General features: G+C 67.5%; 217 protein-coding genes, 4 tRNA genes and 1 pseudogene (2 of these 222 cut by a window edge). 145 read left to right on the top strand and 77 right to left on the bottom strand.

What is annotated here, in order from left to right; all coding sequences use genetic code 11:
* From uraD to ACFVVI_RS13615, 5 genes are all read left to right on the top strand, one after another.
* A protein-coding gene (gene uraD, locus ACFVVI_RS13595) for a 2-oxo-4-hydroxy-4-carboxy-5-ureidoimidazoline decarboxylase (RefSeq protein ID WP_378991117.1) crosses the window boundary here: on the top strand, positions 1-585 show its 3' portion. The gene continues 33 nt to the left of window position 1, outside the view; only the last 585 of its 618 coding nucleotides appear in the window; its start codon lies off the left edge, out of view; its stop codon occupies positions 583-585.
* On the top strand, positions 582-899 hold the full coding sequence (uraH, locus tag ACFVVI_RS13600; RefSeq protein ID WP_387445618.1) for a hydroxyisourate hydrolase: 318 nt from the start codon (positions 582-584) through the stop codon (positions 897-899). Before uraD ends, uraH begins: the two co-directional genes overlap by 4 nt.
* A 1-nt stretch (position 900) precedes the next feature.
* Positions 901-1,806 carry a factor-independent urate hydroxylase gene (gene pucL / locus ACFVVI_RS13605; protein ID WP_387445620.1) on the top strand — a complete coding sequence of 302 codons (906 nt, stop codon included), beginning with the start codon at positions 901-903 and terminating at the stop codon, positions 1,804-1,806.
* Positions 1,794-3,164 carry an 8-oxoguanine deaminase gene (locus tag ACFVVI_RS13610; protein ID WP_387445622.1) on the top strand — a complete coding sequence of 457 codons (1,371 nt, stop codon included), beginning with the start codon at positions 1,794-1,796 and terminating at the stop codon, positions 3,162-3,164. The genes pucL and ACFVVI_RS13610 overlap by 13 nt, the downstream gene beginning before the upstream one ends.
* A 259-nt stretch (positions 3,165-3,423) precedes the next feature.
* The gene (locus ACFVVI_RS13615) at positions 3,424-4,269 is read left to right on the top strand and encodes an FAD binding domain-containing protein (protein WP_378991244.1); all 846 of its coding nucleotides are present in this window, start codon (positions 3,424-3,426) and stop codon (positions 4,267-4,269) included.
* Between the two features lie 2 nt (positions 4,270-4,271).
* Here ACFVVI_RS13615 and ACFVVI_RS13620 read toward each other — a convergent pair whose 3' ends face one another.
* A complete protein-coding gene (locus ACFVVI_RS13620; protein WP_378991112.1) occupies positions 4,272-4,670 on the bottom strand; it encodes a winged helix-turn-helix transcriptional regulator in 399 nt (132 codons plus the stop codon).
* Between the two features lie 101 nt (positions 4,671-4,771).
* Here ACFVVI_RS13620 and ACFVVI_RS13625 point away from each other — a divergent pair, with 101 nt between their 5' ends.
* Genes ACFVVI_RS13625 through puuE form a run of 5 tightly spaced genes read left to right on the top strand, consistent with a single transcriptional unit; the run spans position 4,772 to position 12,216 of the window.
* Positions 4,772-5,719: an NADP-dependent oxidoreductase gene (locus tag ACFVVI_RS13625; protein WP_387445624.1), complete on the top strand. Its 948-nt coding sequence runs from the start codon at positions 4,772-4,774 to the stop codon at positions 5,717-5,719.
* A complete protein-coding gene (locus tag ACFVVI_RS13630; protein WP_387445626.1) occupies positions 5,716-8,991 on the top strand; it encodes a molybdopterin-dependent oxidoreductase in 3,276 nt (1,091 codons plus the stop codon). The genes ACFVVI_RS13625 and ACFVVI_RS13630 overlap by 4 nt, the downstream gene beginning before the upstream one ends.
* On the top strand, positions 8,988-10,211 hold the full coding sequence (locus ACFVVI_RS13635; protein ID WP_387445628.1) for a DUF6986 family protein: 1,224 nt from the start codon (positions 8,988-8,990) through the stop codon (positions 10,209-10,211). The genes ACFVVI_RS13630 and ACFVVI_RS13635 overlap by 4 nt, the downstream gene beginning before the upstream one ends.
* Positions 10,212-10,270: 59 nt before the next feature.
* A complete protein-coding gene (gene alc / locus ACFVVI_RS13640) occupies positions 10,271-11,245 on the top strand; it encodes an allantoicase (protein WP_387445630.1) in 975 nt (324 codons plus the stop codon).
* A gap of 23 nt (positions 11,246-11,268) precedes the next feature.
* The gene (gene puuE, locus ACFVVI_RS13645) at positions 11,269-12,216 is read left to right on the top strand and encodes an allantoinase PuuE (protein WP_387445884.1); all 948 of its coding nucleotides are present in this window, start codon (positions 11,269-11,271) and stop codon (positions 12,214-12,216) included.
* A 44-nt stretch (positions 12,217-12,260) separates the two neighbouring features.
* Here the strand turns inward: puuE and ACFVVI_RS13650 are convergent, their stop codons facing one another.
* Entirely contained in the window at positions 12,261-12,551 is a 291-nt protein-coding gene (locus ACFVVI_RS13650; RefSeq protein ID WP_378633992.1) for a hypothetical protein, read from the bottom strand.
* 77 nt (positions 12,552-12,628) lie between these two features.
* Positions 12,629-13,771, bottom strand: a complete 1,143-nt coding sequence (locus tag ACFVVI_RS13655; RefSeq protein ID WP_387445632.1) for a lipase family protein — start codon at positions 13,769-13,771, stop codon at positions 12,629-12,631.
* A 497-nt stretch (positions 13,772-14,268) separates the two neighbouring features.
* Between ACFVVI_RS13655 and aceA the strand changes: the two genes are divergently transcribed.
* The 5 genes from aceA (at position 14,269) to ACFVVI_RS13680 (ending at position 20,373) form a co-directional block, all read left to right on the top strand.
* A complete protein-coding gene (gene aceA / locus ACFVVI_RS13660; protein WP_067450000.1) occupies positions 14,269-15,558 on the top strand; it encodes an isocitrate lyase in 1,290 nt (429 codons plus the stop codon).
* A gap of 163 nt (positions 15,559-15,721) precedes the next feature.
* The gene (locus tag ACFVVI_RS13665; protein WP_358186489.1) at positions 15,722-16,594 is read left to right on the top strand and encodes a 3-hydroxybutyryl-CoA dehydrogenase; all 873 of its coding nucleotides are present in this window, start codon (positions 15,722-15,724) and stop codon (positions 16,592-16,594) included.
* A 350-nt stretch (positions 16,595-16,944) separates the two neighbouring features.
* Positions 16,945-19,269: a 5-methyltetrahydropteroyltriglutamate--homocysteine S-methyltransferase gene (gene metE, locus ACFVVI_RS13670; RefSeq protein ID WP_387445634.1), complete on the top strand. Its 2,325-nt coding sequence runs from the start codon at positions 16,945-16,947 to the stop codon at positions 19,267-19,269.
* A gap of 109 nt (positions 19,270-19,378) precedes the next feature.
* Positions 19,379-19,798: a VOC family protein gene (locus ACFVVI_RS13675; RefSeq protein ID WP_379316328.1), complete on the top strand. Its 420-nt coding sequence runs from the start codon at positions 19,379-19,381 to the stop codon at positions 19,796-19,798.
* Positions 19,798-20,373: a TetR/AcrR family transcriptional regulator gene (locus tag ACFVVI_RS13680; protein ID WP_387445637.1), complete on the top strand. Its 576-nt coding sequence runs from the start codon at positions 19,798-19,800 to the stop codon at positions 20,371-20,373. Before ACFVVI_RS13675 ends, ACFVVI_RS13680 begins: the two co-directional genes overlap by 1 nt.
* Positions 20,374-20,439: 66 nt before the next feature.
* Here ACFVVI_RS13680 and ACFVVI_RS13685 read toward each other — a convergent pair whose 3' ends face one another.
* Positions 20,440-21,774: a DUF1254 domain-containing protein gene (locus ACFVVI_RS13685; protein ID WP_387445638.1), complete on the bottom strand. Its 1,335-nt coding sequence runs from the start codon at positions 21,772-21,774 to the stop codon at positions 20,440-20,442.
* Positions 21,775-21,909: 135 nt separating this feature from the next.
* On the bottom strand, positions 21,910-22,449 hold the full coding sequence (locus ACFVVI_RS13690) for a TetR/AcrR family transcriptional regulator (protein ID WP_387445640.1): 540 nt from the start codon (positions 22,447-22,449) through the stop codon (positions 21,910-21,912).
* Positions 22,450-22,546: 97 nt separating this feature from the next.
* On the opposite strand from ACFVVI_RS13690, the gene ACFVVI_RS13695 reads away from it, so the two are divergent.
* Positions 22,547-23,830, top strand: coding sequence for a hypothetical protein (locus ACFVVI_RS13695; protein WP_387445642.1), 1,284 nt, complete (start codon positions 22,547-22,549; stop codon positions 23,828-23,830).
* Positions 23,831-23,852: 22 nt separating this feature from the next.
* Here the strand turns inward: ACFVVI_RS13695 and ACFVVI_RS13700 are convergent, their stop codons facing one another.
* Entirely contained in the window at positions 23,853-24,923 is a 1,071-nt protein-coding gene (locus tag ACFVVI_RS13700) for a S1C family serine protease (RefSeq protein WP_378991089.1), read from the bottom strand.
* Between the two features lie 119 nt (positions 24,924-25,042).
* Between ACFVVI_RS13700 and ACFVVI_RS13705 the strand changes: the two genes are divergently transcribed.
* The 7 genes from ACFVVI_RS13705 (at position 25,043) to ACFVVI_RS13735 (ending at position 31,868) form a co-directional block, all read left to right on the top strand.
* Positions 25,043-26,095, top strand: a complete 1,053-nt coding sequence (locus ACFVVI_RS13705) for an NAD(P)-dependent alcohol dehydrogenase (RefSeq protein ID WP_378991088.1) — start codon at positions 25,043-25,045, stop codon at positions 26,093-26,095.
* A gap of 51 nt (positions 26,096-26,146) precedes the next feature.
* Positions 26,147-27,337, top strand: a complete 1,191-nt coding sequence (locus ACFVVI_RS13710; RefSeq protein ID WP_387445645.1) for an AI-2E family transporter — start codon at positions 26,147-26,149, stop codon at positions 27,335-27,337.
* A 7-nt stretch (positions 27,338-27,344) separates the two neighbouring features.
* Positions 27,345-28,076 carry a ZIP family metal transporter gene (locus ACFVVI_RS13715; RefSeq protein WP_387445646.1) on the top strand — a complete coding sequence of 244 codons (732 nt, stop codon included), beginning with the start codon at positions 27,345-27,347 and terminating at the stop codon, positions 28,074-28,076.
* Positions 28,077-28,132: 56 nt separating this feature from the next.
* Positions 28,133-29,590 carry an alanine/glycine:cation symporter family protein gene (locus ACFVVI_RS13720; RefSeq protein WP_387445648.1) on the top strand — a complete coding sequence of 486 codons (1,458 nt, stop codon included), beginning with the start codon at positions 28,133-28,135 and terminating at the stop codon, positions 29,588-29,590.
* Positions 29,591-29,605: 15 nt separating this feature from the next.
* Positions 29,606-30,451, top strand: coding sequence for a polyphosphate kinase 2 family protein (locus ACFVVI_RS13725; protein WP_387445650.1), 846 nt, complete (start codon positions 29,606-29,608; stop codon positions 30,449-30,451).
* Between the two features lie 92 nt (positions 30,452-30,543).
* Positions 30,544-31,305 (top strand): DsbA family protein, encoded by a 762-nt coding sequence (locus ACFVVI_RS13730; RefSeq protein ID WP_387445651.1) that lies wholly within the window; start codon positions 30,544-30,546, stop codon positions 31,303-31,305.
* Positions 31,305-31,868 carry a vitamin K epoxide reductase family protein gene (locus tag ACFVVI_RS13735; RefSeq protein WP_378991240.1) on the top strand — a complete coding sequence of 188 codons (564 nt, stop codon included), beginning with the start codon at positions 31,305-31,307 and terminating at the stop codon, positions 31,866-31,868. Before ACFVVI_RS13730 ends, ACFVVI_RS13735 begins: the two co-directional genes overlap by 1 nt.
* Here the strand turns inward: ACFVVI_RS13735 and ACFVVI_RS13740 are convergent.
* The 4 genes from ACFVVI_RS13740 to ACFVVI_RS13755 form a co-directional block, all read right to left on the bottom strand.
* Positions 31,854-32,498 (bottom strand): class I SAM-dependent methyltransferase, encoded by a 645-nt coding sequence (locus ACFVVI_RS13740; RefSeq protein WP_379312789.1) that lies wholly within the window; start codon positions 32,496-32,498, stop codon positions 31,854-31,856. The two genes, ACFVVI_RS13735 and ACFVVI_RS13740, sit on opposite strands and share 15 nt — an antisense overlap.
* Complete coding sequence (locus tag ACFVVI_RS13745; protein ID WP_379312788.1) at positions 32,495-33,739, bottom strand: saccharopine dehydrogenase family protein; 1,245 nt, start codon at positions 33,737-33,739, stop codon at positions 32,495-32,497. Before ACFVVI_RS13745 ends, ACFVVI_RS13740 begins: the two co-directional genes overlap by 4 nt.
* A gap of 22 nt (positions 33,740-33,761) precedes the next feature.
* Positions 33,762-35,195 carry an ABC1 kinase family protein gene (locus ACFVVI_RS13750; RefSeq protein WP_379312787.1) on the bottom strand — a complete coding sequence of 478 codons (1,434 nt, stop codon included), beginning with the start codon at positions 35,193-35,195 and terminating at the stop codon, positions 33,762-33,764.
* Between the two features lie 126 nt (positions 35,196-35,321).
* On the bottom strand, positions 35,322-36,008 hold the full coding sequence (locus ACFVVI_RS13755; protein ID WP_378991072.1) for a TetR/AcrR family transcriptional regulator: 687 nt from the start codon (positions 36,006-36,008) through the stop codon (positions 35,322-35,324).
* A gap of 339 nt (positions 36,009-36,347) precedes the next feature.
* On the opposite strand from ACFVVI_RS13755, the gene ACFVVI_RS13760 reads away from it, so the two are divergent.
* The 6 genes from ACFVVI_RS13760 (at position 36,348) to purU (ending at position 41,218) form a co-directional block, all read left to right on the top strand.
* Positions 36,348-37,601 (top strand): DUF445 domain-containing protein, encoded by a 1,254-nt coding sequence (locus ACFVVI_RS13760; RefSeq protein ID WP_387445885.1) that lies wholly within the window; start codon positions 36,348-36,350, stop codon positions 37,599-37,601.
* A gap of 113 nt (positions 37,602-37,714) precedes the next feature.
* The gene (locus tag ACFVVI_RS13765) at positions 37,715-38,161 is read left to right on the top strand and encodes a helix-turn-helix domain-containing protein (RefSeq protein WP_101465494.1); all 447 of its coding nucleotides are present in this window, start codon (positions 37,715-37,717) and stop codon (positions 38,159-38,161) included.
* On the top strand, positions 38,161-38,808 hold the full coding sequence (locus ACFVVI_RS13770) for a heparin-binding hemagglutinin (protein ID WP_378991069.1): 648 nt from the start codon (positions 38,161-38,163) through the stop codon (positions 38,806-38,808). The genes ACFVVI_RS13765 and ACFVVI_RS13770 overlap by 1 nt, the downstream gene beginning before the upstream one ends.
* Before the next feature lie 91 nt (positions 38,809-38,899).
* Entirely contained in the window at positions 38,900-39,178 is a 279-nt protein-coding gene (locus ACFVVI_RS13775) for a DUF2516 family protein (RefSeq protein ID WP_235569396.1), read from the top strand.
* 76 nt (positions 39,179-39,254) lie between these two features.
* Complete coding sequence (locus ACFVVI_RS13780; RefSeq protein WP_387445653.1) at positions 39,255-40,307, top strand: alpha/beta fold hydrolase; 1,053 nt, start codon at positions 39,255-39,257, stop codon at positions 40,305-40,307.
* 20 nt (positions 40,308-40,327) lie between these two features.
* Positions 40,328-41,218, top strand: a complete 891-nt coding sequence (gene purU, locus ACFVVI_RS13785) for a formyltetrahydrofolate deformylase (RefSeq protein ID WP_387445654.1) — start codon at positions 40,328-40,330, stop codon at positions 41,216-41,218.
* Between the two features lies 1 nt (position 41,219).
* Here the strand turns inward: purU and ACFVVI_RS13790 are convergent, their stop codons facing one another.
* A complete protein-coding gene (locus tag ACFVVI_RS13790) occupies positions 41,220-41,747 on the bottom strand; it encodes a GNAT family N-acetyltransferase (protein WP_387445656.1) in 528 nt (175 codons plus the stop codon).
* A gap of 92 nt (positions 41,748-41,839) precedes the next feature.
* On the opposite strand from ACFVVI_RS13790, the gene deoC reads away from it, so the two are divergent.
* Positions 41,840-42,505, top strand: a complete 666-nt coding sequence (gene deoC / locus ACFVVI_RS13795) for a deoxyribose-phosphate aldolase (RefSeq protein ID WP_378634061.1) — start codon at positions 41,840-41,842, stop codon at positions 42,503-42,505.
* A gap of 35 nt (positions 42,506-42,540) precedes the next feature.
* On the opposite strand, the gene ACFVVI_RS13800 is transcribed toward deoC, so the two are convergent.
* A complete protein-coding gene (locus tag ACFVVI_RS13800; RefSeq protein WP_378991062.1) occupies positions 42,541-43,275 on the bottom strand; it encodes a DUF2993 domain-containing protein in 735 nt (244 codons plus the stop codon).
* A gap of 106 nt (positions 43,276-43,381) precedes the next feature.
* On the opposite strand from ACFVVI_RS13800, the gene ACFVVI_RS13805 reads away from it, so the two are divergent.
* The gene (locus ACFVVI_RS13805) at positions 43,382-43,990 is read left to right on the top strand and encodes a hypothetical protein (RefSeq protein ID WP_358186434.1); all 609 of its coding nucleotides are present in this window, start codon (positions 43,382-43,384) and stop codon (positions 43,988-43,990) included.
* On the opposite strand, the gene ACFVVI_RS13810 is transcribed toward ACFVVI_RS13805, so the two are convergent.
* The 3 genes from ACFVVI_RS13810 to ACFVVI_RS13820 all read right to left on the bottom strand — a co-directional run bounded on the left by ACFVVI_RS13810 (position 43,976) and on the right by ACFVVI_RS13820 (position 46,525).
* Positions 43,976-44,773: a class I SAM-dependent methyltransferase gene (locus ACFVVI_RS13810; protein WP_387445658.1), complete on the bottom strand. Its 798-nt coding sequence runs from the start codon at positions 44,771-44,773 to the stop codon at positions 43,976-43,978. The two genes, ACFVVI_RS13805 and ACFVVI_RS13810, sit on opposite strands and share 15 nt — an antisense overlap.
* 23 nt (positions 44,774-44,796) lie before the next feature.
* Positions 44,797-45,324 (bottom strand): DUF2505 domain-containing protein, encoded by a 528-nt coding sequence (locus tag ACFVVI_RS13815; protein WP_378991059.1) that lies wholly within the window; start codon positions 45,322-45,324, stop codon positions 44,797-44,799.
* Positions 45,325-45,388: 64 nt separating this feature from the next.
* A complete protein-coding gene (locus ACFVVI_RS13820; RefSeq protein ID WP_387445660.1) occupies positions 45,389-46,525 on the bottom strand; it encodes a UDP-N-acetylmuramate dehydrogenase in 1,137 nt (378 codons plus the stop codon).
* Here ACFVVI_RS13820 and ACFVVI_RS13825 point away from each other — a divergent pair.
* Together ACFVVI_RS13825 and ACFVVI_RS13830 are read left to right on the top strand one after the other, a co-directional pair.
* A complete protein-coding gene (locus ACFVVI_RS13825) occupies positions 46,524-47,012 on the top strand; it encodes a DUF2505 domain-containing protein (RefSeq protein ID WP_387445661.1) in 489 nt (162 codons plus the stop codon). The two genes, ACFVVI_RS13820 and ACFVVI_RS13825, sit on opposite strands and share 2 nt — an antisense overlap.
* 174 nt (positions 47,013-47,186) lie before the next feature.
* Complete coding sequence (locus ACFVVI_RS13830) at positions 47,187-48,317, top strand: Ig-like domain-containing protein (protein ID WP_387445886.1); 1,131 nt, start codon at positions 47,187-47,189, stop codon at positions 48,315-48,317.
* Between the two features lie 61 nt (positions 48,318-48,378).
* On the opposite strand, the gene ACFVVI_RS13835 is transcribed toward ACFVVI_RS13830, so the two are convergent.
* Positions 48,379-49,821 (bottom strand): DHA2 family efflux MFS transporter permease subunit, encoded by a 1,443-nt coding sequence (locus ACFVVI_RS13835; RefSeq protein ID WP_387445662.1) that lies wholly within the window; start codon positions 49,819-49,821, stop codon positions 48,379-48,381.
* Positions 49,818-50,420 carry an NADPH-dependent FMN reductase gene (locus tag ACFVVI_RS13840; protein WP_378991056.1) on the bottom strand — a complete coding sequence of 201 codons (603 nt, stop codon included), beginning with the start codon at positions 50,418-50,420 and terminating at the stop codon, positions 49,818-49,820. The genes ACFVVI_RS13835 and ACFVVI_RS13840 overlap by 4 nt, the downstream gene beginning before the upstream one ends.
* 171 nt (positions 50,421-50,591) lie before the next feature.
* On the opposite strand from ACFVVI_RS13840, the gene ACFVVI_RS13845 reads away from it, so the two are divergent.
* Entirely contained in the window at positions 50,592-51,950 is a 1,359-nt protein-coding gene (locus ACFVVI_RS13845; RefSeq protein WP_379312899.1) for an MFS transporter, read from the top strand.
* Positions 51,951-52,038: 88 nt separating this feature from the next.
* Here the strand turns inward: ACFVVI_RS13845 and mscL are convergent, their stop codons facing one another.
* Both mscL and ACFVVI_RS13855 read right to left on the bottom strand, forming a co-directional pair.
* Positions 52,039-52,491 carry a large conductance mechanosensitive channel protein MscL gene (gene mscL, locus ACFVVI_RS13850; protein ID WP_378634088.1) on the bottom strand — a complete coding sequence of 151 codons (453 nt, stop codon included), beginning with the start codon at positions 52,489-52,491 and terminating at the stop codon, positions 52,039-52,041.
* Positions 52,492-52,785: 294 nt separating this feature from the next.
* Positions 52,786-53,520, bottom strand: a complete 735-nt coding sequence (locus ACFVVI_RS13855; RefSeq protein WP_387445665.1) for an SDR family NAD(P)-dependent oxidoreductase — start codon at positions 53,518-53,520, stop codon at positions 52,786-52,788.
* Between the two features lie 123 nt (positions 53,521-53,643).
* On the opposite strand from ACFVVI_RS13855, the gene ACFVVI_RS13860 reads away from it, so the two are divergent.
* The 5 genes from ACFVVI_RS13860 (at position 53,644) to ACFVVI_RS13880 (ending at position 59,020) form a co-directional block, all read left to right on the top strand.
* A complete protein-coding gene (locus ACFVVI_RS13860; protein WP_378634094.1) occupies positions 53,644-54,462 on the top strand; it encodes an alpha/beta fold hydrolase in 819 nt (272 codons plus the stop codon).
* Between the two features lie 119 nt (positions 54,463-54,581).
* Complete coding sequence (locus ACFVVI_RS13865) at positions 54,582-55,595, top strand: alpha/beta hydrolase (RefSeq protein WP_387445666.1); 1,014 nt, start codon at positions 54,582-54,584, stop codon at positions 55,593-55,595.
* Positions 55,596-56,025: 430 nt separating this feature from the next.
* The gene (locus ACFVVI_RS13870; RefSeq protein ID WP_379316123.1) at positions 56,026-57,018 is read left to right on the top strand and encodes an alpha/beta hydrolase; all 993 of its coding nucleotides are present in this window, start codon (positions 56,026-56,028) and stop codon (positions 57,016-57,018) included.
* A 152-nt stretch (positions 57,019-57,170) separates the two neighbouring features.
* A complete protein-coding gene (gene mshA, locus ACFVVI_RS13875; protein WP_378991234.1) occupies positions 57,171-58,529 on the top strand; it encodes a D-inositol-3-phosphate glycosyltransferase in 1,359 nt (452 codons plus the stop codon).
* Positions 58,526-59,020: a YbjN domain-containing protein gene (locus tag ACFVVI_RS13880; protein ID WP_378991050.1), complete on the top strand. Its 495-nt coding sequence runs from the start codon at positions 58,526-58,528 to the stop codon at positions 59,018-59,020. Before mshA ends, ACFVVI_RS13880 begins: the two co-directional genes overlap by 4 nt.
* A 51-nt stretch (positions 59,021-59,071) precedes the next feature.
* Here ACFVVI_RS13880 and ACFVVI_RS13885 read toward each other — a convergent pair whose 3' ends face one another.
* The gene (locus ACFVVI_RS13885) at positions 59,072-60,247 is read right to left on the bottom strand and encodes a lipase family protein (protein ID WP_378991049.1); all 1,176 of its coding nucleotides are present in this window, start codon (positions 60,245-60,247) and stop codon (positions 59,072-59,074) included.
* A 187-nt stretch (positions 60,248-60,434) separates the two neighbouring features.
* Between ACFVVI_RS13885 and ACFVVI_RS13890 the strand changes: the two genes are divergently transcribed.
* From ACFVVI_RS13890 to ACFVVI_RS13905, 4 genes are all read left to right on the top strand, one after another.
* Positions 60,435-61,328 (top strand): ROK family protein, encoded by an 894-nt coding sequence (locus ACFVVI_RS13890; protein ID WP_387445668.1) that lies wholly within the window; start codon positions 60,435-60,437, stop codon positions 61,326-61,328.
* Between the two features lie 86 nt (positions 61,329-61,414).
* Positions 61,415-61,591 (top strand): hypothetical protein, encoded by a 177-nt coding sequence (locus ACFVVI_RS13895; protein WP_170112119.1) that lies wholly within the window; start codon positions 61,415-61,417, stop codon positions 61,589-61,591.
* Positions 61,592-61,618: 27 nt separating this feature from the next.
* Positions 61,619-62,356: a phosphoglyceromutase gene (locus ACFVVI_RS13900; protein ID WP_378634111.1), complete on the top strand. Its 738-nt coding sequence runs from the start codon at positions 61,619-61,621 to the stop codon at positions 62,354-62,356.
* A gap of 135 nt (positions 62,357-62,491) precedes the next feature.
* Positions 62,492-62,839, top strand: a complete 348-nt coding sequence (locus ACFVVI_RS13905; RefSeq protein ID WP_387445670.1) for a DoxX family protein — start codon at positions 62,492-62,494, stop codon at positions 62,837-62,839.
* Positions 62,840-62,917: 78 nt separating this feature from the next.
* On the opposite strand, the gene ACFVVI_RS13910 is transcribed toward ACFVVI_RS13905, so the two are convergent.
* Positions 62,918-63,628, bottom strand: a complete 711-nt coding sequence (locus ACFVVI_RS13910; protein WP_387445671.1) for an NADPH-dependent F420 reductase — start codon at positions 63,626-63,628, stop codon at positions 62,918-62,920.
* A 106-nt stretch (positions 63,629-63,734) separates the two neighbouring features.
* Between ACFVVI_RS13910 and ACFVVI_RS13915 the strand changes: the two genes are divergently transcribed.
* From ACFVVI_RS13915 to ACFVVI_RS13925, 3 genes are all read left to right on the top strand, one after another.
* A complete protein-coding gene (locus ACFVVI_RS13915) occupies positions 63,735-64,115 on the top strand; it encodes a winged helix-turn-helix transcriptional regulator (protein WP_379298636.1) in 381 nt (126 codons plus the stop codon).
* 130 nt (positions 64,116-64,245) lie between these two features.
* Positions 64,246-65,484 carry a cell wall metabolism sensor histidine kinase WalK gene (locus tag ACFVVI_RS13920; protein WP_056816211.1) on the top strand — a complete coding sequence of 413 codons (1,239 nt, stop codon included), beginning with the start codon at positions 64,246-64,248 and terminating at the stop codon, positions 65,482-65,484.
* The gene (locus tag ACFVVI_RS13925) at positions 65,481-66,170 is read left to right on the top strand and encodes a response regulator transcription factor (RefSeq protein ID WP_056814516.1); all 690 of its coding nucleotides are present in this window, start codon (positions 65,481-65,483) and stop codon (positions 66,168-66,170) included. The genes ACFVVI_RS13920 and ACFVVI_RS13925 overlap by 4 nt, the downstream gene beginning before the upstream one ends.
* Positions 66,171-66,360: 190 nt before the next feature.
* Here ACFVVI_RS13925 and ACFVVI_RS13930 read toward each other — a convergent pair whose 3' ends face one another.
* Both ACFVVI_RS13930 and ACFVVI_RS13935 read right to left on the bottom strand, forming a co-directional pair.
* The gene (locus tag ACFVVI_RS13930) at positions 66,361-66,690 is read right to left on the bottom strand and encodes a hypothetical protein (RefSeq protein WP_378634123.1); all 330 of its coding nucleotides are present in this window, start codon (positions 66,688-66,690) and stop codon (positions 66,361-66,363) included.
* A gap of 70 nt (positions 66,691-66,760) precedes the next feature.
* A complete protein-coding gene (locus tag ACFVVI_RS13935) occupies positions 66,761-67,639 on the bottom strand; it encodes a hypothetical protein (protein ID WP_387445672.1) in 879 nt (292 codons plus the stop codon).
* Between the two features lie 65 nt (positions 67,640-67,704).
* Here ACFVVI_RS13935 and ACFVVI_RS13940 point away from each other — a divergent pair, with 65 nt between their 5' ends.
* From ACFVVI_RS13940 to ACFVVI_RS13980, 9 genes are all read left to right on the top strand, one after another.
* Positions 67,705-68,691, top strand: coding sequence for a hypothetical protein (locus tag ACFVVI_RS13940; RefSeq protein WP_378634128.1), 987 nt, complete (start codon positions 67,705-67,707; stop codon positions 68,689-68,691).
* Between the two features lie 26 nt (positions 68,692-68,717).
* Complete coding sequence (locus tag ACFVVI_RS13945) at positions 68,718-70,778, top strand: hypothetical protein (protein ID WP_387445674.1); 2,061 nt, start codon at positions 68,718-68,720, stop codon at positions 70,776-70,778.
* A 16-nt stretch (positions 70,779-70,794) separates the two neighbouring features.
* On the top strand, positions 70,795-71,679 hold the full coding sequence (locus tag ACFVVI_RS13950) for a sugar phosphate isomerase/epimerase family protein (protein ID WP_378991040.1): 885 nt from the start codon (positions 70,795-70,797) through the stop codon (positions 71,677-71,679).
* Positions 71,680-72,280: 601 nt separating this feature from the next.
* Positions 72,281-73,147 (top strand): thioesterase family protein, encoded by an 867-nt coding sequence (locus ACFVVI_RS13955; RefSeq protein ID WP_387445675.1) that lies wholly within the window; start codon positions 72,281-72,283, stop codon positions 73,145-73,147.
* A 28-nt stretch (positions 73,148-73,175) separates the two neighbouring features.
* Positions 73,176-73,994, top strand: a complete 819-nt coding sequence (proC, locus tag ACFVVI_RS13960; protein WP_378634139.1) for a pyrroline-5-carboxylate reductase — start codon at positions 73,176-73,178, stop codon at positions 73,992-73,994.
* A gap of 144 nt (positions 73,995-74,138) precedes the next feature.
* Entirely contained in the window at positions 74,139-74,420 is a 282-nt protein-coding gene (locus ACFVVI_RS13965) for a helix-turn-helix domain-containing protein (protein WP_228537168.1), read from the top strand.
* A 188-nt stretch (positions 74,421-74,608) separates the two neighbouring features.
* The gene (locus tag ACFVVI_RS13970) at positions 74,609-74,710 is read left to right on the top strand and encodes a 30S ribosomal protein bS22 (protein ID WP_003402602.1); all 102 of its coding nucleotides are present in this window, start codon (positions 74,609-74,611) and stop codon (positions 74,708-74,710) included.
* A gap of 234 nt (positions 74,711-74,944) precedes the next feature.
* Positions 74,945-75,979, top strand: a complete 1,035-nt coding sequence (locus ACFVVI_RS13975) for an NAD-dependent epimerase/dehydratase family protein (RefSeq protein ID WP_378991038.1) — start codon at positions 74,945-74,947, stop codon at positions 75,977-75,979.
* Positions 75,976-76,992: a lysophospholipid acyltransferase family protein gene (locus ACFVVI_RS13980; protein ID WP_378991037.1), complete on the top strand. Its 1,017-nt coding sequence runs from the start codon at positions 75,976-75,978 to the stop codon at positions 76,990-76,992. Before ACFVVI_RS13975 ends, ACFVVI_RS13980 begins: the two co-directional genes overlap by 4 nt.
* Positions 76,993-77,235: 243 nt before the next feature.
* Here ACFVVI_RS13980 and ACFVVI_RS13985 read toward each other — a convergent pair whose 3' ends face one another.
* A complete protein-coding gene (locus ACFVVI_RS13985) occupies positions 77,236-78,261 on the bottom strand; it encodes an HAD family hydrolase (protein WP_378991035.1) in 1,026 nt (341 codons plus the stop codon).
* An 88-nt stretch (positions 78,262-78,349) separates the two neighbouring features.
* On the opposite strand from ACFVVI_RS13985, the gene ACFVVI_RS13990 reads away from it, so the two are divergent.
* The 5 genes from ACFVVI_RS13990 (at position 78,350) to ACFVVI_RS14010 (ending at position 83,849) form a co-directional block, all read left to right on the top strand.
* On the top strand, positions 78,350-78,631 hold the full coding sequence (locus ACFVVI_RS13990; protein WP_378991033.1) for a glutaredoxin family protein: 282 nt from the start codon (positions 78,350-78,352) through the stop codon (positions 78,629-78,631).
* 206 nt (positions 78,632-78,837) lie between these two features.
* Positions 78,838-79,701 (top strand): redox-sensing transcriptional repressor Rex, encoded by an 864-nt coding sequence (locus tag ACFVVI_RS13995; protein ID WP_378634153.1) that lies wholly within the window; start codon positions 78,838-78,840, stop codon positions 79,699-79,701.
* A 76-nt stretch (positions 79,702-79,777) separates the two neighbouring features.
* Positions 79,778-81,250, top strand: a complete 1,473-nt coding sequence (locus tag ACFVVI_RS14000) for a glutamyl-tRNA reductase (RefSeq protein ID WP_379313521.1) — start codon at positions 79,778-79,780, stop codon at positions 81,248-81,250.
* Entirely contained in the window at positions 81,247-82,278 is a 1,032-nt protein-coding gene (hemC, locus tag ACFVVI_RS14005) for a hydroxymethylbilane synthase (protein WP_378991031.1), read from the top strand. The genes ACFVVI_RS14000 and hemC overlap by 4 nt, the downstream gene beginning before the upstream one ends.
* On the top strand, positions 82,275-83,849 hold the full coding sequence (locus tag ACFVVI_RS14010) for a uroporphyrinogen-III synthase (protein ID WP_378634163.1): 1,575 nt from the start codon (positions 82,275-82,277) through the stop codon (positions 83,847-83,849). Before hemC ends, ACFVVI_RS14010 begins: the two co-directional genes overlap by 4 nt.
* 56 nt (positions 83,850-83,905) lie before the next feature.
* On the opposite strand, the gene ACFVVI_RS14015 is transcribed toward ACFVVI_RS14010, so the two are convergent.
* Positions 83,906-84,184 (bottom strand): hypothetical protein, encoded by a 279-nt coding sequence (locus ACFVVI_RS14015; RefSeq protein ID WP_364403472.1) that lies wholly within the window; start codon positions 84,182-84,184, stop codon positions 83,906-83,908.
* 254 nt (positions 84,185-84,438) lie between these two features.
* Between ACFVVI_RS14015 and ACFVVI_RS14020 the strand changes: the two genes are divergently transcribed.
* The 5 genes from ACFVVI_RS14020 (at position 84,439) to ACFVVI_RS14040 (ending at position 87,923) form a co-directional block, all read left to right on the top strand.
* On the top strand, positions 84,439-85,617 hold the full coding sequence (locus ACFVVI_RS14020) for a serine hydrolase domain-containing protein (protein WP_387445676.1): 1,179 nt from the start codon (positions 84,439-84,441) through the stop codon (positions 85,615-85,617).
* A gap of 42 nt (positions 85,618-85,659) precedes the next feature.
* Complete coding sequence (gene hemB / locus ACFVVI_RS14025; RefSeq protein ID WP_387445677.1) at positions 85,660-86,637, top strand: porphobilinogen synthase; 978 nt, start codon at positions 85,660-85,662, stop codon at positions 86,635-86,637.
* Entirely contained in the window at positions 86,634-87,146 is a 513-nt protein-coding gene (locus ACFVVI_RS14030; protein ID WP_378991025.1) for a hypothetical protein, read from the top strand. The genes hemB and ACFVVI_RS14030 overlap by 4 nt, the downstream gene beginning before the upstream one ends.
* A 212-nt stretch (positions 87,147-87,358) precedes the next feature.
* The gene (locus ACFVVI_RS14035; protein ID WP_378991024.1) at positions 87,359-87,622 is read left to right on the top strand and encodes a hypothetical protein; all 264 of its coding nucleotides are present in this window, start codon (positions 87,359-87,361) and stop codon (positions 87,620-87,622) included.
* 76 nt (positions 87,623-87,698) lie between these two features.
* Positions 87,699-87,923, top strand: a complete 225-nt coding sequence (locus ACFVVI_RS14040; protein WP_387445678.1) for a hypothetical protein — start codon at positions 87,699-87,701, stop codon at positions 87,921-87,923.
* Here ACFVVI_RS14040 and ACFVVI_RS14045 read toward each other — a convergent pair whose 3' ends face one another.
* Positions 87,924-88,310, bottom strand: a complete 387-nt coding sequence (locus ACFVVI_RS14045; protein ID WP_378991023.1) for a hypothetical protein — start codon at positions 88,308-88,310, stop codon at positions 87,924-87,926.
* A 207-nt stretch (positions 88,311-88,517) separates the two neighbouring features.
* Here ACFVVI_RS14045 and hemL point away from each other — a divergent pair, with 207 nt between their 5' ends.
* The 8 genes from hemL to ACFVVI_RS14085 all read left to right on the top strand — a co-directional run bounded on the left by hemL (position 88,518) and on the right by ACFVVI_RS14085 (position 95,955).
* A complete protein-coding gene (gene hemL / locus ACFVVI_RS14050; protein ID WP_378991020.1) occupies positions 88,518-89,837 on the top strand; it encodes a glutamate-1-semialdehyde 2,1-aminomutase in 1,320 nt (439 codons plus the stop codon).
* A 119-nt stretch (positions 89,838-89,956) separates the two neighbouring features.
* The gene (locus ACFVVI_RS14055; RefSeq protein WP_378943160.1) at positions 89,957-90,574 is read left to right on the top strand and encodes a histidine phosphatase family protein; all 618 of its coding nucleotides are present in this window, start codon (positions 89,957-89,959) and stop codon (positions 90,572-90,574) included.
* Positions 90,571-91,212 (top strand): TlpA disulfide reductase family protein, encoded by a 642-nt coding sequence (locus ACFVVI_RS14060; protein WP_379318188.1) that lies wholly within the window; start codon positions 90,571-90,573, stop codon positions 91,210-91,212. The genes ACFVVI_RS14055 and ACFVVI_RS14060 overlap by 4 nt, the downstream gene beginning before the upstream one ends.
* Positions 91,209-91,445 (top strand): hypothetical protein, encoded by a 237-nt coding sequence (locus ACFVVI_RS14065; RefSeq protein WP_378991018.1) that lies wholly within the window; start codon positions 91,209-91,211, stop codon positions 91,443-91,445. Before ACFVVI_RS14060 ends, ACFVVI_RS14065 begins: the two co-directional genes overlap by 4 nt.
* Positions 91,442-92,257: a cytochrome c biogenesis CcdA family protein gene (locus tag ACFVVI_RS14070; protein WP_378991016.1), complete on the top strand. Its 816-nt coding sequence runs from the start codon at positions 91,442-91,444 to the stop codon at positions 92,255-92,257. Before ACFVVI_RS14065 ends, ACFVVI_RS14070 begins: the two co-directional genes overlap by 4 nt.
* Positions 92,257-93,885, top strand: coding sequence for a cytochrome c biogenesis protein ResB (locus ACFVVI_RS14075; RefSeq protein ID WP_378991014.1), 1,629 nt, complete (start codon positions 92,257-92,259; stop codon positions 93,883-93,885). The genes ACFVVI_RS14070 and ACFVVI_RS14075 overlap by 1 nt, the downstream gene beginning before the upstream one ends.
* 31 nt (positions 93,886-93,916) lie before the next feature.
* Positions 93,917-94,873, top strand: coding sequence for a c-type cytochrome biogenesis protein CcsB (gene ccsB, locus ACFVVI_RS14080; RefSeq protein ID WP_387445679.1), 957 nt, complete (start codon positions 93,917-93,919; stop codon positions 94,871-94,873).
* 140 nt (positions 94,874-95,013) lie between these two features.
* Complete coding sequence (locus tag ACFVVI_RS14085; protein ID WP_387445680.1) at positions 95,014-95,955, top strand: tetratricopeptide repeat protein; 942 nt, start codon at positions 95,014-95,016, stop codon at positions 95,953-95,955.
* A gap of 12 nt (positions 95,956-95,967) precedes the next feature.
* On the opposite strand, the gene ACFVVI_RS14090 is transcribed toward ACFVVI_RS14085, so the two are convergent.
* The 3 genes from ACFVVI_RS14090 to ACFVVI_RS14100 all read right to left on the bottom strand — a co-directional run bounded on the left by ACFVVI_RS14090 (position 95,968) and on the right by ACFVVI_RS14100 (position 97,214).
* Positions 95,968-96,618, bottom strand: coding sequence for a hypothetical protein (locus ACFVVI_RS14090; RefSeq protein WP_378634197.1), 651 nt, complete (start codon positions 96,616-96,618; stop codon positions 95,968-95,970).
* Between the two features lie 80 nt (positions 96,619-96,698).
* The gene (locus tag ACFVVI_RS14095) at positions 96,699-96,890 is read right to left on the bottom strand and encodes a hypothetical protein (RefSeq protein WP_378634199.1); all 192 of its coding nucleotides are present in this window, start codon (positions 96,888-96,890) and stop codon (positions 96,699-96,701) included.
* A 114-nt stretch (positions 96,891-97,004) separates the two neighbouring features.
* A complete protein-coding gene (locus ACFVVI_RS14100) occupies positions 97,005-97,214 on the bottom strand; it encodes a BldC family transcriptional regulator (RefSeq protein ID WP_056814442.1) in 210 nt (69 codons plus the stop codon).
* Positions 97,215-97,376: 162 nt separating this feature from the next.
* Here ACFVVI_RS14100 and ACFVVI_RS14105 point away from each other — a divergent pair, with 162 nt between their 5' ends.
* The 5 genes from ACFVVI_RS14105 to ACFVVI_RS14125 all read left to right on the top strand — a co-directional run bounded on the left by ACFVVI_RS14105 (position 97,377) and on the right by ACFVVI_RS14125 (position 100,131).
* Positions 97,377-97,703 (top strand): DUF4229 domain-containing protein, encoded by a 327-nt coding sequence (locus tag ACFVVI_RS14105; RefSeq protein WP_378991009.1) that lies wholly within the window; start codon positions 97,377-97,379, stop codon positions 97,701-97,703.
* A complete protein-coding gene (locus tag ACFVVI_RS14110) occupies positions 97,700-98,785 on the top strand; it encodes a PLP-dependent cysteine synthase family protein (RefSeq protein WP_387445683.1) in 1,086 nt (361 codons plus the stop codon). Before ACFVVI_RS14105 ends, ACFVVI_RS14110 begins: the two co-directional genes overlap by 4 nt.
* 90 nt (positions 98,786-98,875) lie before the next feature.
* On the top strand, positions 98,876-99,097 hold the full coding sequence (locus ACFVVI_RS14115) for a hypothetical protein (RefSeq protein WP_019049431.1): 222 nt from the start codon (positions 98,876-98,878) through the stop codon (positions 99,095-99,097).
* Positions 99,097-99,672 (top strand): Clp protease N-terminal domain-containing protein, encoded by a 576-nt coding sequence (locus ACFVVI_RS14120; protein WP_387445685.1) that lies wholly within the window; start codon positions 99,097-99,099, stop codon positions 99,670-99,672. Before ACFVVI_RS14115 ends, ACFVVI_RS14120 begins: the two co-directional genes overlap by 1 nt.
* Positions 99,673-99,735: 63 nt before the next feature.
* A complete protein-coding gene (locus tag ACFVVI_RS14125; protein ID WP_378991002.1) occupies positions 99,736-100,131 on the top strand; it encodes a phage holin family protein in 396 nt (131 codons plus the stop codon).
* Here ACFVVI_RS14125 and ACFVVI_RS14130 read toward each other — a convergent pair.
* Positions 100,128-101,000 (bottom strand): 1,4-dihydroxy-2-naphthoate polyprenyltransferase, encoded by an 873-nt coding sequence (locus ACFVVI_RS14130; protein ID WP_387445687.1) that lies wholly within the window; start codon positions 100,998-101,000, stop codon positions 100,128-100,130. The two genes, ACFVVI_RS14125 and ACFVVI_RS14130, sit on opposite strands and share 4 nt — an antisense overlap.
* A 78-nt stretch (positions 101,001-101,078) precedes the next feature.
* Entirely contained in the window at positions 101,079-101,543 is a 465-nt protein-coding gene (locus ACFVVI_RS14135) for an SRPBCC family protein (protein WP_378990998.1), read from the bottom strand.
* A gap of 114 nt (positions 101,544-101,657) precedes the next feature.
* Between ACFVVI_RS14135 and ACFVVI_RS14140 the strand changes: the two genes are divergently transcribed.
* On the top strand, positions 101,658-105,248 hold the full coding sequence (locus ACFVVI_RS14140) for a BTAD domain-containing putative transcriptional regulator (RefSeq protein ID WP_387445690.1): 3,591 nt from the start codon (positions 101,658-101,660) through the stop codon (positions 105,246-105,248).
* A gap of 54 nt (positions 105,249-105,302) precedes the next feature.
* Here ACFVVI_RS14140 and ACFVVI_RS14145 read toward each other — a convergent pair whose 3' ends face one another.
* From ACFVVI_RS14145 to ACFVVI_RS14165, 5 genes are all read right to left on the bottom strand, one after another.
* Entirely contained in the window at positions 105,303-106,127 is an 825-nt protein-coding gene (locus ACFVVI_RS14145) for an ABC transporter permease (protein WP_379313714.1), read from the bottom strand.
* Positions 106,124-107,110 (bottom strand): ATP-binding cassette domain-containing protein, encoded by a 987-nt coding sequence (locus tag ACFVVI_RS14150; protein WP_378990992.1) that lies wholly within the window; start codon positions 107,108-107,110, stop codon positions 106,124-106,126. The genes ACFVVI_RS14145 and ACFVVI_RS14150 overlap by 4 nt, the downstream gene beginning before the upstream one ends.
* Positions 107,111-107,169: 59 nt before the next feature.
* Entirely contained in the window at positions 107,170-108,294 is a 1,125-nt protein-coding gene (menE, locus tag ACFVVI_RS14155; RefSeq protein WP_387445887.1) for an o-succinylbenzoate--CoA ligase, read from the bottom strand.
* 358 nt (positions 108,295-108,652) lie between these two features.
* Positions 108,653-109,045: a VOC family protein gene (locus ACFVVI_RS14160; protein WP_387445692.1), complete on the bottom strand. Its 393-nt coding sequence runs from the start codon at positions 109,043-109,045 to the stop codon at positions 108,653-108,655.
* 13 nt (positions 109,046-109,058) lie between these two features.
* A complete protein-coding gene (locus ACFVVI_RS14165; RefSeq protein WP_056816187.1) occupies positions 109,059-109,952 on the bottom strand; it encodes a 1,4-dihydroxy-2-naphthoyl-CoA synthase in 894 nt (297 codons plus the stop codon).
* 141 nt (positions 109,953-110,093) lie between these two features.
* Here ACFVVI_RS14165 and ACFVVI_RS14170 point away from each other — a divergent pair, with 141 nt between their 5' ends.
* The 3 genes from ACFVVI_RS14170 (at position 110,094) to menD (ending at position 113,052) form a co-directional block, all read left to right on the top strand.
* Positions 110,094-110,540: a DUF6918 family protein gene (locus ACFVVI_RS14170; protein WP_056814402.1), complete on the top strand. Its 447-nt coding sequence runs from the start codon at positions 110,094-110,096 to the stop codon at positions 110,538-110,540.
* Between the two features lie 364 nt (positions 110,541-110,904).
* A complete protein-coding gene (locus ACFVVI_RS14175; RefSeq protein WP_387445695.1) occupies positions 110,905-111,162 on the top strand; it encodes a hypothetical protein in 258 nt (85 codons plus the stop codon).
* A 258-nt stretch (positions 111,163-111,420) separates the two neighbouring features.
* Complete coding sequence (menD, locus tag ACFVVI_RS14180; protein WP_379312387.1) at positions 111,421-113,052, top strand: 2-succinyl-5-enolpyruvyl-6-hydroxy-3-cyclohexene-1-carboxylic-acid synthase; 1,632 nt, start codon at positions 111,421-111,423, stop codon at positions 113,050-113,052.
* Between the two features lie 59 nt (positions 113,053-113,111).
* On the opposite strand, the gene ACFVVI_RS14185 is transcribed toward menD, so the two are convergent.
* Positions 113,112-113,366 carry a hypothetical protein gene (locus ACFVVI_RS14185; RefSeq protein ID WP_378990986.1) on the bottom strand — a complete coding sequence of 85 codons (255 nt, stop codon included), beginning with the start codon at positions 113,364-113,366 and terminating at the stop codon, positions 113,112-113,114.
* Between the two features lie 181 nt (positions 113,367-113,547).
* Between ACFVVI_RS14185 and ACFVVI_RS14190 the strand changes: the two genes are divergently transcribed.
* Positions 113,548-114,138 carry a TIGR03086 family metal-binding protein gene (locus ACFVVI_RS14190; RefSeq protein ID WP_378990984.1) on the top strand — a complete coding sequence of 197 codons (591 nt, stop codon included), beginning with the start codon at positions 113,548-113,550 and terminating at the stop codon, positions 114,136-114,138.
* Positions 114,139-114,163: 25 nt separating this feature from the next.
* Here ACFVVI_RS14190 and ACFVVI_RS14195 read toward each other — a convergent pair whose 3' ends face one another.
* Positions 114,164-114,796, bottom strand: a complete 633-nt coding sequence (locus ACFVVI_RS14195; RefSeq protein WP_387445698.1) for a TetR/AcrR family transcriptional regulator C-terminal ligand-binding domain-containing protein — start codon at positions 114,794-114,796, stop codon at positions 114,164-114,166.
* An 82-nt stretch (positions 114,797-114,878) separates the two neighbouring features.
* On the opposite strand from ACFVVI_RS14195, the gene ACFVVI_RS14200 reads away from it, so the two are divergent.
* A complete protein-coding gene (locus ACFVVI_RS14200) occupies positions 114,879-115,925 on the top strand; it encodes an aldo/keto reductase (protein WP_387445700.1) in 1,047 nt (348 codons plus the stop codon).
* Positions 115,926-115,930: 5 nt separating this feature from the next.
* On the opposite strand, the gene ACFVVI_RS14205 is transcribed toward ACFVVI_RS14200, so the two are convergent.
* From ACFVVI_RS14205 to ACFVVI_RS14220, 4 genes are all read right to left on the bottom strand, one after another.
* On the bottom strand, positions 115,931-120,184 hold the full coding sequence (locus tag ACFVVI_RS14205; RefSeq protein WP_387445702.1) for a molybdopterin-dependent oxidoreductase: 4,254 nt from the start codon (positions 120,182-120,184) through the stop codon (positions 115,931-115,933).
* Positions 120,185-120,382: 198 nt separating this feature from the next.
* Positions 120,383-121,096 (bottom strand): demethylmenaquinone methyltransferase, encoded by a 714-nt coding sequence (locus ACFVVI_RS14210; RefSeq protein WP_378990977.1) that lies wholly within the window; start codon positions 121,094-121,096, stop codon positions 120,383-120,385.
* Positions 121,097-121,147: 51 nt separating this feature from the next.
* Positions 121,148-122,290: a glycosyltransferase family 4 protein gene (locus ACFVVI_RS14215; RefSeq protein WP_387445704.1), complete on the bottom strand. Its 1,143-nt coding sequence runs from the start codon at positions 122,288-122,290 to the stop codon at positions 121,148-121,150.
* A gap of 72 nt (positions 122,291-122,362) precedes the next feature.
* Entirely contained in the window at positions 122,363-122,803 is a 441-nt protein-coding gene (locus tag ACFVVI_RS14220; RefSeq protein WP_379316246.1) for a DUF3592 domain-containing protein, read from the bottom strand.
* 85 nt (positions 122,804-122,888) lie between these two features.
* On the opposite strand from ACFVVI_RS14220, the gene ACFVVI_RS14225 reads away from it, so the two are divergent.
* Positions 122,889-123,386, top strand: coding sequence for a DUF2505 domain-containing protein (locus ACFVVI_RS14225; protein ID WP_378658681.1), 498 nt, complete (start codon positions 122,889-122,891; stop codon positions 123,384-123,386).
* A 50-nt stretch (positions 123,387-123,436) separates the two neighbouring features.
* Here the strand turns inward: ACFVVI_RS14225 and ACFVVI_RS14230 are convergent, their stop codons facing one another.
* The gene (locus tag ACFVVI_RS14230; protein WP_387445707.1) at positions 123,437-124,702 is read right to left on the bottom strand and encodes a geranylgeranyl reductase family protein; all 1,266 of its coding nucleotides are present in this window, start codon (positions 124,700-124,702) and stop codon (positions 123,437-123,439) included.
* 145 nt (positions 124,703-124,847) lie between these two features.
* Here ACFVVI_RS14230 and ACFVVI_RS14235 point away from each other — a divergent pair, with 145 nt between their 5' ends.
* Positions 124,848-125,870: a polyprenyl synthetase family protein gene (locus ACFVVI_RS14235; protein ID WP_387445709.1), complete on the top strand. Its 1,023-nt coding sequence runs from the start codon at positions 124,848-124,850 to the stop codon at positions 125,868-125,870.
* Between the two features lie 173 nt (positions 125,871-126,043).
* The gene (gene htpX / locus ACFVVI_RS14240; RefSeq protein WP_387445711.1) at positions 126,044-126,907 is read left to right on the top strand and encodes a zinc metalloprotease HtpX; all 864 of its coding nucleotides are present in this window, start codon (positions 126,044-126,046) and stop codon (positions 126,905-126,907) included.
* An 18-nt stretch (positions 126,908-126,925) separates the two neighbouring features.
* Here the strand turns inward: htpX and ACFVVI_RS14245 are convergent, their stop codons facing one another.
* A complete protein-coding gene (locus ACFVVI_RS14245; protein ID WP_378634254.1) occupies positions 126,926-127,417 on the bottom strand; it encodes a YajQ family cyclic di-GMP-binding protein in 492 nt (163 codons plus the stop codon).
* A 176-nt stretch (positions 127,418-127,593) separates the two neighbouring features.
* On the opposite strand from ACFVVI_RS14245, the gene ACFVVI_RS14250 reads away from it, so the two are divergent.
* The 11 genes from ACFVVI_RS14250 to ACFVVI_RS14300 all read left to right on the top strand — a co-directional run bounded on the left by ACFVVI_RS14250 (position 127,594) and on the right by ACFVVI_RS14300 (position 133,272).
* Positions 127,594-127,676 (top strand) — tRNA-Tyr (locus ACFVVI_RS14250).
* A 242-nt stretch (positions 127,677-127,918) separates the two neighbouring features.
* Positions 127,919-127,991 (top strand) — tRNA-Thr (locus ACFVVI_RS14255).
* A 59-nt stretch (positions 127,992-128,050) separates the two neighbouring features.
* Positions 128,051-128,126, top strand: a tRNA-Met gene (locus ACFVVI_RS14260).
* 36 nt (positions 128,127-128,162) lie between these two features.
* Positions 128,163-128,333 carry a 50S ribosomal protein L33 gene (gene rpmG, locus ACFVVI_RS14265; protein WP_056814348.1) on the top strand — a complete coding sequence of 57 codons (171 nt, stop codon included), beginning with the start codon at positions 128,163-128,165 and terminating at the stop codon, positions 128,331-128,333.
* A 163-nt stretch (positions 128,334-128,496) separates the two neighbouring features.
* A complete protein-coding gene (locus ACFVVI_RS14270; protein WP_387445888.1) occupies positions 128,497-129,564 on the top strand; it encodes a fused (3R)-hydroxyacyl-ACP dehydratase subunits HadA/HadB in 1,068 nt (355 codons plus the stop codon).
* A 194-nt stretch (positions 129,565-129,758) separates the two neighbouring features.
* Positions 129,759-129,831: transfer RNA gene (locus ACFVVI_RS14275), tRNA-Trp, on the top strand.
* A gap of 31 nt (positions 129,832-129,862) precedes the next feature.
* Positions 129,863-130,243 carry a preprotein translocase subunit SecE gene (gene secE / locus ACFVVI_RS14280; RefSeq protein WP_378990968.1) on the top strand — a complete coding sequence of 127 codons (381 nt, stop codon included), beginning with the start codon at positions 129,863-129,865 and terminating at the stop codon, positions 130,241-130,243.
* Positions 130,244-130,355: 112 nt separating this feature from the next.
* Positions 130,356-131,174: a transcription termination/antitermination protein NusG gene (gene nusG / locus ACFVVI_RS14285; protein ID WP_378990967.1), complete on the top strand. Its 819-nt coding sequence runs from the start codon at positions 130,356-130,358 to the stop codon at positions 131,172-131,174.
* Between the two features lie 216 nt (positions 131,175-131,390).
* Positions 131,391-131,825 (top strand): 50S ribosomal protein L11, encoded by a 435-nt coding sequence (rplK, locus tag ACFVVI_RS14290; protein WP_019049397.1) that lies wholly within the window; start codon positions 131,391-131,393, stop codon positions 131,823-131,825.
* Positions 131,826-131,904: 79 nt separating this feature from the next.
* Positions 131,905-132,618 carry a 50S ribosomal protein L1 gene (gene rplA, locus ACFVVI_RS14295; RefSeq protein WP_301903705.1) on the top strand — a complete coding sequence of 238 codons (714 nt, stop codon included), beginning with the start codon at positions 131,905-131,907 and terminating at the stop codon, positions 132,616-132,618.
* Positions 132,619-132,732: 114 nt separating this feature from the next.
* Complete coding sequence (locus tag ACFVVI_RS14300) at positions 132,733-133,272, top strand: NADPH-dependent FMN reductase (protein WP_387445712.1); 540 nt, start codon at positions 132,733-132,735, stop codon at positions 133,270-133,272.
* A gap of 40 nt (positions 133,273-133,312) precedes the next feature.
* On the opposite strand, the gene ACFVVI_RS14305 is transcribed toward ACFVVI_RS14300, so the two are convergent.
* A complete protein-coding gene (locus tag ACFVVI_RS14305) occupies positions 133,313-134,929 on the bottom strand; it encodes an MFS transporter (RefSeq protein WP_378990963.1) in 1,617 nt (538 codons plus the stop codon).
* A 417-nt stretch (positions 134,930-135,346) separates the two neighbouring features.
* On the opposite strand from ACFVVI_RS14305, the gene rplJ reads away from it, so the two are divergent.
* From rplJ to ACFVVI_RS14335, 6 genes are all read left to right on the top strand, one after another.
* On the top strand, positions 135,347-135,910 hold the full coding sequence (rplJ, locus tag ACFVVI_RS14310; protein ID WP_062988862.1) for a 50S ribosomal protein L10: 564 nt from the start codon (positions 135,347-135,349) through the stop codon (positions 135,908-135,910).
* A gap of 62 nt (positions 135,911-135,972) precedes the next feature.
* Positions 135,973-136,356 carry a 50S ribosomal protein L7/L12 gene (gene rplL, locus ACFVVI_RS14315; RefSeq protein ID WP_194826830.1) on the top strand — a complete coding sequence of 128 codons (384 nt, stop codon included), beginning with the start codon at positions 135,973-135,975 and terminating at the stop codon, positions 136,354-136,356.
* A gap of 231 nt (positions 136,357-136,587) precedes the next feature.
* Positions 136,588-137,667, top strand: a complete 1,080-nt coding sequence (locus tag ACFVVI_RS14320; protein ID WP_378634266.1) for an ABC transporter ATP-binding protein — start codon at positions 136,588-136,590, stop codon at positions 137,665-137,667.
* A 644-nt stretch (positions 137,668-138,311) separates the two neighbouring features.
* Positions 138,312-141,812, top strand: coding sequence for a DNA-directed RNA polymerase subunit beta (locus ACFVVI_RS14325; protein ID WP_378990961.1), 3,501 nt, complete (start codon positions 138,312-138,314; stop codon positions 141,810-141,812).
* 105 nt (positions 141,813-141,917) lie between these two features.
* Positions 141,918-145,871: a DNA-directed RNA polymerase subunit beta' gene (locus ACFVVI_RS14330; RefSeq protein ID WP_378990960.1), complete on the top strand. Its 3,954-nt coding sequence runs from the start codon at positions 141,918-141,920 to the stop codon at positions 145,869-145,871.
* A gap of 81 nt (positions 145,872-145,952) precedes the next feature.
* Positions 145,953-146,486, top strand: a complete 534-nt coding sequence (locus tag ACFVVI_RS14335; RefSeq protein ID WP_387445713.1) for a hypothetical protein — start codon at positions 145,953-145,955, stop codon at positions 146,484-146,486.
* Here ACFVVI_RS14335 and ACFVVI_RS14340 read toward each other — a convergent pair.
* Positions 146,483-147,310 carry a formate/nitrite transporter family protein gene (locus ACFVVI_RS14340; protein WP_378990956.1) on the bottom strand — a complete coding sequence of 276 codons (828 nt, stop codon included), beginning with the start codon at positions 147,308-147,310 and terminating at the stop codon, positions 146,483-146,485. The two genes, ACFVVI_RS14335 and ACFVVI_RS14340, sit on opposite strands and share 4 nt — an antisense overlap.
* A 159-nt stretch (positions 147,311-147,469) precedes the next feature.
* Here ACFVVI_RS14340 and cynS point away from each other — a divergent pair, with 159 nt between their 5' ends.
* Entirely contained in the window at positions 147,470-147,919 is a 450-nt protein-coding gene (cynS, locus tag ACFVVI_RS14345; RefSeq protein WP_378990954.1) for a cyanase, read from the top strand.
* Positions 147,920-147,937: 18 nt separating this feature from the next.
* Here the strand turns inward: cynS and ACFVVI_RS14350 are convergent, their stop codons facing one another.
* Positions 147,938-148,939 (bottom strand): DMT family transporter, encoded by a 1,002-nt coding sequence (locus tag ACFVVI_RS14350; protein ID WP_387445714.1) that lies wholly within the window; start codon positions 148,937-148,939, stop codon positions 147,938-147,940.
* A gap of 38 nt (positions 148,940-148,977) precedes the next feature.
* Between ACFVVI_RS14350 and ACFVVI_RS14355 the strand changes: the two genes are divergently transcribed.
* The gene (locus ACFVVI_RS14355) at positions 148,978-149,508 is read left to right on the top strand and encodes a CGNR zinc finger domain-containing protein (protein WP_387445715.1); all 531 of its coding nucleotides are present in this window, start codon (positions 148,978-148,980) and stop codon (positions 149,506-149,508) included.
* A 52-nt stretch (positions 149,509-149,560) separates the two neighbouring features.
* Here the strand turns inward: ACFVVI_RS14355 and ACFVVI_RS14360 are convergent, their stop codons facing one another.
* Positions 149,561-150,229 (bottom strand): TetR/AcrR family transcriptional regulator C-terminal domain-containing protein, encoded by a 669-nt coding sequence (locus ACFVVI_RS14360; RefSeq protein WP_379313630.1) that lies wholly within the window; start codon positions 150,227-150,229, stop codon positions 149,561-149,563.
* A 114-nt stretch (positions 150,230-150,343) separates the two neighbouring features.
* On the opposite strand from ACFVVI_RS14360, the gene ACFVVI_RS14365 reads away from it, so the two are divergent.
* Positions 150,344-150,862 carry a hypothetical protein gene (locus ACFVVI_RS14365; protein ID WP_378990945.1) on the top strand — a complete coding sequence of 173 codons (519 nt, stop codon included), beginning with the start codon at positions 150,344-150,346 and terminating at the stop codon, positions 150,860-150,862.
* A 23-nt stretch (positions 150,863-150,885) separates the two neighbouring features.
* On the top strand, positions 150,886-152,220 hold the full coding sequence (locus ACFVVI_RS14370; RefSeq protein ID WP_387445716.1) for a serine hydrolase domain-containing protein: 1,335 nt from the start codon (positions 150,886-150,888) through the stop codon (positions 152,218-152,220).
* 61 nt (positions 152,221-152,281) lie between these two features.
* Here the strand turns inward: ACFVVI_RS14370 and ACFVVI_RS14375 are convergent, their stop codons facing one another.
* A complete protein-coding gene (locus tag ACFVVI_RS14375; protein ID WP_379313628.1) occupies positions 152,282-152,962 on the bottom strand; it encodes a hypothetical protein in 681 nt (226 codons plus the stop codon).
* 79 nt (positions 152,963-153,041) lie between these two features.
* A complete protein-coding gene (locus ACFVVI_RS14380; protein WP_387445717.1) occupies positions 153,042-154,052 on the bottom strand; it encodes an aldo/keto reductase in 1,011 nt (336 codons plus the stop codon).
* Between the two features lie 100 nt (positions 154,053-154,152).
* On the opposite strand from ACFVVI_RS14380, the gene ACFVVI_RS14385 reads away from it, so the two are divergent.
* Positions 154,153-154,998, top strand: coding sequence for a helix-turn-helix transcriptional regulator (locus ACFVVI_RS14385; protein ID WP_379313626.1), 846 nt, complete (start codon positions 154,153-154,155; stop codon positions 154,996-154,998).
* Between the two features lies 1 nt (position 154,999).
* Here the strand turns inward: ACFVVI_RS14385 and ACFVVI_RS14390 are convergent, their stop codons facing one another.
* The gene (locus ACFVVI_RS14390) at positions 155,000-155,641 is read right to left on the bottom strand and encodes a hypothetical protein (protein WP_387445718.1); all 642 of its coding nucleotides are present in this window, start codon (positions 155,639-155,641) and stop codon (positions 155,000-155,002) included.
* Positions 155,642-155,752: 111 nt separating this feature from the next.
* On the bottom strand, positions 155,753-157,009 hold the full coding sequence (locus tag ACFVVI_RS14395; protein ID WP_387445719.1) for an FAD-dependent oxidoreductase: 1,257 nt from the start codon (positions 157,007-157,009) through the stop codon (positions 155,753-155,755).
* 124 nt (positions 157,010-157,133) lie between these two features.
* Between ACFVVI_RS14395 and ACFVVI_RS14400 the strand changes: the two genes are divergently transcribed.
* Together ACFVVI_RS14400 and ACFVVI_RS14405 are read left to right on the top strand one after the other, a co-directional pair.
* Positions 157,134-157,466 (top strand): ArsR/SmtB family transcription factor, encoded by a 333-nt coding sequence (locus ACFVVI_RS14400; protein WP_378634300.1) that lies wholly within the window; start codon positions 157,134-157,136, stop codon positions 157,464-157,466.
* Complete coding sequence (locus tag ACFVVI_RS14405; RefSeq protein ID WP_387445720.1) at positions 157,463-157,942, top strand: SRPBCC family protein; 480 nt, start codon at positions 157,463-157,465, stop codon at positions 157,940-157,942. Before ACFVVI_RS14400 ends, ACFVVI_RS14405 begins: the two co-directional genes overlap by 4 nt.
* A gap of 109 nt (positions 157,943-158,051) precedes the next feature.
* On the opposite strand, the gene ACFVVI_RS14410 is transcribed toward ACFVVI_RS14405, so the two are convergent.
* The 5 genes from ACFVVI_RS14410 to ACFVVI_RS14430 form a co-directional block, all read right to left on the bottom strand.
* The gene (locus tag ACFVVI_RS14410) at positions 158,052-159,041 is read right to left on the bottom strand and encodes a pirin family protein (RefSeq protein WP_387445721.1); all 990 of its coding nucleotides are present in this window, start codon (positions 159,039-159,041) and stop codon (positions 158,052-158,054) included.
* Positions 159,038-159,352: a GNAT family N-acetyltransferase gene (locus ACFVVI_RS14415; protein ID WP_378990930.1), complete on the bottom strand. Its 315-nt coding sequence runs from the start codon at positions 159,350-159,352 to the stop codon at positions 159,038-159,040. The genes ACFVVI_RS14410 and ACFVVI_RS14415 overlap by 4 nt, the downstream gene beginning before the upstream one ends.
* A gap of 130 nt (positions 159,353-159,482) precedes the next feature.
* On the bottom strand, positions 159,483-160,499 hold the full coding sequence (locus ACFVVI_RS14420) for an aldo/keto reductase (protein ID WP_378990928.1): 1,017 nt from the start codon (positions 160,497-160,499) through the stop codon (positions 159,483-159,485).
* Positions 160,496-160,960, bottom strand: coding sequence for a MerR family transcriptional regulator (locus tag ACFVVI_RS14425; protein WP_378990927.1), 465 nt, complete (start codon positions 160,958-160,960; stop codon positions 160,496-160,498). Before ACFVVI_RS14425 ends, ACFVVI_RS14420 begins: the two co-directional genes overlap by 4 nt.
* A gap of 87 nt (positions 160,961-161,047) precedes the next feature.
* On the bottom strand, positions 161,048-161,416 hold the full coding sequence (locus ACFVVI_RS14430) for a VOC family protein (RefSeq protein ID WP_378990926.1): 369 nt from the start codon (positions 161,414-161,416) through the stop codon (positions 161,048-161,050).
* A 48-nt stretch (positions 161,417-161,464) separates the two neighbouring features.
* On the opposite strand from ACFVVI_RS14430, the gene ACFVVI_RS14435 reads away from it, so the two are divergent.
* Complete coding sequence (locus tag ACFVVI_RS14435) at positions 161,465-161,668, top strand: hypothetical protein (protein WP_062988972.1); 204 nt, start codon at positions 161,465-161,467, stop codon at positions 161,666-161,668.
* 16 nt (positions 161,669-161,684) lie between these two features.
* Here ACFVVI_RS14435 and ACFVVI_RS14440 read toward each other — a convergent pair whose 3' ends face one another.
* Positions 161,685-162,176 (bottom strand): SixA phosphatase family protein, encoded by a 492-nt coding sequence (locus ACFVVI_RS14440; protein WP_387445722.1) that lies wholly within the window; start codon positions 162,174-162,176, stop codon positions 161,685-161,687.
* Positions 162,177-162,331: 155 nt separating this feature from the next.
* Between ACFVVI_RS14440 and ACFVVI_RS14445 the strand changes: the two genes are divergently transcribed.
* A complete protein-coding gene (locus tag ACFVVI_RS14445; protein ID WP_378990925.1) occupies positions 162,332-163,999 on the top strand; it encodes an FAD-dependent oxidoreductase in 1,668 nt (555 codons plus the stop codon).
* 99 nt (positions 164,000-164,098) lie between these two features.
* On the opposite strand, the gene ACFVVI_RS14450 is transcribed toward ACFVVI_RS14445, so the two are convergent.
* Complete coding sequence (locus ACFVVI_RS14450; protein ID WP_378634320.1) at positions 164,099-164,869, bottom strand: acyl-[acyl-carrier-protein] thioesterase; 771 nt, start codon at positions 164,867-164,869, stop codon at positions 164,099-164,101.
* 187 nt (positions 164,870-165,056) lie between these two features.
* Between ACFVVI_RS14450 and ACFVVI_RS14455 the strand changes: the two genes are divergently transcribed.
* The 9 genes from ACFVVI_RS14455 (at position 165,057) to ACFVVI_RS14495 (ending at position 175,294) form a co-directional block, all read left to right on the top strand.
* On the top strand, positions 165,057-167,057 hold the full coding sequence (locus tag ACFVVI_RS14455; RefSeq protein WP_387445723.1) for a protein kinase: 2,001 nt from the start codon (positions 165,057-165,059) through the stop codon (positions 167,055-167,057).
* Positions 167,058-167,110: 53 nt separating this feature from the next.
* Positions 167,111-168,085 (top strand): NADPH:quinone oxidoreductase family protein, encoded by a 975-nt coding sequence (locus tag ACFVVI_RS14460; RefSeq protein ID WP_378990922.1) that lies wholly within the window; start codon positions 167,111-167,113, stop codon positions 168,083-168,085.
* A 66-nt stretch (positions 168,086-168,151) separates the two neighbouring features.
* Entirely contained in the window at positions 168,152-169,264 is a 1,113-nt protein-coding gene (locus tag ACFVVI_RS14465; protein WP_387445724.1) for a winged helix DNA-binding domain-containing protein, read from the top strand.
* Positions 169,265-169,391: 127 nt separating this feature from the next.
* The gene (locus ACFVVI_RS14470; RefSeq protein WP_387445725.1) at positions 169,392-170,705 is read left to right on the top strand and encodes an amidohydrolase family protein; all 1,314 of its coding nucleotides are present in this window, start codon (positions 169,392-169,394) and stop codon (positions 170,703-170,705) included.
* 112 nt (positions 170,706-170,817) lie between these two features.
* Positions 170,818-171,603, top strand: coding sequence for an ABC transporter ATP-binding protein (locus ACFVVI_RS14475; RefSeq protein WP_387445726.1), 786 nt, complete (start codon positions 170,818-170,820; stop codon positions 171,601-171,603).
* On the top strand, positions 171,603-172,445 hold the full coding sequence (locus ACFVVI_RS14480) for an ABC transporter permease (protein WP_378990918.1): 843 nt from the start codon (positions 171,603-171,605) through the stop codon (positions 172,443-172,445). The genes ACFVVI_RS14475 and ACFVVI_RS14480 overlap by 1 nt, the downstream gene beginning before the upstream one ends.
* An 8-nt stretch (positions 172,446-172,453) precedes the next feature.
* On the top strand, positions 172,454-173,623 hold the full coding sequence (locus tag ACFVVI_RS14485) for an ABC transporter substrate-binding protein (protein ID WP_387445727.1): 1,170 nt from the start codon (positions 172,454-172,456) through the stop codon (positions 173,621-173,623).
* A gap of 10 nt (positions 173,624-173,633) precedes the next feature.
* Positions 173,634-174,626 carry an isopenicillin N synthase family dioxygenase gene (locus tag ACFVVI_RS14490; protein ID WP_387445728.1) on the top strand — a complete coding sequence of 331 codons (993 nt, stop codon included), beginning with the start codon at positions 173,634-173,636 and terminating at the stop codon, positions 174,624-174,626.
* Positions 174,627-174,655: 29 nt separating this feature from the next.
* A complete protein-coding gene (locus ACFVVI_RS14495; RefSeq protein WP_378990912.1) occupies positions 174,656-175,294 on the top strand; it encodes a GntR family transcriptional regulator in 639 nt (212 codons plus the stop codon).
* A gap of 29 nt (positions 175,295-175,323) precedes the next feature.
* On the opposite strand, the gene ACFVVI_RS14500 is transcribed toward ACFVVI_RS14495, so the two are convergent.
* Complete coding sequence (locus tag ACFVVI_RS14500) at positions 175,324-175,839, bottom strand: Lrp/AsnC ligand binding domain-containing protein (protein ID WP_364408533.1); 516 nt, start codon at positions 175,837-175,839, stop codon at positions 175,324-175,326.
* A gap of 132 nt (positions 175,840-175,971) precedes the next feature.
* Between ACFVVI_RS14500 and hppD the strand changes: the two genes are divergently transcribed.
* The 7 genes from hppD to tuf all read left to right on the top strand — a co-directional run bounded on the left by hppD (position 175,972) and on the right by tuf (position 182,797).
* Positions 175,972-177,114, top strand: coding sequence for a 4-hydroxyphenylpyruvate dioxygenase (gene hppD, locus ACFVVI_RS14505; protein ID WP_378990910.1), 1,143 nt, complete (start codon positions 175,972-175,974; stop codon positions 177,112-177,114).
* Between the two features lie 31 nt (positions 177,115-177,145).
* Positions 177,146-177,673 carry a DUF3558 domain-containing protein gene (locus ACFVVI_RS14510; RefSeq protein WP_378990909.1) on the top strand — a complete coding sequence of 176 codons (528 nt, stop codon included), beginning with the start codon at positions 177,146-177,148 and terminating at the stop codon, positions 177,671-177,673.
* Positions 177,670-178,215 carry a DUF3558 domain-containing protein gene (locus ACFVVI_RS14515; protein ID WP_378990908.1) on the top strand — a complete coding sequence of 182 codons (546 nt, stop codon included), beginning with the start codon at positions 177,670-177,672 and terminating at the stop codon, positions 178,213-178,215. The genes ACFVVI_RS14510 and ACFVVI_RS14515 overlap by 4 nt, the downstream gene beginning before the upstream one ends.
* A gap of 272 nt (positions 178,216-178,487) precedes the next feature.
* Positions 178,488-178,862: a 30S ribosomal protein S12 gene (gene rpsL / locus ACFVVI_RS14520; RefSeq protein WP_056814220.1), complete on the top strand. Its 375-nt coding sequence runs from the start codon at positions 178,488-178,490 to the stop codon at positions 178,860-178,862.
* A 1-nt stretch (position 178,863) separates the two neighbouring features.
* On the top strand, positions 178,864-179,334 hold the full coding sequence (gene rpsG, locus ACFVVI_RS14525) for a 30S ribosomal protein S7 (protein ID WP_056814216.1): 471 nt from the start codon (positions 178,864-178,866) through the stop codon (positions 179,332-179,334).
* 33 nt (positions 179,335-179,367) lie between these two features.
* Positions 179,368-181,470, top strand: a complete 2,103-nt coding sequence (gene fusA, locus ACFVVI_RS14530) for an elongation factor G (RefSeq protein WP_056814212.1) — start codon at positions 179,368-179,370, stop codon at positions 181,468-181,470.
* A 136-nt stretch (positions 181,471-181,606) separates the two neighbouring features.
* On the top strand, positions 181,607-182,797 hold the full coding sequence (gene tuf / locus ACFVVI_RS14535; RefSeq protein WP_378990905.1) for an elongation factor Tu: 1,191 nt from the start codon (positions 181,607-181,609) through the stop codon (positions 182,795-182,797).
* 94 nt (positions 182,798-182,891) lie between these two features.
* Here the strand turns inward: tuf and ACFVVI_RS14540 are convergent, their stop codons facing one another.
* A complete protein-coding gene (locus ACFVVI_RS14540; RefSeq protein WP_387445729.1) occupies positions 182,892-183,239 on the bottom strand; it encodes a nitroreductase/quinone reductase family protein in 348 nt (115 codons plus the stop codon).
* Positions 183,240-183,364: 125 nt separating this feature from the next.
* Between ACFVVI_RS14540 and ACFVVI_RS14545 the strand changes: the two genes are divergently transcribed.
* Positions 183,365-184,186: an alpha/beta fold hydrolase gene (locus ACFVVI_RS14545; RefSeq protein ID WP_387445730.1), complete on the top strand. Its 822-nt coding sequence runs from the start codon at positions 183,365-183,367 to the stop codon at positions 184,184-184,186.
* Position 184,187: 1 nt separating this feature from the next.
* Here the strand turns inward: ACFVVI_RS14545 and ACFVVI_RS14550 are convergent, their stop codons facing one another.
* Positions 184,188-184,619: a PPOX class F420-dependent oxidoreductase gene (locus ACFVVI_RS14550; RefSeq protein ID WP_378990900.1), complete on the bottom strand. Its 432-nt coding sequence runs from the start codon at positions 184,617-184,619 to the stop codon at positions 184,188-184,190.
* A gap of 272 nt (positions 184,620-184,891) precedes the next feature.
* Between ACFVVI_RS14550 and fusA (ACFVVI_RS14555) the strand changes: the two genes are divergently transcribed.
* On the top strand, positions 184,892-186,970 hold the full coding sequence (gene fusA / locus ACFVVI_RS14555) for an elongation factor G (protein WP_387445731.1): 2,079 nt from the start codon (positions 184,892-184,894) through the stop codon (positions 186,968-186,970).
* A 53-nt stretch (positions 186,971-187,023) separates the two neighbouring features.
* Here the strand turns inward: fusA (ACFVVI_RS14555) and ACFVVI_RS14560 are convergent, their stop codons facing one another.
* Positions 187,024-187,797 carry a helix-turn-helix transcriptional regulator gene (locus ACFVVI_RS14560; protein WP_387445889.1) on the bottom strand — a complete coding sequence of 258 codons (774 nt, stop codon included), beginning with the start codon at positions 187,795-187,797 and terminating at the stop codon, positions 187,024-187,026.
* 662 nt (positions 187,798-188,459) lie between these two features.
* Between ACFVVI_RS14560 and ACFVVI_RS14565 the strand changes: the two genes are divergently transcribed.
* Positions 188,460-189,584 carry an LPO_1073/Vpar_1526 family protein gene (locus ACFVVI_RS14565; protein ID WP_387445890.1) on the top strand — a complete coding sequence of 375 codons (1,125 nt, stop codon included), beginning with the start codon at positions 188,460-188,462 and terminating at the stop codon, positions 189,582-189,584.
* Between the two features lie 47 nt (positions 189,585-189,631).
* On the opposite strand, the gene ACFVVI_RS14570 is transcribed toward ACFVVI_RS14565, so the two are convergent.
* The 6 genes from ACFVVI_RS14570 to ACFVVI_RS14595 all read right to left on the bottom strand — a co-directional run bounded on the left by ACFVVI_RS14570 (position 189,632) and on the right by ACFVVI_RS14595 (position 194,330).
* On the bottom strand, positions 189,632-190,495 hold the full coding sequence (locus ACFVVI_RS14570) for a phosphotransferase enzyme family protein (RefSeq protein WP_387445732.1): 864 nt from the start codon (positions 190,493-190,495) through the stop codon (positions 189,632-189,634).
* Positions 190,496-190,514: 19 nt separating this feature from the next.
* Positions 190,515-191,894, bottom strand: a complete 1,380-nt coding sequence (gene murF / locus ACFVVI_RS14575) for a UDP-N-acetylmuramoyl-tripeptide--D-alanyl-D-alanine ligase (RefSeq protein WP_387445733.1) — start codon at positions 191,892-191,894, stop codon at positions 190,515-190,517.
* A gap of 123 nt (positions 191,895-192,017) precedes the next feature.
* Positions 192,018-192,863 carry an SAM-dependent methyltransferase gene (locus ACFVVI_RS14580; protein WP_387445734.1) on the bottom strand — a complete coding sequence of 282 codons (846 nt, stop codon included), beginning with the start codon at positions 192,861-192,863 and terminating at the stop codon, positions 192,018-192,020.
* A gap of 283 nt (positions 192,864-193,146) precedes the next feature.
* On the bottom strand, positions 193,147-193,455 hold the full coding sequence (locus ACFVVI_RS14585; RefSeq protein ID WP_387445735.1) for a hypothetical protein: 309 nt from the start codon (positions 193,453-193,455) through the stop codon (positions 193,147-193,149).
* A 180-nt stretch (positions 193,456-193,635) separates the two neighbouring features.
* Positions 193,636-193,761 (bottom strand): hypothetical protein, encoded by a 126-nt coding sequence (locus ACFVVI_RS14590; protein ID WP_387445736.1) that lies wholly within the window; start codon positions 193,759-193,761, stop codon positions 193,636-193,638.
* Positions 193,762-193,847: 86 nt separating this feature from the next.
* Positions 193,848-194,330 (bottom strand): DNA-directed RNA polymerase subunit beta, encoded by a 483-nt coding sequence (locus tag ACFVVI_RS14595; RefSeq protein ID WP_387445737.1) that lies wholly within the window; start codon positions 194,328-194,330, stop codon positions 193,848-193,850.
* A gap of 643 nt (positions 194,331-194,973) precedes the next feature.
* Here ACFVVI_RS14595 and ACFVVI_RS14600 point away from each other — a divergent pair.
* On the top strand, positions 194,974-196,248 hold the full coding sequence (locus ACFVVI_RS14600) for an XRE family transcriptional regulator (RefSeq protein WP_387445738.1): 1,275 nt from the start codon (positions 194,974-194,976) through the stop codon (positions 196,246-196,248).
* On the opposite strand, the gene ACFVVI_RS14605 is transcribed toward ACFVVI_RS14600, so the two are convergent.
* Together ACFVVI_RS14605 and mobF are read right to left on the bottom strand one after the other, a co-directional pair.
* Positions 196,245-196,892, bottom strand: a complete 648-nt coding sequence (locus ACFVVI_RS14605; RefSeq protein WP_387445739.1) for an HAD family hydrolase — start codon at positions 196,890-196,892, stop codon at positions 196,245-196,247. The two genes, ACFVVI_RS14600 and ACFVVI_RS14605, sit on opposite strands and share 4 nt — an antisense overlap.
* 138 nt (positions 196,893-197,030) lie before the next feature.
* On the bottom strand, positions 197,031-201,194 hold the full coding sequence (gene mobF, locus ACFVVI_RS14610; protein ID WP_387445740.1) for a MobF family relaxase: 4,164 nt from the start codon (positions 201,192-201,194) through the stop codon (positions 197,031-197,033).
* 323 nt (positions 201,195-201,517) lie between these two features.
* On the opposite strand from mobF, the gene ACFVVI_RS14615 reads away from it, so the two are divergent.
* Positions 201,518-201,907 (top strand): hypothetical protein, encoded by a 390-nt coding sequence (locus tag ACFVVI_RS14615; protein WP_387445741.1) that lies wholly within the window; start codon positions 201,518-201,520, stop codon positions 201,905-201,907.
* A 148-nt stretch (positions 201,908-202,055) separates the two neighbouring features.
* Complete coding sequence (locus ACFVVI_RS14620) at positions 202,056-202,376, top strand: hypothetical protein (RefSeq protein WP_387445742.1); 321 nt, start codon at positions 202,056-202,058, stop codon at positions 202,374-202,376.
* A gap of 89 nt (positions 202,377-202,465) precedes the next feature.
* Here ACFVVI_RS14620 and ACFVVI_RS14625 read toward each other — a convergent pair whose 3' ends face one another.
* Together ACFVVI_RS14625 and ACFVVI_RS14630 are read right to left on the bottom strand one after the other, a co-directional pair.
* Positions 202,466-203,935 (bottom strand): recombinase family protein, encoded by a 1,470-nt coding sequence (locus tag ACFVVI_RS14625; protein WP_387445743.1) that lies wholly within the window; start codon positions 203,933-203,935, stop codon positions 202,466-202,468.
* Between the two features lie 34 nt (positions 203,936-203,969).
* A pseudogene (locus ACFVVI_RS14630) lies at positions 203,970-204,116 on the bottom strand (transcriptional regulator); the annotation flags it as partial.
* Between the two features lie 102 nt (positions 204,117-204,218).
* Between ACFVVI_RS14630 and ACFVVI_RS14635 the strand changes: the two are divergent.
* Positions 204,219-205,736, top strand: coding sequence for an MFS transporter (locus ACFVVI_RS14635; RefSeq protein WP_387445744.1), 1,518 nt, complete (start codon positions 204,219-204,221; stop codon positions 205,734-205,736).
* 16 nt (positions 205,737-205,752) lie between these two features.
* On the opposite strand, the gene ACFVVI_RS14640 is transcribed toward ACFVVI_RS14635, so the two are convergent.
* A complete protein-coding gene (locus ACFVVI_RS14640; RefSeq protein ID WP_378990890.1) occupies positions 205,753-206,370 on the bottom strand; it encodes a TetR/AcrR family transcriptional regulator in 618 nt (205 codons plus the stop codon).
* The gene (locus ACFVVI_RS14645; RefSeq protein WP_387445745.1) at positions 206,370-206,726 is read right to left on the bottom strand and encodes an SPW repeat protein; all 357 of its coding nucleotides are present in this window, start codon (positions 206,724-206,726) and stop codon (positions 206,370-206,372) included. The genes ACFVVI_RS14640 and ACFVVI_RS14645 overlap by 1 nt, the downstream gene beginning before the upstream one ends.
* Before the next feature lie 217 nt (positions 206,727-206,943).
* On the opposite strand from ACFVVI_RS14645, the gene ACFVVI_RS14650 reads away from it, so the two are divergent.
* The 3 genes from ACFVVI_RS14650 to ACFVVI_RS14660 all read left to right on the top strand — a co-directional run bounded on the left by ACFVVI_RS14650 (position 206,944) and on the right by ACFVVI_RS14660 (position 209,793).
* Entirely contained in the window at positions 206,944-208,143 is a 1,200-nt protein-coding gene (locus ACFVVI_RS14650) for an NAD(P)/FAD-dependent oxidoreductase (RefSeq protein WP_387445746.1), read from the top strand.
* Positions 208,144-208,207: 64 nt separating this feature from the next.
* Positions 208,208-208,972 carry a glutamate racemase gene (locus ACFVVI_RS14655; protein WP_378990886.1) on the top strand — a complete coding sequence of 255 codons (765 nt, stop codon included), beginning with the start codon at positions 208,208-208,210 and terminating at the stop codon, positions 208,970-208,972.
* A gap of 47 nt (positions 208,973-209,019) precedes the next feature.
* Positions 209,020-209,793, top strand: a complete 774-nt coding sequence (locus tag ACFVVI_RS14660; protein ID WP_387445747.1) for a DNA alkylation repair protein — start codon at positions 209,020-209,022, stop codon at positions 209,791-209,793.
* On the opposite strand, the gene ACFVVI_RS14665 is transcribed toward ACFVVI_RS14660, so the two are convergent.
* Entirely contained in the window at positions 209,790-210,845 is a 1,056-nt protein-coding gene (locus ACFVVI_RS14665; RefSeq protein WP_387445748.1) for a 2Fe-2S iron-sulfur cluster-binding protein, read from the bottom strand. The genes ACFVVI_RS14660 and ACFVVI_RS14665 overlap by 4 nt on opposite strands.
* A gap of 37 nt (positions 210,846-210,882) precedes the next feature.
* Positions 210,883-211,515 carry a mycofactocin system transcriptional regulator MftR2 gene (gene mftR2 / locus ACFVVI_RS14670; RefSeq protein ID WP_378990881.1) on the bottom strand — a complete coding sequence of 211 codons (633 nt, stop codon included), beginning with the start codon at positions 211,513-211,515 and terminating at the stop codon, positions 210,883-210,885.
* Positions 211,516-211,699: 184 nt separating this feature from the next.
* Here mftR2 and mftA point away from each other — a divergent pair, with 184 nt between their 5' ends.
* From mftA to ACFVVI_RS14700, 6 genes are all read left to right on the top strand, one after another.
* Positions 211,700-211,804, top strand: a complete 105-nt coding sequence (gene mftA / locus ACFVVI_RS14675; RefSeq protein WP_101468422.1) for a mycofactocin precursor MftA — start codon at positions 211,700-211,702, stop codon at positions 211,802-211,804.
* Between the two features lie 2 nt (positions 211,805-211,806).
* Complete coding sequence (mftC, locus tag ACFVVI_RS14680) at positions 211,807-213,282, top strand: mycofactocin radical SAM maturase (RefSeq protein ID WP_378991230.1); 1,476 nt, start codon at positions 211,807-211,809, stop codon at positions 213,280-213,282.
* Positions 213,283-213,423: 141 nt separating this feature from the next.
* A complete protein-coding gene (gene mftF / locus ACFVVI_RS14685; RefSeq protein ID WP_358060798.1) occupies positions 213,424-214,821 on the top strand; it encodes a mycofactocin biosynthesis glycosyltransferase MftF in 1,398 nt (465 codons plus the stop codon).
* Between the two features lie 10 nt (positions 214,822-214,831).
* Positions 214,832-216,226, top strand: coding sequence for a mycofactocin system GMC family oxidoreductase MftG (gene mftG, locus ACFVVI_RS14690; RefSeq protein ID WP_387445749.1), 1,395 nt, complete (start codon positions 214,832-214,834; stop codon positions 216,224-216,226).
* Positions 216,227-216,331: 105 nt separating this feature from the next.
* Positions 216,332-217,696 (top strand): GAF domain-containing protein, encoded by a 1,365-nt coding sequence (locus ACFVVI_RS14695; protein WP_378990877.1) that lies wholly within the window; start codon positions 216,332-216,334, stop codon positions 217,694-217,696.
* A 424-nt stretch (positions 217,697-218,120) separates the two neighbouring features.
* Positions 218,121-227,998, top strand: the 5' portion of a protein-coding gene (locus ACFVVI_RS14700) for a non-ribosomal peptide synthase/polyketide synthase (protein WP_387445750.1). 8,104 nt of this gene lie beyond the right edge of the window; the window shows 9,878 of its 17,982 coding nt (coding positions 1-9,878); its start codon is at positions 218,121-218,123; the stop codon falls past the right edge of the window.

Consider the following 227,998-nt stretch of genomic DNA (forward strand, 5'->3'; position numbering starts at 1 on the left):
GATTACAGCAGGGGAGCGCACCGGCGACGACACGCCGACGTGATGGACTGCACATCGGTGGCGGCGGGCCGGGGATCGCGCGATGCTGGATCGATGACGAGCGAAGGGCTGAGCCTCGCGGGTTTCAACGATCTACCTGCGAAGACTGCCGAAGATGCGCTGCTTGCCTGTTGCTCGGCGCCACGCTGGGCGCGGGCGATCGCGGCCGCGCGTCCCTATGCCACCACCGACGCGCTGTTGGCGGCGGCCGAGGCGGGAACGGCCGCACTCGACGACGCCGAGATCGACGAGGCGCTGGCCGGTCACCCGCGGATCGGCGACCGCCCGACCTCGGCGGCCTCCGCGCGCGAGCAGTCCGGGGTGGCGGGCGAGGACGTGCGCGTGGCGCTGGCCGAGGGCAATCGCGCTTACGAGGCGAAGTTCGGCCATATCTACCTGGTCTGCGCGGCAGGTCGCAGCGGCGAGGAGTTGCTGGCGATCTTGTGCGCGCGGTTGGACAACGATCCGTCTACTGAAAGGCAGGTCATGCGAACAGAACTGACGAAGATCAACCGGCTGCGCCTGGCGGGGCTGGTGACGCCATGACGAGCGTGAGTACCCACGTGCTCGACGCCGTGCGCGGGGTCCCCGCCGCAGGTGTCGCGGTGTTGCTGATGCGCGGGGAGCAGCGGCTCACCGAGGCGCTCACCGACGCCGACGGCCGGGTGAAAGAGCTGGCGGCCGGACTCAATCCGGGCGACTACCGGCTGTTCTTCGATACCGGCAGCTACTTCGCGGCGCAGGGCGTCGAGACCTTCTATCCGGAAGTCTGCGTCGCGTTCACGGTGGGTGAGCAGCCGCATCTGCATGTGCCGCTGCTGCTGTCGCCGTTCGCCTATTCCACCTACCGAGGGAGCTGAGATGGCACTGACCGGTCCGATCGTGTTGACCGACAATCGATATGGCAAAGCCGAGAATCGGGTTGTGCGTTTCTACAAAGAGAACGCGCGCCACGAGATTCGCGACGTGAACGTCTCGACCACCCTGCGCGGTGATTTCGAGGCGGCATACACCGATGGTGACCAGCGTCACGTACTGCCCACCGACACCCAGAAGCACATGGCCTTCGTGTATTCGAAGAAGCCCGGTCTCGACACCATCGAGGACTACGCGATCGCGCTGGGCAAGCATTTCGTGGACTCGGTCGATCCGGTGTCGAGTGCGCGTATCGATGTGGACTCCTATGGCTGGCAGCGGGTTTCGGTCGACGGTGCCGAACACGATCACACCTGGGTGCGTCAGGGCCCCGAGGTGCGCACGGCCGCGGTGACCGTGGCGGGCAAGGGCGCGCAGCAGCAGCGGTGGGTGATCGGCGGGATCAAGGACCTGGTGTTGCTCAAGTCGACCGGATCGGAGTTCGCCGACTTCCTCACCGACGAGTACACGACGCTCGCGCCGACCCACGATCGCGTGCTGGCCAGTTCGCTGGTGGTCCAGTGGCGGTTCGCCGAGACCAGCGGATTCGACTGGGACGAGGTGTACGCCGGGATCCGCGCCACGCTGCTCGAGCTCTTCGCCACCACGTACTCCAAGGCGTTGCAGCAGACGCTGTACGCGATGGGAACGGCCGCGCTGGAACGCTTTCCGGTGCTGGCCGAGATCCGGTTGTCGGCGCCGAACAAACACCACTTCGACTACGACCTCGCGCGGTTCGAGATCGAGAACAAGGGTGAGGTCTTCTGGGCGGCTGACCGGCCCTACGGCTCGATCCACGCCACCCTGGCGCGAGCGGACGCGCCCGATGCGGGGATCGCGTGGCAGCCGTGAGCGCGCCCGATCTGCTGATTCACGGCTGTGCGGTGATCGCCGTCGACGCGACGGGCACCGAATACCGCGACGGCTGGGTCACGGTGCGCGGCAACAAGATCGACGCTGTGGGCGTGGGTGCACCGCCCGAGTTCGGGCCGGAGGTCGCGCGGATCGACGGGCGCGGCTGCGTGCTCACGCCCGGTCTGGTCAACACCCACCACCACCTGTACCAATGGATCACCCGTGGGCTGGCCGCCGACAACACGCTGTTCGAGTGGCTGACCACGCTGTATCCGGTGTGGGCGCGGATCGATGAGAAGTCGGTGCGGACGGCGGCCACCGGCGCGCTGGTCTCGCTGGCGCGCAGTGGGTGCACGACGTCGTCGGATCACCACTACGTGTTCCCGCGCGGCGGCGGTGACCTACTCGCCGCCGAGATCGGCGCGGCGGTCGAGGTGGGGCTGCGCTTCCACCCGGCGCGTGGGTCGATGGATCTCGGGCAGAGCAAGGGCGGGCTGCCGCCGGACTCCGTGGTGGAGTCGATCGACGACATCCTCGCCGCGAGTGCGGCGGCCATCGAAGACTGGCACGACCCGTCGTTCGACGCGATGGTGCGGATAGCGCTGGCACCCTGCTCGCCGTTCTCGGTGACCGCCGATCTCCTGCGCGAGTCCGCGGCGCTGGCTCGTTCCGCGGGCGTCCGGCTGCACACGCACCTCGCCGAAACCCTCGACGAGCAGGACTTCTGCCAGGAGAAGTTCGGGTGCACGCCCGCCGAGTACATGGAGCAGCTGGGCTGGCTCGGCGATGACGTCTGGTACGCGCACGCCGTGCACCTCGACGATCCGGCGATCGCGGCGATGGCGCGCACCGGGACCGGGATCGCGCACTGCCCGACCTCCAACGGCCGGTTGGGCGCGGGGATCGCACGGACCGCCGACCTGGTGGCGGCCGGTGTGCCCGTCGGCCTCGGAGTCGACGGTGCGGCCAGCAACGAGTCCAGTTCGATGATCGAGGAACCGCGCAACGCGCTGCTGTACGCGCGGGCGGTCGGCGGTCCGCGGGCGATGACGGTGCGCACGGCGCTGGAGCTGGCGACGATGGGTGGTGCGCGGGTACTCGGGCGGGCGGACGAGATCGGATCCATCGAGCCGGGCAAGCTGGCAGATCTGGCGCTGTGGCGGCTGGATACGCCCGCTCACGCCGGTATCGAGGACCCGGTCGTCGCGCTGATCCTCGGCTCGGCGCCGCCGCTGGCCGCACTGCTGGTGAACGGGCGTGAGGTCGTTCGCGACGATGTCGTGCTGACGGTGGACGAGGCGTCGGTGGGTGCCGAGGTGGCCCAGGCCCAGGCCACGCTGCTGGCCGGTGCGTGATCACGCTCGGACCCCGGCGTGTGATCACGCGCGGCGGGGGCGGGCCGTGACGTCATCCGCGCGCCGGTCGGCACGTGAGCTCGGATGTCGGGCCGACAGCCATGCTCGTCGTCGGCGTGCTGATCTGCGGTTTTGCCTGGATCGGCGCACACTGGATGGCGTACACCGGGTTAACCGCGGCGCAATCTGGCGCGGGTTTCGTGCAACATCGTGGCAACTCCCGGCCCCTACTGTGGCCGGTGAGGTTAGCGAGGTGAACGTGGATCTGGACACTGTTTCCGAGATTGTTCTCGCCCGCGAACGCGCCGATCTGGCGCAGGTCGGAGCGGGCAGCGCGGTGCTGGCGGGCGGTACTTTCCTGTTCTCCGAACCGCACGATCATCTCGATACGCTCGTCGACATCACCACCCTGGGCTGGGCGCCGCTGACCGAGTCCGCACCGGGGCTGGAGATCGCCGCGACGTGCACGCTGGCGGAGTTCGCCGGTGCCCGTCCCGGCCGGGAACTCGGCACCTCGACCATGCGACCGGAGTGGCCGGGTACGGCGCTGTTCGCGCAGTCCTGCCGGGCGCTGCTGGCCTCGCACAAGATCTGGCGTACGGCGACGGTCGGCGGGAACGTGTGTCTGTCACTGCCCGCAGGCGCGGTGCTCGGCGCGCTCGTCGCCTTGGACGCGACCGCGGTGATCTGGCCGCGCGGCGGTGGCGAGCGACGAATCTCCCTGCGCGACTTCGTCACCGGACCGGGGGAGAACCTGCTGGGCTCGGGCGCTGTCGTGCGCTCGTTCGTCGTTCCCACCTCGAGCCTGGTGGCGCGCACCAGCTTTCGCAAGGTGGCCTTGGCTCCGCTCGGGCGTTCCGGGTCGGTGGTGATGGGCAGGCGTGCGGCCGACGGCCGGTGCGCGATCACCGTCACGGCGGCGACCGTTCGCCCGATCGTTCTCGACTTCGATTCCGTCCCTTCGCCATCCGAGCTGAACTACGCGCTGGCCGAGATCGATCCCGACGTGTGGTTCGACGATCCACACGGTGCGCCGGACTGGCGCGAGCACGTGACCGGGCTGCTGGCCGCAGAGGTGGCCGCCGAACTGCGGGAGGCGTCGTGAGTTCAGCGCGTGGCGTCGTAGGCGGCGCGGGCGGTGAGCACCCGATCCATGTGCTGCTCGGCCCAGCCCTTGATGGTGCGCATCACCGGCAGCAAGTCCTCGCCGAGCGGAGTGAGCCGGTACTCGACGCGAACCGGCACCTCGGGCAGCACGGTGCGGGTGACCAGGCCGTCGCGTTCGAGATTGCGCAGGGTCTGGGTGAGCATCTTCTGGCTCACCCCCGCCAGCCGCTGGTTCAGTTCGCTGTAGCGCAGCGAACCGTCGGCCAGCGCGTTGATCGCCAGACTCACCCACTTGTCGCCGATCCGGTCCAGCAGCTGACGCGCCGGGCATTCGGCCACGTAGGCGTTGTAAGCCGCGCCCGCCTCGGCGCGGCGCTCGGCGGCGGTCCGCGTACTCATCGCTCTCCCTCGCGTGCGGTAGGCACTTCGCAGTGCGTACTTCCCGATAGAGAGTAGCTCTCCCTAGGTTCGGTCAGTACCTACGGAAGAGAGAGATCATCATGCGCGCAGTTGTCGTCCATACCTTCGGCGGACCGGAAGCACTCGAACTCGTCGAGGTGCCGGTGCCTGCGCCGGGGCCAGGTCAGGTGCGGATCCGGGTGTCGGCGGCCGCGGTGAACCCGGTCGACGCGGTGACCAGGGCGGGTGCGCTGGTCGAAGCCGGTCTGATGGCGCCGCGACCGGTGACCGGGATCGGCTGGGACGTGGCGGGCGAGATCGACGAGGTCGGCGCCGGCGTGCCCGGTTTCGCGGTGGGACAGCCCGTGATCGGGCTTCGTGATCTGCTCGACCGGTCGCTGGGCAGCTACGCGGACTACCTCGTGCTCGACGCGTCGGCGGTGGCAGCGGCTCCCGTCGGCCGCTCGGCGGCGGAGGCCGCGACGCTCCCGCTGAACGGGCTCACCGCTTTTCAGGCGCTCGATCTGCTCGATCTCGCCGAAGGCGACAGTGTGCTGGTGACCGGTGCGGCCGGTGCAGTGGGCGGTTTCGCGGTCGAGATCGCCGCGCGGTGGCGTGGACTCAGGGTGATCGCGCAGGTCCGCGCCGAGGACGCCGGCTTCGTGCGCGGGCTCGGTGCGGAGTGGGTAGTGCCGCGGGAGACGCCGGACCTGGCCGAGGCGGTCCGTGCGCTGGTGCCCGGTGGTGTCGATGCCGTCCTGGACACGGCGGGCCTGGGCGCCGGAGCGCTTGCCGCAGTGCGCAACCGGGGGTCGTTCGTCACCGTCGTCGGTGGCGCCGACCCGGTTCCGTTGCGCGGCATTCGCGTTCACCACGCCTGGATCAGCGCCGACGGCGCAGCCCTGGCCACGCTCGTCGGCTACGACCTCGCCCTGCGCGTGGCCGGCACCCTGCCGCTCGAGCAAGCCGCCGATGCGCACACCCGACTGGCCCGAGGTGGCCTGCGCGGCCGCCTCGTGCTGACCACGGAACACGGAGGTGGTTCATGAGGCTCGATATCGACGGCCGCGCGGTCGAAGTGACCGCGCGGCCCGGCCAGTGCCTGCGCACGGTGCTCCGCGAGCACGGCGAGCTCGCGGTCAAGAAGGGCTGTGACTCCGGCGACTGCGGAGCCTGCTCGGTGCTGCTCGACGGCGAACCCGTCCACTCCTGCCTGATCCCGGCCCACCGCGCCGCCGACCGCGCGGTGACGACCGCCGCGGGCCTCGGCGACGCGGATACCCCGAACCCGGTGCAGCGCGGCTTCGTCGAGAACGCCGCTTTCCAATGTGGTTTCTGCACTGCGGGAATGGTGGTGACAGCATCGGGTCTGGCCGCCGCCCGCCCCGACACAGCTGTGGACAACTTGCCTGCTCAGGCAGTCACCGACGCCGAACGCGCCGAGCTGCTGAAGGGAAACCTGTGCCGCTGCACGGGCTATCGCGCCATCGCCGATGCCTTGGCCGCACCCTGTGCATCACTGTGTACAACTGGCGAGGCCGACTCGTCGCCGCACCGCGCGGAGGAATCCGGCCCACTGTGCACGGGGAAGGGGCATCGTGCGGCGAACGCCTCGACGCGGACCCATGTCGCGGAAGAGACGTCCGGGCTCGGTGAGGCGACTGCTGACCGATTCGACGATAGTTCGTCAGGCACGCGCAGCGTTGCCGAAGAAGTCGGGAAGCAGGCGGGCGCGGAATCATCCCCCGCTGAAGCTTCGCCCGACGCGTACCCGGCCCCCGCGGTGCGTAGCGATGACGGTCGGTCCGCTCATTCGATCGGTGGAGGAGATGTTCGGCCGGGAAGCGATGAGGTGGCGCGATCCGGTGAGTCGTTCGATGCGGCGGGCCCTGCTGTCGAGTCGTATGTGACACACGGTCACCCGGGCAGGTTGGCTGGTGAGGTCACCACGGTGTCGGCGGCGGAGGGGCCGCAGGTCGGGGTGTCTGCCGTGGTGGGGGCGCAGGCGCGGGTCGGTGGGGTGATGCGGCGGAAGTATCGGGCGGGGCAGATCGGAGACGGTGTGGGGGCGCCCGCTGGGGCGCGGATCGTGCGGGGTGCGGAGGCGTTCACGATGGATGTGGTGCCGGGGGCGGGGGAGCGGATGCCGCCGGTGGCCCCGTGGCATCTGGCCGTGCTGACCAGTCCGCACGCGCATGCGCGGATCGTGTCCATCGACGTGGCCGCGGCGCGGGCTGTTGCGGGTGTGCGGGTGGTGTTGACACATGTGGATGGACCGCGAACCGCGTTCTCCACGGCTCGCCACGAACTGCGCGAGGACGATCCGGACGACACCTTCGTGCTCGACAGCACGGTCCGGTTCGTGGGGCAGCGGGTAGCCGCGGTGGTGGGGGAGACCGTGGACGCCGCACGTGCGGGGGTGCGAGCGCTGCACGTGGAGTACGAGGTGCTGCCCGCGGTCTTCGAGCCCGAGGCAGCGTTGGCCGATGGCGCGCCGGTGCTGCATGCCGACAAGCCGGACTCGGCACGGATCGCCGACGCGCAGCGCAATCTGATCGCCGAGATCCACGGTGGTGTCGGTGATTTCGAAGCCGGTATCGAGCAGGCCGCGAAAGTGGTGAGCGGCGTGTGGAATTCGCCGCGCGTGCAGCACGTGCACCTGGAGACCCATGGCGGGATCGGCTGGCTCGACGACACGGGCAGGCTCGTCGTTCGCTCGAGTACCCAGGTGCCGTTCCTGGTCCGCGACGAACTGTGCCACCTGTTCGGGCTGGGTCGAGACCGCGTGCGGGTGTTCGCGACTCGCGTCGGCGGCGGCTTCGGGGCCAAGCAGGAGATGCTGGCCGAGGACCTGATCGCCCTGGCCGTGCTCCGCACCGGGCATCCCGTGCAGTACGAGTTCACCCGCACCGACGAATTCACCTCGGCCACGTGCCGTCATCCGATGCGGGTCGCGGTCACCGTGGCCGCCGACGCGGCGGGCATCCTGACCGCGCTCTCGGTGGACGTACTCGCCGACGCGGGCGCGTACGGCAACCACAGCGCCGGCGTGATGTTCCATTCCGTCGGCGAATCGGTGGCCGTCTACCGCTGCCCGAACAAGCGGGTCGACGCACAAGCGGTGTACACCAACAACGTTCCCTCTGGCGCGTTCCGTGGCTACGGACTCGGCCAGGTGATCTTCGGTGTCGAGTCGGCGATCGACGAACTGGCCCGCGAACTCGGCATCGACCCCTTCGAATTCCGCCGTCGCAATGTGGTGATCCCGGGCGACCGGTTCACCGCCGCCGAAATCGACGAGTCCGACCTGACCTTCGGTAGTTACGGCCTCGACCAGTGCCTCGACACCGCCCAGCGGGCGCTCCTGCGCGGCAACGGTGTCGCCGCGCCCGGACCGGATTGGCAGGTGGGGGAGGGCATGGCGGTGGCGATGATCGCGACCGTGCCCCCGCGCGGACATCATGCCGATGCCACGGCGAGCCTGCTGCCCGACGGCCGCTACGAAATCGGGGTCGGCACCGCGGAATTCGGCAACGGCACCACCACCGTCCACGCCCAGCTCGCGGCAACGGCGCTGGCCACCGCCGCCGAGCGAATCGTGATCCGTCAGTCCGACACCGACGTGGTCGGCCACGATACCGGCGCGTTCGGCTCCACCGGCACCATGGTCGCGGGCAAAGCCTCCTACGCGGCGGCGCTCGAACTGCACGCGATGATGTTGGCGAGGGCGGCGAAGGTGAGCGGTCACCCCGAACGCGACTGTCTGCTCGAAGCGAGCGGCGTGCGCTGCGGCGACGAACTGATCACCGCGGCGCAACTGCTCGCCGACGGCGAGCTCGTCGCCCACGGCAGCCACGCGGGCACCCCGCGCTCGGTGAGCTTCAATGTCCACGCGTTCCGGGTGGCGGTCCAGCCCTCGACCGGTGCGGTACAGATATTGCAGTCGGTCCAGGTCGCCGACGCGGGCACGGTGCTGAACCCCGTGCAGCTGCGTGGGCAGGTGGAAGGCGGCGTCGCCCAGGCGATCGGGACCGCGCTCTACGAGGACATGCGATCCGAGTCCGGCGTGGTGACCACGCGGACGCTGCGCCACTATCACGTTCCGCAGTTCGCCGATCTGCCCCGCACCGAGGTGTATTTCGCCGAAACCAGTGACGAACTGGGCCCGCTGGGTGCCAAATCGATGAGTGAGTCCCCCTACAACCCGGTGGCCCCCGCCCTGGCGAACGCGATCCGCGACGCCGTCGGTGTCCGCCCTTACCGACTACCGATGACCGCCGATCGTGTGTGGCGGGCCGTCAAGGAAGGAACCGCCGGGTGAATACTCGCCTGCCCGAACATATTCGAGCCCGCATCGACTCGGTGCTCGACTCCGTCGACGCCGAACTGCGCGTGCGCTACCCAGGAGCCGGTGACCGGGTCCAACCCGTGCACACCGCCTACGTGCCGGCCGACCGCGCCACCGCGCAGACCCCCGCCGAGTGGGGCGCCACCGCCTTGGAGCTACTGCATCGCCACGCCGACTTCCTCGTCGGTCTCGATGTCACCGGTTCGCTCCCGGTCGTGCGCCGTCGACTCACGGACCGGCCGGTGCAGGACATGCGCATCGACTTCGAGGACGGTTACGGGTTCCGGGCCGATGACGAGGAGGACGCGGCGGCGAAGGCGGCGGGCGAGGCGCTGGCGGCATGGGCCGACAAGCCCGGCGCACCGGTCTCGTTCGGTGTTCGGACGAAAGGTCTGGCCGCGAACGAACGTCGGCGCGCGTTGCGCACTCTCGAACTCGTCCTCGACGGGGCGGGCGGCGCACTGCCCGGATTCGTGTTCACGGTGCCCAAGATCCGCGCCGCGGAACAGGTGTCGGCGATCGTCGATCTGTGCACCGGACTCGAGCGCGGCCACGGCCTGCCCGAACGGTCGCTACGTTTCGAGCTCCAGATCGAGAGCCCGCAGGCGATTGTCGCCCCCGACGGCACCGCGCCCATCGTCAAGATGATCCACCTGGCCGACGGCCGCTGTAGCGCACTGCATTTCGGTACCTACGACTACACCGCCGCCTGCGGCATCGCGGCCACCGATCAGGCCCTCGACCATCCCGCCGCCGACTACGCCAAGTCGGTGATGCAGGTCGCCGCCGCGCAGACGGGGGTGTGGATCTGTGACGGCTCCACCCAGATCGTCCCCGACGTCGATCCCGAAGGCGCCATGGCCAACCACCACCGCCTGGTCGAGCGGGCCTTGCGCCGCGGCTACTACCAGGGCTGGGACATGCACCCCGGCCACCTGATCACCCGCTGGCTCGCCACCTACGACTTCTTCCGCGGCGCGCGCGAGGTGGCGGTGCCGCGCCTGATCGCCTACCTGGACCGGCGTGGCGGGGGTGTGATGGACGAGCCCGCGACCGCCGAAGCCTTGGCGAGCACCGTGCTGCGCGGCCTGCGTGCCGGTGCGTTCACCGAGGCCGAACTGCTCGCCGATGCGCCGGGTCTGACCGGCGAGGTTCTGCTCGATCTCGCCGCTCGACGGGTGCGCGCGACGTGATGAGCCCGGCACAAATAGCGGTATACCAGTAATATGGCACCCGACCCCAGGAGGCACCCGTGAGCCGATTCACCGGCAGCGACGATTTCACCCTGCTCCCTGATCTGGCCGTCCGCACCCTCGGCGGTTCCGTGATCTGGGCGAACGACGAATTCTTCGCGGAGAAGGAGAACCTGGTCAGCCCGGGTCCGTCGGAGTACCAGCCGGCGACGTTCGGCCACAAGGGCCAGGTCTACGACGGCTGGGAGACCCGCAGGCACCGCGGCAAGCCCGGCGACGATTCGGCCGTCGTGCGCCTCGGCGTGCCCGGCGTGATCCGTGGCGTCGTGGTCGACACCGCCTGGTTCAAGGGCAACTTCCCGCCCGAGGTATCGCTGTCGGCGCTGGCTGTCGAGGGCTACCCGCCTGCCGAGCAGATCGCGGCCCGCACCGACTGGGTGACCCTGCTCGACCGCGTGAAGGTCGGTGGTGACAGCCGCAACCCCTTCGCCATCGACAGCGAGAACCGCTGGACCCATGTGAAACTCACCATGCATCCGGACGGCGGCGTCGCCCGCCTGCGCGTGCACGGCGAAGGCCGCCCCGATCCCGCGCTGCTCGGCCTCGGCCCACTCGATCTCGCCGCGCTGGAGAACGGCGCCGTCGTGCTCGACTGCTCCAACCGGTTCTACAGCTCGCCCAACCAGCTGCTCTACCCCGGCCTGGCCAGGGAAATGGGCGACGGCTGGGAGACGGCACGCCGCCGCGACGACGGAAACGACTGGGTACGAATCCAGCTCGCGGGCCCGGGGGCGATCCGGCTGGCCGAGATCGACACTTCCTGCTTCCTCGGCAACAGCCCCGGCGCGGCCTCACTCACCGGATTCACCAGTGACGGAACCGAAGTCGAGCTCTTGCCGCGCACCGACCTGCTGCCCGACACCCGCCACCGGTTCGTGCTACAGCCCGCAGCCGCCTCCGTCGTGGAGGTACGCCTCGACATCTATCCCGACGGCGGCCTCGCGCGGCTGCGGCTCTACGGGGAGCTCGGATGAGCGCAGTATCACGCAGCGATTCCATGGGCGGTGGTGGCCGGGCGACGGGTGGGCGCGATGTTCGCGATTTCGTCGGGTACGGGCCGAATCCGCCCGACCCGCAATGGCCCGACGATGCGCAGATCGCCGTGCAGTTCGTACTGAATTATGAAGAGGGCGGGGAGAACAACGTCCTCGACGGTTCGCCGCATTCGGAGACCTTCCTCTCCGAGATGACGCCCGCCGATGCCTTCCCGAACCGGCACATGAGCATGGAATCGCTCTACGAATACGGTTCGCGCGCCGGGTTGTGGCGGGTGCTGCGCGCCTTCGAACGGCGGGACCTGCCGCTCACCGTCTTCGCGGTGGCGCGAGCCATGCAGCGCAATCCCGAAGCGGTGGCGGCCTTTTCCGAACTGGGCCACGAAATCGCCTGCCACGGCTTGCAATGGAAGTCCTATCAGCTGATCGATCGCGATATCGAACGCGCCGACATGGCCGAGGCGATCCGCATCCTCACCGAGCTCACCGGCTCCGCCCCGCTCGGCTGGTACACCGGCCGCGACTCCCCGAACACCCGCGAATTGGTCGTCGAACAGGGCGGTTTCGTCTACGACTCCGACTCCTACGCCGACGACCTGCCCTACTGGACCGAGGTGCGCGGCCAGAGCCACCTCGTGGTTCCGTACACCCTCGACACCAACGACATGCGCTTCGCCTCCCCGGCGGGCTTCGCCAACGGCGAGGAGTTCTACGCCCACCTGCGCGACGCCTTCGACGTCCTCTACCGCGAAGGGGCCGAGGACACCCCGAAAATGCTCTCCGTGGGCCTGCACTGCCGTATCGCGGGCCGTCCCGCCCGCACCGCCGCCCTGGAACGCTTCCTCGACCACGTCCAATCCCACGACCGGGTGTGGATAACCCGCCGCATCGACATCGCCGAGCACTGGCGCAAGGTGTATCCGGCGGGCGTCCGGCTCCTGGGCAACTGACGCGAAACGTCGACCCCTCTAAGGGGCCGACGTCGACTCGGTGTCTAGGCCAAACCGCAGCGTTCGATATTGCTCAGCGTGATCTGGCGATCGGATTCCTTGGCCTGCGGAACGCGGTTGTAGGCGCCCATGGAGTCCATGTAGTCGACGAACGTGTCCGCGATCTCCTCCGGCGTCGCATCCGGTTTCGCGGCGCGGACGTTGTCGACCAGGGTGCGCGTGGTCTCGCACTGCTCTTCCGGGGTGAAGATCGGCGGCGGCGGGTCGGCGTGCGCGAAAGCCGGTGCGAGCAGCAGCACGAAAGCGGCCAGGGCGGCGGATCGAATAATTCTCACTCCGGCGACTCTACGTATCGAAACAGCAACGGCCCCAAGCTACTCGGCGTAGCGCGGGGCCGTTGTCGTGCTCGTCGTCAGTCGAACAACGCGCTGACGAAGGGGAGGGAATCGACCAGGGAGGCGTTGACGGTGCCGTCGTGGTCGGTGGGATAGGTGCGGAAGGTGACGGGCTGGCCGTTGGCCTGGAGGAGCGCGGCGTAGCGGAGGGTTTCAGGGGTGACCACATCGGTGTCCCGCAGACCCTGGCCCAGGAAGAGGGGGCGGTCGAAGCCGGATTCGGGCAGGCCCATGTAGCGCGCGAGCAGGCCGTGGACGTCGGGGATCGACGACAGCGGGCGGGCGAACATGCTGCCGACCGAGGGCTTCGCCGCGGCCAGCTCGTCGCCCAGTGGGCCGATGCAGCCGGTTTGGGCGCGGGCGAGCCAGGCGCGGCCGGTGTCGGTGAGCAGGCCGTCGATATCCAGGTCGGGGTAGGTGGTGCGCAGGCCGCTGAGGATGTAGAGGACGTACGCGGTGAGGTGCGAGCTCAGGGCGATCGGGGGCACGCCGGGGCCGATGAGCCCGATGACGTCCTCGATGTAGGCGGGCACGCCGGTGCCGACCGCGCCGCGGTAGTCCAGGCCGGTGCCGCCGAATTCGGTGGCGTAGCGAGCGGTGAACACCGCGGCGCCGGCGCCCTGGGACTGGCCGACCACGGCCCACTTGTTCGACAGGGACGCGTACTGCTCGGTCGCGGCCTTGACCCCGTCGACCACGTTGTGCGCTTCGGCGATGCCGTTCAGATAGGGATGTTCGCCGGGTCCGCCCAGGCCCGCGTAGTCGGCGGCCACGATCGCGTAGCCCTGCTTCAACCAGGTGCCGAGGTAGGCCCGGTCCCGCTCGACCGCGGCGGGCCCGGCCACGCTGTAGGCGCAGTCGTCGCCGAGTCCGACGGTGCCGTGTGCCCACGCGATCACCGGCCAGCCGCCCTGCGGGGCTTCGCCCGCGGGGAAGTACACGGCCGCGCTGGTGGTGGTCGGCTGGTCGCCCGCGGTGGTCGAGCGGTAGAGCAGGCGCTCGGCGCGGGCCGATCCGGGCAGGGTGGCCGCGGGGGACAGTGACTCGACGCCGACGACGGTGCCTGCCGCCTCGGCCGGTTGCGCGCTCGCCACCGGCGCCAGGCTCAGCGCCGCCGCCAACGCGGTCAGCGTTGCCGCCGCGATCCTCGGAATCCTCATGGGCTCACTCTTTCGCCTCGGCGGATGAGTGTCCACTTCTGGGGGGCGATGGGATCGATACCCGCGTCGTGACCGAATCGAGTGACGACACGCACATCATTCGTGTCCGGCGTGGTGTGTGAAACGACTCACAGACTGCCAGGCTCGGGAGTGTCGGCGCGTGCCCACCTGATGATCGCTAACAGTACGAGCGTTATGCTAAAACTCCAGGTCAGCGCTACTCGCTGGTAGGCGGAGTCCTTGCAATCGGCCCGCTAATTTCGCAAAGTTAGCAAACGCGTCGGCAAAACTAGCTGAGATTCACACAACCAACAGGTAGACGGCTATTTCTGGGTGTGCCATTGTTTGGAAGTACACCCCTTGGGCCCTAGTAAGTCCTAGCAAGCCTGCAAATTGCTCCAGCAGTACGAGATGTGCAACCGAAAGCGTTCAGCCACCGGTTGATTCGCACGCCGACTGCGTGGAGCACCGACCACACGAGGAAGTGGAGTCAAGAGATGTCTCTCCCCGGCACCCCGAAGACCGCAGCGGAAATCCAGCAGGATTGGGACACCAACCCGCGTTGGAAGGGCCTGACCCGCACCTACTCCGCCGAGCAGGTTTCCAAGCTGCAGGGCAACGTCGTCGAGGAGCACACCCTCGCCCGTCGCGGTTCGGAGATCCTGTGGGACCTCGTGAACAACGAGGACTACATCAACTCGCTGGGCGCCCTCACCGGCAACCAGGCCGTGCAGCAGGTTCGCGCCGGCCTGAAGGCCATCTACCTGTCCGGTTGGCAGGTCGCCGGTGACGCCAACCTGTCCGGCCACACCTACCCGGACCAGTCGCTGTACCCGGCGAACTCGGTTCCCGCGGTGGTGCGTCGCATCAACAACGCCCTGTCGCGCGCCGACGAGATCTCCAAGGTCGAGGGCGACGAGTCGGTCAAGAACTGGCTGGCCCCGATCGTGGCCGACGCCGAGGCCGGCTTCGGTGGCGCCCTGAACGCCTACGAGCTGCAGAAGGCCATGATCGTGGCCGGTGCCGCCGGTGTCCACTGGGAAGACCAGCTGGCTTCGGAGAAGAAGTGCGGCCACCTCGGTGGCAAGGTGCTGATCCCCACCCAGCAGCACATCCGCACCCTGACCTCCGCGCGTCTGGCCGCCGACGTCGCCGACGTGCCGTCGGTGATCATCGCCCGCACCGACGCCGAGGCCGCCACCCTCATCACCTCCGATGTGGACGAGCGCGACCGTGAGTTCCTGGACGGCACCCGTACCGCCGAGGGCTTCTTCGGTGTGAAGAACGGCATCGAGCCCTGCATCGCGCGTGCCAAGGCCTACGCCCCGTTCGCCGACCTCATCTGGATGGAGACCGGTATCCCGGATCTCGAGGTCGCGCGCAAGTTCGCCGAGTCGGTTCGCAGCGAGTTCCCGGACCAGCTGCTGGCCTACAACTGCTCGCCTTCGTTCAACTGGAAGGCGCACCTGGACGACGCGACCATCGCGAAGTTCCAGCGTGAGCTCGGCGCGATGGGCTTCAAGTTCCAGTTCATCACCCTGGCGGGCTTCCACTCGCTCAACTACGGCATGTTCGACCTGGCGCACGGCTACGCCCGCGAGGGCATGACCGCGTTCGTCGACCTGCAGGAGCGCGAGTTCAAGGCCGCTGCCGAGCGTGGCTTCACCGCCATCAAGCACCAGCGTGAGGTCGGTGCCGGCTACTTCGACACCATCGCCACCACCGTCGACCCCAACACGTCGACCGCCGCCCTGAAGGGCTCCACCGAAGAGGGTCAGTTCCACTGATCCCCCTCGGAGTTGCTTTGACCGGCAACGCCTTCCCTCTACTCCGGTAGGGGTGTACGCCCTCCCTCGCCGATCAGCCCTCGGTGAGGGAGGGCATCCCTATACTTTGGTCGCTATGACCTCCCCAGCCACCCCACAGCCAGACACACAGCAGGAGCGGGACGTGAGCAGCAGCGAGAAGATTCAGCGCGTTGGCATCATCGGCGCCGGACAGATGGGCGCGGGCATCGCGGAGGTGTGCGCACGCGCGCACGTCGACGTCCTCGTCTACGAGACCACCCGTGAACTCGCCGCCGCGGGCCGTGCCCGGATCCTGCGTTCGCTGGACCGTGGCGTGAGCAGCGGCAAGATCACCGAGCGCGAGCGCGAGCAGGCCGCATGGCGGCTGCGCTTCACCTCCGATCTCAGCGACTTCGCCGACCGTCAGCTGGTGGTCGAGGCCGTTGTCGAGAACGAAGAGGTCAAGACGGCCATCTTCAGCGAGCTGGACAAGGTCGTCACCGACCCCGACGCCGTGCTCGCCTCCAACACCTCCTCGATCCCGATCATGAAGATCGCCGTCGCCACCGCGAACCCCGAGCGCGTGGTCGGTCTGCACTTCTTCAACCCGGTGCCGGTGCTGCCGCTGGTCGAGCTGGTCACCACGCTCAAGACCAGCGAGCCGGTCGCCAAGCGCGCCGAGCAGTTCGCCGCCGAGATCCTCGGCAAGCAGATCGTGCGCTCGGCGGACCGCTCCGGTTTCGTCGTCAACGCGCTGCTGGTGCCGTACCTGCTCTCGGCCATCCGAATGGTCGAGTCGGGCTTCGCCACCAAGGACGACGTCGACAAGGCGATGGTGCTCGGCTGTGCCCACCCGATGGGGCCGCTGGCGCTGACCGACCTCGTCGGCCTCGACACCGTGAAGTCCATCGCGGACTCGATGTACTCGGAGTTCAAGGAGCCGCTGTACTCCGCCCCGCCGCTGCTGATGCGCATGGTGGAGGCCGGCCTGCTCGGTAAGAAGACCGGAGCCGGGTTCTACCAGTACGGCAAATAGGGGACTCGTCCGAACAGCCCGGATTCGGGCTGTTCGGTAGGGACGCATCAGGTTTACCCGCTCGGGGTCGTCTGGTGGCTGTGTTCATTGGAGCGCTGGCGCGCTCGAGCGGGGCCCTTCGGGCCCCTGATCTTCCCTCCCTACGGGTACTCCTTCGTCGCACCCTTCGGTCAGTCCAGATCAGGGCGGGCCCCTAGAGAGACTTACAAAAGGCGCTCAGGTGCTCGGGGTTTGCGGGGGGAGCGGCGCGGGGGCGTTCTTGCGGCTTAAGCTGCTGTTGCCGGACGTGCTTGCTTGCCCGGTGCTATGTCTCGAGCGCAGCGTGTGATCGAAAGGGAGTATCGGCGGTCATGGTCAACGTCACCGATGGATTCGGGTCGAGCGTTCTCGGATACCCGAGGATCGGTCCGCACCGAGAGCTCAAGCGTGCGCTCGAGTCGTATTGGCGCGGATCGCTCGAACGCGAGGAACTGCTCACGGTAGGACGCGATATCCAGGAGCGTCAGTTCAACGAACTGGCCGCGACCGGACTCACGCAGGTGCCGGGCAACACCTTCTCCTTCTACGATCACATCCTCGACAACGCGCTGCTGTTCGGCGCTGTGCCCTCGCGTTTCAAGGAGTTCGAGGCCGGGCTCGACCCGCTCGACTTCTACTTCCTGATGGCGCGCGGCAACCCGGACACCCCGCCGCTCGAGCTGGTGCGTTTCTTCGGCACCAACTACCACTACCGCCAGCCCGAACTCGACGCCGACACCACGTTCTCGCTGCATCCGCAGGCCCTGCTCGACGAGTGGGACCGGGCTGCCGCCCGCGGGATCGAGCTGCGTCCGGTGGTCCTCGGACCGGTGTCGTTGCTGCTGCTGTCGAAGGCCGGGCATGTGCCGGGCGAGGCCGAGTTCGACACGTTGAGCCTGCTCGATCAGCTGCTGCCGTTCTACGAAGAGCTGTTCGAGATCCTCGCCAAGCGCGGGTCGACCTGCGTGCAGCTCGACGAGCCCTGCTTCACCGGCGAGCGCACGCCCGCCGAGCTCGCCGCGTTCGAGAAGGCCTACAACCAGCTGGCGAAGGCGCCGCTGCGTCCGCGCATCCTGGTCACCGGGCAGTACGGCGACTTCGGCGAGGCGCTGCGGATTCTGGCCGCGAGCAATGTCGAGGCCATCGGACTCGATCTGGCCTCCTACCGGATGCAGCCGGAGGAACTGGCGGCGATCCCGGGGATCCGGCGCAAGCGGATCTACGCGGGTGTCATCAGTGGCCAGAACGTGTGGCGGGCCGACCGTTTCGTCACGTTGAGCTACCTCAACGCGATCGCCGAGGTGTGCCCGGATCTGGTGGTGTCGACCGGCACCACGCTGCTGCACGTGCCCTACGACGTGCTCGCCGAGTACGACATCGAAGGCAATGTCGCCGACCGGCTCGCCTTCGCGAAACAGAAGGTGGGCGAGGTCGTCTCACTCGCCAAGGCACTCACCGAGGGCCCGTCGGAGAACTGGCGCAAGCGGCCGACCGAGGTGCACTTCAAGCAGAAGCACGCGGTGCGCCAGCGGGTGTACGCCGTGACGCCCGAGATGCGTGAACGCGCGCCCTACGACGAGCGCGCGGCCGCGCAGCAGGAGCGGTTGAACCTGCCGTTGGTGCCCGCCACCACGCTCGGTTCGTTCCCGCAGAGCGGCAAGCTGCGCCAGGCCCGCCACGAGGTGGCCTCGGGCCGGCTGTCCGACGACGACTACCGCAAGCAGGTCGAGGCCGAGATCGAGGCCACGATCCGGCTCCAGGAAGACATCGGCCTCGACGTGTTCGTGCACGGTGAGCACGAACGCAACGACATGATCCAGTTCTTCGCCGAGCAGCTCGACGGTTTCGCCACCACCCGCTTCGGCTGGGTGCAGGTGTACGGCTCGCGCTGTGTGCGACCGCCGATCGTCTACGGCGACGTGGCACGGCCGGCACCGATGTCGGTGGAGTGGACCACCTACGCGCAGTCGCTGACCGACAAACCGGTGAAGGGCATGGTCACCGGGCCGGTCACGATGCTGGCGCGTTCGTTCGTCCGCCAGGATCAGCCGCTCTACGAGACGGCCGACCAGGTGGCACTCGCCATCCGCGACGAAGTGGTCGACCTGGAGAAGGCCGGGATCGCGATCATCCAGGTCGACGAACCCGCCATCCGTGAGCTGCTCCCCGCCCGCCCGCACGGCCGTGAGGAGTACCTGCGCTGGGCGGTCGGCGCGTTCAAGCTGGCCACCTCCGGCGTGCGTTCCGACACCCAGATCCACACCCACATCGGCTATTCCGGCCGCACCGAGGTGGTCGACGCGATCGATCAGCTCGACGCCGACGTCACCGCCATCGTGGCGACCCGCTCGATCGAATGGGTCATCGAGGCGCTCACCGAGGACCTGTCCTCGGGCCACGGCCTCACCCACGGCGTCGGCCCCGGCGTGTACGAGAGCCGCTCGGCCCGCATCCCCGATATCGACGAGTTCGACGAGCTGCTCACCCAGGCCGCGAATGCCGTGACCCCGCAACGGTTGTGGGCCAACCCCGACGGCGGCCTCAAGACCCGCCATTACTGGCAGCTGGAGCCGTCGTTGCGCAACATGGTGGCCGCGGCTCGCCGGGTCCGCCGCCGCGCGTTGGCCGCGCAGGAGGCTGCCGCGACCGAGAAGTAAGCGAACAAAGCAAAAAGGGCGCACCGGGTTTCGGTGCGCCTTTTTTGTTGCCGGATGGTCCCTACGCCCAGCACCGGGTTTATTACGGTACGTACTGTACCGTTGTGGTATGACTGTGATGACCTGGCCGGATTCCTTACGTGTAGCGCAGGTTCGGATCGCGCGCCCGACGGATCGGCTCGACGAGGTGGTGCGCTTCTATGTCGACGGGCTCGGGCTGCGCGAGCTGTACCGGTTCGAGAACCATGCCGGATACGACGGGGTAATGGTCGGTTTGCCCGGCGCCGATTACCACCTCGAGTTCACCAGTCATGTCGACGGCAGCCCGGGTGCGGCGCCCAGCGCGGAGAACCTGCTGGTGCTCTATTTCGACGGTGCGGCGCCGATGTTCGACGTGGTGGAGCGGCTCGGTGAGTTCGGGGTCGAGCCGGTGCCCGCGCAGAATCCGTACTGGGCGGCCAACGGCGGTATGGCATTTCCCGATCCGGATGGGTGGATCGTCATGCTCGTGCCACGGCCGGTCTTCTGATGCCCGGACGCGCGCGCGAGGACCGGATCGATGTCGCGGTGCTGGCCGCCACCCGGCAGCTGCTCGACGACAACGGCTACGCCGAACTGTCGATCGGTGCGGTGGCGACCAGGTCGGGCATCCATCGCCCGGCGATCTACCGGCGCTGGCCGTCCAAGCGGCATCTGGTCGTCGCGGTGGTCGCCGATCTGCTCGGTGTCCGGCCGACGGACGACACCGGCGATCTGCGCGCAGATCTCACCGCGGCCCTGCGCGGCCTCGTCGCCGCGCTGCGCGACACCCCACTAGATCGGGTGCTGCCCGCGCTGGTGGCAGACCTGACGAACGACCCTGAACTGCGCGCGCACTTCCTGTCCACGGTCTTCGAGCCACGCAGGGAAACCACCGCGAACGCCCTGCGCTCGGCGATGAGGCGCGGCGAGGTCGATCCGGACATAGATCTCGACTTCGTCCTCGACACGGTCGCGGCGACGATCTACTTCCGCGCACTCTTCGGTCATCTGCCGTTGGACGACGCACTCGTCGATGCCTCGGTGAACGCCGTCCTGCGCCTGGTGCGCCCGCTCGATAGCTGAGGGCGCCAGCACCTCGACTGATACTCGAACCGTTCGATGAGGTCGGGCCGCGGGCTGTGCCTGGGGTCAGGTTCTGGTGATCGGGGGGAGGACGTAGGTCTGGTCGAGGACCGGTGGCTGGGGCTCGTACATGCGCAGGCAGGGGCGGAAGTCGCCTTCCGGGGCGGGGAGCCAGTTGGCGCGGGCCTTGGGGTCGGTGGGCTCGGCGTGGCTGATGGTGATCGTGAGGGCGCCGTTGTCGTCGTAGACGAGGCCGGGGGTGCGGTCGCCGATCGAGTAGCGGTCGATCGGGTTGGCGCAGAGGTAGAAGTCCGGGGTCGAGTACATGGTGACCGACCAGAAGGCGCTCACCGGCGGGGTGGGGTCCAGGCGCAGGGTGTAGGTGTTCGCGCCGGTCAACTGCCCGCCGGTGCTGTCGGTGTAGATCATCGCGTAGGCGGCCTCGTAGGCGTGGTTGCCCCAGAGTCCGGCCTTGGCGGCTACGGCGCGCGCGATGATGCGCTGTTCGGGGTCGGTGATCTTGAAGTTCTCGTCGTCGAGCGTGCCGACCTCGAAGAAGTCGATGTTGTAGTCGAAGAGGTGCAGTGTCGACTGCCAGCCGTTCTCCCCGGCGCCTGCCCCGCCCTTCGTCGCGTTGCTCAGTTCTTCCTGGCCCTCACCCAATCCGGCGCGCAGCGCGGATGCTCGATCAGGGTCGAGGGACGGGTAGGGCGAGGTGCCCGCTGTCGTCAGGCCGATCGGCGCGAACGATTCCTGGAGCGCGAGATCGCGCTTCGCGGGAGGAAAGGCCTGCGACCAGACACGGACCTTCTCGAGGAACATCAGATCCGGGGCGACCGTCGGATCCGGTGACGGAAGTCCCGTCGGCTGTGCGCCGCGGTCGGCGGGTGTCAAGGTCAGTGCGTCCTGCAGGGCGTGCACGGCGGGGAGGTCGTCCGCGCCGGCGCAGGCCCATCGACCGGCGATCACGCCGACAACGGTGGGGAAATGGATGACCGTCGTGTCGTCAGGGGCAGTACCGGTCCATCCCGGTGGTACGAGGAGGTAGTCACCCGCGCGGTTTCCGGTGGCCCGGGTGCCGACGTAGGCGAAGTTGTCGGTCCAGGCGTCGATGAACTGCATGACGTAGTACCGATCGCCGGCATCAGGCACGTGGAAGGTTATCGGGCCGACTGAAAGGTCGATCAGGGCGATCGAATACACGGTGTCGTTGTTGACCGAGACGAAGGTCGCCGAGGCGTCGGCGAGGGTGCGGGCATGGGAGAAGTCGTTGAACGGCGTCGCGGGGATGCCGCCGATGCCCTCGCGGAGCAATCGCTCGATCGAATCGAGGTTGAAGACCAGGGGGAATCCGTACAGATAGGCCTGTGCGGTCAATGCGGGGACGTTCTGATCCGGCATGTGCGCTCCTCGTCCTGGCGTCCACGTCGCGCGACCGTCGTCGGACCGCGCGACACCAGCATCCGCTGATGCGCGACCGGCGCACATCGCCCGGACCGGGTGAGATCGTCGCGTGCCGGTCGGTGGTGGAGCGCGTCAGGCGCGGATCATGGCGCGGGCACCCGCCGTGAGCTCGGCCGCGGAGGGGGCGTTGTCCGGGTCGATCAGCCATTGCAGGAGCAGGCCGCCGATCATCGTCTGCAGGATCGCGCCGACATTGTTGTCGCCGTCGCCGAAGGCATCGGTCAGGCCGCGGCGGGCTCGTCCCTGCGCGTCGGCGAGTTCGGCGCGCAGTTCGGGGGAGTGCAGTGCCTGGTTCAGGCTTTCGGCGTTGGCGTGCCACAGTGGCGCGTTCTCGACGAACGAGGTGATCAGGCTGTGCCAGAACGCTTCGAGGCGGGCGGTGGGATCGGTCGGGTCGTCGGCGGGTAGCGCGTCGAGGATCTGCGTCACCGCGGTCGCGCTGGATTCCAGCATCGCCTGTTGGAGCAGCTTGTCGCGGGTGCCGAAGTGGTAGTTGATGGCCGCGAGGTTGGTGCCGGAGGCGGCGACGATGTCGCGCACGGTGGTGCGGGCATAGCCGCGTTCGGCCAGGCATTGCTTGGCGGCTTCCAGGAGATCTTCGCGCGTTCCCACTCGCGCACGATAGCAAGTCGCGCATACATCTGTTTGTGACATCAGTTTCAAACAAACGTCAGTGACAAGTGTATGAAACAGATGTATGTTCTCGACCATGACCTCTCGGCGACGTATCTCCCCGTTCGAATCCAGCTACTTCGGCACCGGCACGACCATCGGCAGCGTCCCGACCGGCGGGATGCCGCTGTTCCTCGGCACCACCGTGCACGGCGAGCTGGACCCCGCGATCCTGCGCACGGTGCTCGACGAGCTCGCCGCGGCGCATCCGCTGCTGCGCAGCCGGGTGGTGACCGAGGACGGTGTGGGCTATTTCGTCCGCGACGACGCGTTCCGGCCTCGGCTGGACCTGGTCGAAGGTGGGGAGGCCGAATATCTGGCGCTGGTCAACGGCCCGCGGGACTGGAGCGACGGGCTGTTCCGCGCATACCTGCTGCGTGCGGGCCTGCGTCAGCAGATCGTGTTGGTCATCCATCACGGAATCTCCGATGGCAGATCAGGATTCGCGCTGCTCGGACAGCTGTGGCGGCACTACACGGCGCACGTGACGGATAAGTCTGTGCCGGAAGTGGATTCGGATCAGTCGATGCCCGAGGCCATGGATACCCGCTTGGCCGACGTGGTTTCGTTCGCGGCGGCTGAAGCGTGGTTGGCCGAGGTCAGGGCGGGCGCGGCGACGATGAACCCCGAGGACGCGCCTCGAACACTGCCCCGCGACGGCACCGGCACCGACCGGCTCGGCCGATTCGCGATGCAGCGCATCGAACTGACCGCCGAGGAGACCGCCGAACTGGTGGCAGCGGCGCGCTCCCACGGTCTTTCGGTGAACAGCGTGCTCACCGGTGCGGTGCTGGCGGCCGTCAGAACCCGGTTCCCCGAATCGGGCAGCGTGCCGCTGTTCTGTGGCTACGCGGCCGACGTCCGCGCGGAATTCGACCCGCCGGTGCCCGTCGACACGATCGTCAACTACGCCTCGGGCGGCGGCACGCTGGTCCTGGCGACCGGCGAGACCACTCAGCTCGAACTCGCTCGTTCGGTCGACACCGGCCTGCGCGCCGGCCTGGACCGTCGCGAACCCGCGCTCTTCCCGCTCGCCACCCAGCTCGTGAACGACGACGTCACCGCCGCCCTCCTCACCGCGCCGCCGACCTTCGCGCTCTCCAACATCGGCCGCGTCCGACCCCATGCGATCCCCGGCCACATCGCGTTCGTCCGCGACGACATCTACGCCATGGGTCCCGCCATGCCCCCGAAACTCACCGCCTTCACCATCGCGGGCCGCCTCACCCTCCAACTCGAATACGACACCACCCTCTACAGCCGCCCCCAGATGGAAAAGCTCCGCCTCACCCTCATCGAACTGCTGCACACGCTCGAGTGACGTCGTTCTCAGCGGCCACGGGTCAGTTGGGTGTTCCGTAGGCCAGGACTACGTCGACGATTCGGGTGGTGCCGTGGGGGGAGGTCACCTCGAGCCGGATGGAGTCAGCGGGCTTGCGGGTGTTGATGGCCGCGCTCAGTGCCTTGGCGGTGGTGATCGAGGTGCCGTCGACCGCGGTGATCACGTCGCCGATGTTGATCCCGGCTTCGCGAGCGGGTTGGCCGTAGAACGCCCAGCTCACCTGGGCACCTGCCGGTCTGGCATCGATCACCTGCACGCCGAGGGTGGCGGTCGGGCCGATGTGGACGGTGTCGGTGGGCGTGCCCGAACGGATCTGCGCCACGATCCGCAGGGCGGTGTCGATGGGGACCGCGTAGCCGTTGGCCGGTTTGCCCTTGGCTCGGGAATCCTCGCCCGACGCCGCCGTGATCACCCCGACCACCGCACCGGACGCGTCGGCCAGCGCGCCGCCGGACTGCCCGCCCATCACCGGTGCGGCGACCTCCACCATCCCGTTCAATGCCTTGCGAGTGAGGTCGGCGGAGTTCATGGCGACGATCGTGGCGTCCAGATCGGTGATCGGACCGGCGACCGCCGTCGGCTCGCCGCCGTCGCCACCCGCATCACCGATCGCCAGCACGTCCTGGCTGATCCGCAGATCAGCCGAGGTGCCGAGGCGCGCGGTCGGCAGGTCCGTGGCCCCGCCCAGCGACAGCAGCGCGATATCGGCGCCGGAGTCGTAGCCCAGGACGGTGGCCTCGTAGACGAGACCGTTGGCGATATCGGTGACGGTCAGCGCCTCGGCGCCTTTGATCACGTGATGGCTGGTGAGGATCTGCCCGTCGGGGGTGAGCACGATCCCCGACCCGGCCGCTCCGATCCCCAAACCGGCCGCGTCGACATCGATATTGACCAGCGCCGATCCCACCTGCCCGGCGACCAGCGCGGGATCCAGCGGCACCAGCACGGGCGCCTGTGCCTGCGCCACGAACTCCGGCTCGACCACGGCGATCTCCCCGCGATACCCGAGGAACGCGCACACCCCGAGCAGCGCCGCCATCATCGTCACCAGCACTCGTCCGACACGCTTCACAGCACATGTCCTCTCTCGCGAGCCGACCAGTCCATTGTGACCCGTTTTCGGCGTCCGCTGGTCTCGATACGGACGCGGTGGGTTGGCAAAGACACGCATGCGGCTGTAGGCATGTAGCCATGAGCACCGCTGCCGCCTACGCCAAGCCCTCTCCCGACGGGGCCTTCGAGAAGGTCACGATCGAACGTCGCGAAGTCGGTCCCGACGATGTGCTGATCGATATCAAATACGCCGGTATCTGCCATTCCGATATCCACACCGCGCGTGACGAGTGGGGTGGCGCGCAGTATCCGTGCGTGCCCGGTCACGAGATCGCGGGCATCGTCGCCGCCGTCGGCTCGTCGGTGCACAAGTACCAGGTGGGCGATCGGGTCGGCGTCGGCTGCCTGGTGAACTCGTGCGGCAAGTGCGTGCCGTGCCTGGCGGGTGAGGAGCAGTACTGCACCAACGGCCCCACCTGGACCTACAACTCGAGGGTGCCCGAGTCCGCGCAGCCCGGCGGCTACACGATGGGCGGCTACTCCACTCAGATCGTGGTCGACGAGAGCTTCGTCGTCGCGATTCCCGAGGGCATCGGCCTCGATGTCGCCGCGCCGCTGCTGTGCGCGGGCATCACGCTGTTCTCACCGCTGAAGCACTGGAACGCGGGGCCGGGTAAGAAGGTCGCGATCATCGGGATGGGCGGGCTCGGGCACGTCGGCGTGAAGATCGCCGCGGCGCTGGGCGCGGAGGTGACGGTGCTCAGCCAGTCGTTGCGCAAGCGTGACGACGGCCTGCGTATGGGCGCTCACCACTACTACGCCACCAGCGACAAGGAAACCTTCCGTCAGCTGCGCGGCCAGTTCGACCTGATCATCAACACGGTGTCGGCCGACCTGCCCATCGACAGCTACCTGCGCCTGCTCGCCCTCGACGGCACGCTCGTCATCCTCGGCCTGCCGGAGCACCCGATGAGTGTCACCGGGCGCAACCTCGCCGGTTTCCGCCGGTCGCTGGCCGGTTCGATGATCGGTGGCGTCGCGCAGACCCAGGAGATGCTGAATTTCTGTGCCTCGCACGGCATCGGCGCGGAGATCGAACTGATCTCCGCCGACGAGATCGACTCCGCGTACGACCGCGTGGTCGCCAGCGATGTGCAGTACCGGTTCGTGATCGACACAGCCACCGTGTGAGGCGAGCGCGCCGACAGGCTGTCGGCGCACGTCCTGGGTACCGTGACATTCGTGGTTGCCCAGGACGAATCCGCTGAACCCGCCGCGCAGTCCGTCGACGTGAGCGCCCTGCCCGCCTTCTGGTCGGTGCGTACGCCGCCGCGCTGGCTGCCGCGGGCACTGCTGTACGCCGTGCTCGCGGTCGCCGGGTTGATCGCGGCGTTCTGGGTGCTCGGCAAGATGCAGGGCCTGCTCACGGTGCTGCTGGTGTCGATCTTTTTGGCGTTCGCGATCGAACCCGCGGTGAATTGGCTTGCCGCGCGCGGTGTTCGGCGCGGGGCGGGCACCGGCGCGGTGTTCCTGGTGGTGCTGGTGGTGATCGTCGCGTTCGTGTGGACGCTGGGCGCGCTGCTGGTCAACCAGGTGACCATGCTGGTGACCAACGCCCCGGACTACGTCCAGGATCTGGTCGACTGGGTCAATTCGACCTTCCACCAGGATATTTCGGGCGACGATCTGACCAAGTACGCCTCGGAGTGGAGTTCCACCATCGAGAAGTACCTGGTCGGTCTGGCCGGAAATGTCTGGGGCATCGGCACTGTCGCGATCGGCGCGCTGTTCCAGCTGCTCGGCGTGCTGCTGTTCACGTTCTACTTCGCCGCCGACGGACCGCGTTTCCGCACCTGGGTGTGTTCGCTGCTGCCGCCGAAACAGCAGAAGCATGTGCTGCGGGCCTGGGACATCGCGGTCGAGAAGACCGGGGGCTACATCTATTCGCGCGCACTGCTTGCCCTGTGCTCGGCGATCGCGCACTACGTCGCGTTGCGGGTGCTCGATGTGCCGTCGGCGTTCGCCCTGGCATTGTGGGTCGGCGTTGTCTCCCAGTTTATTCCGACCGTCGGCACCTATATGGCCGGCGCGCTACCGGTACTGGTGGCGTTGGTGCACGACCCGATCACGGCGCTGTGGATTCTGCTGTTCATCATCGCCTATCAGCAGTTCGAGAACTATGTTCTGCAGCCGCGCATCACCGCGACCACCCTGGACATGCATCCGGCGGTGGCCTTCGGGGCGGTGATCGCGGGCGCCGCGTTACTCGGTCCGACCGGCGCCCTGCTCGCCATCCCCGTCACCGCCACGCTGCAAGGTTTCGCGGGTGCCTACGTGCGGCGCTACGAAGTCACCGAAGAGGCCGACGCGCCACCGGCCAAGAAGAAGAAACGCAAGAAAGCCGAGACCGAAGCCGCATCCACCGACGAATAGGCAGCTCATGGCGATCCTGTTGTCCCTGGTGTCGATGTTGTCGACGCTGCTCGGCGGCTTCGTCGCCATGCGGATCGGCGACCGCAAGCACCTGGTTCTCGGGCTGGCCGCCGGGGTGATGTTCGGTGTGGTCGCGTTCGACCTGATCCCCGAGGCGCTCGAACAGTCCGACGGCATGTTCCGGGGCATTCCGTATGTGTTGATCGCCGCGGTCCTCGGCTTCCTCAGCCTGCACGTGATCGAGCGCGCGGTCGCCGTCCACCGTGGCCACGAGCAGGAATTCGGTACGCACAAGCACGGTTTCGAGTCGGTCGGCCTGCTCGCGGCGGGCGGCTTGATCTTCCACAGCACCCTGGACGGTTTCGGCATCGGCCTCGGCTACCAGGCAGGCGCGGCGGTCGGCCTGTCCGTGGCGATCGCCGTGATCTGCCACGACTTCGCCGACGGTTTCAACACTTTCACCATCCCCACCGTCTACGGCAACGCCCGCAAACGCGCCCTCACCCTGCTGGCCCTCGACGCCATCGCGCCCGTCGTGGGCGCCGTCCTGGGCACCCTGATCCACGTCCCCGAGAACTGGATCGGCCTCTACATGGGCTACTTCGCCGGTTTCCTCCTCTACCTCGCCACCGCCGACATCCTTCCCGAGGCCCACGCGGGCCACCCCTCCCGGCTGACCCTGCTGTGCACCCTGTTCGGCGTAGCCGCCATGTTCGCCGTCGCCGCCTTCAGCCACTGAGCAACATGAGCGCGGCCTGATCGGTCGTGGGGTGTGGCGGCGGTAGCGTTCGGCGGATGGACACGCTGAACTCGGTGATCGTCGACGTCAATGATGTGTTCTGGAACTGGCTGCTGATTCCGCTGGTCGTGGCGGCGGGGGTGTACTTCACCGTGCGCAGCGGGGTGGTACAGCTGCGGATGCTGCCGGAGATGTTCCGGGTGGTGGCCGAGAAGGGGCCGACGGCGGCGGATGGGAAGAAGGCGGTGTCGGCCTTCGGGGCGTTCAGTATTTCGGCGGCGGCTCGGGTGGGCACGGGCAACATCGCGGGGGTCGCGACCGCGATCAGTGTCGGTGGGCCGGGGGCGGTGTTCTGGATGTGGGCGATGGCTACGGTCGGGGCCGCGTCGGCGTTCGTGGAATCGACGCTCGCCCAGCTCTACAAGCGGCGGGAGAGCGAGCCGGGCACCTTCCGCGGCGGTCCGGCGTACTACATGGAGTACGGGCTGCGCCGTCGGTGGCAGGGGCTGACCTTCGCGGTGATCATCACCGTGACCTTCGGGTTCGTGTTCAACGCGGTGCAGTCCAACACCATCGTGGCCACCGGGCGGGCGTCGCTGTCGGCGCTGGACGGTGACTGGTTCGCGCCGCTGGTCGGGCTCTGCCTGATCACGTTGCTCGGGGTGGTGATCTTCGGAGGGGTGCGCCGGATCAGCCACATCACCGAGGTGCTGGTTCCGGTGATGGCGGTGGTGTACCTGCTGCTCGGCATCGCGGTGGTGGCGCTGAACATCACCGACCTGCCGCGGGTGCTCGCCGATATCGTCGGCGGGGCGTTCGGGCTGCGTGAGGTGGTCGGCGGCGGAATCGGGACCGCGCTCGCGCAGGGCATCCGGCGCGGCATGTTCTCCAACGAGGCCGGACTCGGGTCCTCGCCCAATGCCGCTGCGGCGGCCGATGTCTCGCATCCGGTGAAGCAGGGATTGGTCCAATCGCTCGGCGTCTACTTCGACACCCTGCTGATCTGCTCGATCACCGCGTTCATCATCCTGACCAGCGACCCTGATCTGTCCGAGCGGCGCAGCGCCGACCTGACCCAGAGCGCGCTGCAGGCGTCGCTGGGCACCTGGGCCGGGCACGTGCTCACCGCGGTGGTGTTCCTGCTCGCGTTCAGCTCGATGATCGGCAACTTCTACTACGGTCGCGCCAATATCGAATTCATCACCACCCGTCCCCAGGTGCTCACCGCGTTCCGAATCCTGGTGCTGGTGGCGGTCTTCGGCGGCGCGCTCGGTTCGGTGAGCCTGATCTGGAACCTGGCCGATGTGTTCATGGGCGTGATGGCGCTGGTCAACCTGGCCGCGATCATCCCGCTCGGCGTCGTCGCGTTCCGCCTGCTCGCCGACTATCGCGCTCAGCGCGGTGCGGGTGCGGACCCCGTGTATGTGCACAGTGCCGACATCGCCGACCCGGCGGGCGTGCAGTGCTGGCAGGCAACGATTGCGTCGAGCTTGCCCGGCAAACCCGCCCATTAGTGGTAGGCATGGGAAATGGCGAAACAGTGGACCGAAACGGCCGATATCGCGCTGCGCGCCGACGGTCAGCGCGTCGCTGATCTGGACACCTCGAGCACGCCGGGCTTCAGCGGCGGCAAGCGCCTCGGCAAGGAACTGCTCGCCGAACGGGCGACGGTGCTCTCGGTCTTGCAGGAGAAGCTGTTCGCGCACGGTCGCACCGGTGGACAGCGCAGCGTGCTGCTGATCTTGCAGGGCATGGACACCGCGGGTAAGGGCGGCATCGTGCGCCACGTCATCGGGTCGGTCGACCCGCAGGGCGTCGACCACGCGTCGTTCGGCGTGCCCACCGAGCTGGAGAAGCAGCACGATTTCCTGTGGCGCATCCGCAACAAGCTGCCCGCCCACGGCCAGATCGGCGTCTTCGACCGCTCCCACTACGAGGACGTGCTGGTGGTGCGGGTGCACGACCTCGTGCCGCAGGCGGAGTGGGAACAGCGCTACGACCAGATCAACGCGTTCGAGAAGGAGATCGCCGACGCGGGCACCACCATCGTGAAGGTCGCGATGTTCGTCTCCCTCGACGAGCAGAAGAGCCGGCTGCGTGAACGGCTGGAACGCCCGGACAAATACTGGAAGTTCAACCCCTCCGACATCACCGAACGCGCCTACTGGCCCGAATATCAGAAGGCGTACCAGGCCGTTCTCGACCGCACCAACACCGATTACGCGCCCTGGCACGTGCTGCCGTCGGACCACAAGTGGTACGCGCGCCTCGCGGTCACCGAATTGCTGATCGCCGCGTTGGCGCAGATGGAACTCGACTGGCCGCCCGCCGACTTCGATATCGCCGAGCAGTTGCGTCGACTCGACGAGTCCTGAATACGGGCAAGACGCGCATTGCGGAAACTCTCAGGTTCGGCCCGCATGATGTTCCCGGTGGGGAGCCAACGAGCGAAAGGCGTGTGACGACGGTGAGCACGGGCAAGAGTCCCTCGGGCAGGAATCCGCTGGCGGCGGCCGAGGCGGCCGACAAGAAGCGCAAGATCGCGATCCAGGCCGGCGTCGCCGCCGTCCTGGTCGCGCTGGTCGCGGCCATCGGCATCGGCATCGCGGTGAACAAGTCCGATTCCGACAAGGAATCGTCGACGACCTCGGCGGCGCAGCTGCCCGCGACGGGCGGGGCGGTCACCGAGACCGGCACGGTCGTGATCGGCAATCCCGATGCCAAGGTCAAGGTGCGCGTGGTCGCCGACCTCCAGTGCCCGGCCTGCAAGCAGTTCGAGGCAGCCAACGGTGCGACACTCGCCAAGGCCGCCGCCGACGGCACCGCCTCCGTCGAGTACCAGATCATCTCGTTCCTCGACAAGGCCTCGACCAACCAGTACTCCTCGCGTGCGGCCAACGCGTCGTTCTGCGTGGCGAAGTCGGACACCACGAAGTACCAGTCCTGGTTGCAGACCATGTTCGAGAAGCAGCCCGCCGAGGGCGGTGCGGGCCTGAGCAACGACGAGCTCATCAAGATCGCCACCGACGCGGGGTACACCGATCCGGCCGTGGCGACCTGCATCAACGACAAGCCGTACAACGACTACATCCAGCAGGTCACCCAGACCACGCTGCAGAGTGGCGTGAAGTCCACGCCGTCGGTGTACATCAACGGCCAGCTGAACCAGACCGACGCGATCTTCACCGAGAACGGCCTGGCCCCCGTGATCGCTGACGCGGCGAAGTGATCACCGCCCCCGCCCGCTCGGCCTGGCTGCTGCTGATCGCCGGGCTGGCGGGCTGGCTGGCGTCGTTCACGCTCACCGTCGAACGGTTCAAGCTGTTCGTCGACCCGGATTACGTGACCTCGTGCAGCATCAACTCGGTGCTGTCGTGCGGGTCGATCATGAAGACCGACCAGGCCGCGGTCTTCGGTTTCCCCAACCCGCTCATCGGCGTCGTCGGGTTCTCGGTGGTGGTGACCCTGGCCGTGCTGTCGGTGGTCGGCGTGGGCTTCCCGCGCTGGATCTGGGGCGGGCTGTGGCTCGGCACCGTGCTCGGCATCGCCGGGCTGTGCTGGCTGATCTTCCAGAGCCTGTACCGGATCAACGCGCTGTGCCCGTACTGCATGGTGGTGTGGGTGGCGGTGCCGGTGCTGTTCGCGGTGACCACGCAGGAACTGTGGGGCCGGTCGCGCGGTGCGATGGGAATCCTCGCCGAATGGCGCTGGACCCTGGTTGTGGTGTTCTACGCGGTGGTGCTGCTGCTGGTGTTCCTGAAGTTCCAGGACTACTGGCTAAGCCTGGTCTGACACCGGCTTGGTGGCGTCCACGTATTGCATGAAACGGTGGACGCGCTGGTCGATTTCGGTCAGGCCCGCGCGGGCGAACAGCTTCGGGAAGGTATCGCGGTCGAACAGGCGAAGGCCGCTCAGGCTCGCGGCCAGGCTGCTCGCCGAGCCGAAGAGGTTGTCCTCGGCATAGCTGGTGCTGATCGCGATACGGCCGCCCGGGGCGAGGACGCGGATCATCTCGCGGGTGGCGACCAGCGGATCGGGGATCAGGTAGAGGGCGCCGAAACAGCAGACGGCGTCGAAGGTCCCGTCGGCGAACGGCAGCATGCGCGCGTCGCCCCGAACATAACCGACGCGCGGGCTGGCGTTGTCGGTCGCGGCCTTGGCCAGCATCGGCGCCGAGTAGTCCAGGCCGGTGACGAAACCGCCCTTGGTCAGGTACTCGCTGAGGTAGCCGGTGAAATTGCCTGGGCCGCACGCCACATCGAGCACCTTCATGGGGCCGCTCAGCCGCAGGGCACCGACCGCTTCGTGGCGGTCGGTGCCGGTGGTCCGGCCGCTGGCGAGGTAGAACAGCGTGGGTCGCCACGCGTGCTCGTACACCGCGGCCAGCGCCGGGGCGTTCATGGTCCTGCGCGCGAGATTCACCGGCGCGCGACCTCGATGGTCATCCCGGCCTCGCGCAGCCGCGTGGTGAGCGCCTCGCCCATCGCCGACGCGGGGGTGAGCACGCCCGCGCGCTCGGGCAGGGTGTCGAAGGCCAGGCTCAGGCCGCTCTGGCCGAGCAGTACGGCGGTGGCCTGATAGCCGGGATCGCCCGTGCCGGAGAAGGTGGCCTGATATTTGGCGCCGGAGCTGGTGCGGGCGAAGGTCTTCATGGTGAACCACCCACTGCGGCGGGCCTTTTCGCTGGGGCCGGTGCCGGGCTTGGGCAGAATCCGGTCGAGCAGCTTACGGCCGAGCGAAACTCTCGACAGGACCGCGCCCGAGGCCATGCCCGCCACGATGCCGCCCGCGATACCCGCGGCGACCAGCGGCGCGGCGGCCGAGGTGCCCGCGTTCATCACCTCGCGGTAGCGGAACTGCTTGCCGTAGACCCAGCCGAGCAGGCCGTTGGTGCGGCGCACGACCTTGGTGTTGTGCGAGGCCATCACGAACGTGGTGACCCAGCCGTCCAGGCCGGGGTCGATGCTGTCGGCGCGGGCCAGCGCCAGATCGGACTGGCGGCCGACATCGGGTTCCATGCTGCGATCCGGGCTCAGCGAATACGGGTGGGCCAGGATCTTGCCGCGCGCGGAGTCGGCCGCCACGTCCTCCCACATGGCACGCCCGGAATCGATGGTGCCGCCGCTCGCGCCGCCCTTGAGATAGGCGACCAGGGTGGTGTCCTCGAGCTCGCCGGTGTCGTCGGCGATCGTGGCCCGGTAGATCTCGTACACGCTCAGGTCGGACGGAATCGAGTCGTAGCCACAGGAATTCACGATCTTGGCGCCCGAGTCGACCGCGGTCTGCTCGTACTTCTCGATGGCGTCGTGGATGAACAGCGGCTCACCGGTGAGGTCGGCGTAGTGGGTGCCTGCCGCGGCACACGCGCCCAGCAGGGGCATGCCGTAGCGCAGGTACGGTCCGACCGTGGTGACCACGACCTTGGTGCGCTCGGCCATCGAGGCCAGCGAGGCGGGGTCGCTGGAATCGGCGACGACGAGTTCCCATGTCGCGGCGGCGGGCCCGAGCTCGTCGCGAGTGGCGGCGAGCTTGCTCGCCGAACGGCCGGCCAGGGCGATCCTGGCGTCGGCCGGGGCCGCGGTGAGCAGGTATTCGGCGGTGAGTTTGCCGACGAAACCTGTTGCGCCGAACAGGATCAGGTCGAACTCACGGTGCTGCGGCATGACGCGCCTTTCGAAAGATGATTCAGGGCTTGGTGGCCGGTGCGCTCGCCTTGCGGGGGGCACGAGTCTTCTTCACCGGTTTCGGTGGATGAGTGGCGAGCCAATCACGATGGGCCAGCCCGAGTTCGGTGACCGGCTGATCGCCGTAGAGCCATTCCCTGGCGACCAGATGCCAGTTGTTGGTGCTGTCGAGCTGGCCGAGCATGCCGAAGGTGAGGAAGTCGGCGCGGCGCGAGAACAGGTGTTCGGGCGGCAGATTCTGCTGCTTCATGCCGGTGAACTCGCTGGCCCTCGGGTCGACGGCGAGCAGGAACGCGCCACTGGCCAGTTCCGGGGTGATGGTGAGTTCCTCGTCCACCAGACACCATTCCGAGGCGGCGAGCACGTATTCGAGGCATTCCTCGGCGCCGATCTCCTCGGGCGAATCGATCACGCCGCGATCGATCATCAGCTGCCGCAGGTCTTCCGCGCGATCCTCGGCGGCCGCGCGCAGGCACTGGATCTCGAATCCGACCAGCTTGGGGTCCATCCGGTTGAACAACCCGAAATCGAGGAAGGCGACCCGGCCGTCCCTGGCGAGCAGCACATTGCCCGGGTGCGGGTCGCCACAGAACTCGTTGAAGCTGAACAGCGAGCCGACGTAGAAGCGGTAGATGATCTCGCCGACCCGGTTACGTACCGCGGCGGGCATTTTCCGCACCTCGTCGAATCCGTCGCCGTCGATGAACTCGCTGACCAGCACGCGGGTGGTCGACAGCTCCGGCACCGAGGACGGCACCACGATGAACGGGTGGTCGCGGTACAGGTGCGCGATCTCGGCCTGCGTGGCGGCTTCGGCCTGGTAGTCGAGCTCGCTCTCCATGTTCAGTTTCAGCTCGTCGAGCACCGCGGGGGTGATCCACGGCATCGCCGAGGCGAGCACCCGGCGGAACATGGTGAGGTTCTTCAGATCCGCGCGCACGGCGGCGTCGACCCCGGGGTACTGGACCTTCACCGCGACAGCACGGCCGTCGTTCAGCGTGGCCCGGTACACCTGGCCGATCGAGGCGGCGGCGATCGGCTCCGGATCGAATTCGGCGAAGATCTCCGCCAGCGGGGCACCGAAATCCTGCTCGATCACCGTGCGCATGGACTCGAACGACACCGTGGGTGCGGCGTTGCGCAGCACGGCCAGGCGCTGCTGGAACCGCTCGCGATGGTTCTCCGGCACCAGATCCAGGTCGAGCACCGACATCATCTGGCCCAGCTTCATGGCGACGCCCTTCATGGTGCCCAGCACCATGACCACCTGTTCGGTGGTGCGGATCATCGACTCCTCGGCCATCCGCGCGCGCACGGCCTCCGAGCGGCCGCGCATCGATAATCTGGTCTTCTTCGAGCGGATGACCGACCCCGCCGCGACTGCCCCCAGCTTCGTCCCGCGGGCAAGCCGGGAAGTCGGCACGTTCTTCGCCATCGAGATACCTCCGTTGGTGCCGACGCGCACGGCGGTGACACAAGCCACAGCGTCCCGCCCGCGTTCAGCGTAGCCAACCGTGCGCCGTTGTCGAGCCCGGCTCCCTCGAACGCGGGAAATCCCAGCTCAGGGCGACTGTTGCGGCATTTCGGGCAGCGGATGCGGCTGCGCGGTGAAGATCTCGGGTGAGCCACCCGCGCGGGCCATGCCCTCGATCGCACTCCAGGCCATCATCGTGAGGTAGTCGATGACGTCCTGACGCGGCATGGCCTTGTCGGTGGTGGTCCACCAGTGGGTGGCCAGCTGGATGCCGCCGACCAGCACGTACGACCACAGCATCGCGCCCTCGGTGCGGATGCCCTTGGCGCCCGCCCGGTCGACCAGCACCGTAGTGACCACATCGGCGAAGAGGCGCTCGAACTCCGCGAGCGAGGACTTGTCGCCCGCGGCATTGCTCATGATGAACCGGTAGACCTCGGGGTCGTCGTCGACGGTGCCGACGTATTCGGTCATCGCGGCGCGCACGAGTTGGTATTCGTCGGCGTCGAGACTGATCGCGCCGTACACCCGGGGTAGCAGCGTGGTTTCGATGAACCGCTGCATGGTGGCGTGGACCAGGTCGTTCTTGTCCGCGAAGTAGCGGTACAGCACGGTCTTGGACACGCCGATCTCGGTGGCGATCTCGTCCATGCCCGCCTGGCTGCCCCGCGCGCGGATGGCGTTGAGCGTGCCGTCGACCAGTTCCTCGCGGCGGTCGATCTTGTGCTGTCGCCACCGACGTTTGCGGCCGTCAGCCTGGCCGCCGCCGCGCACTCCTGCTCGGCTCGACTGCTCGCCGATCTCGACAAGGTCTTCGGTGGACAGAACAGCCCCCTCGTATCGATGTTGGCGTCTTTAGTCAACAGCTTAGGCGCGCCGGTGTGGGGTGGCGCTCCTTTGGCCCACGTTGCGGCATTTACCACACTCGAGTGCTTACGCGCGCGTACGACAAACCGCGCGGTTCGCCGTGTCGTGGGCGACGCCACGCGGGGTTGGCGGCGGCGCACTCGCCGTGCGCACAGCAGAATGGGGGCTATGGAGAAATCTCCCGGCAACACGGCGGTTCTCACGCCGCGCACCGAGCCCGCCGCACAGCCCGCCGGCTTCGCGGTGATGACCGACGAGGCGGGCAAAAAACGTGACCTGTTCAAGATGAAGGCACTGGCGACCAGCTTCCTGCTGGTGGCCAGTGTGATCTACCTGCTGTGCCGCTGGCTCGAATCGCGTGGCGGCGGTGGCGAGTGGGTCGGCTATGTCCGCGCGGCCTCGGAGGCGGGCATGGTCGGCGCGCTGGCCGACTGGTTCGCGGTCACCGCGCTGTTCAAGCACCCGCTGGGTCTGCCGATCCCGCACACCGCGATCATCCGCAAGAAGAAGGACCAGCTCGGGGAGAGCCTCGGCGCCTTCGTGGGCACCAACTTCCTCGCCCCCGACGTGGTCTCGGCGCGCCTGGACTCGGCGCAGATCTCGCTGCGCGTGGGCCGGTGGATGGCCGATCCGGCGCACGCGGCGCGGGTGGCGCAGGAGAGCGCGACGATCCTGACCGCGGTGGTCAACACCCTGCGCGACGAGGACGTCGAGCAGATCATCGACAACACCATCGTCAAGCGGATCGCCGAACCGCTGTGGGGGCCGCCGCTGGGCCGGGTGCTCTCGGAGATGATCGCCGACAACCGGCAGCGGCCGCTGATCGACCTGCTGGCCGAGCGCGCGCATCAGTGGGCGCTGGGTTCCCAGGACACGATCGACCGGATCGTGGTGCGCGATGCGCCGCAATGGGCGCCGAAATTTGTCAATACATTGCTGTCGGAGCGAATTTATCGGGAACTCGTCGAGTTCACCTGGAAGGTGCGCTCCGATCCTGAACACGAATTGCGGCGGGCCGCCGATCGCTTTCTCCAGGATTTCGCCGAGGACCTGCAACACGACGACGCGATGATCGCCAAGGCGGAGAAGGTCAAGGCCGAGATCATGGGCCGCGAGCAGATCACCGGAATGGCCGAGGCCACCTGGCGGGCGGCGAAGCGGTTGATCTTGGAATCGGCCGAAGACCCGGATTCCACCCTTCGCCGCAAGGTGGCCGAGAATGTGCAGCAGCTCGGCGAGCGCCTCCGCGACGACCCGGAGATGCGTGGCAAAGTGGACGGGTGGATCGATCGCGGTGCTCGCTATCTGGTCGGTAACTACTCCGCGGAGATCACGACATTGGTGACCGATACGGTCGCGCGCTGGGACGCCGACGAGGCGAGCAGGAAGATCGAATTGCAGGTCGGTCGGGATCTGCAATTCATCCGGATCAACGGCACGGTCGTCGGCTCGCTCGCCGGCCTGGCCATCTACACGATCTCGCAGCTGCTGTTCCACTGAACGACCTGGTAACCGGGGCTGCGTACGTGTTAGCCGACCGGGTGCTAACTGTAGTGCTTGCAATAGCTAGCACCCTGTTCTACTATTGGCCTTACAACGCCAGAAGGTGAGCGATGACAGACCAACCCGAGAGTCGTGTAGCGCACGCGGCTCAAGACATCGGAGGTTTCATCAGGGCACAGCGCGAAGGTGCGCAGGTGTCCCTGCGTCAGCTCGCCGCTCTGGCGGGGGTAAGTAATCCGTACCTGAGCCAAATCGAACGCGGATTACGTAATCCCTCCGCCGAAGTACTCGCGCAGATCGCCAAGGCACTGCGGGTTTCCTCGGAGGTGTTGTATGTGCGGGCAGGATTTCTGGAACAGCGTCCGCACAGCCCGGTCCGTGACGCCCTGCTGGCCGACACTTCGGTGTCCGAGCGGCAGAAACAGGTGTTGCTGGAAATCTATGAGTCGTTTCGCCGGGAAAACGGGGAAGAAGCCGGCTCAGGGGGGAACGAACGAGACACTGACGTTTCGTTCACGACAACTGACACTCCGCCACACCAGGAGACTGAAGACTGATGACCGAGAAGACCGCCACTGTGACCAAGCCGCTGTTCGCCACCGTCGGCGCCGGTGACGCCATCTACGCCGCCGTGAACGACGTCGTCGCCGACGTGCGTGGCCGCGTTGCCACCGCCGACCCGAAGGCCCGCGTCGAAGAGGCCCGCGAGCGCATCGCGAACGTGCCCGCCGACGTGCAGGCCCAGTTCGACACCCTGCGTGACCGTATCTCCGGCCTGCCGTCGGAGCTGCCGGAGGACCTCGCCGAGCTGCGCGAGAAGTTCACCCCCGAAGAGCTGCGCAAGCTGGCCGAGCAGTACTACCGCCAGGCGCTCGACATCTACGCCGATCTCGCCGTTCGCGGCGAGGAGACCGTCGACCGGCTGCGTGCCAACCAGGCCGTCGACGAGCAGATCGGGCGCGTCGAGAACCTCTACAAGGATGCCTCCGCTCGCGCCGAGGATGCCCTGACCAAGGTCAACGACCTGCTGGGTCGCACCAAGGCCGAGGCCGAGGCCGTGGCCGACAAGGTCGACGCCGTGGTCGAGGCCGAGGTCGTCGCCGTCACCACCGAGCCGGCTCCGGCCAAGGCTCCCGTCGCCAAGAAGGCTCCGGCCAAGAAGGCCGCTCCGGCGAAGAAGGCCGCCGCGCCCAAGAAGGTCTAGCCTTCGCGCAGCACCGCTGACAGCGGCCCCGTACACCAGGTGTGTGCGGGGCCGCTGTTCGTATGATGGGGGTGTGAACCTGGTGAATGGGATGACCTCGCTGATTCTGCTGATCCTGTGGATCGGCGCCTTCGGCGCGACGGTGTTCGCGCTCATTCACGCTGTGCGCCAGCGTTCGGATGCCTTCACCGCCGTCGACAAGATGACCAAGCCGATCTGGCTGGCCATTCTCGGTGGTGCGCTGGTGTTTCTGCTGATCGGCATCGGGGGGCTGGGGATGCTGTCGTTCATCGCGATCATCGCGACCGGGGTGTACCTGGCCGATGTGCGCCCGAAGGTGGACGAGGTGCAGCGCGGCCCGCGCTGGTAAACAGCCCCTCGAAGGGCTCGCGGGTGAGTGGTACGCGGTGTTACTGTATCTATCAGTAACACAAAGGAGTGTGCCGATGCGCGCAAAGTTGCCGACGGCTCTGGTGAACCTGGTCGACCGGGTGTCCACCGTGGTCGAGACCACCCTCGCGGCCCACCGGGCGGACCTGCGGACACGGACGCACGGGATCGCGGCCTTCGATCCGCCGCGGATACCGCACGACGTGATCCCCGTGGTCACCGCCGACGGCGCCCGCCTGCGGGTGCACGCCTACGGCCCCGTCGACGCGCCCGTCATCGTGTTCGCCCACGGCTGGACGTGTTCGATCGAATACTGGAACGCCCAGATCAACGCCTTCGCCGGCGAGTACCGCGTGGTCGCCTACGACCAGCGCGGCCACGGCGAGAGCACCAACGGCTACGCCCGCCCCAGCACCGATCTGCTCGCCGACGACCTGTGCGACGTGCTCGACGCCGTACTGCTGCCGGGGCAGCGCGCGGTACTGGCCGGGCACAGCATGGGCGGGATGACGCTCATCGCCTGGGCGGGCCGGTACCCCGAGCGGGTCGCCGAACAGGCCGCCGCGGTGATCCTCACCAACACCGGCGCGCACTCACTGGTCGAGGTGTCGACCATGGTTCCCGGCCTGAACATCCCGCTGCGGATGCTCGGCGGCCGTTCGATGCCGACGCCGGACTGGCTCGGCAAGCTTATCCTCGGCACCCCGGTGGTGTTCCCGCCGATCAAGCCGGTGCGCTGGATCTTCGCCCGGCAGGTGATGACCCTCGATACCTCGCGCGAGAAGCTGAATTACGCGCTCTCGGTGGTGCGTGGCTGCCCGATGATGACGCGTTCGCGCTACGGCTTCCTGCTCACCGAGCTGCACCTCGGCGATGACGCGAAGAACTTCTCGGTCCCGACCACCGTGCTCGCGGGCGATCGTGACGACATGACCCCCGCGATCCACGCTGAGCGACTGGCCGCGCTGCTCCAGGAAGCAGGCACGCTCGCCGGGCTCAAGGTGCTGCCGACCGGACACCTCGGCAACGTCGAACGCTACGACCTGTTCAATGCCGAGGTGGCCCGAGTGCTGGCCGCCGTCAGCGAGCCCGTGCGCGCCCTGGCCTGACCGCCTGCGAGAATCGGCGGATGAGCTCTACCGCTGTGACCTCGGACGACCGTCGGTTCGTGCTGACCCTCGGGTGCCCGGACCGGCCGGGCGTCATCGCCCGGATCTCCTCGTTCATCGCCGAATTCGGCGGCTCGATCGTGGAGGCCGGGTATCACTCCGACGGTGACATCGGCTGGTTCTTCACCCGCCAGGCGGTGAAGGCCTCGACGGTGCCGTTCTCCATCGACGAGCTGCGGGTGCGCTTCGCCGAGGTGGCCGCCGAGTTCGGTCCCGAGACCGACTGGCAGCTGCACGATTCCGGTGCGCCGCGGCGCGCGGTGCTGCTGGTCAGCAAGGACGGGCACTGCCTGCACGACCTGCTCGGCCGCGCACAGGCCGGTGAGCTGCCCGCGACCATCGAGGCCGTGATCGGCAACCACCCCGACCTCGCGGGCATGACCGAGGCCCACGGGGTGAAGTTCCACTACGTGCCGTTCCCGAAGGACCCGGCCGAGCGCGGTCCGGCCTTCGAGCAGGTGCGCGACCTCGTCGACTCCCACGATCCGCATGCCGTGGTGCTCGCCCGTTTCATGCAGGTGCTGCCCGCCGAGCTGTGCGAGCACTGGGCCGGGCGCGCGCTCAATATCCACCACAGCTTCCTGCCCTCGTTCGTCGGCGCGCGGCCCTATCACCAGGCGTACGCGCGCGGGGTGAAGCTGATCGGGGCGACCTGCCACTACGTCACCGCCGAGCTGGACGCGGGGCCCATCATCGAGCAGGACGTGATCCGCGTCGATCACGCCGACGACGCGCGCGACATGGTCAGACAGGGACGCGACATCGAGCGGGTCGTGCTCGCGCGTGGACTGCGCTGGCACCTGGAGGGCCGGGTGCTCGTGCACGGTCGGCGCACGGTCGTCTTCGAGTGACCTACAGGTCGTAAAACGGTGCCGGATAACGGAATTCGCCGGTGACGGCGGAATCGTAGGCCGTGAGCGGGCGGACCTGGAAATACGGCGCCCATTCGGCTTCGTCGGGCACGACGCCCAGGCGCGTGCCGGGGACGAAGCCGAAGCGGGCGTAGTAGTCGGGATCGCCGACCAGGCCGACAACCGATTCGTCGAGAGCGTCGGCGGCGCCGAGGGCGGCGTGGACCAATGCCGAGCCGACGCCGGACTTCTGATGCTCCGGATCGACGCCGAGCGGACCCAGCGCGAGCACCGGGAACGGGCCGATTCCGGCTCTGGTGAGACAGATGTGCCCCACGACGGTGTCGTATTCGAGGGCGACCAGCGACAGCGTGGGCATCCACGACTCGTCGGTCCGTAGCGTCTCGACGAGGGCGGGTTCGGGTGGTTCGGTGACGGCCGGATCGCCCGCGTAGTGCGGGGCGAAAGCGGCGCGGTGGATCGCGGCGATCGCCGGGGCGTCCGCTGGGGTCTCGCGACGGATCAGCACAGGCTTAAGTCTCCAGGATTTGGGTACGGGAGCGCAATGATGTGCCGTGCCCGATGTTCCGGACTCGGCCGCGCGTGTGCGATGCTCGGGAAATGACTTCCGCGCCGCTGACCCGGGCCGCCGTGGCCGACATGATCGACCACACCCTGCTCGCGCCGGAAGCCACTCCGGCCGAGGTCGACTCGCTGGTCGTCGAGGCGCGCAAGCTGGGGGTGTACGCGATCTGCCTGTCGCCCTCGATGCTGCCGGTGCGTGCGCCGGGGCTGGTGGTGGCCACCGTGGCGGGTTTCCCGTCCGGCAAACACCATTCGCTGGTGAAGGGTGCCGAGGCGCGGCTGGCCGTGGATCAGGGCGCCGCCGAGGTGGACATGGTGATCGACGTGGGCGCCGCGCTGGCCGGTGATTTCAACGCCGTGCTCGCCGACATCATCACCGTGCGCGAGGCGACCAGGGATCGGGCCGTGCTCAAGGTGATCATCGAATCGGCGGCGCTCACCGATGCGGCGATCGTCGGCGCGTGCCGGGCGGCCGAACAGGCGGGCGCCGATTTCGTGAAGACCTCCACCGGTTTTCATCCCGCGGGCGGTGCGAGCGTGCACGCGGTGCGGTTGATGGCCGAGACCGTCGGCGGACGACTCGGGGTGAAGGCCAGCGGCGGCATCCGCACCGCCGCGGATGCCGCCGCGATGATCGAGGCCGGTGCTACGCGGCTCGGGTTGTCGAAATCGGCTGCGGTCCTCGACGGATTTCCCGACTAGCCGAGGTTTCCCCGAGTCGTCACCGCCGCGCGCGATCAGCAGGTGAACCCGGACTGCTGAGCGGCCGGGTCGCTCTCGAGTGCGGTCTTGCCACCCGAAAGGTGCACGCTCACACCGTCATCGGTGACCTTGACCTCCTGCGCGCGCAGGCCGAGCGGATAGCTCTGCAAGCTCTGGGTGAAGGTCTCGACGATGTCCTGCACGAGGTCGGTGGGCAGGCCGATGCCGAGTATCTGCGCCGACTTCGTCTCCACCGTGACGTTGCCGTCGCGGACCATCGGCTGCACCTCCAGCTGGGCGAGGCCGCCGAGCACATCGAGAGTGATCACTCCGGTGCTCGCCGAGGAGCTCACGCCGCTGACCATGGTGCCGAGGGTCTCGCGGATGCCGTCGTTGTTCCAGGTCACGTCGGCGGTCGAGCTGTCGATGGTGCCGCCGCCTCGGCCGCGGTCGACGAGTTCGATGTCGTTGAATTTCGCGTGCACCACCATCCCGACAGCGGGGCCGAACTTGTTGTCCTCGCTGTCGACGGTGATCGTGCCGACCTTGCCGTCCACATAGGACAGCAGGATCGGGCGCGGGCCGAAGCCCACGTCGATGCTCGAGCCCATCTGTTGCTCGAACGCGCCGCTGATGCAGCTCGAGATCTTGTGCCTGGCATAGGCTTCGGTTCCGCCGATGGCCGCGACGAGCAGGGCTGCGACCACGGCCAACGCGATCACCAGCGAGCGCCGACCGATCCTGGGGCGAGGGGGCTTTTGTGTGGTCATGGCATCGGATTCTTCCCGATCTTTCTGTGTCCGCTCTGAGGACGTAGTGAAAGCCTTCACAGCAAAATGTGACCTGGCGCACGCAACCGGGCGTAATCTGGGTTGCATGACTGGCGAGGGCGCGCGCCGGGTGGCGGGGACAGCGGATCATCGATGGCGGGTGCTGCGGCGCCTCGCCGGGCGGCACGCGGGCTTCTTCACCACGCGTCAGGTGTTGCGTACCGGCTGCGAATCGCAGGTCAGAGCCGCCCTGGGGGACGGGTCGGTGACCAGGGCCGGGGTCGGGATGATGCGGCTGGGCCAGTGGCGGGTGGGGCCGCTCGACGAGTACGCGATGTGGGCGGCGTGGTTCGACGGCGCGGCGGCGGTGTCGTATCAGAGTGCGGCGGAACTGCACGGGATCGGCAGGTTGCAGCCGCGGTTTCTGCACCTGTCGGTGTCGGCGGGTCGCCCGCCGGTGACCCCACGGTTGGTGCTGACCCGACGCAAGCTCTGCGCGGCGGATGTCGAGTCGGCTGGGCCGTTTCTGGTGACCACGCCGGTGCGGACGGTCCTGGATCTGGCCGAGACCGAGATCTCGCAGTCGGCGCTGGACGAGGTGGTGGCCGACGCGGTGGCGATCCACCGATGCGATACCGACGAGATCTGGTGGGGTGGGCAGCAATTGGCGCCGCGAGCGTCGGCGAGGGTGCGGCGGGCGTTAAGCCGGGTCTGACGGGGCGACCACGTCCCAGGGCACCGACAGCACGCAGTCGCGCATTCGCCGGTTGTAGGGGTGGACCGGGAAACCGTTGGCGCGCAGCATCTCCGCCGCTGCACGCCAGCGGATGCGGGGGCCGTACGGCGCCATGGCCGCGGTACGCTCCCAGGCCCGGTCGGCGGCGGTGAGCAGCGTGTGGACGCGTTCGCCGGGAATGTTGCGGTGGATCAACGCTTTCGGCAGGCGCTCGGCGATGTCGGAGGGCCGGTCCACGGTGAACGGATCCCAGGCCAGCGTCAGGGAGAGGGGGCGGTGCCGGTCGAGCAGCACCCAGGCGCAGCGGCGGCCGAGTTCATCGCAGGTCCCGTCGACGAGCAGGCCGTCGGGTGCCAGATTGGACTGGATGCGCGACCACGCGTCGGGCACGGCGTCCTCGGGATATTGGCGCAGGACGTTGAACGCCCGGACCAGGGTCGGTCGCAGGCCCGCCAGTTCGAAGCCGCCGCGGGCGAAACGGACGCCGTCGCGGGGTGCCACGACGCGGGCCGGGTCGATTTCCAGGCCCACCACCTCGAGGTCGGGGCGCACGGTGCGCAACCGGGCGGCCAGTTCGAAGGTGGTCCACGGTGCGGCGCCGTAGCCGAGGTCGACGACCAGGGGATTCGGCGATTCACGCAGTGTCGCGCTGACGAGTTCGTCGTTGACGAGCCAGCGGTCACTGCGGCGCAAACGGTTGACGCCGGTGGTGCCACGGGTGATGGTGCCGACCGGGGGGAGGGCCTTGCGGCTGGGGGCCACGGGCGTCGAAGTTCTCCGGTGCGTCAGACCGACTTGTCGGCGGTCTGATTGTCCAGGTAGCGCAGGGTTTCTTCCTGCTCGGCGCGGAACAGGTCGACCAGGTTCACCAGCATCAACTGCTCCAGGCGCGGGCCGACCATGGGGATGAAGACCTTGGCGGTGGGGGAGAAGCGCATGGTGGCGCCGGTCTCGGTGGGAAACAGGCGGATGGTGCCGGTCAGGCTGCCGGGGCCGGCCGGAATCGAGGCGGAGAACTTGCCCTCGGTCTCGTCGTGGTCGAACGGGCCCCAGCTCTCCTTGCGGGTGATCACCATGTCTTTGCGCATCACGGTCTGGGCGATCTCGGGGAGCATCTCGCGGGGCAGGGTGTGGTGCAGGACCACGTCGATGCCGTCGTCGGTGACGTCGAGGCTCACCACTTCGTTGTTGGGCGCGTACTTGCGCATTTCGGCGACGCGGGCTTCCCAGTAGTCCCTGCTCTGGAGGGCTGCGTACAGCTCTTCGGTGGTGTGCAGGGGGTAGCGAGCCGAGTAGTCCAGTCTGCGTGCCATGGCAGCACACGTTACGTGGTTGGGGTGCGGGCGGAGGGAAGAGGTGGGTTGTCTGTGCTCGGTCCTATAAATCGATGCCGACGGTTACCGGTTCCGGCTCCAGCGTCACGCCGAACCTTTCCTGGACGCCCGCGCGGACGGTGCGGGCCAGGGCGACGATGTCGGACGCGGTCGCGGTGCCACGGTTGGTCAGGGCCAGGGTGTGCTTGGTCGACAGGCGCGCGGCGGCGCTGTCGCCGGGGAAGCCCTTCGCGAAACCGGCGCGTTCGATGAGCCAGCCCGCCGAGAGTTTGGTGCCGTCGGGTGCGGGATAGGTGGGCACCTTGACGTCGTCGCCGACGTGCGCGGCGATCGCGGCCAGTACCCGTGGCAACTGCTCCTCGGTGACGACCGGGTTGGTGAAGAACGAACCGGCGCTCCAGGTGTCGTGGTCGGCCGGGTCGAGGACCATGCCCTTGCCCGCCCGCAGGCGAAGCACTTCGGCGCGCACCTGCTCGACCGGGCGGGTCTCGCCGTCGCCCGCCCCGAGCACCTTCGCCAGCTCGCCGTAGCGCAGCGGCGCGCTCATCCCGCTCGGATCGAGGGCGAACTCCACCGCGAGGACCACCGCGTCGTCGCTGTGCTTGAGCACGCTGGTCCGGTAACCGAAGCCGAGTTCGGCGGGTTCGGTCCAGCGCACGTCCCCGGTCCTGCGATCGAGCAGGCGTACCCGGCGCAGCAGCGACGCCACCTCCACGCCGTACGCGCCGACGTTCTGCACCGGTGTCGCACCGGCCGAACCCGGAATGCCGGACAGGCACTCCAGCCCACCCAACCCGGCCGCGACGGTCGCCGCGACGACCTCGTCCCAGTTCGCGCCCGCCTCGGCCACCACGCCGTCGGTGCCCAGCTCGACGCCGGTGGTGCCGACCAGCACGACCACGCCGTCGAAGCCCGCGTCGTCGATGAGCAGGTTCGACCCGCCCGCCACCAGCAGCACCGCGATACCGGCCGCGTCCAGGGTCTTCACCGTGGCCACCAGGGCCTCGGTGCTCGCGCATTCGGCGAGCAGCGCGGGCCCGCCGACCCGCAAGGTCGTCAATTCGGACAAACGCACCGAATCGCGGACCGTCGCGCCGGTATCGGCAAGCAGGTCACGCAGCTGATCGGAGGACACCACCCGTGTTGTACGCACGTCCGCAGACGGTACCGTGTCGAGCATGGCTACACCTCTGGCGTTCACTGCCGGCTACACGCATTCCGTCGATGCGGTGCGCGCCGCGTACTCCGACGAGCAGTACTGGAAGGCCCGGATCGCCGAGGTCGGCGGGCCCGGTGCCCGGCTCGACGCCTTCGCCGTCGACGGCGACCAGGTCCGCGTCCAGATGGTGCAGTCCATCCCCGCCGACCAGCTCCCACCCGCCATCACCGCGGTACGCCCCGGCGACCTGATCATTCCGCGCACCGAGACCTACACCGGCACCGGCGGTATCTTCGAGGCCCACGTCGACGGTGCCCCCGCGGTGGTCCGCGGCACGGTGACCATGGCACCCGACGGCGGCACCGGCTCCACCACCGCCATCAACGGCACCATCGAGGTGAAGATCCCGCTGTTCGGCGGCAAGATCGAGGCGGCCATCTCCGAGCGCCTGATCGAACTCCTCGGCAACGAGGCCACCTTCACCGAGGAATGGCTCAACCGGTCGTAGCGGTCTCGGTGAGACCGCGCTCACGGGGTATGGGTCGGTAGCTCGGCGTACATTCGATGCGTGAGCAAACATTCGGTAACCGAACTGTTGCGCGCGCGGGCCACCGCGCGGCGTAATTCGTCGGCGCACAGGCGTGAAGTGGGCGTTCGGGGCGGTCGATCCGTGGTTGCGGTGATGGTGCTGGCGGTGCTCGTCGTGCTCACCGGGTGCACCATCGACCGGCAGGGCGAGGCCGCCGAGGCGGCGCCGGTGGCGCAGGTCACCATCGCGCCCACGCCCGGAGCCACCGAGGTGGATCCGGTATCGCCCGTGTCGGTGACGGTCGCGCACGGCACGATCGACCAGATCGCCCTCACCAATGCCGGCGGCAAGCAGATCACCGGTCAGCTCAGCCCCGATCGCACCACCTACAAGGTCTCCGAACCGCTCGGCTACGGCGTCGAGTACACCTGGGCCGGTACGGCCATCGGCGCCGACGCGAAACCGATCCCGATCGACGCCACCTTCACCACGATCAGCCCCCAGTCGACCATCCCGGCCACGATCAACATCGGTGACGGCCAGGAGGTCGGGATCGCGGCGCCGATCATCCTGAAGTTCGCGGGGCCGGTCACGAACAAAGCGGCCGTGGAGAAGGCCCTCACCGTCACCACCGACCAGGGCACCGAAGGCTCGTGGGCCTGGCTGCCCGACGACGGCGGCTCGCGGGTGCACTGGCGTCCGAAGGACTATTGGACCCCTGGCACCACCGTGCACGTCGCCGCGAAGCTCTACGGCGTCGACCTCGGCGGCGGCGCCTACGGCGACTCCGATGTCACCTCCGATTTCACCATCGGCCGCAGTCAGATCGTCATCGCGAACGCGCCGAGTCACCGCATGCGGGTGGTGCGCGACGGCGCCACGATCTTCGACTTCGCGGTGTCCTACGGCGAAGGCAACGAGCCGCGCAACGTGACTCGCTCGGGCGTGCACATCGTCACCGAGAAGTACGAGGACTTCATGATGTCGAATCCGCCGTACTACACCAACGTCCGTGAACGCTGGGCCGTCCGTATCTCCAACAATGGCGAATTCATCCACGCCAACCCCGAATCCCTCTCGGCGCAGGGTTCCTCGAACGTCACCAACGGCTGCATCAACCTCTCGCCCGCCGACGCCCAGGCCTACTTCCCGACCGCCCTCTACGGCGATCCGGTGGAGGTGACCGGCACCTCGATCGAGTTGTCCCAGGCCGACGGCGACGTCTACGACTGGGCCCTCGATTGGCCGACGTGGAAGTCGATGTCCGCCTTGCCCGCCGAATAGCGCGCACCTGTGCCGTCGTGCCGCGGTGGTTCGACACCACGGCACGACGGCTCGGCCGCCCCTAACGTCGGGGCAGGAACAGCGCCGGGACGAGCGCCAGCGCGATCATGACGGGCGCGATCAGATAGGTGTGCTGGAACGCGTCGGCCAGGGCGGGAGCGAGTTCGGCCCGCTGGTCCGCCGTCATGGCGTGCAGCGCCTGGAGGCCACCCGTCACCGGGAGCAGTGCGCCCAATGTCACCGAGGCCACCGCGGTCCCGATCGCCATCGACGTGGTGCTGATCATGTTCAGCACCGTCGAACCGGCGGGCTGCTGCTCGCGGCTCAGCGGCCGGGTCGCCGTGGTCATCACCGGCATCAGGGTCCCGCCGCCACCCGCGCCCATCAGCACCATCGTCAGGCACAGTGCCCAGTACGGCGCGTCCGCGTCGAGCTGGATCACGAACAGCACGAAACCGGTGAGCGCCACCGTGATCGACGCGGGCAGGTACCGGCCGGGCGGAATCCGGTCGATCAGCCTGCCCGCCACCTGCATGGTCGCACCCGATGCCAGGGCGAACGGAATCCCCAAAGCGCCTGCCACCAGCGCTGACTCACCGCGCACCACCTGGAAGTACAACGGCAGCAGCAGCATCGAACCGAAGTAGCCGCCGGCGAACACCGCCAGCAGCACCGCGGAGGTGCCGGTGATCCGGTTGCCGAGCACGCGCAGATCCAGCAGTGGCACCGAGGTGGTCAGCGAACGGCGCACGAACGCGGCGATGAGGCCGACCCCCACCAGCAGTGGCACCAGTACCGCGGGCGTGGCGAATCCGGCACTCTCGCCCGCGGCGGTGACGCCATAGATGACCAGCGCCAACCCGGGCGACATCAGCAGCAGCCCACGGATATCGAGCGCCCGCGGCGGTTCCGGGGCATCGTCGGGCACCACCCGCACCGCCAGCAGCAGCACCAGCGCGCCCAGCGGCAGATTGATGAAGAACATCCACCGCCACGACACCTCGTCGATCAGGTATCCGCCGATCACCGGGCCCAGCAGCGGGCCGACCAGAATGGCCAATCCGAGCGTGCTCATCAACTGTCCCAGGCGCTCCGGCCCGGCCGCGCGCAGCAGGATCGTCATGCCGACCGGCATCAGCAGTCCGCCGCTGGCACCCTGAACCAATCGAAAAGCGATGAGTGACTCGATGTTCCACGACAGTCCGGCCAGTACCGAGCCGACCGCGAACGCCGTGATCGCCGTCAGATACAGCCGCTTGGCGCCGAATCGGCCGACCAGCCAGGCCGAGGTCGGCACCACGGCGCCGAGGGCCAGCGAGTAGCCGGTGGCGACCCACTGGATGGTGCTCAGGCCGGCGTGGAACTCCATCGACAGCTTGTTGATGGCGACGTTCACGATGGTCTGATCGAGCGTCGCCATGATCATGCCGACCACCAGGACCAGGGCGATCCGCATCGGAGTGCGACTGGTGGCCGGTTCGACGGTGGTGATCACGGCGGTCACTTCCCGTACGGCTGGGCCAGGCGGGCGGCGCGCAGCGCTTCGCCCCACCAGGTGAGCTGATCGAGCATGGTCGCCGCGGCGGCGTCGGCATCGTTGGGCGCGGACAGCTCGCCCGCGTCGTCGAATCGGCCCCACGGATTCGGGAAGCAGACCGAGTCGCGCACGGTGACGGCGTGGAGTTCGGCGAAGACCGGGCGCAGGTGTTCCACGGCGCGCAGTCCGCCGGAGATGCCGCCGTAGGAGACGAAACCGACCGGCTTGGCCTGCCATTCGGCGTGGTGGGTGTCGATCAGGTTCTTCAGCGTGCCCGGGTAGCTGTGGTTGTACTCGGGTGTCACCACGACGAACGCGTCGGCGCGCGAGAGCTTTTCGGTGGCTTCGGCGACGGAGGGGTGGTCGGTGGCGGCGCCGAACGCGTGCGGCAGTTCGATACTCGCGGTGTCGACGATGTCGACGGTGACGGTGTCGCGCAGGGCCGCTTGCCGGACGAACCAGCTCGCGATCGTCGGACCGAAGCGCCCCTCCCTGGTACTGCCGATGACGACCGCGAGCCGCAGCGGGCTGATGGCGGTTCGGACGTGGTCAACCGTGGCGCTCATGACGTTCCTCTTCGTCGGTGACGGCCCTCGGCCGCCGCTGCGCTCTACCGTCCTACCTCAACGGTCGTTGAGGTCAAGTCGGCAAAGATTTGGGTGGTCCGGGAATACTTCTCGGCTTATGCTGCTTATTGCGTTCATACGCAGATAAGCAGTTTTGAAAGGGCAGGCATCATGAGCACCTCACTGTTCGCGCACCGCGACTACCGACTGCTGTTCACCGCCCAGGTCGCGGCCCTGTTCGGGACCGGGCTCACCACCGTCGCCCTCGGTCTGCTCGCCTACGAACTGGCAGGCGGCAACGCGGCCATCGTGCTCAGCACCGCGCTGACGCTGAAGATGGTCGCCTACGTCACCGTCGCGCCGATCGCGGGCGCCTACGCGGGCCGGCTGCCGCGCAGGCAATTCCTGATGGCGCTCAACGGTGTGCGCGGCGCGATCGTGCTCGCCCTGCCCTTCGTCGACCAGATCTGGCAGATCTACGTGCTCATCACGCTGCTGCAGATCGCCTCGGCCGCCTACACCCCCACCTACCAGGCGGTTCTGCCCGACATCCTGCCCGACGAACGCGACTACACGAAGGCGCTGTCGGCCGCCCAGCTCGCGGCGACCATGGAAACGCTGCTCAGCCCGATGCTGGCGGCGCTGGCCCTGAGCCTGATCAGCTTCCACTGGCTGTTCGTCGGCACCGGCCTCGGTTTCGCGGTGTCGGTCGCCCTGGTGACGGCCGCCCGCATCCCGAACGCGGCGGTCGGTGACGGCGCGATCACCGAACGGCTCGCCGCCGGGCTGCGGCTGTTCGCGGCGACGCCGCGACTGCGTGGACTGCTCGGATTGAACCTGGTGGTCGCCGCGGCGGGCTCGGTGGTGATGGTCAACACCGTGAACTACGCGCGGGATGTGCTGGGCGGCAACCAGTCCGGCGTCGCGTTGCTGCTCGCGGCGAACGGTCTCGGCACGATGTTCATCGCGCTCACTCTGCCCAAGATCCTGGACCGCCGCGGCGAACGCCCGGTCATGCTCACCGGGGCGGCGGTGCTGCTCACCGGCCTGACCGCGGCGCTCGTTCTCTCCACCCTGCCGACGGGCGAGTGGCACTGGCCCGCCGCCCTCACCACCTGGGCCACCATCGGTGCCGGCACCGCCCTGATCCTCACCCCCACGGGCCGCGTCCTACGCCGCTCCGCCCGACCGGAAGACCGTCCCGCCCTCTTCGCCGGCCAGTTCTCCCTGTCCCACCTCGCCTGGCTGATCACCTACCCGATCACCGGCTGGCTGGCCACCACTGCCGGCTTCACGACTACCTGGGCGACCCTGGCCGTTATCGCCGGCATCGGCACCGTCGCGGCGATCCGGCTGTGGCCCCGCCACGACCCGGCCGAGATCACCCATATCCACGAACTCGGCGCGGTCGACCCGGCGATCCTGGCCGACGCGATCCAGGTCGGCCCCCGGCACTTCCAGCACACCCACCCCTACGTGATCGACTCCGACCACCCGCGCTGGCCTGCCAAGACCCTGGCTTACGCCTGAACCCGACCCGGAAAGCGAACGACCCCCCGACTCGACGGTCGGGGGGGTCGTTCGCGTCCGGTGGGCCGGACGGGGGAATCGGAAGCGACTACGCCTCGACGGACTCGCTGGCGCGTTCCTTGCTCAGCGCGACGGCCTGGTCGGTGCTCAGGCCCTGCTGCTTGGCGAGCAGATCGCGGATCTCGATGAGCAGTTCGGTCTCGGTGGGCTCGGCGTCCTTGGTGGTGCCGAACTTGTTCTTCAGCGACTTCATCGGGAGCATCAGCACGAAGTACAGGACCGCGGCGACCATGAAGAAGTCGATGAACGCGGTGATGATCGGGCCGAGCGCGATGAACGTCGCCGGCTTGTCGGCGATCAGCTGGACGCCGAGGCCCAGTTCGTTGGTCGAGCCGAACACCGCGAGCAGCGGATTGATGAGTCCCTTGCTGAACGAGGTGACCACCGCGGTGAACGCGGTACCCATCACGACCGCGACCGCGAGGTCGATGACGTTCCCGCGCATCAGGAAATCTTTGAACCCACTGAAAACAGACTTCATACCGAGCATCGAACTTCTACTCCTAGGGCTGGCTAACGGCAAACGGCGATGTTAATGCCAGTTCGAGTATCGCGGCGAATTCGCAGCAACGATCGAACCGCCCGCCCCCAGTATCAATTCCCACGCCCGCTCTCGCCACTCGAACGGCTGCCGCGCCGGATTCGCCTGTCCCGCGCGCGGATTGACCGCCCGGATCGTCGCGTCGTGCGATGGGCTGGGCGGCGGACCCGGCGAGGCCAGGTGTCGAGTCTCACGTTTGCGGGGAGTAAGTGGTGCGGGACTGGGGAAATGTACTCAGGTGCGGCGGGCGAAGGAGCCGGGGCCCGCCTGGTCTCGGGGTTTGACGACGATGGTGTCGAGGTTGACGTGGGGAGGGCGGGTGGCCACGAAGCCGACGATTTCGGCGATGTCCTGGGCGTGCAGGGGATCGATGCCCTCGTAGACCTTGGCGGCGCGGTCGGCATCGCCGTCGAAGCGGACCAGGGAGAACTCGGTTTCCACGGCGCCGGGGGCGATCTCGGTGAGGCGGACCGGCTTGCCGAGCAGCTCACCGCGCAGGGTGCGGTGGGCGACGGCCTGGGCGTGCTTGGCGGAGGTGTAACCGGAGCCGTTGTCGTAGGTGTGCAGGGCGGCGATGGAGGTGATGGTGACGATCAGGCCGTCGCCGGAGGCGATCAGCTTGGGGAGCAGCGCCTTGGTGACGCGCAGGGTGCCCACGACGTTGGTCTCCCACATCCAGCGCCAGTCGTCGAGGTCGGCGTCGATGACCGCGGCCATGCCTTTCGCGCCGCCCGCGTTGTTGACCAGCACGTCGACGTGGTCGATGGCGTCGGTGAACGCGCGTACCGATTCCTCGGAGGTGACGTCGAGTTCGATGGCGGTGCCGCCGATCTCCTCGGCGAGGCGCTGCACGCGGTCGAACCGGCGGGCACCGACGTAGACGTGATAACCCTGCTTCGCCAGTTCCCGGGCGGTGGCTTCACCGATTCCCGAGCTGGCCCCGGTGACGACAGCGGTGCGAATGCTCATGTTTGCCGATCTTATTCGCCCGCGATTCCCGGCCGCCATGGCTCCGATCACGGTGATGTCAGGCGTTCGCCGCGGCCGCGCAGCTGGGGAATCCTTCGCGACTGCGCCGATTAACCTGTCGGTATGGCTATTCGCGATGCTGTCAGTGCCGATGGAACGAGGATCGTCTACCGGGTGATCGGTACCGGTAGGCCACTGGTGCTGTTGCACGGGTGGGCCGGGAATCTGCGGTGCTGGGGGGCGGCCGCGGACGAGCTGGCCGAGCGCTATCGAGTGATCGCGGTCGACCTGCGCGGACACGGGTACTCCGACGACCCCGGCGCCGGTTACGACGACCCCAAAGCGTGGGCGGGCGATGTGGCCGCGGTGCTGGCCGCCGAGGGCGTCGACGCCGGTGCGGTGCTGCTGGGCTGGTCCTACGGTGGGATCGTCGCCACCGACTACCTCGCCACCTACGGCACCTCGGCTGTCGCCGGCGTCGTCTACTGCGGGGCGCCCGCCCATATCGGACGCGATGTGCCCGGTGCGGCACCGGGGCCGTCGATGGAGAAGGCGATTCCGGGCGTGTTCGACGAGGCCGCCGGGCGGGCGGTGCGGGCGTTCTCGGTGTTCGGCAATGCCAATACCGGGCCCGGCGCGGACAAGGGCGTCGACGCGCAGCGGCTGTTCGGCGGCAGTCTCGCGACCCCGCCCTCGGTGCGCAAGGCGTTGTTCTACCGCACGATCGACAACACCGAAACCCTGCGCGCCCTGGATGTTCCGGTTCTGGTGCTGCACGGCACCGATGACCCGGTGGTCCCGGCGGCCAATGGTCAGTACATCCTCGACAATGCCCCTGACGCTCGCGGTTCCTTCTGGGAAGGGGCTCTGCACGGGCTGTTCATCGAGGACCGGCCACGCTTCCTCGCCGAGGTCAGCGCGTTTGTCGACGCGCTGGAGTGAGCTCGGCGGGCCATACCTGCTCTGAATCGGCAATGTTTCAGAAACATGTCCGGGGCAGGTGAGGCCGACCTACTCTGAGCTCGACGGCCATTTCTGGCGGCCGGGCATGGAGGTGGCGCATGAGCGTCTTGACGCGATGTGTGCTGGCCCTCGTGGCAGGCCTGGTGTGCGCCGCCCCGGTCGCCGGAGCGAGTCCGGCCACCGACGCCGCGCGGCTGATTTCCGTCGAGCCCGGTCCCGGCCGCGTCGTCGAGCTCGTGGTGCACTCCGCCGCCATGGCGAAACCGGTGACCGTCGCGGTGCTGCCCGCGGCCGACCGTTCGGCGACTGCGCCCGTCCTGTATCTGCTCAACGGCGTCGACGGCGGCGTCGGCCCGGCCGGTGACTGGCGCGACGGCGGCAACTGGCTCACCCGCACCGACGCCGGCACCTTCTTCGCCGACAAACAGGTCACTGTCGTGATGCCGATCGGCGGCGCGGGCAGTTACTACGCCGACTGGCAGGCCGACGACCCCGTTCTCGGCCGTCAGCGCTGGACCACCTTCCTCACCCGTGAGTTACCCCGCGTCATCGACCGTGAGTTCCGCGGAACCGGGGCCAATGCCGTTGCGGGCGTGTCGATGGCGGGCACCGCCGCCTTCCAGCTGGCGCTCGCCGCGCCCGCGCTGTACAAGGCGGTCGGTTCCTACAGCGGCTGCGTCTCCACCAGCGGTCCGCAGGGTCATGCCATCGTCAACACCGTCGTCTCCGGCCAGAACGGTGACCCTGTGAACATGTGGGGACAACCCGGCGACCCGCTCTGGGCCGCCAACGATCCCTTCCTGCACGCCGAGCGCCTGCGCGGCCTGGCGATCTACGTCTCCTCCGGTACCGGTCTTCCCGGTGTACTCGACACCGTCGACGGGCCAGGGCTACACGGTGATTCGATCAAGCTCGTCGACCAGCTGATCATCGGCGGCGCGCTCGACGCGGTCACCGCGCTGTGCACCCAGCAGCTCGCCACCCGCTTCCACGACCTGGCCATCCCCGCCACGGTCGACCTGCGCCCCAATGGAACTCACTCCTGGGGCTACTGGCGCGAGGATCTCCGTCACTCCTGGCCGCTGTTCGCCGCGGCCCTGCGCGTCGGCTGAACGTTCCCGCAGGTCGCGCCGACGGCCGGTACCGACGTGACCTGCCTGCGGTTTTCGGTGCGGACTTCACCGCCGATTCCAGTGATGCGAATAAGTTCGCAGACATGTTGCGTCATGTTTCGCAATTCGCGGTATCCGATGAAAAGGTCCGGTCGGTCTATTCGCGGAGACGATATCTGTCGGCGGGTGCGCGGGCCGTGACGAGCAGACCAGGTGTCTGCGCAGGTAGGGTGATCGGTGTGATTGGTCTGCCGTGCTGATGTGATCGGCCTGTGATTGTTCTCGCTAACCAATCGGATCGAGCGTCCAGAGTTCAGGAAAATCTTCTGGGAATCGTCACAGACTTCCGCTGAATTCGTGTGTAGCGTTCTGGAATGTCGTTGGATCGTATGTGGAGAAGAGGATTCGGCGTCGAGAACGGAGTTCGATGATGTTTGGTCGGGCAGTGGGCGTACGGGTCGCAGTGGCCGTGCTGGGCTTGTTGGCCGGTGTCGTGGCCGGGGTGCCCGCAGCCGCTGAACCGGGGGCGGCGCACATCGAGGATCAGCGGGTCGAACCGGATCGCACCATCGATGTGGGCGTGTACTCGCCGGCGATGGACATCGTCACCCGGGTGCGGGTGTTGCGGGCCGCGGATCCGAAAGCGCCCGCGCCGACGCTGTATCTACTCAACGGGGTCGGTGGAGGTGCCGACGGCAACTGGCTCGATCGCACCGATGTCGTCGAGTTCTTCAAGGACAAACAGGTCAATGTGGTGATCCCGTTCGGCGGGGCCGGAAGCTATTTCGCGGACTGGCGAACCGACGACCCGGTGCTGGGCAAGCAGCGCTGGACCACCTTTCTCACCAGGGAACTACCGCCCGTGATCGACGCGGAGTTCGGCGGCACCGGCGCCAATGCCATCGCGGGACTGTCGATGGCGGGTACCTCGGTGTTCCAGCTCGCGCTCGCCGAGCCGGGCTTGTACCGGGCGATCGGGTCCTACAGCGGGTGCGTGCGCACGAGTGATCCACGCGGACAGGCGATCGTGCGGACGGTGGTGGGCAGCAGGCTCGGCAACGCGGCCAATATGTGGGGCCCACCCACCGATCCCGCGTGGTCGGCCAACGACCCCTACCTGCACGCGGAAGCGTTGCGCGGCACCGACGTCTACATCTCCTCGGGCACCGGCATTCCCGGACCGTACGACACCATCACCGCCGCCCAGGGCGACCCGGCGCAGCTGACCATGCAGTTGCTGTTCGGCGCCGGGCTCGAAGCCGTCACGAATGTGTGCACCCAGCAGCTGCGCGATCGACTGCAAACACTCGGCATCCCCGCGACCGTGGACATGCGCCCCAACGGCACTCACTCGTGGGGCTACTGGGAGCAGGACATGCACAAATCGTGGCCCGTGTTCGAGGCGGCGCTGCACCGCGCGTGACGGCCGAACGCGAGGGCCGAAATCCGCTCGCGCGCGGACCGCGGATCGGGCAGGCTCGACCACGACGAGGACGTGAACTCACTCACGAACACGCTGTGACAGCCGTCACCGAACCCGGTAGGGGCAACGGTGGCGGCGTCGCGGCGTGCACACTGGAGGGTGTGAGCCAGCGTCGTCCCGATCTTTTGCCCCATCGCATCGCGGTGCTATCGGTGCATACCTCGCCGCTGGCGCAGCCCGGTACGGGGGACGCGGGCGGGATGAATGTCTACGTGCTGCAAACCGCGCTCGAGCTGGCCAAACGGGGCACCGAGGTGGAGATCTTCACCCGGGCGACCTCCTCGGAGCTGCCGCCGGTGGCCGAGGCCGCACCCGGCGTGATCGTGCGCCACGTGGTCGCGGGCCCGTTCGAGGGACTCGACAAGCACGAGCTGCCCACCCAGCTGTGTCCGTTCACCGCCGAGGTGCTGCGCCAGGAAGCGCGGCATCTGCCCGGCCACTACGACCTCGTACATTCGCACTACTGGCTGTCGGGCCAGGTCGGGTGGCTGGCACGCGACCGCTGGCGGGTGCCGCTGGTGCACACCGCGCACACCCTGGCCGCGGTGAAGAACGCCGCGCTGGCCGAGGGCGATACTCCCGAACCCGAGACCAGGGTGATCGGCGAGAAGCAGGTGATCGCCGAGTCCGACCGGCTGGTGGCCAACACCGGTGACGAAGCCCGTCAGCTCGTCGAGCTCTACGGCGCCTCGCCCGACCGCATCGACGTGGTGCCGCCCGGCGCCGACCTGACCCGTTACCGGCCCGGTGACAAGCTCGCCGCGCGCACCGAGCTCGGGTTGCGCGCCGACGAGCAGATCGTCGCGTTCATCGGCCGGATCCAGCCGCTCAAGGCCCCCGATGTCCTCGTGCGCGCGGCCGCCGAGCTCCTCGGCCGTGATCCGAGCCGCAAGCTGCGCGTGCTGATCGTGGGCGGGCCGTCCGGCACCGGACTGGCCAGACCCGACGCGCTGATCGAACTGGCCGCCGACCTCGGCATCGCCGAACGGGTCACGTTCCTGCCGCCGCAGCCCGCCGACAAGCTCGTGCAGGTGTATCGCGCGGCCGATGTGGTGGCCGTGCCCAGCTACAACGAATCCTTCGGTCTGGTCGCCATCGAGGCGCAGGCCAGCGGTACCCCCGTTCTCGCCGCCGACGTCGGCGGTCTCGGCACCGCGGTCCGCAACCACGAATCCGGGTTGCTCGTGCCGGGGCATCGCACCCCCGACTGGGCCGACGCGCTCGCCGCCCTGCTCGACGATCCCGACCGGCTCACCCGCATGGGCGCCACCGCCGTGGAGCACGCCAGCCGGTTCTCCTGGGCGCACACCGCCGACGGCCTGCTCGACAGCTACGCTGCCGCGATGGCCGGATTCCGCACCGAACGCGGTCCCATCGCTCTGCACGCGGGCGAGACCAGGCAGGCCAGATCGCGGGCGCTGTTGCGGCGCCGGACGGGAGTGCGCAGGTGAGCGCCGTTTCGCAGGTAGTGGACGACACGCTGCGCGATCGCGAGATCGAGTACACCCGCCACGATGACGACACCTTCATCGTGGTGCTGCCCGGCGAGCGCAAGCTGAAGACCACGGTGATGCTGACCGTCGGCAAGCACGGTGTCCGCATCGAATCGTTCGTGTGCCGCAAGCCGGACGAGAACTTCGAAGGCGTCTACAAATACCTGCTGCGCCGCAACCGCCGCCTCTACGGCGTGGCCTACACCCTCGACAATGTCGGCGACATCTACCTGGTTGGCCGGATGTCCGCCGAGTCGGTCACCGCCGACGAACTCGACCGCATCTTCGGTCAGATCCTCGAAGCGGTCGACAACGACTTCAACATCCTGCTCGAGCTCGGGTTCGCCGAATCCATTCGCAAGGAATGGAAGTGGCGGGTCTCGCGCGGTGAGTCACTGAAGAACCTGCGCGCCTTCGAGCACCTCATCGACGACGCCGACAAGGTCTGAGAACACCACGATGCCGGACAGGAAAGTTCCTGTCCGGCATCGTTTTTCAGCTCAGCAGTTCGTCGGGACCGGTTCGTTGCGGAAGCGGGCCTCGACGTAGTTCCACGCGTCCGGGAAACCTGCCACGGCGGCGGTCATGTGCTCGGAGATCTCGACCGTGTTCAGCTGGACCGGGGCACCCTGACCACACCAGCGGGCGATGGTCTCGGCGACCGGAGCGTACGGGGTGAGGATGTCGTACTTGCCCTGCCAGATGTAGGTGGGTGCGGTCGGCGCGCCCTGGAAGTGCACGAGGCTGTTCTCGCGCAGCACCCCACGGGCCACCTGGCTGCCCATCAGCTCCTTGGACGCCGCCATCTGCTCGGCGTTGCGCAGGGCACCGTGGAACAGCAGGAAGCGACGGCACGCGTCCTTGGTGAATTCACGGAACCACAGGCCGTTCTCGTTGAGCTGGTCCGACACCGGCACCTGCTCGGGGTACTCGCGCTCGATGCCCATCGCGGCGGCGAAGGCGAGACCGAAGCCGGGGTGCGGCGCGAAACCCAGTGCGTCGGCCATCAATTCGAGGTCGGCGGGGATGCCGCCGGACACCACGGCCGCGAGCTTCAGTTCCGGTGCGTAGGTGGGCTGCAGCGCACCCGCCCACGCGGTGGCCATGCCGCCCCCGGAGTAGCCGGCGATCGCCACCGGCGAGTTGCCGACGCCGAGCTCGGCGACCTTCTGCACCGCGCGCACGCTGTCGAGGGTGACCATGCCGCTGAGCTTGGCCGCACCATAGGCCACCGTCGGGCCGAGGTAGTCGGGCACCGAGATCGCCCAGCCGCGCGCCAGCGGCAGCATGGCGCCCGGCGCGTCCTGCAGCTCGCCGTTGAACAGCGACTGCGACGGATTGCAGCGGGTGCCGATGGAGTTGATCAGCGCCTGGTACGACACCAGGGGCGGGTTCTTCACGCCGATCGGCATGAGCACGGTGGTGATGCCCATGATCGCGTTGCCCGCCGAATTGGTGGAGCGGAACGCGACCTGGTGGCCTTCGGTGCCCGGGTACATCCAGGTGTCGATGTGGCGGGTCCGCACAACGTCGCCGGGTGCCAGCGCGGCGATGTCGGCGGGTGCGGTGAAGAACGGATCCGGATCAGGCGTCGGATACAGCGGGTTCGCGCCCGCGGGCGCGGCGAACAAGCCCACAGATAGCAGACTCAACACCAGTACAGCGATTTTCGACACAGCTTTCCTTCATCAACAGTAGTGCTGCCCAACGAGACGACCCGACCCGTGTCGAAGTATCTAACGAAAACCTGTGATTTGTACCGACCAGTAGTCAAAGTGTCGCGTGCCACATGTTGTGATGACTCACATCAGGTGCGGGCGAGGTGTGCGGCGACGCGGCCCGGCACGGGAGGTAGGAGTGGTGATGGCGGTGCTTGCGCTCGATATCGGGGCAACGAAATTCGCTGCGGGACTTGTGGACCCGCACTACCGGCTGCACGGGGTGCGCCGGGTCCCCGCCGCCTCGGACGATCCGTGGGCGGCGTGTCGAGACCTTCTGGTCGCTGTGGCAGGTGACAACGAGGTGAGCGCGGTCGGGATCGGAGCGGCGGGGCCGGTCGATGTGCCCGCGGGAACGATCAGGCCGTTGAACCTGGCGGCGTGGCGCGGCGGGTTCGCGATCGTCGACCACGTGCGCGCGCTGTTCCCGAACGCGGTGGTGCGGTTGGCCATCGACGGCGCCTGTCTGGTGCTGGCCGAGCATCGGGTGGGCGGGTTGCGCGGGGTGGACAACGGCCTGGCCATGACGGTGTCCTCGGGAGTCGGTGGGGGGATCGTCGCCGACGGTCGGGTTGTGGTGGGGCGCACGGGAAACGCCGGTCACATCGGGCACATCGTGGTGCCCGGGGATGACACCGCCTGTCCCTGTGGGGGATTCGGGTGCGTCGAAGCGGTGGCGAGCGGGATGTCGTCGGTGCGCTGGGCGCGGGCACGTGGCTGGGCGGGGGCGAGCGGGATGGAGCTCGCCGAGGCCGCGCATTGTGGCGATCCGATCGCGCTCGCCGCCATGGCGCGTGCGGGAACCGGCCTCGGTGCGGGAATCTCGTCGGCCGCCGCGCTACTGGATGTGGATCGGGTGGTGATCAGCGGCGGGTTCGCGCATTCGGGGGAGCCGCTGTGGGGACCGTTGCGCGCTGCCGTCGCCCGGCATGCGCGGCTCGAGTTCGTCGAGGAACTGTCGGTGGAACTGTCGACGTTGAGCGAAGGCGCCACACTGGTCGGTGCGGGGGTGCTAGCGGTCGAGGCCGCCGCGGATTGAGGCGATGTGAGGACTCTTCGGTCCGGCCGACAGTGTGCTCGGCGCGTTCGTTCGGCCTGGTCACCGGCGGGCGTAGCCTCCATGAGGTGGCTGCCGACTACGTGCCGGGCGATGTCGTCCATATACCGGAGGGTCCGTTCCAAGGAGTGTGCGCCGTAGTGCGCGAAGTCGACTCGGTGGCGTCACGATTACAGGTCGACGCGCTGGTCAAGGGCGGGCCGTACGAGATCGTCATCGGCTTCGACGAGGTGGAGTGGGCCTGACATCACCGCAATGTCAGAATGACCCCTATGACCTACACCCTCGTGCTGCTGCGCCACGGCGAGAGCGAATGGAATGCCCTCAACCTCTTCACCGGTTGGGTGGACGTCCAACTCACCGACAAGGGCATCGCCGAGGGCAAGCGGGCCGGAGAGCTGCTCAAAGAAGCAGGCATCCTGCCCGATGTCGTCTACACCTCGCTGCTGCGCCGCGCGATCAGCACCGCGGACAACGCGCTCGGCACCGCCGACCGGCTGTGGATCCCGGTCGTGCGCGACTGGCGCCTCAACGAGCGCCACTACGGCGATCTGCAGGGCAAGAACAAGGAGCAGGTCCGCGAGCAGTACGGCCAGGAGCAGTTCATGCTGTGGCGCCGCAGCTACGACACCCCGCCGCCGCCGATCCAGCCCGACAACGAGTACAGCCAGGAAGGCGACCCGCGCTACGCGGGCATCGAGGTCCCCGAGACCGAGTGCTTGCTCGATGTCGTCAAGCGGATGGTCCCGTACTGGGAAGACACCATCTCCAAGGAGTTGCTGACCGGCAAGACCGTGCTGGTCGCCGCGCACGGCAACTCGCTGCGCGCGCTGGTCAAGCACCTCGACGGCATCTCCGATGAGGACATCTCCGGCTTGAACATCCCCACCGGCATTCCGCTGGTCTACGAACTGGACGAGAACATGCGCCCGGTGAAGGCCGCCGAATACCTGGACCCGGCCGCTGCCGCCGCCGGTGCCGCCGCTGTCGCCAACCAGGGCGGCAAGTAACTCCCAGCGCTTCGGCCCCACACCGTCCAACGGTGTGGGGCCGTCGTGGTTTTCCGGGCGATGTCACACTCGCGGGGGCTGTGTCGTCACCTCGGTAGATACCGCGAAACACGCGGCTGCCGAAGGAGTTCCGCCATGTACACCGCCTACGTCATCGTCACTGTCGTCGCCGCACTGTGGGTGGGGTTCTCGGCGTTCTCCCTGCTGCGCAAGGCGCCGTTCGTGGTGGATCCGCTGGTGGAATACGGTGTGCCGCAGACCTGGTGGACACCGCTGGGCATCGCCAAGGCCCTCGGGTCGATCGGGCTGCTGGTCGGCCTGTTCGTGCCGGTGATCGGGGTTCTCGCGGCTGTCGGGCTGATCCTGTACTTCGCGGGTGCGGTGGTGACGGTATTGCGGGCGCGGTCGTACAAGACGGTCGCGTTCCCGGTGCTGTACCTGGCGCCGGTCGCCGTGGCGCTGGGTTTGGGGATCGCCGCCTGAACGTTCCGGCACGGCCGAGGCCGGCGTGATCGTGTGGATGACGACGCATCCCCACGATTGCGCCGGCCCGACTGTGTGTCAGGCGTCGGCGACCGCGAAGGCCGCCGACAGTGGAGGCAATATCGCGCGGGCATCGAGGCCGGCGAACCAGAGGCCGACGGTGAAGACCGAGGTCGCCTCCAGATATCTGGCGCGGTGCAGACCGCCCGCGGTAAACGGTTGCAGGGCCAGTTCTTCGGCGAGCCGGGCCACCGTCTGTACCGCCGCCGCGTCGTCGCCGCAGATCGGGACGGCCAACCGCACACCGTCGAAGACTCGGTCGGCGCCCGCCCACACCTCGGCGGCGAGGAGGTTGAAGGCCTTGACCACGTGGGCTTTCGGTGCGGCCGCGGCGATGCGTTCGGCCACCGCGTCCTCGCTCAGGACGAACGCGGTGACGCCGTCGGGTGCCGATTCGTCGGGCAGGAACGCGTTGGTGCAGTCGATGACGATCTTTCCGGCCAGCTCGGCGCCGTGTGTGGTGAGCAGTTCGGTGAGCGCGCTCACGGGTACCGCGCACAGCACTACCTCGGCGAAGGCGATCGCCGCGCTGATCGTCGCCGGTCGCACGTCGACCGGAGATCTGCTCGCCCGGTCGGCATCCGGTCCGCTGATCGCGTTGATCTCGGACGCGAGTGCCCGCGCCGAATCGGCCGAGCGGGCCCCGATCCGCACCTCGTGGCCCGCCGTGGCCCAGCCGCCACCCAAAGCGGACGCCATCGCGCCCGCGCCGATGATTCCGATACGCATGAGAACTCCCGTGATTCGTGCCGAGCCCGGTGGCATCGGCCACACCGACGCTAGAAAGGCCGAAAGGCACCCGCGGGTGCCTTTCGGCGGTGGCACGCTGGTACCCATGACCGCCGCCGAACCGGTGCAATACCCGCCCTACGGTGACTACGAGGCCGACTGCCCCGCGCGAATGGCGGTGGACCTGTTCGCGAACTCGTGGCTGCCGGTGGTGGTGTACCTGTTGCGCGATGGTCCGCAACGTCACAGCGAACTTCTGACGGGGGCCGGTGGGATCAGTCAGAAGATGTTGACCCAGACGTTGCGGCGGATGGAGCGGATGACGCTCGTACGCAGGCGGCGGTATGCCGAAGCGCCGCCGCGAGTGGAGTACGAACTCACCGAAGCGGGCCGCGATCTGCTGGTTCCGATTTATGCGCTCGGCGCATGGGTCGACCGACACGGGCCCGCGGTGACCACCGCGATGTACGGCGAACCGCCCGGCTGACACGCCCGGCGAAGGTCCAGGTGCCCGCTGGGTGAACGGCAAAAGAACGCCATGCCAAGTGCCTGTGACCTGCGCGAAACTTCGTCGACCCGCCGACGTTATGTCGGTCCGCACTCGTACGATCAATCTTGTGAGTGTTCCGCAGGCCGTGCTGTTGGCAGTCCTCGCGGCTGTCGTCGGGCTGGCAGTCGGTGGCCTGCTGATCCCGTTCGTCAATGCCAGGCAGGCCGCCCGCACCCAGGAAGACACCGGGCTGACGATGTCGCAGGTGCTCGACCTGATCGTGCTCGCCTCCGAGTCCGGCATCGCGGTGGTCGACGAATACCGCGATGTGGTGCTGGTGAATCCGCGCGCCGAGGAACTCGGGCTGGTCCGTAACCGGTTGCTCGACGAACGCGCGTGGGCCGCCGTGGAGAAGGTTCTCGCGACCGGCGAATCCGCCGAATACGACCTCACCGCCAAGAACCCGCTACCCGGCCGCGGCCGGATCGCTGTGCGTGGTGTGGCCCGCAAACTCTCCCGCGAGGAAACCAGCTTCGTCGTGCTGTTCGCCGACGACGATTCCGAGCAGGCCCGCATGGAGGCGACGCGGCGCGATTTCGTCGCCAACGTCAGCCACGAACTCAAGACCCCCGTCGGCGCGATGAGCCTGCTGGCCGAGGCCATGCTGGAATCGGCCGACGACCCCGAGGCCGTGCGCCACTTCGGTTCGCGCGTGCTGGGCGAATCGCGGCGCCTGGGCAAGATGGTGACCGAGCTGATCGCCCTGTCGCGATTGCAGGGCGCCGAGAAACTGCCCGACCTGGCCGTGGTCGACGTCGACACGGTGGTGCAGCAGGCGGTCGACCGCTCGCGCACCGCCGCCGAGGCCGCGGGCATCACCGTCAGCACCGACCGGCCCAGCGGGCTGGAAGTGCTCGGCGACGAAACGTTGCTGGTGACCGCGCTGTCGAATCTGGTGGAGAATGCGATCGCGTATTCACCACAGGGTTCGCATGTGTCGGTGAGCCGGTCGCTGCGCGGCGATCATGTCGCGATGGCGGTCACCGATCGTGGTATCGGGATCGCCAAGGAAGACCAGGAACGGGTGTTCGAGCGGTTCTTCCGCTCCGACAAGGCCCGCTCCCGCTCGACCGGCGGCACCGGGCTCGGCTTGGCCATCGTGAAACACGTTGCGGCCAACCACAACGGCGAAATCACCCTGTGGAGCAAACTGGGCACCGGCTCGACGTTCACGCTGCGCATCCCCGCCCATCTGGAAACCGATGGGGACGAGGACGCGGAACAGACGCCGGAGTCCACCACGAGAGAAACCACCGTCCCGCGCACTCTCGCGGGACGAACGAACGGTGTGGAGGCACGCAGATGACGAGTGTGTTGATCGTCGAAGACGAGGATTCGCTGGCGGAGCCGCTGGCGTTCCTGCTTCGCAAGGAAGGCTTCGACGTCACCGTCGTCGGCGACGGCCCGTCCGCGCTGGCCGAATTCGACCGCTCCGGCGCCGATATCGTGCTACTGGACCTGATGCTGCCCGGCATGAGCGGCACCGACGTGTGCAAGCAGTTGCGCACGCGCAGCGGCGTGCCGGTGATCATGGTGACCGCCCGCGACAGCGAGATCGACAAGGTCGTCGGGCTGGAACTCGGTGCCGACGACTACGTCACCAAGCCGTACTCGGCGCGCGAGCTGATCGCGCGGATCCGGGCCGTGCTGCGTCGCGGCGCCGGTGACGAGCTGGATTCCGGTAGCGAGAACGGCGTCCTCGAGGCCGGACCGGTGCGGATGGATGTGGACCGCCACACCGTGCACGTCAACGGTGGCCAGGTCACCCTGCCGCTCAAGGAGTTCGACCTCCTCGAGTACCTGCTCCGCAACTCCGGCCGCGTGCTGACCCGCGGCCAGCTGATCGACCGCGTCTGGGGCGCCGACTACGTGGGCGACACCAAGACCCTCGACGTGCACGTCAAGCGCCTGCGCTCGAAGATCGAGGCAGACCCGGCCAAGCCGGAACACCTGGTGACTGTGCGAGGCCTCGGCTACAAGCTCGAGGCTTGACACCACCCCGAGAACGAAAGGATCCCGTCGGCACACCGACGGGATCCTTTTCGTTCATAGACGGAATGACTGATCTAGCGAGAACATGGGTAACTCACCGGGCACGAGCCAACGAACTGGATGCCTTGCCGTCGGCCGCGTACATAGGTCTCCCCGCACCTAGATCTGGCCAAGAGTCGCGGAGAGGCGGTCAGAGCACGCTCCAGGCGGTGCCGAGGGGGGTGTCGATCTTCTTCAGGGCGACCACTTCCACGCCGTCGAACTGCTTGCAGTCGTAGATCGGCACGTCGGCGCCGTTGCCGCGGCAGCCGATGGGCGAGGAGGTGCCCTTCGTGCTGATGATGATGTATTTGCCGTTCTTGGCGGCGTCGATCGCGGCCGGGTCGTTGTAGTTCACGAAGTCGGCCGTGAAGTCCGCGTACGCGGCCGGATCACCGTTCGGTTCGGCATTGGCCAGGCCGGTCATGGAGAGGGTCGCGCCGATCGCGAGGGTCGCTGCGTAGATCGCTTTCTTGGACATGAACAGCTATCCAACCCGAGTTCGGTGACGGATGCACGACCTACAGATGAACCGAATGGTTACGAGGCTTTCACTCCGCGTGATTCGATCTGTGAGGTTCGGGGTTCATCCGCTCGGCTTCGACCGTCGCCGGATGCACCGCGACCAGGCCGAGGCCCTCGCGCCGGCGGCAGTGCTTGGCGAGTTCGTCGTAGGCGGGCGCACCGAGCAGCTCACGCAGTTCCGGGCCGTAGGACTGCCAGACCGGCTTCGCGCCGACGTGGGCGTCGGGAGAGCCCGTGCAGTACCAATCCAGATCCAGGCCGCCGGGTCCCCAGCCGCGCCGGTCGTATTCGGTGACCACGGTGCGCAGGATCTGCTCGCCATCCGGGCGTTCCACCCAGCCCTGGGTGCGCCGGATCGGCAGCTGCCAGCACACGTCCGGCTTCACTTCCAGGGGTTCGATGCCCTTGCGCACGGCCATGATGTGCAGCGCGCAGCCGGGGCCCGCCGCGAATCCGGGACGGTTGAGGAAGATGCAGGCGCCGTCGAAGCGACGGGTGCGCAGGGCCGGTTCGTCCTCGAGTTCGTCGAGTTCGAGGTAACCCTTCTTGACGACCTTGCCGTTCTCGGTGGCCTCGCCCATCAGCTGCCAGTCATCGGGTGTGAGCATCTTCACAGCACCGTTGAGGCGCTTGCGGTCGTCCTTGTCGGCCAGGAAAGCGCCGTGTGAGCAGCAGCCGTCGTCGGGGCGTTCGGCGATGATGCCCTGGCAGGCGGGCGTGCCGAACACGCACGTCCAGCGCGACAGCAGCCACGTCAGATCGGCGACGATCTGGTGCTCGTCGTTTGCTGGATCGGTGAACTCGATCCACTCCCGTGGGAAATCGAGCTCGACTTCCGGGGTTGGGTCGATCTTTCGCCCAGGTCGGAGCCCGGTCTCCGCGGTGCCAGATGCGCCTTCGGTCACAACTCGTGACGCTAACAGTTCAGTCGCCTGGCCTGCTGTACCGGATCACCAAGTACCGTATTCGTGTGCGGCTTGGTGTTCTCGATGTCGGAAGCAATACCGTCCACCTGCTCGTGGTGGACGCGCATCGTGGTGGCCACCCGATGCCGATGAGCTCGACGAAGTCGGCGTTGCGCCTGTCCGAGAGCATGGATTCGGTGGGCCGGATCACCGAGGAGGGCGAGGCGCGGCTGATCGCGACCATCCTCGAATTCGCTGATCTGGCACGCAATTCCAAGTGCGTGGAGCTGATGCCGTTCGCCACCTCGGCCCTGCGCGAGGCAACCAATTCCGAGGAAGTACTCGCCCGCGTCCGTGCGATGACCGGAGTCGATCTGCAAGTGCTCTCCGGCGACGACGAGGCCAGGCTGACGTTTCTCGCGGTGCGCCGCTGGTTCGGCTGGAGCGCGGGCCGGATCATCAATCTCGACATCGGCGGCGGCTCGCTGGAGCTGTCCAACGGCGGCGACGAGGAACCCGACGTGGCGCTGTCGCTGCAACTCGGCGCGGGCAGGCTCACCAGGGAGTGGCTGCGCGACGACCCGCCGGGCAAGCGCAAGATCGCGGTCCTGCGCGACTGGCTCGACGCCGAACTGGTCGTCCCGTCCAAGACGATGATCGACGCGGGCAGGCCCGACCTGGCCGTGGGCACCTCGAAGACATTCCGTTCGCTGGCCCGGCTGACCGGCGCGGCACCCTCGGCGGCCGGTCCGCGGGTGCGACGTACACTGACCAGCTCCGGTCTGCGCCAGCTGATCGCGTTCATCTCCCGGATGACCGCGTCGGACCGCGCGGAACTGGAAGGCGTGAGTTCGGATCGGTCCCAGCAATTGGTGGCCGGCGCATTGGTCGCGGAGGCGAGTATGCGGGCGTTGTCGCTCGACAGCATCGAAATCTGCCCATGGGCGCTGCGCGAAGGCCTCATCTTGCGCAAACTGGACTCCGAGCCCAACGGAGGTGGACCGGCCGCGGTGCCGCCGGTCACGCCGGTCGCGGAAGTGGAGTCGGCATGAGTAGCGAGGATTCTAAACAGCTATCGGTGGCTGAGCTGCTGGCGCGCAACGCCGCGCAAGGGGCCGCGCCCGCGACCTCCGGTGGCGGTGGACGACGACGGCGCAGCGGGCGCGGACTCTCGGTCAACGATCTGACCGGTGAGAACGCGGCGGTCAAGCCGAACTCGCACGCCGCGCCCGCGCCGGAACCCCCGCCCGCGTATGTCCCGCCGCCGACCTACGCCCCCGAGCCCGCGCCTAGTTACGAACCGCCCGCGAGTTACCAGCCCGCGCCCTACCCGCCGCCCGGTCCGGCCGAACCGGCCTTCTCGCCGATGTCGGGCCCGATCACCCGATTCGACCCCGATGCGGGGTACTCCGCGCCCGATCCGCGCGACCCACTCGGACTTGCCGAACAGCGACCGTCGTCCGATCCGTTCGGGCCGTTCCGTGCCGAAGCGCGCGATGCCGGTTCTCGTGGGGGAGGACGCGGTCCGGGTCGCCTCGGTGTTCCCGGCGGTCCCACGCAGCCGGTCGATCCCGGTATCGCCGAGATGTTCGGTTCCGGTGCGCTGCCCGCGGTCGGCGGGGGCAGACGGCATCGACCGGATGAGCCCGAGGTCGCCCCGTACGCCGAGCCGCCGAAACCGCCGCCGGTCACCGGTGGCCGGGCCGCGCGCAGGCGAGCCGCCGAAGCCGCGGAAGAAGCCATCGAGGCGAGCCCGGCGCCGGGCCGCCCGTCGTTCGACGCGCCGCTCTACGAGGCGGGCATCGACGCGCCACAGGCCTTCATGGGCAGGCCGGGGCAGTCGCGTGGATTGGACGCGCTCCCCGATATCGGGCCCGGTTTCGACAATCAGGCCGGGCCGGGCTTCGACGAGCATCGGGGCACCGGGTCCTTCGACAGCCGGCCAGGGCAGGGCTTCAACGGCCGACCGGGCGAGTCTTTCGACGGCAGGCCCGCGTCGGGCTTCAACGGGCGGCCGGGCGAGTCTTTCGATGGTCAGCCTGGCAACGGGCGGCCGGGCGCCGAGCCCGCGCGAGGTTTCAACGGGGCGGGGCGTAACGGCGCCCCCGGCCTGAACGGGCAGCCTGCGCCGGGTCGTGTCGACGCGGCGCAAGCCTTCAACGGATATCCGCCGCCGGGCGCCGAAGCCACCCAGGCCTACAACCTCGCGCCGGGCACCGACGCCCCGCCGGCCCGCGGCGCGGATCAGCGCCCCTCGCTTGATCGCCGACGGGGCGAGCCGAAGTCCGGCGGGCTGCCGTCGTGGTCGGCGCGCAGGCATCGTCCGGACAAGAACGCACCCGCGCCGGAGAGCGGTGGTTTCCCGACGGCCGCGTGGTCGCCGGTCAGCCAGGAGCAGCCGCTGGTGTCCGGGCAGTCGGTGGCCGGGGACCTGCTGCGCCAGCGCGCCGAACGCGGCCCCGACGCCGACGCGCACACCGAGGTCGTCTACCGAGTCGGCGCCGACCAGGCCGACGACGAGGACACCGACGACTACGCCGAGTCCGATTACGCCGACCGCGATTACGTCGACAACGACTACTCCGACGCCGACTACGCCGAATCCGAGTACGACGACGCGGCATTCGACGATGACGACTACGACGACGACTACGAACCCAAGCCGACCAGGGCGAGCAGGCGTGCCGCGACCAAGGCTGCCGCCGTGACCCTGGCCGACCGGGCGAGGGCGAAGGTGGCGAGCCGGGCCAAGTCGAAGACCGGCAGCGTCGCCGAGTCGCGAGCCGCGAGCAGATTGTCGGGTAACCGAGCGGGCGGGTCGGTGGCCGGGCGTGCCGCGCGCGTATCGAGCATGGCGCGCGGCGACGACGACAACGCCAACCGCCGCCAGTGGATGATCCTGGGCGCGCAGAGCGCGGGCGCGGCGGTCGCCGGAATGTTGCTGTTCAAGGGTTTCGAGACGTTGTGGGAGTCGATGGCGTTGGTGGCACTGGCGCTGGCGACGGTCGTGATCCTCGGTCTGGTGGCGCTGGTTCGCATCCTGCGCCGCACCGACGACATCTACAGCACTGTGATCGCCGTCGTCGTGGGCGTCTTCGTGACGCTGGGACCGCTAGCCTTTCTCCTCAGTACCAGCTGAATACAGGGAGTGGGCTGTGGGGAACGCACGGGCGGACATCGCGATCGGGCTGTCGACGGCCTCGGTGTATCCGGAGAACACGCAGGCGGCGTTCCGCTATGCCGCCGAATTGGGTTACGACGGTGTGGAATTGATGGTCTGGGCCGAGCCGGCCAGCCAGGACATCGCGACGGTGCAGTCCTACGCGAAGCGCTACGGCATCCCGGTGCTGGCGGTGCACGCGCCGTGTCTGCTGATCTCCCAACGGGTCTGGGGCGCCGACCCGGTGGCCAAGCTGGAACGCAGCGTGCGGACCGCGGAGGCGCTCGGCGCCGACACCGTGGTGGTGCACCCGCCGTTTCGCTGGCAGCGCCGCTACGCGAGAGGTTTCGCCGATCAGGTCGGTGAGCTCGAGGCGCATCACCCGGTCAAGGTGGCCGTGGAGAACATGTTCCCGATGCGGGCCGACACCCTGTTCCGCGACGGCGCGGTGCGCAGACTGGAACGGCGCGCGGGCCCCGGCCGCGCGGTGAGCGCGTTCAGCCCGTCCTTCGATCCGACCGACACCGGCTTCGATCACTACACCCTCGACCTCTCGCACACCGCGACCGCGGGCGCCGACGCGCTCGAGCTGGCGCGCCGGATGGGCGAGGGCCTGGTCCACCTGCACCTGGCCGACGGTCGCGGCGCCGCGCACGACGAGCACCTGGTGCCCGGCGACGGCACCCAGCCCTGCGCGCAACTGTGTGAACACCTGATACACACCGGTTTTCGCGGCCACGCGGTCGCCGAGATCAACACCCAGAACGCGCGAACCACCGCCGAACGCTCCACCCAGCTGGCGCGCACCCTCGATTTCGCACGCCGCCACCTCACCGGCGCCACCCCCGACCCCCAACCGCGCCACGCCGACCTGCCCTAACGGAACGCGAGACGGAGTCAGCCGGATCCGTCACCACCAACGACCACCACCACCACCCTGGCCGGGTAGTCCCTGTATGTCTCTACCCAAAGGGGCCCGCCCCGATCTGGACTGACCGGAGGGTGCGACGAAGGAGTACCCGGAGGGAGGGAAGATCGGGGCCTCCAGGGCCCCGCTCGAGCGCGCCAGCGCTCCAAAAACACAGCCCCCAACTATCCCGGACTCGGTAACCCCGATGCGTCACTTGCTCGCATCGCGATGTGTCACCTGCCCGCATCCCGATGCGTCACTTGCTCGCATCGCGATGTGTCACCTGCCCGCATCCCGATGCGTCACTTGCTCGCATCGCGATGTGTCACCTGCTCGCATCGCGATGTGTCACCTGCTCGCATCCCGATACGTCACCTGCTCGCATCGCGATGTGTCACCTGCCCGCATCCCGATACGTCACCCGCCCGCATCCCGATACGTCACCACCTGCTCGAACCTCGATGCGTCACCACCTGCTCGAACCCCACCCCCTGCCCAGCGCGGAATACACAGGCCATCACCAAGCTTGTACGCTGTACGAACTGCTGTGGCCCCCCGACCAGGAGTGACGATGACGCGAGAACTCGCGACCGACGCGCCGTTCAGTCAGGTCCTCGACCTGACCGAGCTCACCACCACCGATGCCGAGACCGGCCGCTACGCCGGCATCATCGCGCCCACCTGGACCATCGGCCCCAAAGTCCACGGCGGCACCATGGTCGCGGCCACCGCCGCCGCGGCGACCCGCTGGCTCGCCGAGGCCGACGAATCGCTCGCCCAGATGGCGCCCATCGCGGCCAGCACCGACTTCCTCGGTGCCCCCGACCCCGGTGAGGTCGAATACGCGGTGCACATCCGCAAGAAGGGCCGCCAGATCTGCCTGGCCGACGTGGACCTGATCCAGAACGGCCGCACCCTCGTCCGGACGGCGTTCACCTTCGGCCACCTCGACTCCACCGAGACGCGCTGGAGCGGCCCCGACACCGACATGCCCGCCGAGCCGGTCGACGAGGCGTTCCGCTACTCCGCCGATTCGCCCATGGGCAAGATCGTGCACGTCAGCCAGGGCGCCCACATGGTGATCGACCCGACCTGGGGTGAATTCCTGCGCGGTGAGACCGGCCCGCCCCGGCTGCGGCTGTGGATCCGCCCGTTCGACGGCGACGAAGCCGATCCGCGGGCCCGCGCCGCCTTCGCGATGATGGCCGCCGACATCAGCCCGCCGGTGCCGATGAACCTCGGCCACTTCGGTTGGTCGCCGACCGTGCAGATGACCACTTATCTGCGCCGCGTCCCCGCGCCCGGCTGGCTGCGCGTCATCGCGACCGCCCGTGAGGTCGGTGAGCGGATGTTCGACGAGGACCACCTGGTCATCGACTCGACCGGTGCGGTCGTCGCCCAGAGTCGCCAGCTGGCCCTGATCCCGTTGGCACGCTGACGCCACCGGGCCAACTAACCTTGTCCTCATGACGAGAATTGCGGTGGTCGGTGGCGGTCGGATCGGTGAGGCGCTGGTGGCCGGATTGCTGGAATCCGGTCGGGCGACCAAAGATCTGGTCGTGGTCGAGCCGATCGCCGCGCGCGCCGCGCAGCTGGCCGAGCGCTTCAAGGTGCGGGTGAGCGGTTCGGTCGCCGACGCCGTCGAGGGCGCCGACATCGTGGTGATCGCGGTGAAGCCCGGCGTGGTCGACTCGGTGCTCACCGATCTGTCCAAGGCCGACCTCGACAACGGTCGCGATCAGGTGCTCGTCTCGCTGGCCGCCGGTGTCTCCACCGCCCGGCTGGAGTCGAAACTGCCCGCCGGTTTCCCGGTGGTGCGGGTGATGCCGAACACGCCGATGCTGGTCGGGCAGGGTATGAGTGTGCAATCGCCCGGTCGCTACGCCAAGCCGGAGCAGCTCGAGCAGGTCGGCGAGATGCTCGAAGCCGTCGGCAAGGTGGTGACGGTGCCCGAGGCGCAGATGGACGCGGTCACCGCGGTTTCCGGTTCGGGACCGGCGTATTTCTTCCTTGTCGTCGAGGCGATGATCGATGCGGGCGTCGGCCTGGGCCTCACCCGCGAGGTGGCCAGCGAACTGGTCGTGCAGACCATGATCGGTTCGGCGGCGCTGCTGGACGAGACCGGGCAGAGCGCGGCGGAGCTCCGTGCCGCGGTCACCTCGCCCGGTGGTACCACCGCCGCGGCACTGCGCGAACTCGAACGTGGTGCGCTGCGCTCGACGTTCACCGAGGCGCTACACGCGGCCAAGCAGCGGTCCGCCGAACAGGGCGCAACGAACGAGTGACAAACGGGTACCCGGTTTGAAAACCGATTTCTCACACCCGTCGCAGTAATCCCACTGGTCCCGCTAAGCTCGTAGAAGCACGTGCGTGTCTGTTCCGCTGGTGGGGAAGCCGGCGGCGCGGGCGTGCCGGAGGTCAATGGTGCCATGATGTCTGCGAACAGAATGTCAAGTAATCCATCGGCGTCGGGCGGTGGTTCGGGTTCGCCCGCTCCACGGGTCGGCGCCACCCCGCAAACGGTGATCGGCGGTGGCACTCAGTTTCTCACCGTCGCCGAAGTCGCCGATCTCATGCGGGTGTCGAAAATGACGGTGTACCGGCTCGTGCACTCGGGTGAACTGCCCGCGGTGCGTGTCGGACGCTCGTTCCGAGTGCACGCGAAGGCGGTGCACGACTACCTGGAGACGTCGTACTTCGACGCCGGATGACGTAGTTCGGCCAGGTACAAGGGCGGTTTCGTTGCTGCTCGGGTGCCCCGGTAGCATGGACAACTGGTTCGTGTCCGCCTGCCGGTGGCACCGTTCGTGGTGTCCGGTTGCCCCGGCGGCGCGGACGCCAAACGACGCACGTGAACACCGCGTGTGTATGCCGAGTAGAGAGAACGCGAGGAAACCCTATGGGTTCTGTGATCAAGAAGCGCCGCAAGCGTATGTCGAAGAAGAAGCACCGCAAGCTGCTTCGCCGCACGCGTGTTCAGCGGCGCAAACTCGGCAAGTAAGCCTGCGTACCGCGACGAGCCCGTCACCTTCCAGGTGGCGGGCTCGCGCTGTGAAATACGCGGGTTTGTGAAGCTCATCGGTCGAGGACGGGTCGCCGATGTTAAAAGCTTGTAGATCGTGACGGCGAGTGGCGCGAATGCGGCTACTCTGGTACGCGAAACACGATGAGCAGGGGGCTTTGAGTGGGGTCAGGTTCGAGTTCCGATACACGGGAACGACACGCACCGAGAGTTGTGCTGGTCACGGGTGCCAGCCGCTTCTTCGGTGGCAATGTCGCGGCACGTTTGGCTGCCGAACCCGGCGTCGAACGTGTCATCGCGGTGGATACCGTCACTCCCAGCCGTGAGCTCCGGCGAAAAATGGGTAGTGCCGAGTTCGTGCGTGCCGATATCCGGAATCCACTGATTCGCAAAGTCGTCGAGGGCAACGACGTCGATACCGTCGTGCACGCGGCTGTGCTCACCCGTCCGCCCGCCGGTGGCGGTCGCGCGGTGATGAAAGACCTCAATGTCCTGGGCGCGATGCAATTGCTCGCCGTGTGTCAGAAAGCGCCGACGGTGCGCCGCGTGGTGGTGCGATCGTCGTCGGCGGTGTACGGCTGCAGTGCCAAGGATCCGGCGAAATTCACCGAGGAAATGGGCGCGCGCACTCCGCCCGCGGGGTGGTTCGCACGCGACATGATCGATATCGAGGCGCTGGTGCGTGGAATGGCGCGGCGCAGGCCCGATATTTCCGCATCGATTCTGCGTTTCGCGCCGATCGTCGGTCCTCGCCTGGCCGATCGGGGCGTGCAATATCTGCGTTCGCCGATCACCCCGACCGTTCTCGGTCGCGAAGCCCGACTGCAATTGCTGCACGAGGAAGACGCGGTCGCGGTGCTGGTGCACGCGGCGCAGCGTGCACACGGTGGCACGGTCAATATCGCCGGTGACGGCGCGCTGGCCATGTCGCAGGCGATCCGCCGTGCCGGGCGCATCGTCGCGCCGGTTCCCTTTTTCGTCTTCCGCACGGTCGGTCGCTCGCTGATGGGCCCGATCATGCGCGGATTCAGTGGCGAACAACCCGACTATTTCTACTTCGGCTGCGGGCTCGACACCACCCGTATGCGAACCGAACTCGGCTTCACCCCACGCTGGACCACGGTCCAGGCATTCGATGACTTCATCGCGGGCGCAGCGTTGCGGCCCGTCTTCGATCCGGCTTGGATCGACGCCGCGGAACACAAACTGCTCGGCCTCATCGGGGCCGGTACAGGAGCGCGTACATGAACGAGGGAGCGAAAGTCATTCGTCTCGACGTGAATGTCGAGACCCGGCAGCGACCGCAGACCCGGCGATGGCCGGACCAGCCGACGCAGGCGATGCCGGTCACCTCCCTCAGCGAGCGTCGACCGGGAATGCCCGCCCGCCCGCCGAAGTCACTGACCGACATCGTGCGCGATGCCGTCGGCGAGCAGATCGAACGGACCGCCGAGTTCGCGCGCCGCAGGCTCACCGGGGACTACCAGGTCGACGAGTTCGGCTACGACCGGCACCTGCTCGAATCGGTGATCCTGCCCGCGCTCCGGCCGTTGTCGGACTACTGGTTCCGGGTCGAGGTCGCGGGGATCGAGAACATCCCCGCCGTGGGTGGCGCGCTGCTGGTCGCCAATCACGCGGGCACCGTGCCGATCGACGGGCTGATGCTGCAGCTGGCCGTGCACGACAAGCATCCGCATCAGCGGGCGCTGCGGCTGCTGGCCGCCGACCTCATCTTCGAGATGCCGTTGCTCGGCGCGCTGGCACGCAAGGCCGGGCACACGCTGGCCTGCCATCCCGATGCCGAGCGGCTGCTGCGCGCCGGGCACATCGCCGGCGTGTTCCCGGAAGGGTTCAAGGGCGTCGGAAAGAACTACGCCGACCGGTACAAGCTGCAACGGTTCGGGCGCGGCGGATTCGTGTCGGCGGCGGTGCGGGCCGGGGTGCCGATCATTCCGGTCTCGATCGTCGGTTCCGAGGAGATCTACCCCAAACTCGCCGATATCAAGCCGCTGGCACGCCTGCTCGGGCTGCCGTACTTCCCGGTGACGCCGCTGTTCCCGCATCTGGGGCCGCTGGGCGCGGTGCCGATGCCGTCGAAGTGGTACATCGAATTCGGTGAGCCGATCGCGACCACGGCGTTCGAGCCGGAAGAGGCCGACGACCCGATGACGATGTTCGAGGTCACCGACCAGGTCCGCGAGACCATCCAGCAGACGCTCTACAAGCTGCTGGCCAAGCGCCGGAACGTGGTTCTGGGGTAGATCGTTCGGGATCACTTGTTCGGTAGTCCCAGGCAGGGTTGAGGCTGTGTTAGTTGGAGCGCTGGCGCGCTCGAGTCGCGGCCCTGAGGGGCCGCCGGTTAGCCACCGGGGCTTGCTCCTTCGTCGCCTACGCCCCGGCGGCTAACCGGCGACCCGGCCGCGACCGGCCACTTCGTGGCCGCCGCTCCCTAGGGGTCGCGGGTGCGGGGTTGGGGTTTATGGGGTGTGGAAGGCGGCCGGGACTCAGTGTTCGCGGTGGCGGGCTACTACTGCTGCTACCGCGCCGCCCGCGGCGCCCAGCGCCAGGGCGGTGGGGACGCCGATCTTGGCTGCTTTGCGGCCGGTGCGGAAGTCGCGGATTTCCCAGCCGCGGTTCTTCGCGACCTCGCGCAGGTCGGAGTCGGGGTTGATGGCGACAGCGGTGCCGACCAGCGACAGCATGGGGACGTCGTTGTGGCTGTCGGAGTAGGCGGTGCAGCGCTTGAGGTTGAGCCCTTCGCGGATGGCGAGGGTACGCACCGCGTGCGCCTTGCCGAGGCCGTGCAGGATGTCGCCGACCAGGCGGCCGGTGAACTTGCCGTCGACACTCTCGGCGACCGTGCCGAGGGCGCCGGTCAGACCGAGGCGTTTGGCGATCACATTGGCCAGCTCGACCGGGGTGGCGGTCACCAGCCAGACCTGCTGGCCGGCGTCGAGGTGCATCTGGGCGAGTGCGCGGGTGCCGGGCCAGATCTTGTCGGCGATGATCTCGTCGTAGATCTCCTCGCCGAGTGCCGCGAGTTCGGCCGTGGGGCGGCCCGCGATGAAGCTGAGCGCCTTCTCCCGGCCCGAGACCATGTCGGAGGAGTTCTCCTTGCCGGTGACCCGGAACTTCACCTGCTTCCAGGCGACGTCGACCAGATCGGAGGTCTTGAAGTACTTGCGCGCGGCCAACCCGCGGGCGAAGTGGACGATCGAGGCACCCTGCACGAGGGTGTTGTCGACGTCGAAGAACGCCGCGGCGGTGAGGTCGCGCGGAACCTCGGGGCCCGCGTCGGCACCCTGCTCGGCGAGCTCGGCATCGTGCAGCTCGAGCGCGGCGTCGGCGCTGGCCTCACCGGCCAGGTTGGCGCGTAACTCTTCTTCGCTGGGTCCGAACGGGCTGCGTGGCAGCCGTGCGAACTGTTCCTGCAGTTCCTGACCGAGGCGGCTGGGCTGCCACCGTGCAGGGAACTCCCCGAATCGCCCTGCGACGAATCCGGCCCTAGTCACCTTCGAACGTTCCGGCACCAGTACCCTCCGCTAGTCGCGCGAACCATGTCCACAGTAACCGGCTGCACCGACAACCCGCTGCGGGCTCGGGGATTAAATAGGGCTCATGACTAATCCCACACCGACGGTGACCCTGTTGACCCGCGCTGGTTGCGGCATGTGCAGCGCGGCACTGGAGCAATTGCGGATGATCTGTGGTGATTTCGGTCTCCCGGTCGCCACTGTAGACGTCGACGAAGCCGCGGTCAGGGAGCCGGAACTGCGTGCCGAATACGGTGATCGCCTGCCGGTGGTCCTGTTGAACGGCCGTGAACACAGCTATTTCGACGTCGATGAGCCCCGTTTGCGGGCGGACCTGAGCCGGATCGCTGGTCGCGACGGAAAATGAGGCCGAATTCACCGACTTTGTGAACGCCTGCACAAGCGGTTACGGTGGTGACACGCAATCCGCACCGCCGCTCCACGCGGCGGCGGTGGCCGGGTTTGTACCGCCCCTATGGCACCGGTCGCGCTCTCGTAATTGCAGCGACCCACACCGGTGAACGAAACAGAGGAACCGGACCGCGATCAGGCCCGGAACGAGGAGCCGACGACGTGACAGAGCAGCACGAGACGCCGAGTGGCGTCTCCGGCAAGGCTCTTGTGCGGGACATTCCGCAGGCCACGGTGACTCGTCTTGCTACCTATCTCCGGGTTCTCGCCGGGTTGGCCGACGAGGGTGTAGTCATCGTATCGAGTGAGGAACTCGCTGTCGCGGCGGGTGTCAATTCGGCGAAGCTGCGCAAGGATCTTTCCTTCCTCGGACCCAACGGTGTGCGGGGTGTCGGCTATGACGTAGCCAAGTTGCGCACGAGGATCGAAGATGTGCTCGGACTGTCGCAGGGACATCGGGTCGTGCTGATCGGCGCGGGCAATCTGGGTCGCGCGCTGGTCGGTTACGGCGGATTCGGGGTACGAGGCTTCACCGTGGTCGGGATCTTCGACAACGACCCGTCGGTGATCGGCCAGTCGTACGCCGGTCTCGTCGTGCGCGATGTCGAGCAACTGACCGCGCAGATTCCGGCGCTGACGCCGACGATCGCGGTGGTGGCCGTGCCCGACGAAGCCGCCCAGGATGTGTGTGACCGGCTCGTCGACGCCGGACTGCCGTCGATTCTGAGTTTCGCGCCGCTGGAACTGCGCGCGCCCGCCCATGTCCAGGTCCGCCGCGTCGACCTGGCGATGGAACTGCAGATGCTGTCCTTCGATGCCGCGCGCAACGACGCGCCCGCGCTGCCCGAGATCGCCGAGGTCGGCTCCGGCCGCGTCGCGCGCCGGGTACCGCCGCCGAACCACCTCACCCATGCCGCACCGGTCGAACCGGCCCGCGGCAGGCCGACGCGGCGTACCGCGCCGCACTCGGCCACGCCCCACTCGGCAACGGAGCCAAGCACCAAGGGATCGGTGATCACGCCATGAGCGAGCGCCAGCGAGCTGAACAGCGACACGGCGTGCGGACACGCATGACAGGGCACAGCGCCGGCGAGGTGTGGTCATGAGTGTTCTGCTGGTAGGGATTTCGCACCGCAGCGCCCCGGTGTCGGTGCTGGAGAAGGTGGCCATCAGTGAGGCCGATCGGCCGAAGCTGGTGGATCGGCTGCTCGCCTCGAGTCACGTGTCGGAGGCGATGATCGTCTCCACCTGCAACCGGGTCGAGGTCTACGCGGTCGTCGACGCCTTCCACGGCGGACTCGGCGAGGTGAGCGAGCTGCTCACCAAGCATTCCGGACTGCCGCTGGGCGACCTCACCAAGCACGCCTACGTGCGCTACAGCGAGGCCGCGGCCGAGCATCTGTTCGCGGTCGCCAGCGGCTTGGACTCGATGGTCGTCGGCGAGCAGCAGGTGCTCAGCCAGATTCGCAGCGCCTACGCCAGCGCCGACGGTCAGCAGGCGGTCGGGCGCACCCTGCACGAGCTGGCCCAGCACGGGTTGCGGGTCGGCAAGCGGGTGCACTCGGAGACCGGGATCGACCGGGCCGGTGCCTCGGTGGTGTCGGTGGCGCTGGATCGGGCGCGCGGTGTCGTGGGCGATCTCGCCGGACGGACCGCCGTGGTGGTCGGTGCGGGCGCGATGGGCGGGCTGGCCGTCGCGCATCTGTCGCGGGCCGGGATCGGGCGCATCATCGTCGTCAACCGGACCCTCGAACGCGCACAGCGTCTCGCCGAGACCGGGCGCACCATGCACGGTGTCGACGCCGAGGCGGTCGAGATGTCGCGGCTCACCGAGGCCATGGCGGGCACCGATGTGGTGATCACCTGTACGGGCGCGGTCGGGTCCGTGGTGACTCTGGCCGATACCCATCGCGCACTCGCGGGCCGGGCGCGCACCGACGCCGCCGAGCGTCCACTGGTCTTCTGCGATCTGGGCCTGCCCCGCGATGTGGAGCACGCCGTGGCAGGCCTGCCCGGCGTCGCCGTCATCGACATCGAATCGCTGCAGCGCGATCCGGCCGCGGGAGCCGCGGCCGACGACACCGCCGCCGCGCGCGTCATCGTCGCCGACGAACTCGCCAAATACCTTGCCGGGCAACGCATGGCGGAGGTCACTCCTACGGTGGCCGCGCTGCGTCAGCGTGCCGCCGATGTGGTGGAGGCCGAACTGCTCCGCCTCGATTCGCGGCTGCCCGACCTGGCCGACCCGGCCCGCGACGAGGTGGCGCGCACGGTGCGCCGCGTCGTCGACAAGTTGCTGCACGCGCCGACCGTGCGGGTGAAGCAGCTGGCATCGACGCCGGGCGGCGACAGCTACGCCGAAGCGTTGCGTGAGCTGTTCGAACTGAAACCTGGTGCGGTACAAGCGGTTGCCGCCCCGATGGAGGTCGCCGCGGCGGAGTCCGCGCTGGCCGACGACTTCACCGCAGGCCACCTCGGCGATGGGCCGTCACGCTTGACCGAGTCAAGACCCGACACAGGCAGCATGCGAAACCACGCAGCGCCGCTCGGGCATGCGCAGGAGGAAACCGCATGACCACGACAGTGCAGGAAGAGGACACCGTGACCGCAGGCAGCAGCAGTGCGCCGTGGCGGATCGGCACGCGCGGCAGTCTGCTCGCGCTGACACAGGCGGGCACCATCCGTGATGCGCTGATCGCGGCGGGGCAGCCCGCCGAACTGGTGGTCATCAAGACACCGGGCGATCTGTCCTCGGATCCGGTGCAGAAGATCGGTGTCGGGGTGTTCACCTCCGCGCTGCGCGACGAGCTCGCCGCGGGCGGCATCGACATCGCGGTGCATTCCTATAAGGACCTCCCCACCGCGCAGGACCCGCGCTTCACCATCGCCGCGATCCCGCCCCGCGAGGACCCGCGCGACGCGCTGGTGGCTCGTGACGGCATGGTGCTCGGCGAACTGCCCGCCGGTGCTCGCGTCGGGACCTCGGCCCCGCGCCGTGCCGCGCAGCTGCGCGCACTCGGCCTCGGCCTCGACATCCTTCCGCTGCGCGGCAATATCGACTCCCGCCTGCGCAAGGTGAGCGAGGGCGAACTCGACGCGATCGTCATCGCCCGCGCCGGCCTGTGCCGGATCGGGCGCACCGACGAGATCACCGAATCGCTCGAACCGGTGCAGATGCTGCCCGCCCCCTCGCAGGGCGCGCTCGCGGTCGAATGCCGCAGTGACGACCCGCAATTGATCGAGATACTCGCCGGTCTGGACGATGCCGCGACCAGAGCCGCGGTGCTCGCCGAGCGTTCGCTGCTCGGTGAGCTCGAGGCAGGCTGCACCGCGCCGATCGGAGCGCTCGCCGAGATCGTCGAGTCGATCGACGAGGACGGCCGGATCTTCGACGAACTCTCGCTGCGCGCCTGTGCCGCCGCGATCGACGGCTCCGATGTCCTCCGCGCCTCGATCGTCGGCGCGCCGAAAGACGCGGCCGAACTCGGTCGCACGCTGGCGCGCGAACTGCTGGACCTGGGTGCTCGCGCATTGCTGAGCGTCACAGACGAACCGGCGCCCACCGACTTCACTAATTCCAGCCCGATGGAGAACAACCGATGAGCAGCAGCCGAGCTACCAAGAAGCAACCAGGGCGGATCCTCTTCGTCGGATCCGGCCCCGGCGACCCGGCCCTGCTGACCGTGCGTGCCCGTGAGGTGCTCGAGCGGGCGATGCTGGCCTTCACCGACCCCGATGTCGACAAGGGCGTGCTCGCCCTGATCGGTAGCGCGGTCGAGGTGGGCGAGGACGGCGAGAGCCCGGTCGACGTGCGGCCTGCCCTCGGCGAACCCGCCGAGGTGGCCAAGACGCTGATCGCCGAGGCGCGCAACGGTCACGACGTGGTCCGCATCGTCACCGGCGACCCGTTGACCACCGATTCGGTGATCAACGAGGTCAACGCCGTCACCCGCTCGCACATGGTGTTCGAGGTGCTGCCGGGCCTGCCCAACGGCTCGGCCGTGCCCAGCTACGCGGGCATCGCGCTGGGCTCCGGGCACACCGAGGCCGATGTGCGCGGCGAGGTCGACTGGTCGGCGCTGGCCGCCGCCCCCGGCCCGCTGGTGCTGCACGCCACCTCCGGTCACCTGGCCGAGACCGCCAGCGCGCTGGTGGAACACGGTATGGCGCCGCAGACGCCGGTCGCGGTCACCGTGCGTGGCACCACTCGTCAGCAGCGCACCATCGAGGCCACGCTGGCCTCGCTGAACAACGCCGCGTCCGAGCTCGTCGGCCCGCTGGTCGTGACGGTCGGCAAGGAAGTCGACAAGCGCGCCAAGATGTCGTGGTGGGAGTCGCGTGCCCTCTACGGCTGGACCGTGCTCGTCCCGCGCACCAAGGATCAGGCGGGGGAGATGAGCGAGCGGCTCGTCACCCACGGCGCGATCCCGATCGAGGTGCCGACCATCGCGGTGGAGCCGCCGCGCAGCCCCGCCCAGATGGAACGGGCCGTGAAGGGTCTGGTCGACGGGCGCTACCAGTGGGTGGTGTTCACCTCCACCAACGCGGTGCGCGCGGTGTGGGAGAAGTTCGCCGAGTTCGGACTGGACGCTCGCGCGTTCTCCGGTGTGAAGATCGCCTGTGTCGGTGAGGCCACCGCGGAGCGGGTGCGCTCCTTCGGTATCAACCCCGAACTGGTGCCTAGCGGCGAACAGTCCTCCGAGGGCCTGCTCGCCGACTTCCCGCCCTACGACGACGTGTTCGATCCGGTGAACCGGGTGCTGTTGCCCCGCGCCGACATCGCCACCGAGACCTTGGCCGAGGGTCTGCGTGAGCGCGGCTGGGAGATCGACGACGTCACCGCCTACCGCACGGTGCGCGCCTCGCCGCCGCCCGCGGAGACCCGCGAGATGATCAAGACCGGCGGTTTCGACGCGGTCCTGTTCACCTCGTCCTCCACGGTGCGCAACCTGGTCGGCATCGCGGGCAAGCCGCACGCTCGCACCATCGTGGCCTGCATCGGCCCGAAGACCGCGGAGACCGCGATCGAGTTCGGCCTGCGTGTGGACGTGCAGCCCGAGACGGCTCAGGTGGGCCCACTGGTGGAGGCACTGGCCGAGCACGCGTCGCGCCTGCGCGCCGAGGGCTTGCTGCCGCCGCCGCGTAAGAAGAGCCGCCGCAGCAGCAGCCGCTGATCTCAGCAGATACCCCGAAAGCCCGCCCGCAACGGCGGGCTTTCGGCGTATCGAGGTCATCGGCTGTAGCGCAGCAGTGTGCGCACGAGCCGGCAGGTGGCATCGGACGGCGGGCGGATGTCGATCTTCTCGGCGGTGCGCCGGATCGTGTCGTTGGTGGCCTGATTGGGTAGGTACACACCGGAATCCAGCAGCGCGATCGTCAACCGCATGGCCTTGAGCCGACGGTTGTGCGCCACGTACCAGCGGCGCGGACGGCCCGCGGGCAGTCGCTTCTTCTCGAGCGGCACGTACGGCGCGGTGATGAAAGTGGTCTGAGCGGCAATGGCATTCATTCGGCGTCCTCCCGTTGCGTTTGGGTCCCGCCCCCGATCGTCGGAACCCTCGAACACGCTTTCGATTATACCGAGGGGCACCGACAGGTTTCGTCGATCTCTCGCGGAAGCCATTGAGCTCCAGTGGGTTTCGATGTTATCCACAGGTTCGCCGCGACCGGTCGCCGACCTCGGCGAAGCGCCGCGCGTGGTGATTCGCGGGTAGCTGTCGGACCGCTGTGGTCTAGTAGCGCAAGGCAACCCGGGGAGAGGCGATGACCGTGAACGAGATCGACAAGCGGCTCGGCGCGCACGTCGCGGCGGACGAACTGCTCGGCCTGGCATGGCTCGTGGCAACCGGAGACGATGTCATCACCGGCGCCATCGGCCACCTCGACGCCACCCGCGCCACCCCGATGCGCACCGACACGATCTTCCGGATCTCCTCGATGACCAAACCGCTCACCGCGGCGGCGGCCTCGATTCTGATCGACGACGGCGTACTCGATCCGGCCGAACCGGTCGACCGGCTCCTCCCGGAACTCGCCGGCTTACGTGTACTCGCGCACCCCACCGCCGAAGTCGCCGACACGGTCGCGGCGAACCGCCCGATCACCGTCGGCGACCTGCTCACCTTCCGCCTCGGCTGGGGCATGGATTTCGCCGACTTCGCACCCAAGCCGTTCGACGCCGCCTGGAGTGCCCTCGACCTCGGCTGGGGCCCGCCGACGCCCGCGCGGATGTTGCCTCCGGACATCTGGCTGCGCCGGCTCGGCACCCTGCCCCTGCAGTATCAGCCCGGCGAACGCTGGCTCTACCACGTCGGCGCGTCGATCCTCGGATTCCTGGTCGCCAGGGCAGCGAGCAAACCGCTCTCGGAATTCCTGGCCGAGCGTGTCCTGCGCCCACTCGGCATGACCGACACCGGTTTCTCCGTCCCGCCTGACAAGCTGGCCCGATTCGGCCCGCATTACTCGGAAACAGACGGCACCCGCACTGTCTTCGACCCCGTCGACGGTCAATGGAGCACTCCACCCGCCTTCGAAGGGGGCGGTGACGGCCTGGTCTCCACTCTCGCCGACTACTACCGCTTCGCGCGGATGCTGCGCGACGGCGGCGAACTCGACGGCATCCGAGTGCTGTCCGAGCGAGCCGTCGCGGCCATGACCACCAACCACCTCACCGCCGAGCAACTGGCCCGCGGCGGACCCGGCCCCGGCAACAGTGCGGGGTGGGGTTACGGCGTCGGCGTCCAGCTACGCGACCAACTCGACGGCCCACGCGCAGGTGCCTACGGCTGGGCAGGCGGTCTCGGCTCGACCTGGTCCAATGACGGCGCGGTGACGGCGATCCTGCTCACCAACGAAACGTGGAGTTCGGCCGGCCCGTCCCCGGTCTTCGCAACTTTCGAGCAGATTCTGGGCGAAACCGCCCGCCGTCGCGACCCGCTGTAGGCGCTGCGGCGACCATCGGGGGACAGGCGTATTCTGCGGGCTATGACCGCTTTCGACCGCCCGCGGCGGTTGCGCAGGACACCCGCATTGCGTCGACTCGTCGCCGAGACCACGCTGCAGCCGCGTCAGTTGGTACTGCCGATGTTCGTGGCCGACGGACTCGACGAGCCGCGGGAGATCAGCTCGATGCCGGGGGTGTATCAGCACACGCTGGACTCGCTGCGCAAGGCCGCCGTGGAATCGGTGGCCGCCGGTGTGGGCGGACTGATGCTGTTCGGTGTGCCGCTGTCCGAGGACAAGGACGCCACCGGCAGCCAGGCCAGTGATCCGAACGGAATCCTGAACCGCGGTCTGCGCGCGCTGGCCGAAGAAGTCGGGGACGCGACGGTCATCATGGCCGACACCTGCCTCGACGAATTCACCGACCACGGCCACTGCGGGGTCATCGGCACCGATGGCGCGGTCGACAACGACGCCACCTTGCACCGCTACGTGGAGATGGCGCTGTCGCAGGCCGAAGCCGGTGCCGATCTGCTCGGAACCAGCGGCATGATGGACGGACAGGTCGGCGCGATCCGGCGTGGGCTCGATGCGGTCGGGCGCACCGACACCGCCATCCTCGCCTACGCGGCCAAGTACGCCTCGGCCTTCTACGGCCCCTTCCGTGAGGCCGTCGGCTCGTCGCTGGAAGGCGATCGCCGCACCTATCAGCAGGATCCGGCCAACCGCCGCGAGTCGCTGCGCGAGCTCGACCTCGACCTCGCCGAGGGCGCCGACATCGTGATGGTGAAGCCCGCGATGTCCTACCTCGACATCCTGCGCGACGTCGCCGACCGTTCCACCGTCCCCGTCGCGGCCTATCAGATCTCCGGCGAGTACGCGATGATCACCGCCGCCGCCGAGCGTGGCTGGATCGATCGCCGGGCTTCGATCCTGGAGTCGCTGATCGGCATCCGGCGGGCAGGCGCGGACATCGTGCTCACCTACTGGGCGACCGAGGCAGCACACTGGCTGTCGTGATCGTTCCGCCGAACAAACCCGAAACCCTTCCCGTGCCGGAGGACGTCGGCACCGCTCGTCAGCTGTGGTGGGGAATCGCCGGCCTCGGTGTCGTCTACACCTTCGCCAGTGTCATCACCATGACCGGGGAGCGCGACAAGCTCAGCAAGCAGTTCCTCGACGAGATGCACAAGTCGGATCCGAACTTCCCGGCGTCGACCGTCGACGTGATGGTGCTGGTGGCTTTCGCGCTGACCGCGCTGGTCGGGGTGCTGCTGGCCGGTGTCACCGTGGCGATCGCGCATCAGCTCGGCCGTGGCAAGAGCTGGGCGCGCACGGTGCTCACTGTTGTCGCGATCTGGCTCGGACTCGGCGCCGTCGCCACCATGTTCAGCTTCTCCGCTGTTGCCAATCCCGCGACGATCGTGGCGGGCGGCTCGGCGATCGTGCAGGGCGTGCTCGCCGCGGGGGCCGCGTTCCTCAGCTACCGGCCCGAGTCGACGAAGTACTTCCAGTCCCGCCGGAAGTGACACCACACAGTGTATGGTGAGGATTGTCACACCGGTTGAGCGCCGGGGGAGCGGAGGCAATGATGCGCGTGGTGATCGAGCAACCACACAGCCTGCGACGCGACCTGTTGGTGATCGGGCTGATGGTTGTACTCACCCTCGCCGTCATCGCGCTGATTCTGCTACCGAGCCTGGTCGGCTGATTCGATCTCGCCCCTGGCAGGATCGCAGGAATGAGACGCTGGATCGCGCTGTTCGAACTCGGCTTCGCCGTGCTCTTCCTTGCCTGCGCGATCGTCAGCTGGCGCGCCGCACGGCGCACGACCGAATTCGCCGGCACCGATGAGCACCCCGGGTTCGAGGCGGTGCGCTACGTGCCGCCGTTGCTGTTGCTCGCCTGTGCGCTGGTGATCGTGAGCGGGGTGCTGGTCATCGATGTCGTCACCAGGATCTACCGCGGATCTGTAGCACCGCGCGATCTCGAACCGATGATCTAGAGGAAGCCGAATTCCGATGTGTGCGTGGGGGTTCGGGACGCGAGCTCGCACCGCGGGCTCCCTCGAGGAGGAATCGATGACCAGACTGACCGCAGGAATCTGTACCGTCGCCGCCGCGGTGGCGACGATCGCCCTGGCCGCGGCGCCCGCCCAGGCCGCCCTCGGCCTGCCGCTCACCCCGATGATCGCCGAGCCGGCCGCCGACGGTTTCGCCCCGGAGACCGGCTCGAGCGGCATCTACAACGGCATCATGTGCCAGCTGCACACGATCTCGGCCGAAGTGCCCTGCATGTACACCTGATCAGCTGGTCCACTGCTGGTAGACGTCGACGATGCGGCCGCCGCGCGTGCCGGGCGCGTTCAGGAAGACGGAGACGGTGCCGTCGGGATGGGCCGCCGCTTCCGTCACCACCTGACGCAGGGTGGCGTGGATGCCGCCGTCGGCGTCGCGGTACAGATCGCTGTCGGGATGCAGACCCGCGCCGATCCGATTGGCGGGTACGAGCATCGCGGTGATCGCCGGAATCGGCCCCGCCCCGAGGGCCGCGGTCTCCTCGTGGCTGAGTTGGGCACCGATCCGATCGGGCTGGGCCTGTGGTGCGAACGCGGTGGCCGAACCCGCGCCGAGTAGCACTCCCGCCGCGACGAATCCTGTGCCAAGGGCAGTGCTGGTGACGCCGAAACGCATGAAATACCCTCTCGCTGATACCTGATTTCCCTATGGCTCAGGTGCTGAGCCGCCCGGAGCGTAGTCGCAGGCCAATGGGCCTAGATCGAATTCTTTCCCGGATCGGGGCGGCGTGTCGGGCGTGTCGTCGGTGGGTCGCTGCGGTCTGGGTCACTGTGCTCCACCCTGTCGTCCGGCGTGCCGAGGCGAACTGAGACACTGGAATCCGTGAGTCTTACGCAGGTACCGGTTTCGGCCCAGCTCTTCGAGCGGGCGGCCGCCGTGATCCCGGGTGGCGTCAATTCCCCGGTTCGTGCGTTCAACTCGGTCGGCGGTACGCCACGGTTCATCACCTCCGCGAGCGGCTACACGCTCACCGATGCCGACGGCAACGACTACGTCGATCTGGTGTGCTCATGGGGGCCGATGATCCTCGGTCACGCCCACCCCGCCGTCGTCGAGGCCGTGCAGAAGGCCGCGACGAGCGGACTGTCGTTCGGTGCGCCGACCGAGGCCGAGATCGAGCTGGCCGAGGCCATCGCCGCCCGCGTCGACCCCGTCGAGCGGGTCCGCCTGGTGAACTCCGGTACCGAGGCCACGATGAGCGCGGTCCGCTTGGCCCGCGGTTTCACCGGCCGATCCAAGATCATCAAATTCTCCGGCTGCTACCACGGTCACGTCGACGCGTTGCTGGCCGACGCGGGCTCCGGTGTCGCGACCCTCGGTCTGCCGACCTCGCCCGGCGTCACCGGCGCGCAGGCCGCCGACACCATCGTGTTGCCCTACAACGACCTCGCCGCCGTCGCCGCCGCCTTCGACGCGCACCCCGGCCTGATCGCCTGCGTCATCACCGAGGCCGCCGCGGGCAACATGGGCGCGGTCGCGCCGCTGCCCGGCTTCAACGAAGGCCTGCGCACCCTCGCCCACGACAACGGCGCGCTGCTGATCATGGACGAGGTGATGACCGGATTCCGGGTCAGCGCGTCGGGTTGGTACGGCCGCGAAGGCGTCGCCGGTGACCTCTACACCTTCGGCAAGGTGATGAGCGGTGGCCTGCCCGCCGCCGCGTTCGGCGGTCGCGCCGAGATCATGAACAACCTCGCCCCGCTCGGCCCGGTGTATCAGGCGGGCACGCTGTCCGGTAACCCCGTCGCCGTCGCCGCGGGCCTGGCGACCCTGCGTGCGGCCGACGACGAGGTGTACGCGGCGCTGGACCGCAATGCCGATCGTCTCGGCGCGTTGTTCGCGAAAGCCCTGACAGAGGCCGGTGTCGAGCATCAAGTCCAGTTCGCAGGCAATATGGTGAGCGTGTTCTTCGCCGAGCGTCCGGTGACCGATTACGCCGCCGCCAAAGCGAGCCAGACCTGGCGTTACCCTGCCTTCTTCCACGCCCTGCTCGACGCGGGCGTGTACGCGCCGCCGAGCGCGTTCGAGGCATGGTTCGTCTCCGCGGCACTCGACGAGGACGCGTTCGACCGTATCGCCGCCGCTCTGCCCGCCGCCGCCCTCGCGGCCGCGGCCGCAACCCCCGAAGGATCCCCAGCGTGAGCTCCGACCAGCCCGACGCAGAATTCGCCCCAGTCCCGGCGGATAGCGACGAGGCGCCCCATCCTGCCCCCGCCGCCGCACCCCCCGCCCTCGACGACGACCCGTCGAGCGTCGAAACCATCGTGCACGTGCTGCGCCACGGCGAAGTGCACAACCCGAACGGCATCCTCTACGGTCGCCTGCCCGGCTTCAGCCTCTCGGTGGCCGGTCGCTCGCAGGCCGGTGCGGTCGCGCGCTCGCTGGCCGATCACGACATCGCGATGGTGATCGCCTCCCCGTTGCAGCGGGCCCAGGAGACGGCGGCGCCGATCGCGGCCGCCCACGACCTGATCGTGCGCACCGACGAGAACCTGATCGAAGCGGGCAACACCTTCGAGGGCCTGCGCGTCTCCGTCGGTGACGGTGCGCTGCGCAAGCCGCGGCACTGGTGGAAGCTGCGCGACCCGTTCACCCCGTCCTGGGGCGAGCCGTATCTGCAGATCGCTCATCGCATGCTCGCCGCGGTGAACAAGGCCCGCGTCGAGGCCGCCGGTCACGAGGTGGTGCTGGTCTCGCATCAGCTGCCCGTGTGGACGCTGCGCCGTTTCCTGCAGGGTCAGCGGTTGTGGCACGACCCGCGCAACCGGCAGTGCTCGCTGGCATCGCTGACCTCGCTGGTCTACCACGGCGACACGCTCGTCGACATCGTCTATTCCGAGCCCGCCGGGGCGTCGGATCCGTCGGTCCACGGCGCATGACACGCTGCACCTCGTCGGGAACCGCCCGTGGCCGTCGGCCGCGGGCGCTGACCGCCGTTCTGTCCGCCCTGCTGGTGATCATCGCCGCGGCGGGCTGTTCGACGGGTACCGATGCGGTCGCCACCGGTGGTGGGACCTTCGAATTCGTCTCACCCGGTGGTAAAACGGATATCTACTACGATCCGCCCGCCACGCGCGGGACGATCGGCACGCTCTCGGGGCCCGATCTGATGAACGAGGGAAAGACCGTTTCGGTCGACGATTTCCCGAACCAGATCGTGGTCGTGAACCTGTGGGGACAGTGGTGTGGCCCGTGCCGCGCCGAGTCGCCCGCTCTCGAAAAAGTCTTCGCGGCGACCAGAGATCAAGGCGTCGCGTTCCTGGGGATCAATGTCCGTGACCATCAGCGCGACAAAGCCCAGGACTTCGTAGTGGACAACAAGATCGAATACCCGTCCATCTACGACCCGTCGATGCGGACCTTGCTCGCTCTCGGCGGAAACTTTCCCACCAGTGTTATTCCGACCACGTTGATCCTGGATCGTCAGCACCGGGTCGCCGCGGTCTTCCTTCGCTCGCTATTGGCCGAAGACCTTCAGCCCGTGGTCGAGCGCATCGCCGCCGAGGAGAAGCAGTGAGCAGCCGTCGTCGTCCAGGAAATCTGACCGCGTGTCGTCCCCGTCAGGGCGCCCGCCGAATGGGTGCGGGCTGGACGGTCGACGACCGTTGGGCCGGTATCGCGACCGTGCCGCGCAGTGTCGCCGGCGCCGGTCTGTTCGATTTCGGCCCCGCTGATCCGGCCGAGACCGAGCGAACCCTGTCGTTGCCGCGCGACGAGCAGCATGACATGGATACGGACACCGACGAGTGATTCCGCTCGCCGCAGTCGGGGATTCCTTCCAGCAGACGGCGGCATCGGGTCCGCTTCTGCTGGCGCTGGGAGCCTGCCTGCTCGCGGGCCTGGTGTCGTTCGCTTCACCGTGTGTCGTGCCGCTCGTCCCTGGCTATCTGTCCTACCTGGCCGGGCTGGTCGGTGCCGAGGCGCCGCCTGCCACCAACGCGCAGGCGAGCACGCTCACCGCGCAGCGCCGTAGCGCGAAGATGCGGGTGGCCGGTGCCGCCGGGCTGTTCGTCGCCGGGTTCACGGTGGTGTTCGTGCTGGCCACGGCCACTGTTTTCGGCGTGATCCAGACCCTCAATGTGAATCGGGAACTGCTGCAGCGCATCGGCGGTGTGGTGACGATCCTGATGGGTCTGGTGTTCATCGGCCTGGTCCCCGCCCTGCAGCGCGACACGCGGATGGAGCCGCGCAGGCTCACCAGCATCCTCGGCGCGCCGCTGCTCGGCGGGGTGTTCGCGCTCGGCTGGACGCCGTGTCTGGGGCCCACGCTGTCGGGTGTGATGGCGGTGTCCGCGGGTACCGAGGGCACCACCGCCGTGCGCGGGGTGACGTTGATCGTCGCCTACTGCCTCGGTCTCGGGCTGCCGTTCATCGTGCTGGCCTTCGGGTCGGCCGGTGCGTTGCGCGGGGTCGGCTGGCTGCGGCGCAATTCGCGCACCATTCAGGTAATCGGGGGTTTTCTGCTCGTCGCCGTCGGCGTCGCGCTGGTCACGGGGGCATGGGATCAGTTCGTCGGCTGGGTGCGTGACGGGTTCGTCTCCGAGGTGACTCTTCCGATCTGATGACTGACACGCTGACCACACCGACCACCCCCACCCCGCCCGTCCGGCAGTCGCTGCTGGGCCGGGCCTGGGCCCTGGTCCGTAATTCCTGGCGCGGCCTCACGAGCATGCGTACCGCACTGGTGCTGCTGTTCCTGCTCGCGCTGGCCGCCATCCCCGGCGCCCTGCTGCCGCAACGCAGCCTCAACGCGCAGAAGGTCGACCAGTACATCGCCGACCGTCCGACACTGGGTCCGTGGATGGACCGGTTCGAACTGTTCGACGTGTTCGGCAGCTTCTGGTTCACCGCCATCTACGTGCTGCTGTTCATCTCGCTGGTCGGCTGCATCCTGCCGCGCTGCTGGGACCACTACCGGGCACTGCGTACCCCGCCGGTGCCCGCGCCGCGCAACCTCAGCCGGTTGCCGCACCACTCCAGCGAAACCGACGACCGGACTCCCGACGAGGTGATCGAGGCCGCCAAGGCTTCCTTGCGTGGGTGGCGGACCGAGGTGCGCCCCGGTCAGCGCGACGGCGAAGTGACGCTGTCCGCGGAGAAGGGCTATCTGCGCGAGTTCGGCAACCTGGTGTTCCACCTGTCGCTGGTCGGGCTGCTCGTCGCGATCGCGCTGGGCAAGCTGCTCGGGTACGAGGGCAATGTCATCGTGATCGCCAACGATGGTCCCGGCTTCTGCACCACCTCGCCCGCGGTCTTCGACTCGTTCCGGGCGGGCAACACCAACGACGGCACCGGCATGACGCCGCTGTGCATCAAGGTGAAGGACTTCAAGGCCGACTACCTGCCCACCGGCCAGGCCGAGATGTTCCACTCGAACATCGAGTACCAGGCGGGCGCGGACCTGAGCACCGACACGTGGCGCAGCACCGAGCTCCAGGTGAACCATCCGTTGCGGGTCGCCGGTGACCGCGTCTACCTGCAGGGGCACGGCTTCGCGCCGACGTTCACCGTCACCTTCCCCAACGGGCAGACCCGCACCGAGACCATCCAGTGGCGGCCCGACGACGCGCAGACCTTCCTGTCCAGCGGTGTGCTGCGCATCGACCCGCCCGGCGGTATGTACGCCACCGACGAGGAACGCAGGCAGAACCAGATCGCCATCGAGGGCCTGTTCGCGCCGACCGCGATGTTCCACGGCAGCCTGCTCACCTCGTCGTTCCCCCGGATGGACGACCCGGCGGTCGCGGTCGATGTCTACCGCGGCAATACCGGTCTCGACACCGGGCGTTCCCAGTCGCTGTTCTCGCTGGACCCGGAGATGATCAAGCAGGGTCGGTTGACCAAGGAGGCGCGGGTCAACTTGCGTCCCGGCGAGTCGACCACGTTGCCGAGCGGGGCGAAGGTCACCTTCGACGGCGCCGAGGAATTCGTCAACTTGCAGGTCTCGCACGACCCCGCCCAGCAGTGGGTGCTGGTGAGCGCGCTGACGATGATGGCCGGTCTGCTGGTGTCGCTGTTGCTGAAACGGCGACGGATCTGGATCCGGGCGTACCCGGTCGAGGCCGCGGCGGGTACCGTGGGTCAACGACGCGCCGTAGTAGAAATGGGCGGCCTGGCCAGAAGCGATCAAGCGGGCTGGGGCGCCGAGTTCGATCGACTGCGGACACGGCTGCTGGGAGCGGAGAAGTGATCCGCGCACTCGACATGGAGACGGAATCCTGATGCAGATCGACGAAACGCTGGCACGGTACAGCGACTTCGCGTTCATGTCGGCCATGGCCATCTACGCCCTGGCCACGGTCCTGCTGATCGTGCAGTACGCCTCGGCGCGCGCCAAGCAGGTCGCCGCCCGCGAACTCGTCCCCGCCGGCGACCCCGGGTTGCCCGGCAGGATCGAGACCCCCGAGGCCAAACCGCTCGCCGAACGGCTGGGCAACATGGCCTTCTCGGTGCTGGTAGTCGGCGCGGTCCTGCACATCGGTTCGATCGTGCTGCGCGGCTTCGCCACCCACCGCTTCCCGCTGGGCAACATGTACGAGTTCACCACCATGGCCACCGCGGCCGCCGTGGTGATCGGCCTGATCTTCCTGCGCGACCAGCGCTACCGGGCCATGTGGGCGTTCCTGCTGGTCCCCGTGCTGATCCTGATGTTCCTGGCAGGCACGGTCCTCTACGCCGACGCCGCCCCCGTGGTCCCCGCCCTTCGCTCGTTCTGGCTGCCGATCCACGTCACCATCGTCAGCATCGGCAGCGGCGTCTTCCTGGTCTCGGGCGTGGCCAGCCTGCTCTACCTGTTCCGCATGCGTCAGCCCGCGGGCGAGGAATCCACCAACATCGTCGGCATCATCGCCCGCCGCCTCCCCGACGCCCGCACCCTCGACCAGCTCGCCTACAAAACCACCATCATCGGCTTCCCCCTCTTCGGCGCAGGCGTCATCCTCGGCGCCATCTGGGCCGAAGCCGCCTGGGGCCGCTTCTGGGGCTGGGACCCCAAGGAAACCTGCTCCTTCATCGCCTGGGTCCTCTACGCGGCCTACCTGCACGCCCGAGCCACCTCGGGCTGGCGAGACACCAAGGCAGCCTGGATCAACATCGCCGGCTTCGTAGCGATGCTGTTCAACCTCTTCATCATCAACATGGTGATCAGCGGTTTGCACAGCTACGCGGGGCTGAACTGAGCGGCCGCTACCTCCGATATAGCGTGTCTGCATAGCTCCGAGATGAGACCATAGGTCTTGTGGCACACGATCTTCGGCTGTCCGGTGTGACCTACGGGGCGGGGGATCGGTCCGGGGGATCGACTGAGCGTGCGGGGAAGTTGAGTTTCTCGCATTCGGAAATCCGGTGGCGCCGATCGGTGCGCTCGGCGTTCGTGGTCGGCTGGCGCGAGGTGACGGGCGTCGATGTGCGCACGCCCGACCTTGTCGAAGTGATCAGTGCCGGAGTCGGGTGGGCCGACGGCTCCGTGATTCGCCTGGATGTGGCGGGGGCTACCCACCGATTCCACGTTGCGGGCACGCAGCCCGAGCAACTGCGAGAAACGCTGATGGCATGGGTCGTTCGCGAGGCGCCGCCGTCGAAACCGTGGCCCGTGGCGCCCGCCCGACCGGTGGTGGCGCGGGCACCGGTCGATATCGCGTACGCGGCGGCGGCGATCTGGCGAGCCAGCGGCCTGGGACGCGCACCGTTTTCCGAGATCACTACGGCGTCGTATCGGGTGGCTGTCGCGGAGAATCACCGCGACAGCGGACGCTACTCGGAAGCGATCGCGGTGTTGGAGCCGCTCGCTCAACAGTGCGCGGAGAAATTCGGTGCCGACCAGCCCATCACGTTGCAGGTGCGGAATGCCCTCGGCCGGTCCTACTGCGATGCAGGGTACTTCTCCGAAGGACTGGAGGTGCTGAACGATATCGTGTCGATCGCCGAGCATGTTCTCGGCGTCGACGACGACATGACGCTCACCCTTCGCAACAATCTGGCATTGGGGTATTCCGCTGCCGGTGAGTACCGTCATGCCCTTGACCTACTCGACCTGAACGTCGACTACAGCGAACGGAAACTCGGCGACGACAGTCTCGAAACTCTCGGGCGTCGCAACAACTTGGCGGCGACACAGGCGCTGGCCGGGCTTCGGCAACGCGCTGCGGCCTCGTACTGGAGCATCCTCGATCGGCTGCATCCCGACAGTTACGCGCACAGTCTCGCGGTCACCGCACGCCAGAACCTGGCCATCTTGCACAACCCGCTGTGGGAGCCCTGAGGCGCCTCGGAGTCAGCAGTAGTAGCAGATCTTGTTGGCGGGGAGTTCCACGTGGCAGTTGAGGCAGACCGGCTTGCGCACCGGTTCGGGCTTGGGGATGGCGGCTACGGTGCGGCGGGCGGCGGAGGGTCGTTTGACGGCTGCCTCGGCTGCTTCGGCGGTGGCCAGGTCCGCGGAGGTGGACTGGCGGATGGCGGCGACCTTCGGGGGGAGGGTGGGCAGGCCGCCGTCGGCGGGGAGGTCGGTGGCGTAGTGCTGGTAGCACTGCCAGCGGGCCGCGGCCGCGTGCATTTCGAGGTCGTCGGGGATGGGCAGGCCCGCGAGTTCGAGGATGTAGCGGTAGCCGGTGCCGACGGTCTGGTTCTTGCGCACGCACAGGGCGCTCAGCGGCGGCTCGTTGTTCTTGTGACAGTGCTCGGCGACTTTGTCCAGCACGACCGGCAGCCAGTGCTGCCACTTCACCGCGGTGCGGATCCCGGATTCTTCCTGGACCAGCTCGGCCAACTCCGTGTTGACGATGAAGTTGTTGAACCGGGTAGCGGTGTCGGCCAGCACCTCGTGTGCGGCGCGAGTCCACTCCGACCGTGCCTCGGTGAACGTCACGGCGCTGCCGTCGGCCGCGCGCCAAGTGGTCGGGACAGAACCCTGCTGCACATCAATCACCGGAATACGTTATCTACCCAGCTCTTTCGACGCGCAACGGGGGTATGTGCGTCAGCTCACGGCGACGCACATCGTGAGGGTCACTCGGCCGGGCCGGAGTCGTCACGTGGTTGTTTGCCGAGGCGCCAGAGGAATTCCGGGTCGTCGTCGGGGCCGAGAACTGGTCTGCGCGAGGGTGGGCCGGGATTCGGGCGTTGCATTTCGGGGCCGAACGCCTTCCAGCACAACACCGCGATGGCCACGATCGCGATGAGTGCCAATAGGTACGTCACGTCGCTCACCTCCTGCTATCGAGGGTAGCCGTGTCCGCGCCGTGTGCACATCCGCAACGGGAGGGAAATTTTTGGCGAACGCGAGCCCGCGGTGGGCTCGCGTCGGCCGGTGAGTCAGCGGGGTGCTGCCTCGGTGGTCAGTGATCTGAGCAACTGCAGGACCTCGGACTCGCGGAAACGGCGATGTCCGCCCGGTGTACGCAGTGAGCCGAGTCTGCCCGCATGGGCCCACCGGGTGACGGTCTTGGGATCTACGTGGAACATGGCGGCCACTTGGCCTGGTGTCAGCAGAGTGTCCTGAAGGCCGACGGTGATCGCAGTCATAGCTAACCTCTCCGTTCTCGACAGTTCCCTCATCAGTGGCGTCATCGTCGCACTGCGACCCCCATGTAGTCGAACCACCTACTGTTGGTAAAGGGGAAGTAATAGACAAAAGCCGCGAACGGGGCCGCATCGGCGAGATTCGCGCCGGGCTACGCTGTAGTCGTGAGTGAAGCAACAGGTCAGCAGGGTCCTGGCGCAGGGAAGCGGCTGGTCCGCAATCTCGCGCTCTACACGCTGGCTCGTCTCGGGCTGGTCGTGGTGATCGCCGCGTTGATCGTAGGCGTGGCCAAGCTGATCGGTGTCGACGTGCCGGTCATCGTCGCGGCGCTGTTCGCGCTGATCGTCGCGATGCCGCTGTCGCTGACGTTGTTCAAGAAGCTGCGGGTGAAGGTGAACGAGGACATCGCCGTGGTCGACGCGCGCCGCCGCCAGGACAAGGCGCAGCTGCGGGCCCGCTTGCGGGGTGACGACGACGGCGCCTCGGCGTGAAGTACCTCGATCGCAGCGCCCCGCGTGACTGGGTCGACAATGCCGTCCGGCTGATCGACGCCGACACGCAGCGCTCCGCCGACACCCACCTGCTGCGGTATCCGCTGCCCGCCGACTGGCCGGTGCAGCTCTACCTCAAGGACGAGTCGACCCACATCACCGGCAGTCTCAAGCACCGGCTGGCACGGTCGCTGTTCCTGTACGCGATCTGCAACGGCTGGGTCACCGAGGGCACGACGGTGGTCGAGGCGTCGTCGGGTTCGACGGCGGTGAGCGAGGCCTACTTCGCGAAGCTGCTCGGTCTGGACTTCGTCGCGGTGATGCCCGCGAGCACGTCGCCGCAGAAGGTCGCGCTCATCGAGGCGCAGGGTGGCCGATGTCATTTCGTCGATCGACCACCGGACATGTACACCGAGGCCAAGCGTCTCGCCGCCGAATCCGGCGGGCATTTCATGGATCAGTTCACCCACGCCGAGCGGGCCACCGACTGGCGTGGCAACAACAACATCGCCGAGTCCATCTTCGAACAGCTCGCGCTGGAGAAGCACCCGGTGCCGGAGTGGATCGTGGTCGGTGCGGGTACCGGCGGCACCAGCGCGACGATCGGGCGCTACATCCGGTATCGCAGGCACGCGACGCGGCTGGCCGTGGTGGACCCGGAGCATTCGGCGTTCTACGGTGGCTACGAGTCGGGCGACGCGGGCTATGAGACCGGAATGCCGTCGCGCATCGAGGGGATCGGCCGTCCTCGGGTGGAGCCGTCGTTCGTGGGCCAGGTGGTCGATCGGATGATCGTGGTTCCCGATGTGGCCTCGATCGCCACCGCCCGTCATGCGAGCGCCGCACTGGGCCGTCGCGTCGGCGGTTCGACCGGCACGAACCTGTGGGGCGCCTTCCACCTCGTCGCCGAGCTGGTCGCGGCGGGTCGCAGCGGAAGCGTGGTCACGCTGCTGTGTGACGGCGGCGACCGGTACGCGGGCACCTATTTCGACGACGACTGGGTGGCCGCCCAGAACATGGATCTGACCGGCCCGACCGAGATTCTCACGGAATTCGCCACCACCGGCCGCTGGAACGGCTGACAACCTCCCACACCCTTTTCGGGTCTGTTCGCGCTCAGCGATGTCAATTTTTGTTGACAAACGCGGCTGTCGTCAAGCAAAATTGACGCCATGACCGATGCAACAACCCTCGCCTCAGCGGCAGGCAACCCCGACCCCGCCGTCGGGCTGCGCGCGGTGCTCGCCCTGCGCAGGCTGGCCGACCGGCTCGAAACCATCCAGGTTGCCAATGCCAGAGCCAACGGCTGGTCGTGGCAGGCCATCGCCGAGGCGCTCGAGGTGAGTAAGCAAGCGGTCCATCAGAAACACAACCGGAAAGGTGGAACCCGCTGATGTTCGAAAAATTCAGCCGCGAGGCCAGAGTCGCGGTGGTCGGTGCCCAGGACGACGCCAAGGAGCTGGGCGCGAAGCGGATCGGGCCGGAGCATGTGCTGCTCGGCACCTTGTCGAACGCCGAACCGGACCTGCGCGCGGTGCTCGACGCGCGCGGCATCACCGCCGGCGGTGTGCGCGCCGCCCTCGCCGCCCGCACGAGCGAGCCGCCGCTGGGCGCCGATGACGCGCAGGCCCTGCGCTCGATCGGCATCGACCTGGATGCTGTGCAGGCCAGCATCGCCGACAACTTCGGCTCGCAGGCCTGGGACCAGGCCGAACCGGAGGCCAAACGAGGCATGTTCGGCCGACTGCTCGGCTCCGGGCACATCCCGTTCACCAGCACGGCCAAGAAGTCGCTCGAACTCGCGCTGCGCGAGGCGATCCACCGCAAGGATCGGGAGATCTCCTCGACCTACCTGCTGCTCGGCATCCTGCGCGGGGCCGACCCGGCCACCACCGACCTGCTCGGCGGCCGCGACGCGGTGTCCGGCCTACGCGCCGATCTCTACGCGATGCTCGACCGCGCCGCGTGAATTCCACATCGGGTGTGTGTCAGACCCGCCGCAATGTCCGTTTCCCGGCCTAGCATTGCGTGCATGCAACTAGCAATCCGGTTGGTCATCAACGCCATAGCCATCTGGGCTGCGGCCGCGTGGATCGACAAGATCGATATCTACGTGCCGCCCGAGTGGTCAGCGGAGTGGGGTAACTGGGGCAAGGCCCTGGTCCTGCTCATCGTCGCGCTCGTGTTCACGGCGGTCAATGCGGTGATCAAGCCGATCGTGCAACTCCTGTCGTTGCCGTTCGTGATCCTCACGCTCGGCCTGTTCCTGCTGGTGGTGAACGCGGGGATGCTGTGGCTCACCGCCAAGATCACCGAGCTCACCGACTACGGCCTTCGCGTCGACGGTTTCTGGGCGGCGTTGTGGGGTGGCTTGATCATCACGCTGGTCAACTGGGTGCTCGGCATTCTGGTGCCCGACGGCGACTAGCCCGCGAGCCCGACGGCCAGCGCGCTCAGCGCCGACCAAGCCAGCAGGGCAAGCCCCGAATCGCGGAGGGCGGGAATCAGTTCCAGCCCGCCCTTACCGGTGCGCACAGGGGCGTTGGCCCGGATCGCCAGCGGCAACGCGAGCAGTCCGGCCAGCGCCCATGGCGTGCGCGCGATCAGCGCGAGGCTGATCACGAACGGCGCCGCGAGCAACACCAGGTGCAGGGTGCGGGTGCGCGCATCGCCGAGTTTCACCGCGAGCGTGACCTTGCCCGACTCGGTGTCGGTCGGGATGTCACGCAGGTTGTTGGCCACCAGCACCGCGCTGGAGAACGCGCCGACGCCGATCGCGAGCAGCAGGCCGACCCAGTCGACCCGCAGCGCCTGCACGTACTGGGTGCCGAGCACCGCGATCAGCCCGAAGAACACGAACACGGCGATCTCGCCGAAACCGCTGTAGCCATACGGCTTGCTGCCGCCGGTGTAGAACCACGCGCCCGCCAGGCACAGCGCGCCGATCAGTACCAGCCACCACGCCGTCGTCACGGCCAGCACGAGGCCGGCGACCGCGCCGATCGCGAGGCTGAGCACCGCGGCGGTGCGAACAGCTGTGGGGGAGGCCAGTTTCGAGCCGACCAGGCGCAGTGGGCCCACCCGCACGTCGTCGGTGCCGCGAATGCCGTCGGAGTAGTCGTTGGCGTAGTTCACCCCGACGATCAGCGCCAGCGAAACCAGCAGCGCCAGAATTGCTTTCCACCAGACGGCCCCGTCGATGGATGCGGCAGCGCCGGTGCCCGCGAGTACCGGCGCGATCGCGTTGGGCAGCGTCCGCGGTCGGGCGCCCTCGATCCATTCCGCTGCTGTAGCCATGGATCGAAGCCTAATCCGACACGGACGCTCCCCGCTCCTGGAGCCCCTCGCGCACGGCCGGAGGGCGCCTGATCGCGGTCAGGCCGGGGTGGACTCGGCGACCGTCTTGAGCCGGGCCAGTCCCTTGTCGAAGTCCTTGCCGATGAGGTTGTCGATCGGGAACACCTTGCCGAGCACGCCCATCAGCCCGGAGTGGGTGCCGGTCATCTGCCAGGTCACCTCGGTGCCACCGGCAACCGGAGCGAGCGTGAAGGTGACGAAATTGGTGGCTTTGAACGGTTTCTCGAAGGTGAGCTCCACGCCGATCTCGCGTTCGGCGTCGGCCTTGATCTCCATCACGCCCGCACCGGCTTTGCGGTTGCCCCGCCAGGCGTAGCGGGCGCCGACGCCGGATTCCGGGCCGGTGTAGGTACGGGCGAGCTGCGGGTCGGCGTCTTCCCACGGCGACCACAGCCGCCACTGGCGGAAGTTGTCGATCAGTGCGTGGATCCGTGCCGGTTCAGCGGCGATGACGGTGCGCCGCGACACCTCGAAGTTGCCCATGTGCGTGAGCCTAAAGCGAGGTGGGGACAAAATCGCGGGACACAACGTCGGCGGTGTCGCGCTGGGGCGCGAACCGGGAACCCGTCGCCGCCCTCGCCTACGATGACATCCGGCATGTCTGTACAGCATCGCGGCCCCGAGGGGTCGCCCTCCGAGGCACTCTCCCGCGTTGTCGTGGGGGTGCTCGGCGTGATCGCGATCCGCCGCGACGACGCCGTGATCGCGCTACCCGGCGCCCGCGCCCGGCTGCTGCTGGCCGCCCTCGCAGTGCATCCAGGGCGGGCTCGGAGCGCCCAAACGCTGATCGACGAGGTGTGGGGCGAACAACCACCCCGCGCACCGATGAACGCGCTGCACACGCAGGTCTCACGCCTGCGGGCGATGCTGCCCGACGGCGCACTGGAGATCGGCCCGGCCGGTTACCGGCTGAGATTGCCCGCCGACAGCGTCGACCTCACCGCGGTCGCCGCGCTCGCCCGCCGAGCCGATGAACACCTGGCTGAGGGAAACGTCGCCGACAGCCTCGCCGCGATCGCACTGGCCCGGACCCTGTGGCGCGGTGAACCGGGCGCCGATCTCCCCGATTCCGCCCCGGCCGCCGACCTGCGCACAGCCGCCGCCGACCTGGGCCGCCGCCTCGATCACACCGAACTCACCGCCCACCTCACGCACGGCGACGTGGCCGACGCCATTCCCCTCGCCCGCGCCGCGGTGGTAGCCAACCCGCTGGACGAATCCGCCCACGCGACCCTGATCCGTGTCCTCGCCGCCGCGGGCCGGCCGAGCGAAGCCCTCGAGGTCTTCGCCGCCTACCGCCTACGCTTGATCGAAGAACTGGGTGCCGACCCGGGCCCCACCCTCCTCGCCCTCAACACCGCCGTCCTCCGCGGAGAACCGATCGAGCTGCCCGGACGCGCACCACAACACCGCGTCCAGTCGGGTCCGAGTGCCGCGACGACCAGCAGCCGATCCGCCGGCGCATGGTCGTCGGTCGGCGTCAACGGCGACCGGCCCGGCCGGTCGGGCAGCGACGCCGGGAGCTCCGACGGTGGGGGAGCCGGTCCCGGGTTCACAGACGGGGTGGGGACCGGTCAGCGCGGCCGGCCGGTCGGCGCCACCGGAAACGACTCCGGTGGGACCGCCGATTCCCAGTCCGTGGCCGGCGCTGGAGATACCGCGGCTACCGACCGGCGCGGCCCGGGCAGCCCCACACCGCGCACCGCCGTCGGACTACGTGCGGCGCCCAACGAATTGCTCGGTCGCACAGTGGATCTCGACGCGATCACTGACCTGGCACGGCGCTCCCGAGTGACGACCGTCCTCGGACCAGGCGGCACCGGCAAGACCAGGGTCGCCAACGCGGTGGGTGAACGCATGGCCGGTTCGGTGCCGGTGGTACTCGTCGAATTGGCCTCGGTGCAGCCCGAATCGGAGGCCGGACCGCAATCGCGCAAAGACATCGAGGTCGCCATCGGGCAGGTGATCGGCCTGGGTGAGATGCGGGAGACGGGTGCCATCCGGGCGGGCGTGCACGTGGATGTGAGCACCCGTCTGCGTGAGGCGCTCGCGGCGCGGCCGATGGTGCTGATCCTGGACAATTGCGAGCACGTGATCGATGCCGCGGCTGAGGTGGTCGCCGATCTCGTCGGCAGTTGCGCCCAGTTGACCGTGCTCACCACCAGTCGTTCGCCGCTGTCGATCACCGCCGAATCCGTCTATCCCCTAGCTCCTTTGGCGATCGACGCGGCCGGTTCGCCTGCCACGGACCTGTTCTCGGCTCGCGCTAGGGCGGTACGCCCCGATGTCCGCCTCGACCCCGACACCGTGGCCCGGCTGTGCCGCACCCTCGACGGTCTCCCGCTGGCGATCGAGCTCGCCGCCGCACGGGTGCGCACGATGAGCGTCGCCGAGATCGAGACCAGGCTCGACCATCGTTTCGCCCTGTTGCGCAGCGGTGATCGGTCCGCGCCGCACCGGCATCGCACGCTGCACGCGGTGATCGCCTGGAGCTGGAACCTCCTCGACCCCGATCAGCAGGTGACCCTGCGCAGGCTGAGCCGTTTCCCGGCCGGGTTCACCGCGGCCGCGGCCGAGGTGGTCGCGGCGGGCCCGGATGTGGCCGTCGCGGTGGACGGGCTGGTCGCCCAGTCCCTGCTCACCGTCCTGGACGACCCCGACGGCGCGGGCATCCGCTATCGCATGCTCGAAACGGTCCGTGAGTTCGGCGCCGAACAGATCGCCACCGTCGACGCGGTGACCGATGGCGCCGAATCCGCGCTCGTTCTCGACAGGATGTTCTGCTGGGCCAGGGAATTCGCGCTGGGGTCGTTCCGCGACTACCGCGGCGGCGGTCAGGTGAGGTCCGTACTCGCGGTGTCGGCCGACCTGGACAACCTGGTCGCCGTGCTGCGCTCCGCTGTCGATCGCGCCGACGCGCCGACCGCGTACTCGGTCTTCCCGGTGGTCGCGATGGTCTGGGTGATGCGTGGCGCGCACCTGGAATTCACCGGGTGGGCAATGCGATTGGTCGCTCTCGCGCCGCCGCCACCGTCCTCGGCCGAGGACGCCGACCTGCAGATGATCGCGCATCTGCTGACCTGCCTGCACATGCTGTTCCTCAAGGATGGCGGCATCCGCGCGACGGCGATCGTGCGCACCCGTGCGCGGCGGCTGCTGACCAACCCTGTTCTCGATCCGGGCCTGTACTTCCTCGGTACGGTGATCACCTTGCGGCCCGAGCCGTTCCGGTTGGGCAGGTTGTTCGCCCGGGGCGCGCGTTCACACCATCAGCAGGTCCGGGTCGCCGCGCTGGTGGCGCGAGCCAACTTCTGGGAGACCGGCGGCAACGTCGCGGGCTCGACCCGCGACTCTTTCCGCACCCTCGACGACATGGATCCGGCGGAGGTGTGGGGGACGGCGACGGTGTGCCAGCACCTGGCCCAGCTGTCCGGCCAGTCCGCGAACTATGACGACGCAGTGAAGTATTACCGCCGCACGCTGGAGTTGATGGGCGAGCTCCGCGTGCACGAGGAGATCATGGAGAGTCGCTGCTACCTGGCCGCCGCTTTGGTCGGCGGCGGGCACCTCGAGCAGGCGCGTGCCGAACTCGACTTCATCGTGCGACCGAACGATTCCGGTGTCAGCCCCGTTGACGACCCCATGGTTCGCCGTAACCACCGGCTGGCGAACGCCGCTACCGCGCTCGCCGAACTCGAACTCGCCGAGGGCGATGTCGACGCCGGGCTCCGCCATTACCGCCGCGGGCTCGAGCTACTCGGATGGCCCGATTTCGAACCGACGCCGGGCCCCGGTTCGCTGATGGTAGCGGCGGCCACCCTGAGTGCCCACGTGCTCCACGGCCGGGCATCCGCTGCCGCGGGTCTGGCGACCGAGCTGATCGAGACCGCCGATCAGCGGTTGGCGCAGTACATCGACCTACCGCAGATCGGGGCGGTCGCGTGCGGGCTCGGGTCCTACTTGCTCACCACCGACTCCGGGCGCGCCGACGGTCTCGAACTGCTCACCCTCGCAAGGACATCGGTGGCCAGGCAGGACGGCCCCTCGATGGAGTTGGCCGCCCACATCGCCCTGCACCGGGGTGTCGTCGGCGATGCCGCGATGGACGCGGCCTTGCATCGCGCGGCGGGTACGCGTCGTCTCGAGGCCGCGAAGCGCATCGTCGAGATCATCGCCGGACTGCACTGACACGACAACGGCATCCGACCCACCGGATCGGATGCCGTTGCGGAGGAGCGGTGTTCAGGCGCGGCGCATGTAGGCCCGCACCGCCAGTGGCGCGAAGATCGCGATCACCACGAGTGATCCGACCAGCGACCAGACGAGGTCGGTGCCGTAACTGTTGGTGTTCATCAGCTCTCGGCAGGTGTTGACCATGTAGTACACGGGGTTGACGTGGTTGAGACCCTGCATCCAGCCCGGCATGGTGCTCACCGGGGCGAAGGCGCCCGACATGAACGTCAGCGGGAACATCACCATCATCGAGATGCCCTGCACCGACGCGGCGCTCTTGCCGGTGACACCGACCAGCGCCCAGATCCAGCTGACCGCGAACGAGCACACCACGACCACCAGGCAGGCCGCGACAACCCCGACCAGACCGCCGCCTGGCCGGTAGCCCAGGCAGAGCCCGACCAGCACGGTCAGCGTCGAGGCGATGGCGTAGCGCACCATGTCGGCCAGTAGCGCACCGGACAGTGCCGAGACCCGGGCGATGGGCAGGGATTTGAAGCGGTCGAACACGCCCTTGTCCATGTCCTCACGCAACTGCGTGCCGGTGACCACCGAGGTCAGCACCACGGTTTGCACGAGGATGCCCGGGATGAGCACCGGCAGGTAGCCGGACACGCTGCCCGAGATCGCGCCGCCGAAGATGTAGGTGAACAGCGCCGTGAACAGGATCGGCTGCACCGTCACGTCGAAGAGCTGTTCGGGATTGTGTTTGATCTTGAGCAGGCCGCGATAGGCCATCGTGAACGACGTGGAGATCGTGTCGCGCAGGCTGATTCGGTCGCTGGCCTGGGGAATGTCGTCGATGGTTGTGGGAGCGGTGAGAACTGCGGTCATGCCGCGCTCCGTTCGGTGTCGTCGGATTCGTCGGCCGGGTGGCCGGTGATGGTGAGGAAGACTTCGTCCAGCGTCGGCTTGCTGACGGTGATCTCCTCGACCCCGATCTCCCAGTCGCGCAACCGGATCAGCAGGTCGGCGGTGAGATTCGGGTCGGGCAGCGGCGCGGTGAGCCTGCCCGCCTCGGGGCTGATCTGCGCGCTCACGTCGAGGAAGTCGCCGACGATGCGGCGGGCCTCGTCGAGCTGCTCGGGATCGACCAGGGTCAGGTGGACCGACGCGCCGCCGATGGAGGCCTTGAGCTCGTCGGCGGTGCCGTCGGCGATCACCTTGCCGCGGTCGATCACCGCGATCCGGTCGGCCAGCTGGTCGGCCTCGTCGAGGTACTGGGTGGTGAGCAGCACCGTCGCGCCCTCGCGGACCAGCCTGCGGATGGTGTCCCACATCTGCGCGCGGGTGCGGGGATCGAGGCCGGTGGTCGGCTCGTCGAGGAACAGCAGCGGCGGGGTGGAGATGAGGCTGGCAGCGAGGTCGAGGCGCCTGCGCATACCGCCGGAGAAGTTCTTCAACGGCTTGGACGCGGCCTCGACGAGGTCGAATTCCTCGAGCAGCTCGACGGCTTTGCGCCGGGCATCGCCCCTGCTCAGGCCGAGCAGGCGGGCGAAGATGATCAGGTTCTCGGTGGCGGTGAGTTCCTCGTCGACCGAGGCGTACTGGCCGGTGACGCCGATCAGCGAGCGCACCGCGTTCGGTTCGGCCACGACGTCGCGGCCGAAGATCCGGGCGCTACCGCCGTCGGGGCGGAGCAGGGTCGCCAGCATCTTGATGGTCGTGGTCTTGCCCGCGCCGTTCGGTCCGAGCACGCCGTACACAGCGCCGCGCGGCACCGTCAGGCTGACCCCGTCGACCGCCCGCTGCTTCCCGAACACCTTGACCAGCCCGTCCGCCTCGACGGCGAGGGATGAAGTGGGTGTGTAAGTCATGAGCACTACCGTGCCCACCCCGACTTGCACGCCCCTTGCGCAGCGCTGTCGTCGTGCGGCTACTCGGCCAGCAGGAGCGTGCGCAGGGCCGCGCGGTCGGGCTTGCCGGGGCCGCGGAGCGGGATTTCGGACAGGACGGCCAGTTCACGCGGTGCGGCGATCGAGTCGAGTTCGGCCACTACGTGGGCACGTAGTTCGTCCAGTGTCGGCGCGGCACCGGGTGTCGGCACGATCGCGACCGCGACCCGCTGACCCAGCCGTTCATCGGGCAGGCCGAGCACGATGCATTCGCGGATACCGGGGTGGTTGGCCAGCACAGCCTCCACCACCTGCGGAATCACCAGTAGTCCGCCGGTCATGATCGCCTCGTCGAGGCGGCCCGAAATCGAGAGCACACCGTCGTCGAAGGAGCCCGCGTCTTCGGTCCGGAACCAGCCGGGCTCGGCGAAGGCTGGGTGATCGGGCAGATTGCGGTAACCGCGCGCGATCATCGCACCGCCCAGAATGACGCGACCGTCCTCGATCCGCACCTCGGTGCCGTCGAGCGGCACGCCCTCGTAGACGCACCCGCCGCAGGTCTCGCTCATCCCGTACGTGCGAACCACCGTGATACCGAGGTCGCGCGCCCGGTCCAGCACCGGCGCGGGCGTGGCCGCACCGCCGACCAGGACACCGTCGAGTTCGGCCAGCGCCTTGGCCGCTATCGGCGAATCCAGCGACTTGATCAGCTGGGTGGGTACCAGCGCGGTGTAGCGACGCGGTCCGCGCATCGCGCCGACAGCGCCGGCCAGCGCCTCGGGCAGGAATCCGCCCGACACGTCGAGCACGGTCGGCTCGGTACCGGCGAGAATGCTGCGCAGCAGTACCTGGATACCGGCGATGTGATGGGTGGGCAGCGCCAGCAGCCAACTGCCCGGCCCGCCGAGGCGGTCGTGGGTGGCGTTACCGCTGGCACGCAGTGCCTCGGCGCCGAGCAGCGCGCCCTTGGGGATACCGGTGGTCCCCGAGGTCGTCACGACCAGCGCGACATCGTCATCGATCGGATCGCCCGGTTTGAGCGCGTCGGAGAGTCTGCGCGCCTCCCGGCGATCGGTGGTCGGGATCGGTAGCCACGCCGGGCCGCTGCCGTCGAGGGCTTGGCGCAGGTGGGGCATCACTTCGCTCACCCCGGCGCCGGTCGGCATCTGCAGCGTCCGCAGGGTTCTGCTCACGCCGCGGCCTCGCTGGCGCTCGGCCGCACCGTGCGCATCGCGCGCTGGCACATGATTCGCTCGCTGTGCTCCCTCATGCCCACCACCTCCGGAAACAGCTTGCCGCGCGCCCTCACGGCTTCGATCGTGTCATGCGACCGACAAGACCCGGCCAACGGGTCGGTTTGTCGGGAAACGGGTCGGGAAAGCCAGACATAGCGACTGCGATTCAGTAGATGGACAACACCACTCGCACTGCGGTCCGGACGGCGTCGGTCGGGCGCTTGCTCGCAGCTATCGTGCGCGGCCGAGCCGTCATCGGCAACTCGGCTCGGCCGCGGGCACAGCCCTCTCACTCCGGTGACCAGCGCTGATCCCGCCGGATCGGATGTTCGGCGGGAACCTGCACCAGCACGATGGCGACCCCGTCCGGATCGCGCACCCACATCTCCCACAGACCCCAGTGTTCGAGCACCGGTGCGCGCTCGATCTCGATTCCCTTCAGCGCCAACTCCGCCGCCGCGTCCTCGACATCGCGGATCTGCAACCAGATCGCGCCGTCGAAGCTGCCTGCCTGCCCGCTGCCACCGTGTGCGGCGACCTCGAGCAGCGACTGCCCGGCGAAGAACACCGTGCCGCCCGGGTACTCCCGCGCGATCGCCAAGCCGAGGCTGTCGCGGTAGAACGCCAGCGTGCGACCGTAGTCGCTGGGACGCACGATGATCCGGCTGTTGAGAATCTCCATGGGGTGTCCGTTCTCAGAAGTACCAGGGGTAGGGCGTCCAATCGGGCTTGCGCTTCTCCAAGAACGAGTCTCGGCCCTCGACCGCTTCGTCGGTCATGTACGCCAGGCGAGTCGCCTCGCCCGCGAACAGCTGCTGACCGACCAGGCCATCATCGAGCAGGTTGAACGCGTACTTCAGCATGCGCTGCGCCTGCGGCGATTTGCCGTTGATGTCGGCGGTCCACTCGAGCGCGACGTTCTCCAGCTCGTCGTGATCGACGACCTTGTTCACCGCACCCATCTGGTGCATCTCCTCGGCCGTGTACGGCCTGCCGAGGAAGAAGATCTCGCGCGCGAACTTCTGGCCCACCATCTTCGCCAGATACGCGCTGCCGTAACCACCGTCGAACGAACCGACGTCGGCGTCGGTCTGCTTGAACCGCGCGTGCTCGCGCGAGGCGAGGGTCAGATCGCAGACCACGTGCAGGCTGTGCCCGCCACCCGCCGCCCAACCGTTGACCAGCGCGATCACCACCTTGGGCATGAAACGGATCAGCCGCTGCACCTCGAGGATGTGCAGTCGGCCCGCGCGCGCCGCGTCGACCGTGTCGGCGGTCTCGCCGTCGGCGTACTGGTAGCCGTTGCGGCCGCGGATGCGCTGGTCACCACCGGAACAGAACGCCCAGCCACCGTCCTTCTCGCTCGGACCGTTGCCGGTGAGCAGCACCGCGCCCACGTCGGGGCTCATCCGCGCGTGATCGAGCGCGCGGTACAGCTCGTCGACGGTGTGCGGACGGAATGCGTTACGGACCTCGGGCCGGTCGAACGCGACCCGCACCGTGCCCTGCTCGATATGGCGGTGATAGGTGATGTCGGTCAGGTCCTCGAACCCGGGGACGGGCTGCCACAGCTTCGGATCGAAAGTCACGACCACGATTATTGCCCTACCTTCCGACGTCGCGGTACGAGGTCGTAACACTGCAGCTCGAGCGGTCGCCGCATACTCTGAGCACCCGATGCGTATAGTTGCGCCTGCTCGTACATCGAACCGATCCGGAGGAACCTGAAAGTGGTTGCAGCACTGTCTGAATCCCTGCTCGACGACGCCAAGCGTCCGGCTTTCCTTGCTGACGCCGTCGAGGTGCTCGACGCCGAGGTCTCGGACAAAGGTGGTGCGTCCGGCCTGGCAGTGAAGGGTGGCTACGCGGCGGTCAAGAAGATCAGCCCGACCATCGTTCCCGACGGCCTCGCGTCGCTGGCGCCGAAACTGCTCGACCAGCTCCAGCCGTACTGGGCGGAGTTCACCACCTCCGGCACCGGCACCTTCGCCGATCTGCTGGCCGCGAAGTCCGATGAGGTTGCCGAGTCGCTGCTGGCCGTCACCGACGCCCGCGCCGAGTCGTCCACCCGGCCTGCGCTGAAGAAGGTGTACTCGTCGATGCGTGGTTCGGCCAAGAAGCACGTCATCGAGGCACTGCCGCGCGTCGGCGATCTGGTGCAGAAGCACGCAGGCTGAGCGGTAAGGCGAGGTAGCCCTCGCCGCGATCGTCCGATTGGGCCGGTGTGAGTTCGGGTAACCGAACCGCACCGGCCTTTTCGCGTTCGTGGGTGACCACCCTCACGCAACAGGGGTGTGCGGTGGTGGCGGACACATCGATTCCCGGTCGGCGGTAAATTCCGGGTCGGTCTGTGTGAGGAATATTACCGCTCCGGTGAACGCCAGGATAATTGCGGGTTGCCACGAATTCGTCATATGCGCGTGCGTCATCTTCGCGATTGACAACTACCCGGCCTTATCGGTTACGTTGCCAATCAAGCGATTCGAAAGGTGAATTGCTTCAAGTGACTGCATTGCACAGGTCGAAAGGAAGTTTGCTCACATGATCTCTCGCAAGACCCTAGCCGCCACCGGTGCTGCCGCTGCCGCCGCTGTCATGTTCTTCGGTCCCGCCGTCGCGAGCGCCGACACCGGCTCCGCCGAGGCCTCTAGCGGCTCGGCTGATGTGCTGACCGGCTCGTCCTCGGGTTCCGGCGTGCTCGAGTCGGGCAGCGCCGCTGCCGACAGCGCCACCTCCGCTGTTCTCAACATCATCGAGTCCATCACGGGCATCCAGGATCTCACCGCCCCCGCGGAGTGAGCTGACTCTTCGTTCGGCCGGCCTTTTACCGGGTTGGCGGAAATTCCGGCGGCGGGCGTCTTGCTCGTCGCCGGATTTCTTTCTTTTGTTGTTCTCTTTGCGATTTCATGAATATCGGTTGCCGCTGGATATGAATAGCTGTCCGGCTCTTCGGTAATTGGTTGAGGCGTTCGTAAATCGATACGCCGCCCGGCTCGGTGACGCACGCAACGCGGGCCGGGGGCAGACGGGTGCGCGCCGGTCTGACAGGCTGTGATTGTGAATCCGTCTACTGCGCAGGCTCGAGTGGTCGTCGACGAGCTCGTCCGCGGCGGCGTCCGCGAAGTGGTGCTGTGCCCCGGATCGCGTAACGCGCCACTGGCCTTCGCGCTGCAGGCGGCGGACGCGGCCGGCGAGCTGCGGCTGCACATGCGCGTCGACGAGCGCACCGCGGGATTTCTCGCGATCGGTCTCGCGGTGTCGTCGGGGCGGCCGGTTCCGGTTGTGATGACCTCCGGCACCGCGGTGGCGAACCTGGGCCCGGCGGTCCTGGAGGCCAACTACGCGCGGGTGCCGCTGATCGTCGTCAGTGCCAATCGGCCCTACGAGATGCTCGGTACCGGCGCCAATCAGACGGTGGAACAGCTCGGGCTGTTCGGCTCTCAGGTGCGTGCCACGATCAGCCTCGGGCTGGCCGAAGCCGAAGCGGGGGAGTCGGCCTACCCGCGACAGAACAGTGTGTGGCGTTCGTCGGTGTGCCGGGTGCTCGCCGCCGCGCGCGGAACCCGTTCCGGCAATGCGGGTCCGGTCCAGTTCGACATTCCGCTGCGGGAACCGCTGGTCCCGGAGCTGTCCGACGACCCGCTGCCCCTCGGCCGCGAGGGCGAACGGCCGTGGACGGCAACCCAGTACGCCACCCTCGACGTGCCGCTCGACATCGATCTGACGCCCGACACCGTCGTCATCTCCGGCCACGGCGCCCGGCTGCTGCCCGAACTCGCCGCGCTGCCGACGGTGGCCGAGCCGACCGCGCCGATGCACGGCCCCGCCCTGCATCCGCTCGCGCTGTCGCTGCTGAAGCCCACCCAGGCGATCATCACCGGTCGCCCCACCCTGCACCGGCAGGTCTCGCGCGTGCTGGCCGATCCGGACGTCACCGTGTTCGCGCTCACCACCGGTCCGCGCTGGCCCGATGTCTCCGGCAATGTCGTCGGCACCGGCACTCGCGCGGTGACCACCGGCGCGCCCGCGCCCGCGTGGCTGGCGCGCTGCTCCGAACTGAACCAGCAGGCCGAATCGGTGGTGCGGGCCGAGCTGGCCGCGCATCCCAAGGCGACCGGCCTGCATGTGGCGGCCGTGGTCATGGATGGACTACGCGAAGGCGATCAGCTGCTGCTCGGTGCGTCGAACCCGGTGCGCGACGCCGCCCTGGTCTCGCATCCACGGCCGGGTATCCGCGTGCTGTCCAATCGCGGCGTGGCCGGGATCGACGGCACGGTCTCCGGTGCCGTCGGTGCCGCGCTGGCGCATCCGGGCCGCACCGTGGCGCTGATGGGTGACCTCACCTTTCTGCACGATGCGTCCGGCCTGCTGATCGGTCGTGGCGAACCACGCCCGGACAACCTCACGATCGTCGTCGCCAACGACGACGGCGGCGGCATCTTCGAGCTGCTCGAACAGGGCGATCCGCAGTACGCGGGTGTGTTCGAGCGGGTTTTCGGCACACCGCACGGCATGGATCTGGCCGCACTGTGTGCCGCCTACCGCATCCCGCACCGTCAGCTCGATCCCGCCGAACTGGCCGTGGAACTGGCCGCCGACGCGCACGGTCTGCGGGTGCTCGAGGTGGCGACCGAGCGGTCCAGCCTGCGTGAATTGCACGCGGGTCTGCGGACGAAGATCGCCGGTTAGGCGAACCTCCGCCCTCGCCGCGGCCGTGCGCGAACGGCGGTCGAACGCTGTCGCGCCCGTCAGCCTTCCTCGGCGACGGTGAACTCCTCGCCGCCCTCGTCGAAGGGGACGGGGATGGTCTGTTCGATCACGTCCGCCGGATTCGCGGTCTCGGCCTCACGGGCGATGGTGGCCGCCATCTCGTCGGTGTAGTCGGCGGCGTCGGAGTAGGCGGGATCGTCGGGGTCGTCATCGCGGAAGGCGGACTGTTCCTGTTCGACGCGATCGGCCTCGGGGACCTCGTCCAGTGGGCGAGAGCTTTCGTAGTCGATCATCGGTGCTCCTCGTTCGTCGGCCTGCTCGATCGGTTGAGCCTCGGACGTGATGTGACGCTGATCGGGTCCTGCGCTGTCCAGGGTGCGCCGATCCGGTGCCCGCGGCAACCCGCACCGATGACTTTCCGGCGACGGTGTCGTCTGCATGAGTGCAGCCACCTGCCATCGCTGAGGAGCGCTCATGGAACCACAGTTCGATTTCGAACCAGCCGCCCGATCGCTGGCCGCGGTCGTCGACGGCATCACCGACGACCAGCTCGCCGACCCGACGCCGTGCGCCGAGTCCACGGTGCGCGATCTGCTCGCCCACGTGGTCGGGCTGACCGAGGCGTTCCGCCAGGCCGCGACCAAGGAGTCGATCGGCCGGTCCGTGCCACCGCCCGCCGGTTCCGACAGCCCGCTGCCCGATGACTGGCGCACTCGCATCGCCGCGCAGCTCGAGACGTTGACGTCGGTGTGGCGCGTGCCCGAGGCATGGGAGGGTGACACCGAGGCCGGTGGAGTGGAGCTGCCCGCCGCGGTCATGGCGATCGTCGCGCTCGACGAGATCACCATCCACGCGTGGGATCTCGCCGTCGCCACCGGACAGCATGTGACCGTCGCCCCCGCGGACCTCGCGATCCTGCACGAGTTCCTGCGCGAGACCGACCCCGCCGGCACTCCCGGCTTGTTCGGCCCGGTCGTCGAGATCCCGGCCGACGCTTCCGCCTTCGACCGACTGCTCGGTCTCACCGGTCGCGACCCGGCCTGGCGTTCCCCGGCGGTCGCCTAGCACCGCGCTCCGTCGTCCCCTGCGTTCAGTCGTCGAGGCTCTCCGCGGCGATGACGAATGTCCCCGCGGCGGCGGCGATGGCGGCGGCCCGGGCCGATCGGTCGGCGATGTCGTCGTCGATGGGATCGCCGCTGGCCAGTAATCGGTAGTAGAGCGGCGCGGAGACCGCGGAGAGCACGGCGCGCGGGTCGGTGCCGACGGGCGCCTCGCCACGGATGACGGCGGCCTCGACACACGGCGCCCATTCGTTGAGCCGGGTGTCGTAGAAGGTGTGCAGCGCGGCGGCGGTGGCATCGTCGCAGGTGGCGGCCGCGATGACCGCGCGAAACAGGTTGCTCTGGCGACCGTCGGCGAGAGTCTTCGCCACCAGGCGGGCGTTCGCGGTCAGATCGTCGAGCAGTGAGCCGGTGTCGGCGCGGGGCAGTGACTGCTCGGCCATGTCGACGAGCAGATCGGCGACCAACCCCGCGGGCGTGCGCCAGCGGCGGTAGACAGTTGTCTTGCCGACCCCGGCACCGGTGGCGACCTCGGTCAGGTCGAGGTGCGCGAATCCGCGGTCCGCCAGCAGATCACCGGCCACTTCCAGGACGGACTCGCGCACCCGGGCGGTGCGTCCACCAGGCCGAACGGAGCCCGGCCAAGCGATGTCGTGGTCCATAACGGAACTCCTGTTTCATTTAGCGCGGATCGGGTGTACTGTCGATCGTGTTAACGAAACTATAGACCCTTTAGGAGCTCTCATGGAGTACCGACGGCTCGGCGCATCTGGTCTTCTCGTTCCGGCACTCGGCTTCGGCGCGGGTACTTTCGGCGGTCGCGGTGCGCTGTTCAGCGCATGGGGTGATACCGATGCCGCGCAGGCCAGGCGCTTGATCGACATCAGCGTGGAGGCCGGCGTCACCCTGTTCGACACGGCCGACGTCTATTCCGACGGCGCGTCGGAGGAGGTACTCGGTGCGGCGATCAAGGGCAGGCGCGAACAGGTGCTGCTGTCGACCAAATCGGCGCTGCCCACCGGCCCCGGCCCCCACGAGGCGGGCTCGAGCCGCGCCAGGCTGATCCGCGCCGTCGACGCCTCGCTGCGCCGCCTCGGCACCGACTACCTCGACCTGTTCCAGCTGCACGCCTTCGACGCGGGCACGCCGCTGGCGGAAACACTCACGGCCCTGGACGATCTGGTGCGGGCAGGCAAGATCCGCTACCTCGGCGTCTCCAACTTCGCCGGCTGGGAACTGATGAAAACACTCGCTACCGCCGAGGCTCTCGGCCTGGAAAGGCCGGTAGCGCACCAGGTCTACTACTCGCTGGTCGGTCGCGACTACGAATGGGAACTGATGCCGCTCGGTGCCGACCAGGGCGTCGGCTCCATCGTCTGGAGTCCGCTCGGCTGGGGCAGGCTCACCGGCAAAATCCGTCGCGGACAACCGCTTCCGACGGGAAGCAGACTGCACGAGACGGCTCAGGCGGGTCCGCCCGTCGACGATGAACGGCTCTACGACGTTGTCGAGGTGCTCGATCGTATCGCCGCCGAAACCGGCCGCAGCGTTCCGCAGATCTCGCTGAACTGGCTGCTCACCCGGCCCACGGTCGCCACGGTGTTGATCGGCGCCCGCAACGAGGAGCAGTTACGCCAGAACCTCGGTGCGGTCGGTTGGCAGCTCGACCCCGAACACCTGGCCGCGCTCGATGCGGCGAGTGCGACGACACCCCCGTACCCCTACTACCCGTACCACCGGCTGCCCGACTTCGCCCGGCTCAACCCGCCGACGATCCACGCGGCGGCCTGATCGGATCAGTACACGTCGCGCACGTACCGCTTCTCGGCGACGAGCTGCTTCTTGAAGGCCAGCGCGCCGGCCTCGTCCAGCTTTCCGTGGATCTGGGCGATCCGCAGCAGGGTGTCGTCGACATCCTTGGCCATCCGGGCGGCATCACCGCAGACATAGAAGTGGCCGCCGTCGCGCAGCCACGACCACAGCTCGGCGCCGTGCTCGATCATTCGGTGCTGGACATAGACCCGCTCGCGCTGATCGCGGGAGAAGGCGAGGTCGAGCCGGGTGAGGAAACCGGAGCGGAACATGTCTTCGAGCTCGGCGCGGTAGTAGAAGTTCTGGGCGGCGTGCTGGTCGCCGAAGAACAGCCAGTTGCGACCGGTCGCGCCGATGGCCCGGCGCTCGTGCAGGAAACCGCGGAAGGGAGCGATACCGGTACCCGGCCCCACCATGATCATCGGGGCGTTCGGGTCCAACGGCGGACGGAAATGCGGTGCCCGCTGCAGAAAGATCGGCACCTCGGTCGTGCCCCGGTCGGCCAGGAACGTCGAGCACACCCCACCGCGCCGCGCCGAGGTGCCCACCGGGTCGCCGTAGCGGACGACACCGACCGTCAGCTGCACCTCGTCGGGCGTGGTCAACGGGCTCGAGGAGATCGAATACTGGCGTGGTTGCAGCTTTTTCAGTGCGCCCAGCCAGTCGACGAGATCGGTGCGTACCGGGAAGTCACGCAGCACGTCGACCGCCTGGCGGTCCCACAGGTAGGAGGCGAGCTCGTTGCGATTGTCGCGGCGCAGCAGCTTGGCCAGCTGTGGGTGTGGGTTGCGCTCGCCGATGAAGCCGAGCAGGTCCTGGCTCACCTTGGTGATGTCGTAGTGGGTGCGCAGAGCATCGGTGAGCGTGAGTTCGCGGTCGTCTACCTCGATCACGCGCCGGCCGTCGAGTCCGGTGCAGGTGAGCCATTCGTCGACCAGATCCGGACAGTTGGCGGGCAGCACGCCCAGCGAATCGCCCACTTCGTACCCGGCGTCGAGGTCGTGCAGGTCGAAACCGAAGCGCCGCACCTCTTTCGGTGAGCCGGGTGCGCTGAGGATCTCGTTGCGCATCAGGGTGGCGCGGACCGGCGACTGGCGGGTGAACGGAGCGGCGGCGGCGCGCTTCGCTCGGGCGGGCGCGAGTTGCCGGTCGAGCACGGTCGTTCCACCGCGACCGGCCGGTGACGGCATCGCACGGCCCGAATCGGCGTGCCGGGCAACGTTGCTGGTGCCGATCGAATCGCGGCCGTTCGATGCGCCGACGAGCGAGGCATCGCGGCCGCGCGGAGCGCCACCGGTCGGACCGCCGTCGTCGGGCGATCCGCTGGTGATCGCGATCAGGACATCGTCGAGCCACTGATCGGCGGTGTCGGCGAAATCGGGCTCGCTGTCCACCCGCGCCAGCAGTCGCTTCGCGCCCCGTTCGGCGAACAGGGTGTCGAGCTTGCGGCCATGGCCACAGAAGTCGTCGTAGGAGGAATCGCCGAGCGCGAACACCGCGTACCGAACACCGTTGAGGCGAATGATGCTGTCTTCGAGCCTGGTCCAGAAGTCGGCACCGTTGTCCGGCGGGCCACCGTCACCGAAGGTGCTGGTGACGAGGAGAACGTCACCGGTGATCGAGGTCAGCTCGCACGAATCCATGTCGAGCAACGACGGCGTGAGTCCCGCCTCCGAGAGGCGGGCCGCGACGGTGGCGGCCAGTTCTTCGGCGTTGCCGGTCTGGGAGGCCCACAGGACGGTGACCGGGTGGGAGTCGGGGCTGTCGGTGGCTTCGCTGGCGGCGCCTGCGTTGCGGGAGTACATGCCGGCCAGTAGTCCGTCGACCCACAGGCGTGACTGTGTCGACAACGGTGCGCTCACCGGAAGCACCGGCTGCCCGGTCACCGGTAGCGACTGCAGGGCGGCGAGGTAACCGCCGAGATAGATGCGCTCGGTCTCGCTGAGCGTGGGGGAGATGCCGGCGTCGAGGCCGAGGATGCCGGCCAGTGGATGCGCGGCCGGTTGTGCGGGCAGCTGCGCGGGGTGCGGGGGTGCTTGCTCAGGTGTGGCGGCCGGGCCGACCCGGCGCAGCGCCACCGCGCACGCCTTGAACTCCGGCTGCAACGAAGCCGGATCCACCGCGTCGTTGGTGACCGCGTTGATCGTCAGATATTCGCCCTGTTCGTCATTCCAGTGGAAAGGAGCAAAACAATCACCAGGTCGCACCCGGTCGCTGATCCGCACCGGCAGCACAGCACGGCCCCGGCGCGACGCGATCTCGAGCTGATCGCCCGGCTTCAGATCGAGCTTCTCGGCGTCGGTGGGATGAACTTCGACGAACGGCTCGCCGTTCAGCTTCGTCAGCTTGGCGACCTTGCCTGTCTTGGTCATCGTGTGCCACTGATGCTGCAGCCGACCGGTATTGAGCAGGAAAGGATAGTCGTCGTCGGGCAGTTCGGCGGCGGGCATATGCGGGCGGGGAAAGAACACCGCGCGCCTGCTCGCTGTAGCGAAAGCCAGCCGCGGGGTGGTGCCGTCGGCCGCCGTGTGCAGCGGCTGATGGGTGCCGTCGTTGAGATAGCGGATCGGGTTGCGCGGGGTATCCGCGTCATTGCACGGCCACTGCATCGACCCCTGTGCCAGGCGTTCGTAGCTCATGCCGCTGAGGTCGTAGCCGGTGGCCGGGTTGGTGAACTGCCGCAGCTCGGCGAACACCTCGGCGCTGGAGGCGAAATCGAAGCCCGGGAAACCCATCGCCGTGGCGACCTGGGCGATCAGCAGCCAGTCCGGTCGCGCGTCGCCGATCGGGTCGACCGACTGCTGCAACAGGGTGACGTTGCGCTCCGAATTCACCATCACCGCATCGGCTTCGGCCCACAGTGCGGCGGGCAGCAGCAGGTCGGCGTAGGCGTTGGTCGCGGTCTCGGCGTAGGCATCCTGCACCACGACCAACTCGGCCGCCTCGAGGCCCGCGATCACCGTTTTGCGATTGGCCACGGTGGCCACGGGATTGGTGCAGATGATCCACGCGGCCTTGATCTCACCGTCGGCCAACCCGCGGAACATGTCGATCGTGCCGGGGCCCGACTCGGTGCGCAGCGTGCCGTCGGGCAGATCCCATGCGGTTTCGACGAAGGTGCGGTCGGCGGGGGAGAGCAGGCTGCGTTGCCCGGGCAGGCCGGGGCCCATGTAACCCATCTCGCGGCCGCCCATGGCGTTGGGCTGGCCGGTGAGCGAGAAGGGCCCACTGCCCGGCCTGCAGATGGTGCCGGTGGCCAGGTGCAGGTTCACCAGCGCGTTGGTGTTCCAGGTGCCGTGCGTGGACTGATTGAGCCCCATCGTCCACAGCGACATCCACTCACCGGCTTCGGCGATCATCGTGGCCGCGGTGCGGATATCGGCTTCGGCGAGGCCGGTCAGTTCCGCGACGCGGTCCGGGGGATAGTCGGCGAGGAACTCGGGCATCGCGTCCCAGCCCTCGGTGTGCTCGGCGATGAAGTCGGTGTCGATCGCACCGGTGGTGACCAGCAGGTGCAGCAGCCCGTTGAGCAGGGCGAGGTCGGTACCCGGTGCGATCTGCAGGAACAGGTCGGCGCGCGCGGCGGTATCGGTGCGGCGTGGGTCGACCACGATCAGCTTGGCGCCCGCCTTGAGCCGGTCGGCCATACGCAGATACAGGATGGGGTGGCAGTCGGCCATGTTCGCGCCGCTGACCAGGAACAGGTCGGCGTGTTCGAAGTCGTCGTAGGAACCGGGCGGCCCGTCCGCGCCGAGCGACTGCTTGTAGCCGGTGCCCGCGCTGGCCATGCACAGGCGCGAGTTGGCCTCGATGTGTTTGGTCCGCAGGTAGCCCTTGGCCAGTTTGGTGGCCAAGTACTGGGCTTCCAGCGACATCTGCCCCGAGACGTAGAGGGCGATCGCGTCGGGGCCGTGCTCGTCGAGGATCGCGCGCAGGCGGGTGGCGGTTTCGTGAACGGCCTCGTCGACCGGCAGTGGGACGGGGACCTGCCCGCGTTCGGGGCGCCGGTAGGCGGTGTCCATCCGGCCGGGCGCGGCCATCATCTCCGCGTGGGTGGCGCCCTTGGTGCACAGCCTGCCCGCGTTCGCCGGATGCAGCTTGTCGCCGCTGACCTTCGCGATCAACCGCGCACCAGACTGATCAGTCTTTGTCTGGACGTTTATGCCGCAGCCGACGCCACAATACGAGCACTGTGTACGCACAGTGTCCGTGCCGCGGCCGTCCGCTTCCCCTGTCATGACTCGATCATCCGCATCGGTCGTTGCGCTCGATTTACCGAACGTTATGTCCAGGTGACAATCGACCTCACAAGACGAAATCCCGACGGTGAGGATTCGGCCCGAATATCACCCCTGATCAGGGCGCATTCCGGGCTGTCGGCGCACGACCACGGACGAGTCGGGGTGACCGGACTCACCCCCGCCGCCGCCGGTGTTTCAGCCCAGTTTGTAGCCGCGGTGCAGTGCCACCACGCCACCGGTGAGGTCACGCCACTGCACCGAGTCCCAGCCGGCGTCCGCGACCCGGCGGGCCAGCCTGCGCTGGTTCGGCCAGGCACGGATCGACTCGGCCAGGTACACGTACGCGTCCGGGTTGGAGCTCACGGCGCGTGCCACCCGGGGCAGCGCCTTCATCAGGTACTCCATGTACACGGTGCGGAACGGTCCGAACACCGGTGTGGAGAACTCGCAGACCACCACCCGGCCGCCCGGTTTGGTCACCCGCAGCATCTCGCGCAGTGCCAGATCGATGTCGGCGACATTGCGCAGCCCGAACGAGATGGTCACCGCGTCGAACGAATCATCAGCGAACGGCAGCGCCATCGCATCGCCGGCCACCATCGGCACCTGCCGGAACCGGCCCGCCGCGAGCATCCCCTGGGAGAAGTCGGCGGCCACACACCAGGCGCCGGACTTGCCGAGTTCCACGGTCGAGACACCGGTACCCGCGGCCAGGTCGAGGACACGCTCGCCGGGACGCAGCGCGAGAGCACGTCGCGTCGCCCACCGCCAGTACCGGTCCTGGCCACCGGAGATGACCGTATTGGTGAGGTCGTAGCGCTTCGCCACACCGTCGAACATCGACGCGACCTCGTGGGGTTGCTTGTCCAGCGAAGCCCGAATCGGTTCTCGCTGCTCTGTTGTCGCCACGCACCGAGCTTAGAGTTTTTTCGCCGCGATAGCGCGGGTGGGTTGCGCCACTCAGGCCGTGCGCGGCAATCGCTCGCGCATCCCGGTGACGTCGGCATAGTGACCCATCAGCTCGGTGCAGATCGCGGGCCAGGTGCGGTGCAGCACCGACTTGCGCGCCGCCGCCGCGAACCGGCCGCGCTGGCCCGCGTCACGCAGGGCCGACACCGCGCTCGGCAGCAATTCCGCGAACCGGTCGACCGGCAGCAGATAGCCGTTGCGGCAGTGCGAGATCAGATCCCGTGGCCCACCGGCATCGGGCCCGATCACCGGCACACCCGAGGACAGCGCTTCCTGCACGCCCTGACAGAACGTCTCGTGCTCGCCGGGATGCACCATCACGTCCAGGCTGGCGTAGTGCGTGGCCAGCTCGCTGCCACCCAGTTCGCCGGTGAACACCGCGTCCGGCATCACTCTGCGCAGTCGGGCCCGTTCCGGTCCGTCGCCCACTACGACGAGCTGGATCGACGGGTCACCGGCCAGTGCGGCCAGCCGTTCCACGTGCTTCTCCGGTGCGAGCCTGCCCACGAACCCGACGACGAGCCGGTCACTGGAACCGAGCCAGCTCGCCCGCAGCTCGGCACTGCGCGCGGCCGGGTTGAACCGGGCGATATCCACGCCACGGCCCCAGCGGTGCACCCGGGGAATCCCGTGCTCGGCGAGATCGTGCGCGGCCGCCGACGACGGTGCCAGCGTGCGGGTGGCGCCCTCGTGGATCCGGCGCGTCCACGCCCACGCGGCCCGTGCGGCCAGCCCGAGCCCGTAGCTTTTGGCGAACCCGGCCACATCGGTCTGATACACAGCGACGGTCGGCAGATCCAAGCGCGTCGCCGCGGCGAGCCCGCCCGCGCCGAGCAGGAACGGCGAGGCCAGGTGCACCACATCGGGATCGAATGCGGCGATGGCGGCGGTGATGCCCGGTTGTGGCAGGCCCACCGGCAGCGAACTCACCTTCGGCACCATCATCGCGGGCACGCGGTGCACCGGGAATCGGCCGTGGAAGCGAGGTGCGGGTGGGGCGCCGCGCAGGGAATCGGGCGCCACGATCATCGCGTCGTGACCGTGCTGGTCCAGGTGATCCAACACCCGCAGCACGGAGTTGACGACGCCGTTCATGTTCGGCAGGAAAGACTCCGAGACGATGGCTACGCGCACTCTTCCAGGGTGACCGCCACACCGCGCGACACCCCCACACCGACGTGAAGCCGGGGCGAACAGCAAACGAAGTTACGACTCGCGCTGCTTGCGGCGCACGATCCAGAGCACCGGCAGGGCGAGCGCCCACGCCACGAAGATCACCGAGGCTGCCGGGATGATCGCCACCCGTGCGTCGCGCCCGGCCACCCGGACCAGGTCGGGGTCACGCGTGCTGTACTCCACGTTGATCCGCTGACCAGCGGTCAGATTTGTCGGATACAGGATGCCGACCTTCGGATTGTGGGTCACGCTGTCGGGCGTCACATAGATCACCGCCGAACGTAACCGGCCCGCCGACAGCACCTCGCCGGAGGTCACGCCACGATGGCGCTCGATTTCGAAGTCGTTGCGCCAAGCCGCGAGTACCAGCAACACCATCAGCACGCTGACCACGGTCGCTGCCCCGACCACCCACACCCGAACCCGGCGCAGGCGCTTGTTCCGCCGCTCCGACAGGCTGGTTTCCGACACCCGCCACACAGTACCGGTCACCTAGGGGACCGGAAGTTCCCGCACGCGCCGACGCCCCACGAGTCCCTCCCCTAACATTCCCGCTATGTCCCGCAAATTCAGCTTCACCGTGCCCTACACCGTCCCGGTCGAAGAGCTTCACCGGGCACTTGTCGACGACGCCGTCTGGCAGGCGCGTTTCGCCGGCGCCGAGACCGCGACCATCGAACTCTCCCATCCCGACGGCCCCGATTCGATCACCATCCATATGACCGAAACCCCCGGTAAGGACAAGGTTCCCGCGCTGGTGCGCAAGGTGCTCAAGAGCGATCTCGTCCTGGTCCGCACCGACAACTGGCAGCCACTGGCAGGCGAGGTCGCCAAGGGCAGTTTCACCGGCAACACCAGCGGCATCACCACCGAGATGTCGGGCACCTATGAACTGCGGCCCACCGCCGAGGGCAGCGAGATCGAGGTCGTCGGGACGGTCAAGGTGAAGGTTCCGCTGGTCGGCGGCGCTATCGAGCCGCTGGCCGAACAGTTGCACCAGCGCGTCCTGAACAGCGAACGCAAATTCATCGAGAACTGGTTCGCCAAGCTCTGAGCCGACAGCGAGGGGTGCCGCTCCAGTGAGCGGCACCCTCGCGTCGGCCATCAGCTGAACGGCGGGAGTTCGTCGGCCCGCAGCGACGCCCGTCCGGCCGCTCGCCAGGCGCGGGCTGTGAGGTCGAGGTCCTCGTCGGTCACCAGATTGCCCATCACGCGAACCGCCGTGCGCTGCAGATACTTCGAGCGCATCACCGGCGGCCCCCCGAGTGGGACCATCTTCGGCTGGGTGGCCAGGCCGGCGAGCCTGCGCGCCACGGAGAAGGTGCGTCCGTAGTGGTCACGCAGCAACTGCGGCCACGCTTGGCTCAGATCGGGTTCGTCGAGCAGGTCCGCGAGCATGTGCCCGCCTTCCAGGCCGTAGTCGATGCCTTCGCCGTTGAGCGGGTTCACGCAGCCCGCGGCGTCACCGACCAGCACCCAGTTCGGGCCCGCCACGTTCGACACCGCGCCGCCCATCGGCAGCAGCGCCGAGGCCACCGCGCGCAGTTCGCCCTCGAGTTCCCATTCCTCGCGACGCAGCTGGGTGTAGTGCTCGAGCAGCGGCTTGAGGGCGACGTGCGAGGGCCGCGCCTCGGTGGCCAGCGAGCCGACGCCGATGTTCACCTCGCCGTTGCCGAGCGGGAAGATCCAGCCGTAGCCGGGGACCAGCTCGTCGGCGGCATTGCGCAGCTCCAGATGCGAGGAGATCCACTGATCGTCGCTGCGACCGGACTTGATGTAGGCGCGGGCCGCGGTCCCGTAGGCGTAGCGGCGATGCCAGGTGCGACCCAGCTGTTTTCCGACGGGGGAGCGCACGCCGTCGGCCACCACCAGTACCCGGCAGCGCACCGTGTGGGTGGCCGCGCCGATCCGCACCGTCACCCCGGTGACCCGCTCACCCTCGCGCAATACCTCGGTGACCTTCGCGCCGTCGACCATCCGCGCACCCGACTTGATCGCGGTCTCGCGCAGTTTGTCGTCGAGTTCGGTTCGTGGAACCGCACTTCCGTACGTCGGGAACGACCCACCCGGCCACGGCAGCAGCGCTTCCTTGCCGAAACCCGCCATCCGCAGGCCGTGGTTCACGGTGTGCGCGCGCAACCATTCGCCGAGACCCAGATGTTCCAGCTCGGCGGTGGCGCGGGGCGTCAGCCCGTCACCACACGTCTTGTCGCGCGGGAAAACCGCCGAATCGAGCAGGAGCACATCGCGTCCGGCGCGCGCGGCCCACGCCGCCGACGCGGAACCGGCGGGCCCTGCCCCGACGACCAGCACCTCGACGGTGGCAGGCAGCGGAGCGCGGTCGGCAGGGGTGAGATCCGGTGAACCCATGGCTCAATACTGGCACTGTCGGCCGCTGTGCGAGAGTGTCGGGTACACCGGGAATTGTCACTGTGTGACGGGGTTCATCGGCCATAGTGCCGGGACACGCTAGGTTGCTACCCGTCGGGGTCGGACGCATCGCTGGGAGAAGATAATGAGCACATCGGCTGTGAGCGACGAAAGCACCGTGGTTGCCGGGGTAGATCTCGTCGATCCCGAACTCGCCGTCACCGTGCGCGACGGACTGGCCGCGGTCGAGAAACTGCTCGTCGACGAACTCTCCGACGGTGAGGAATTCCTCCAGGAGGCGGCGCTGCACCTGGCCAGGGCGGGCGGCAAGCGGTTCCGGCCGCTGTTCACCGTGCTCACCGGCCAGCTCGGACCCAATCCGACCGACCCGGCGCTGATCACCGCGGGCACGGTCGTGGAACTCGTGCACCTCGCGACGCTCTACCACGACGACGTCATGGACGAGGCGACGCAGCGTCGTGGCGCGGAGAGCGTCAACTCGCGGTGGGGTAACAACATCGCGATCCTGGCGGGCGATTACCTGTTCGCCCACGCCTCGCGCCTGACCTCCACCCTCGGTCCCGACGCGGTCCGCATCATCGCCGAGACCTTCGCCGAGCTGGTCACGGGCCAGATGCGGGAAACCATGGGCGCCAAGCAGACCCAGGACCCCGTCGAGCACTACCTGCGCGTGGTGTGGGAGAAGACCGGCTCGCTCATCGCCGCCGCGGGCCGTTTCGGCGGCACCTTCTCCGGCGCGGGACTCGAGCACGTGGAACGCCTGGCGCGCCTCGGCGACGCGGTCGGCACGGCGTTCCAGATCTCCGACGACATCATCGACATCTCGTCCTCTGCCGAGCAGTCGGGCAAGACCCCGGGCACCGACCTGCGCGAAGGCGTGCACACCCTGCCGGTGCTCTACGCCCTGCGCGAGACCGGCGCCGACGGCGACCGACTGCGCACCCTGCTGGCGCGCCCGCTGGAAACCGACGCCGGGGTAGACGAGGCACTGGAACTGCTGCGCCGCTCGCCCGGCATGGCGCTGGCCAAGGAAAAGCTGGCCGAATACGCCGACCTCGCCGATACCGAGCTCGCCGCGCTTCCGCCCGGCCCCGCCAACGACGCCCTCACCCGCCTCGTCCGCTACACGATCGAACGCGTCGGCTGACCAGGAACCAACACCACCCGGCGCACGTTGTCCTGTCGCGACGAAACAACAGATTTCGACAGCACATGGGTAACTCGCCGGGTACGCCCAGAACCGTTCCCGTTGTCCACCGCAGGCCCGATGCCTGACGAACGCAGCGCCTGACGACCGGCACAAGGCGCGGGGAGGCGGAAATGCCCAATGGGATCAAGACGTTCGGTTTGATGGTGGGGATGTCGGCGTTGATCGTCGCCATCGGGGCGATGTTCCGCAGCCCGACGATCCTGATCATCTCGATCGTGCTGGCCATCGGCATGAACGCCTACGCCTACTTCAACAGCGACAAGCTGGCCTTGAAGGCGATGCACGCGCAACCGGTGAGCGAACTGGAGGCGCCGGTCATGTACCGGATCGTGCGCGAGCTCGCGACCACGGCGCGCCAGCCGATGCCGCGGCTCTACATCAGTCCCACCAGCGCCCCCAACGCGTTCGCCACCGGCCGCAATCCGCGCCACGCCGCGGTCTGCTGTACCAGCGGCATCCTGCAATTGCTCGACGAGCGCGAGCTGCGCGCGGTCCTCGGCCACGAGCTGTCCCACGTCTACAACCGCGACATCCTGATCTCGTCGGTGGCGGGCGCGATGGCCTCGGTCATCACCGGTCTGGCGAACATGGCGTTCTTCGCGAGTTCGTTCGGCAGCAGAGACGGCAACGGACCGAACATCATCGGTGTGCTGCTGGTCTCACTGCTCGGGCCGATCGCGGCGGGCCTGATCAAGATGGCGGTCTCGCGATCGCGGGAGTACCAGGCCGACCAGTCCGGCGCCGAGCTCACCGGCGACCCGCTGGCCCTTGCCTCGGCCCTGCGCAAGATCGAACGCGGCGTCCAGGCGGCCCCGCTGCCGCCGGACCCCAAGATCACCAGCGAATCGCATCTGATGATCGCCAACCCGTTCCGCGCGGGCGACCGCGTCGCCCGCTGGTACTCCACCCACCCCCCGATGGACGAGCGCATCAAGCGTCTGGAGGAGATGGCCGGCGGCACTCATCACGACTGAGTGCCGCCCACACCGGACCTATCGGTAGTTGACGAACTGCAGGGCGATTCCGAAGTCCTCGCCCTTGAGCAGCGAGATCACTTCCTGCAGGTCATCGCGCTTCTTGCTGCTGACCCGCAGCTCCTCACCCTGGATCTGCGCCTTGACGCCCTTGGGGCCCTCGTCGCGGATCTTCTTCGAGATCTTCTTCGCCTTCTCGGTGTCGATACCCTGCACCAAGGTGCCGGTGATCTTGAAGATCTTGCCCGACGGCTGCGCCTCGCCGGCGTCGAACGCCTTCAGCGAGATGTCGCGACGGATCAGCTTCTCCTTGAAGACGTCGAGCGCCGCCTGCACCCGCTCCTCGGCATTGGCGGTCAGCACGATGGCCTCCTCGCCCGACCATGCGATCGACGCATCGGTGCCCTTGAAGTCGTAGCGCGAGTTCAGCTCCTTCTCCGCCTGATGCAGAGCGTTGTCGACCTCCTGTCGATCGACCTTGCTCACGACGTCGAATGACGAATCAGCCACACTGCGCTCCTGTCCTGTGAAGGTCCGGCGAACTCCGGGGCCGGGATGTGCCGGCCACCGAGACAGTTGTACCCGCATCGGGGGACGACCGGTGCTCGCAGGGGGTCTGTGCAGGCGTTTTGATAGTCCGGGTGGGTACGTTGTAAGCTGCTCAGCGCACCGGAAACGGCGCACACGGCAGATTGCCCGAGCGGCCAATGGGAGCGGACTGTAAATCCGTCGGCTTATGCCTACGTAGGTTCGAATCCTACATCTGCCACATCGAACCCCCGTCGATCATGAAGATCGGCGGGGGTTCCTTGGTTCTGCGGGTTGTTCTCGCGCGGATCCGGGTAGCCTCGATGTGAGCGGGTCGGAATCAGCGATCTGAACCCCGTGAAAATGCCCTTTGAGCTGCCGATTTGGTGCTCTGGCCGGGGAGTGTGTAATCTCGTTCAGGACGCCGGAGCACGGGGTCACGCTGATCGGCTTGCCGATACAGACTCTGTGCCACGTAGTCATGCCCCCTTAGCTCAGTCGGTAGAGCGTTTCCATGGTAAGGAAAAGGTCAACGGTTCGATTCCGTTAGGGGGCTCGCCGGATTGCCGGTGGTGAGCGGCTTACCGCGGCATCATCGGGATATTAGTCCGCCGTGGCGGTGTAGCTCAGTTGGTAGAGCAAACGACTCATAATCGTTGTGTCGCCGGTTCAAGTCCGGCCATCGCTACCAATTTCAACTCAGCCCAGACCGGAAAGAAGGCAAATCGTGGCCGCGAAGTCCACCGATGTCCGGCCAAAGATCACCTTGGCCTGCGACGAGTGCAAGCACCGCAACTACATCACCAAGAAGAACCGGCGTAACGACCCGGATCGCCTCGAGCTGAAGAAGTTCTGCCCGAACTGCGGAACTCACCGGGCGCACCGCGAGTCGCGCTAGTTTTCAGAAACATCTGCCGAAGGCCGGACGAGAGTCCGGCCTTTGTGCTTTTCCCGGGAAGTTCATGGAAAGTTCGGGGCCGATACAGTACCCGGACGCATCACGTTTTACACCGGTCGACTTCGGTGCTGTCTTACGAGTGAGTAAGGTCCACGTTGTGACAGTGAACACCGGAACTCACGAAGCGGTCCCTGCCGCAGCCGCCGAAACCTTCGATCCCGCCGCCCATGCGGCATCGATGGTCGGCCACCACTACCGCGTCGACGACTACTACGAGGTCGGCCGCGAGAAGGTGCGCGAATACGCCCGTGCGGTGCAGGATTACCACCCGGTGCACTGGGAGGAAGACATCGCGCGCGAGTACGGCCACCAGGGTCTGCTCGCCCCGCTCACGTTCATCTCCCTGGTGGGCATCCTCGCCCAGCGCAAGCTGTTCGAACGGATCGTGACCGGCTACGACCTGAGCCAGATCATGCAGACCGATCAGATCCTGGAATTCCACCGCCCGATTCGGGTCGGCGACCAGTTGACCTGTGATGTGTATCTGCATTCTTTCCGGCAGGCCTTCGGTGGCGACATCATCGTCACCAAGAACATCGTCACCGCCCAGGACGACGAACTGGTGCTCACCACCTACACCACGCTGATCGGCCGCAGTGGTGGCGACATCGATCCTCGGATGTCGGACGCGGTCCGCAACGTGCTGATGCACGGACTCGGCGAGGAGGAGCCCGCCCACCACGCGCCGGCCGAGCTGTCCGTCGGGATCATCCCGGTCACCAAGCAGCCGGAGCCGACGGTCAGCGTGCACGCCCTGTCCTTCGACAGCGTGTCGGTCGGCGACGAGCTGCCCGCCCGCGTGGCGCGACTCACCCGCGGCGACCTCGTCAACTACGCGGGCGTGTCCGGCGACGCGAACCCGATCCACTGGAGCGACGAGGTCGTGAAGCTGGTCGGCCTGGACAACGTGGTCGCGCACGGCATGCTCACGATGGGGCTCGGCGGCGGTTTCGTCACGTCGTGGCTGGGCGATCCCGGCGCGGTGAAGGAATACAACGTCCGCTTCACCAGCCCGGTCTACGTCGGTTCCGATGTCCCGGCGGAGGTCGAATACACCGGCAAGGTGAAATCGGTCGATCCGCAGACCCGCACCGCTGTTGTCGCCATCACGGCGAAGTCGGCGGGCAAAAAGATCTTCGGCCGCGCCACGGCAACCGTTCAGCTGTCCTGACCTGGTCGGGTGTCCCGGATTGGCGATAACCGCGCGCGGTGACGTATAGTCGGGTCTCTGGGGTCACGAGATGCTGCGCGCTGATCTTCCCGAGGGGTTATCTCCTCATGGAAGCGGCGCGCGTGTTGTGTGACACTGGAGACAACCGAATATCGAATGTGGTTGGGCATTACGGCTCAGGCTGGTCCAACCGAAGGGGCGTAGCTCAATTGGCAGAGCAGCGGTCTCCAAAACCGCAGGTTGCAGGTTCAAGTCCTGTCGCCCCTGCCCTGAATGCCAGCGACGAGAGAGGATCGACGTGAGCGACGAGCGGGATACTCGCGGCGAAGACAGCGAGGACACCGCCGCTGCCACTCGACCGAGTGGCAAGCGGTCTGCTCGTCGTGTGCGCGCGTCGGATGCTCCGGCAGACAACGGATCGGTGGCCACGCTCGATCGGCCGTCGGCCTCGCGCAAGGCAGACAAGACCGCCGGTAAGGCAAAGACGGGCAACCCGTTCAAGCGGCTGCTCAAGTTCCTGCGAGAGGTCATCGCGGAACTGCGCAAGGTGATCTGGCCCAACCGGAAGCAGATGGTCACCTATACGGCCGTCGTTCTGGTGTTCGTGGTCTTCATGGTCGCGTTCATCGCCGGGATCGACGTGGCGTTCGTCAAGGGTGTCGACTGGCTGTTCGGCTGATCGCCGACACCCACGCCGGTAGCCGATCGCGGGTCGGAACGGCGGAGTGTGCCTCCGCGCACCCGACCCGGCCCAGAGGATGTACGTGACGACACAGGAAGCGAGTGCCTCAGTGAGCACCCCGGAGAACGACACCAACGACGAGTTCCCGGTTGACGACGCTGTCGTGGCGGAAACCGCCACCGACGAGGTCGAGGCCGCCGAGCTCGCCGATGCCGACGAAGCCGCTGCCGACGAGGTCGTCGATGAAGCCGTGATCGAAGAAGTCGCCACCGAGGACGACCCCGAGGCCGACCCGATCGAGTCGATGAAGACCAAGCTGCGCCGCGTGCCCGGCGACTGGTACGTCGTGCACTCGTACGCGGGCTACGAGAACAAGGTCAAGACCAACCTCGAGACCCGCGTGCAGAACCTCGGACTCGAGGACTACATCTTCCAGGTCGAGGTGCCGACCGAAGAGGTCACCGAGATCAAGAACGGCCAGAAGAAGAACGTCAACCGCAAGGTGCTGCCGGGCTACATCCTGGTCCGGATGGAACTGAACAACGAGTCGTGGGGCGCGGTGCGCAACACCCCCGGCGTCACCGGTTTCGTCGGTATGACCGGCGGTGGCCCCGGCGCCAAGCCGACCCCGCTGACCATCAACGAGGTCGTGAAGTTCCTGGTTCCGGCCGGTGCGCAGGCGCAGAAGAAGGCCGCCGCGGCCGCTGCCGGTGGTTCGGATACCGGTAGCGCGGCTTCGGGCAAGCCCACTATCGAGGTCGACTTCGAGGTCGGCGAGTCGGTCACCGTCATGGACGGCCCGTTCGCGACGCTGCCCGCCTCGATCTCCGAGGTCAACGCCGAGCAGCAGAAGCTCAAGGTGCTGGTGTCGATCTTCGGTCGCGAGACCCCGGTCGAGCTGAACTTCACCCAGGTTTCCAAGATCTAGGATTTTCCACACTCGCGTCAACGGCACCGCTCACCGGCGGTGCCGTTGGTGTTTGTGCTGGTCACCACCCGATTGCTGGGTCGTGTGGCAGGTCCGGTAGAGTGTGATGGTTCGTGTTCTGACTTCCCCGCAGTACTTGTCGGGGCCTAGTCGTGCGCGGATACGAGGCTTACGGCAACCGTAAGGAACCGAACCCCAGAAAGCCAAGGAAGAAAGATGCCCCCCAAGAAGAAGAAGCTCGCCGGGATCATCAAGCTGCAGATCCAGGCCGGCGCAGCCAACCCGGCACCGCCGGTCGGCCCCGCGCTCGGTCAGCACGGCGTCAACATCATGGAGTTCTGCAAGGCGTACAACGCCGCGACCGAGTCGCAGCGTGGCAACGTCATCCCGGTCGAGATCTCGGTGTACGAGGACCGGACGTTCGACTTCAAGCTGAAGACCCCGCCTGCCGCTCGTCTGCTGCTCAAGGCCGCCGGTGTGCAGAAGGGCTCCGCTGAGCCGCACAAGACCAAGGTCGCGAAGGTCACCATGGACCAGGTCCGGGAGATCGCCAAGACCAAGGCCGAGGATCTCAACGCCACTGATCTCGATCAGGCCGCGAAGATCATCGCCGGTACCGCGCGTTCGATGGGTATCACCGTCGAAGGCTGAGCGAATCTCGCTCTCATGTGGGAGGGCCGGCCAGGCCCGACAACCACATCTGAACTCGAAACTTTAAGGACAGAAAATCATGGCAAAACGAAGCAAGGCGTACCTCGCCGCTGCTGAGAAGGTCGATCGCGACAACCTGTACTCCCCGCTGGCCGCCGCGCGCCTGGCGAAGGAGACCGCGACCACCAAGACCGACGCAACCGTCGAGGTCGCCGTCCGTCTCGGCGTGGATCCCCGCAAGGCCGACCAGATGGTCCGTGGCACCGTCAACCTGCCGCACGGCACCGGTAAGACCGCTCGCGTCATCGTGTTCGCCGCGGGTGAGAAGGCTTCCGAGGCCGAGGCCGCAGGCGCCGACGCCGTGGGCGCCGAGGACTTGATCGAGCGGATCCAGGGCGGCTGGCTCGACTTCGACGCCGCGATCGCCACCCCGGATCAGATGGCCAAGGTCGGCCGCATCGCGCGTGTCCTCGGCCCGCGTGGTCTGATGCCGAACCCGAAGACGGGCACCGTCACCAACGATGTGACCAAGGCCGTCAACGAGATCAAGGGCGGCAAGATCAACTTCCGCGTCGACAAGCAGGCCAACCTGCACTTCGTCATCGGCAAGGCGTCCTTCGACGACGCCAAGCTGGTGGAGAACTACGGCGCCGCGCTGGACGAGATCCTGCGTGTGAAGCCGTCGACCGCCAAGGGTCGCTACGTCAAGAAGATCACGGTTTCGACGAACACCGGACCGGGCATCCCGGTGGACCCGAACCGTACCCGCAACCTCCTCGACGAGGATGCGTGAGCTTCGGCTGACAGCTAGCTCCTGAGAGCAACACGAGGGTGGGAACGCACAGCGTTCCCACCCTCGTGGTCTTTCGGGGGACTAATCGCCCCGGCATCCCGGTTGCGCACAGGTGTGACCAGGATTCTGCTGATCTCCGGTAGCACCAGAGCCGGATCTACCAATACCGCCGCCCTCCGCACCCTGGCCGGGCTCGCGCCCGACGGGATGCGCGCCGACCTCTATACCGGCCTGCGTGACCTGCCCGCTTTCGTTCCCGGCGACGATCCGGACGACTATCCCGCGGTGGTCGACCTCCGCGCCGAGCTCGCCACCGCGCACGCGGTGCTCATCTGCACCCCCGAATACGCGGGGACGCTGCCCGGCAGCTTGAAGAACCTGCTCGACTGGACCGTCGGTACGGCGGACCTGTACGAGAAGCCCACGGCCTGGTTGTCGGTGGCCCAACCGGGCCGCGGCGAGGGTGCGCTGGACACGCTGTCCACGGTGCTCGGTTACGTCGGCGCCGATGTCGTCGAGCGGGCGTGTCTGCGAGTGCCGGTGCTCGGCGCCGAGGTCGACGAGGACGGGCTGGTCGCGGATCGGGAGTTTGCGCTGAACGCATCGATCGCATTGATCGAGCTGGCTGCTCATCTGCGTCGAATCGGAGTGTGACGTGCGCGCACCGGGCCGCGACAGCCCGGTGCGCGTGCGGTCAGTTCTTCGCCTCGGTGTCCTCGGTCTCGCGCCAGCCGAGCAGGACGGACTCTCCGTCATGCGGCCGCCAGGGCAGGAAGATCGCCACGATCACCGCGCAGACGAGCACCGCGACGGTGGCGACCAGGGACGCGGCGTGGGCGCCCTGGAGCGTCGCGGCCTTCATGGCGACGATCAGGTTCTCGCGTTGGGTCTCGAAGAACGGCGCGAGCTCACGTTTGCGCAGTTCCAGCACGCTCAGCGGACTGGCCTTGACCAGGCTCTTCTCGTTGTCGTTCATGATGCCCATCGGGATGGCGTCGATGCGTGCGCCGATCCGGCTGGTGTAGTACGAGGCCACGATCGAGCCGAGCACCGCGACACCGAGCGTGCCGCCGATCTCGCGGGTCGTGTCGTTGACCGCCGAACCCGCCCCCGCCTCGTTCAGCGGCAGCGAGGACATGATCGATTCGGTGGCCGGTCCCTGCACGATGCCCAGACCCAGCGCCATCAACACCATCGAGGGCAGCACGCCGATCAGGTAGCTGCTGTCGACGGTGACCTGTCCGCCGAGGTAGAGGCCCGCGCCGATGAGTAGCAGGCCGATCACCAGTACCGCGGTGGTACCGACCCGTTGTGCCAGCAGCGTCGCGACCGGTGCGCCGATGGCGACCGAGAAGGCGAACGGCAATGAGGCGATACCGAATTCGAGCGGGGTGTATTCGCGCACGCCCTGGAAATACTGGGTGATCAGGAAAAGGAATCCGAACATCGAGAAGTAGCCGATGGCGATTGCCAGCGCGGGCAACGAGAATCGGCGGTTGCGGAACAACCGCATGTCGAGAATCGGTGCGGCAGTGCGCAATTCCCAGGTGACGAAGGCGGCGAGCAGGACGGTGCCGAGCGCCGCGGTGCACAGTGTGGTGAGCGAGAGCCAGCCATTGTGCGGCGCTTCGATGATCGACCACACCAGCAACGTGATCCCGGCGATCGAGAGCGCGATACCGACGAGATCGAGCTTGCCGATGTGGTCGGCGCGCGATTCGGGCACCCAGATCAGCGTCGCGACCAGTGCGACCAGCGCCACCGGCACGTTGATCCAGAACACCGAATGCCAGCTGAAATGTTCGAGCAGCCAGCCGCCGGAGATCGGGCCGATGGCGATCGCGAACCCGGCCATCGCGGTCCACGCGGCGATGGCCAGCGCGCGTTCGCGCCGGTCGGTGAAGATATTGATGATCAGGGCGAGGGTGGCGGGGAAGACCGCGGCGGCGAAAACGCCCATCGCGGCTCTGGCGACGATGACCTGCGTCATCGTTTCGGCGAGTGCGCCGCCGACCGACATCACCGCGATGCCGACGAGGCCGATGGTCATGATCCGGCGGCGGCCGTAGCGGTCGCCGAGGTTGCCCGCCGCCAGCAGCAGGCCGGCGAAGGTGAGGGTGTAGGCGTCGACGACCCACTGCAGGCCGGAGACTCCGGTCCGTAGCTGGACGCCGATCGAGGGAAGGGCGACGTTGACGATGGTGTTGTCGAGTACCACGAGCAATTCGGCCAGACAGATGACGGCGAGCGCGAGAAACCGCTGCGAACGCCGGTCCAGCAGCACTGATGGAGCGACTATGGAGGTTGCCATAGCATTGGAGTGAACCAGATTACTGTCACCCTGCGTAACACCTTCTCGGTAGGATCACTGCCACATTGTGTCGCCGAAGTGGTCTGTATCACAGCAGATCCGGCCGAATCGGACCGGGGGATACCCGTTTTGGCAGATGGGGGGAGGTGCAGGTACAGTGGTCAACGGTCATGCGGGATGTGCATACATCCGGCGAAGACCACACCCATTCGTTCTACCGAAGACCGTTGGTCGTTGATGCCGAATTTCACGGTGTCGATCGAAGGTCCGGCGACATTGCCGGCGACCCACGCAGGGAGAGCTGAGGCCGAAGATATTTTGCGCCCCGGTACGCCTTGCGTCCGGGGCGTTCGTTTTGTCGCCGGCCCCTGATTCGGTAGTGCACCAACGAAACCGACATCAGAGAGGAGGCGAAGTATGGCGAAACCTGAAAAGGTCACCGCTGTCGCGGAGATCGCGGAGCAGTTCAAGAACTCCACGGCCACTGTTGTCACGGAATACCGTGGCCTGTCGGTCGGCAAGCTCACCGAGCTGCGTCGTGCGCTCGGCGCCGACGCCACGTACTCCGTCGCCAAGAACACCCTGGTCAAGATCGCTGCCGGCGAAGCCGGTGTGGCGGGTCTCGACGAGCTGTTCGTCGGCCCGACCGCTATCACCTTCATCCAGGGTGAGCCGGTCGATGCCGCCAAGGCGCTCAAGCAGTTCGCCAAGGACAACAAGTCCCTGGTCATCAAGGGCGGATACATGGACGGCCGCGCGCTGTCCGTGTCCGAGGTCGAGCGTATCGCTGACCTCGATTCGCGCGAGGTGCTGCTGGCCAAGCTGGCCGGTGCGTTCAAGGCCAAGCCTTCGCAGGCTGCCGCCCTGTTCGCCGCTCCCGCTTCGCAGGTCGCCCGGCTCGCCCAGGCGCTGCTCGAGAAGCGCACGAGTGCCGAAGGCGCTCCTGCTGCCGAAGAAGCACCCGCGGCTGACGCCGAATAAGACATCTATTACCCGCCTCGGGGTGCGTATGCGCTGCGAGGTACACCACGAAAGGAACCACCATGGCAAAGCTGAGCACCGAAGAACTGATCGGCGCCTTCAAGGAGCTGACCCTGCTCGAGCTCGCTGAGTTCGTCAAGGTCTTCGAAGAGACCTTCGACGTCACCGCCGCTGCCCCCGTCGCCGTCGCGGCCGCCGGTGGCGCTGCTCCGGCCGAGGCTGCCGAAGAGCAGGACGAGTTCGACGTCATCCTCGAGGGTGCCGGCGACAAGAAGATCCAGGTCATCAAGGTGGTCCGTGAGATCGTCTCGGGCCTGGGCCTGAAGGAAGCCAAGGACCTGGTCGAGGGCGCCCCGAAGCCGATCCTGGAGAAGGTCGCCAAGGATGCCGCCGAGGCCGCCAAGGCGAAGCTCGAAGAGGCCGGCGCCAAGGTTTCCGTCAAGTAATTCGGAACCAGTGCTGTTGTGAACGGGCGGTCCTTTCCGGGCCGTCCGTTTGCTATTTGTCCGGACATGCGAAAGTGATCCGGGTCGTAGTAGCCGCGCCAGGTTACTCTTCAGTCATGTAGGGGTGTGCCCCGTCTCACTGATGGGTTACAGTGACCGGACCCACAGAGTCGTAGCGCACCGCCGTGATGTGAGCGCGCGGGAACGCGGGTGGGGTGCTCGCAGGGATCAATGGAGGTAGCAGTGGGCGTCGAGGTCAGGACCGAGGGTGTAACAAAATCCTTCGGTTCACAGCGAATTTGGCAGGACGTGTCGATCACGCTCCCTTCGGGTGAGGTCAGTGCATTGCTCGGCCCATCGGGTACGGGTAAGTCGGTGTTCCTGAAGTCGCTCATCGGTCTGCTGCGGCCCGAGCGCGGGTCGATCTTCATCGATGGCACCGACATCATGACCTGCTCCAACAAGGAGCTCTACGAGATCCGCAAACTGTTCGGCGTCCTTTTCCAGGACGGCGCGCTGTTCGGGTCGATGAATTTGTACGACAACATCGCGTTCCCGCTTCGTGAGCACACGAAGAAGTCGGAATCCGAGATCCGCCGCGTGGTCATGGAGAAGCTCGAGCTGACCGGTCTGCTCGGCGCCGAGGGCAAGCTGCCCGGCGAGATCTCCGGCGGTATGCGCAAGCGCGCCGGTCTGGCCCGCGCGCTGGTCCTCGACCCGCAGATCATCCTCGTCGATGAGCCCGACTCGGGCCTCGACCCGGTGCGTACCTCGTACCTGGCGCAGCTGCTGCTCAACATCAACGCGCAGATCGATGCCACGATCCTGATCGTGACGCACAACATCAACCTGGCCCGTACCGTGCCGGACAACATCGGCATGCTCTTCCGCCGCAACCTGGTGATGTTCGGCCCCCGTGAGGTGCTGCTCACCAGCGAGGAGCCGGTGGTCAAGCAGTTCCTCAACGGCCGCATGATCGGCCCGATCGGTATGTCGGAGGAGAAGGACGAGGCGCAGATGGCGCGCGAGCAGGCGCTCGTCGACGCCGGTCACCACCACGGTGGCGCCGAGGAGATCGACGGCATCATCCCGCAGATGAAGGCCGAGCCCGGCATGCCCGCCCGCCAGGCCGTGTTCCGCCGTCAGGCGCGCGTGCGCGAGATCATCCACACCCTGCCGCACGCGGCACAGGTGGCGATCCGCGAGTCGCTGGATTCCTCCGATGACACTCAGGTGATGGCTGCCTACGGCGGCAACGATCAGCCCACCGAAACGTTCAAGACCGTTCCGCACGGCCAGATCAACGGCTGAGCGACTTTTACGCCTCGGATGAGCCCCGGCCTACGGCCGGGGCTCTTCTGCGTGACAGGGCGGAAAACAACTGCTGACCGGCCGTCGCCGGGGTGGCGCGCACGGCGTGTCGCGAGTAAAATGACCGCGGCGCGGGGTGGGGGATCCCCAGCGCGCCAGGCGATCTCGCATCGCGAACAGACCTTCGCGCGCCACTTGACGAGGGGCTCGCAAACCGTCACCCTATTCACAGCAGCGTGAGCTGTTGAGGGGCATCAACGCCAGCGAGAATTCGGCCCAGCACCAGCTGACAGGGGTCGGCGCCAGTTGAATAGAGGGCTCAGCGCCAAGTGAGCGGTCGTCTCGGGGGAGTCGGCGGCAGGGCGCGCAGCGGTGAAGGAACCCGACGCGGCCAGCGTCCAGGGCTTCGGCGCGTTATCCCGTGCGTCCGGTCACACGGATGGTATGTTGACACTCCCTTGTCTAGGGGTGTAAGTTTGGACGTTGCGCTGGCTGCCTCCTGTCCACACCTTGATTCGCACTCGAAAGTTCCACCCTTCCGGTGTTACTTCCGCTGCTGCTTGTTCTGGTTTCGTTCGGGCTGTAACCAGCGGAATTCGTAGCAGACAAGCGACGGTCGCGGACCACCACGCGACGCGCGTGAGGTGCTGGAAGGACGCATCTTGGCAGTCTCCACCCAGACCAAGGCTGGTATCCCCGGAGCCCCTTTGAGGGTTTCGTTCGCGAAGATCCGAGAGCCCTTGGAGGTGCCCGGACTTCTCGACCTACAAACGGACTCGTTCGCCTGGTTGGTCGGTACTCCCGACTGGCGTGAGAAGGCGGCCGCTCGCGGCGACGTCGGTCTCGCAGGCGGCCTCGAAGAGGTGCTCGAAGAGCTCTCGCCGATCGAGGACTTCTCCGGATCCATGTCCCTGTCGTTCTCTGATCCGCGCTTCGAAGAGGTCAAGGCCTCCATCGACGAGTGCAAAGAGAAGGACATGACCTACGCGGCGCCGTTGTTCGTCACCGCGGAGTTCATCAACAACAACACCGGCGAGATCAAGAGCCAGACGGTGTTCATGGGCGATTTCCCCATGATGACCGACAAGGGCACCTTCATCATCAACGGCACCGAGCGTGTCGTCGTCTCCCAGCTGGTCCGTTCCCCGGGCGTCTACTTCGATCACAACATCGACAAGACCACCGAGAAGGACCTGCACAGCGTGCGCGTGATCCCGTCGCGCGGCGCGTGGCTGGAGTTCGACGTCGACAAGCGCGACACCGTCGGTGTCCGTATCGACCGCAAGCGTCGTCAGCCGGTCACCGTGCTGCTCAAGGCGCTGGGTTGGACGACCGAGGAGATCGTCGAGCGTTTCGGCTTCTCCGAGATCATGATGTCCACCCTGGAGAAGGACAGCACGCCCGGCCAGGACGAGGCGCTGCTCGATATCTACCGCAAGCTGCGTCCGGGCGAGCCGCCGACCAAGGAGTCCGCGCAGACTCTGCTGGAGAACCTGTTCTTCAAGGAGAAGCGCTACGACCTGGCCCGCGTCGGTCGCTACAAGATCAACAAGAAGCTCGGCATCCACGTGCACGAGCCGGTGACCTCCTCGGTTCTCACCAAGGAAGACATCGTCGACACCATCGAGTACCTGGTGCGTCTGCACGCCGGTGACCGCACGATGACCGCCCCCGGCGGTGAAGAGGTCCCCGTCGAGATCGACGACATCGACCACTTCGGTAACCGTCGTCTGCGCACTGTCGGTGAGCTCATCCAGAACCAGATCCGCGTGGGCCTGTCCCGCATGGAGCGTGTCGTTCGTGAGCGGATGACGACTCAGGACGTCGAGGCGATCACGCCGCAGACCCTGATCAACATCCGTCCGGTCGTCGCGGCGATCAAGGAGTTCTTCGGAACTTCGCAGCTGTCGCAGTTCATGGACCAGAACAACCCGCTGTCGGGTCTGACCCACAAGCGCCGCCTGTCGGCGCTGGGCCCGGGTGGTCTGTCCCGTGAGCGCGCCGGTCTGGAAGTTCGTGACGTCCACCCGTCGCACTACGGCCGCATGTGCCCGATCGAGACCCCGGAAGGCCCGAACATCGGCCTGATCGGTTCGCTGTCGGTGTACGCGCGGGTCAACCCGTTCGGCTTCATCGAGACGCCGTACCAGAAGGTTGTCGACGGCAAGGTCACCGACGAGGTCAAGTACCTGACCGCCGACGAGGAAGACCGCTACGTTCGCGCGCAGGCCAACTCCCCGGTCGACGCCGAGGGTCGCTTCCTCGAGGAGAAGGTCCTCGTCCGCCGTGCGGGCGAAGAGGTCGAGTTCGTGACGCCGGCTCAGGTCGACTTCATGGACATCTCGCCGCGCCAGATGGTGTCGGTCGCGACGGCCATGATCCCGTTCCTCGAGCACGACGATGCCAACCGTGCGCTGATGGGCGCGAACATGCAGCGTCAGGCCGTGCCGCTGATCCGTTCCGAGTCCCCGATCGTGGGTACCGGCATGGAGCTGCGCGCAGCCGTCGACGCGGGCGACGTTGTTGTCAACGAGAAGCCCGGCGTTGTCGAAGAGGTCTCGGCCGATTACGTCACCGTGATGGCCGACGACGGCAGCCGCAAGTCCTACCGGATGCGCAAGTTCAACCGGTCGAACCAGGGCACCTGCTCGAACCAGCGTCCGATCGTGGACGAGGGCGATCGGGTGGAGAAGGGGCAGGTCCTCGCGGACGGCCCCTGCACCGAGAACGGTGAGATGGCGCTGGGCAAGAACTTGCTCGTCGCGATCATGCCGTGGGAAGGCCACAACTACGAGGACGCGATCATCCTGTCGCAGCGCCTCGTGGAAGAGGACGTTCTCACCTCGATCCACATTGAAGAGCACGAGATCGATGCCCGCGACACCAAGCTCGGTGCCGAGGAGATCACCCGGGACATCCCGAACGTCTCCGACGAGGTCCTCGCCGACCTCGACGAGCGCGGCATCATCCGCATCGGTGCCGAGGTCCGCGACGGCGACATCCTGGTCGGCAAGGTCACGCCCAAGGGCGAGACCGAGCTCACCCCGGAAGAGCGTCTGCTGCGTGCCATCTTCGGTGAGAAGGCTCGCGAAGTGCGCGACACCTCGCTCAAGGTGCCCCACGGTGAGTCCGGCAAGGTCATCGGCATTCGCGTGTTCTCGCGTGAAGACGACGACGATCTGCCTCCCGGTGTGAACGAGCTGGTCCGCGTCTACGTGGCCCAGAAGCGCAAGATCCAGGACGGCGACAAGCTCGCCGGTCGCCACGGCAACAAGGGTGTCATCGGCAAGATCCTCCCCATCGAGGACATGCCGTTCATGCCCGACGGCACGCCGGTCGACATCATCCTGAACACCCACGGTGTGCCCCGTCGTATGAACATCGGCCAGATCCTGGAAACCCATCTCGGGTGGATCGGTAAGGCCGGCTGGAATATCGACGTGGCCGCGGACGGCACCCGTCCCGACTGGGCGGCGACGCTGCCCGAGGAGATGCTGGCCGCGCCGGCCGACTCGAACATCGCCACGCCCGTCTTCGACGGCGCCAAGGATGACGAGCTGACCGGTCTGCTCGGGTCGACCCTGCCCAACCGTGACGGTGAGCGGATGGTCAACGCCGACGGCAAGTCGACGCTGTTCGACGGTCGTTCGGGTGAGCCGTTCCCGTACCCGGTCGCGGTCGGTTACATGTACATCCTGAAGCTGCACCACCTGGTCGACGACAAGATCCACGCCCGTTCGACCGGTCCGTACTCGATGATCACGCAGCAGCCGCTGGGTGGTAAGGCGCAGTTCGGTGGTCAGCGATTCGGTGAGATGGAGTGCTGGGCCATGCAGGCCTACGGTGCGGCGTACACGCTGCAGGAACTCCTGACCATCAAGTCCGACGACGTGGTCGGCCGCGTGAAGGTCTACGAGGCCATCGTCAAGGGCGAGAACATTCCGGAGCCGGGCATCCCGGAGTCGTTCAAGGTGCTCCTCAAGGAACTCCAGTCACTGTGCCTCAACGTCGAGGTGCTGTCTTCGGATGGTGCCGCGATCGAGATGGGCGGCGGCGAAGACGAGGATCTGGAGCGCGCGGCCGCGAACCTGGGCATCAACCTGTCCAGGAACGAAGCCGCCACCATCGACGATCTGGCGAACTAGGTGGTAAGCGGTGCGGTCGCTGTGGAAGCGACCGCGCCGCGCACCGCGCTCGACAACTAGTGAACTTTTGCTCGAATTCGACCCGAACAGGGGAAAGGAAGTTACGTGCTAGACGTCAACTTCTTCGATGAACTCCGGATCGGCCTTGCCTCCGCCGATGACATCCGCCAGTGGTCTTTCGGCGAGGTGAAGAAGCCGGAGACCATCAACTACCGCACGCTCAAGCCGGAGAAGGACGGGCTCTTCTGCGAGAAGATCTTCGGTCCCACCCGGGACTGGGAGTGCTACTGCGGCAAGTACAAGCGTGTCCGCTTCAAGGGCATCATCTGTGAGCGCTGTGGCGTCGAGGTGACTCGCGCCAAGGTGCGTCGTGAGCGGATGGGCCACATCGAGCTGGCCGCTCCGGTTACTCACATCTGGTACTTCAAGGGCGTTCCGTCGCGCTTGGGCTACCTGCTCGACCTGGCGCCGAAGGATCTCGAGAAGATCATCTACTTCGCCGCCTACGTCATCGTCGGCGTCGACGAGGAGCTGCGTCACAACGAGCTCTCCACGCTCGAAGCCGAGATGGAGGTCGAGAAGAAGGCTGTCGCCGATCAGCGCGACGCCGACCTCGAGGCCCGCGCGCAGAAGCTCGAAGCCGATCTGGCCGAGCTGGAAGCCGAGGGCGCCAAGTCCGACGTGCGTCGCAAGGTCAAGGACGGCGGCGAGCGCGAAATGCGTCAGCTGCGCGACCGCTCGCAGCGTGAGCTGGACCGCCTCGACGAGATCTGGACGACCTTCACCAAGCTGTCGGTCAAGCAGCTCATCGTCGACGAGGTGCTCTACCGCGAGCTCGTCGACCGCTACGGCGAGTACTTCACCGGCGCCATGGGTGCGGAGTCCATCCAGAAGCTGATGGAGAACTTCGACATCAACGCCGAGGCCGAGAGCCTGCGCGAGACCATTCGCTCCGGCAAGGGTCAGAAGAAGCTGCGCGCGCTCAAGCGTCTGAAGGTCGTCGCGGCCTTCCAGACCAACGGCAACTCGCCCATGGGCATGGTGCTCGACGCTGTTCCGGTGATCCCGCCGGAGCTGCGCCCGATGGTCCAGCTCGACGGTGGCCGTTTCGCCACCTCCGACCTGAACGACCTGTACCGCCGCGTGATCAACCGCAACAACCGCCTCAAGCGACTGATCGATCTGGGTGCGCCCGAGATCATCGTCAACAACGAGAAGCGGATGCTGCAGGAGTCGGTCGACGCACTGTTCGACAACGGCCGTCGTGGCCGTCCGGTCACCGGACCGGGTAACCGCCCGCTGAAGTCCCTGAGCGACCTGCTCAAGGGCAAGCAGGGTCGTTTCCGTCAGAACCTGCTCGGCAAGCGCGTCGACTACTCGGGCCGTTCGGTCATCGTGGTCGGTCCGCAGCTCAAGCTGCACCAGTGTGGTCTGCCGAAGCTGATGGCGCTCGAGCTGTTCAAGCCGTTCGTCATGAAGCGTCTGGTCGATCTCAACCACGCGCAGAACATCAAGTCCGCCAAGCGGATGGTCGAGCGTCAGCGCGCACAGGTGTGGGATGTCCTCGAAGAGGTCATCGCCGAGCACCCTGTGCTGCTGAACCGCGCGCCCACCCTGCACCGCCTCGGCATCCAGGCCTTCGAGCCCCAGCTGGTCGAAGGCAAGGCCATTCAGCTGCACCCGCTCGTCTGTGAGGCGTTCAACGCCGACTTCGACGGTGACCAGATGGCCGTGCACCTTCCGCTGTCCGCGGAGGCGCAGGCCGAGGCACGCATCCTGATGCTGTCGTCGAACAACATCCTGTCCCCGGCGTCGGGTCGCCCGCTGGCGATGCCGCGTCTGGACATGGTGACGGGCTTGTTCTACCTGACCCGTCTCGACGAGAACGGTGTCGGCACCTACAAGGCCGCCGCCAAGGACGAGCCGGAGTACGGCGTGTTCTCCTCGCCCGCCGAGGCACAGATGGCCGTCGATCGTGGCGAGCTGACCGTGCGGTCCACCATCAAGGTGCGGCTGACCGAGCAGCGCCCGCCGCGGGATATCGAGAACGAGCTGTTCCCGGACGGCTGGAAGCGCGGCGAAGCGTGGCTGGCCGAGACCACGCTGGGTCGCGTGATCTTCAACGATCTGCTCCCGGCGGACTACGCGTTCATCAACGAGCCGATGCCGAAGAAGCGTCAGGCCACGATCATCAACGATCTGGCCGAGCGCTACCCGATGATCGTCGTCGCGCAGACCGTCGACAAGCTCAAGGACGCCGGCTTCTACTGGGCCACGCGTTCGGGTGTCACCGTCTCCATGTCGGACGTGCTCGTTCCGCCGGAGAAGCCCGAGATCATGGAACGCTACGAGTCGATGGCGGACCTGATCGAGAAGAAGTACCAGCGTGGCGCGCTCGATCACTCCGAGCGCAACAACGCCCTGGTCAAGATCTGGCAGGAAGCCACCGAGGAAGTGGGCGCCGCGCTGCGTACCCACTACCCGCCTGACAACCCGATCATCACGATCGTCGACTCCGGCGCCACGGGTAACTTCACCCAGACCCGTACCCTCGCGGGTATGAAGGGCCTGGTGACGAACCCGAAGGGTGAGTTCATCCCGCGCCCGATCAAGTCCTCGTTCCGTGAGGGCCTGACCGTGCTCGAGTACTTCATCAACACCCACGGTGCTCGTAAGGGTCTGGCCGACACGGCGCTTCGTACCGCCGACTCGGGTTACCTGACCCGTCGTCTGGTCGATGTGTCGCAGGACGTCATCGTCCGCGAAGAGGACTGTGGCACCGAACGCGGCATCCTGGTGCCGATCGCGGAGAAGCTGGCCGACGGCACGATCATCCGTGACGCGCACGTCGAGACCTCCACCTATGCCCGGACGCTCGCGTCCGACGCGGTGGATGCCAAGGGCAATGTCATCGTGTCGAAGGGCGCCGACCTCGGCGACCCCGCGCTCGACGCGCTGCTCGCGGCCGGTATCACCGAGGTGAAGGTCCGCTCCGTGCTGACCTGCACCACCGGCACCGGCGTCTGTGCCACCTGCTACGGCCGTTCGATGGCCACCGGCAAGCTGGTCGATATCGGCGAGGCCGTCGGCATCGTCGCGGCCCAGTCCATCGGTGAGCCCGGTACCCAGCTGACCATGCGTACCTTCCACCAGGGTGGTGTCGCAGGCGACGACATCACCGGTGGTCTGCCGCGTGTTCAGGAGCTCTTCGAGGCCCGTGTCCCCAAGGGCAAGGCGCCGATCGCGGAGGTCTCGGGCCGGGTGCGTCTCGAGGACGACGACCGCTTCTACAAGATCACGATCATCCCTGATGACGGGTCGGAGGAAGTCGTCTACGACAAGCTCTCGAAGCGTCAGCGTCTGCGGGTGTTCAAGCACGACGACGGCTCCGAGCGTCTGCTGGCCGACGGTGACCACGTGGAGGTGGGTCAGCAGCTGCTCGAGGGCGCTGCCGATCCGCACGAGGTGCTGCGCGTGATGGGTCCCCGTCAGGTGCAGGTCCACCTGGTCCACGAGGTCCAGGAGGTCTACCGCTCGCAGGGTGTGTCGATCCACGACAAGCACATCGAGGTCATCGTTCGCCAGATGCTGCGTCGTGTGACGATCATCGATTCGGGTGCGACCGAGTTCCTGCCCGGCTCGCTCACCGAGCGCGCCGAGTTCGAGAACTCGAACCGTCGCGTGGTGGCCGAAGGCCGCGAGCCGGCCTCGGGCCGTCCCGTGCTGATGGGTATCACCAAGGCGTCGCTGGCCACCGATTCGTGGCTGTCGGCGGCTTCCTTCCAGGAGACCACCCGAGTGCTGACGGACGCGGCGATCAACTGCCGCTCCGACAAGCTGATCGGCCTGAAGGAGAACGTGATCATCGGTAAGCTCATCCCGGCCGGTACCGGTATCAACCGTTACCGCAACATCCAGGTGCAGCCGACCGAAGAAGCCCGTGCCGCGGCGTACGCGGTGCCGTCCTACGACGACACCTACTACTCCCCGGACAGCTTCGGCTCCTCCACCGGCGCAGCGGTGCCGTTGGACGACTACGGCTTCAGCGACTACCGCTAAGCAGTAACCCGAACGCCCCGTTCCTTCTTGGAGCGGGGCGTTCGTCGTTTCTGTGTCGGTGTGGGGTGAGACCATCTCGGTATGCCCGAAACCGCAGAGGCCCTGTCGATCGAGGACATGGTCCGTGGCGCGATCAAGCAGGTGTGGGCGGACTGTCCGGATCTGGTCGTGGATGCCGTTCACGAGCGAACTGTGGTGGCGCACATCGCATCCGCGCTGAATCAGCGATTGTCGGTTCTGCCCGGGAAGTGGCGCGCGGATGTCGAATACGATCGTGTCACGAATTTAGAATTCTCGATGGTGCGGAAGCAGCTGCGATTGGCGCGCGCGGGGCTCGACGATGTCAGCTTCGTGGTACCGGACTTGATCGTGCACGAACCGTACAGTGGTTCGAAACGTGGCAATATCCTTGTGCTGGAAGCCAAGAAGGGGCGCGTTTCAGCGCGGGCACGCGAAGGCGATTACATCAAACTCTGTGCGTTCATCGAGCAACTCGGATACCGGCACGCGGTTTTCCTCGAGTTCGACGGTGCGGGTGGCCGCCCCAGGGTCGAGTGGATTCGCTCGGCGTACGAGTACCCGGACCCAACCCTGCGGGCGTCGGAGGAGCTCTAGTCCACTGCCGATTCGGCGGGCCGGCGTGACGGGGCGGTGCGGGCGTGGGTGGCGTAGAGGGTCAGGCCGACGAAGGTGAGCCCGCCTACGAGATTGCCGAGGACGGTGGGGATTTCGTTCCATACGAGGTAGTCGCCGAGGGAGAAGTCGCCGCCCAGGAGCAGGCCGGAGGGGAACAGGAACATGTTGACGATGGAGTGTTCGAAGCCCATGTAGAAGAACAGCATGATGGGCATCCACATCGCGATCACCTTGCCCGACACCGAGGTCGACATCATGGCGGCGACCACGCCGGTGGAGACCATCCAGTTGCACAGCACGGCGCGGATGAACAGGGTGAGCATGCCCGCGGCTCCGTGTTCGGCGTAGCCGAGGGTTCTGGATTCGCCGATCTCACCGAGCTTCTCGCCGACGGCGCTGGGGTCGACGGAGAAACCCATGGTGAGGATGATGGCCATCATCACCGCGACGGTGAACGCGCCCGCGAAGTTGCCGACGAACACCAGTCCCCAGTTGCGCAGCATCGTGCGCACCGTGACGCCGCGTCGTTTGTCGATCAGGGCCAGCGGAACCAGCGTGAAAACGCCGGTGAGCAAGTCGAATCCGAGCAGGTAGAGCATGCAGAACCCGACCGGGAAGAGCACGGCTCCGAGTAGTGGTTCGCCGGTGTTCACGGTGATGGTCACGGCGAACGCGGCGGCGAGGGCGAGGATCGCGCCCGCCATGTAGGCGCGGATCACGGTGTCGCGGGTGGACATGAAGGCTTTGGCCTCGCCCGCGTCGATCATCTTCTCGACGAAGTCCGCCGGTGTGAGATAGGACATGGAAAACCCTTCGTAGTGGCTCTAGCGCAGGAGTTTTCGCTGTCGAGGTTGCCTCGCGGTCACCGGACGTTGCTCCCACGTAAATAGTGGTATTCCACTATGGCGGCGAGTGCCTCCGAATGGCAGGCTGGCTGCGACCCCGACCCTAGGAGCCCCTGCATGCAACCGATCCTGAGCAAGTCCGCCGCCGCCGACCTCATCGTCGCCGCTCGTATCCGCAAGGGTATGACGTGGGCGGGCATCGCGGAATCGATCGGCGCACCCGTGGTCTGGACGACGGCAGCCCTGCTCGGCCAGCACCCGATGACCGAGGAACAGGCCGCCGCCGTCTGCACCCTGCTGGACCTCGACGACACCGTCGCCGAAAGCCTGCGTCTGCAACCCTCCCGCGGCGCCGACCCGGCGACACTGTCCGACCCCACCATCTACCGCCTCGTGGAAGCCGTCTCGGTCTACGGCCCCGCCCTCAAGGAACTCATCCACGAGGAATTCGGCGACGGCATCATGAGCGCCATCAACTTCAACATCGACATAGCCCGCCGCCCCCACCCCGACGGCGACCGCGTCGTCATCACCCTGGACGGCAAATTCCTCGACTACCGCTGGTGAATCGGGTTCTGTCGACGGTCAGGATCCTTGCTCGGTCCGAGTCCGCGGGAGCTCCGTCGGGGTGTCTGCCGGTGTCTCGGGGTCGCCGAGCGCGGGCGCGGTGGGCTCGCCGAGGCGGACGGAGACGACTCCGATGAGGATCAACGCGCCGCCGAGTAGCTGGATCGGGCGGGGGGCTTCGGCGAGGAGGATCCAGGCGAAGATCAGGGCGGCGAGGACCTCGGTGAGGGCTACGAAGGAGGCCAGGCGGGAGCCGAGGCGGCGGGTGGCGGCGATGCCGGTGACGTAGGCGATGGCGGCGGTGACGATGCCGATGACGAGGATGGGGATCCACCAGGGGGTGGTGAAGTCGGCGAAGGCGACCCGGTGGGTGGTGGCGTGCAGGGGGACGATGCCGAGGGCGCCCGCCAGGATCAGGGTGAGGCCGCCGATCAGGAGTCCGCCGCAGGCCAGAACGGTGCCGGGGAGGTCCCCGCCCTGGGCGGAGAGGACGAAATAGGCCGCGGCGCCGAGCATCGCCGCCAGCGCCCAGGCGATGCCGATCGGGTCGGTCGACAGGCCGGAGGTCACATCGAGCACGAGCAGCAGGCCGGTGATTCCGAGGACCGCGCCCGCGATGGTGGCCGCGCCGGGCTGTTGCCGGTGGCGCACCCACAACCAGCCCACCACGACGATCGGCGCGGTGTATTCGATCAGCAGCGCGGCGCCGACTTCCATGTGCGCGACGGCGTTGAAGTAGGCGAGCTGGGTGCCCGCCACGGCGACCAGGCCGTACGCGACGATGAGATTAGCGTTGGTGCGCAACAGTTTCCAGTTTCCCCGCAGGTGGGGGAGGGCGAGCGGCACGAGAACCACCCCGGCCAGCAGCACGCGCGCGGCGACAACGGCGGCGGCGCTCCAGCCCGCGTTCATCAGCCCACGCGCGAGTGGACCGGACAGCCCGAACGAGGTGGCCGACGCCAGCGCGAGCAGCAGTCCGGACCGCATCCGGATCGCGCTGTCATGAGTCAAAGTCACCATGACTAATGACGGTAAGGAGCCTGCGGTAATATGTCAATGTGGTTTTTGCTCATGACACCGAGGCGGCCCTGCTGGCGGCGGTCGAACTGGTCAATTCCGCCGAAGACCCCGACACCTTGACCGAGACAGCTCAGCTCGCCGAGTTCTTCGAACGACACGTCTACACGGGCGCGCACACCGGCGACGCGGCCGAACTGACCGCTGTCCGGGCCCTGCGCGCGCCGCTGCGCGCGATGCTCACCAGCGACCGTGATACCGCCGTCACGCTCGTGAACGAGACTCTCGCCGGGCACCGCGCCGTACCGCAGTTGGTCCGCCACGGCGACGTCGACTATCACGTGCACGCGGTCCCGCCGCAAGCCCCACTTCCGGTCCGCATCGCCGTCGAAACCGCGATGGCGATGATCGATCTGATCCGCGCCGACGACCTGAGCAGACTCTCGATCTGCGCCGACGCGGACTGTGCGGGACTGGTACTCGACTTGTCCCGCAACCGTTCCCGCCGCTATTGCAGCACCGCATGCGGCAACCGCAACGCCGTCGCCGCCTACCGTGCGCGCCAGAAGTAGCCCACTGCAACGTGGTTCGGAGTAGCCGATGCCGGACTGAGTCTGTCTCGGGCTAGCTCGGCCGTCTCTGCGTGAGCCCGTCGAGCAATGCGGCGAGCCCGAACTCGAAACTCCCCACGGCCGTGAGGGTTTCCGTGTCGGCGCGCTCGAGCCGGGCTCGCAGCCGCGGATACGGCAGGGCGATCTCGCCTGCCTCGTCGAGCGCGGCCTGGAGTTCTACCGCCGGATCGCGATCTCCGCGCCCGAGCCGTCGCCGCAGTGACACATCGGCCGCGGCGCCGGCGGCACTGCCGAGGATCAGCGTGAACACCGACCCCATCGCTTGGTCGGCCGCGTCGTCGACGAACCCGGCGTTCTCGTACACCGTCAGTGCGACCTCGTCGTGGCGAGCCTTGTTCGGCCCGTAGAGCAGGTAGCTCGACTGCGCCTGCGCCAGCCAGGGATGCCTGGTGATGGTTGTGTACAACCCGCGGGCCAGCTGTTCGGCGGCCGCGCGCCAGTCGAGCGAGTCGGGATCGGGCAGGGTGATTTCGCCCCAGATCTCGTCGGCGGCGAGGCGAATCAGGTTGTCCTTGTTCTTCACATGCCAGTACATCGCGGTCGGTGCGGAATCGAGCCGCTTGCCGAGGCTGCGCATGTTCAGCCCGTCGAGTCCCTCTTCGTCGAGCAGGTCGATCGCGGTGGCGACGATTTGTTCGCGGGTCAATGTCTCACGCGGCATGCCTAGACCATAGGGGTTCACCTGGCACTTTCACAAAGTTCAAGAAATCTCTTGCACTTAGTTCAAGTAGACCGCTACGCTACTTTTACAAAGTTCAAGAAGGGATCGACCAGCATGAATGTCTTCCTCGCCACCATCGACCTCGCCATCGCCGCCGCGTTCGTGAGCATGCCGTTCGTGCGCAATCGCTACGGCGCGGCCGCCATGGTCACCGCCGAGTCCGAGCTGGCCAGACAGGGGGTGCGCACCACCGCGCTCACCGAGAACGGCATGCGGTTCGACGCCAGTGGCCACGAGAGTGCCGCGCCACTGAGCGTCGCCGCGATCATGATCGCGCTCGCCGGCGTCAACCTCGCTGACCTGGCCGTCGCCCGGCCGCTGAACTGGGTGCTGTTGACGCTGGTTCTGCTCGGCAACAGCGTCATCGTCTACAGCAATCACACCGCCGTGCGCTCGGTGCGCGCCGCGTTCCACCGCAAGGGCGATCCCGAACTGATCCGTATCGACGTTCCCGCACTGCTCGCGGCCGCCGAATCCGGCTTCCCGGCCTGGACGTGGACGTTGCAGACGCTGCGCAACATCACCGTCTTCGGCAGCGCCGTCCTCGGCCTCGCGGCCCTCGTACTTTCCTGAAACAGCAAGCAAGGAGAAGAACCATGTCCGATCTCGCCCAGTTCATCGCCGCTACCGCCACCGAATTCGGCATCCCCGGCCTAGCCGTCGGTGTTTTCGCCGACGGTCACGAGATCTTCGCGACGCACGGCGTCACCGGCATCGACAACCCGCTTCCCATCACCCCCGACACTCTGTTCGCCGCCGGCTCCATCACCAAACCGGTGACCGCGACCGCGCTGATGCGGCTGGTCGCCGAAGGCCGAATCGACCTCAACGCGACTGTTCAGCAGTATGTTCCGGAATTCACGGCCTCGACCGACATCACCGTCGGGGCCCTGCTCAACCACACCTCGGGCCTGGACTGGAACCTCCTCGTCGATACCGGCGAGGGTGACGACGCGCTCGCCGAGTTCGCCCGCCGGTTGAGTGATCTCCCGCCGATCGGCAAGCCGGGCGAACGCTCCTCCTACAGTCAGGCCGGTTTCAACCTCCTCGGCCGGGTCATCGAAACTGTCACCGGCCAGAGTTTCGAGCGCGCGGTCCACGACCTCGTGCTCGCACCGGTCGGTATGGACAACAGCGTCTTCCAGCTCTCCGATGTCATGACCCGCCGCTTCGCGATCGGTCACGAACTCGGCGCCGACCACGAAATGAGCGTCGTCCGGCCGTGGAAGGGCAACCGCGCCAACAATCCCGGCGGTGGCCTGGCCACGACCGTCGCCGATCAGTTGCGGTGGATGCGCGTGCACCTGGGGAAGAGCGACGTGCTGCCGACCGACATGCTCGCCCGCATGCAGGAGCCGACCGTGCAGCTGCGGGCCAGTTCGCTCGGCGACGCGATCGGTCAGTGCTGGTTCGTCCGCGACATCGATGGCGTCCGCACCATCGGCCACGGCGGTTCGGGCTTCGGGCAATTCGCCGAACTGCTTCTCGTCCCCGAACGCGACTTCGCGGTGGTGGTGATGGCCAACGCCGGTCCCGATGGCATCGCGTGCAACCAGCGCATCGTCCGCTGGGTCCTCGCGCACTACCTCGGCATCGATGATGTCGACCCGGCACCGCTGCCCTTCGACGCCGCGGCGGCCGCGGAACTGGTCGGCCGCTACGAGATCGACGCGATGACTTTCGACATCACCGCGACCCCGTCGAGTCTGGTCCTCGAGGTCAGGATCAAGCCGGAGCTGCGTGCGGCGGCCGGCCAGGATCTCCCGCCCGACCACGCGCCGTTCGATGTCGGCCTGCTGCCCGGCGCCGGTGACGAATACATCGTCACCTCAGGGGCTTTCGTCGGTCAGCGCGGATACTTCAGCCGCGACGAGGACGGCGGGGTGATCGGAGTGGACCTGGCCGGCCGGTTGTTCACCCGCATCGGCTAGCGCGCGTCGGGTGGACCGCCGGGTTTCGCCACCCGGCGGTTCGGTCGTGCCCGCAGCGCGCCTACCTGACCTTCGGGCACTTCTTGCCCGCCAGATGGCACTTGTCCTCGAATCCCGCGGGCAGCCAGGTGCCGGTCTTCAGCAGTGGGTGGTGCGGAAAGTGCCGCAGGGCGGCGGTGACGAAAAGCAATACCGCCCACGGGCTTTGGATCTGGATCTGCTGCAACTTGCCGTCTCGGTCGGGGAATCGGCAGCCGACGCGATCCGGCGCGGTGAGGTCGATGGACTCGAGCGCGGACCAGTACAGCGAGAACGACCGATCGGGGTTGGCGAGATGCAACCGCCGGTCCGAGATCATCACCGACCCCGGCCGTTCCGCCACCCAGCGCGGTTGCGCGGCGGCCGCTGCCTGAGTGCGCCGGGTCCGGTTCACGACCGCATTACCCAACTGTGCGGCCGCGACGATCGGGGCCGGACCGGCGACGGGCCCCCGGCTCCTGGTCCGATTTCCGTCGCCGGTCGGCCGCCACGTGTACCAGTTGACGGCTCCCTCGGCGAGACCGACCTCGCCGGGCTCGATCCGCACCCGCGTCGCCGTGTGCGGGATCAGTCCCACCTCGCCGCGCGCCAGCAGATCGGCCACCCCGCAGGTGTACAGCAGGTAGTCGTCGAACCACGTCCACCCGGCCTGTTCGGCCAGGGCGCGTTCGATATCGGCCAGCGGGTCGAACACCACTCTCATCACCACCCACCCGTGCGGACTTACTGGTGTCAACGGTAGCGGAGACCGGCGGCAACGCGCGGTCGGCGGACAGCGAAAATCAGCGTTCGCTGTCGAGCATCGCCATCTGCTCGGCCGCGTACCGCTCGCCCGCGACGGCGTCGGCCGGGGCTGCCGCCTCGATCACGGCCAGCTCGTCGGGCGTGAGCGAGATCGCGAGCGCCCCGAGCGTCTCGTCGAGACGCGTCCGGCTGCGCGCGCCGATGACCGGCACGATGTCCTCGCCTCGGCTCAGTGCCCAGGCGATCGCCAGCTGGGCGACCGAAACCTGTTTCGTGGCAGCGATATCGGCCAGCGCCTCGACCAAGCGCAAGTTCCTGGTGAGGTTTTCGCCTTGGAAGCGGGGGCTGTGGGCACGGAAGTCGCCGGCCGTCGCGGGCCCGCCATTGCGGAAGGTATCGCTGAGCAGCCCCCGCGAGAGCACGCCGTAGGCGGTGATGCCCGTGCCGAGTTGCCGTGCGACCGGGAGGATTTCCTTTTCGATGCCGCGGGAGATGAGCGAGTACTCGATCTGGAGGTCGGCGATCGGGTGCACCGCGGCGGCCCGTCGCAGTGTGTCGGCACCGATCTCGGAGAGTCCGATGTACCGCACGTACCCCGCCTCGACGAGTTCGCCGATCGCGCCGACGGTGTCCTCGATCGGCACCTCGGGATCCAGGCGCGCGGGCCGGTAGACGTCGATGTGATCGACACCGAGTCGAGTCAGTGTGTAGGTGAGGAAGTTGCGGAGGGCGGCCGGTCGCCCGTCGAAGCCGCCCCATGTTCCGCCCGGCCCGCGCAGCGCACCGAATTTCACGCTGAGTACCACGTCCTCGCGGGCGCGTTCGGCGATGGCCTTGCCGACCAGCATCTCGTTGTGACCCGCGCCGTAGAAGTCACCGGTGTCGATGAGGTTGATGCCCGCGTCGATGGCGGCATGGAGGGTCGCGACCGATTCACGGTCGTCGGAGGCGCCGTATATCCCGGACATGCCCATCGCGCCGAGGCCGATGCGGCTGACGCGGGGACCGGTGTCGCCGAGGCCGACGGTGGGAATCTGTGAGTTCGTCATGCTTCGAGCCTGCGCCGCGAGCGCCGCTCGCGGCAGAGATCGTTCATCGGGGGATCGCCGGTCCCTGGCTGGGCGCCGCCGCGAAGCGCACCATGGAGACATGGACCGATCCGAGCTGGCCGACTTCCTGCGCCGTCACCGGGAACTGCTCACCCCCGCCGACGTGGGCCTGCCGCCCGGCGTGCGTCGGCGCACCCCCGGTCTGCGACGCGACGAGGTGGCTCTGCTCACCGGCATGTCGACCGACTACTACACCCGCCTCGAACAGGCGCGTGGTCCACGCCCGTCCACCCAGGTCCTCACCGCGCTGGCTCGCGCGCTGCGCCTGAGTGCCGACGAGCGCGACCACCTGTTCCATCTGTGCGGCCACTCGTCCCCGGACCGCGGGCTGCGCGACAAGCACGTCGGCCCCGGCCTGCTGCACATGCTGGACAAACTCGACGACGTCCCCGCCGCCGTGATCACCGATCTCGGCGAGGTTCTCGTCCAGAACCGCATGCACAGTCTGCTGGCCGGTGACCACGGCGCCCGCAGGGGTCTCGATCGCTTCTATTCCTGGCGCTGGTTCACCGATCCATCGGCCAGAACGCTCTTCCCCGAATCGGATTGGGCCCGTATGAGCCGCAGCCATGTGGCCGATCTGCGTGCCACCGCGGCACGTCGCGCCGACGATGCGGAGGTCACCGGCTTCATCAGCGAGTTACGCGGCAACAGTGCGGAATTCGAAGAGCTGTGGAACGAACACGAGGTCGCCGTGCGGATCTCCGACACCAAACAGTTCCTGCATCCGGAAATCGGCCTGATCGATACGATCTGCGAAACCCTGCTCACCCCGAACGCCGCCCAGCGACTGCTGGTCTATCTGCCGCGTCCCGGCACCGACGCGGCGGAGAAGATGGCGCTGCTGCGGGTGATCGGCACCCAACTTCTCAGTCCGACACAGTGATTCACGGTGTCCCGGTGACATAGGCGAGCGCGGTGTCGATCGCGGGCTGACCGCCTGCCAGCGCGTACCCGGCGAGCGCGCCGATCGCCGCCCCTGCCACGGTGGCGACCGGGACGGTGATGAAGTCCAGGATGAACAGGCCGAGCGGGAAGCCGAGTACGAAACCGATGGCAGCCCCGATGGCGGCGCCTTCGATGATCTTCGGTTGCAGGCGTTGGGTTTCGGCGAAGAAGCGTTCCTGTGCGCTGATGTCGCGCACCGGTGTGGTCGATTCGCTGATCGGGGTGAGGGTCAGGCTGGTGCCCTGCTCGTCGATCGACGGCGTGAGCGGCACCGCGTGCGCACCGACCCGCACGACCATCGGCAGCGCCGCGAGAACCGCCCCCGATTCGTCGGTGATCGCGACGACTGTCGCGTCGTGGACGAGCTGGAACCGCCCCGTGTCGATGGTGGTGACCACCGCACGCCGATCCTCGGTGGCGCTCACCTGGTAGTTCACGCCCTTGTCGAGGCCGCGCAGCGAAGGCGCCGCGACCGGCTGCTCGGCGATCACCGGCGCGGGCTCGGCGTGCGCGTTCCCGGCTGCCGCCACGATGACCCCCATCGCGAGCAGTGCCGCCCCGACCCCAGTGCCGATCCTCATCCCGCAAGCCTCCTGCTGCTACACCCGGGTCCGGTTCGTCCCGTTCGTCGCGGCAAACCTAGCCGTTACGGCCCCGTTCGGAAAGTCCACAGCCGGCGGGGCCGGGACGGATCAGCGCCGCGCGTTCGACGATCCGGCGCCGGTCTGTGGACGTCGGGCGAAATCCGGCGCGTGCTCGGGGCGCAGCCCGATACCGCCGAGATAAGCGGTGATTCCGGCGAGCGCGGGCACGGCGTCGACAACACGCAGCGGCAAGGGTGCGGTGTGCAGGGTTCCCCGCAGCGCGGGCGTGATGAGCATGTCGTGTTCGCCGCGCTGGGATCGCTGCGTGAAGCTCGCGGGCAGCATCCGCCTGCGCTGCACCTTTTCCAGGTCGGCGGTCCGCACGGTGCCGTCGAGCAGCGGCTGGGCCAGGATGCGCGCGGCCGCGACGGCGTCCTGCACCGCGAGATTGACGCCGACCCCGCCAACCGGTGACATCGTGTGCGCGGCATCGCCGATGCACAGCAGGCCGGGGACGTACCACCGGTCGAGCATGCCCACCGTCACCTCGAGCAGTTTGACGTCATCCCAGGTCCGGATCGCCGCTGTCGCCTCGGCGGACCAGCCGAACAGTTCGGTGACGCGATCGCGTAGCCACCGCACGTCGTGTGCGGCGCGAAGCTCTGCGTCACAGCCCTTTTCGATGATGTAGCCGGTCTGGTAGTAGTCGCCGCGGTCGATGGCCACCGCGGAGTTGCCGTTGGTGAAGCGGGCCTGCACGGCACCGCCGTCGATGTCGTCCTCCGATTTCGGGATGCGGAAGAACCACATGTCCATCGGCACGTCCTCCATGCGCGGGCGCAGACCCGCGGCCTCGCGCGTCACGGAATCGCGTCCGTCGCAGGCGATCACGAGATCTGCGCGCAGGGCGTGTTCGACGCCGTCGGCATCGAGATAGCGCACGCCTGCCACCCGGCCCGCCTCCTCGATCAGTCCGGTCGCGGTCGAGCGCATGCGCAGGGTGAAGGTCGGTTCCTCGGCCGCGGCGCTGGTGAGCAGGTCGAGGAAGTCCCATTGCGGCACCATGGCGATGTGCCGGTACTTGCCGGGAATTCGGGTGAAATCGGCGGCGACCACCATGCGGTCGCCCGCGTGCATGCACATCCGGGTGAGCTCGGAGCGCGGCAACCTGGCGAAGTTCGCGCCGAGCCCCAGTTCGTCGATCAGTCGCACCGTCGACGGGTGCACCGTATCGCCGCGGAAATCCCGGAGGAAGTCGGCATGCTTTTCCAGCACGGTCACTTCGACGCCTGCTCTGGCGAGTAGGAGACCGGCCATCGTGCCCGCGGGGCCGCCGCCGACGATGCAACAGGTGGTCTTGTCCATGAGTGTGCCCCCTCGATGATTCCCGCCAAGTTCTACGACAAAGCGTAGTAGTGAATCCATCGGCCCGTCCAGGGTTTTCCGAAAGGGGTTGACCGGATGACGTGGCCACGCAATACTGAACTAGATGGTTCAGTATGACTTCCTAGACGCCTCGTTCGGGGCGCTCGCGGACCCCACACGGCGGGGCATCCTCGAGCAACTCGGGCGTGGACCCGCGAGTATCAGCGAGTTGGCCGAGCGATTCGAGATGACCTTGACCGGCATCAAGAAGCACATCGGCCTGCTCGAGGACGCGGGCATGGTGGTCACCGAGAAGCGTGGGCGGGTGCGGTACTGCCGGATCTGTGAGCACGTCTTCGATCGTGAGGTGGCCTGGATGCAGGGTTATCGGCAGATGCTCGAAGCCCGGATGGACCGTCTCGGTGAATTCCTGCAACGAACGGAGCCAGAGCAATGAGCACCACCACCAACGACGCCGTCATTACCTCCACCTCGGACCGCGAAGTCCACATCGAACGCGATTTCGACGCCCCACTGGACCGGGTATGGGACGCCTACAGCCGCATCGAGCAGCTCTCCCGCTGGTGGGGTCGCGGCCATGTGGTCGACGTCGAGCGCTGGGAGTTCCGCAAGGGCGGCCACTGGCGTTTCGTCGAACACGACGGCGACGAGTCCTACGGTTTCGAGGGCCGCTTTCGCGAGATCACCCCGAAGGAACGCATCGTGCAGTCCTTCGAGTGGGACGGCATGCCCGCCCACATCTGCATCGACTCGACCACCTTCATCGATCTCGGCGACGGCCGCACCAGGGTCGCCACCGACAGCATCTTCCACACGGCCGAGGAATGCGCGGGCATGCTCGCCTCGGGCATGGAGGTCGGCCTCAACGACAGCTACCGGGCCCTCGACGCCCTGCTGGCCGAACGTCGCTGAGCGCGCGAACCCGATGCGGTGGCGGGGAGTCCCGCATCGGGAGGCGGCGTGGCCCGTTTCGCCGCAGGCTGATTCCGGACAGCGAGGGCGATGCGGCCTCGGCGCCGCGTCAGAGGTGAGTGCAGCCGGTCGCTCGTTTGCGTGGCTTCAAGCGCAACGGCGGTAGCGGCGGAGCGGGTATCCGCTCCTCGGGGGTGTGGCCGACGACCAACGGAAAACGGCTGGTATCGCGGGCTTCCCACGCCTGCCGCGCATCGATGATCTCCTCATGACTGCGGGCGACGAAGTTCCACCACATCACCAGCTCCTCGGCGAAGGGTTCGCCGCCGACCAGCGCGAAATGCGCTCCGTCGGTGCTGGACAGGCGCAATTCGGTGCGGTCGGTGCCCAGATACAGCAGCGGGCCCGGGGTGAGTTCGGTGCCGTCGATCGTCACCGCGCCCTCGATCACCAGCACGGCGTGCTCGAACGCGCGGTCCAGCGGGAGCGACACCTCGGCGCCGGGGTCGAGCACGATGTCGGCCCCGACGATCGGCGTGTAGGCCTTCGCGGGTGAGGCGACACCGCCCAGGGCGCCGATCAGCACGGTGGCGCGCAGTCCTGGCGCCGCGTAGCTCGGCAGTTCGCGATGCTGCTCGAAATGCGGGTCGATGCCGGTGGCGGTGCCGGGCAGCGCGATCCACAGCTGGAGGCCGTGGCCCGCTTCCGCGCCGGGCACGCCGAACTCCGAATGCGCGATGCCGCGACCGGAGGTCATCAGATTCAGCTGCCCCGGCGCGATCTCGACGTCGGAGCCCACCGAATCGCGATGCCGGATGCGGCCGTCGAGCGGCCAGGTCACCGTCTGCAAGCCGATGTGAGGGTGGGGCAGGATATCGGGGGAGGCGCCGGCCTCGGTCGCGGTGGCCGAACCGAACCGGTCGAGGAAACACCACGCGCCGACGGTCGGCAGATCCCGTTGCGGCAGTGTGCGTTCCACGTACACCCCGCGCACCCCGCCGAGTGGGACCTCCCTGGCCGGATACAACTCGGCGATCGGACCCGGACGCGGCGACGGCTCACACAGCGCCTCGTCCGGGTCGATCTCCAGGTTGCTCATCCGGCGATGCCCTTGCCCACCACGTGCGCGTCGTACTCGGGGTGCTTGTCCAGCCAGCCGCGAATGAACGGGCAGTGCGCGGTGATGGTGCGCCCGCGCGCGATCACGTCCTCGATTGCCTGGCGGGCGAGTACGCCGCCGAGTCCCTTGCCCGCGAACGCGTCATCGATCTCGGTGTGGATGAAATCGGTGTCGTTGTCGCGCTCGATGTATTCGGTGAAGCCGGCGAGCTCGTCGTCGAAGAACACGTCGTAGCGATTCTTCTCGACATTGCGCACGACGCGGCGCTGTGGCTCTGCTGTCTCGGTCATCGGCAAACGCTCCTTCCGCACCGACGGCGGTGCGCTGATGGTCGGCGCGTCGTTGCGTCGACCGTGACGGTAACCAGAACCATTCGTCGGCCGCAGCCTATTCCGCGCGATCGTCGGTCGTCGCGGGACTCTATTCGCGTCCTGCCGAGGTGAACGTCATATCGGCGTACCGGCTGCCTGCCACCTGTTCGGCGATCGGCTCCACTGCCGCCAGTTCGTCCGCAGACAGGCGTACCGATGCCGCGGCGACGTTATCGGCCAGTCGGGTCCGCTTGCGGGTGCCGGGAATCGGCACCACGGACAGGTTGTGCACATCCGCCCGCGCGTGTACCCACGCGAGTGCGACCTGGGCCTGGGTGATGCCGTGCGCGGCGGCGATCGCGGCCAGCGGTGCGAGCAATGCGGCGTTGTGCTGGGCGTTGTCGCCGGTGAAGCGGGGCTGGAACTTGCGGAAGTCCTGGTCGCTCAGCTCTGTCGCCGAGGTGAACGCGCCGGTGAGAAAACCGCGGCCCAGCGGCGAGTACGGAACGAACGCCACACCCAGTTCGGCCGCGGCGGGCACCGCGGTGCGTTCCACGTCGCGGGAGAACAGCGACCACTCCGACTGCAACGCCGCGATCGGGTGCACCGCGTGCGCGGCCCGCAGCTCGTCACCGGTCACCTCGGACAACCCGAGCGCCCGCACCTTGCCCGCCGCGACGAGTTCGGCCATGGCGGCGACGGTCTCCTCGATCGGGACTCGCGGGTCGCGCCGGTGCATGTAGTACAGGTCGATCGTGTCGACGCCGAGCCTGCGCAGGCTGGCCTCGACCGACGCGCGAATGTAGGCGGGGGAGTTGTCGAAGCCGCGGAAAGACGGATCGTCTGCCTTGCGAACGATGCCGAATTTCGTGGCGATGAGCAGGTTTTCGCGGTTGGCACGCACGAAATCGCCGAGGAATTCCTCGTTGTGGCCGGATCCGTACACGTCGGCGGTGTCGAACAGGGTGACGCCGAGTTCGAGCGCGTGGTCGAGGGTGGCCCGCGATTCGGCCGCGTCGGTATCACCGTAGAACTCGCTGATGCCCATACAGCCGAGCCCCTGAGTGCCGATCAGCGGTCCGTCGGCGCCCAGAGTCGTGGTCGGCAGTGTCGCGGTGGTGCTCATGTGTCGCTTCCTTCGCTCGTGTGCACGGTGATCGTGGCGGGCCGGACCACATCCGATCGGCCTTCGTAGACGGCGATCTTGTAGTCGAGAACGGCCACGGTCTGCTGCAGCTCCGCGATCTTGTCGAGCACGTCGGATCTGGTCTGCCGAAACATCTCCAGCCGATCCGGGTAGGTCTGCTCGCCTGCCCGCACCAGTTCGGCGTAGCGGATCATGTCGGCCACCGGCATGCCGGTGAGCCGCAGCCGGGCGATCAGCGCCAGCCACTCCAGGTCGCGGTCGCTGAACCGGCGGTTGCCGGTGTGATCGCGACCGACATAGCTCATCAGCCCGATCCGCTCGTACCAGCGCAGGGTGTCGCGGCTCAGGCCCGAGCGATCGGCCACCTGGCCGATCGAATACCTCGGGCGTTCGTGCTCGTCGTCGCCGCTCTCGGCGCGCAGCGCCGCGTCCTGATCCATCGTGCTCGTCCCTTCCCGTGGAACTTCTTAGACGGTATCCACCTGGAGTGCACTCCAAGCAAGGCCTGTTCCTCGGGGCGAGCGAAGTCAGCTGTAGTTCGGCAGCTCCTGGATCGCCCACTTGTTGCCGTCGGGGTCGGCGAAGAAGGTGAACCGTCCCCAGCCCATGTCCTCGACGGGGCTGGCCGCCACACCCGCGGCGATCAGCTGTTCATAGGCCTTGTCGGCGCTGGCCACGACCATCTGCATCCCCTCGACGCTGCCCGGCGCGGCGCTGGTGAGCCCGCGGCCGATGCAGATCGAACACCCCGAACCCGGCGGTGTGAGCTGGACGAATCGGATCTCCGGGGACGGTGTGTGGTCGTGATCGGCGTTGAAGCCGATGCTGGTGTAGAAATCCTTGGCCCGGTCGACATCGGTGACCGGGATGGCAACGAGTTCGATTTTCCAATCCATGTGGTCGAGCATGACACGGTGGTCCGACGGAAACGTAGTGTGGATCACATGGCTGGTAAGGACATCGACCGCGTCAGGGCCCGCTCGGCTTGGGAAACGGTCAAGGAGAGCCCGGTGATCACCGCTATCGCGGTGGCCCCGGTGGTACTCGTGCTCGGCGTGGTCTGGGCGCTGACGAACGGATTCGTCGCGTTCGTGCTCCTGGCGCTGCTGGGGGTGGGCATCGTCGTCGGCGGCAAGCTGCTCAAGTGAGCCGCACCGAATGAGGTCAGCGCGGGACGTGGAACGTCGTGAGTTCGCCCGTTCCGGGGCCGAGTTGTGCCCACGGCCGATCGAATTCGAGCACGGCCAGCGCCGAGGTGGGGAACTTGCGGCTGAGCTCGGTCGCCTGATCGGATTCGCGGTTGCCCGCCAGCTCCCACGCGGTCCAGGGAATCCCGGGCACATGGCCGACGATGAGCAGCGTCGAGATCGTGTCGTCGGTGAGCCCGATCAGTTCCATGAGGGTGTGCGGGTTCGCGTCGTAGATGTCGTCGGTGTACTCGACGGGCGCGGTGATGCCGGTGGCCGCGAGGGTCTGTCTGGTGCGCTCGGCGGTCGAGCAGCGCACCGCGTCGATCGGCGGCACGGCGGCGCTCAACCAGTCCCCGGCCAGCGCCGCTTCGCGCTCGCCACGCGGTGCCAGCGGGCGCGCGTGGTCGTCGACGTTGTCGGGATAGGCCGATTTTCCGTGCCGCATCAGGATCAGGGTCGCCACCATGAGACCACCGTAATCGTGGGCAGCGGTGAGGTAGCAGTCACACTCGAGGCACACTGAAAGCTGCGTCACCATCGATGGGTTCGTGGTTCACCCGCCACGGGCCCTGATAGGGGGCGTCTCGAGCCACCGACCACACATTTCGAGGATCTGCACCTATGGCCTACGTCATCACGCAGCGTTGTTGCAACGACGCCAGCTGCGTCACCGAATGCCCGGTCGACTGCATCCGCCCGACTCCGGATCAACCGGAGTTCGCCACGGCGGAGATGCTGTACATCGACCCCGACACCTGCATCGACTGCGGTGCCTGCGTTGACGCGTGCCCGGTGGACGCGATCTTCTCCGAAGATGACCTGCTGGCCTCGCTGTCCAGATACCGCGAGATCAACGCCGCCTACTTCCAGCGTCACCCGCTCGAGTCGAACTTCGACCCGCTGAGCACACCGGTGCGCCCGCCCAAGAGCCTGGGCACGCTGCGCGTCGCGATCGTCGGCGCGGGCCCCGCTGCCTGCTACGCCGCCGACGAATTGCTGCGGCGCAGTGATGTCGAGGTGGAGATGTTCGACCGGCTGCCGACCCCGTGGGGTCTGGTGCGCGCGGGCGTCGCCCCCGATCACGCGGGCACCAAGGGCGTCGCCGAGATGTTCGAGTCGGCGTTCCGCCGCGACACGCTGCAGTACTACCTCAATGTCGAGGTCGGTGAGCACATCGATCACCAGGAGCTCCTCGACCACCACCACGCGGTGATCTACGCCGTCGGCGCCTCGAGCGACCGCGCGCTCGGCATCCCCGGCGAGGACCTGCCCGGCAGCCACTCGGCCACCGAGTTCGTGGCCTGGTACAACGGCCACCCCGACTTCGCCGAGCACGAGTTCGACCTGTCCGGCGAACGTGCGGTGATCGTCGGCAACGGCAACGTGGCCCTCGATGTGGCGCGCGTGCTCACCGGCGACCCGGACGAGCTCGCCAAGACCGACATCGCCGACCACGCGCTGGACGCCCTGCGGCGCAGCAACATCCGCGAGGTGGTGATCCTCGGGCGACGCGGCCCGCTGCAAGCCGCCTACAGCTCGCCGGAGTTCCTGGCGCTCACCCATCGCACGGGCGTCGATGTGATCGTCGACCCCGCCGATATCGAACTCGACCCGCACAGCCGCGCGTTGCTCGACGATCCGAACATCGAACCCTCGTTGCGCCTGAAGTACGAGCTCGCGAAAGAGTATTCGACGGCTGCGCCCGACCTGTCGAACAAGCGGATCGTGTTCCGCTACCTCGCCGCGCCGACCGCCGTGCACGGTACCGACGCGGTCACCGCGATCGAGTTCGCGCACAACGAATTGACCGAGGAGAACGGGCAATTGGTGGCCACCGCCACCGATCGCACCGAGACCATCGAGACCGGCCTGGTGCTGCGCTCGATCGGCTACCGCGGCGAACCTGTCGCCGGGCTGCCCTTCGACGAGCGCCGTGGCACCGTGCCGAGCGAGCACGGCCGGGTCATCGACGCGACGGTGCCCGTCCCCGGCGTCTACGTCTCCGGCTGGATCAAGCGCGGCCCGCGCGGGGTGATCGGCTCCAACCGGATCGACGCCGAGGAGACCGTCGAAGCGGTGATCGCCGACTTCATCGCGGGCAAACTCACCGCGCCGACCGGCGACCGCGCCGCCCTGCGGGCACTGCTCGCGCAGCGCCAGCCCGATCTGGTCGACCGCAAGGGCTGGAAGACCATCGACCAGGCCGAGAAGACCGCGGGCAAGGCGGCAGGCAGGCCGCGGGTCAAGTTCACCACCCGCGCCGACCTGCTCAAAGCAGCCAAGGGCTAGGTGCAGAGCCGGCACGGGTACCCGCGGTGTCGGGTACCCGTGCCGGCCGCGCCGCAGGAACGGCCGCAAGCCGAGAACACGCGGCGCCAGCCGCCAAAATTACGGTAGCGGCATGATTCGGACGACGGTTGTGGTGACGCCGCCGACCACGAACCACAGGCGCAGCACCATCTGCCCGGTCCGGTCGCCCGGTTCGTGGCGGGCGCGCACGGTGATGTGCTCGCGGGCCAGCACCGGCGCCACGTACTCGATCACGGCGCGATGCGGTCCGGCGACCAGCTTCGGGAAGTCGACCAGGAACTGTTCGACGGCCTGCCAGTAGCAGGCGTTGTTGACATGGTTGTACTGGTCGATATCGGTCGCCCGTACCGGGAACGGCAGGTCGGCGTCGGATTCGCGCGGCGCCGGATCGGTGAGATAGGGCCGCCAGCGCAGGCGATGCTCGTCGGTGGATCGGGCCAGGTAGGCGAGGCCGTCGTCGCTGATCCGGGCGGGCAGATTGCTCGACTCGCTGAGGTTGATCCAGAATCCCTCGGTCTCGATCAACCCACCGCGTTCGCTGGTGATCCGCGTGCGCATATTCGTCCACCGGGTGGACATCGACGAACACCAGCGCTCGAGATGCACGTGATCGGGCCACACGACCGGGCGGATCACGTCGATAACAGTGCGGCGCACGATCCAGGTGGGGTCGGTGAGGTGCAGCGCGGTCTGATTGAGCTCGTCCCAGGCGATGTCGGACAGGTAGCGCGCTACGGCGTCCAGGCGGAGTCGTTGATAAGGATCCACGTCGCCTGCCCGGACGGGCCACGCCGTGGCGAAACCCGTGCCCTCCTCGGGAAGCGGGGCCAGTGGCTGATCGAGTGACACGTGTGCTCCTTGCGCGACACACCAGTGCGCCGCGACTTCTTGCGTAGTTCTGTAGACGACTTTACGGGTCGCAGATCACACCCTCACGCCGAGCCGGGACTAGCGGTACCAGGTGTGGGTCACCAAGGGCCTAGCAGCGGGGTTGTCCTACATGACAGACCTATCGGCGCCCAGGTAGCCTGCTGTAATGGCCGGCGGAGCGATGGCGGGCTCGATGTTCGGGCGCTATGAAATTCGCAGACTTCTCGGAGTCGGCGGTATGGGGGAGGTCTACGAGGCATACGACACGTCCAAGAATCGTGTTGTCGCCCTCAAGATGCTCAACCGTGAACTCGCTGGTGATCCCACCTTCGTGCAGCGTTTCCGTCGCGAATCGCAGGCTATGGCGAGTGTGCAGGAACCGCACGTCATCCCGGTGCACGACTGGGGCGAGGTCGACGGTGTTCTCTACATCGACATGCGCCTGGTCAAGGGCGTCGATCTCAAGGAGCGCTTGCAGCAGTACGGCAGGCTCACGCCGGTCGAGGCGGTGCAGGTGGTCGAGCAGATCGCGTTCGCGCTCGACGCCGCGCACGAGGTGGGCTTGGTCCATCGCGACGTGAAACCGGGCAACATCCTGCTCACCGGCAACCTGTTCGCCTACCTGGTGGACTTCGGCATCGCCCACACCGCCACCGACCCGCAGCTCACCAGCGCGGGCAGCGCGGTCGGCTCGATGGCGTACATGGCGCCGGAGCGGTTCGAGAGTGTGCCGATGTCGCCGTCGGTGGACACCTACGCGCTCACCTGTGTTCTCTACGAATGCCTGGTGGGCCGGGTGCCGTACCCGGTGAACAGCCTCGCGGGCGCGATCGGCTCGCATCAGATGGCCCCCGCCCCGCGCCCCAGCGCGGCCGACGCCACGCTGACCACCTTCGACCCGGTCGTCGAACGGGGCATGGCCAAGCGGCCCGACCAGCGCTACGCGACCCCCGTCGACCTGGCTCGGGCCGCCAGAGCGGCGCTGATCCAAGCCGAACGCTCCACTCCCGCCACGGTATCCGGGCCCCGGATCGAGATCACCGGCCCGCAGACACCGCCGAGCCGGGTCGGCGATCTCGCTTCCCCGCCGACAACCCGCGGCTCGGCGGTCGTGCCCGCCGACTCGCAGCCACCGCCGACTCGCGACTCCGCGGCTCTTTCGCCGGATTCGCATTCGCCCCCGACGCGGGACTCCGCGGCGCTGTCGCCGGACTCGCGGTCACCCGCTACCCGGGATTCCGCAGCGCTGTTTCGTGATTCGCAATCGCCCCCGGCGATCTACGGCTCGGCGGCCTATGCGCCCGACTCGCACTCACCGGTGACGGCAAGGGGGCCGGTGTCCCGGCCGGGAGGGCAGGCGACCGGCGCCGGGCCGACCACTCGGGTCACGGGGCCGCAATCCGCCGAACCGTATTCGACGCATCGCGTGAGCGGCCCGCATTCCGCCGGACCGCAGCCGACGCGCCGGGTGACCGGACCCCAACCCGCAGACGCGTATCGGGCAGCAGAGCACCAACCGACGGTCCTGCGCGCGGCACCCGGTGTGACCGGTCCCGGCCGGGGGAGTGGCTATACCCATCCGTCGGCACCGCTCCCGATTCCCCCGCAACGTAATTCGGCCACGCCGGTGCTGGCCGGTGCGCTGGGTTCGCTGATCGTGTTGGCGGCGGTCGGTATCGGGGTGTGGTTCATGATGACCGTCGACGACCGCCGCGATGTGGCCGTGCCGCCGTCGCCCGCGTCCGGCGTCGTCGATCCCTCGGTGATCGAGACCGTCAGCCAGACGGTCCCCACCACAGAACAATCGCCGATCACGACCACCGTCCCCCCGCTGCAATCGAGTGTCTCCGGCGCCGACGGCCAAGGTTTCCTGAACGCGGGCCCGCGGTGCAACGACAACGACGCCGCGATGTCCATCGCCCGCACCACCAGATCGCGTGTCGTCATCTGTCACACCGGCGACCAGCGGTATTACTACAAGGGTGTACGCGCCAGCGACGGTGCCGGGATCGAACTCGATGATCCGGTACCGAACGGCGGTGGCGCGTACACCGTCACCAACCCGACCGACGGCACCCAGTACCAGCTCGACTCTTCCGGTCTGACGATCATCAAGGCCGGTTCGGTGCTCGCCAGCGAGCCGGTCACCGAGTTCGCCCATCGCTGATCCCACCGGCGGGTTATGTTCGCGGGTGAATGTCATCAAGAGAGGTGTCGGAAATGCGCGCAGCCCAGGTCGGCAAGTTGGACGGACCGTCGGCGATCGAGATCGTCGATCTGCCCGAGCCGGTGGCCTATCCGGGCGGTGTGCTGATCGACGTGCACGCCGCGGGCATCGCCTTCCCCGACGTGCTGATGACGCGCGGTCTCTACCAGATGAAGCCGGGCCTGCCGTTCGTCGTCGGCGGCGAGGTGGCCGGTGTCGTGCGCGAGGCGCCGGAGGGTTCGTCGCTGCGCCCCGGTGACCGGGTGGCCGCGCTGACCATGCTCGGCAACGGCGTCGCCGAGGTGGCGGTCTCGCCGGAGCACGCGGTGTTCGCCCTGCCGGACAACGTCTCTCTCGAAGCCGGTGCGGGCGTGCTGTTCAACGACCTCACCGTCCACTTCTGCCTGACCAAGCGCGCCAGGATGGTCGAGGGCGAGACGGTGCTGGTGCACGGCGCGGCGGGCGGTATCGGCACCTCCACGCTGCGCATGGCCAGGGCGCTCGGCGCGGGCCGGGTGATCGCGGTGGTCAGCACGGATACGAAAGCACAGGTGGCCAAGGCCAATGGCGCCACCGATGTGGTGCTGACCGAAGACTGGCTCGCCGCGGTGAAGGACCTGACGGACGGTCGTGGCGTCGATATCGTCCTCGACCCGGTCGGCGGCGACCGCTTCACCGACAGCGTCCGTTCCCTGGCGGGCGGCGGCCGTCTGCTGGTCGTCGGTTTCACGGCGGGGGAGATCCCGACGGTGAAGGTGAACCGTCTGCTGCTCAAGAACGTCGAGGTCGTCGGCGCGGCCTGGGGCGAATGGGTGATGAGCCATCCCACCTACCTCGCCGAGCAGTGGGCCGAGATCGCCCCGCTGCTGGCGTCCGGCGCGATCCCCGCTCCCGATCCGGTGCTGTACCCGCTGGAGCGCACCGCCGAAGCCGTTGCGGCACTGGACAACCGGACCGCCACCGGCAAGGTGGTCGTGCGGCTGCGCTGACCGCGCCGGCTGTCACAGGTCGGCGGTACTCTCGGCGGGTCATCGCGGGTCGACGAAGGAAACCGAATGCAGCTGTCGAACAGAACACTCAACCGGACGTTGCTGGCCCGGCAGCATCTGCTGGAGCGTTCGACGCTGACCACCGACCAGATGTGCGAGCACCTGGTCGGCTTGCAGGCCCAGGACGTACCGCCGCCGTTCATCGGCTTGTGGAGTCGGATAGCCGATTTCGATCCGGCGACGGTATCGAAGGGCCTCGATGATCGGTCGCTCGTGCGGATCACCTTGATGCGCGGCACGATTCACCTCGTCACGCCGCCGGATGCGTTGCGGATCGCGCCGCACATTCAGCCCGAGCTCGAGAAAGCCCCGTTCCGTCAGGGTTTCAACTACGGTGCGATGGTCGGCCTCGACCCCGACGAAGTGCGCGCGCACGGGGAGGCGGCGCTCGGTGACGAGCCGAAGTCGGCGGCCGACCTGCGCGCCGAAGCCGCCCGCCGCTACCCCGACCGCGACGCCGGTGCGGTCCTGCAGACCTGGCTGTATCAACTCCCCGTCCTGCAAACACCCCCGCGCGGCCGCTGGGGCGACAACAGCCGCCCGGTCTGGTCGCGGGTTCAACCCTGGCTGGGCGCCCCACTCGATCCGGACTACCCGGTATCGGAGTTGATCCTGCGCTACCTGCGCGCCTTCGGCCCGGCGAGCACGATGGACATGCAGGCGTGGTCGCGCCTGCCCGCCATGAAGAAGGCCGTCGCCGAACTCGGCGACCGGGTGCGCACCTACACCGACGCCCGCGGCCGCACCCTCTACGACCCGGCCGACCTCGAACTCGCCGATCCCGACCTGCCCGCCCCGGTCCGGCTGCTCGGCTGGTACGACAACGCGCTGTTGTCCCACCAGGACCGCGCGCGGATCACCGGCGACGACAACCCGCCGACCCTGCGCGCCTTCGCCACCAATGTCTCGCCGATCCTGATCGACGGTTTCGCGGCCGGGGTGTACAAGATCTTCGTCAAGTCCGGAACCGCTCGCCTGCGGATCAGTCCGGCTCGCCCGTGGACGAAAACCGAAGCGGCGCAGGTGGAAGCGGAAGCGGGTGCCTTGCTCGCCTTCCTCGAGGCCGAATCCGAACCGGTCGTCGAGATCCTCGAGCCGGGCGCCGACCTTCGCCCGTGACGTCGCTTTAACGTCGAGGCAACAACGGCTTCCTAGGGTCGGTCCCACGACGTTCATGGCTGCAACGGACGACGTGCTCCGCTGAATCCGGCGAGCGAACCAGCCGCATCCCGAAAGAGGTGCGCGCATGGATTCTGTCGCGTCCGTAGTCATTACCGATGTCACCGTCTATACCGAGCGGGGCTGGGCGCCCGGCGAAGTCGTGATCGAAGACGGCGTGGTCATCGCCGTGGGGGCCGCCCCCGAACACACGGAGCTGCCCCGTTTCGACGGTGGTGGCGGTTATCTGCTGCCGGGCTTCGTCAATACCCACACCCACCTTCAGCAGGCGGTTCTGCGCGGGGTCGGCGAGGGCCTGCCGCTGCTGGAATGGCTGCGTTGCGTCGGCGAACGCACCGTGGCCGCCACCCCGGAACAGACCTATCTCTCGGCGCTGGCAGGTGGCCTCGAGCTGCTGCGTAGCGGCGTCACGACGGTCGTCGAACACATGTGGCCGAGCCCGTCCGACGAGATCCACCAGGCGATGATCCGCGCGCTGCGAGAGCTCGGAATCCGTGTGGTCCTCGGTCGCGGCATCGCCGACCGCGCCGACATCACCCGCAAATGGGGCCTCGATCCGCGGCTCCTGCAGCCGCTCGACGAGGCTCTCGCCCACGTCGACGAGCTCGACAAGCAACTCGTCGGTACCCGCATCACGACGGCGCTCGCCGTCCCCAATCCGCGTTGCCTGACCCCCGACGGCATGGCGGCCGCCCGCGAGTACGCCCGAGCCGCCGGCAAAACCGTGTCGATACATGTACTCGAGACCACCACCGACGACGACATGTGCCGATTGCATGCGGGTGTCTCAGCCGTCGACTACCTCGACGCGAGCGGTTTCCTCTGGGACCGCACCTTGGCCGTGCACTGCGTCAACCTCGACGAGCACGGCCGCGAGGTCTTCGCCGAACGCGGTGTCGCCGTCTCCTACAACCCGGTTTCCAACATGCGCCTCGGCAGCGGCGTCGCCCCGGTTCCGGAGATGCTCGCGGCAGGCATCGACGTCACCCTCGGTGTCGACGGCGCCGCGAGCAACGACACTCAGGACATGCTGCTGGCCCTGCGCATCGGCGCATACCTGCAGCGTGCGGCCCATAAGCAGGCCGACCTGCTCGGTTTCGACGAGATGCTGCGGATGGCGACCGGGGCCGCGGGCCGGGTGCTCGGCCGCCCTGCGCGCACCGGCATCGCCGTGGGTGACCGCGCCGATCTCACCCTGGTTCGCTTCGACCGCGACTTCGCCTGCCTGCCGGTTCTCGACCCCGGTGCCACCCTGCTCACCGCCGCGTCGCCGCGCGTGATCGACACCGTGTGGGTCGACGGCGAGGCCGTGATCCGCGACGGCCGCAGCACCCGCGTCGATCATCAGGATCTCGCGCGACGTCTGATCCGCATGCGATGACTGTTAATCCATCGGAAACGAACGACACATTGCATGTAATTCAGCTAGATCAAACTGAATCCATCCCAAGGTTGCACGCAAAACCGATATACCGCAGGAGAAGGTGATCACGGTGACGCTCTACGACACGGTGAACGACGCCGACGCGAGGACGCTGCTGTCCGGCATGGAGGTTTCCTTCGCCGGTGTGAGCAAGCGCTTCGGCGGCGAAGGCGGCACACTCGCCCTGACCGACGTCGTCCTCGACATCCGCGAAGGCGAATTCGTCGCGGTGGTCGGCCCGTCCGGCTGCGGTAAGTCGACGCTGCTGCGCCTGGCGGCCGGTCTCGAGCCGGTGAGCTCGGGAGCCGTTGCGGTGCGCACGAATTCGATCGGCTTCATCTTCCAGGAGGCCACGCTGCTGCCGTGGCGCAAGGTTCGCCGCAATGTCGAACTCTCGGCCGAACTGGCCGGGGTCGACCGCAAGACGCGCCGCGACCGGGTCGAGCGGGCGATCGAAGCCGTCGGCCTGGCCGACTTCGCGAACAAGCTGCCCAGCCAGCTCTCCGGCGGCATGCGCATGCGCGTCTCGCTGGCCAGGGCGCTGTCGCTGGAACCGCGCCTGATGCTCCTGGACGAACCGTTCGGCGCGCTCGACGAGATGACCAGGCTGAACATGCAGGAGGAGCTGCTTCGCCTCTACCGCGACAACGCCTTCACCGCCCTGTTCATCACCCACTCGGTCTCCGAGGCCGTATTCCTCGCCTCGCGGGTGGTGGTGATGTCGGCCCGGCCGGGCCGCATCCACGAGGTGATCGACGTCGACCTGCCCTACCCGCGGGAACGCGAACTGCGCTTCGAACCCGCGTTTACCCAACTCGTCTCGCGCATCTCGCGCTCGTTGAAAGAGGCTGCCTGATGGTGAGTGTCGCGGCCCGTGTTCCCGCCGCCACGAAGATGCAGCTGCCCACCGCGCACCTGCGCAAATTCGGCAGTTCGCTGGTAGCGCCGATTGTTTCGATCACCTTGGCGCTGGCCGCCTGGTACGCGGTGTCGATGCTGGTCCTCAGCGAGGGCCGCCGCTTCCTGCTGCCGCCGCCGCACGTGGTGTTCAGTGAATCGCTCGCCGACCCGAAGAAACTCGAGGTGATGCTGGAGGCGCTGGCCGTCACCGCCAGGGTCGCGATCACCGGCCTGCTGATCTCGGCGGTGCTGGGGGTGGCGATCGCGGTGCTGATGAGTCAGGCCAAACCGATCGAGAACGTGGTCTACCCGTACGCCGTTGTTCTCCAGGCGATCCCGGTGCTGGCCGTGGTCCCGCTGATCGGCTTGTGGCTGGGCTACGGCTTCGCCGCCCGCACCACCGTGTGTGTGCTGATCGCGATCCATCCGATCATCGCGATGACCCTGTTCGGTATCAAGTCGGTCGACGGCAATCTCCAAGAGCTGTTCACCCTCGGCCGAGCGGGCCGCCTGCGCCGCCTCTGGTCGCTGCAACTGCCCGCCGCGCTGCCCTCGACCCTGACCGGACTGCGCACCGCCGCGGGACTTTCGGTCACCGGCGCCATCATCGGCGACATGTTCTTCGCGCAGGGCAAACCCGGCATCGGCACCCTGCTCGACACCTACCGCGCCCGGCTGCAATCCGAGGATCTGATCGGCGCACTGCTGCTGGCCGCCCTGTTCGGCGTGCTCGTGTTCACCGTGTTCACGGTCATCCAGAAGGTCAGCGTCGGCCGCTGGCACAACTCCGCCAACTAAGGATCACCATGAAGACACTTCCCCTACGTCGCGTAGGTATCGCCGCGCTGGCGGTGCTGCTGGCCGGCACCGCGTCCGCCTGTTCCGGCGACGCCTCCGACACCCCTGCCGTCGCGCTCGAACCGGCCCCGGCCGAACAGCAACTCGCGGGCGCTTGCCCGGCCACCGTGGTCGTCCAGCTCCAGTGGGCGCCGGAAACCGACTCCGGCCCGATCTTCGGCCTGCTCGGCCCGGGCTACACAGTCGACGCCGACAACAACAAGATCACCGGCCCGCTCGTCGCCGACGGTAAGGACACCGGCGTGCAGCTGGAGATCCGCGCGGGCGGCCCGGCCATCGGCTTCCAGACCGTGCCGTCGCAGATGTACGTCGACCAGAGCATCACCCTCGGTCTCGCGCACTCCGAGCACGCCATCGCCGCCGCGGGTCAGCAGCCGATCGTCGCCGTCACCACGCTGCTGCGCAACAGCCCTCAGATGCTGATGTGGGACCCGAAGACCAACCCGGACTGGAAGGGCATCACCGATATCGGCAAGTCCGGCAAGCCGGTGGTGGTCTCCAAGGGCCAGCTGTACCCGGACTGGCTGGTCGCGCGCGGACTGGTGAAGAAGGAGCAGGTCGACGCCTCCTACGACAACTCGCCCTCGCGCTTCGTCACCGATCCGTCCTTCGCTCAGCAGGGCTTCGCCAATGCCGAACCCTTCACCTACGAGCACGAGGTGCGGGCCTGGAACAAGCCGGTCGGCTACCAGCTGCTCAAGGATGTCGGCTACGAGGGTTATGCCCGCACCGTCAACGTGCGCGCCGACAAGCTCGCCGAGCTGCATCCGTGCCTGCAGAAGCTGGTGCCGATGATCCAGCAGGCCACGGCCTCCTTCAAGGCCGATCCCAGCCACGTCAACGACGTCGTCGTCGATGTGGTCGAGCAGAACCCCAAGCTCAATCCCTACAGCGCCGAACTGGCCGAATTCGGGTCAAAGGCCCTCATCGACGGCGGCCTGATCGGCAACGACACCGACGGCGTGCTCGGCAGTTTCGACGAGGCCCGCGTCCAGCGCATCATCGACGAATTCGCCCCCATCCTGCGATCGGGCGGCGCGAACGTGCCGACCGGCCTGACCGCGAAGGACCTGGTCACCAAGGAATTCCTCGACCCCGCCATTTCCGTCACCGGCTAAGGAGACACCCATGACCACCAGCTACGACCTGTCCGAAGTCTCGCGCGAGAAGCAGATGGGTGGTCTCGGCAAGGAGACCACCGACCGCGAGATCCGCGTCGTCGACCTCACCGACTTCGACAACCGCCGCGCCGAGATCACCGACGAACTGTGGGCCGCCGCCACCGAGATCGGCTTCTTCCAGCTCTCCGGCCATGGCATCCCGCAGGACCTGATCGACGAGATGTTCGGCGCCACCGCCGATTTCTTCGCCCTCCCCGAGCAGATCAAGGGGCAGTACCCCCTGGTCAAGCAGAACAACGCGGGCTGGGAGAGCCTGAGTCAGGTGCGCCCGTCCATCGGGGTTCCCGATCAGAAGGAGTCGTATCAGATCACCCGGCCGCACATGGACCAGCTGTGGCCCAGCGAGACCGAGCTGGCCGGATTCCGCAGCCGCGTCCTCGATTTCGAGAGCCGGGCCTGGGCAGTGGCGATGCGGGTGCTGTCCTGCTTCGCCGACCGCCTCGGACTCGACCGCGAACACTTCACCGCCGCACACGATCCCGGCTCCGAGAGCTACCAGAGCGCCCTGCGGCTGCTGCACTACTTCGCTGTTCCCGAGGAACTGCGCGGCGTCCCCGGACGCTGGCGGGCCGGCGCGCACACCGACTTCGACTGCCTCACACTGCTTTTCCAGCGCGACGGGCAGGGCGGGCTCCAGGTGTGTCCCGGCAAGGAGATGCAAGAGCAGCAGTGGACCTCCATCACTGCGTCGTCGAGCCTGATCACCTGCAATATCGGTGACATGCTCACCCGCTGGAGCGACGACCTGCTGCCGTCGAACTTCCACCGCGTGCGCAGCCCCGGCGAGGGCGAGTACCAGGGCGAGCGTTACAGCATCGCCTACTTCGCCCAGGCCGACCGCGATGCCGTCATCCAGGGGCCCGCGGGCAAGTACCCGCCCGTCACCGCGGCCGACTTCCTGACTCAGCGGGTACAGGCGAACTACCGCCCCCAGGGATAATCACCGCAACCAACGGAAAGGGCACTGCGATGACCGAAGCCTCGCTGCTCGGCCAGTCTGTCCATCGACGGATCCGGCAGATGGTCCTCTCCGGCGAGCTGACCTCGGGCCAGTCGCTCAGCGTGCCCGCGCTGGCGACCGAGCTCGGGGTCAGTCGCAGCCCCGTCCGCGAAGCGGTGCAGCAGCTGATCTACGAGGGTCTCGCGGTCAGCGCACCGCATGCGGGGGCGAAGGTCGCCGCCGTCGACGACGATCGCATCCGCGATGTCCTGGCGGTCCGCGCCGCCCTCGACGGTCTCGCCGCCGCCGCGGCGGCCACCCGCCTCACCGAGGCCGACCTCGACACGCTCACCGGCATCATCACCGCCCAGCAAGCGCATCTGGACGACCCCGCCGATCCCGCTCGCGACGCCCAGCTCGACCTGGAGTTCCACACGTTCATCCGCGACGCCTGCGGCAACGCGTGCGTCGTCGACGAACTGGCCCGCCTGGAAGCCCAGGCCCACCTCTACCGCGGCGACCTGTGGTGCTCGGCCCGCAACCGCCGCGTCGCCCTGCGCGAACACCGCCGCATCGTCGAAGCCCTCGAATCCGGCCACCCCGAGTCCGCCCGCGCGGCCGCCGAGGCACACGTGCAGGGTCTGCTCACCCGCCTCGCCAGGCAATAGCAGCCCGAGTCGGCTCCCGGCAGTAACCGTCAGCGGTGATCGCGGTACGCGGGGGCCTTCGCGGTCCCCGCCGGGGTCAAGGTGTGCAGCAGCGGCATGGTCCGATGCGCGACCACCGTCGACAACACGATCACACTGTGCGACCGCACCACCGACCCGGTCCGATCGATGCTCAACAACACCGCCTGCAAACCGGCATGGGAATCGGCCCCGATCCGGCACAGCACGTCACCGGAACCGGTCGTCGCGTACGCCTCGAGCACTCCCGGAATCGCCGCCAGCTCCGCGCTCACGGTATCCAGCGCGCCCTGCGCGATCTCCAGGGTCACGAACGCCTGCACATCGAAACCCGCTGCGGTGACATCGATCTGCGGATCGTAGGACGCGATCACCCCGGATTCCTCCATCCGGTTGATCCGCGCCTGCACCGTCGCCCGCGCGACCTTCGTCCGCCGCGACAGTTCGAGAATTCCGGCCTTCTGGAACTCGTGCATCGCGGTGAGGATCGCCAGGTCGAGCTCATCCAATTTCGCGGGGGTGCGCATGCGAAGACCTCCATGTCCGGTTGCTATTCAAATTGTCCATCATTTGTGGGCATCCGGTGGCTTCTCGAGCCAGCCTGCTCAGACAAAGATGGTGTAGTTGCCCACCTGCGGCCCGGCGCGATTTCCTAGGTCATGACCATTGAGCAGCAGCTCGTCGGGCTGATCGAGCACGACGACAGTGTCGATCCGTTTCCGGTGATCGGATGGGACGCCCTCGTCTGGGTCGTCGGCAACGCGACCCAGAGCGCCCACTTCCTGCAATCCGCGTTCGGCATGCGGCTGGAGGCGTACTCGGGCCCCGAGACCGGTAATCGCGACCACAAGTCGTTCGTGCTGCGCAGTGGGGGAGCGCGATTCGTGATCACCGGCGCGGTCGACCCCGACAGCCCGCTCGTCGCCCACCACGACCGCCACGGCGACGGTGTCGTCGACATCGCGCTCGAGGTCCCCGACGTGGACCGCTGCATCGCCTGGGCTCGCGATCACGGCGCGACCGTCCTCACCGAACCGCACGACGAGACCGACGAATTCGGCACCGTGCGCTCGGCCGCACTGGCCACCTACGGCGACACCAGGCACACCCTGATCGACCGCTCCGGCTACGCGGGTCCCTATCTCCCCGGTTATATCGCGCGCACCTCCACCCGCGAGCCGGGTAAGCGCGTGTTCCAGGCCATCGATCACGTGGTCGGCAATGTCGAACTCGGCATGATGGACCGCTGGGTCGACTTCTACCGCGACGTCATGGGATTCACGAACATGGCCGAATTCGTCGGCGACGACATCGCCACCGAGTACTCCGCGTTGATGAGCAAGGTCGTCGCCAACGGCAATCACCGGGTGAAGTTCCCGCTCAACGAACCGGCGGTGGGCCGCAAGCGTTCTCAGATCGACGAGTATCTCGAGTTCTATCGCGGCCCCGGCGTCCAGCACATCGCACTGGCCACCGGCGACATCCTCGAAACCGTCGACGCCCTGCGCGCCGAGGGCGTCGAATTCCTCGCGACACCCGACACCTATTACGAGGATCCCGAACTGCGCGCTCGCATCGGCGCCGTGCGCGTACCGGTCGACGAACTCCAGCGCCGAGGCATCCTGGTCGACCGCGACGAGGACGGCTACCTCCTGCAGATCTTCACCCGTCCCCTCACCGATCGCCCCACCGTCTTCTTCGAACTCATCGAGCGACACGGCTCACTCGGCTTCGGAAAGGGCAACTTCAAGGCCCTTTTTCAGGCCATCGAGCGCGAACAGGAGGCTCGCGGCAACCTGTGACCGGGTCCGCGGACCTACTACAGTTGCGGCCATGCGGATCCCCTCGGCGATCATCACCGGCATGACCTTGGTCGTCATGCTGACGTCGTGCGGATCGGGGGGCGACTCCGATACGCCGACAGGGCCCAACCGTCCACCACCGAAGGTCGCCTCACTGGGTCCCTTCGTGGGCGAGTGCGGCCATGTCACCGACGACGAAGTGCGCACTCTCGCCGGTCTCGGCCAGATCGCGCGGGTCTACAAGAACGCGACCGGCTGCAATTGGCAATCGGCCGGATTATCGTCGCCCAGCGTCACTTTCGCCTCGTACCGCGGCAGTCCGATCGAACGTGAGAAGGCGTGGGTGTCCAACGTGGGCCGTGCACCGGAGACCATCGACGTGGGCGGGCATTCCGGCTTCATGGCGCTCGACCCGCAGGGCACTGTCTGCGACCTCGCCGTGCAACTCGACGACGACTTCTTCGAGTGGTCGATGTCCACCGGCATCTTCGCCACCGGCGGCAACCCGTGCGACCGGACCAGGAAACTGGCCGAGCTGACCGTGGGACGGCTGCAGTGAGCGCCGGCAAGGTCGCCGCCGCGGCGCTGATGCTCACCCTCGCGCTGGCAGGCTGCGGCCAGAAGATCGAGGGCACTGCCCAGCCGCTGGGGAAGGGCGGCGGCGGTGAGACGATCAATACCGACTTCGACAAGCTGCTGCGCGAGTGCGAGGTGGTGGCCGCGGCCAAGATCGGCGAGATCATCGGCAACGCCAAGAGCGTGAGCGCCTCGTTCAGCGGTGCCGTCTGCATGTGGGACATCGAGGACGCACCCGGCGGGGGCGCCATGGCCAGCCTCAACTGGTACGAGATGGGTACGCTGAACAACGAGAAGACCACCAACGACAAGTTGGGCTACACCTCCGGCGACATCACCGTGCAGGGCCGCAGGGCGTTGCAGGTGCGCAGACCGGGCGACAACGACTCCTGCGGCGTCACCGCCCCGGCCGCCGATGTCGGCGTCGTCGGGTGGTGGATCAACTACCGGCCCGGCTCGGCGCACCCCGATCCGTGCGTGGGCGCCCAGAAATTGGTCGAGCTGACCCTGGATCTCGCCCGGTAGAAGGCTTGACGCGGCCCCCCGCTTTGACCCCGAATCGGGCACGCGGGTATCGTGGATCCCTGTGCCCGGATTACTGCGGGCAAGTTCGTGTGTGAACGTAGGCCAGCGAAAGCGGCCGATACGTTCCAACGTGCCTTGAAAAGGGCACTGAGCGCCTCAGCGACACGCCCGACCACGGGTTAACGGAAACGTGGTCTGACGTGCGGGTGAAAGCTCGATGAACTGCAAGACACTGCACACCAAGCGCAATTACCAATAAGGAAAGCCGGTCTATGCCAACCATCAACCAGCTGGTCCGCAAGGGTCGCCGCGACAAGGTCACCAAGACCAAGACTGCGGCCCTGAAGGGGAGCCCGCAGCGTCGTGGCGTGTGCACTCGCGTGTACACCACCACCCCCAAGAAGCCGAACTCCGCGCTCCGTAAGGTCGCGCGTGTTCGCCTGACCAGCGCGATCGAGGTCACGGCGTACATCCCCGGTGAAGGCCACAACCTGCAGGAGCACTCCATGGTGCTCGTTCGCGGCGGTCGTGTGAAGGACCTCCCTGGTGTCCGTTACAAGATCATCCGTGGATCGCTCGACACCCAGGGCGTGAAGAACCGCAAGCAGGCGCGCAGCCGCTACGGCGCCAAGAAGGAGAAGAGCTGATATGCCACGCAAGGGCCCCGCACCCAAGCGTCCGCTGATCAACGACCCGGTCTACGGGTCCCCGCTGGTCACTCAGCTGGTCAACAAGATCCTGATGGACGGCAAGAAGTCCACCGCCGAGCGCATCGTCTACGGTGCCCTCGAGCAGGCGCGTGAGAAGACCGGCACCGATCCGGTCGTCACCCTCAAGCGCGCGCTGGACAACGTCAAGCCCGCCCTCGAGGTGAAGCCCCGCCGTGTCGGTGGCGCCACCTACCAGGTGCCGGTCGAGGTCCGTCCGGGCCGCGCCAACACCCTGGCGCTGCGCTGGCTGGTCAGCTACTCCCGCGCGCGTCGCGAGAAGACCATGGTCGAGCGTCTCGCCAACGAGCTCCTCGATGCCAGCAACGGCCTCGGTGCCGCCGTGAAGCGTCGCGAGGACACCCACAAGATGGCCGAGTCGAACCGGGCCTTCGCGCACTACCGCTGGTGATAGCCCGGCCCGTCACTTAAAAGGGAGAATTTCGTGGCACAGGACGTGCTCACCGACCTGAACAAGGTCCGCAACATCGGCATCATGGCCCACATCGATGCGGGCAAGACCACCACGACCGAACGCATCCTGTTCTACACCGGTATCACGTACAAGATCGGTGAAGTTCACGATGGCGCGGCCACGATGGACTGGATGGAGCAGGAGCAGGAGCGTGGTATCACCATCACCTCCGCGGCTACCACCTGCTTCTGGAAAGACAACCAGATCAACATCATCGACACCCCCGGGCACGTCGACTTCACCGTCGAGGTGGAGCGTTCGCTCCGCGTCCTCGATGGCGCGGTCGCGGTGTTCGACGGCAAAGAGGGTGTCGAGCCCCAGTCCGAGCAGGTGTGGCGTCAGGCCGACAAGTACGACGTGCCGCGTATCTGCTTCGTGAACAAGATGGACAAGCTCGGTGCGGATTTCTACTTCACCGTGCAGACCATCAAGGACCGTCTCGGCGCTCGTCCGCTCGTGATCCAGCTGCCGATCGGCGCTGAGAACGACTTCGAGGGCATCGTCGACCTGGTCGAGAACAACGCCAAGGTCTGGAAGGGCGAGACCAAGCTCGGCGAAGAGTACGAAGTCGTCGAGATCCCGGCCGACCTCAAGGAGAAGGCCGAGCAGTACCGTCAGGAACTGCTCGAGACCGTCGCCGAGTCCGACGAGGCACTGCTCGAGAAGTTCTTCGGTGGCGAGGATCTCACCATCGAGGAGATCAAGGGCGCCATCCGCAAGATGACCGTCAACTCCGAGCTGTACCCGGTGCTGTGCGGTTCCGCGTTCAAGAACAAGGGCGTTCAGCCCATGCTCGACGCGGTCATCGATTACCTCCCTTCCCCGCTGGACGTCGAGGCCACCACCGGCCACGTGCCCAACAAGGAAGAAGAGCTGATCACCCGCAAGCCGAACGTCGACGAGCCGTTCGCGGCCCTGGCGTTCAAGATCGCGGTGCACCCGTTCTTCGGTGAACTCACCTACGTGCGTGTGTACTCGGGTCAGGTCGCCTCCGGCGCCCAGGTCGTGAACTCGACCAAGGGCAAGAAGGAGCGTCTGGGCAAGCTGTTCCAGATGCACTCCAACAAGGAGATGCCGGTCGCCACGGCTTCGGCAGGCCACATCTACGCGGTCATCGGCCTGAAGGACACCACCACCGGTGACACCCTGTCCGACGCGCAGAACCAGGTCGTCCTCGAGTCGATGACCTTCCCGGATCCGGTCATCGAGGTCTCGATCGAGCCCAAGACCAAGTCCGACCAGGAAAAGCTCGGCACCGCGATCCAGAAGCTGGCGCGCGAAGACCCGACGTTCTCGGTCAAGCTCGACCAGGAGACCGGCCAGACCGTCATCGGCGGCATGGGCGAGCTCCACCTCGACATCCTCGTCGACCGTATGCGTCGCGAGTTCAAGGTCGAGGCCAACGTCGGCAAGCCGCAGGTGGCCTACCGCGAGACCATCACCAAGAAGGTCGAGAAGCACGAGTTCACCCACAAGAAGCAGACGGGTGGCTCCGGCCAGTTCGCGAAGGTCATCATCGCCCTCGAGCCGTTCGTCGGCGAAGACGGCGCGACCTACGAGTTCGAGAACAAGGTCTCCGGTGGTCGCGTGCCCCGTGAGTACATCCCGTCGGTCGACGCGGGCGCCCAGGATGCCATGCAGTACGGCGTGCTCGCCGGCTACCCGCTGGTGAACCTGAAGGTCAGCCTGCTCGACGGCGCGTACCACGACGTCGACTCCTCGGAAATGGCGTTCAAGATCGCGGGTTCGCAGGCCCTCAAGGAAGCGGCCCGTAAGGCCGGTCCGGTGATCCTCGAGCCGCTCATGGCGGTCGAGGTCATCACGCCCGAGGAATACATGGGCGACGTGATCGGCGACCTCAACTCCCGCCGTGGCCAGATTCAGGCCATGGAGGAACGCAGTGGTGCCCGTGTCGTCAAGGCGCTGGTTCCGCTCTCGGAGATGTTCGGTTACATCGGTGACCTGCGGTCCAAGACCCAGGGTCGCGCGAACTACTCCATGGTGTTCGCCCAGTACGCAGAGGTTCCGGCCAATGTGTCCAAGGAGATCATCGCCAAGGCGACCGGCGAATAAAACCCTCTTGCGGTCCAGTGGCACACTGGACCGCAAGTGCCGGGCGTCAAGTAATACCCCCGATCCCCGCCTCCAGCGGGGATGACACACGCACTGCTGCAAATGCACGCACCAACAAGTCCAGGAGGACCCAAAAGTGGCGAAGGCGAAGTTCGAGCGGACGAAGCCGCACGTCAACATCGGCACCATCGGTCACGTCGACCACGGCAAGACCACGCTGACTGCAGCGATCACCAAGGTGCTGGCTGACAAGTTCCCGGATCTGAACGACGCGTTCGCGTTCGATCAGATCGACAAGGCGCCGGAGGAGAAGGCTCGTGGTATCACGATCAACATCTCCCACGTCGAGTACCAGACCGAGAAGCGCCACTACGCGCACGTCGACGCCCCGGGCCACGCGGACTACATCAAGAACATGATCACCGGTGCGGCGCAGATGGACGGCGCCATCCTGGTGGTCGCGGCCACCGATGGCCCGATGCCGCAGACTCGCGAGCACGTGCTGCTCGCCCGTCAGGTCGGCGTGCCTTACATCCTGGTCGCGCTGAACAAGTCGGACATGGTCGACGACGAGGAAATCCTCGAGCTCGTCGAGATGGAGGTCCGCGAACTGCTGGCCTCGCAGGAATTCGACGAGGACGCGCCGGTCGTGCGTGTCTCCGGTCTGAAGGCCCTCGAAGGCGACGAGAAGTGGGCCGACGCGATCGTCGAGCTCATGGCCGCTGTCGACGAGTCGATCCCGGACCCGGTCCGCGAGACCGAGCTCCCGTTCCTGATGCCCGTTGAGGACGTCTTCACGATCACCGGTCGTGGCACCGTCGTCACCGGTCGTGTCGAGCGCGGCATCGTCAACGTGAACGAGGAGGTGGAAATCGTCGGCATCAAGGAGAAGTCGACCAAGACCACCGTCACCGGCATCGAGATGTTCCGCAAGCTGCTCGACCAGGGCCAGGCGGGCGACAACGTCGGCCTGCTGGTTCGTGGCATCAAGCGCGAAGATGTCGAGCGTGGCCAGGTTGTCGTCAAGCCGGGCACCACGACTCCCCACACGGAGTTCGAGGGCCAGGCGTACATCCTGTCGAAGGACGAGGGCGGCCGCCACACCCCGTTCTTCAACAACTACCGCCCGCAGTTCTACTTCCGTACCACGGACGTGACCGGCGTCGTTACCCTCCCCGAGGGCACCGAGATGGTCATGCCCGGCGACAACACCGAGATGCTGGTCAAGCTGATCCAGCCGGTCGCCATGGACGAAGGCCTGCGCTTCGCGATCCGCGAGGGTGGCCGCACCGTCGGTGCCGGTCGCGTCACGAAGATCATCAAGTGAGTCTCTGACTTGCTGACACCGCAACGGCGTCGCTCCTTCGGGAGCGGCGCCGTTCGGCGTTTTCAGGGGCGATCGTGCGACTCGGACGGATCCACTACGCCGGTCGGACGCGGACGGTTACTCGGCCGCGGTCGTCTCGGTGGGCTATGGCGTGGCCGCGGTGATCGATGCCGTCGATGCGCAGGGTGACGGAGGCTCCCTCGTCCAGGAAGTTGCGCCACCAGGACTTCTTGTCCGGCATCGCTACGCCGATGAGGTATTCGTCGCCGGAGCGGCGGTAGTTGACGGGGGTGCTGAACGTGCGGCCCGAGCGGCGGCCGGTGTAGGTGATCTGGGCGAAGGCTTTGCCGAGTAGCTTGCCGATGACGGGGGCATTGGTCAGGGCGACCACGCCGGTGTTGAACGCGCCGACACCGCGGCGCAACAGCGATTCTTGTCCCATCGGATTCTCCTGTAGTCGACGAACCGTCAGCCTACCGACGGTGTATGACTTCTGACGTCATCGTGGTTGTCGGTCGTGCTCGGTAGCGTTGGGGCACTATCGCATTCGAGAGGATCGGAGACCTCGTGGGCAAGGCCGCGCTCGAACGGGAATTGGATGTCAGCGAAGGGGTGCTCGAACACGGGATGCCCTATCTCGCGTTCGGGTCGGGGCGTCCACTGGTGTTCTTGCGGTGGTTCATGCCCGACCACGCCAATCCGCGTGGCTGGCTGCGGTCCAGCGAGATCAAGACGATGGCGCCGTTGGCCAGGAACTTCCGGGTGTACGCGGTCAATCGCGCGCCGGGGATGGCGGCCGGTACCTCGATGGGCGATATCGCGCGGGAGCACGCGGAAGCGTTGCACAACGAATTCGGCGGTCCCGTAGACGTTCTCGGCATTTCCTCGGGTGGCTCCGTAGCGCTGCAGCTCGCCGCCGACCATCCGTCAGCAGTACGCCGACTGGTGATCGCTTCCTCCTCCTACCGTCTCGACCAGTCCGCGCGCGTGTCGCAGATGAAATACGCGGAGGCCGCCGCTGCGGGCAAACGGTCCCTGCACCACATGGCGACCCAGGGCATCGAATCTTCGCTGAAGGCGCGCCTCGTCGGCGCCGCCGCCTGGCTGGCGGACCCGCTGTTTCGCCCGAAGAACCCCGCCGACACCCTCGCCTTCGTTCATGCCGAAGATGCCTTCGACCTCACCGGCCGCCTAGCCGACATCACGACCCCCACGCTGGTCGTCGCAGGCGACCGCGACGAGTTCTACGACCAATCCTCCTTCCGCTACACCGCCGACGGCATTCCTGATTCCCGCTTGATCATCTACCCCGCGACAGACCACCTCGGGGCGATCAAACACGCCCAGTTCGCTTCGGACGTCACCGAATTCCTTTCGGCAACGGGCTGACTCAGCGAATCTTGGCGCCGTAAACGTGCTCGACGGACAGGGCCATGAGTACGCGGCGGTCCGAGACCATGACCTCGCGGTACTCGTTCCAGTCGGGGTGCTCGCCCGCGGCGGCGCGGTAGTAGTCGACCAAGGCCTCGACTTCCGGGCCGTTCGGGTCCGTGCCGGGGCCGGTCAGGGTGGCGGTGCCCTCGGCGGTGGCCCAGGACCAGCCGTCGGCGCTGGTGACCTCGAGGGCGGCGCGCGGGTCGCGACGGAGGTTGATCGTCTTGGCACGGCCTTCGGTCATGGAGACGTAGATGATGCCCGCGGCGCGGTCGTAGTACGGGGTGACGGGGGAGAGTTGGGGGCGGCCGTCGGATTTGATGGTGGCCAGGATGCCGATGCGGGAGTCGGCGATGAGGGCGTGCAGGTCGAGCGCGGTTTCGGGCATCGATCGGCTCCTAGGGGGTGGCGGGGCTGTTCGTTGTGTCGAACCGTCGTGGTCGCGCGTTTATGCCCGGGCGGCGGAAATCCCGTCGACAGCGCGCGATCGGGCGCGTAGAACTTGTCGCATGGTTACAGCACGTCCGCAGTCGCGGTTCTAGCTCGCATCGGGTCCTTCGGCGCCGGTGCGGCGCCGCGTGATCCGACGCCCGTGCCGTTCCCGGAACGCCCCACTGGCGAGCGTCGATTCATCGACAAGAACCAGCCTGGGGGATTCCCATGACCAGAATCGATCTCGCCCGAATTCGCAATATCGGCATCGCCGCCCACATCGACGCGGGCAAGACCACAACCACCGAACGGGTGCTGTTCTACACCGGTGTCACCCGGACCCTCGGCGAGGTGCACGACGGCACCGCGGTGATGGACCGGATGATCCAGGAGCGCGAACACGGCATCACCATCGCGGCGGCGGCGACCACCTGCTGGTGGGACGAGCACCAGATCACCATCCTCGACACCCCCGGCCACGTCGACTTCACCGTCGAGGTGGAGCGTTCGCTGCGGGTGCTCGACGGTGCGATCGCCGTGTTCGACGCCAAGGAGGGCGTGGAGCCGCAGTCGGAGCAGGTGTGGCGGCAGGCCGACAAGTACGGCGTCCCGCGGCTCTGTTTCGTGAACAAGATGGACAAGCTCGGTGCCGATTTCGCGTTCACCGTGCGGACCATCGCGGAGCGACTCCGGGTGCGCCCGTTGGTGATTCAGCTGCCGATCGGTGCGGAACGCGAGTTCGACGGCATCATCGACCTGGTCGAGATGACCGCCAAGGTGTGGCGTGGCGACACCGACCGCGGTGCTCGTTTCGAGACGATCGAGATTCCGGAAGATCTGCGTACCAAAGCCTTCCAGCATCGTGATGCGCTGGAGGCGGCCGTCGCGGAGGCCGACGAGGAAGTACTGGAGCGCTACCTCACAGGCAAGCCGATCACCGTCGATGTTCTCGAGGCGGCTATCCGGCGGATGACGATCGACGCACGGGCCTACCCGGTGCTGTGTGGCTCGGCGCTGGCCAACATCGGCGTGCAGCCACTGCTGGACGCCGTCGTCGACTACCTGCCGTCGCCGCTGGATGTCGTCGCTGTGCACGGGTTCTCGCCGGAGGGCGAGCACATCCACCGCGCGCCCGATATCGCCGAGCCGTTCGCGGCGCTGGCGTTCAAGGTCGCGCTGCACCCGTTCTTCGGCAAGCTCGTCTACCTGCGGGTGTACTCCGGTACCGCCGAACCCGGTGCGACCGTACTGAATTCGACCAATGGACGAAAGGAGCGTCTCGGCAAACTGTTCCAGATGCATTCGAGCACCGAGATCGCCGTCGAGCGGGTGCAGGCCGGGCAGATCTGTGCCGTGATCGGCCTGAAGGCGACGGGAACCGGCGACACCCTGTGCGATCGGGCAGCCCCCGTCGTCCTGGAGTCGATGACCTTCCCCGACCCCGTACTCGCCGTCTCGATCGAACCGAGGACCCGCGCCGACCAGGACAAGCTGGGCACCGCCTTGGCGCGCCTGGCCGACGAGGACCCGACGTTCACCGTGCGCATCGACGCCGAAACCGGCCAGACGGTCATCGGCGGCATGGGCGAACTGCATCTGGAGATCCTGGTCGACCGGATGAAACGGGAGTTCCGGGTCGACGCCGACATCGGCGCCCCACGCGTGGCCTACCGCGAAACCATCACCGCGGCAGTCGATCTGTTCGAATACACCCACCGTAAGCAACAGGGTGGGCACGGGCAGTTCGCCAAGGTGGTGATCGCGCTGGAACCCCACGTGGCCGAGGACGACGCGATCTACGAATTCGAGAGCCGGGTCACCGGCGGGCGCGTACCGCGGGAGTACATCCCCGCGGTGGACGCGGGCGCGCAAGACGCGCTGCGCGTCGGCACCCTCGCCGGCTTTCCGCTGGTGAACGTGAAGGTGACGCTGCTCGACGGCGCTGCCCACGCGCAGGATTCGTCGGAACTGGCGTTTCGTCTCGCGGGAGCGGCGGCGGTGCGCGCGGCGCTCGCGCGAGCGAAGCCGGTGCTGCTCGAACCGGTGATGGCCGTGGAGGTCGTGACACCGGAGGAGTACGTCGGCGAGGTGATCGGTGACCTCAACGCGCGTCGTGGCCGGGTCACCGAGCTCACGGAACGGGGCGGCGCGCACATCATCCGCGCACTGACCCCGCTCCAGGAGATGTTCGGCTACATCGGGGACCTACGCTCGAAAACCCGTGGCCGAGCTAACTACTCGATGGTGTTCGACTCCTACGCCCCGGTCCCGCCGGGTGCTGCGGAGTCGATCATCGCGGGCAGTTGATCGACACCGGTGGCGCCGCGATACCCGCGGCGTCACCGGTTCGTCGACAAGCCCTAGGTGGGGGTCGCGTCCGGTGTCTCGGAGTCGACCATCGCCGGCACCCGACGCGTCCTGGTGGATCCGGCGGTCAGCAGGCGCAGCGCGTCTGCCGAGCTCGCATCGCGCGCGGTGTAGACCTCGAGCCGGTGGTCGGGACTGTCGGGCTGCAACCACACCTGATAGTCGACGTCGACACGGCCGACCGTCGGATGACGCAGATCCATCGGCCCGACGGTGCAATCGGCGACCTCCGCGCCGGCCCACAGTGTCGCGAAAGTCGTACTGCGCATGACGAGTTCGCCGATCAGTTCGGCCAGCCGCGCGTCGGTGGGGTAGCGCCCAGCGGTCAGCCGGAGGTAGCCCACGTGAATGCGGGCGAGCTCGTCCCAGTTCCGGTACAGATCCCTGGCGAGTGGATCGAGGAAGAACAGTCGCGGAATCGATGGACGTCGTGCGGGGTCGTCGGGCGCGGTGAAGTCGAGGTGCTCGCCGACGAGCGCGTGCCCGGCGTGATTCCAGGCGAGCACATCGCCACGGCGTCCGAGCACGACCGCGGGCATGGTGTTGCCGAGCGAGGTGAGCAGCGTGAGAACCCGCGGATGTGGTTGTTCCGGTTCGGCCCGGACCAGGTGCGGCACGGCCGGTTGACCTGCGAGGTTGTGCAGGTGGGCCGTTTCGGCGGGATCGAGCTGGAGCACCCGGGCGATGGCGTCGATGACCTGCGCGGAAACGGTTCCGGCCTGATCTTGTTCGAGGCGCGTGTAATAACCGGCGCTGACTCCGATCAGTACATTATTAGTTCATACTACCTTTGAAAACGGCGTAGTACGTGGGGTTTTGGTGTGTGCCCGATCGTGTCGCATACGCAGCGATGGCCCCAGGGGAAGTTCGGTCGGGGCCACCGCCTAGTTTTGCGCTGTGGTTTCGTGGCAAGCCCCGAAGGGGTGCGGCAGCTCGTTTGGCATCGCCGCCCGTTCCCAGTGTCGTTGTGGACGGTAGGAGATCTGGGACGTAGGCCAGGGCTGTGGAGGGCTTGTTTCACAGCGCAACCCATCTCAACGAAGGCGGCCCGCTTTCGGGCAATCGCACCTCGCGCACAGACTCCGCAACCGACCGGATATGCTTTCCAGCTAGGGAATACGGCTATCGCCGAGTTGCTGACGAGTGAGTGGCAAGACAGCGATGGGCGGCAACCGCGCACTCCCGGCGAGTCTAGTCGGCCGTATACTTCGGTCAACCTGGCTGCAACGTAGCGACGATGAAGTAGGGGTCATAGCTGTGGAATGGATATTCGAGGGCGTCGGCACACTACTGCTCGGCCTTGTGCTCGGGGCGGGGGGCGGTGGATTTGTCGGGTATCGCATCGCAATTTCAAAGCATGCGCAAAACCAGAAGGCGGGCCACAATTCAAACCAGTACATGACTGGTGGCGACAGCATTACGGGACGTGATGATCGGAGATAAGACCGTTCAGCGCGCAGGCGACGGTTCTATACAGACGGTTATTCTTGAGCAGAATGTTGTCCAAGGAGTTTCCGAAGAACGTGCCACCGAGATTGCTCGACAGCAGGCAGATCTCGCGGTGAAGGTCGCTTATGCGCAAGAAGCGGCATCTGTTGCGCATAAGAGAATCACTCGGGCGGACCAAAAGATAATCGCTAAGCTTGCCGCAAATGAACTTCTTGATGTATTTGGTGAACCAGCTTTTCTATCCGCATATCAGAGGGCTCAGATAGGTGCGGCTCAAACTGATAGCGAAGACTCCTACGAAATCCTGGCAAACCTTATGGTAGAGCGAGCTCGAACTACTGCCAGCCCTGTAAGAGCCGCAACGATAAAGGCGATAGAATCCGTAGACCTGATCGATGATAAAGCCTTGTGCGGCCTGACCTTCATCTGGGCCTGTACGAATCTAGCCCCTTCGACGAGCGACGCAAAGGCTAGTCTTCGGCTTCTTGAGGATGTCTACAGCTCCCTTCAATGCGAAAATTTGCCACGCGGCCGCTATTGGGTCGATCATCTCGAAGCTCTGAATTTGGTCCGGGAGGATCGTAGCTCAAATTTTAATAAACTACCTTCAATCGTGTTGGTATCAGGCCCAGCGTGGGCATGTACGGGCTATACAAGCTCCGAGATGGCTGAAGCAATGGGTGAGCTTTCCTTTCTGACCGGTGTTACATTTCACGGTGCGGCAATTTCTGTAAATCCATACGACGCCAAACGTGCCCTCTTCCCCGGGCGATCGGCAAAAGCTGTTATTGGTCGTATCGAGGAAATTCATGGAGTCAACGGGCAGGTTATGAGCCAGGACTCACGCGCACGGGTTGAAGAAATTCTTGCCAAGATGGACGAAGTTGATTCCGGCTACAGCAGCGCCTTCGCCGAAGATTTCTTATCGCGGGAACCTTTGCGCATCGTCTCCGATTGGATTGACGGAATAAGCAAGCATGTTCGAATTACTCATCCAGGAAGAGCGATCGCGTATGCGAATGCAAAGAGACTGCACGCCTTGGATGGGATTGGCAGTCTCGCTGATACGCTCACGCTCGACTCGGAAGAATCGGCTAAAGGTTAAAAGATCTACTCAATCCTATTGCGGCGCAACTGTCTCGGCGACCGAACTTAGGGTGCAACCCACCTCCATGGCCGCAAGCCCTGGTACCCACGCAGGCAGGCCAGCCGGTAATCCGCCTGGTACCGGGCGTGCTCGGAGACAGCGGCGTGACGTAGCGCGAACAGACACAGCTCGAAGGATCGGACATCGCGGATCACTGGGTACCCCTCCCACTCGGTGACGTCGGAGCCGTAGGCGTCGGCGAACTCCTCCCACCTCTCTGGGGGGTCCGAGAGAGTGTCGGACTGGAACGCAACGGTGGCTTGGTCCCACTGCGGCGGTCCGATGCAGAAGCGTTCCAGGTCCACGACATGTCCTCCGCTGGCGGCTGCCATGGTGTTGGCCGGGGAAGGGTCGCCGTGGATGACACACCACGGGCTCGGCCATTCCAGCGCGTCCCACCGTGCCGCGAGGTTGTCGGCGTAGCCCTGCAGCCACGCCTTTTCCGTGTCGTCGGTAAGGGCTTGGTCGATGCGGTCGGTGAAGTCGGGCAGGGTGAAGCGGGGTAACCCGAGGTGGCTGGGCACGCGCAGAGTGTGCAGGCGGGCGAGCATCTCCCCAGTTTCGGCGGCCTCGGCCGGACCGCCTGATCCGAGGTCTTCCCAAAAGGTCACAGGACGTTCAGCAACCATGACCGGGTCGGGCACCAACGGTTCGGGTGCGCGAACGTGGTGGGAACGCAACCAGTCCGCCGCGCGTAGCTCCCGGACCGCCGTCGCGAGTTCCCCGCGTTGATGGACGCGGATGATGGTCGCGGTGTCAGTGCGCAGCATGGCGTTATCGCGCAACCGAATCGGGTCGATCCGGGCAGCGGGGACCTGGGCCTGGGCGCAGGCGGCTCGGGCCAATGCCACGATGTCTTTGCTTCTCATGATGTTTCGTCTCTTCTGGTCAATGACCGGTGGCGAGCGCTGCGGCGGTCTCGAACAGACCAGCGGAGTTAGCACCCTTGATCAGGACGACATCGTCACCGCGCAAACCTTCATTGAGCAGGTCCAGTACCTGGTCCTTGGTTTCGACGTGGGTGACCTGTTCGGAGCCCGCGTCGCGAGCGGCGGTAGCCATGAGTTCGGCATGATGGCCGCCGACAGTGATCAGCGTGCCAATCCCCAGATCAGCGACCTGACGTCCGATCCTCGCGTGCAGGGCCGATGCGGTGTCGCCGAGTTCCCGCATCTCCCCCAGGACCGCGACGGTGGGCCGGACGGTGGCGGCGATCGTGGCGAGTGACCGTAGTGCGGCTTCGACACTTTCCGGGGAGGCATTGAACGCATCGTTGATCACGGTGACCCCGTCAGGGCGTTCGGTGACCTCCATTCGGCTGCCCGACACCAACCCTGCGCCGTCGAGACCTTCAGCGACAGTGGCGAATTCGACACCAGCGCTCAACGCCAGTGCGGCTGCGGCGAGTGCGTTGGTCAGGTGATGTTCACCGACCACGCCGAGGGTGACCGCTGCGGCGTCGTCACGGTGGCGCAGGGTGAACTGTGCGCGGGCGCTGGTATCGAGGGTGATGTCGGTGGCGCGCACGTCGGCTTCTGGACCGGTGCCGAATCGCAGGACTTGGGCGCGGGTGTGGTCGGCCATCGCGGCGACTAGTGGGTCATCGGTGTTGAGGACCGCGATTCCTGTGGTGTCGAGAGCTTCGACGAGTTCGCGTTTGGCGACCGCGATCGCTTCGCGGTTGCCGAATTCGCCGATATGGGCCGAGCCGATGCCCAGGACCGCCCCGATTTGCGGGCGGGCGATGGCGGCGAGGTGGCTGATATGGCCGCGCCCGCGCGCACCCATCTCCAACACGAGGAAATCGGTGTCGGCCTTAACCCGCAGAACTGTATGCGGAAACCCGATCTCGTTGTTGAACGAACGCTCGGTGGCCACGACGCTGCCGTGGCGGACCAGGATCTGGGTGAGCAGGTCCTTGGTGGAGGTTTTGCCCGCCGATCCCGTGATTGCGAGAACCCGGCCGGTGTAGCGGGTAGAGACAGCGTGGGCCAGATCGCTCATCGCGGTCACCACGTCGTCAACGATGATCGCCGGGGTGCCGGTTGGTCGGGAGGCCAGGACTGCGACCGCGCCTTTTTCTATTGCAGCGCTGGCGAAGTCGTGGCCGTCGACGTGGTTGCCGCCCAGTGCGGCGAACAGTCCTCCGGCCTCGACGTGGCGGGAGTCGAACGCGGTCGGTGCGGTGACGGTGGCTTGGTCGTCGGTGACGGTGTCGAGCCGACCGGTGACCGCGTGGGCGATCTCGGCGAGGGTCATGGGGATCATGTGTTCCAGCCTTTCGATTTCACTGTGGTGCCGGGAGTTTGGGACTGAACGCTGTGCGGGCCGAGATCGCTTGTGCGTCACGATCATGCTCGTCGCCGGTCCGGCCTGTTAGCCGGGATCGGCTCAAGTCCGGCATCGTTGACCGATCGCTGCGTAGGCGCTCAGATCCCACGCCGCGCGATTGCGGGGCGCGGTAGCCGACACCCGCCGAACTCCATCCGGGTCACCGCCGTCGTCGCCGTTGTCGTTGTTGGGGGTGGGTGCCCACCGATGCGGGACGATCAGACCGGGCGCGAGGAGCTGGTACCCGGCGAGCATGGCCGTGATCTCGTCTCGTCCGCGTGGGTGATACGGGATGCCCGCTCGACGCAGGGTGTCGGCGGCGGCCCGGATGTGGTCGGGGTAGAACTCGTCGGTGACGTGAGTGAGCACCAGCCACGTCCCGACCGGGAACCGGGCGGTCAACGCCGAGAGCACGGCGGGGGCGTCGGGAATCCATTCCGCGGTGCCCGACACACACACCGCCACCGGTGCCGACATGTCCATCACCGTGGTGATATCGCCGAAGATCGTGTCAGTGTCGGTGAAGTCGGTATCGGTGAAGAACCGGGTAGGCGGGTCGTGGAACATCGCGCGACCATGAGCAGCCGCGACGATGTCGGAGTCGACATACAACGTGCGCGCGGTGTCGCATTTCGGTTCGGCGATGTCGTGGATGTTCGGGGCGTGGGGCAGACCGCATCCGAGTTCGACGAACTGGGACACCCCGTGCTGGTCGGACAGGTATTCAACCGCGCGTCGGGTGAATCGACGGGATTCGGTGAGCGCGGACCTGATCGTGCTGCTCGACAGGGCCCCGGCTAGCGCCTCGTCGGGTTCGTAGTGGTCTTTCCCGCCCAGGAACGCGCTGTGCAGGCGTGCGGGAGTGGGCTGGTAGGGGTCGATCAAGTGCGGTGGGCGGGTGGTCACGGTCGGGGCTCCTGCCGCGTCGTGTGCGACGGAAGGCCCCCGACCAGCTCCGGGTGTCCGTGGCGAGGGGTGCACGGTGTGGGAGTTGGTCGGGGCCTTCCAGTGTTGCGGGTCAGTGGGTGGTGGGTGCCCCCGGAGGCCGGTTGGGCGGCCTCCGGGGGTTTTCCCCACCCTCGAACCGGCGCGGCTCGGGGGTCGCCGGTGGTTCGAGGTATTCAGGTGATCTTGTGGCGTCGCGCCCGCGCTCGTGGCGGGTGGCGTAAAGCTTTGTGGTGCAACAGGATCAGTCCTCGAGATCCTTGAGGCGGTCGTACCCGGCATCGAGATTGTTGGCAGCTTCGCGGCCCTTGTCGGTGATCACGAACTTGCGGTCGGTGCGGTCGGTGCCGATGACGACGTAGCCGTCCTCGCCGCCGACCAGGGTGAGGTAGCCGTGTTTGAAGAACCAGTAGAATGCGGCCGAGGCGCTGTGACGGCGGGGCATTCCGAGTTGTTGGTAGAGGCGTTCGGCCCATTGGGGTTCGCCGTCTTTCATCGCGGTGAGGACGGCTCGCTGGTTGGCGGTCCAGGGTTGGCGGGCATGGGTGCTCACGTGTGGCTGTCTCCGTTTCTCCGGTTGGTCGAGAAGGAAGTTTGGGTGGCCCCGAAAATCGTCGGGAAACGATTCCGGGGCCGCCCTCGCGCAGCGGGCCGGTGGGGCACTGGGAGGCCGACCGGGGCGCATCGCATCGAGGGCATTCGGTTGGTCGGGGAACGTGCGGTGTTCACGCGGTCAGGGTTGGAGGTAGAGCCGTTCGTTGGGGAGCCTCGACAGGCCCGCGCAGTGGCTGGGATCGACGGTGACGGTGCCGGGTCGGCGGGTGGTCACCTCGCACACGAACACCAGTGCTGCTGTCAAGCAGGCGACGAAATCCATTCGGACACTGGTGAATTGGACTGTGAGATGGATGTCGGGTTCGTCGGGGCAGGGTGAGAGACCGTGGTTCATCGCAGGTGCCGACCGGGTAAGAACCCTAGGGCGCAATGGAGGACGACCGACCCTGATGGCCGGAATGCGCTGATCGCCGGGGATACCCATGTGCGGACCATGAGCGGGTCCGGTACTGGGGACGGCAACGCGATATCGCCTTCACGGATCACCACCACTCGCGCTTCCCACAACCGGGCCACGTTTTCGGGCTCCCCGATCGGCTTGATATCGGAGCGCACCAAGAACGTCCACATGTTGGATCGGGGGTGGCCGATGATCGGCAGCGGCGTGACCCCTCGAACGTCGAGGTCGGTTTTGACTCGTCGGGCGAGGTCGGCGGGCATCATCACTGCCCCGACCATCCCGGCCTTCATCGTGATCCGCCCGGTCGCCGGGTCGATCACCGTGGGCAACGAGCATGTGCGGCGGTAGAACTCGCACCGTGATCGTGGGGTTTCGGTGTAGGCGGTGGCGGCGGGTGGGCTTGCCTGGGTCATGAGAACTCCTTGAGCGACCCGGTCTCGGGGGCGCTGTCCTGGCGCGTCGACCGTTGGCGGAGTGGGCGTTGTGCTGATGAATCCGGCTTTGCGCATGGCGTCGAGCGCTCGGGTGAGGTCGGCACGGGTGTGTTCGAGGGTGACGGGGATGAGGTGTGTCATCGCGTGCCCTGCCTTGCTGGGCGGCGCTGTCCGGCCGTGATCTGCCACTCCGCACGCCGGTTCCGGAAGGCGTCGCCGTTACGGCTCAACGAGTGTAGGGCGCGCGCTACACGCCATGGCGGCACATTCAGGTTGCGGGCGATGGTGTCGGTAGTGAGCTTCCCGCCGGGTGTGAGGACGGCGAGAACATCGGCTTCCAGGGTGGATGTCACTGGGCCTCCGATGAAGTAGGCCGCCCAGCCATGACCACTTTTGTCTGACCTATTGACGGGTCCGGCTCGTTCATCGTTCCTCCGTGTCATCCATCGCGGATGCTTGTTTCGTGTGACGAAACGGGTGACTACCGCAAGCTCGGTAGCTCTACGCGATCAACATTGACTCAATGCAAAGGTCGAAAGAAGGCCATATACGAGGACATGCAGCGGCCACATGGAGCTAGCTCTCTCGTCAAATGTCCCGATAGCGGACTACGCTCGCCTCCATGGCAAACAATGGGAATGCGGCTCTTCGCGCGGCCCGCCAGGCGCTGGGATATCGATCCCAGGCGGCTTTGGCCGACGCGTTGACTGACGCCGCGCGCGCGATCGGACTCCGCATCGAAGTAGCTGCCCGCACCGTACGACGCTGGGAGTCGACAGATCCACCCTGGCCGCATCCAGAACATGCCGCAGCCCTGGAAGCGCTGTTCAAACGCCCGATTACCGAACTCGGGTTCACACCTCCCTGGCCGAACAGCCCAGAAGGGCGAGGTTCCAGAGAAGTATTGGGCACCAACGGGATTCAGAAAACAGGTCGGTACCGGCGCGTCATGGGTGGAGCAGAACTGCCAGCGACGGTCGCGAAGAACTTTGTGGCGATCACGGTCGCTCATCGCGGGATGTACTGGTCGCTCCCAGCAAAGCAACTGCACCGATCCGTCTCTTATCACGCTCGGATGGGGTCCGATCTCATCCCGCAGATCGACGTACGGGCCACCGTGCCGTTGGCAAAAGCAGTCTCTGAAACGGCGCTGCTGGCGGGCCGTCTCGAGTTCTTCGATCTTCAGCAGCCCGACGAAGCCCAGACAAGTTTCGTCCTCGCGCTACAGGCAGCCCACGAAGCAGCAGACGCCCTGCTCGGTTGCGCCGTCCTCGCACACATGGCCTTCATCCCCGCATTCTCCGGCGAGGCGAAAAGGGCCGAGGAAGCGAGAGAGAGGGTACGGGCGGCTCGGGCATTCGCGCGGCGGGGCAACGGAAATCACGAACTGACGGCCTGGCTCGATGCTGTCGAGGCCGAAGTCGAGACGCGGTTCGGCAATACGCGACAGGCACTGGGCCTCATCCGGCACGCCGAACAGTCCTACGCCTCGCATGATCCACAGGTGCAACCGTCACCGCAGTGGCTGGATTGGTTCTCCCCGACGCGGCTCGCGGGTTTCAAGGCCAACACCTTGATTTCCGCAGGGGACGGCCGTGAGGCCCTGGACACCCTGCGGCAAGTCCTCGACGAACTCCCCGCGGAATCGGTGAAACAACGTTCGGTCTATCTTGCCGATGCTGCGGCTGCGTGTGTGTTGGAGAAGCTCCCCGAGCAAGCGTGTGGCTTCCTCGAGGATGCGTTGGATGGAATCGGCGAGCATTGGTACGCAACGACTTTGGATCGGATCAAGGTGGTTCGGCAGGACCTGCGTAAGTGGGACTCGATCCCTGAGGTGCGGGCGTTGGATGAGCGGTTGTATGACTGGCATACAACCGTCAACTCGCTCTCTGGCTAGCGCTCAGCCTTCACGATGTCGGGGAGTTCGGACAGGCTGAGGATTCGCCAGTCCGAGAGCTCCTTCACGTCCTGCCGGTCTTTGTGAATCCATCCCCAAGGCCCGCGCTGGATGTAGGCGGTTCGCATCCCGACCTTTTTGGCCGGGGTGATGTCATTGTCGATGCGGTCACCGACGTAGATGATCTGCTCTGGCGGGCATCCGGCGACCTCGACAACCTTGTCGAAGAACGCGACGTCCGGCTTTGCTACCCCCCAATCATCGGAGGTCGCGATGAAGTCGGTTGGCAGATCGAGCCCACGCAGCAGGCCACCCGCGCGTACGGTCTGGTTCCCGACGATGCCCACCCAGACACCCAACTCGCGCAGGGCTGACAAAGCTGGACGGACATCCGGGTAGAGGTCTTCCTCGCCGAACCACTCCGGCTTGCCTGCATCCGCGCGAGCTTGGCGCTGCTGGTCCAAGTCAAACCCTGGCTTGAACACCTGGAACGTCTCTCGGTAATCCAGACCTTGGGCGATCACAGCGCCGAACACCGAGACGAAGGTATGGCGAGGTACGCCCAACCAGTCCGCCCAGGTGCCGTACTCCCGAGTCTCGTCCACAAGGGTCTCGCCGACATCGAACACAACAGCCCGGATCACCACACAACTCCTACTTCGACCGCCCTACGGAGCGGTGCCAACCTTGCCGGGGACAGTCTAGGGAGCGCAATGCGAACAGGCTGTTCCTAGTTATGCTCGCTGTCGCCGGATGTGCCGACGGTCGAGACCGACGATGGCCTACCAGCCGAATCCGTGACCAGCGTCGCGTTCCCGGTGGCTGTAGGGGTCGAACTCCTCAATGCCGTCGTCATCACCGGCGTATTCGGTGTAGCCGCCAGGTGTAGCGGCATCGATCGCGCTGGCGATGACCGATCCGACCGGGTCCGGTTCGTCGCCCGGTTCGACTGCATCGGAGGGTCGGGGTTCGGTCGCGCTGTACTGGTCGGGCTCGGGACCGCTGAGGTCAGTGTCGGTGATTTCTAGGCGTGCCCAGAGCGCGGCAGCGGGCATTTCATCGGGTAGTGGGCGGGCGCCGGCGGCATCGGTGAGCTGGTCTTCTATGTCTAGGCCGGCTGCTGCGGCGGCGTCGATGTTGGTGGCGATGATCGGCCAGGTGGGATCGGCGCTGATGCGGGGGTCGATGCGGTCGACGGTGGCGGCCCACCGGTGCTGCGGTAGGCGGGTGTTGCCGTCAACTTCGAGGATGCGGCGGTGCAATTGTTGTTGGTGCGCGCGTTCGATCGCGATGTATCGTGCGGGTCCGGTCGGGCGGGGGTCGGACTCCGGGACGTGCAATCCCGCACGCCAAATGGCGAGGTCGGCAACGAGTTCGGGATCTGTACCGAGCAAGGGTCGCGCCCATTTCGGGGCGGTAGCGGAGGTCCAAGCGCGGGCGGTATCGCTGATCTGTCGGGCAAGTTCGGCCACGATCCGTTCGCGCGCTCGCACGGGGGCCGTGTCGTTGTCGGCGATGGGGGCCTCGGTGGGTAGTCCTGGTGTCCACGCCAACGGTCCGGGTCCGGCGGAATGGTTGCCGGTGGGGTCCAGTCGCCAGTCCAACACGGCGGCGGGATCGGTCACGGTGTCGAGTTCACGCGCGGCGATCGCGGTGCGGAGTTCGGTGACCGGGTCGGCCCCGGATAGGGCGAGCATCGCGAGGTGATGGCGCAGGACCGAGTAGGCGGGGCTCTCGGTCAACCCTGGTACGAGTCGTTCGGCGATGCGGTCGATGGTGTCGAGTCGTGTTGCGCCGATAGCGTTTTCGGCTGTCATGCCGAGTGTGTCGAGATAGATGTCTACCGCTCGCCCGATCCGGCGTGCGGGGTCGAGCGCGTCACGGAGTTCGGTGTGAGCGGACGTGCGCGCGCCGTCACGGTCCAACACGTGGTGCAGGTGCTCGACGGCGGTACGCGGGTAGTGCGCGGGCAGGGTGTAGATATCGCCTTCGTCGCCGTCGAGCGCGGTAGCGATGTAGGCGTGGTTGGCTTGGCGTCCGCGCGTCATCGCTACGTAGAACTGTTGGCGTGACTCACGTCCCGACATGGCGACGTGGCAGGAATCCGCGGTGATGCCCTGCGCGGAATCGATGGTCGCGGCATAGCCCAGGTGCAGGTGTTCGTGCACGTAGTCGCCCGGCAACCGCACCACGGCGTCGGTATCGCGACCGTGTACGCGGCGTGCGACGGTGACCGCGCCGTCGGAATGGACTTGCTGGATGGTCCAGGTGTAGCCGTTGCGGACCCAATCGCGGGCACCGACTCGTAAGCGTGGGTCGTTGCGGCGGGTGCGCACGATGTCCCCGGCTGAGGCCACCAACCTGTCAGCGAGGAACACATGCGGGTCGGGTGCACTGGCAGCGGTGATCGCGGGAGCGGTGCGCGCGATCCTGTCCGCGCGGGCTCGCACGTTCAACGCGGACACGATGTCGTGAGTGGGGGCCAACATCACCGCATCCCACCCGTGCTCGATGTCAGCCGCCCACGCCCGGTAAGCGTCCGCGTAGATAGTGCCGAGGTGTCCGGCGTGGATGCGGTTGTTGTCCAGATACCACGCCAACGCGAGCGGGTCACCCTCACGCAGCCCCGTTGACGCCAACGCTTCGCCTCGATGAGCGAACCGCACAACTTCGGTCAAGGTCGGTGCTTGCTCGGGTGCGGCATGGGTCATGTCGGCATGGACGCCACCGGCATCGATCGCCGAGAGCTGCCGGTCGTCACCGATGCACCGCACGGTCGCACCGCGTCCGGCCAGATACCGCAGCAGTTGCAGGCGTTTGGTGGTGGGCAAGGTGACGTGTTCATCGACGATGACCAACGTGGTGGTGTCGATGTCGAGGACCCATTGCGGCAGAAACGGCGGGTAGTCGCCAGTCGTCGCGGCTTGATTGTGGGTGTCGATGACGTGCAACAGCTTGTCCACGGTTTCGGCGCGGGTGCCGATCGACTCGCCCAGCACGGACGCGGCGGCGGCCGTGGGTGCCATCCCGAGAACGGTTCCGCCGCCGGATTCCCACGCGGTGGCGAGGACTTGCATGGCGGTGGTTTTGCCGGTTCCGGCGGGGGCGTTGGCGGTGTGGACACGCATTCCGGCGCTGGCGAACGATTCGATGACCCGAATTTGTCCGGGGTTCAAGGGTTGGTCGGGGTGGGCGGTGTTGTACTCGTAGACCGCACGCGAGACCAATCCGGGGTTCAGGGTGACTCCGCCGGGCTCGACGGAGAGCGCGATCAGTTCGGCTTCGGCGGCCAACGTGGATTCGGTGGTGTAGATCTGCGAGTTCGCGCGGGTGTGGATCGGGGTGCCGTCGCGGCGACGCAACCACGCCGGGACCGCCCGCAAGTCCGGTTGCTCGGTCACGTCGGGGTCACCGCGCGCGACCGATGACGACGGCGATAACGCTTGTGCCAGCAACTTTTCGGTGGCCTGGGCCCATTCGGCGGGGGCGATGTTCCCGCGGATTTGTCGTTCCACTTCGGCGCGGAGGTTGAACTCACGCCAGGTCGCGCGCTTGTCCGACACTGCCGCTAACGCTTGGTCGGCGAGGTGGGTGATGAACGCATGATCGAGTTCGCGGCGCGGGACGTGCGGGGCAGCGAGGGCACGCACGAAAATGTCGTCTACCGCGTCGGGCCCACCGAGCAGCGTTTCGGCGTCCGCGCGCCAGAGCGCGCGTTGTTCGGTGCGTGAAGCGGGCGCATGTTTGCGGGGGCGGGTTTCCAGGGTGGCGCGTTGGCCGAGGTCGTGGACTTCGCTGGGGGTGGGTTCGCGCCCGAACGTGGTGTGGAATGCGGCGGTGAGGGTGTCGAGTCGGTCAGCGATCACGGCGGTGCGTCGTGACCAGTGGTGAATCAATGACAGGGGAACGCCAACGATTTCGCGGACGCGGACTTGGTGGATGTTGCGGTCGGGGCGGGTTTCGAACCGCACTCCGATCGCGGCTTCCAGGTAGTGCTCGAGGCGGGTGTCGTAGATTTCTGACACCGTGACCACCGCTTCATGAACCACGGTGCCGTTGACGGTACGCCATTTGCCGTCCTCGGTCCGCACTCTGTTAGCGACCAGGACATGAGTGTGCAGGTCCGGGTCACCGGCGCGCGAATCGCGGTGGTCGAATGTCGCGGCGACCGCTCCTTGCACGTCGACGTGTCGAATCCCGTTGCGACCCAACCGGGTGAACAGTGCATTGTGCTCCAACCACGACAGCGCGTCGGTGATCGCGGCGCGGTGCGCGGTCTCGATCTTGTGCGCCAGCTCCGGTGTCGCGATCGCCCATAACGCCGACACACTCTTGACAGGGCTGAACGTGAAGTCGAAACCGGCGACCGCTGTGCGGTCCGGGCGCGAGTTTTTCGCGACCCATCCCGACAGTTCGCGTGGGTCCAACGGGCCGCGTCCGTACTCGGTGGTGAACATTTCGGTCGCGACGTCGGTACGGATCTGCGCGCGGATCTGGTCGGGAATATGGGCGGTGACGCACTTGCCCTGGCTGGTGTTGTAGTCGCGGTATGCCTGCGCGGTGGCGGCGGGGAACCCCGAAGTCGTGGAGTAGACGGCGAACTTGTTGCCGAGTTTGGTCGCTTTCTCGGCCAACCGGGCGGCGTAGGCGGGGCGCACTCCAGCCGCGAGGTGGTGCGCGTGGACGCGTTCGCGGACCTGATCGGCGTTGGGATGCATCCCGGCACCGAACAGAAACTTCATCTGATCTTCGGTGACTTCGTCGCCGGGGGTGATCTCGAGGTCGGAAAGTCCGCTGCCGTGCCAGGTTCCGGGGGCTTCGCCGTGCTCGTTGTAATAGTCGGACAGCGATGCTCGCCCGCGCGCTGTGGTGTCATTGGCGGCGGTATTGCGCAGGTAGTACTCGTAGCCGTTGCCTGCGGCGACCTTGTGCATGGTCGCGACCATGCCTCCATGAGACAACCAAACAGGGGCAATTTCAAGACGACCTAGTCTGTGAATCCTTGCCGCAGACGGGGTTTCCGCAGAACGTTATTAACTCGTTACCCTGAGATGCAAGATGTCTGAATGTGAAGGAGCGAAAAATAGGGGTAGGGGGTATGTAGAAATGAGGGTGAGTTTAGTTGCGGGGGTGGGGCATTGATGGGGTGGGGTGGGATGGGTTGCGGGGGTGTGGGTGTGAGTGGGCTGTGTTGGGTACCGGTGGGATGGGTCCGGTAGTGCTGCGGTGATGAATCCGGCGCGCCGGTCGGGCGCGCGCCGGGCGGCGGTTGGCCGTGCTCGCGCGGTGGCTGCGAATCGCGCCGACTGCGACCACTGTTGATCAACAGGCATACTTGAAAGGGGAAGAGCCACTGATCGGGCAGTCGATTAAGGAAATCGAAATGTCCCGTGACAAAAAAGATCGACCGCGCACCGCCGAGTCCGGTGACGCACAGCTACGCCATGACGCGCAGCGACAGGAGGCAAGTCCACCCGACCAACTACCGCCGGGCACTGCGTTCGAAGACTGGGTTGCCTACTGGCAGCCGATCACTCGGCAGTGGCCGCCGCTGGATGCCGAAGGGATCGCGGCCGTTGCTGCGATCGTGGCGCGCATCGATCGCCGCCGCGCCGACGCCACCGATGATGACGACCCTCAGATATCGGGGGCGGAATGAGCCTGGCACGGTGCGGCCGTGGGTCGGTGGGCATGTTGGTGGTCGGGTCCCCTGTGTGCGCTCTGGTCCCGCAGGCGAAGGCAGGTTGTGATCGACAGGCATACTCGATGGGGGATGATCAGCGGGCTGGCTAGTCGAAAGGCGACCAATGCCCAGCCACAACAGAAAAGTTCGACCGCATATTGCCGAGCCCGGTGATACACAGCTACGCCATGACGCGCAGGCGCGGACGGCTAGTGCCACACCGGGATCGGCAGGCAACGGCGCGAGCGCGCTCGACCAGGCACCGCAGCGCACTGCGTTCGAAGACTGGGTTGCCTACTGGCAGCCGATCACTCGGCAGTGGCCGCCGCTGGATGCCGAAGGGATCGCGGCCGTTGCTGCGGTCGTTGCCCGCATCGAGCGCCGTCGCGCCGACACCACCGACGGCGGCGATGACGGAGATGGCGAGAATCCGGGGGCACGGTGAGACACACCGCCCGTAGGGCGACAGCACACCGCCGCCGCTGAGGACAGCGGCGGCGGTGAGGTGTGGCCGGTCGGCGCGCGGCCTGATGCTTACGCGGCGATCGGGTCGACCACGATCCGGTTCGGGTCGAACTTCGGACCGCGTTTGGTGGCGGGCATGACCCGAACCCGGCGGCCCCGCAACGCGCGCTTGATCATCACCCGCTTCTCCTGAGTGTTCGCGTCGTTCCACCGCTGCGTCCACTCCTGCACCGATTCCGCGTGCGCCCCGCTGTGCCGGAGTTCGTCGAGCTCGGGCGCGGCGTCGAGTTCGGCCAGTTGTTGGCGCAGCACGGCGATACGCCGATCCAGTGGCGTGACCGCTTTGTCGTAGCGGGCCAGACTGATTTCCCCGCGCCCCAACCGGTCCGACAGTGCCTCGGCCAGCTCCTCACACTCGGCCAGCTTCTCGGCCACCGGCCGACGCGCCTCGTTCGCTGCTGTCGCTGCGGCGGAGACGGCTTCACTATGGGCGGGGTCGGACAGGATCGATACCACCAACCCACCCATGGCGGTATCGAGCTGGCGCATGTCGATCGATACCTTGTTGCACCCGCCACCGGTCATGCGTTTTTGGCACCAGTACCGCCGCCGCATCGGCCCATCGGCGTACGGTGCCCGGTTCGGCTGCGGGCGGCCGGTCAGCCCGCGACCACACCCACCGCATTCGACCGCACCCGAACACGCGTACTCCGCGCTCGCCGGTCGGCCTCGCCCCGCCGCGTCGAACATCGCGCTCAGTTGTTCCCAATCGGACTCGGCGATCAACGGTGTGCCCGCCATCTTGGACACGAGTTCACCGTGATGGACCACGAACCCGGCGTTGCGCGGGTTCGACAACACTCGCTTGACCTTCTCCCCGGACCACTTCGCCCCGACCGAGGTCGTGATTCCCCGAGCGTTGAGATCGGCAGCGATAGCGCGGTAGCTGTCCCCGGCCAACCGGCGAGCGGCCATTTCCCCGAGTACCGCCGCTTCGGAGGCACGCGGGGTGACCCCGTCGGGCTCGAACCCGAACGGGCGGTGAGTGTGGTTGGGTTCGCCTCGCGCGGCCTTCAATCGCTTGCCACGCTTCACACGCGAGGACAATCGATCCGACTCGTAGGCGGCGGCGGTGAGCTGATCGCGAAAAGCTTTGCGTCCGTTCGCGGTCAACAGATCGTATTCGCCTTCGCTGTCGAGGACCGTAAGCCCTTTCTCTGCGGCATCGATCAACCGCTCGCCCTCGATCGGACGGCGGGAGAAGCGCGCCATGTCGAACACGACCACACCGCCGGTCGCGCCGGACTCGAGTCGTGTCATCAGCCGTTCCCACTGGCGGCGGTATACGCGCCGGTTCCACGCCGATCGGTCGGGATCGATGTGGACTTCCCCGACCTGGCCGCCGTGGTCGGCAATGCGCGCGGTGCAGTCGTCGACCTGTCCTTCGGTGGATCGTTGCCGGTCGTCAGTGAGACGTGAAACCCGCGCGTAGATGTCCAGGACGGGGTCTTGACCGGCTTTGACCTGGTTGTTTGCCAACTCGACGCTCCCTAGGCTAAGGGACCACTAATTATAGATTGGTCCCGGCGAGCTGAGCGAGTTCTTCGCGGCGAAGTCCGGGGACGCGGCGGGTGACGCCGAAGGTGCGTAGGCCGATCCGCTCAGGGGTAGTTCGGTCGCGGCGGGACTTGAGGAACGTTCCGAGGCTTTCCAACTCCATCGTTCCGATCGTAGGCACCACCGGGCTGTCCTGCCTATCCCGGCCGGGTGTACCCACGTCAGGGGTCTGGTTACCACTCGCACGCGATCGCAGGGTGGGGACATGAATCGAATCGATATCGAGCTGCGATCCTGGCTGGGCCTGCTGGTGGTGCTCGGCCCCGTCCTGCTCGTCGCCATGGACGGCTCGGTGCTGTTCCTGGCCATGCCCGCCATCACCGAGGCGCTCTCACCCTCGGCCGACGAAGCCCTCTGGATCCTGGACAGCTACGGCTTCGCGGTCGGCGCCCTGCTGATCGCGTTCGGCACCATCGGTGACCGATACGGCCGCAAACGCCTGCTGATGATCGGCGCGGCGATGTTCGGCCTCGGCTCGGTGGGGGCGGCCTTCGCCACGAGCCCCGCACTGCTGATCGCCTTCCGTGTCCTGATGGGGGTGGCAGGCGCGACGCTGTTGCCGTCGGCGCTCGCCGTGCTCGGCACACTGTTCACCGACCCGCGCCGACGGGCGCAGGCCATCGGCATCTTCGCCGCCACCTTCGCCGCGGGTTTCGCGATCGGCCCGATCGTCGCCGGGCAGCTGCTGACCCGGTTCTGGTGGGGATCGGTGCTACTGATCAATGTGCCCGTGGTGCTGGTGTTCCTGGTGCTGGCGCCGATCCTGCTCGGTGAGGTGCGCGCGACCGGCCTCAGCCGCATCGACGTGGCGAGTGTGCTCACCTCGGCATCCGGACTTCTGGCTGCCATGTACGCGGTGAAACACGGCGCTGCGCAGGGCATATCCATTTCCTCGGTGACTGTGGGCCTGGTCGGTGTGGCGCTGCTCGCGTGGTTCGGCCGCAGGCAGGGGCGCATCGACAACCCGCTCATCGACTTCACCCTGTTCCGCAACCGGGTCTTCACCATCGCTATCGTCACCGGGTTCCTGCCGCTGGCGGCCTGGTCGGCGACCGCGTATCTGGCGGCGATGTACCTACAATCCGTGCTCGGCAGGTCCATCGCCGACGCCGCGCTGCTCGCGGTCCCCGGCGCGCTCGTGCTCACCGCGGCCGCCGTCGTCACCCCGGCCGTCGTGGCCCGCATCGGCCGGTCGGCAGCGTTGATCACCGCCCACTTCACGATCGCGATCGGACTGTCGTTGCTGTTGCCGACCAGCACCGGCAGCGGGGTCGGCTGGTATATCGCCGCGACGGCGGTTGCCGGCATCGGCTACGGCATCTCGTTCAGCGTGGTCGCCGAGATCGCCGTCGCCGCGGTGCCGGCCGAACGGGCGGGCGCGGCGGCCGCGCTGGCCGAGACCGGCAACGAACTCGGCAACGCGCTCGGTATCGCCCTGTTCGGTTCGCTGGCCGCCGTCTTGTTCCGCGTCCACGGTCCGGACCTAGCCCCGACCCTCGGCGAGACTCTGCACCTGCCCGGCCTCGCCCCCGCCGTGCTCGACGACGCCCGCAGCGCCTTCGTCAGTGGACTGCACGTCGTCGCCGCCACCGCGGCCGTCCTGCACGGGGTCCTCGGCTCGGTGGCCCTCCGCGTTCTCCGTGGCGGGGCGCTCACCGCGGCGGATGCGGCGCCGACCGGATCGGCATCTCGTCGACGACGCCCGGCGGACAGCCGAAGCTGACGGATCTACGCTGTCGTCAGCCGAGGTGGGTCATGCCCGCCGCGACCACCTGGGCGACGTTCAGCAGGTCGTCGGCAGTCGGGACGGGTAGGTCGTCGAGGGCGTGGAGGCGGTCGGTGCTGGCGATCGCGAACATGGCGGACACCCAGGCAGCGGCGCAGGCGTGGAGGGTGCCGGGGCGGACGGGGACGGGGGTGCTGGCTTGCAGGACCCTGGTGGTGACATCGAGGAGCTGATCGCGCAGGGCGCGGAGTTTGCGGCGCACGTCGGGGTGGGTGTCGGCTTCGCGCCACATGATCACCCGCAGGACCGAGGAGTGATGGTCGCGCAGGTTGATCGCGGTGTCGAGATTGATCAGGCTGGCGGCCGGATCGCCGGGGGTCACCACGGCGGCGAGGTCGTCGATCGGGTGTTCGGGGACGCGTTCGCGCATGAGCGCGGACAGGATCGCGTTCTTGGTGGGGAAGTAGTAGAAGACCAGTCCTTTCGGCACATCGGCGGCCGCGGCGACGGCCGCGGTCGGCGTCGCGTCGAATCCCTGTGCGGCGAACAGGGTCTCGGCGGCATCCAGGATGAGTTGCCGGGCGTCGCCATCGCGTTTCGCGTTGCGGCGCCCGACTCGTCGGCCCGGCATCAGTGATGTGGAGCCATGTTGTGCAGGCGCTGGTTCATGGCAGGCAGCGCGGCGACCGCCACCACCGCCGTCACCACTCCGACCACCCATGCGGTCCAGGACGCGCCGCTGAACGCGGTGAAGTCCATGGCCCACGGCGAGATGAACAGCAGCACGCCGAACACGCCCATCGCGTAGTCCGCGACCGTCAGATCGTCCCTGACCATCTGGATCAGACCGGTCGCGGCGATGAGTACGCCGAGCACGATCAGGGTCCAGCGGGCGTTGTCGTTGGTGTCGAGCCACAGGGGCGACAGTGCGGTGAATGCGCCGAGCACAACGGCCAGAAAGTCCTGTGCGCGACTGTTGGTGAACATGGGAAATGCCTCCTCGTTGAGACGAAAATACCTCTGACCTCGGTCTACTCCTGATTGACCGCCCGGTCGACATCGGAAGCGGCACGGTTGTGTTGCGACGTGGGTGTCACAGGTGACCCGGCGCACTGGTACAAACATCTGGGGGCCGTAGTGGTCCGCGACACAGCAGAAACATGGCACGAGCGGTCAGCGACCGCGCATGCCGAGAGGACACAATATGAGCGCGCCCATCGTGATCGTCGGAGCGGGTCTGGCAGGCCTGCGCACGGCCGAGGAACTGCGCCGGGCCGGATACGAGGGCGGTGTGCTGCTGCTCGGCGACGAGACGCGCGCGCCGTACGACCGCCCGCCGCTGTCGAAGCAGTTCGTGCGCGGCGAGACCGACGACACCACCCTTCGCCCGCCGGAGTTCTTCGCGGACAAGAACATCGAGCTGCGCCTCGGTACCGCCGTCACCGGTGTCGACACCGCCGCGCGCGCCGTCACCCTGGCCGACGGCGCCACCATCGCCTACGACCAGCTGATCATCGCGACCGGTCTGCGCCCGCGCAGGCTCCCCGGTCTTCCCCAGGTCGGGGGCGTACATGTGCTGCGTGCCCATGAGGACGCCGAATCCCTGCGCGCCGAACTGGACGGTGCGAACCGGGCATTGATCATCGGCGCCGGTTTCATCGGCTGCGAACTCGCCGCCAGCTTCCGCGCCGCCGGAGTCGAGGTCAGCCTCGTCGAACCCCAGCCGACCCCGCTGGCCTCGGTCCTGGGCGAGCAGATCGGTGGCCTGGTGGCGCGCCTGCATCGCGACGAAGGCGTCGACCTGCGCTGCGGTGTCGGCGTCGACACCCTGCGCGCCGACGATTCCGGCCGGGTGTGTGGCGCGGTCCTCACCGACGGCACCGACCTCGACACCGACCTGGTCGTGGTCGGCGTGGGCTCGGTCCCCGTCACCGACTGGCTGGCCGACTCCGGTATCGAGCTGGCCGACAGGTCCGCGGGCGGTGGCGTGCTCGCCGACGAGGTCGGCCGTACCTCCGCCGACGCCGTCTGGGCGGTCGGTGATGTCGCCGCCTGGCAGCACGACTCCGGCGTCCGCAAGCGGGTCGAACACTGGACGAGCGCGGGTGAGCAGGCGAAATTGCTGGTCACCGCCCTCCTCGGCGGTACTCCGCCCACCATGGCCCGCGTCCCGTACTTCTGGAGCGACCAGTACGACATCAAGATCCAGGCCCTCGGCACCCCCTCGGCCGGCGACGACGTCACCGTGGTCACCGACGACGGCCGCAAGTTCCTCGCCTACTACTCCCGCGACGGCATCCTCACGGCCGTGCTCGGTGCGGGCCTGACCAGCCAGGTGATGAAACTGCGCGCCAAACTGGCCACCCCCACGCCGGTGGCGGACCTCCTCGCCGCCGCAGGCTGAGCCCGCCCGGGCCGGTGCGTATGGTCGCGATCGGCCGGGCTCGCCGCTGTAATACGGTGTAGCGGTGATCGTCGCGCTCATCGATTCCGGCCTCGGCCTGTTGCCTACGGCTTCGTGGTTGCGCAAGCTGCGGCCCGACGTCGACTTGCTGCTGCTGCTCGACCCCGATGGTGCGCCCTGGGGGCCCAAGCCGGAGCAGTGGGTGGTCGAGCGGGTCGTCGGCACGGCACGGCAGGCGATCGAGGCGGGGGCCGAGGTGATCGTGCTGCCGTGCAATACCGCCAGCGTAACCGCGTTGGCGCATGTGCGGGCGGAGGTGGGGGATTCGGTGCCGGTGATCGGCACGGTTCCCGCGATCAAACCTGCTGCCGCACAGTGCAATTCGGTGGCCGTGTGGGCGACGGCGGCGACCACTGCCAGCCGCTACCAGGCCGATCTGATCGCCAGGTTCGGCGGTGACGCGAAGGTCGTCGGAGTCGCCTGCCACGGCCTGGCCGATGCGATCGACCGCGGTGACATCGTGGCGATCCGTGAGTCGATCGCCGACTCGGCCGCGCGCACCCCGGCCGACGTCGAGGGCGTTGTCCTCGGCTGCACCCACTACCCGCTGGTCATCGACGCCATCATCGCCGCACTGCCCGACGGAGTGCGCCTGTTCGACAGCGCCCAAGCTGTCGCCGCCCAGACCGTGCGCAAGATGGACGAACTCGGCCGCCCCACCACCGGCTCCGGCACCGTCACCGTCCGCACGAGCGGTCGGCCGGGCGAGTTGCCCTCCGGTGCGGCGACATTCGAGTCGGGCCGCCTCCTCGGCGCACTACCGGCCTGATCGGACGGCGGGGAGCCTGCTCCGGCATGTCACCGCACCGGTGTTGAATGCGGAGGGAATCCGCCGACCCGGAGGTGCGTGTGTCCGAGCTTCCCACCGCTGCACAGGTGCGTAAGGCCCTCGCCGACCTGGCGAACCCCACTGACGCGCATCACCTGCAACGCTTCTTCAAGACCGGCCCCGGCGAATACGGCGAGGGCGACATCTTTCTCGGCATCCGAGTCCCCGTCACCAGAAAAGTGGCGAAACAGTTCCCCGCACTGCCGCTTTCGCAGATCGACGAACTCCTCGACAGTCCCCTCCACGAGGAACGCCTGGCTGCCCTGTTCATCCTCAACGCCCGCTTCGCGGCGGCATCGAAACCGCGTGCCCTCGACGACACGGCCCGCAAGGAGATGGTCGATCTCTACCTGGCGGCCGTCCGGCGCGGCCGGGTCAACAACTGGGATCTGGTCGACGCCTCCGCCGAGAACATCATCGGCCCCTGGCTACTCGACAAAGACCGCACGCTGCTGTTCGAACTGGCCGAACAGGATTCGCTGTGGGAGCGCCGGGTCGCGCTGTTGTCGACGTTCGCGTTCATCAAGGCGGGCGATCCGAGCACCACCTTGGAGCTCGCCGAAATCCTTCGGACGGACCGCCGAGATCTGATCCAGAAGGCGCTGGGGTGGATGTTGCGCGAAATCGGCAAGCGCGTCGACCAGACCGCACTCACCGATTTCCTGAACCGGAACGCACCCGAGCTGGGCCGCACCGCGTTGAGCTACGCGACCGAACACCTCGACCCCGAGCAACGCGCCGCCTACCGCGCCATGCGTTAGAACTGGATCCGCAGGCGATCGGTCACCGGCCGCGCCTGGCAGCCGAGGATGTACCCGTTCTCGATGTCCTCGGGATCGAGGATCTCCGAATTGGCCATCTCCACTTTGCCTTCCAGCACGGTGCAGGCACACGACCCGCACTCGCCCTCCTGGCAGGAGTAGGGCACGTCGAGGCCCTTGTCGAGCATGATGTCGACCAGCGTCTGCTTGCGGGGCCACGACATCTCGTGCACCTGGCCGTCGAGTTCCACCTCGACCGTCGCCGCGTCGGCCGCTTCGGCCTCGGACACCTCGGCGGGCGCGTGGTCGGCGAACGGATCTCCGGCGAGGGAGTTGAACACCTCGGCGTGGGTGCGGTTGCGCGGGACCTCGAGCGAGGCCAGCGCGTCGTGCACCAGGTCCATGAACGGCTTGGGCCCGCACATGAACGCCTCGTAGGCGGTGTAGGGCCGGACCAGGGTGGCCAGCATGCCGGCGGTCGGCAGACCGAGCAGCGGTTCGAGCCAGTGGATGACGGTGAGTCGCTGGGGATGCTTACCGACGAGATCGCGGAGTTCGTCCGCGAAGATCACCGAGGTCGCGTCGCGATTGGCGTAAACCAGCACGACCTTGCCCGAACCCTGCGACAGCGCCGACTTCAGGATCGACATCACCGGCGTGATTCCGCTGCCCGCGCCGAACAGCAGCATGTCCTCGTCGAGATCCTTGGGCGTGAACACACCTGACGGCGGCAGCACCTCGACCTCGTCGCCCGCGGCGATGTTGTCGCACAGCCAGTTCGAGCCGTATCCGTCCACGGTGCGCTTGACGGTCACCTTCGGCAGGTCATCGGTGAACGGCGAACTGGCCAGCGAATAGCAGCGGGCGACCGAACCGGTCTGCTCGCTCGGGATGCGCAGCGTCAGGAACTGGCCGGGGGAGTAGGCGAAGCGCTCGCGGAGTTCGGCGGGTACCTCGAAGACCACGGAGTGGGTGTCGGCCGTTTCGGCGATCACCGCGGCTACTCGCAGCACCACCGAGCGCGAGCCGTGCGGAACCTCGACTGTGGTCATGTCGTCCTCTCGGGCAAAACTAGAACGTGTTTCAGTTTCATGCTAGGCCGGGACGCGCCTGCAGGGCAAGCTGCGCCTCGAGTCCGGCGACCAGCACCTCCATCCCGAAGTCGTAGGAGTACTTGCCGCGCAGGTCGGACATGTACTTCGTGGCTCGGGCCACTGCCTCGGGCAGCAGCACGTCGGCGGGCGCGGAACGGTCGCGCGGGTTCACTCTGCTGCGGCCGAACAGGTAGGTGTGGATGGTCGCGTAGGCGGCCAGCACGTTGCGGTCGCTGAAGCCCGCGTCGAACAGGATCTCCATCACGGCGTCGATCAGGTCGAGCTGCTTGCCGAGCATCTGCTCGAGCAAGATGTCGCCCAGGCCGGGATGCGTGCGCAGTTTATCGTCTATCTGATCGATCAGATCGCGCAGGCGCACCTGCCACGGACCGGACTCGCGCGGCGGCTTGCGCACCCCGACCAGGGCCGCGCTGGCAACCAGATCGAGTAGCTCGCGCTTGTCGGCCACGTAGTAGTACGGCGCCATCGGTGACACCCCGAGCTCGCGCGAGAGCCGCCGCATCGACAGCTTCTCGACCCCGTCCTCGCGCACCACTTTCAGTGCCGCGTCGACGATCTCTGCCTCCGACAGTGTCGAACCAGCACCCGCCCCGCCATGGTTACGCAAGCCTCTGCCTCACCTCTGCTGCCACCGGGCCATCAGCCCTTTCCCGTCCCTGCCTCCGGAAGTCTAGAGGGGTTCGCAGCCGAGGGGGGCGGGGTGTGCTCAGAGAAAGATTTTCCGATTCCGCCCTTTATGGCAGTCACTGACGTTAAGGTGCGAGGTGACCGGCAACACAATGGAGGTAGTCATGCCTGAGAACACCACGCCTGCGACCGTCGAATCCGACGAGGACCTGGTCACCGAGACGCTGATCGAAGAGGTCAGCATCGACGGCATGTGCGGCGTGTACTGACCATGCTGGACCTCGACACCCGTTGGACGCTGCACCCTCGGGTCTCGTTGCGCCCGGAATCCTTCGGCGCGCTGCTGTACCACTTCGGCACCCGCAAGCTCTCGTTCCTCAAGAGCCGCGATCTCGTCGATGTGGTCCGGTCGCTGCCCGCGCACCCCTCCGTGCGCGACGCACTGCGTGCCAAGGGCATAGACGCCTCCGACGCGCACGTCAAAGCGCTCGCGCAGCTGGCCGACACCGACATGATCGTGGCATCGCCCGGACCGGTCACCGCCGCACCGACAGCCCTGGCGGCGGGTGACGCCACCCAGGGCGGCAGGTTGATCGACCGTTTCGAATCGGGCCTCGCCGCACCGATCTGCCTGACCTGGGAACTCACCTACGCCTGCAACCTGTCGTGCGTGCACTGCCTGTCCTCGTCGGGTCGCCGCGACCCGAACGAACTGAGCACCGAGCAGTGCAAGGCGCTGATCGACGAGTTCGAGCGCATGCAGATCTTCTACGTCAACATCGGCGGCGGTGAACCGACTGTGCGCCCCGACTTCTGGGAACTGGTCGACTACGCCACCGCGCACAATGTGGGGGTCAAGTTCTCCACCAACGGCGTTCGCATCAACGAAGAGGTCGCCGCGCGTTTGGCGGCCAGCGACTACGTCGACGTGCAGATCTCCCTCGACGGCGCCGATGCCGCGGTGAACGACGCCGTGCGCGGTCCCGGCTCCTACGACACCGCGATCAAGGCGCTGTCGAACCTCGCCGCGGCGGGTTTCAAGGACGCCAAGCTCTCGGTGGTCGCCACCCGGCACAACATCTCCCAGCTCGACGAGTTCAAGGCCATCGCCGACAAGTACGGCGCCACCTTGCGACTCACCCGCCTTCGTCCCTCGGGTCGAGGCGCGGACGTGTGGGACGAGCTGCACCCGCTGCCCGAACAGCAGCGCGAGCTCTACGACTGGCTCGTCCGCAACGGCGAGGGCGTTCTCACCGGCGACTCGTTCTTCCACCTGTCCGCATTCGGCTCGGCGCTACCGGGTTTGAACATGTGCGGTGCGGGCCGGGTGGTCTGTCTGGTCGATCCGGTCGGTGATGTCTACGCCTGTCCGTTCGCCATCCATGACCGCTTCAAGGCCGGAAACATCGTCGCCGACGGTGGTTTCGAGGCGGTCTGGACCGATTCGGAACTCTTCGCCGAACTGCGCGAGCCGGTCGACGGTGGCGCGTGCACGAAGTGCTCGCACTACGACTCGTGCCGTGGTGGTTGCATGGCCGCGAAGTTCTTCACCGGCCTGCCCGCCAACGGACCGGACCCGGAATGCGTTCAGGGCTACGGCGAAGCGGCGCTGTCGGCGCCGGGACGCACCATTCCGCGCCCCGCCGTCGACCACTCGCGCCCGGTTCGCAGCCGAACCAGGGTGTCGCTGCCACTGACCGTGAAGCGGCCACCGGCCAAGGCGTGCAACGAGAGTCCGCTCGGCTGAGCCCATCCCGGTTGCCGGAAGTGCGCTGCCGATCTTGTTGACGCGTCCGGCAACCGGTCACAGCCGTATTTCGGACAGACTTTGGTCCTTTTTTGTGGGGTGATGATGTCTGCGGGGCCAACTGCGAATAGCATGCGAGGAATGCGCCATGATCGTCTGCCCGACGGCTTCGGGGTACGGATCGATCCACGGGTACGCGCATTTTCCGGGGGTCGGATCCTGATCGGAGGATCGCCCGCACGGATGCTGCGCTTGGCCCCGGAGGCCGCCGAGTTGATCGGCGACGGATACCTGGAGGTGACCGACACCAAGTCCGCGATCGTCGCGCGCCGACTGCTCGATTCCGGCGTGGCCAACCCGCGCCCGCGGCTCGAACCATCCCTCGACGACGTCACCGTGGTCATCCCGCTCTACAACAACGCCGACGGGCTGTTACGGCTGCTGGCAGTGCTGCGTGGGCACAATGTGATCGTCGTCGACGACGGCTCCGACGAGCCGGTCCGCATCCCACCACGGCCGGGCCGCGGTCAGGTGACGGTGCTGCGGCACGAGAGCCCGCTCGGCCCCGCCGCCGCCCGTAATGCCGGATTGCAGGCGGCGACAACGGGCTTCGTGGCGTTCCTGGACTCCGATGTGGTGCCGCGCAGCGGATGGCTCGAGGTCATGCTCGGACATTTCAGCGATCCGCAGGTCGCGCTGGTCGCGCCGCGCATCGTGGCCCTGGATTCCGAATCCAACGCGCTCGCTCGCTACGAACACACTCGCTCCTCACTCGACCTCGGCCGGCGCGAATCGGCGGTGCACGCTCGCGGCATCGTGTCGTACGTGCCCAGCGCGGCGCTGCTGGCCAGGCGCGCGGCGCTGCTCGGCGAGGGTGGATTCGACGAATCGATGCAGGTGGCCGAAGACGTCGACCTGTGCTGGCGCCTCGAACGCGCGGGCTGGCGGTTGCGCTACGAGCCCGCCGCGCACGTCGCCCACGATCACCGGGTCGCCTTCCGCGCCTGGTTCGGGCGAAAGCTGTTCTACGGCACGGGCGCGGCACCGCTCGGGAAACGGCACTCGGGCTTGGTCTCGCCGCTGTCGGTGCCGACCTGGACCGTGCTGGCCAGTCTGCTGTTCGCGACACTGTCGAAATGGGGTCTGCTCGGCGGACTCGTCACTCTGGCGACGGCCCTGGTCCGCCTGCGCCGGGTCTTCACCGAACTGGACAACCCGACCCGGATCGCGGCGGTCTACCTCGCGCGCGGTTACTTCGCCGGGATGTGGCGACTGGCTTCGGCGATGTGCCGGGACTATTGGCCGGTGACGCTCCTGGCGGTGATCGCGTCGAGCCGGATCCGCAAGATCGCCATCACGATGGCACTCGCCGACGGTCTCGCCGACTGGTTCACCCATCGCGACTCGGGCGGGCTCGACCCGGTCCGCTATGTGGCCTACAAGCGTCTCGACGACGTGGCCTACGGCACGGGCCTGTGGCTCGGCGTCATCCGGGCGCGCAGTTTCGAAGCGCTCAAGCCGAGCGTGCCGCCCCGCTGAAGCCGACTGCGTGACGAGCACTCTCATCGTCGGAGCCGGGTCGGCGGGTTGCGTGCTCGCCGCGCGGCTCAGCGCCGATCCTGCGCGTTCGGTGCGCGTCATCGAAGCCGGACCGGTTTTCCCGGCGCTGGGGGAGCTGCCCGTCGAACTGCTCGACCCAGGTCATCTCCCGGTCGGCCCCGAGTCTCGACTGGTGTGGCGGTATCCGGGAAATCTGGTGCGAGGCAAGCTGATCGGTGGTTCCGGTGCGATCAACGGCAGCTACTTCATCCGCCCACCTGCCGACGACTTCGCCGCCTGGAGCGTGGTGGCGGGCCCGCGCTGGTCGTTCGAATCGGTCCTTCCGGTGTTCTGTGCTCTGGAAGACGATGCGGAATTCGGCGCTGTGCCCGGTCACGGAATCGGCGGCCCGATCCCGATTTCACGAACCAGCGACCCCACCGAGTTCAGCGTCGAATTCGCGCAACAGTGCGTGGCAGCGGGATTCACCGAAATCCCCGATCTCAACGCACCGTCCGCGGATACCGGTGCGGGATTCGGGCGCGTGCCGTTGGCGATATCGCGAGGCCGCCGCGCCGGGCCCGCGATCACCCATCTCTTTCCCGCACTCCACCGAAGCAATCTGATCCTCACCGGCGAAACAATGGTGACCCGGTTATTACTGCGTGGCACCCGGGTAATCGGTGTGGAGTGGGCCCGCGGGCGAGAACGTGGGACGACGTATGCCGACGAGGTGGTGTTGTGCGCGGGTGCGGTGGAGTCGGCCGCGCTGCTGATCAGATCCGGGATCGGCCCCGAACCGCTGCTGCGCTCGCTCGGTGTTCCGGTGCTGCGACCCGCTCCGGTGGGCGCGTGGTGCACCGATCATCCGGAGATCGGCATCGAATTCGCCGGTGCGCAACCCGCGTGGTCGACCGTCGCGCTCGAATACGTCCTCGAAATGGACGACCTGGAACTACGTCCGTACACCGCGATGTTCACGCCGGGTCTTCGCCGGGTGGGGGTCGCCCTGATGCGTCCCGAGTCGACCGGCGAGCTGACCCTGGTTTCGACTGATCCGGCTGTCGCAGCCCGCGTCGACCACCGTTATCTCCGCGCCGAGCGGGACCGAGCCCGGTTGCGCGAGGCAGTGGCACTCACGGCGGATCTCCTGGGTCGGCGAATCGGACCCGTCGACGACTCCTGGCTGCGCGCCAACCTCGGCACGTCTCAACATCTTTCCGGTACCTGTCGCATGGGCCCCGCGGGGGACGAGCGCGCGGTGGTCGACGAACAGGGGCGTGTGCACGGCATCGAGGCACTGACGGTGGCCGATCTGTCGGTCGTCCCGGTCCCGCTGCGGCGCGGTCCACAGGCCACCACAGTGATGCTCGCCGCGTCCATAGCGGACCACATGGTCGTGTGACGAAGTGACGATTGATACCACGATGTGACCTGCGGGACAAACCCTGACTTCTGGCGGTTGGCCTGATATCTGCCCGGTACAGTTTGTAGCGGGAAAGAAAGGCAAATGGTCAGCAATCTTGCAGGTGGGAGGCCCCCACGGCAGGCATCGGAGTCGGGCGCACAGCTCGGTGCTCTGGAAGCCTATGCCGCACAGGCCCATGGATTTCTCAGTGCCGGTGGTGAACAGCTTACCCAGCTGGCCGGTCTTCTACGTCCGCTCGTTCTCGAATCATGGCTGCGCAGTGTGCGCGGCGGTGTCGACCCGACGGACGTCCTCGACGGTCGCGGGCTGCGCGGCGCCGATCTGGAGCGTTATCGCGACGCCCACCCTATCGCCGCTCTCATGCCGCTGATCGACAAACTGCTGGTCCAGGACGCGTCGCACGCAGGATTGATCGTGACCGTGGCCGACCAGTTCGGTCGGGTGCTGTCGGTGCACGGTCATCCGGAGCAGGTCGCCGCCGCCGCCGAGATCGGCGTGCGCGAGGGCGACGATCTCAGCGAGCGCCGGATCGGCACCAATGCCGTCGGCCTCGTCGTGCGCACCGGCCGCGCCACCTGGATCCACGGACCCGAACATTTCCTGCATCGCATGCACCAGATCACCGGCGCCGCGGCGCCCGTGCACGAGCCGGACGGCCGACTGATCGGCGTTCTGATGATTGCCGGCGGGATGCGGGTGGCCAAGCCCGAAATTCTCGCGTTGGTCAAAGCCGCCGCGACCGCGGCCGAGATGGATCTGGTGCTGCGAGCCATGCGCGCGAGCCACGGGATCAAGGCGCCGGCTGCGGCGAACCGCGACGGCACCGGACAGGCCAGGCTCGGCCTGGACGTCTTGGGTCTGGGTCAACCTCAGTTGAGCATCGCGGGGGAGCGGGTGCCGCTCTCGCAGCGCCACGCCGAGATCCTGCTCTTGCTCACCGAACATCCCGAAGGTCTCGGCGCCGATCACCTGGCGCTGCTGCTGGACGACACCGATCTGGACAACGGCACGATCCGCGCGGCGATGTCGCGGCTGCGGTCGGTGATCGGCGCCTCGGTGGTCGGTTCGCGCCCATACCGTCTGCGCGTGCATGTCGCAACCGATGTGGAGGAGCTCCGGGCCGCACTCGACTCCGGTGATACCGCATCCGCATTGAACTTGTACGCGGGTCCGGTGCTGCCGCGCTCCTCGGCTCCCGGCATTTGCGATATCCGCGACGAGCTGCGAGTCCGGTTGCGGACCGCCGTGCTCGCCGCCCCCGACGCCGCCGTACTGCGCCGATGGACCTCGTGTCCGGAAGGCCGCGACGATGCTGCCGCGTGGGCCGCCTACCGGTCGACCGTCGATCGCGATTCGCCGCTGTATGCGCAGATAGAAGCCAAGATCCGGGTACTCGACCGGCGCATCGGCGCCGATGCAACGCAGATGCAACGTTTCGGCTCATAGTGTCCCGGTCTGAAGGTGTGGTGGCTCACATATGGATGGCCGATGTGTTGGAGCCCACACTCATGCCCTGGTCGTGGGTACCCGCCGGTACGGACTGGACGTCTGACCGATTTTTTTAGCGGAAAAAGTTTCTTTTTATTAACTGAGGGCCTACTGTCGGCACTGCATGGACAGGCGCCCATGTGATGTAACTGACAAAGCCGTTGGAGGAACGATCAACAGCTAGGCACCCGCGACGGACCCAGCGTCCGTTGCCTCGGCGACCCCTCGGTCGTCGATCTCGTCCACATGATCTGTCGGGGATCTTGCGCGAGTGTGGCGGCACGCCCACCGCGTTCATATCGAATCTTTCGCTGCGCGAGGTGTATTCGTGCTGCCCGAAAACATTCGATCTGCTGTTCTTTCGCGATACGAGGAGGCTCTGGTGCACGGTACGGAGTTGGGTGGGTTCAGTGCGCGACCACAGGAAGCGCGGGTCGTCGGTCTGCCGTTTCCGCTGACCCCGGCCCAGCTGGGTGTCTGGTACGCACAGCTGCTCGACCCCGATGTCCCGATCACCATCGCCCAGTACGTCGATATCGACGGCGAGCTCGATGCCGCTGTGCTGCAGCAGGTTACGGCCGAGGCCGCGCACGCCTACGGTTCACCGCTGGTGCGCATCGGCGAGTTCGACGGTGTCCCGCACCAGTACGTCGACCACACCATCGCGGTCGAGCAGGAGCTGCCGCTGATCGACCTGCGCCACCACGACGACCCCGTGGCCGCCGCGCACGAATGGATGCGCGCGGAATTCGGCGCCCCCATCGACCTGCTCACCGACCGGCTGGTGGCGGGCGCGGTGCTGCGCGTCGGCGAGACCCGCTGGTTCTGGTACCTGCGCGGCCACCACATCGTGCTCGACGGGTACGGCGCGTTCACCAACTCTCAGCGCATCGCCGAGCTGTACACCGCGCGGATGCTCGACACCCCGGCGCGCGAGGTGGTGCCGGGTGAGCTGTCGGCGCTGGTCGAGGGCGAACAGCGCTACCGCGAGAGCACCCGTTTCGTCGGCGATCGTGAGCACTGGGCTCAGCGGATCGCGGGCCTGGACAGCCCCACCGCGCTCGACGGCCGCACCGCGCCGCGTTCGGCGATCAACCTGGTGACCGGCGGGCGCCTGTCGGAAAAGCTGGTCGACCGCCTGGAAACCATTGCCGCCAGCGATGATTCGACCATCTCCGCGGTACTGCTGGCCGCCTTCGCCGCCTACCTGGGCCGCCTCACCGACCGGCCGGACGCGGTACTGAGCCTGCCCGTCACCGCTCGCACCACCGCGGTCATGCGCCGCTCGGCGGGGATGCTGTCCAACATCGTGCCGCTGCGACTGCCCACGGGTGCGGCGGGCTCACCCGCCACCTGGGGTGAACTGCTGCGCGCGGCCCGGGTCGAGGTGGCGGGTGCGCTGCGTCATCAGCGCTACCGGGCCGAGGACATCCGCCGCGACGCCGAGGACGACGGCCGCCCCGCCCGGCGCGCGTTGTTCGGCCCACTCGCCAACTTCATGCTCTTCCGCAGTGACCTCACCCTCGGCACCACCACCGGCCGCTACCGGGTGCTGTCCACCGGCCCGATCGAAGACTTGAGTCTCAACGTCTACTACGGCGACCGCGACCGGGTGCACGTCGATTTCGAGGCCAACCCGCATCTCTACGACGCCGACACCCTGGCCAGGCACCACGCCCGCTTCCTCGGCTTCCTCGAGCGGCTGGCCGCTACCGACCTCGACACCGCGCTCGGCGCGATCGAGGTCGCGACCGAGCTGGAGCTGCAGGTCAGCACCCGGATCTGGAACTCCACCCGATTCGACATCGACGCCGCGCTGGCCGAGCGTTCGGTGCCGGTCGCGACTCTGCCCGCCGTGTTCGAGGCCCAGGTCGCGCGCACCCCCGATGACGTGGCCGTGCGGATGGCGACGTCCTCGCACGCAGACGCTGGTCGGGACAACGCCGTCGTGTCTTCGGCGGACGCGACCCTCACCTATCGCGAGCTGGCGCAGCGGGCCAACCGGCTGGCCCGGCGGCTGCGCGCGGACGGCATCGGGCCGGAATCGCTGGTGGCGCTGAGTATTCGGCGCTCGCCCGAACTGGTGGTGGCGATGTACGCGGTGCTCGCCGCCGGCGCGGCCTACGTGCCGATCGACCCGGATCATCCGGCTGAGCGCATCGCCCACATCCTCGCCACCGCCGCACCGGCGGCCGTGCTCACGACCACCCGCGATAGTGCACCTGTCGACGGACGGCCGGTGCTGGCCGTCGACGCCCTCGATCTGAGCGACTACGACGACGCCCCGCTGACCGATGCCGACCGCACCGCGCCGCTGCGCCCCGGCCATCCCGCCTACGTCATCTTCACCTCCGGCTCCACCGGTCTGCCCAAGGGCGTCGCGGTCGAGCACGCCGCGATCGTGAACCGCCTCGTCTGGATGCAACACACCTACCGCCTGCACGGGGTCGACGTGGTGTTGCAGAAGACGCCGATGACCTTCGACGTCTCGGTGTGGGAGTTCTTCTGGCCCTTGCAGATCGGTGCGACGCTGCTGCTCGCCGAGCCGGACGGCCACCGTGACCCCGGCTATCTGCGCCGCGTGATCAGCGAATACGGCGTCACTGTCGCACATTTCGTGCCCTCGATGCTCGAAGTGTTCCTGGCCCAACAGGAAATCGCCGAGCGCACCTCGCTGCGGCTGGTCTTCGCCTCCGGCGAGGCATTGCCCGCCGCGCCTGCCCAGCGGCTGCGGCTGCTGACGGGCGCTCGCCTGCACAATCTCTACGGCCCGACCGAGGCCGCCGTCGACGTCACCTTCCACGAGGTGAACGACAGCGACCGGGTCACGGTGCCGATCGGCGCGCCGGTGTTCAACACCCGGCTCCATGTTCTCGACTCACGGCTGCGGCCCGTTCCGGTCGGGGCTCCGGGTGAGCTGTATCTGTCGGGGGTACAGCTCGCCCGGGGTTATGTCGGACGTCCCGAGCTCACCGCCGGACGTTTCGTCGCCGCGCCCGCGGTGGTCGCCGCCGACTCCGGGCGTGTGCTGCCCGACGGTGGTTCCGGCAGCACTGCCACCCATCCACTGCCGGGTGAGCGGATGTACCGCACCGGTGACCTGGTCCGCTGGACCACCAACGGCGAGCTGGAATACCTGGGGCGCACCGACTTCCAGGTGAAGCTGCGCGGGCTGCGCATCGAGCTCGGCGAGATCGAGTCCGTGTTGGAGAGCGTGGACGCCGCGGCGCGCGCGGTAGTGCTGGTCCGGGACGACGCGGGCGTCGGCGAGCAGTTGGTCGCCTATGTCGTGGAAGCCGAGCCGGGCTCGGTGTCGATCGACGATCTGCGCGAGACCGCACTGCGCGCGCTGCCCGCCTACATGGTGCCCGCGGCGTTCGTGCTGCTCGAGGCCCTTCCGGTGAACGCGTCGGGCAAACTGGACCGCAAGGCCCTGCCCGCTCCCATCCGCGCGGTCGTCACCTACGCCGAACCGGTCGGCCCGGTGGAGCAGACGGTGGCCAGGGTGTTCGGCGAGGTCCTCGGCCTCGACCGCATCGGCCGCGACGACGACTTCTTCGCCCTCGGCGGCAACAGCCTGGTCGCCACCCAGGTCGCGGCCCGCCTCGGCGCCGACCTCGGCTGCCGCCTCGGCGTACGCGATCTGTTCGGCGCGACCACCGTGGCCCGCCTCGCCGCCGCCATCGCCGATCGCGACGACACCGGCGTCTCGGCCCAGCTCCCGGTGCTCACCGCGGGCCCCCGCCCGGCGCTGATCCCGCTGTCGCCCGCACAGCAACGGATCTGGTTCCTCAACCGCTTCGATCCCTCGGCGCCCGGCTACAACATGCCGTTCGTCATCCGCCTGCGCGGCACCGCCGATCTCCCCGCCCTGGTCGCGGCCCTGCACGCGGTGGTCGACCGCCACGAGGCGCTGCGGACCGTGTTCCCCGCGGTCGGCACTCCCGGTGGTGAGGTGGCCGAGCAGGTCGTCCGCGATGCCGGGCTGGTCCGTCTCGGCGACCCCGTCGAAGTGCAGGCCGCCGACCTCGACGCGGAGCTCACCCGCTTCGCGCGTACCGGGTTCGACCTCGAACGTGAAGCACCGGTGCGTGCGGGCATCTTCGTTGTTCCGGCCCCCGACACAACTGTGGACAACTCGGCACCACGGCCACCGAGCGTCGCGGCGCAGGAGTGTGTCCTCGCTGTCGTGCTGCATCATATTGCGGCAGACGGTGTTTCGCTGCAGGTGCTCGTCCGCGATGTGCTCACCGCGTACCGCGCCGCCACCGACGGCGTCGCGCCCGGCTGGTCGCCGCTGAGTGTGCAGTACGCCGACTACGCCCTCTGGCAGCGCGAGCTCCTCGGTGCCGAAACCGACCCGCAGTCGCTGGCCTCCCGCGAAATCGCTTTCTGGGAGCGGACTCTGGCTGGTCTGCCCGACCAGCTCGAGCTGCCCTCGCGTCGCCGGCGGCCGATCGAGCCGAGCATGCGCGGCGCCCGCACCGCCTTCACCATCGACGCCGATCTGCACCGTCAGCTCGCCGGGCTGGCCCAGCGGGCAGGCGCCTCGCTGTTCATGGTTGTGCACACCGCGCTGTCGGTGCTCCTCGCCCGCCTGTCCGGCACCACCGACATCGCCATCGGCACCGGCGTCGCGGGCCGCGGCGACCGGGCCATCGACGACCTGATCGGCATGTTCGTCAACACCCTGGTGTTGCGCACCGAGGTCGACCCCGCCGCGAGCTTCGTCGCCGCGCTCGAGCACACCCGCGAAACCGACCTGGCCGCCTTCGCGCATGCCACCGTTCCCTTCGATCGCCTGGTCGACGTGGTCAACCCGGCCCGCTCGCAGTCCCGGCACCCGCTGTTCCAGGTGGCGCTGAACTTCCAGGCCGTCCTCGACACCACCTTCGACCTGGCGGGCTCGCCGGTGACGGTGCGCGAGATCGAGCTCGACATCACCAAGTTCGACCTACAGCTCACCCTCGCCGAACGACGCGGTGCCGCAGGCGAACCCGCGGGCATCGACGCCGTCACCCTGTACGCCGCCGACCTGTTCGACGCGTCCGAGATGCACACCTTCGGTGTGCGTTTCGTGCGGCTACTCGCCGCGGCCGTCGCCGCGCCGGACACCGCGGTCGGCGACCTACCGCTGCTGTCGGCGCCCGAACACTCCCAGCTCACCGGCATGCGCGGCGCACCGGTCACCGCCACCGGTCTGCTACCCGACCTCCTGGCCGGCGCGGTCGCCGCCGACCCGGATCGCGATGCCGTCACCGACGGCGACCGCACCCTCACCTACCGCGAACTCGACCGGGCGTCGTCACGCCTGGCCAGGGTCCTCATCGACAGCGGCGCCGGCCCCGACGACGTGATCGCCGTCGGCATCCCCCGCTCTATCGAGTCGGTTCTCGCGGTGTGGGCGATCGCCAAGTCCGGTGCCGCCTGGTTGCCCGTCGACCCGAGCTACCCGCTCGATCGGATCACCCATATGGTGACCGATTCCGGGGCCCGACTAGGTCTTACAGTGTCCGAGTCGCTGTCCGCGCTGCCCGGCCCGCTCGATTGGCTGGTCCTCGACGAGCTGAAGCTGATGGCCGAATGCGCCGGGCGTTCCAGCGATCCCGTCACCGACTTCGACCGCGTGCGACCCCTGCGCGCCCAGCACCTCGCCTACGTCATCTACACCTCCGGCTCGACCGGCCTGCCCAAGGGCGTGCTCGTCACCCAGGCGGGTATCGCCGGTTTCGCCGCCGAGGAAACCGCGCGCATGTTCGGCACCGCCGACGCCCGCGTCCTCCAGGTCGGCTCCCCGTCCTTCGACATCTCGGTGATGGAATTGCTGCTCGCGGTGAATTCCGCCGCGACGCTGGTGATCGCCCCGCCCGGGCGGCACGTGGGAGCTGAACTGGCCCAACTGCTTTCGGAACAGCGCGTCACGCACGCCCTGATGACCCCGTCCGGTCTGTCCGTGCTCGACCCCACCCCGCTCGACGCCCTTCGCATGGTGATGGTCGGCGGCGAAGCCTGCCCGCCCGACCTGATCGCCCGCTGGACAACCGGACCCGTTCCCCGCGCGTTCGTGAACGCCTACGGCCCCTCCGAGACCACGGTCGCCACCAACATCAGCGCCCCGCTCACCGCCGATTCCCCGCTGACCCTCGGCACGCCGCTGCGCGGCATCACCCAGTGGGTCCTCGACTCCCGGCTGCGGCCGGTCCCTGTCGGCGTCGCGGGCGAGCTGTACGTCGCGGGTGCCCAGCTCGCGCGCGGCTATCGCTCCCGCGCCGCACTCACCGCGACCCGCTTCGTCGCCTGCCCGTGGGCGTCGTCGGAGCGCATGTACCGCACCGGAGACCTGGTCCGCTGGACTCCGGAGGGCACCCTCGACTACCTGGGCCGCAACGACGACCAGGTCAAACTCCGGGGTTTCCGCATCGAACTCGGGGAAGTCGAATCCGCCCTGCTCGCCCAGCCCTCGGTTCGTCAGGCCGCGGTGCTGGTGCGCGCCGACCCGCACCGAGGCGATCAGCTCATCGCCTATATCGTGCCCGCTGTCGAGACCGACGAGCTGATCGATGCGCTCGCCGCCGCCCTGCGCGGCACCCTCGCCGCGCATATGGTGCCGTCCGCGTTCGTGGTGATCGATGCCCTGCCGCTCACCCCCAACGGCAAGCTCGACCGCAAGGCCCTGCCGGAGCCGGTGTTCGCCGCGCGTTCGTTCCGCGCGCCCGCCGCAGGCACCGAGTCCGTGGTGGCCCAGGTCTTCGCCGAGGTGCTCGGTGCCGCGCCGATCGGCGCCGACGACGACTTCTTCGCCCTCGGCGGCAACTCGCTCGTCGCCACCCAGGTGGTGTCGCGTCTGGGCACCGCGCTCGGCCGCACGGTCTCGCTGAAGTCGCTGTTCGAGGCGCCGACCGTCACCGCGCTCGCCGCCCTGCTCGGCACCGCGGACGCGGTCGCGCCGAGGCCCGCGCTGGTGGCAGGCGAACGGCCGCACCGGATTCCGCTGTCCTACGCACAGCAGCGCATGTGGTTCCTGAGCCAGTTCGACGCCGAATCGGTCGCCGACAATATCGCCGCCGCCATCCGCCTCACCGGCGTCATCGACTACGCCGCGATGAACGCGGCCGTCGCCGCGGTCTTCGCCAGACACGAGGCGCTGCGGACCCGCTACCCCGCCGTCGACGGTATCCCGTTCCAGCAGGTGCTCGACGCCGACCAGCTGACGATCACCCTCGAACCGCGCGCGATCGCCCCGGTCGACCTCGGCAACCGGATCCGCGCGCTGGCCGCCGTCCCGTTCGCGGTGGACTCCGAACCCCCGGTCCGCCTGCACCTGCTGCACACCGGCACCGACGAGCACGTCCTCGTCCTCGTGCTGCACCACATCGCCGCCGACGGCTGGTCGGTCGCGCCGCTGACCCGCGATGTGATGGTCGCCTACGCCGCCCACCTGGCCGCCGCAGCACCCCAGTGGACGCCGCTGCCGGTGCAGTACGCCGACTTCGCCCTCTGGCAGCGCGATGCGCTCGGCGCCGAGGACGACGCCGAATCCGCACTGTCACAACAGCTCACGTTCTGGACGACGGAACTGGCCGACCTGCCCGACCTGCTCTCGCTGCCGAGTGATCGACCGCGCCCGGCCGTGGCCTCGGGACGCGGTGCGCGCCAGGCGTTCACGGTGCCCGCCGAGATCATCGACCGACTGCGCGGCATCGGTGCGCGAGCCAATGCCTCGCTGTTCATGGTGCTGCACACCGCCTTCGCCACCACCCTCGCCGAACTGTCGGGTCAGCAGGACATCTCGATCGGCACCCCGGTCGCCGGTCGCGGTGACCAGGCGCTCGACGACCTGGTCGGCATGTTCGTCAACACGCTCGTGCTGCGCACCCGGATCCGCCCCGACGCCACCTTCGCCGAACTGCTCGGCACCGTCCGCGACAGCGACCTGCGCGCCCTCGCCAACGCCGACGTCACCTTCGACCGGCTCGTGGAGATGCTCAACCCCGAGCGATCGACCGCCCGGCACCCGCTGTTCCAGGTGATGCTCGACTTCCAGAACAACTCCCGAACCGAACTCGAACTCGCGGGCCTGACCGCCACGGAGCTCGAGATCGATACCCACACAGCCAAATTCGACCTGCACCTCACGCTGCGCGAGACCACCGACGGCCTGCTCGCCCGCTTCGAGTACGCGACCGACCTCTTCGACGCGCAGACCATCACAGATTTCGGCACCCGCTTCCTGCGGACGCTGGATACGGTGACCGCCGATCCCGACGTGGTGATCGGCGACATCGACCTCCTCGACGCCGACGAGCGTATTCGCGTGCTCGGCGCCTGGAACGCCACCGAGTACCCGGTCGACGAACGCATGACGCTGGCCTCGCTGTTCGCGGCGCAGGCCGAGCGCACCCCGAACGCGACAGCGGTGACCCTCGAGGGCGAGTCGCTGAGCTATTCCGGGTTCGCGGATGCGGTGAATCGCCTCGCCCGCCTGCTGATCTCGATCGGCGTGCGCCCCGACCGCACCGTGGCAATCGGCATGCGCCGTTCGATCGACTCGGTCGTCGCCATGTACGCCGTCATCGCCGCCGGTGGCGCCTACGTGCCCCTCGACCCGGATCACCCCGCCGAGCGCATCGCCCAGGTGATCGCCGACGCCGACCCGATCTGCGTACTGACCCGCCGCAGCGACGACCTCGACCTCACCGGGGTGGAGGGGGCGGGAGAGCACCGCGCGGTCCTCGATCTCGAGCAGGTCGACACCACCGACTACTCGGCCGAGCCGATCACCGACGCCGACCGCCTGGCCACGCTCACCCGGGACAACGCCGCCTATCTGATCTTCACCTCGGGCTCCACCGGCACGCCCAAGGGCGTCGTCGTCTCCCATGCTGCGATCGTCAACCGTCTGGTGTGGATGCAGGACGCCTACCGGCTCACCCCCGACGACGCCGTGCTGCAGAAGACCCCGGCCACCTTCGACGTCTCGGTCTGGGAGTTCTTCTGGCCCTTGCAGATCGGCGCCCGGCTCGTGCTCGCCCGCCCGGACGGTCACCGCGACCCCGCCTATCTGATCCGGCTGATCACCGACGAGCGGATCACCGTCGCCCACTTCGTCCCGTCGATGCTGTCGGTCTTCGTCGCGGTGCTCGACAGTGCGCACGCCGACGAGGCGACCACGCGGACCGCCGGGGACTGCGCATCGCTGCGTCTGGTGTTCGCCTCCGGCGAGGCGCTGGCGCCCACGCCCGCCCAGCTGCTGCGCGGGCTCACGGGGACGGCTGTGCACAACCTGTACGGCCCCACCGAGGCCGCAGTGGACGTGACCTTCCACGAGGTGATCGACGCCGATACCGTCACCGTGCCGATCGGTGCGCCGGTGCACAACACCCAGGTCTACGTCCTCGACGGCCGCCTGCGCCCGGTCCCCGTCGGCGTGCCCGGCGAGCTGTACCTGGCGGGCGCCCAGCTCGCTCGCGGCTACGCGGGCCGCGCCGACCTCACCGCCGGCCGCTTCGTCGCCAACCCGTTCACCACCGCCGAGCGCATGTATCGCACCGGTGACCTCGTCACCTGGACGTCGGCCGGCGAGCTGGAGTATCTGGGCCGCACCGACTTCCAAGTGAAGCTGCGTGGTCTGCGCATCGAACTCGGCGAGATCGAAGCCGTGCTCTCCGGGGTTCCCGAGATCACCCAGGCCGCGGTGATCGTGCGCGACGAGACTCTGGTCGCGTATCTCGTTGCCGCACAGCATGTCGACGTGGATGCGGTGAAGTCCACGCTCAGCCGCACCCTGCCCGCCTACATGGTCCCCGCGGCCTTCGTCGTTCTCGACGAGTTCCCGCTCAACTCGTCGGGCAAGCTCGATCGAAAGGCGCTGCCCGCACCGAGTTTCGAGGCGGCCGTCTTCCGGGCGCCGTCCACCGAGGTCGCGCGTATCGTCGCGGCCACCTTCGCCACGGTGCTCGGCTTCCCCGCCGACCGCGAAGTCGGTCTCGACGACGACTTCTTCGCCCTCGGCGGCAACTCCCTCAACGCCACCCAGGTCGCGGCCCGCCTCGGCGCCGCCCTCGACACCCAGATCCCGGTCCGGCTGCTGTTCGACGCACCGACGGTGGCCGATCTGGCCGACCGGTGCACGGTCCTGCGCGGCACCGGCGGGCGGCTCGAACTCACCACTCGGGAACGGCCCCGGCGGATTCCGCTGTCCGCGGCGCAGCGCCGGATGTGGTTTCTCAACCGCTACCTCGCCGACGTCGACGGCATCGG

Source organism: Nocardia sp. NPDC058114, assembly GCF_042884695.1.
GTDB lineage: Bacteria > Actinomycetota > Actinomycetes > Mycobacteriales > Mycobacteriaceae > Nocardia.

Excerpts from the sequence above, each read along its gene's own strand:
- uraH (WP_387445618.1), top strand. The coding sequence starts at position 582 with ATGACGAGCGTGAGTACCCACGTGCTCGACGCCGTGCGCGGGGTCCCC.
- pucL (WP_387445620.1), top strand. The coding sequence starts at position 901 with ATGGCACTGACCGGTCCGATCGTGTTGACCGACAATCGATATGGCAAA.
- ACFVVI_RS13620 (WP_378991112.1), bottom strand. The coding sequence starts at position 4,670 with ATGAGTACGCGGACCGCCGCCGAGCGCCGCGCCGAGGCGGGCGCGGCT.
- ACFVVI_RS13625 (WP_387445624.1), top strand. The coding sequence starts at position 4,772 with ATGCGCGCAGTTGTCGTCCATACCTTCGGCGGACCGGAAGCACTCGAA.
- ACFVVI_RS13630 (WP_387445626.1), top strand. The coding sequence starts at position 5,716 with ATGAGGCTCGATATCGACGGCCGCGCGGTCGAAGTGACCGCGCGGCCC.
- puuE (WP_387445884.1), top strand. The coding sequence starts at position 11,269 with ATGGGCGGTGGTGGCCGGGCGACGGGTGGGCGCGATGTTCGCGATTTC.
- ACFVVI_RS13655 (WP_387445632.1), bottom strand. The coding sequence starts at position 13,771 with ATGAGGATTCCGAGGATCGCGGCGGCAACGCTGACCGCGTTGGCGGCG.
- aceA (WP_067450000.1), top strand. The coding sequence starts at position 14,269 with ATGTCTCTCCCCGGCACCCCGAAGACCGCAGCGGAAATCCAGCAGGAT.
- metE (WP_387445634.1), top strand. The coding sequence starts at position 16,945 with ATGGTCAACGTCACCGATGGATTCGGGTCGAGCGTTCTCGGATACCCG.
- ACFVVI_RS13675 (WP_379316328.1), top strand. The coding sequence starts at position 19,379 with ATGACTGTGATGACCTGGCCGGATTCCTTACGTGTAGCGCAGGTTCGG.
- ACFVVI_RS13680 (WP_387445637.1), top strand. The coding sequence starts at position 19,798 with ATGCCCGGACGCGCGCGCGAGGACCGGATCGATGTCGCGGTGCTGGCC.
- ACFVVI_RS13685 (WP_387445638.1), bottom strand. The coding sequence starts at position 21,774 with ATGCCGGATCAGAACGTCCCCGCATTGACCGCACAGGCCTATCTGTAC.
- ACFVVI_RS13695 (WP_387445642.1), top strand. The coding sequence starts at position 22,547 with ATGACCTCTCGGCGACGTATCTCCCCGTTCGAATCCAGCTACTTCGGC.
- ACFVVI_RS13705 (WP_378991088.1), top strand. The coding sequence starts at position 25,043 with ATGAGCACCGCTGCCGCCTACGCCAAGCCCTCTCCCGACGGGGCCTTC.
- ACFVVI_RS13715 (WP_387445646.1), top strand. The coding sequence starts at position 27,345 with ATGGCGATCCTGTTGTCCCTGGTGTCGATGTTGTCGACGCTGCTCGGC.
- ACFVVI_RS13720 (WP_387445648.1), top strand. The coding sequence starts at position 28,133 with ATGGACACGCTGAACTCGGTGATCGTCGACGTCAATGATGTGTTCTGG.
- ACFVVI_RS13725 (WP_387445650.1), top strand. The coding sequence starts at position 29,606 with ATGGCGAAACAGTGGACCGAAACGGCCGATATCGCGCTGCGCGCCGAC.
- ACFVVI_RS13745 (WP_379312788.1), bottom strand. The coding sequence starts at position 33,739 with ATGCCGCAGCACCGTGAGTTCGACCTGATCCTGTTCGGCGCAACAGGT.
- ACFVVI_RS13750 (WP_379312787.1), bottom strand. The coding sequence starts at position 35,195 with ATGGCGAAGAACGTGCCGACTTCCCGGCTTGCCCGCGGGACGAAGCTG.
- ACFVVI_RS13760 (WP_387445885.1), top strand. The coding sequence starts at position 36,348 with ATGACCGACGAGGCGGGCAAAAAACGTGACCTGTTCAAGATGAAGGCA.
- ACFVVI_RS13765 (WP_101465494.1), top strand. The coding sequence starts at position 37,715 with ATGACAGACCAACCCGAGAGTCGTGTAGCGCACGCGGCTCAAGACATC.
- ACFVVI_RS13770 (WP_378991069.1), top strand. The coding sequence starts at position 38,161 with ATGACCGAGAAGACCGCCACTGTGACCAAGCCGCTGTTCGCCACCGTC.
- ACFVVI_RS13775 (WP_235569396.1), top strand. The coding sequence starts at position 38,900 with ATGACCTCGCTGATTCTGCTGATCCTGTGGATCGGCGCCTTCGGCGCG.
- ACFVVI_RS13780 (WP_387445653.1), top strand. The coding sequence starts at position 39,255 with ATGCGCGCAAAGTTGCCGACGGCTCTGGTGAACCTGGTCGACCGGGTG.
- purU (WP_387445654.1), top strand. The coding sequence starts at position 40,328 with ATGAGCTCTACCGCTGTGACCTCGGACGACCGTCGGTTCGTGCTGACC.
- deoC (WP_378634061.1), top strand. The coding sequence starts at position 41,840 with ATGACTTCCGCGCCGCTGACCCGGGCCGCCGTGGCCGACATGATCGAC.
- ACFVVI_RS13800 (WP_378991062.1), bottom strand. The coding sequence starts at position 43,275 with ATGACCACACAAAAGCCCCCTCGCCCCAGGATCGGTCGGCGCTCGCTG.
- ACFVVI_RS13805 (WP_358186434.1), top strand. The coding sequence starts at position 43,382 with ATGACTGGCGAGGGCGCGCGCCGGGTGGCGGGGACAGCGGATCATCGA.
- ACFVVI_RS13815 (WP_378991059.1), bottom strand. The coding sequence starts at position 45,324 with ATGGCACGCAGACTGGACTACTCGGCTCGCTACCCCCTGCACACCACC.
- ACFVVI_RS13825 (WP_387445661.1), top strand. The coding sequence starts at position 46,524 with ATGGCTACACCTCTGGCGTTCACTGCCGGCTACACGCATTCCGTCGAT.
- ACFVVI_RS13820 (WP_387445660.1), bottom strand. The coding sequence starts at position 46,525 with ATGCTCGACACGGTACCGTCTGCGGACGTGCGTACAACACGGGTGGTG.
- ACFVVI_RS13830 (WP_387445886.1), top strand. The coding sequence starts at position 47,187 with ATGGTGCTGGCGGTGCTCGTCGTGCTCACCGGGTGCACCATCGACCGG.
- ACFVVI_RS13840 (WP_378991056.1), bottom strand. The coding sequence starts at position 50,420 with ATGAGCGCCACGGTTGACCACGTCCGAACCGCCATCAGCCCGCTGCGG.
- ACFVVI_RS13845 (WP_379312899.1), top strand. The coding sequence starts at position 50,592 with ATGAGCACCTCACTGTTCGCGCACCGCGACTACCGACTGCTGTTCACC.
- mscL (WP_378634088.1), bottom strand. The coding sequence starts at position 52,491 with ATGAAGTCTGTTTTCAGTGGGTTCAAAGATTTCCTGATGCGCGGGAAC.
- ACFVVI_RS13855 (WP_387445665.1), bottom strand. The coding sequence starts at position 53,520 with ATGAGCATTCGCACCGCTGTCGTCACCGGGGCCAGCTCGGGAATCGGT.
- ACFVVI_RS13860 (WP_378634094.1), top strand. The coding sequence starts at position 53,644 with ATGGCTATTCGCGATGCTGTCAGTGCCGATGGAACGAGGATCGTCTAC.
- ACFVVI_RS13865 (WP_387445666.1), top strand. The coding sequence starts at position 54,582 with ATGAGCGTCTTGACGCGATGTGTGCTGGCCCTCGTGGCAGGCCTGGTG.
- ACFVVI_RS13870 (WP_379316123.1), top strand. The coding sequence starts at position 56,026 with ATGTTTGGTCGGGCAGTGGGCGTACGGGTCGCAGTGGCCGTGCTGGGC.
- ACFVVI_RS13890 (WP_387445668.1), top strand. The coding sequence starts at position 60,435 with ATGGCGGTGCTTGCGCTCGATATCGGGGCAACGAAATTCGCTGCGGGA.
- ACFVVI_RS13900 (WP_378634111.1), top strand. The coding sequence starts at position 61,619 with ATGACCTACACCCTCGTGCTGCTGCGCCACGGCGAGAGCGAATGGAAT.
- ACFVVI_RS13905 (WP_387445670.1), top strand. The coding sequence starts at position 62,492 with ATGTACACCGCCTACGTCATCGTCACTGTCGTCGCCGCACTGTGGGTG.
- ACFVVI_RS13910 (WP_387445671.1), bottom strand. The coding sequence starts at position 63,628 with ATGCGTATCGGAATCATCGGCGCGGGCGCGATGGCGTCCGCTTTGGGT.
- ACFVVI_RS13915 (WP_379298636.1), top strand. The coding sequence starts at position 63,735 with ATGACCGCCGCCGAACCGGTGCAATACCCGCCCTACGGTGACTACGAG.
- ACFVVI_RS13925 (WP_056814516.1), top strand. The coding sequence starts at position 65,481 with ATGACGAGTGTGTTGATCGTCGAAGACGAGGATTCGCTGGCGGAGCCG.
- ACFVVI_RS13930 (WP_378634123.1), bottom strand. The coding sequence starts at position 66,690 with ATGTCCAAGAAAGCGATCTACGCAGCGACCCTCGCGATCGGCGCGACC.
- ACFVVI_RS13955 (WP_387445675.1), top strand. The coding sequence starts at position 72,281 with ATGACGCGAGAACTCGCGACCGACGCGCCGTTCAGTCAGGTCCTCGAC.
- proC (WP_378634139.1), top strand. The coding sequence starts at position 73,176 with ATGACGAGAATTGCGGTGGTCGGTGGCGGTCGGATCGGTGAGGCGCTG.
- ACFVVI_RS13965 (WP_228537168.1), top strand. The coding sequence starts at position 74,139 with ATGATGTCTGCGAACAGAATGTCAAGTAATCCATCGGCGTCGGGCGGT.
- ACFVVI_RS13970 (WP_003402602.1), top strand. The coding sequence starts at position 74,609 with ATGGGTTCTGTGATCAAGAAGCGCCGCAAGCGTATGTCGAAGAAGAAG.
- ACFVVI_RS13980 (WP_378991037.1), top strand. The coding sequence starts at position 75,976 with ATGAACGAGGGAGCGAAAGTCATTCGTCTCGACGTGAATGTCGAGACC.
- ACFVVI_RS13990 (WP_378991033.1), top strand. The coding sequence starts at position 78,350 with ATGACTAATCCCACACCGACGGTGACCCTGTTGACCCGCGCTGGTTGC.
- ACFVVI_RS14000 (WP_379313521.1), top strand. The coding sequence starts at position 79,778 with ATGAGTGTTCTGCTGGTAGGGATTTCGCACCGCAGCGCCCCGGTGTCG.
- hemC (WP_378991031.1), top strand. The coding sequence starts at position 81,247 with ATGACCACGACAGTGCAGGAAGAGGACACCGTGACCGCAGGCAGCAGC.
- ACFVVI_RS14010 (WP_378634163.1), top strand. The coding sequence starts at position 82,275 with ATGAGCAGCAGCCGAGCTACCAAGAAGCAACCAGGGCGGATCCTCTTC.
- ACFVVI_RS14015 (WP_364403472.1), bottom strand. The coding sequence starts at position 84,184 with ATGAATGCCATTGCCGCTCAGACCACTTTCATCACCGCGCCGTACGTG.
- ACFVVI_RS14020 (WP_387445676.1), top strand. The coding sequence starts at position 84,439 with ATGACCGTGAACGAGATCGACAAGCGGCTCGGCGCGCACGTCGCGGCG.
- hemB (WP_387445677.1), top strand. The coding sequence starts at position 85,660 with ATGACCGCTTTCGACCGCCCGCGGCGGTTGCGCAGGACACCCGCATTG.
- ACFVVI_RS14035 (WP_378991024.1), top strand. The coding sequence starts at position 87,359 with ATGAGACGCTGGATCGCGCTGTTCGAACTCGGCTTCGCCGTGCTCTTC.
- ACFVVI_RS14040 (WP_387445678.1), top strand. The coding sequence starts at position 87,699 with ATGACCAGACTGACCGCAGGAATCTGTACCGTCGCCGCCGCGGTGGCG.
- ACFVVI_RS14045 (WP_378991023.1), bottom strand. The coding sequence starts at position 88,310 with ATGCGTTTCGGCGTCACCAGCACTGCCCTTGGCACAGGATTCGTCGCG.
- ACFVVI_RS14060 (WP_379318188.1), top strand. The coding sequence starts at position 90,571 with ATGACACGCTGCACCTCGTCGGGAACCGCCCGTGGCCGTCGGCCGCGG.
- ACFVVI_RS14075 (WP_378991014.1), top strand. The coding sequence starts at position 92,257 with ATGACTGACACGCTGACCACACCGACCACCCCCACCCCGCCCGTCCGG.
- ccsB (WP_387445679.1), top strand. The coding sequence starts at position 93,917 with ATGCAGATCGACGAAACGCTGGCACGGTACAGCGACTTCGCGTTCATG.
- ACFVVI_RS14100 (WP_056814442.1), bottom strand. The coding sequence starts at position 97,214 with ATGACTGCGATCACCGTCGGCCTTCAGGACACTCTGCTGACACCAGGC.
- ACFVVI_RS14115 (WP_019049431.1), top strand. The coding sequence starts at position 98,876 with ATGACCGATGCAACAACCCTCGCCTCAGCGGCAGGCAACCCCGACCCC.
- ACFVVI_RS14120 (WP_387445685.1), top strand. The coding sequence starts at position 99,097 with ATGTTCGAAAAATTCAGCCGCGAGGCCAGAGTCGCGGTGGTCGGTGCC.
- ACFVVI_RS14125 (WP_378991002.1), top strand. The coding sequence starts at position 99,736 with ATGCAACTAGCAATCCGGTTGGTCATCAACGCCATAGCCATCTGGGCT.
- ACFVVI_RS14130 (WP_387445687.1), bottom strand. The coding sequence starts at position 101,000 with ATGGCTACAGCAGCGGAATGGATCGAGGGCGCCCGACCGCGGACGCTG.
- ACFVVI_RS14135 (WP_378990998.1), bottom strand. The coding sequence starts at position 101,543 with ATGGGCAACTTCGAGGTGTCGCGGCGCACCGTCATCGCCGCTGAACCG.
- ACFVVI_RS14140 (WP_387445690.1), top strand. The coding sequence starts at position 101,658 with ATGTCTGTACAGCATCGCGGCCCCGAGGGGTCGCCCTCCGAGGCACTC.
- ACFVVI_RS14145 (WP_379313714.1), bottom strand. The coding sequence starts at position 106,127 with ATGACCGCAGTTCTCACCGCTCCCACAACCATCGACGACATTCCCCAG.
- ACFVVI_RS14150 (WP_378990992.1), bottom strand. The coding sequence starts at position 107,110 with ATGACTTACACACCCACTTCATCCCTCGCCGTCGAGGCGGACGGGCTG.
- menE (WP_387445887.1), bottom strand. The coding sequence starts at position 108,294 with ATGCCGACCGGCGCCGGGGTGAGCGAAGTGATGCCCCACCTGCGCCAA.
- ACFVVI_RS14160 (WP_387445692.1), bottom strand. The coding sequence starts at position 109,045 with ATGGAGATTCTCAACAGCCGGATCATCGTGCGTCCCAGCGACTACGGT.
- ACFVVI_RS14175 (WP_387445695.1), top strand. The coding sequence starts at position 110,905 with ATGATCTCTCGCAAGACCCTAGCCGCCACCGGTGCTGCCGCTGCCGCC.
- ACFVVI_RS14185 (WP_378990986.1), bottom strand. The coding sequence starts at position 113,366 with ATGATCGACTACGAAAGCTCTCGCCCACTGGACGAGGTCCCCGAGGCC.
- ACFVVI_RS14190 (WP_378990984.1), top strand. The coding sequence starts at position 113,548 with ATGGAACCACAGTTCGATTTCGAACCAGCCGCCCGATCGCTGGCCGCG.
- ACFVVI_RS14195 (WP_387445698.1), bottom strand. The coding sequence starts at position 114,796 with ATGGACCACGACATCGCTTGGCCGGGCTCCGTTCGGCCTGGTGGACGC.
- ACFVVI_RS14200 (WP_387445700.1), top strand. The coding sequence starts at position 114,879 with ATGGAGTACCGACGGCTCGGCGCATCTGGTCTTCTCGTTCCGGCACTC.
- ACFVVI_RS14205 (WP_387445702.1), bottom strand. The coding sequence starts at position 120,184 with ATGACAGGGGAAGCGGACGGCCGCGGCACGGACACTGTGCGTACACAG.
- ACFVVI_RS14225 (WP_378658681.1), top strand. The coding sequence starts at position 122,889 with ATGTCCCGCAAATTCAGCTTCACCGTGCCCTACACCGTCCCGGTCGAA.
- ACFVVI_RS14230 (WP_387445707.1), bottom strand. The coding sequence starts at position 124,702 with ATGGGTTCACCGGATCTCACCCCTGCCGACCGCGCTCCGCTGCCTGCC.
- ACFVVI_RS14235 (WP_387445709.1), top strand. The coding sequence starts at position 124,848 with ATGAGCACATCGGCTGTGAGCGACGAAAGCACCGTGGTTGCCGGGGTA.
- htpX (WP_387445711.1), top strand. The coding sequence starts at position 126,044 with ATGCCCAATGGGATCAAGACGTTCGGTTTGATGGTGGGGATGTCGGCG.
- rplK (WP_019049397.1), top strand. The coding sequence starts at position 131,391 with ATGCCCCCCAAGAAGAAGAAGCTCGCCGGGATCATCAAGCTGCAGATC.
- rplA (WP_301903705.1), top strand. The coding sequence starts at position 131,905 with ATGGCAAAACGAAGCAAGGCGTACCTCGCCGCTGCTGAGAAGGTCGAT.
- ACFVVI_RS14305 (WP_378990963.1), bottom strand. The coding sequence starts at position 134,929 with ATGGCAACCTCCATAGTCGCTCCATCAGTGCTGCTGGACCGGCGTTCG.
- rplJ (WP_062988862.1), top strand. The coding sequence starts at position 135,347 with ATGGCGAAACCTGAAAAGGTCACCGCTGTCGCGGAGATCGCGGAGCAG.
- rplL (WP_194826830.1), top strand. The coding sequence starts at position 135,973 with ATGGCAAAGCTGAGCACCGAAGAACTGATCGGCGCCTTCAAGGAGCTG.
- ACFVVI_RS14320 (WP_378634266.1), top strand. The coding sequence starts at position 136,588 with ATGGAGGTAGCAGTGGGCGTCGAGGTCAGGACCGAGGGTGTAACAAAA.
- ACFVVI_RS14335 (WP_387445713.1), top strand. The coding sequence starts at position 145,953 with ATGCCCGAAACCGCAGAGGCCCTGTCGATCGAGGACATGGTCCGTGGC.
- ACFVVI_RS14340 (WP_378990956.1), bottom strand. The coding sequence starts at position 147,310 with ATGTCCTATCTCACACCGGCGGACTTCGTCGAGAAGATGATCGACGCG.
- cynS (WP_378990954.1), top strand. The coding sequence starts at position 147,470 with ATGCAACCGATCCTGAGCAAGTCCGCCGCCGCCGACCTCATCGTCGCC.
- ACFVVI_RS14350 (WP_387445714.1), bottom strand. The coding sequence starts at position 148,939 with ATGGTGACTTTGACTCATGACAGCGCGATCCGGATGCGGTCCGGACTG.
- ACFVVI_RS14360 (WP_379313630.1), bottom strand. The coding sequence starts at position 150,229 with ATGCCGCGTGAGACATTGACCCGCGAACAAATCGTCGCCACCGCGATC.
- ACFVVI_RS14365 (WP_378990945.1), top strand. The coding sequence starts at position 150,344 with ATGAATGTCTTCCTCGCCACCATCGACCTCGCCATCGCCGCCGCGTTC.
- ACFVVI_RS14370 (WP_387445716.1), top strand. The coding sequence starts at position 150,886 with ATGTCCGATCTCGCCCAGTTCATCGCCGCTACCGCCACCGAATTCGGC.
- ACFVVI_RS14375 (WP_379313628.1), bottom strand. The coding sequence starts at position 152,962 with ATGAGAGTGGTGTTCGACCCGCTGGCCGATATCGAACGCGCCCTGGCC.
- ACFVVI_RS14380 (WP_387445717.1), bottom strand. The coding sequence starts at position 154,052 with ATGACGAACTCACAGATTCCCACCGTCGGCCTCGGCGACACCGGTCCC.
- ACFVVI_RS14385 (WP_379313626.1), top strand. The coding sequence starts at position 154,153 with ATGGACCGATCCGAGCTGGCCGACTTCCTGCGCCGTCACCGGGAACTG.
- ACFVVI_RS14390 (WP_387445718.1), bottom strand. The coding sequence starts at position 155,641 with ATGAGGATCGGCACTGGGGTCGGGGCGGCACTGCTCGCGATGGGGGTC.
- ACFVVI_RS14395 (WP_387445719.1), bottom strand. The coding sequence starts at position 157,009 with ATGGACAAGACCACCTGTTGCATCGTCGGCGGCGGCCCCGCGGGCACG.
- ACFVVI_RS14400 (WP_378634300.1), top strand. The coding sequence starts at position 157,134 with ATGGTTCAGTATGACTTCCTAGACGCCTCGTTCGGGGCGCTCGCGGAC.
- ACFVVI_RS14405 (WP_387445720.1), top strand. The coding sequence starts at position 157,463 with ATGAGCACCACCACCAACGACGCCGTCATTACCTCCACCTCGGACCGC.
- ACFVVI_RS14410 (WP_387445721.1), bottom strand. The coding sequence starts at position 159,041 with ATGAGCAACCTGGAGATCGACCCGGACGAGGCGCTGTGTGAGCCGTCG.
- ACFVVI_RS14415 (WP_378990930.1), bottom strand. The coding sequence starts at position 159,352 with ATGACCGAGACAGCAGAGCCACAGCGCCGCGTCGTGCGCAATGTCGAG.
- ACFVVI_RS14420 (WP_378990928.1), bottom strand. The coding sequence starts at position 160,499 with ATGAGCACCACCGCGACACTGCCGACCACGACTCTGGGCGCCGACGGA.
- ACFVVI_RS14425 (WP_378990927.1), bottom strand. The coding sequence starts at position 160,960 with ATGGATCAGGACGCGGCGCTGCGCGCCGAGAGCGGCGACGACGAGCAC.
- ACFVVI_RS14430 (WP_378990926.1), bottom strand. The coding sequence starts at position 161,416 with ATGGATTGGAAAATCGAACTCGTTGCCATCCCGGTCACCGATGTCGAC.
- ACFVVI_RS14435 (WP_062988972.1), top strand. The coding sequence starts at position 161,465 with ATGGCTGGTAAGGACATCGACCGCGTCAGGGCCCGCTCGGCTTGGGAA.
- ACFVVI_RS14440 (WP_387445722.1), bottom strand. The coding sequence starts at position 162,176 with ATGGTGGCGACCCTGATCCTGATGCGGCACGGAAAATCGGCCTATCCC.
- ACFVVI_RS14445 (WP_378990925.1), top strand. The coding sequence starts at position 162,332 with ATGGCCTACGTCATCACGCAGCGTTGTTGCAACGACGCCAGCTGCGTC.
- ACFVVI_RS14455 (WP_387445723.1), top strand. The coding sequence starts at position 165,057 with ATGGCCGGCGGAGCGATGGCGGGCTCGATGTTCGGGCGCTATGAAATT.
- ACFVVI_RS14460 (WP_378990922.1), top strand. The coding sequence starts at position 167,111 with ATGCGCGCAGCCCAGGTCGGCAAGTTGGACGGACCGTCGGCGATCGAG.
- ACFVVI_RS14465 (WP_387445724.1), top strand. The coding sequence starts at position 168,152 with ATGCAGCTGTCGAACAGAACACTCAACCGGACGTTGCTGGCCCGGCAG.
- ACFVVI_RS14470 (WP_387445725.1), top strand. The coding sequence starts at position 169,392 with ATGGATTCTGTCGCGTCCGTAGTCATTACCGATGTCACCGTCTATACC.
- ACFVVI_RS14480 (WP_378990918.1), top strand. The coding sequence starts at position 171,603 with ATGGTGAGTGTCGCGGCCCGTGTTCCCGCCGCCACGAAGATGCAGCTG.
- ACFVVI_RS14485 (WP_387445727.1), top strand. The coding sequence starts at position 172,454 with ATGAAGACACTTCCCCTACGTCGCGTAGGTATCGCCGCGCTGGCGGTG.
- ACFVVI_RS14490 (WP_387445728.1), top strand. The coding sequence starts at position 173,634 with ATGACCACCAGCTACGACCTGTCCGAAGTCTCGCGCGAGAAGCAGATG.
- ACFVVI_RS14495 (WP_378990912.1), top strand. The coding sequence starts at position 174,656 with ATGACCGAAGCCTCGCTGCTCGGCCAGTCTGTCCATCGACGGATCCGG.
- ACFVVI_RS14500 (WP_364408533.1), bottom strand. The coding sequence starts at position 175,839 with ATGCGCACCCCCGCGAAATTGGATGAGCTCGACCTGGCGATCCTCACC.
- hppD (WP_378990910.1), top strand. The coding sequence starts at position 175,972 with ATGACCATTGAGCAGCAGCTCGTCGGGCTGATCGAGCACGACGACAGT.
- ACFVVI_RS14510 (WP_378990909.1), top strand. The coding sequence starts at position 177,146 with ATGCGGATCCCCTCGGCGATCATCACCGGCATGACCTTGGTCGTCATG.
- rpsL (WP_056814220.1), top strand. The coding sequence starts at position 178,488 with ATGCCAACCATCAACCAGCTGGTCCGCAAGGGTCGCCGCGACAAGGTC.
- rpsG (WP_056814216.1), top strand. The coding sequence starts at position 178,864 with ATGCCACGCAAGGGCCCCGCACCCAAGCGTCCGCTGATCAACGACCCG.
- ACFVVI_RS14540 (WP_387445729.1), bottom strand. The coding sequence starts at position 183,239 with ATGGGACAAGAATCGCTGTTGCGCCGCGGTGTCGGCGCGTTCAACACC.
- ACFVVI_RS14550 (WP_378990900.1), bottom strand. The coding sequence starts at position 184,619 with ATGCCCGAAACCGCGCTCGACCTGCACGCCCTCATCGCCGACTCCCGC.
- fusA (WP_387445731.1), top strand. The coding sequence starts at position 184,892 with ATGACCAGAATCGATCTCGCCCGAATTCGCAATATCGGCATCGCCGCC.
- ACFVVI_RS14565 (WP_387445890.1), top strand. The coding sequence starts at position 188,460 with ATGATCGGAGATAAGACCGTTCAGCGCGCAGGCGACGGTTCTATACAG.
- ACFVVI_RS14570 (WP_387445732.1), bottom strand. The coding sequence starts at position 190,495 with ATGAGAAGCAAAGACATCGTGGCATTGGCCCGAGCCGCCTGCGCCCAG.
- murF (WP_387445733.1), bottom strand. The coding sequence starts at position 191,894 with ATGATCCCCATGACCCTCGCCGAGATCGCCCACGCGGTCACCGGTCGG.
- ACFVVI_RS14595 (WP_387445737.1), bottom strand. The coding sequence starts at position 194,330 with ATGACCCAGGCAAGCCCACCCGCCGCCACCGCCTACACCGAAACCCCA.
- ACFVVI_RS14600 (WP_387445738.1), top strand. The coding sequence starts at position 194,974 with ATGGCAAACAATGGGAATGCGGCTCTTCGCGCGGCCCGCCAGGCGCTG.
- mobF (WP_387445740.1), bottom strand. The coding sequence starts at position 201,194 with ATGGTCGCGACCATGCACAAGGTCGCCGCAGGCAACGGCTACGAGTAC.
- ACFVVI_RS14620 (WP_387445742.1), top strand. The coding sequence starts at position 202,056 with ATGCCCAGCCACAACAGAAAAGTTCGACCGCATATTGCCGAGCCCGGT.
- ACFVVI_RS14635 (WP_387445744.1), top strand. The coding sequence starts at position 204,219 with ATGAATCGAATCGATATCGAGCTGCGATCCTGGCTGGGCCTGCTGGTG.
- ACFVVI_RS14640 (WP_378990890.1), bottom strand. The coding sequence starts at position 206,370 with ATGCCGGGCCGACGAGTCGGGCGCCGCAACGCGAAACGCGATGGCGAC.
- ACFVVI_RS14645 (WP_387445745.1), bottom strand. The coding sequence starts at position 206,726 with ATGTTCACCAACAGTCGCGCACAGGACTTTCTGGCCGTTGTGCTCGGC.
- ACFVVI_RS14650 (WP_387445746.1), top strand. The coding sequence starts at position 206,944 with ATGAGCGCGCCCATCGTGATCGTCGGAGCGGGTCTGGCAGGCCTGCGC.
- ACFVVI_RS14660 (WP_387445747.1), top strand. The coding sequence starts at position 209,020 with ATGCGGAGGGAATCCGCCGACCCGGAGGTGCGTGTGTCCGAGCTTCCC.
- ACFVVI_RS14665 (WP_387445748.1), bottom strand. The coding sequence starts at position 210,845 with ATGACCACAGTCGAGGTTCCGCACGGCTCGCGCTCGGTGGTGCTGCGA.
- mftA (WP_101468422.1), top strand. The coding sequence starts at position 211,700 with ATGCCTGAGAACACCACGCCTGCGACCGTCGAATCCGACGAGGACCTG.
- mftC (WP_378991230.1), top strand. The coding sequence starts at position 211,807 with ATGCTGGACCTCGACACCCGTTGGACGCTGCACCCTCGGGTCTCGTTG.
- mftF (WP_358060798.1), top strand. The coding sequence starts at position 213,424 with ATGCGCCATGATCGTCTGCCCGACGGCTTCGGGGTACGGATCGATCCA.
- ACFVVI_RS14695 (WP_378990877.1), top strand. The coding sequence starts at position 216,332 with ATGGTCAGCAATCTTGCAGGTGGGAGGCCCCCACGGCAGGCATCGGAG.